This window comes from Pseudomonas sp. Root401 (genome assembly GCF_001425105.1).
In the GTDB taxonomy this organism is placed as follows: Bacteria; Pseudomonadota; Gammaproteobacteria; order Pseudomonadales; family Pseudomonadaceae; genus Aquipseudomonas; species Aquipseudomonas brassicacearum.
Map to the genome: position 1 here is coordinate 1 of NZ_LMDO01000034.1, position 217878 is coordinate 217878.

A 217878-nucleotide genomic window follows, 5' to 3' on the forward strand; every position below is an offset into this window, starting at 1 on the left:
CTGAACGGCACTCAACCCAAATGATTTGCCGGCATTGATCTATCGGCTTCGATAACTCGTCTGCTCTGTAAGCATTACCACTGGTACAGCGCCGCCCAAGGCGATTGGCTACCACCACTCGCTCGCCAGCCTTGGCCAACATAAACCTTATGGCGCGCATTTCTGGATCGTATGAGCCGAGCGCCCACACCGGATTTTTGGATGCCATAGGTATGTCTCAGATTCGGGATGCGGTGAGGATTACGACACGCACGGAGGTTCCTTCGAACTGGTCAACGTAAGCTTCCGACCAGTCGTGTGAAAAACCTTCGAGCGGCTGAGTGCCAGTCATTGACGCAGGCAGGATTGCGACCAGACGACCGTCCTCTGCTAAAAGCGATGCTGCTGCAATAATGTGAGCAAGTGCCCGACCCTTGCTGAATGGAGGGTTCATCAAAATTCCATCGAAACGCTGGTCACTATTGCGCTTCGCCCACTCCAGAAAATCAGCCTTTACGGTGTTATACCCTTTCGCTTCAAGTACCTTCGCCCTGACCTGGGCCAGCTCGATGCACGTTGTTGTAGCCATCGGCAGGTGACAGGCGAGGTCGCCAAGACCTGCCGAAGGTTCGCAGTAACGTTTGCCTGCCTCTACGCAGAGCCGTTGCGCTGCATCCTTACTTATCCGTGATTTGGTAGGGTAGAACTGGTAGCTCACTTGCTCGGGAACCACGCCGCCAAAGATCAGTTGTTCGATTACTGGCCGAGGCTCGTAGTCGAATCTCACCCATGCCATGGACTTATCACGGTTAAAGCTGACCTCTGCACCAATGTCCTCAAGAACCTGAACGGCTTTCGAAATCGAGCTTTGGGATTTCGAATACAAGTTGAGGCTGTTGAATGAGTCGCGAAATTCGATATCCGAAAGCATGTCTATGACTTCCATGGGCAAGCGCTCTACCTTCAAGTCGAAACTGCCGACACGCGGCTTCCTTGGGGGCGCTCTGAACCGAGACGGGATCGCCATAGGGTAGAGGTGAGCCAAGATCGCGTTCAGCTCCACAGCTACCTCTGGAGCAACCTCAAAGTGGACTGTGCCTACCTTGTGAACTACGACTGTGAACGCGCCACCATCAATAGGCGCTTTTTTTCCAATGAAACCTTTATACAAACGATCAAGGATCTGGCGAGTCCCATACTCCTGCGGCTCACCGCGACCAGTGAGTCGGCCAACCACGCCCCGTAGGTCACTGATCACAGCAACCATGCTGCTATCGGCATAACCGTCCCTATTGAAAACGCCAGCCAAAATCATCTTCTTGGAGAAACCAGCCGGTGAGTTGGTTACGTGCTGTTTGCTGAGAGACTGGAAAATCCCATCGACGCGCTCGGCGAAGAAGGTCTTACGTTGCTGGAGCAAGTCATGCAACGTGGGCCGCACCGTGCTTTCATCGAAAGGAGGACATTCAATGCCGCTGAATTGCAGCCGGGCCTTTTCGCGTTTGGCCGCAGGCATGACCTCAAAAACCTTCGCCTCGCTGAGCAAACGGTTCCAGAATTCGATTCGTAAGCACGTAACGGCTGCGTTGGCATCTGTAGGGATGCTCGGCGTGTAATCATCCCCGTAGACCAATCGCATCCCAGCAATGAAATAGCTCATCACTCCTTGTCGCTGGGCATCATCAATCAGCGCCTTCGCCGCATGAATTGCTTGCTCTCGCTGACGAAACTGCCCCAAGAGCTGATCGATCATGTCGAAATGAGTAATGCCGCTGGCCGGAATGTTGAAGTCTCCATCGAGAACTGATGCCTCGACAACGGTGGACGGCGCAGGGGTAAACAGTTCTTTCTGAAAAGCGGTCACGGCCTTAAGCCTCCTGATTTGATGGAGCAATCATCAGGCGGTAAAGCTCGTGTCAGCGCAGCACATGGATGTACGTAACGAACTCGTCGCGGCACAACCTGGGATTTGGAAGAAAAAGTCGGCGTAGGAATTCCCGCGCATGCGCGGGAAAACGCTCTGGAAGGGGAGTGATATCAGAGTGTTAGCTGATGTACCAAGCTGTAGTCTGGAACCGAATCAATTCGAGTGCAGCCAGACTAGACAGCTGAACGTCACCAACCGACTTGGTGACTTGAAATCTTCGACAACTTTGTGAAGTCGTCATGCTGCTGCATTCTCCGCACAACCCCACAGATGAGGTTGATTGTGATCCTACAGCCTCTGAAATTAGTTTTGCCACTGTGCGACCCAGCTTAGCCTTCGTGAGAGCTAAGCCTGGGGAATGAGGCTCCCCGTTCTGGTAAAACGTTGCATGTTGTACCTCATGCATGATTGCTCCGCATCGAGGACAACTGTGTTCATCTGCTATGAAGGTTACGTCAACCAGTTGCCCAGCAGCAAAACCTACAGATTTGAGTCTTTGATCAGCAGCTGCTCTAGCCAGCTCTGAAATACCTACTTGGTCTCGATGCTGTGCGCTAGTACCTTGCTTATTCAGGATAGAAACCTGGAAGTCGTTGTCGCTCTTCGAAAGAGCAGCGCAGAGCATGTGTTTAGTGGAAGGGATTCCGTTTCCACAAAAAAACCACACGGTCTCAAATCCTAAGCTCCGCAGGTCATCGTTAGCCTGGAAAAATGGCATCGCAGACTGGATAGGGCCTTTGACCAGCAAAAAGGCTACCTTGCGGAGTCCATCACTGGTAGCGCACTGGACAGATGCTTGCGGTGGGAGAGATACGTCGCATCGGATGGAGCGCCACAGTGGTGGCAATCCCATAAGAATTTGTTGCTTCAAACCTTCCATGTAATCTACAACTCCGATAACGAGGCGATGAGTTAACCTGCCTCGTTCTGCGTTAGCCATTCAACCGAAGTCGTTGTACTTGCTTAGAGTCGTGGCGCTGGAAGGAGGGCTGTGGTCTGCACCCAGGCACCAGATCGAGCTTGACCACTCAGCTCCAGGCGAACTCAGGTTCAAGACTCATTACCGGCTGCATGAAATGTGACAACCTTTCAGTAACGACATCAAAAGGCTTTTCTGGACGGCCCAAGAGTGTTGAATGCAGCCCATCTTGCTTATAGATCACCCCCGCGACGTTGACACAATCTGGTGCCAGTCCGTGAACAGCCATGGGCTTAAGAGAGCCTTCGTCCACCAAAATTGGACAATGATCGATCACGTCTTTAGTCCCTATATTCAAGGGGCGTTTCTCGTCGTAACAATCTATGCCAAACCACTGGCCAGAGCACTTGGTCAGTACGAAAAAGGGTTCGCTGTATTGTCTATTTTCGTAGGGTTTCTTGATGAAAACCTTAACGTCACCCGCAAATACATTGGCTTTGAAAAGTCTTACCGCTTCTAGGTACGTTCTGTTGAGGTCTCTCCACCGACTGTTTCTGCTTTCCACAAGGGCGAGAAGTCGATCTGGGCATTGCAGATACTCCCGGCAGACAGCTGATAGCGTAACTTCCCCAGTAATTTCGAGGCGTGCCCTGTCGAATCGATAATGGCAAAGGTAGCTATCGAAAATTGATTCCAGAACCACAAAGCCCCATTGGACGTGCTTTCCAAAGCCATCCACTCTTTTGATGGCTCTAACGGTTACGTGTGAAAGGCCACGTTGCTCCATCCATGCCTCAGCGACTTTCTGACCTTGGCGTTTGACGGTAAGTAGGTCGGACGCTTGAGCAGTAGAGTAAATGCGCATGGAAGGCTCCTAAAAATGAGGCAGCCATAATCTGATGGTTCATGCGGTGTCACCCAAGCTTGCGTGAATATGCTCAGCTCCAAGAATAGGAACTGTTGAGCACCGTCCGTACAGGCAGGCGATGGTGGGAAAGCAAAGGCCGCTGAGAGCGGCCTTCGACGGACAAAGCAGGGGGGGTGTCCAGAAGCTGGGCCAAAGTCTGCATTCGGCTCCAGTCCCGGCACCATATCCTCACGGCGGATTCGGAGGTGCGTGTTCAGTCGAGTTTGATCAAATACACGTCAAAATAATCGCGTCTATTCAGCTGTGCTTCGGTTCCTGGGTCAGGGTGTAAAGGCGCGGATCGCTCGATAGTTCTTTAAACCACGCAGAGATTGCCCTGTTTGTGATTTGCTCATAATGATTCACCTCTATCAGCAGTGCGAAAAACAAGACCTCCGGGAATGTAGGTCGGGTTTCGAGCACTCGCCAATTGACACGGTTTCGCACCATGTCTTCGATCAGCTCTTCAATTTCACGGTAGTAGGCAAGAAGCGGCGCAGGATCTAGCGTTGTGGTGTATTTGGGCCACAGCGTGTTGAGCTTTCTCAGGACTCTGTGCAGAAGAGTACGGGCGTACAGGCGCAAAGCGGCGTCACCCGGATACATTCCATCGGGGCTACGGTCATTCAGGTATTCAATCATGGGGTACAGTTCATGACTGTACGCTTCGCTGGTGTAGATGGCGGGTGTGAGGACAACCTCTCCGATTCCCGCGTTCGATTTCAGCTGAATCAACTCTGCTTCCGCGCTTGGTTCAGCTACATCAGCCTCTCTGAGTTCCCAGTCCATGACTCGGAGTGACCCGCGCAGAAAGCGGCTTTTGATGCAGCCTTTCCTGTAAAAAATCGTAAGCAGCATTGATGACCTCGTTGCAAATCAAACTTGGGCAGAATTATGACCTTGTTGGCAAGGAAAAACATGGTGTCTTGACCAATTCGCCATTTCCCATTCTTGGAATCCAGCCGCATCTAGCCAACCACTCAAGCTCATTCTGGCCAGCATAACGACGACGTAGCTCAGCTCACCAATGAAATCTACCGCTTGTCGTCACTTGGTCGGACAAGATTCAAACGTTTCGGCTAACGACTTGGCCTGACCGTCGATAACCAACGATCTGGAATACTCGCCAGGGCCTCGGTCGTAGCTCAGGCTGTAACCGACGCGATCTGCGCGAGCAATTGCTTTTATGGCTTCGCGTGTCACGCCGGCTTGGAACGTAATGAATCCAGATTGTTTGTCGTAGCTGGCCGTAGCTTCGGTGACGGGATACCGATCATTGTCCACTGTGACATTGTGGGTGTCGTAGTTGAGCAAGGTAGCAGGCGGAAACCATGGTTTGAATTTGGCGGACAGCGACGGCTTGCCTTCTCGACACGCAAGGGTAATCCCCATGCCGCCAGTTGAGGTCTCGCCTAGCCCAACGAGACTGCCATCGGGCGCGAGGTTCCATGTTGTGAATTCACCACCGGTACTCAGATTCCAGTCGTAACTGGCATGCTTCCCAACAGCCTGAATACGGTCAGCCGGCGTAGCCATTATCAGAGTGAAGAACTCATCACTCACCCCCATCGCCTTGATGTACTCACGTAGATCGCGCCCAGCAGTAAAAAGGAGTTTGCTGTCTGCCGCCCATCGGCCCTGTTTTGCCAGATAGAATCGATGGACGCCCAGGTGGCCAGTGTCGGTGTCCAAAAGACGAAACTTGCCGCCAATAAATGCAATCGGACACGCACTCTCACACACACCACGGGCAACCTGATCTTGGTTTTCCGTGAGTTTTCCGATTTGGGTAGCGAAACCATGATCGCGTATCAGCTGCCCCAACTCTTGGGCGGCTATAAGGTCTCCCCCCGCTGAATTGAAAACCACCATACCGTATTGGGTAGTCACCGGTTGCATTGCCTCGGAGACGGAATCCACAGTCGCTTTATGGATGTATCCATCAACGAAGATTTGCTTGAACCCACCCTGGGTGAATGTTTTCACACGAGCTGGCGTAAGCCTAGGATCATCAGAAGAAACAAAAGTAGATGGTGTCGCATGGGATATCGATATCGACCCGCTAAGAATCGCAGCTGCCGAGGTGAGGGCTAATCGATAGGATAGGGAGCGTTTAGCTTTCATGTTCATGCCTAAGTTGGAGTGAGCACATGGAAGCAAAGAGAGGGGAGTTTTGTCAGGCGAAAGTGGTGCAGTTGAGCTAAACGCCTCACCCCCCATAATGGGAAGTGAGGCTGCGCCCTATGAAGTGCGGATGGTTTGTGCTGGGATTACGCGCTTAACCAGCATCTGGGCACCACTCATCAGTCCGAAAGGTTCTAGGCCTAGGCCGGCAAGCTTCTGGTTGTCCATCAGCACCGCCACGATCCCTTTCTCACTTTCAGGTTTCAGCACCTGGATTGTTCCGATCAGTGCGATTTGATACTCGGGATAATTCTGCATATCGGTGGCCAGGGCGCACCCTAGACGGCCACTAGCCCAATCCAACTCGGCATGCTCGTAAGGATTATCTGGGCTGCTGTCAAAGTAGCGGTCGCCCTTGAAAAGATGAATGCGGCCCGCAGGTAATTCTTCGTATGGCCGAGGCTCAGGGCCTTGACCAATCGACTTCACTCCGCTGTAGGTCTTGTACATCAAAGTGCCCAGGATAGGGGCGAGGACGAGCATGATAAACGCAAACCCAAACAATCCAACCATCACTTCCTCCTTGCCCAAATCCTATGCTGGGCTGTCTGGCTTTTCACTACTTCTTGGCGTGATTATAACGACCAGCGCCCTTGCCTCCAGCAAATGGATGAGAATTTCCGCGCATGCGCGGAAATCAGACTCATCCCCTCCCCATAGCCAATCCTTGGGTTTCGCGAACTCACACTGGTCAAGCTGACACAGCTTCGCTCGATCTATGGTTGGCTCAGCCATCATCGAACCCAAGGGGGCCAGCCATGCCAGCAATGCCAGAACCTACAGAAATCATTCGAAGCTCCTTCACCTTGTCTGGTGTTCGAATCTTTCTGGTTTACGACAACTCGCGCTGCTTGTTCAAGCTGGCAACCCGTTGGTACTGGCTCTCTTCGTTTGATTCAGTTTGGGATGGCTGTGATGCTTTTGAAGCCTTGGAGTTGCTTGATGGCGATGACCGCGTATTGGGAGCTTTCATTAAGCGTGAAATTAAGCGTGTACCCAGGTATCGCTTCGCCAACCCAAATTCGATGGGCCGGATAAGCTACCTAACACGAAGCGTCGAGCGGCGGATGCAGGGCCTCAAACCTCAGCGTTGCGGCTCTAAGGGTGCTGTTGAAAGATGGATTGCGTCATGAACTTCACCTGCTTCACTGAACGCTCCCCGCAAGTGCAGAGCAACTACCTCAAGTTGAAGTGAGTCACCGCAGGCTTTCTTGTACCTTGGCGTGCTGCACCCCACCCCCAGCCGTTCCGGGAACTTGAATGCACAAGACTCATCAAGTATCGACCTCAGTTCAGACGCCTGTCTCCCTCGCTCCACTCGCATGTATTTCGCCCCTTGAAGGAACCGAGACAAGAGTTTGCGCAGTAGCGCTTCTCATCGCTGGTGGGGCTTACAGCATGGGTGCGTCATTGGTGACTCTTGCTGGCACCCTGGGGGCCATGTTGATCTTTATCAGTGGGGCAATCATTACCGAAAGACTCACACGGCCTCTGGTTTTACTGTTGTTAGGGTGGGGGGTCTACCGGTCGCTGTGTCGTCTTGGTGGCAGACAATTCGCTGACCAAGTAGCACGACTCTATGCCGCAGGAGGTAGTCTGAACTCTGCTCAACTCGCACTGATGCTCCATGCTCAGAGCCGAAAAAGCTCTACCGGTGAAGGCCGCAAACAATGACTTTCCGATACTTCATTTTTGCCTGCGTTGCGCTCACGGTAGCTGGGTGCAATTCTGAATCCAAAGCACTTCCTCAGCCGGCGATGGCCATCGCCCCTGGCTACATCAAGCTGGACTCAGGAAAGCTCATTCAGGTGATCGGGTATGAACATTGTCCGAGTGAAGGCTACATACTGATTGGGCGAAACGGGACAGGCTCCAGGGAAAAGCATTGCACTCTGGTAGGCAAGGGCTCATCTGAGTTTGATATATCGGTAGGGACAACGATTGGCATGGTAGTGGAACGCTGGCGAGTCATTGCTGACTCGCGTTCGATCAGACTGACGAGGCCTGATGGGGATGGCGCTACGGTATTCGTTGTTAAAACAAAGTAGTCACTGCCTTACATTTTGTTTGAAGGCTGTAGTGAGCACTTTGTAGAGCAGTACGCATGCTTTCCCGAGAAAACCCATCCTTCGGCCTTGGCATCTTTTTTCATCTGGCGAACAGGAATCTGGCGAGCGGCCCAGCACCCGGCAGCAGTTGCTTTGCAAGTTGCACAAACCAGCTCAATCCAGAACAGGGTGCCCACCGGATCGACTGATCCGGTAGTCGTGGCTTGGGAAGAATCAATGGGGTTCTCTGTAAGCGACAACAGTCACACGTCCTTCTGCCGTTTGAGTTGATCTTTGAGCTGAGAGGGTAAGTCTTTGATGACAAGCGTACCGTTTTCAGCGTCGAACTCCACCTTCGAGCCAAGCAGGTGCGCCTCGAAACTGATGGAAAGCCCCTCAGCACGCCCCGTAAATCGCCGGAACTGATTGATGGTTTTCTTATCCGCTGGGATTTCAGGAGAAAGACCATAGTCCTTGTTGCGGATGTGATCGTAAAACGCCCTAGGCCGATCTTCATCGATCAATTCCGAAAGCTGCTCCAGGCTGATCGGTTCACCCAGTTTGCTCTGTGCCGATGCGTAATCGACAAGAGTCGAAGTCTTGACGCGTGCGCTTTCTTCGGGAAGGTCTTCCTGCTCTACGAAATCGGTGAAAGCTTTGAGCAAGGTTCGGGTTTCGCCCGGCCCATCTACCCCTTCCTGGCATCCGATGAAATCTCGGAAATAGTCAGAAACTTTTTTGCCGTTCTTGGTCTTCGTGTAGGAAATGTATTGCTTGGATTTGTCGTTGTTGCGCCACTCGCTGAGGTTGATCCTTGCAGCAAGGTGAATTTTGCTCAGATCGAGGTGGCGTGTAGCACTGATATCGAGACTTTCACCTACAGAAACGCCTTCGCTGTGTTGTAGCAAAGCGATGGTCAGATAATCAGTCATGCCTTGGACGTAGTGGGTAAATAGTACATGCCCGCCAATTGAGAGATTGCTTTCCTCCATCAGCTTGGTCAAATGTTCGACCGACGTGTGCGTGAATGCCATGAACTCAACTTCACCGTCGATGTATTTCTTCAACCACCCACTCAGAGGGTATGCACCAGACTCGCCATGGAAAAAGCCCCATCCCTTGCCTTGGCGTGCGTTGTAGCTGTCATTGAGGTCGGCCATAAGGTTGGACATTACCTCAGTATCAGCGAGTTCTTTGTCGCTAATACGAAGTACAGCAGGGTTGCCGTCTGGCTTTTTGTCGATGTGGTGGACGATTGCGTGACGTATGGGCATTTGTGTGTCGCCTTGTGAGCCTTGAATAAGAGAAGGGGGCAATGCCCCCCTCTGCGGTGTTTGAATTTTCAGCTGACCTTGGAAATTGGCACAACCGACCCCGGTGCATTTTCCGCCACCGGGATCAGATCCAGGATGGCCTCCGGGCTTTTCTTTAGAGCCGGCGCAAGCTTGTCTCGGCGTTCAGCGAGGAAGATACCCAGCGTCTCTGCGTCGTCTTCGCTCATGTTCGGCAAAACATGGCGGATCAGCGAAGCCAAATTCTCAGCAACTTCCAACTTCCGGTCATGCTCATCTGCTTCGCTACGTGTCATGAAAATCACTTCCAGGTCTCGGGTACTGCGATATACGGATTCAACAGCCATTGCATGAAACTCCTATTGCTGACTTGGTGACTATAACGGCCCATTTGCGGCTCTACATGGGAGCCCTTCTTCATGCCTCCTTTGCGAGGTTGCAGTGAGGGCAATACCAGTAGATGCGACGTTTGAAGTGCATTTTCGTACTGTATTTTCCTTTGCAGTCAGGGCACTCGCGCAGGATTGTGCTGCCGCCCGGATGAGAGAACGGCTTGAAGCCACGGCTCATCATCGCGGTCGATGCAGGGGTGATCACTGGGTCAGAAACTTGGGCAATGTCCGGTGCTTCAGAAATGCGTGCCGCCAGCGCTTGGCGAGCGACAATCAACTCGGCCTCTGTTAAACGGACTTCATCCCGCTTGTACGGTGCTGGATCAAAGGTGGCCTTAATCAGTGCTCTCAACTGAGCGTCATTTTCAGCGTAAAACTGAATTGGCTCACTGTTGGCCGACAGATAGGCCGAGGGATCGTCACCCTCACTGAAACCGCTCATGGTTGCCCTAACCAGCAGCAGAGACAGTTCACTCGGAGCCTGTTCTGCGATGTGCGAAAGGCGTAACTCCAACTCTCGCATTTCATGCGCCAATTCAAGGTGCTCATCGCTCCGACGATGCTGGTGTTCGCACGCCAGTGCGAATGCAGTGTTGAAAAGCTTGGCGCTACGGGTAGTAGGTGCTGATGGTGATGTGGTCATCGGTAAGCTCCATGTGCATTTATATGGAGCCCATCATGCCGGCAGCTGGGCAGTGTCATCGCGGGGTGTGGCACGCGCTTGCACAATCGTCATAACCAAGGTTAGGAAGGGAGCACTGAGTAAGTGGTTCGAGTTCGAATGAAACCGGGGTGGGATGGTGGTTGAATGATGGCATCCGCAGTAAGGAACGTATGAAATGGCGCCGCCCCGCTCTAAAGCTCAGATTCAAGAACTGATCAGCGATTGCGAGAACTATCGAGAAGACTTGCAGTACATCCAAGCCACTCTTGATGAGCGCAACGTGTTCATAGGTCAACTCACGTCCGAGCAGTCCGGTCAGACCGAGGCAGCCTTTTGCGTCACTGTGGGCATGTTCATGCATGACTTGCCAGAGCTGGTGATGTGCGGCGTACCTGTCCCTCTGGTGAAAAAAATCGTCGAGGAAATGTGTGAGGGTCACGACTTTGATCGGGAGTTCTTAGCTGGCGGGCGTTCTAAAGTTATCGTCGGTCTGACGGCGCTTGCGCTGCCAATCGAGTCCCCTGAGACCTTCGACGTTTTCACCTTCTGCAACGATGCATACACCATGCTCGGTCGAGGCCCGGTGCGAGCCGTCCAGTTGGTGTTTGCTGATGAGGCAGGTGCGTTTCCCTGGAACCGCGATTACTGCGATCAGGAGCGTCAGTTTCAGCCGGTACTCGGCATGAGCGGCGCCAATGCGCTTGCAAACTGAATAGGTGACCAAAAATGAACGTCAAGCAAATCGAAAATTGGATGATGGTGCCAACAACCGGAAACACCATTTCATTGTTTGGGGATGTTGGCGGAACACGTATTCAGACCTCGCCAATAAAATTTGGGAAGCCGGGCGAGGTTGAGACACAGAACTCGGTTTATAAACTGGGTAAGAAATCACCCGGCTTGTGGGAACTCAAACTTGCAATTCTGCGGCGCTCGCAGATGGATGAACTCATAGATGCTGGCGCTCTGTAGGTAGGCTGAGCTTCCCTGGGCAGGTGAGATTCAACCCTGTAGCAACTCTTTGAAAGACTCTTGCTGACTTGGTTTGCACGGTGAGAACTGCAAAAAAACTCCTTTTTGATGACGCAACTCGTCGAACCTGCCAATGCTATCTCGATAGTAAACGCGTCGAGCACCCAAGCCTCCACAGCGCGAGTTCAAATGCGATATCACCTCTGCCGCGCTGTTAGTGATTGATGGCAAGTCCAAAACGTCATCGTCGGTGATGACAATCATCATGTCATTTTGCACTTGAACGGTGTACTGAGCCATGCGCATTGATCAAACCTTCGAAATGGAATGGGCTCAGCAGGCCGCTTGGAGTCCAAAGTAATTAGCTGTTGCGTAGTAGCCGGGCCTGCACGGTCGCAAGCCTTTCTGAAAGTCGAGGTGGATTGCTTTGGCGCACTCTGCAATTTGATAGCTGTAGGTAACCCACCAATGAACGACAGTCTTCAAAAATGAGTTGAGAGATACAGGCCCGACATGGAGCTTGTGCTTTTCCCAGGCAGACCGCAGGTCAGACTCCACGGAGTCCTTGAAGCGCACTGTTGTTTTGCAGCGTTCACTCTCACCATCACCTGCGAGCAGATGCGAAGGGACGGATTCTCGAATCATGTTGATGGTTTCGACGCTTGCTGATGCAAGCAGACGATCTTTGATGACCACGAGCGCATCACGCTCATAAAGCCACTTGGAAACTGCGGTGCAAATCTCACCGTTGACACTGCGATTGGCTGTATCTGCAAGCTCAGCAATAGCAGCGTGAAGGGAAGGGTTGACTCTGAAAACGAAACGATCGGTTTGCTTCCCGTCTTGTTCTGACATTAAAAAAACCTGGAGCTGGTGGCTGCGGATGCGATCACTATAGGGAAGGCTGTGGGAAGCTTGCCACCGAACTCAATCTAGATAGTCAATTTGGACTTGGCGCACCTCTTAAGTTGGCTACCGCTTCCCTTTACCGGATAGCTGATCCTCCAGCTGCGATTTGAGATTGGCGATTTCTTCGCGCTCGGCATTAATTTCTTTCCTCTCCTGCTCAAGCGAAGCTCTCAACAGGCGCACCCCATCTAGCAGGCAATTCAATTCTTCAAGACCGTCCAGCCACGCAGTCAGCCCTTGGATGATCGCGCTGTTCATGCTGGTGTGTAGTTTTTTTGCGATTTCAGTGATGCGTTCGCGCATCGTGTCAGGCATGCGGACGACAAACTTGTCAGCGTCACGGGATATAGCAGCTTGCTTGGTCATTGCGGGATTCCTCGTTCAATACAACCGAGGATAACGAGGCGAAATTTGATATCCCCTCGGAGTGAGCTTCCGATGCAAAAGTCCTCATTTCCTAATCTCGGGCATGGGCTTTTGCTGTTCCGTAAACTCCACCGTTGTTTGCATTGATAGACCACTGCAAGCTGAGTGGAAGGGAAGTCATGCGAAGGCGAACGCTTACGAGGATTCCCGCGCATGCGCGGGAATCCGGGTTGGATCGGGCTCAGACTGAGCCGCATCCTTCTTTGGCAAAAGCGCCAGCAGGCAATTTCCATGTCGCTCCAGCTGGAGTCAGGATTGGCAGCGTGTATTCCTTCTGATCGGCCTGGGAGAGTGCTTCGAGGTCGGTGATGTTGAACGCCTCAGCTGTCGCCGAGAGGTCGAGGACGTTGATACGCTGCCGGCTGATGGTGCAACCGAACTCATCCTCGTATTGAGCAATTGGTTGGGCACGGTGGGGGAAGTATTTGCGTATGGTCGCCCATACAGCTGGTGAGTTGTAAATGCACGTCATACAACTGCTTCGCCCCCAACCAAGTTTGTACGGAGTTGGGGCTTCTACGCGGTGTTTCTCCAACAAAGCCCATACCATTTCTTCGCTGTAGTGCAGCACTGGGCGCCAAGCATCAACATGACGGCCCAGCCTTCCAGCACGACGATCAACCGAATGTGGCTCCAGCTGGTTGTATCGGGAACGATTTTTACTCTCGGCCCGGCGCTCCCCGGTTACAAACAGTGTCTTGGAGCCTAGGAAGCGATCTTGGTTGGTCAAGGCACGGCGACCCACGTCGATCTTTGCGGCAGAGCTGCACCAGCGAGTCGCGAGGTTTGCACTCTGCTGCGGAAAGCGGCGGCGTGTTCCCGGTTGAGTACGTGCGGTGTCTCGCTCCAGCGTGATTACGCCACTTGGGGTTTCTACAATATGGGGTTGGGAGTAGGAGTTGTGCTTGAGCATTTCCCCCTCAATGCCGCCTTTCAGCCATGAAAAGTAGAGAGGGAGGTTATAAGCTTCGGCGAACTTCTCTAGGTAGCTGTCCATGAAGGCCCAGTCCATGAGGGTACTCCCCTCATCGCCATCCACCGCGTGGTGCCAGAGTTCAACTCGGCTCATGTCTGCGCCTTGGTCAATCAACGCGAGTAGACAGGCGATGCTGTCCTTGCCGCCAGATGCGCACACAACAATGCGGTCATACATGCCCAGGTCGATTGTGGGCGCATCGAAGTAGGTGCCAACTGCAAGCGCTACTGGCTCAGGCTCAAAGCCCAAGAGGCTCATTTGGTGGCCGAGGGCGGGGATAACCACAGCATCGTCGAAGTGGTTTGCGAAGTTGGCTTTGGCGTTCATGGGCATACCTAGTTAGGCGTTTATTTGATATGCCTATCGTCTCGCTGGGTCGCCCGTGTCATCGCCAGCTACGCAAACTCGTCAGCTCCCACGCTCGGCTTTCAGATCCACCGGATGAGCCATGAGTGGATCGAACGGTTTCATTCAAGTTGTGAAGGGACTCACCCCGAGGATTTGGGCAAATACTTCCAGATGCTGCGCTCAATGTCTGAACTACTAGCCACTCAGCGCACTGGCCTCGCGGTGAGCGTCGAGTAGCCATAGATTCCCTCCTGGACTGACACCAAGAGGGTTCAATGTGCGACTTGACTGTATCGGCTCTGAACGCACTCCAGAGTGTTGGCGTCCTGCGAACAAGAGGCGGTTAGTCGCCGGGGCAACTGCAACCTTTACGGCGGTTCATAACAGCTACGGTAGCAGCCGCGCCTATGGCCGTGCCGAGGGCGAGGCAAACGGCGCCGACAATCAAGATGCCGCCAAGGTCGAGCGAGGGTAGTGAAAGTGTCATTAAAGCGGTGTCCAGTGGTTTGGCTAGGGAGGCTTACCGTGAATCAATAAGGCCCGTGTCAGAGGCGTTTCCGCAAAGATGCTAAGCCCGCACTTTGGGAGCCGAGCATACCGGTGGGGTATATCGCCTTCGACTCAACTCGAAGTCTTTACTCGCAGCCTCTGGAGACTTGTTCTCCAAGCCATGCGGCAATACGGCACCGTTCGTCTGCTGTGGCACGCCATTGGAAGCTCAGTACGTCATCAACTCCACGTAGCAGCGCTTCATGCTTGGTTTCGGCAAACTTGCCCCATTTAGGTAATGCCTTTGCGGTTTGCGCAGAACCGTTCCTGGAGTTGAGGCTGGAGTACCACATCCATTTCCCCGCATGCGGCGCCAGCTCGATTGAAACGAGTGGCAACTCGCAGACGGCGCCACCGGCCCACTTGTGAGGGCGCATCAACTCAAGGGTTTCTGTGCAATTGGTGAGCGGGGGTGCGGTAAAGAACAAGCTGAACTGAATCTCATGGCTGATCACTACGCGGCTCCTTGGCAGTGGTTATTGGGCGAATAATGGTCGCTGAGCGGGCGCCCTCTCGGCCCTTGGCCAAGGCGCGCTCATGGTGTTCTGCGAGTTCTGACTCGCTCCACTCCACCATCCCATCCAGCTCAACTTCATCAATCGGTGCTATGCAACCGCATACTCCGCTCCCAGTGACGAATTCGGCCTCTTCGGGGAGGCAGTACCGAAGCTTGATTCTCCGCATGCCTATCGGCACTTTTGCCGCTTCTTCTGCTTCCCATTCTGCAAAAAGGTCGCTGAGCCACGGGTCTACTTGGGGCTCTGCCGATACCTCACACAGGAAGCTGTTTAGGCGGTAGTTGCTGCCTTGATAAGCAAAGCGGGCTCCTGCTTTGAGGTCGCCCTTACGGGATTTTGTGAAAAGCATATCTCTGCTTCCTAGTTGGACGACTTCAATCGTCCACCGGAATGTGATGTGTCATCGCCGGTCGGCGCCGGAGGCTGGTCACCAAACTTTGGAATTGGGAATAGCCGCGGCGCAGCGCACTCAAGCCAGCTCAAGGATTTTCCCTTGGTAAAGAGCGAACTTTGCGAGTACGGCGCCACCGCCCGAGGTACGCATGATCACCCACGGCTCTGCGCCTGGACGGCCAATGACGGTTCCCCTCGTCTGCATAGCGAGGTATTTGGCGCGGACAGTATGGGCGTCAGCAAACCCTCCCAGACCGACTTCAATACGGACGTTATCGAATCGGTAGCTTTTCCCTCGCAGGGCGATATTGGCTCCGTTTGCTTCGATATAGCCTTGGAGCTGACATTTTGGGTCTGCTGAGGAATCTGTGGCGGCGGGCATGGTAATACCTCTATTTGCAGTGCCCCGCCGCTCTAGGCGGGGCATTACTGTTTAAAAATCCCAGCAGCGATGCATCAGCACTTGGCCATCGAGCACTAAGCGCCCCTTGCTGTCGATGTGGGTTTGGTCGATAGGAGTAAAACTGCCGTCGCTCAGTTTGTGGAGCACCAATGACTCGCGTTCACTCAGCCGTAGTGTCCAACGGTCGTTCAAGTCGGTGCCGTGGCAGAACAACCCGTCACGGTGCTTCCCGCTTTTCAGCGCCTCGATCAGTTCCTGCTCACTTAACGGCTGGACAGGGGGAAGATCAACGATTTCGTAGTTCATGAGCATGTACAGATTGGCAACGCGCCTTGGCAGGTGTTGCAGCTCAGTTGGTACGTCCCAGCCTTCCCACCACGCGGAATCGTCGGCTTCAACCATTTCTTGCCAGCTAAAACCTTCGACCCCTGAGTCGGTAGAAAGCACGTTTAAATCCCAGCAATCCAGTACCCGGCCATCATCAACAGCGACAGGGCTGTAACCGTAAACGTCGCAGTAGTTGACGCCGGGTACAGAAGCCACGAGGCCCTTAGTCGGGCGGCTGGCGAGCTTGGCATGAATGAATCCATAGAAGGCTTTGCGGCAGAGTTGGCCATCGGCTAACTCCCACGCGGGAACACTGAGAACGTCGATCAGGTCGCCGTCCTCTTCGTCCTCGTCTGGCCGCTTGACCATCACGGCTTCGATACCCTCAGCCGCGAGCTTCTGGACGACTTCGCTGATGACTTTGCTTTCGGTCATGTGTTTCATGGCTGCACCTATTGATTTGTGATGCAGCTATGATCAGCTCATAACTCTCGTGTCATCATTGATCAGAACAACTCTTCGAATCCTTTTCCAGGATTCGAAGAAAGCCTGATCAGCCAGCGCGATATCGCGGCAGCGAAACAGGCTTGGCCATGAACAGCGATGCAAGAAAGCCGACACGCTGGCCAACCATTTCCGAGAAGGGAATCGGCCACCCTTCACACCATGCAGTCGAATCCTTAATCAGGTCAGCCCAGCTAAACGTAGCGCCGGCTTCGCCCGGCCAATACTCAACATCGGCACCATCGCTCGATGGTATGAACGTGTCTGGGTGGTAGCAGAAGACGCCCCCCTGATCGCCTGTAATTGGGTTTGTGAGTTGCAGCCCGTAACCGTCATGATCTTCCAGCAGCTCACTGACAAGACGGTAAACGGCACACTGGCTCAGTTCTTCATTCAATTCCAAGGCAGGAACCTGTAGCACGACTTCTCCGTCAGTCGATTCGTTGCAAACAATGGTGGCTTGAATGTCACGCTCGGCAAGCTTCTTCACGCAGAAGGAAGCCATATCCAACGCAGGGTTTTTGGTGGTCATGGGGCAGACTCCACTTGATTGATGCAGCTATGTTCGCATCGGGAGTTGCTGTGTCATCGAGACCAACGGCGAATGCTCGACTCCCAAAATCCGGGAGCAGGTTGGTCTGCAATGGAGCGGCTGAGTGGGTGCTATCGTGGCGGAGGGGAGGGGAGTGGCCGGCTCTCATCTGAGCGCCGGCCAATGGATCAGGCTTTCGCAGCAGCACCTTTAAGCAGCGAGGCGACGCCGGCCATGAAATCGTTTGGCAACGCCACGATTTTCGAGTTGCCCGACTCTGCAAGCCGGCTGTACGACTCGATGAATTTCTCACCAAGCATGTACTGCGCAGCTTCCGGGTTGTCCTTCAATGCCTTGCCGACTTTCTCGACTGCTTCCGCAGTGGCCTGGGCCAATTCCACCTGTGCAGCAGCATCGGACTTGGCGGCATCGAGTCGGCCTTTTGCGTCCTGGTCGGCGGAGTAACGCTGAGCATCCGCATGAAGAGTTACTGCCGTTTTCTCGCCCTCGGCGCGGGTAACAGCAGCCTTCCGTTCACGTTCTGCGGCGGCTTGTGCCTCCATGGCCTTCAACATGCTGTCGCTCGGGGTGATTTCCTGAATCTCGACGCTGCGAAGCAGGATGCCCCAGTCTTCCAACTCTGTGCGGATGGATTCCTGAATGTTGACCTTGATCTCATCGCGACTCGTCAAAGCCTCATCGAGACTCAAGGAGCCCAGCTTCGAGCGCAAGGCTGCGGCTGCAAGCAGCACAGTTGAGCGCTCGTAGTTATCTACCCCGAAGATCGCCTTGTCGGGCTCAGTAACACGAATCACGATCAACGCGTCAGCGAGAACGACAGCATTGTCCTTGCTAATGGCGTCCACCTTGCCCAATGCGAGGATAATGTCCTTGCTGGAAGTCGTTGCCACCACGCGATCAACGAACGGAATAATGAAGTTCAGCCCTGAACGCAGGGTGCGATGGTATTTCCCGATTCGCGCCACGATCAAGGCGTCGGTCTGGTCTACGATCCGAACGGCCATCGAGATACAAAGGACTGCCAGAAAGAGCATGACGAGTGGTACAACAGGTACAGAATCCAAGAAATTCATTTTACATCTACCCCTTCTATTTCGACTGTCACAGTCGAGTCGTCGTTGACCTTCATGACCCGCGCCCGGCGCTGATTCAAGAGAGGTTCAGTTTGTTTTACTTTCCAAAGTTCATGCCCACCGATGGGCTTCGAGAAGGTGATCACCGCATAGGTAATCCCATCCCTGACGGCTACGCCTGTCACGAAACCGTAAGCACCAATTACATCGCCGGCTGGTACGCCTGCCACTCTGGGAAACCGCCGCGCTACGACCGCTTGGGCTACGGCAGCCCCAACGCCGAAGATCACCAACCCCCAGTCTGGTACGGGCCAGAAGTAGCACGCTAGCGACATGAGCAAAGCGGCAATCCCCAGCACCAGAAGCTTGAAGGTAAAAGAGAAAATCTCGACGACAACGAGTGTCAGGCCGAGAGCCAACAGCAGTAAGCTGTGCCAATTCAAGTCGGTCATTCTTCTATCCTTTTTAATCCTCGCTCGATGTTATGGAAATGATGAAACGCGTGCATTCCAACCCCATGCAGTTACAAGCATCTGCTGGGGTATTTGAATCGTCGCAGGGGTGGACGTGTGTCACACCGAACTTGAGAAGAATGCTCAATTCCTAGAAATGGAACCCTTGAGCTAAATGCACTGACATCAGAAGATGGGATTTCAGGCGACCTGTATCATGGGCTGATTGAGCAATATCAACAGGATGGTATGTATGGATCAAAGCGAATTCACTCGGCGGCTTCTCCAGCTGGTCAACGCTCAGCCAAAGCGGGTTGAGCTGACGAGCGATCCGTATATGCGAATCTTGGGGAGCCTTGGCTTCGCCAAGGCCATTCGACAGCTGCAAGCTTTGTTGCTCTGCGCTGCCCTTGCCCTGGGTGCGGCAGGAGTATTGAAAGCTATGGGGGCGGCGTCATCTGCTTCGAGTTGGGGAATGGCAATATCTCTCGCAGCTGCCGGGGTGATGATTGTTCGTCGCGTCCCTTACTGGACGCCAGCAGGTGCGCTGCGGGATGGATTGGTAACGCTGAGCAACTACAGGCTGAATGACCTGGATGCTTTCCTCAAGCATCAGCGAACAGACCTCACTTCGTTGAACAACACGCTCCTGAGTGATCTGTGTATGCAGCTGGCATTGGATCGTCGCAGGCCCGTGACGACACATAGGTCGCCAGTAGCAGGAGCTAAGCGAGGCAGCAACTGTGGTCTGTGAAGAATGAAAAAACGGAAAAAGGGCAGCCCAGCGGCTGCCCTTTTTTTGATTACTTGGCTGTTTCAACTGGCCGGGCGAAGCCGGTCTATTGACGCCTTTTACCAGTAGTTCCGATTGCGCTTGCTACGCACCACATACCCTGCGATCACTATGCCGGCGAAGACTAAAAACAGGCATGCTTTGCCTGCATACCAAGGCAGATCCACCCAGCCATCTGAGTAATACTCGCCAAGCCCCATCCCCACCGTAACCTCGCTTTCAGCTTTCATCACAATCAGGGTGTGGATGCCGATCCATACTGCGCCAAGGATGATCGGCCAAGTGTTCTCAAGGCGAATTGGCAGCGGCACTTCAAACTTCTCAATCACCCAGACAATCAATAACAGCACCGGGCCGAACAGCAGCGCTCGGGCGTGATCGGCCACTTCCCAGAATGTGAAGCCGGTAACTTCCGCAATGCCGGCCAGTGCCATGACCGCCATTACTGCGAACAGCAACAACCCACCAAACACCTTCACTTCGATTCCACCGCTGGTTTGCATTATTCGTCCACCTTATCGTTCATCGGAGCTGCACCTAGATACCAATCCAGGGCAGGCAAATTCTTTGAGGCCCAGCTTGATATCCGTTGCGCACCACCCGGATATTTTCCTGCTATAACCCAGCTGATAGCCAGCAGCAGTATCTCAAGCACCATGGCTGGCATTAGCAGGACGAGGCGCATCAACGAGTAGCGGTCTTGGGTGTGTCATTGCTCAGGACAAACTCGACACGTCGGTTTTCTGAGCGCCCTTGAGCAGAGTCGTTGCTGACTTTCGGTTCTTTGCTGCCTGCACCGCGAACATACATCGTCTGGTAAGGAACGCCGGCAGCGGTGAGGTACGCGGCAACGGAGCGTGCGCGGTCGAAGCTGAGGCGGTTGTTCAGGTCAGGAGAACCGGAACTGTCCGTGTGACCGGTGATGCCAATTTTGTAGGGTTGGCCTTTCAAGGATTCCGCCAGCTTGCTCAGCGATGGGTACGCCTCGGGTGCAATGTCGGAGGAACCGACCTTGAAGAACACATCGGATTGGGCGCTAACAACCAACACTTGCTGTCCATCCGCGATGCGAGCTTGCTCCACCTGGAGTTCAGTAGCCGCGAGTTCAGCTTGCATTTCCTTGTGGCGTTTATCCCACAAGTAACCAGCGCCACCGCCAGCAGCTGCACCCAGCATGGCACCCTTGATCACGGCAGAGCCGTCACCAAGTGCCGCACCTACCAACGCACCGCCCACAGTGCCGACGGCCAAACCGACGCCGGTTCGTGTAACTTCAAAATTGCCCGTTTCGGGGTTGGTGGCGCAGCCAGTCATAACGAGGCATGCAGTGAGTGCGGATGCGAGTTTGAGGTTGTTCATTCAACGTGTCTCCGGTTGAGTTGGGATGCACCCATCTTCGCCGCGTACTTCCTGTGTCATCGCAGGGCATCGCAACTTTCCCAATCCCACGCGTGAGTGGTGAGGACGATCAAGGTAGCGGGGTGTCTTTAGATCGTGTGTGTTTCGTGAAGCTTTGACGCGGCAGTCATGCCGACGGTTAGATTCGCCAATGTGAACTGACATAGCTCGCGTCAAAGCTCCGATACTGATGATGGCCAATTAGAGTTGGTCGCACCAGGGCGACCTTACCGGAACTAAGACCTGACGGCTAGAAAGCTGCGGCCAAGCGCGGATCAGACGCTTTCCAGGCGTTCGAGAGTTTTAGATTCTCGTCGGTCAAAGCAAGCGAGCGAAACGTATTTCCCCCCACATACCAGCGTAACTGCGCGGCAGTCCGGCGACCGCTTCTTGCATAACGCACTACACGCACCACTCGCTTTCCTGCGGGCGTGAAGTCCGAGCTGGACTGGATCACTATCTCGCGTCCCAGTAACTGCTTGCCGGCCTCAACCGCTCGAAGGGTAATTGTTGCTTTGTCCATGGAGGTATCCTTAATCGGTCTACCAAGAATACGACCCAATGGTGCGTGTCATCTTCGCTGGGTGGATGATTGGACACTGATAGCCGTTATCATCATGTGCGTTGGGTTATGCGCCCAAGGAATTGCACAAAGTGCAGATGAATAAACGAACGAATCTGGATATGGTGCATTTATGCGTTCTGGAGTAGGTGTAAGCCGACTCCGATAGGTCTTGTGCGCGTCGGACTGTGGGGGCTGCTAGCGCCTCCGATGAAACCACAAGCGCCTACTCCCGAGCGCATTCATTGACTTAAGGAAAACTTGAAGTGGCTACTTGGATTTCTAAACACACCGTTGCTTACGCCCTAGGCTTGGCGGCTGCTTTCGCGATAGGGGGTGGTGTAGGGCGCGCTTCGGTTACCCCTGAGCCAGCAACAGTAGAGATCCCTCCGCCGAGTTTGAGGGTAGTGAGCAAACAGTTGCGCCAGCAATACTGCGTGCAGAACAAGGCGTTCGGTGAATTCCAAAACCCAGCTGATCACAATTTGCGTCGGCAGGTAGACGTGTACCGGGTCGAGGGCACGCCCTTATCTGAAAGCGGTATCATCTGTTTGCTGGAAGGCGAAGTGTCAGAATCGACTCGCGAAAACGGCTTCAAAACCGTAGTCCGTACCCCGTTCACGAAGGCATTGATCGTTGCGGATGGTGGCGAGGCTGAGTTCGTAAGTCGGGAATTCGCTACAGCGCTCAGCAAGGCGGAGTCGCATTACCAAGCAGTGAAGTCTCATGGATCGACGCCAAGACATACTGCACAGTAATTGCCTTCCTCGTTTCAGTTACCAAGCGATTTGCAGGGTGCGCCTCATTCAAATCAAGGCTTGCTCAGTTTTCGTCTACGGTATCGCACCGTAGCCACTGACACGTTAAACCGGGCGGCAATTTCTGAATCACGCATGGTCGCAAAGAGCCCATCGGCCTCGCGAGGCAGAGGTGAGTATCCACCGCGTCCGGTTGCCTCTCTCTGCTTTTTAAGCGCATACATACTCAGGCCAGTTATTTTGGCAAGCCGTTGAGTTGGCATTGCGTCAAGAAAGTGTTCAAGCGAATGCGGCAGCCTTTGCTTCGCGATCAGTTGCTCGGCCACGCCTTCTTTTTGCAAAGCAAGGGACAATCGCTGAGCAGCGTAGTCGGCTGCCGGCCCGCCGTATCGAACAGCTAATTCAAAGTCAGAAGTCTGGTCTAGCTCGCAAGCATCTACGACCTTCCAGTACGTCCTTGCCGTGGGTGCTTTGATACCGAGCGCTTTACGCTTAGCCCGCACCTGATCAATCCCGAATCCAGTTTTGCGAGAAACCTGGACGTTGGTGTGCTGGTGGAACAACTTGATCCATGCCTGCGGCCAGCGTTGCCCCGGTTCTACCGCGTCGAAGTCTTGATTGGTCGAGGTGATGCCGGCGAGTTGGCGGTAGGCCTCAAGGGGAGCTTGGTCTATATCCCAACCTTCCGCGATGTTGGTGGTGCTGTACTGACCAATCAAAGCCCGTACCTGGGGATCAAGCTTGCGCTTGCGGGTCGTGTAAGAGGGGCGCCCAAGATCGTCACGCATATACCTCACCAGGTGGGGCGTGATCGGGACTGCAAATCTTTGACTAACCAACTCAGCCAAGGTCTCGTCCTCAATTAGTCCGAGCAGGCTAATCCAGTTGATGGCCAGAGGGCCACGTGGGTCGTGGTGGAAAGGCGCTAGCCCATAACGCATTCGCAGCGATGCAACTTTGCTGGCGCCTGATATGCCAAGCACTTTGCAAAGATGTTCGTTTGGAAGGGTCGGGGCCACGATAGGGAGCCAGAACGGCAAACGGGCTGGGGCCATCCGATAGAGGTCTCGACGCAAGTGGGGACTGATTTGGGCCGAATCATACAGTCCCCATTCTTTGCTATCTATGCCTCAGAGCTTGGTGTGTCTACGGGAGGGAGCAAAGGCCTCTGCATGCCGGCGACTTTCAGCGCTGCGTCGGCTTTGATCAGCTCGATGCAAGCTGGGCACTCATCATCCCGGACTTCGAAGCCTTCAACGGTGTCCGGGCACATCCCGTTGAGGACGTGCGACACTTTTCCGCTCGATACAGCGTACAGCCCGGCCAGTACGGAGGCTGGTATTGTCACCAGTGCGACTGGTTCAGCGGGAGCGGGCTCGATTGCGACTGGCTCGACTGGCTGGGATAAAGGCATGACGTGTGTAATCACGTCTCCAACTTCCAACTCAATTAATGGGTCGTAGGTGTTATACGGATTTTCAAACCCCGGAACAGGTTGGTTATCCGCCTCCTGCGCATTGGCCAGGGTTACGTGTCGCAAGCCATCACCTCGCTTGAACGCCACCCAGTGGAAACCCGTGAGTTCAACAAATAATCCACCCTGTGGCGCCTGATGAACACGCCACGCCCCGTCTTTCCGATGTTCCGGGAGTTCCGGCGGCAAAGCTTCAAGAAAGCCCTTGATTATCGATTGATCCAAGTCCAGGCCTGGGAGCCCGTTATCAACCTTAACCACTTTGAAGGCGAGCCCATCGCCGGGGGTAGGGTCTATATAAGCCAGTGTCACTGCGGACAACTCAGAACCGGTGTGCCAGCCAACTGTGCGCCCCTCAGCGTCAGCATCGCAGTCTGTCTCTGCGTATGAGAAATACAGCCAATAAAGCCCCTGTGCTGGTGGAGATTCATACTTGAATCGCTTGAAGAGCATATGTCCAGATTCCTATGCAGAAGCGGCAGCGGCAACGCTGCACCGCCGCGATGCTGAGTTAAATGAAACCACGTTAGTGATCGGCTCGGCTTTCATCAAATGCTGATGCGCGTGCATAAGCGTGCGCCGGATTAGCTTGGCGTCAGCCAGCATTTTGCTGGCAAAGCCTGTAGGGCGCGACTGCCGCCCGGAGTAGCTACCCGCCAATACCTCACGGCGATGTTTGCTCAGTATTGGGATGCACTGGCGTTTGATCTTCTCTCGAACGGCTGGATCAAAATAGTCACCGCTTACGCAGATTTTGACCATTCGAAGCATGTGGCTTGGCAGCATGGTGGTCTTCCTTGTGTCAGTGGGCTACAGCTGCGGCAGGAACGTTTGCGGCTGCCCGCAAAGCTTCACCTCGGCTGCGTGGGGCCGGAGCAGAAGCTCGACCAAAGGTCAGCGACTCGTCAGCATCAATCCCATGGCTTAACTCCTGGTCGAAATCATCCGGCAGAACGATATCCGTCATTGTAAGAGACTGTGGCGTGGGTTCCTGCTGTCCCAGGATGGTCGAGGTGAGTTGAATGCCCAAGTCGCTGGCAACATTGTCACTCCACTCGCCGCAGGCCTCATGCAACGTGCTGCGAATGTCGGCCTCGTGGGTGTAGTAGGTGGCAAGGGCTGGGTAATCCTCGTCAAACAGCATAGCGTCAATGAGGATTGGGCCTTGTGTCTCCGGGTGCTTGGCAATTGCATAGATGCGGATGCCGCCGTCCATTTCAACAAACCGAACCATGTTCAGCGGTGTTTGCTGCATGTGGATGTGAGAAGTGAAGTCGTGGGTGTTCGCAGTCCCTTTGATCAGCCAGCTGTTTGCACGCGCAACGCGCATTTGCGTGCGTACATCGCGGGTCACCGAGTGGAACAGGTCGCGAAGCGAATATCCCAGTAAGCTGGATAGAACAGCGCCAGCAGCAAGCTTGAAGTTGAGTGCTTGGGCGCCGAGCGCGGAGGCGAATTGTGCGTCCGTAGCGAGGTAGCCGGTGTAGACGCCAACAACGGTGAGACCGCAGCTGATGGCGCCGGAAAGAAGAGAGCGCGTCCATGCATGGCCGGCGCGGAATTGCTCGCGGTCGAAGCGATAACCATCAAGCATGGTGCTGCCGTTGGTGATGCTGTTCAGCAAGTCTTTCATGATGAGCCTTCCTCTGATTGGGATGGCTCATCATCAAGCCTGTTGAGTTGTGTCATCGCAGCTTGAAGCGAAGAGAACTCAATTCTTCAAACCCCAGCTTGGGAATCCAAAAGAGATTCAACTCGTCGGATGGAAGCGCCTGTACGCAGCACTCGGGTCTGAGGCAACCAACTCAGCAACTTCTGGTGCAAGGGTGCGCAGCACCTCCCAAGCGTGGGCGATGGCCTTACTGGACTGGTCGAAATACTGGATCGAGACCAGCTGTGCGATGGCCTGGGTTAGGCGCTCATCGTCCAGTGGATGTATTTCTGCCTTGGGCACGTATTCGACACCATCAATCATGACTACAGGCATGAAGTGTTCTTCTAGATTGGGAGCGTCAATCATACCTTTTGCTGGCGCTTGGAGCGCAGGCGCAAACCAACTGCATTGGGTTCGGTTGAGCGCGAATGCGTTTACCGCCACGGTGGTCAAAGTAGGAGACTGATCGCAAGGACAAACCGTGCTTACCAACAGCAACCATCTATCAGCACAACAGGATCTAGACCAGCGTCTAAACCTCGCCCTGGCCAAGCTTCAATTACCTTACGAGGACATTGTGGAACTAGCTGGCGAAATGCTTCGCACGGGGATTCCCATGCTCAAATTGGTATGCAGCCGCCCTGAGTCCGTATACCGGCTCGCTGACGCTGTTCACGCAATCCCAAAAAGCATGAGTGAATCTTCTGTAGACCAGCTTCGGTTACGGGTCGCGGAAGCTATGGTGGCCATCGACGAATTGAACGACGCCGATGTGCAAGCTCACCTGTGACCACACAGGCTGTTCCCCCGGCGCCCCTTAATGCCCAAAGTGGGGTTTGACGAGTTCGCTGGAAATCGAAGACTTCGCTTGAGCGGTATGCGGTTTTCCCTACACTGAGCGCATTACGTTCCCATCATGGATTGCCCAATGGTTCCTGTTGAACTTCTTAAAGCCGCTATCGATCAGCTCCCTAAATGGAACCTCAAGGTCACATCCAGCCTCACCTGGGTCAACTGGCGACAAGGCTTCCAAATCAAGATGGGCTGGTATGACGGAGCTTCGCTGCTCTGCTACCTCGACTTCAAAGATAATCAAACCGCCCGAGATAGCGTTCTTCGCCGCGTTTTCGAGATTCACGCCGACGCCGGCCAGAAACCTCGCCTTGTGAATGGTCACGGCTGGTCGCGGTATGAGTACGAACTGCGCACGACCAAGTTCATCAGCGTGAACGAGGTGGCGGAAATCGCGCAAAGCATGGGATACAAATTCACCGTTCTCTACGTGCAGCAGTGCATCGGTGCTCGGCCTGTTTTTGACACGATGGAAATACCCCTGATCCCTGGAGAAATGGGCAAGGAATGGGTTGGTGGTGGCTTCATCCCATACTCGTGCCCTATGGGTATGAACCTGTGATTGAGTTGCCGCCCGGCGAAGTGCCCGAAGAGCATTTTGAATTGCTTTTGGGGGATACCTCGATCCACAGTAAAACCGTCATAGCCGCTTTGCATGACCATCTGGTTATGGGTATTCCTACACCGGAAGCCTATGTGCGTAGAGGCGCAAACAAGGGGCTATTTCACCTCAATCTCAGGCGGCTGCGTGCCAAGAGCGGGGTTGTTCGTAGTCTGTCCCGGTTTTATCCGAGCGCCGCCGAAAGCCCGAAGGCCGTGGACACCAACATAGTGAACGAACTATGAGCCGCACCCTTGAGTTGACCCCTATTGTCGAAGCAGCAGTCCTGGCCGTAAGGCACTGATGCGCATGCCGACAAACGTTGGACGTGCTTCATTGCACGGTTGCATGGCAAGAGAGCAATCCTGATCAGCGCTCGCCAATCCTCGCGAATCCCCGGCTTTGGCCGTGAGGAATTTTTGGATGCTGCGATGACACATAAATTACTGGGGCAGTCTGCACTGACCACCCACCGTTTAAGAACTGGAGCTGTTATGTCGAAGGGTTTTGAGCCAGTCGTTATCCCTATCGTCGAAGTGGAGCGTGTCATCACTGATTTCCAAAAAGCCGATTTGGGCCAGTGGTACTGGTACGCCGAAGAAGGTGATGAGCCTATGCTCATGTGCGTAATGGATCGAGGCACCAATTACTTGAAGCTGCATGCGCCAGAGGGACGTAGCTATCACACTGCGCGCGTGCATCGAGATAAATTCGACGAGGAATTGCGATTCGAGCCAAACGCAGATCAGATCATCCAGCAGATGATCGCTAAGCATCAGCAGGCTCTTATCGACAACATGGCCGAAATCCAGAGCCTCACCGAAAGCCTCGGCATTGCTCCCCAGTTGGCTCAGCACACCAGTACCGAAGCAGATGGCAAAGCTTTGGCTGTTCTTTCTGGACAGGTGGATGTGGCTGCCTTCGAAAAGGCCCTGATCCTGGCCAAGAAGGAAACGCTGCCGGCGCTGTTCAAGAAGACCGAGAAAATTTCCGAGGAACTGGCCCGGTGGATGTGCGCCACCTCAATGCCTATGAAGGCCAAACTCGGCCCCATGAAAGAATCGGTCGAAAAGATCGAGGATCGGATTTTCAGCATCAAACTCTATTCGGGCCTGCTGGAAACGATCTTCACCTTGTCCGAAGGCCAGCCAGCAGCGCGGGATGAAAAGCTCCGCATTATGCAGCGTCGCCTCTACTGCGATGAAGAATGCCTTCTGGACTATGAGTCCGGTGGCATGGAATTCGACGGTATGGGCGCCTTCGACAAGTGGCTAGCGAAGCCTGTTAATCGCAATCGCATTCTGCCCTTCCCCCGCTGCATGGTGTCCATGCGTGTACGTCGCACTGAGAAAGATCGATCTGGTCAAGGACTGAGCGCATTCGTGGAAATAGCGGAGCGTGATGCTGACAAGTTCACCTACCTCATCATACGCAATGGGGACAACTTGTATCGGGTTTGCACTGATCAGGATTTCGGCGAGCACATGTTCCCGGAGCGCACTGTCTACGATCCTTCCGAGCCGATGATGATGAAGTTGTGGGGGCAGCGCGAAGTTAAGGCATTTATGCCAAAGCGCGAATACGACACCGTTGTTGCGGAGCAAGAGCGCGTTCACAAGCTGAAAGTGCAATGGGAGAAAGACAACCCACAAGAGCAGTGGGAAGCTGCGAACCCGAAGCGAAGCTGGTGGGGCTCAAACCCTCACCGCTACAGTGGAAGCTTTGACAAAAGTGATTGGTATCCTTTTGATGATTCAAGCACCTTTTTCGATCTGGGAATGGAGAAAATTCAGAGCGAGATTAAGGAATACAACCGAATCGCGCTCGTTGTTCAGGGCCTTTTTGACCGTACCGAGACTCTGCTGCCTCACCAACCAGTTCAAATGTGGAACCCAGTTTCTTTTGCTGCGTCAGTCGAGTTGATCTACGACAACTCGATGGTGCTGCACTGGGGCGAGGCTCCCGATATCGCCGCCTACATCGAAAATTGCAATTCGCAAGCGACAGCCGATTCTGTGTTTTTCGGTCAGGATTACGAGTGGACAGTTCGCGAGGCTGAACGCGAGAACGAGAGAACTAGAAACGCGTGGCGCATTCCCGAAGACAGAAAGTATTACTACAAAACCCTCCGCCCTCATGGTGATCCCGGCCCAGGTCGTCTCGCCATCCCTGCTGCTTGGGCGCCTCGAAGTAAAACAGCAACCTTCGGCTGGTTGAAAGAGTCTCGCACCCAAGACTACATGCTGAGGGCAACGATCAAATTGCCGCTCGACAAGCTGTTCAACGTGAGCGCTTACAAGCTCGGGGATTTCCGCCAGTTCTTCATCGATCCAAGAACACGGGCCAAGTACCTGGAGTGGGCGCCAATGCTGCTCAGCGCCGAGGAATACCACCTTGGGAAGTTGGAAGCCAAACAGCCTGTCCACGAAGCGCCACCGAAACCACGGTTCAGGCGGTAATTGCTTGGCTGCTTGATCACGGTAGGGGCGTCTGGATCTGGCGCCCCCTTTTTTTGCACAGCCGAAATGCGGAGCGGGAGAATAGGGGTCATGAGCATTGAAGTAGGTCAGACCTGGCGCGAGGTTGATCCGCGCTTTGAACGTCGCGTGACGGTTGTGGGGTTCTGTGAGGAATCTGGCAAGGTCAAGATTGAGTGCGCTGGCAAGGTCACGAAAGCCAAGCGCGAGCGCTTCAATGGAAAGCGCGGTGGCTACGAGTTGGTCACAGCCAGTTGATAGCAGGGCGCTTCAAATCCTAGCCTTGGTCTTGACGACTTTTACCCACCCCAAAGTGACACAAGGCTTCCTCGGGCACTCTGATCGCATCAATATGAGACTGAGGCGATTCCTTATGAAACACTCTTGCGCTCTGCTGCTTGCCGCAGCTTCAACCATTGCTGTGCTCACCGGTTGCGCCGGGCAGGTAGTCCAGCTTCCTGATCCAGTAACCACCAGCGTACAGCCTATCCGCTATGAGCCTGTGTACATCGTTCCCAACTGCCAGAATGTAGGCGGCAAGCCCTACTGCCAGTGGTTGGAGCCTCGGGGGCACCAACAGATGAATCCTGCACCAGCAGCCGTACAATCACCTCGTGTACCGGGCATTGCCCTCTGATTTCCAAAGGTAGCGCCTCATGAAAGAACGACTCTGGACTGTAGCTCGGTTCCCCAACGGCAGTTGGTCTACAGGCGGGAAGCCGGATTGCACTGATTACGAACTGTGTTCGGTCTACAGCGTGCTCGCTGACAGTGAGAAAGAAGCCAAGAGCAAGGGCCAGTCAATGCACCGTAAGGCAATGCGGCAGAAGGCGAAGGCGCTGCTGGTGCCGGGCAAATGAGCATGCCTATTCAGCAATTTCCCCGATTGGCCCATTTAGAGTGGCCTGGGCTATCCGACCTGAGTATCCCTGCTGATGTACTGGCGGGGACTCAGCGCGGCGTTGAGATATGCTCTTCCGGTCTCAGCGATTTGCCGGCGCCTCTAAACAAGGCATCGTGCTGGATTTACTGCCGTGAGGCATGGCCTCACGCAGATCCTGATTTTGAAGGTTTGGTCTTTGTCACGCTTGCGGTGAAAGCCGATCACCGTTACGCCCAACTACTGCCGAATCACAAGCATACCGAGCATGGGGTTTTCCCAGGTTCAGTGTTCACGACTGATCCTCTGTCGCTTCACTGGCTGGCGCCTAACGCTGACAATGGGGTGGACTTCATCGGCCTCCAATTTGAGGTTCCCTATCACGAAGCGGATGCCTTCTACGACGACCTTCTGCACCAGCTAGGTGAGTTAGGTGCTATACGAGTTAGCAAGCCTGGGGTGGCTGACGCATTGCTGGTTGCAACGGGCGATTATGTTGGTGTGCCACCAGGGCCACTCGAAGCTGGTATGGCTCATGAATAACAAACTACCGGGGGCTATCCCGGTCATCATCACACACGGGGATTGAAGCATGGCGCTGATAACCGGTATTGCTATCGATGAAGCCAGCCAGTATGAGCTGACAGAGGGCGGCCAGTTTGGTGAGGACTTCTACGGAAAGCAGGTCATCGAGGCTGCACGTGAGCTGCTGGCTCAGCAGTCTGGTGGTAAAGCTGCTGTACTGCCGCTGGGGGAGTTTTTTGAACGCCCGGATGATATGGGCCAAGGCCGATTGCGTCTGATCCTTGATGGCGACTCTGACGTTTCTCTTGCAGTCATCACCCATGAGGGCGAAATGGCAGACGTGGAGTTCTGCACGCCTTTCAGCGGGGGAGGACGGTCACCTAAAGTCCGCGAAGCTTTGCTGGACTTGTGTCGTGCCATTCAAACTGAGAATGCCTCAAACCCGATCCTCGACTTCCGGGCCGACAGGAAGGTGGCAGCAAGTCTTGCTCCCGCTTTCGCTGTAATCATGAAGTCCGCAGATGATGCCCAATGGCTGTTCTGTCCAGGCGAGCTTTATTTCGATCAGGATGTAGCCTGCCAGCGTGCATATGTTCTGGCTGGGGCCGGTGACAGTGAAACCCAGTACAGTGCTGCGAAGATTGATCGCGCAGGGGTTGTGCCCGTGGGTGAAACGCATACCGGAGTTCGTGAGGTTTGAGCAGAAAAGAGAAGCCTTTGAGCGACGGTCAGTACCTAGCTACGTGCCGCGATAAATCTGTGCTTGCAGCGATGAGTAACGGCCATTCCTCAGTCTGGCCTCGCGCCAGGGTGGTGATCAAGGGAAGCGACGCCGAGTTCTTCAAGGACGGCAAATCAGTTTGGTCTTGCAACTCTGCATATGCTGGAGCCCATTTCGACTTGGCCGCTCTACCAACAGGCTGGTTCACTGATCGATTGAATAGAGCGGGCACCGCACACTTCTTCCGCGTTGAAGAAGCTGTGGCAACCAGCCTCTGCGGGAGAGTCCTTGATGCCGATTCGTTGCAGCCGATGAGCGAAGCGCTCAAGCAGTGCTCACGGTGCGTCAAAGCCAAAGATCGGGCGTGATTGGGCAACTGCGCTACGTTCGGTTGCGATTGCTTGCTGTCGTTAGGCAATCTGGAGCAAATCTTCAGGAGAGCCTGCCTTGAGTGAGCCAATCATCATCCGAGCGTTCATCACGCACATCGACTGCCCTCATTGTACGAGCCCAGTCACGGGATTCTTGAATGATCCGCGTGGGGGCACTTTTAATTGCGACGGCTGCGGGCAGACCTTCGAGGTGCCCGCTGATGCTGAAATCGACTTTGGTTGATATCTGCAAGCCAGTGGATACAGAGGGCGATGCCGTTATTCTGAATCCCACTCCTGCCGCAATTGCGGCAGGTTCTCGGTCTTGTAGCCGAAGCTTATTCACTGGGCAGATAAAAGTGCCAACACCGAACAAGGGAAATGACTTTGAAATTAAACCTCGCCGCGAGTTTCTGCCTCGCATCAGTATTCGCCTTGCCTGCTATTGCCCAGGATGAAGAACCGCCGAGCCCGGAGAAAACGGCAGCGCACTTCATCGCCGCGTTCTACCGGGTGAAGCCTGAGCAGGTTAATGTAACCCTGATCAAGCGTGAGGCTCTGAGTGCAACAGCCGTTACTCATGTGAAGGGGCTGCCTAACTGCACAATTGACATGGCACCGACGCCGGCAGCCGATCCGAAGTTCGGCTGGCTCATTGGCGGTCTGGGCTGTGATACTTCGTTCAGCAAGGATAACGGCTGAATGGCTGACACTCTTGGCGAGGTGTATGGAATCTTGTGCTTCATGATTGCACTCACCTTGGTTCAATACTTACGGCTTCGAATAGCAAAAACCCGCGCATGCGCGGGTAAGTCATGGTCACGGTTTTTCATCGCAAGCTACTCGTGGAGGTCTCGTGATCGAGTCCGATCTAGAGCCAGTTTCTAATATGGCTGCCCGGCAAATGGTTGCAACTGCCGGCCCCCTACGATTGCCAATTCCTAATCACTGTTCTGACCTTTTTGCTACAGGCTGGGCTTTGGCTGACACGCTTGTTGCAAAAGGGATCGACCCATCATCTGTAATGAGTGAAAGCTGGCACCACGAAAAAGTGGCCGGTTTTGATGCGCGGCTTGCCGCCGTTTGAGAGCTTCTATGCACTATGGCGGCGGTAATGTGGGCATGTCTCGGCAGCATTGCCTGAATGGGCGTTTCGTCCGCAGGTGCAACGTTAGATGCTGTGCTCTGAGGAAACAGTAGTGAACAAGCTTTTTGCAGGCACTCAGGCAATTGCAGATGCGCTAGTAGCGCATGGTATCCCTGTTGTCGAAGTAGAACCGCACGATGCCGAAGAGCCAGAACATTCTGATCGCATTTGGTTGAAGCGCTTTTCGGATGGGGGAATGTGTGAGGGGGAATATATCTTTGTCGGGGAGTCACGATACAAGGACTCCGACCGGGTAGACCTGTGGGTTGGTCATAACAGCGCTGATCTTTGCGGTGGTCACCCAACGTACTGGTCAACCCTTATCCCGGTAGGCGATACGAAAGCCATTCAGGGGCTCGTACTCAAACACTGGCCGAAAGGCGAGTAGATCGAGGAAACGAATCAAGCCTGGATAGTGCGGCGTGCATTTCGTCTCAGGCGCATGTGTGGCAGCCAGACTCGGTAAAGACCAATTGCATTGGTCAACACAAAGCACATGTGCAAGCAAGCTATGCCGTATGCCTCAACCAGTACCCCATAGCAGGTCAACGTCAGGCTTGAGACCAAAAACAACCACCAACCCCATGGGGAAAGCCTGACATTGCTTGCGATCAGAGCTGCGCCAGCGATGCCGCAAGCTGTTCCTGTCCACTCCAAGATTTCATTCATAGCGCATTCTCCACGAGCTAGGACTCAAGAGCCATTAGATGAGTTGCCAAGCGATGCCAGAACCTCATCGAGTGCGTCGATGGCAGCGGAGAGCCCATTTTCAAGCTGCTCAGCAGCTTCTTCCAGGGCTTCGACTGCTTGCTCCATGGCTTGGCCTTTATCGCCTTGCTGCAAGCTCTCTGGGAGGTTGTCGAAGCTTTCCTGTTCCTCACCCTGGAGAACTTCAATCTCGTCTTTGAGAGAGTTGGCGTTTTCGAGTTGTGCCTTGAGGGTTTCGATCTGAGCACAAATTTCAGCGATGCGCTTTCTACGTTTGTTGTTCATGCGTGATGCCGTCCAGTGTGCGTCAAAGCGCTGCGATTGAAGGCAGCGCTGGGCCTTGTGTGAGTTAGAGCTTTGCAGCGGACAGCAACGCGGATATGCGTGCGACGATCTTCTCGCGACGATTCAGAACATCGGTGCTTTCAAAGATCAATAACTCCAACTCTTTGCCCAGAGCTTCGGCAGTGTAAAGGTCGCTTGCCATGAAAGGCAGCGCCATTTCACGGTGCGCAGAGTACCCTTCAATTTTCACACCTACAGCGCTCACTGTGATGGCGCCGTAGGCGTTGGGATCTGGCCGGTAGAACACAACATCATTGATACTGAACCCTCCTGTAAGCCACGCAGGCAGCTCCGACACAGAAGCAAGTCCGTAATCGGTAGGGTTGTCGAATAACTCTCCATTTGCGTTGAGCAGTGAGTCTTCTACGTCAGCAGCCTCGGCGCGGCTCCCCTCACGATACGAATCTTCGACTGCACGGTTTGCAAGGACACTTAAGTGGATCAGCTTTTGGCTGTGCGCATCGAGCACGATGCGGGTCATGCGCTCAGACTTCTCGCCTGCGAACAGGTGGCCCCAGCTTCCGACGATATAGTGAGGGGGAGTGTGTGTGCTGGCTGGTAGGATTGATGCTTGCTGCATGGTGCGTCTCCTGTCAGTAACTGGGCCGAGGCAATCTCGATTGATGCATCCAGTATCTGCCCAGTTAGCCTGTGTCATTGCAGTCAAGGTGTGTGCGGGGTCGAATCGTCAAACCGGCCCGTGGGTTTCGGGCCGGCTTATGGCTTGTTTATCGGTTATTCAGTGGGTCGTTATCCCACTTATCTTGCAGCTTCTTCATCTGCAATTTGTTTCGATATTTTAATGCCCAGGAAATTGCGAATGCGAAAGCGAAACCTCCGGCCAAGACGACAGAGAATGCGATAAGAAGGTTGATAGCGAATGTAGCATTAGTCATTTTTTTATACTCTTATTGGTTGACTTCCGCTCATTATGCAACATGATTGCAGAGAGGATCAATAAGAGTCTATTAGGTTTGACTAAATATATATTCGGGGTATATAAAAATACTGCGCGTTACTTTGATATATCCTGTTTGGCTGGTGCTTCTGGAAGGTCGGCCTCCAGAGCTAGTAGACTTTCGCGCAAGCGTTTGTAGCAAGAAACGCCCAGATAACCAGCGCCGATAATAATAACTGCGCTCACAAGGGTGAGCAGTCCCATTTCTTTATTGGCGAAAATGTACCCTGCTGCGGCCAGTGCGAATGATCCTGTAGCCATGCCCAAGAAGAATATATAAATGACAATAGCTTCTAAGGTCTTAACGTGGGAATTCATGTGTGTCGTCCTAAGTGGAAGTAAATACCAAGATGGGGATTTGTAGCTGGTGGTTATGATGATACAAGCCGCTCGGGTGAGTCCAATCGCATCCAGGCGCGGTGGTACTTCTCTACACGACGTAAATCGTTTTCGGTGACGATACTCAGCCGTAGCAAATTGAGGTTGTCCTCAATGTCCAGCAGCTTCACCTTTCGAGCCAGCGGATGCACGCGCACCCTGTCAATGAAGGCTTCGTAGCTTTCACCCCGGCGCCGAGTCAGAACCTCAACTGCGGTGACTACCGATTCTGGGAATCCATCCGCCCGAAGATCATCTGCCGTGGTGTCGCTGTCTTCGATTACGTCATGCAGGAGTGCTACGCATTGCCCAATAGGGTCATTCAGCCTTGCCATGAGCCGCAGTGGGTGGAGGATATAGGGCTTTCCCCCTTTATCCACTTTGCCGCCGTAGGCCGTGAGGGCGCGCTTCAAAGCGACCTCGATCATCTGTGCATCCATGGTTACTCCAATATTTCTTGAACTGCACTGTCCTGGGCGGCGATTACAGCGCGACCGGCAGTGGTGATCTGAAAGCCGTAGGTGGCCACGATCAATAGCTTTTCGTCTTCGAGTCCGCGCACTGTACGGGACACTGCTAATGCCGCGCCCTGCGGGGTTCGAAATTCGTAGTTGGGGAACGCGGCATAGGCGAGCGCCGACATGGGGAGCGATCCCCTTGCTGCACGAGTGAGCGCGGTAAGGATTCGCAAGCGCTGTTCCGCTACTGGAGCTACTGGTTTCCCGGCTTGCCTTTCGCTACGGCTGGTTTTCTGTGCGGTATTGTTCATGCGCAAGACTCAAGCATTGAAGGCCCCTTCGTTCGTCGGAGCCGTGGTGACAGCCAATCAAGCTTCTCCTGTAGCGCCGCTGCGTGCAATCCAAGGAGGTGCAGTTGGCGATGTGTCCAGTCTGCGGATGCGAACGCGTGTGTCATCAACCTACGGTAGGAATCGAAGGGAAGTGCTCAACTCCTGTATTAGGTATTCACGTTCCAGTCATTGCTACGGCTGTACAGGGGGGAAGGCTTGGGTCTATACGGGCGTGAAGTTTCGGTCGAATACATGCACGCCCTATCGAGGGTCATCCCAGGGATCGACGCGTTTTTTGATGCGCTGCCTTGGGTGCCAGTGAGAGGGGTAAAAACGAACCCTTCGCCAACGCGCCACGCTTGGTGGTCATGAATGGCACCATGTAGGGCGTGACGCCTACAGCCAGAGCAGAGCCGAGTGCAATCCCGGCAATCACCCGCGCCTCCGTCCATTGGGACGGCAACGCGACGAGCAGCACACATGCAATCAGCGCAGCAGCGAGTGAAAACAACCAAACGCGGTGATCGATCTTCACATGACGCATCTCAATGGGTGCTATACGCACAGGCTGGGACTTGAAGTTTTGAATCGCCATGATGGTATGCAGATCAGCAACTGGCACCTCACCAAAGTCTGGGTTCCCAAGCGGGGAGGTCGTACCGGGTCTTTGGAAGAATGCGAGTTGCACCTGTTCGGGTTCTGGAAAGCTAGCAGGCCAACGCTCTGCCGTCTTCGCCCCATAGGCTCGCAATAGGGGTAGCGTCCAGCTTGGGTTTGGAACAGGTTCTACCCAGCGGCCATCCAGCACCGCCCAAACCCCTGAGAAACCGCCCTTTTTCACATCATAGATTTCGATTCGGCTGGCTTCGGGGTACGTCCATTCGAAGACCCGCGCCGGAATGGATTCAATGCCTTCCTCACGGAAAAAATCCACTCGGTTCTTTCCCTCGCACGGCGCAAAGATGCCCAGCGGCTTCACCCACGCGTAGGTAGCATCATCGACCTTGCCGTCGGCCATCGCGACGAAATCGGTCAGTCTGTCGCGACAACTTTCCAGATCGCTCTCACTGAGGCTTGTGCGGCGCCAGCGCCAACTACAGCCGAGAGTGTTGCTGGTCGGAACTAGAGCGAACTCATACGTCGGCGTGCCATCGTCAACGCGCTCACAGGCCCGGTAGAACGGGAGGATATGGCAGAGGAAGGGCAAAGGCTCATGCGGGCCAAGGGCGCCATCGTGAAGATCACGCGCCAGCATGCTTGCGCCATGGTCTGCGACCGCAACATCCATCAGGTATTTGTTTCGGACAACAGCTTGGACGGCTCGGTTGAGGTCGTCCGTGACACCCGTATCGAGTGGTTGTACTCCAGGTTTCAAGCTGGGGAGGGGTGAAGTTTCCATTCCTAATCAGCAATCCTGTTCAGAGTCCGATATTCATCCCAGTCCATGCCAAGTGCCTCAGCCAATTTGCGCTGGTGATCAAGTCGCCACTCTTGGGCTTGCTCTGGCGACGTGGCGACCAATCGAATCACCAACTCTGTTACGTCCAGCCCCTGACGGCGAGCTGCCTCAAAGAAGACTACAGAGCGCTGTTGTTCGCGGTACTCAGAAACGGTCAAGCCGCAGGCCTCGATTACTGCTGGTTTGACTGATTGGATTTCAGCGAGCAGATGGGGATGCTCTGCGAAAAATTTTTCCATTGCAGCGTTGTGCCGCTGTTCAACTGTCATTCAAATTCTCCTTTGACTCGGTGGCCGGTGAGTCCGCTTCCTGTGGTACTGGAAAGCTCGACTATATCGGCCATGAAATGCGACAAAGCTGATCCAGCCATTCGCGTGAGTATTGATGATTGTAAGTCTTGTTGCTGCCCTGTCACGCAGCAAGGTGGGGAGACTTTTGCCTCGGCCACCTCGCTCTCTTTTACGGGATTTGGGGATTTAGTGCGCTTGTTTATCAGGCAGCGGCACGTTTGTTCCGCAGGCTGCTCCCACGGCGCTGGCTGCGGATCTGCTTCCCACGTGGCGGGCGTTCGTTCTCGTTCAGGCCTGCCCGCCATTCAGTGAAGGCCACTCCTTTCTTGCGCTCAGCTGGCGCTGGGGCGCGCTTGGCCCCCCGGTGATCGACCACCTTTTCACTTTCGACTACCGGGGTAATGCACTGACTGGCGGCAGTAGCTTTAAGGCAGGTCTTGCAGGTAATACCTTGGGTGTCAGAGGTGGCGTTCGAGCTAGTCGCTGCGCGACCGCATGCAGTTTTTACAAGGTCGTTCGAGTAGTGCAGAGCCATAATTCTCTCCAATTGGCTGGTGCCACCCAAGCGGGGGCGGACTGTAGTGGGGGTGTATATGCGCCAAATCCCTTAATACGAATTGGCGGTGGCTGGCGGCTCGGTTTGCGGAGCCTTTGGGGCCAACATGATTCTTGTTTCTTACTCAGCAACACTTGCCGCTGGTGTGGTGAGAGGCTTATTTGACCGCACAGCCTCTACGGCCAGGGCCAGATCGCGGGCCAGGGTGAGCAACCGTTCCATGCGCTCAGCATCGACGATCAGCATGCCTGTGATCCGTCCCACCCGCTGTATCTCGGCGTTCAGTTTGTCGAGTCGCATCTTGAATTTCTGGGCTGTGACACCGTGTTTTTTGATAGCGGCCTTGGTGTCGAGCCCATTAACAAGATGGTCGCGCAGTGCCTCGACCATTTCCGGGCTATGAGAGCTGTCAGCCAGGAATTCATCAAACACTTCATTGGGCAGGTCGCCTGGGGCGACCTTGAGTAAATCGATCAGCATGTTGCGGTTCCAATCATCGAGGCAGAAGGGTGGGTGACAATCAGGCTGCCGCCTTCAAGTCATCCTCACCTTGAGCATTCAAGTTTACTGGAGGAAGTGCGTCAGCTTTCTCGGCCTCGTCCAGCAGAGCAATGAACTTTTCGAGCTGCAACCGTGTTGCCTCGGAAAGATTGGCGTAAGCCGGATCTTCTTTCAGCAGGCGGTTGACTTTGAACAGTTCCAAGCCGTGCTTGCGAACTGCTTTCTTGACGTGTGCGTCTGACGCATGACGGGCGGTAATTCGTGGCCGGGCGGGAGTTGTGGTGCCCGCTTCTTGTTCTGCTGTATCGCCCGTCTTCGCTGGGTTTTCTTGCCCAGCCGGGGCCTTTGCCTGCATTTCAGCAAGGGCGCGAGCACGGCGGTTCTCAAGTTCCTGCACTACCGCACCATTGCCATGTGCGCGGAGCATGGTAATGGCTTCGGACGCGGAAATTTCTGTGCTCAGAACTGCATCCACCAGTGCCTTCGGCGAGTTCACCAGTCGCAGCAGGCCATCCACATAACCCGGCTTGATGCCCATGCGCTTGGCGATCACTTTGTCGTCGTGTCCATTACGCGACAAGCGCTTGCAGAGCACACCGAGTTCAAATGGAGCCAACTCCTTGCCTTTGTTGGCGCGGTACATGGTCACGTAGAGGTCATCGAGGTTGGTATTACGACCGTCCTGCACCACTACAGGCAGCAGATCAATTTCCGCGCCTTTGGCGATTGCTTTGATGGTGGATTCGAGTCGGCAATGCCCATCGAAAACGTACAAGCCCAATACGCCGTCGATTTCCAACACCAGAGCCGCGAGCGGCTTGTGCTGCATGAAACCTTCTTCAAGGATGGAATCGGTCAACTCGGCGATGTGCTGATCAAGGTCTGGGCCTGGGAGACGGACGTTGAAGCCCTTCAAGACCTTCAATTCCTTGACCGGCACTTTCCAAAGGTCGGAGCTACCGCCCGCACCCTTGATTTGCGGAATGCCTGTAGCACTCTCGTCCGACTTGCCTTCGTAGATGGCTTGGATACCCGACATGACCTTTTGAACGCCATCGGAAAGGGCCTTGTCGGCACCTTTCTTCTCGTCCTTGGGCTCATAGGCAGCCTTGATGCCTGCCATGATGGTTTTGACGCTACCCGGATTCAGGGTCAGATCGAAGTTATCGATTGCAAGCTGGATTTGGTTGGTGGCCATGGCAGTCATTGGGTTATCCCTCTGCGGTAGAAGTTGATGTGTGAATAATACCCCCTAGGGGGTGAATAATCCACATCAGAAACCCTCAAGAGGGTAAGTTCGTCAGCTCCGATTTTGGGATTCCAAGTCAGATTATTTGCAAACAAACCAAACTGGTTTCAGACTTGGCTTCACGCGCCTTGGCAGGGGCCTTCCATCCGCATGAGAGAAGCACTTTGTGTCACTGCTGTTAAGCGAGGCCAACCATCGTAGAGCCATTTGGGATACGTCTGGTAGCGGATGACACTCTGTTCCCTTCGAGGTTCACGATATGCGTACTTCATTCAAATCACCTAGATCCCTATCTGCTATCAAAGCTATAGCGTCGAAGCTTCGAAAATCCGATTCCCAATTAACTCAAAGCCAAGCTCTTGAGCGGGGTGCGATTTGTGCGGGTTTTGCGAATTGGAAACATGCGACAAAGGTAATGCCGGATGTGATGCGGCTTGTGAAGGTGTCCGCAAGTTGGGCGAATGGTTCCAATAAAGCAGCTGGTGTGGAAACTCTCGCCTACCCTCTGCCATGGTCTGCTGCTGAATTGGTCGGAACAATAAGAAACACAGACCATGTTTCATGTTTAAAAGATGGAGCATTGATCGCTGGTGCGTTCTCATGTGATGAGAAAATTAATCAGGTTCATCTTCGCCCGTTTCCTAGCCAAGGCTTGGCTCGCAAGGTGCTGGTGCGAACGCTGCGGGAATTGATGTTTCGAGAAGCGTCTGGTTTGAGCCAGCGTTACAACATGTATTTCGATAAAAGCCTTTGCAAGTGGACAGAGAACTTTACGTCGGATAAATGGGATTTCCCTGGGGCTGATTATTTCACTACCTGGGTTCATCCTGCCGAAGATAGTCCCTTAGTTTTTGCTGAGTTTAAGCAGAGTGAATCCACAAGTTTGAGCCTTCGCGAGTCTCAGAAGGCTTGGTGCAAAAAATACGGTTACAAGATTACGCCCCTAAGTTGGGGAGGAACTTTACAGACAGGCCTATCACCAGCATTGATAACATCCACCGACGCTGGGTATGACCTGCTCCGCATCAGATCCATGGTTGAAAGGCTGCCGGATGACTTTGGTGTCAACCCGTGGCTCGGCGAATCAGAGGAATTGCGATACCCCCCTGAATGGATAAGGTCAGTGAACGCATAATTCATAGGCCGTAGGGCTGCCAGCTCAACTTTGTTTGAGCCGGCAATGCCTCTGGGTATTCTCAAAGTTCTAGCTCCGCATGAACAACACCGTAGCCGGTGCTATCTCGCTGGGCGCCAAGTCATCGCCGTCATTGCCAATGCTGAGGTATTAGCTTTCCGTATTGTTGTATCCAATAGTTTTGGGATGCAGTGTGTCAGCGCCAATGTAAACAGCATCAGGAGCTTCCGGCCACTCCAGCCGGCAGGAATCGAAGCTTCCTTCGTTCCAGGCGCGAAGGAACTCCAATGGGCATTCTGTCTGATATGCAAGAACAAAATCGATGACGGCTTTGCTTGCTTCCTGGCCCTGGCTCAGCAGCGCGATCTGAGTCCGCAGGTCTTTTGCGAAATGCAGAAGCTGAGGGCCGCTGAGACCTACATCGGGCCGGATAATGCCTGCCTCTACGATGCATTCGCCGAGGGCCTGCCCCAGCAGCTCGACATGTTCAGCTTCGTTGCCATCGAGCACCACGCGTGAAGCTGTCCAGCCTGCTTGCCAGACACTTAGGTCATGACCGTTAGCCGGGTCAAGCACGTCAACCTTATAGTGATCGGCGAAGGCTTCATCGCAGTCACCCGATGCGCCCGGAACGCCATTCTTGGAAGCGGCATCGAGCAGGCGTCGAAGGTCTTCGGCTTTGACACTAACGGTAGTCGCAGTATCACGGTGTGCTATCTCATGCAGTCGAGCTGTAACGTCTTTGATGCTGGTCTGATCGGATGTGGCCATCTTCTTGAATCTCACATTGGGAAGGTTAGGGTAAGTCGGTGGAGTCTGTTCGATGTGATGCCGGCATCGATCATCCAGCTCCAGGATCTGCCGCAGAGTTTTGCTCACTCGCTACTGCCGCCTTGAAGTTGGCCAGTACCTCGCCGAAGGCCGCTGAATGACTGAGTACCCAGTCGAACAGCTCGTCTTCCTCACGACCTTCCAGAACGAGGCGGGCGTGAAGCTTCACAGATTCCTCACGACGCATGCTTAGCCACTGACTGAAAGTGTCCAGATCGCGCACGCCGGCATGGCGCATGAACACATCCAAAGGGCTGCCAGCCATCATTTCAGCTGCGGTCATCATGCCGGCAGCTTTCATCCGCTCAGTGAGCGCTGCGTCGTTGTCGAAGACGGTGCTCAGCGCACGCAACTGCTCCACTTCCCGTGCTAGGGGCTCGGCTGCCTCCAGCTGATTGCGCAGCAACTCATAGTCGCTGGCAAGAATCACGGGCCTACCCATCAGCTCGGGGTCGTCAGGCGCGTATTGTTTTGCCTTGATCACGCATTACCCTCGACGATTGCGCGGCCTTTGATTCCGTTGGCCAGGGTGATGGGGTAGCTGTAATGCTCACCCGTTTTTTTGCAACGCCCGCAGTCCGATACTTCCGAGCCGGCGTGCTGAGCAATCGTGCGGGTCATGGCTTCGTGCAGCGACTCGTTCTCGCTGGGGGCTGCAATGAGGGGCGTACCGTTGAAGTTTAGGCGGAACGCCAGCGAGCTTTGTAAGACCATACGTCATACCTGAACTGTTTGGTGGTGCATCCATGATCGCCGGCTGCCGATGGTGTCATCGCAGCATGCCCGGTGTGTGTGGGAATGCTCGAAACCAAACCTGGGTTCCGGGGCGCTATGGGCGATCCTACCTCGCAGCTTTCTTGGGCTCAGCTCAACCCAATGCAGTTACTACATGGGACTATCGGTTGCTGACAAAAATCGGCATTCGAGCAAGGCCTCATCAGTAACTCCAGATTTTCGAAATACAGGCGATGGCCGATGGTAATGAATGCGACTGCCTGTGGAATTCTCATATAATCCGACAGCGGGCTCGATGGGCCGAGGCCGTAGAGAGGTGCGGTGTACGTGCCTATAAAACATCAGGGGTCGTTATGAGTTTCAATGCAGGGAATGTGGAGATAACGCTCACTTACGGCAAGCCGGGTGAGTTGGGCAGAACGTCAGAGCCTCAAAAATATTCAGTCGCGATGCAGCGCATGCATAGCTGTTACTCGTTCACAGTAGTCCCTTTGGAAATAGGGGTCGCTCTACTCAAGGCACCAGGTCTTTCCCGCGCTCGTATCAGGCTGACCGACGGCACTGTGGTCGAGGGTTCGGTGCGTAATGTCCAACACAACTATTTCGAGTTGGTCGAAGACAAGCGGCCAGCGTAGGAAAAAGCCATGTTCTACGAGAGCGTCAAAGCCGCATGGGAGGAACGGAAGGTTCATATTGGGCTGCCTGCTTTTGCATTTCGCGAACCTACAATTACGGGGCGAGGGTGGCTATACGCGTTCAAGGTTTTCTTGCTCAACGGTAAAGAGCGTCAGGCTTTGATTGACATAGCCGAGCACGAAGTAGCTTGCGTGGCTCAGATTTTCGGCGAAGTAGAGGACTGGACACCGGAGCAACGTGAAACGGTTCGACGTTCGTTGCGAAAGTTCGGTTTCCCAGTCTTCCCACCCTCCCAGCGGGAGCTGGAGACCAGCACTCCACAGCGCCGCCTTTTGATTTGGGAAGGTCGCCAGAGGGCCAAACAGGTTTTGGAAAGAACGTTATGAAAAACAGCTATCAGAAAGACTACTTTGACGAATTTAAAGACCAACTGACAGGTCACGGCTGCTTCATCAGTGTTAATCAGTTCCAGGCGCGTGAGGCATTTGAACGACTAACCCAACTCCAGAAGATCCGCGAAAAGCGTGGCTATTCCAAGCCGAAAGCTTGGCCGGCGAATCGCGCAGCAGCGCGCTCGTAAGGGTAAAAACCATGCAACTCGAACTTGTTTTGAGGCTCATCGCTCTCGTATCAATCATCGGTGCCACGGTTGTAAATTACTCGCAGTATGGATTCATGCGATCGCTATTAACCCTGGCGTTGGGCTGTCTACTCTGGGGAGTTTTTTTTTGGTCGATCTCGGCGCGATCAAAGACCTGAATAACGCTCGACTGCATCCTACGGCTTCGGCTTAACCAATCGGGGCAAAATCAGTGAAGAGTCGTGATTGTGCGCCACAACAGAACAGGTGATTTATGAGCAACCCCCTAAAAGAACAACTCGAACAGCAGTTGGCTTCGGCACAGCAGGAACTGGAAAGTTGGGTGCATCAGGGCCTAACGCGGGAAGACGGTAGTTCTGCGCAGGATCGACGGTTTGAAGAGCGAGGTGAAAGTCTTCGCGAGCAGGTAGCTGATTTGTCTAATCAGCTTGATCAGCTGAAAAAATGATGGGAAGGGCGGCTACCGCGCCCATGGGCAGCTTCACCGACACCGGAAATGAGCATGCAAAACAAATCGCTTGCAGAACAGTTGAAGGCCCATTGGGTGAAAGTGAACAGCCCTGAATCCCTTTCCATTGCCAAAGGGGTGCGAGCGTCATCCGGCGTGCCCAAAGTGACCATCCGACCTACCATGCCACCAAGTGGCCGGGTGATGGTTCTAGAGGAATCATTCGACGTGCCGGCACCTGAAAACAAAGCCGCCGACGACCAACCGAAGTAGCATGGTAATCCCGGCTGCACACTACCGGCCCGCATCTGCTCGTTTGCTCGGTCTCGGTAGCGGCAGCTATTTCGGGATTTCGCATTAATTTCGGAAACAGACAACAGCTGTGGTTCCCGATAATGAAAAAGCCGCCAGCAGGCGGCTCTGTGAAAGCACCATTGTCTATTTTCGCAGCGTGCGGCCAGATGCTGCGAAGGCCTCCAACTCCGCAGTAGGGATGCCTTTGGCCATCGTCCAGAGTGCAGCGATGCGACGTGCCACTTCGTGTTTGGTCTCATCGGTCTGGCAGTAGTTGTACGTACTGGTAGAGAGTGGGTAGTGGTGCTTACCGTCCACCAAACGGACGGTGAACGGTTTGTACCCGCCTTCGACCGTTGCCGTGAGGTTGATCAGTCTGGTGGCATCTTGTGCCTCATCAATGCTTGCCATTCGTTGCTCCTTGAACCCCACCTGGGTTGGGGTGCGCTCGCTTATGCGCAGTGAATACGACGAAGGCCTCGTCAAAGGTCAGTAACCCGAGCGCTACCCGATCCAGCCGCTGACCACACTCTGGACAGTAGTTGAACTCACTGACATAGCCTGGGTGCTCGATCTGTACGCTTTGGCCGCACTCATTGAACTCATCAATCGTTTTGGCAAACTCGATGAGGCGCTTGTTCCAGTCGTTTGCTTTGATCAGCTCATCAGGGATGTACCCTACTGGGTGGTCGCATACAGCCGGCATTGGGGAGTTCCTTTGAGGCCTTCGTGATCTGGTGATGCAGGTTCATCATCACCTCGTACCCGTAGTGTCATCGCAGCAATAGAGCCGGCAGAGCACATCCTAAGACCCCAACATAGGGATTCAGGGACTCACCTCGGCGCAATGCGTGAGAGGGCTTATGGTCGGATTGTATCGAGGGGCAGCCAGCGCCTCACTTCAACTGGATGCAGTTACTCACGCCAGAGCCGCTGCAAGGGACAAATAGAGGGCGCATTGCTGGTTTGCAGTGCGAAAGAAAAAGGGAGCCGAAGCTCCCTTTGTTGACCTGGATACGATTACTTGACCGATGCCCAACTCTCGACGGTTTCAGCGCCGTGTTTGGCTTTCCACTCTTTAAGGGTCTTGTGATTACCGCCCTTGGTCTCGATGATTTCCCCGTTCTCAGGGTTTTTGTAAACCTTGATCTGCCGTGCCTTACGGGTAGCAGGGGAGGCGGCATTGACAGCGCGCTTAGTCGTCGCCTGGGGATCGAGCAGCGCAATAATGTCACGCAGACTTTTGCTGTACTCACCCATCAATTCGCGGAGTTTGTCTTCGAACTCCAACTCTTTCTTGAGCCGATCATCGGTGGACAGGGCGGTCAGACGGGCTTGCAGTTCTTCAACTGCTTGTTGGGTTTGGCGGTATTCGGCAATCAGGGACATGGCATTCTCACGTTAGAAGTTCAGCTGCAAAAAACATGTCAACAGACACGGTGGCAAAAGGCAACTCAATGCGGTGCATTTAGCTAGACTGACGCGCCTTGAGATTGTTGCGATTATCAGAAGCATAGCCTTGATAGTCAGTCTCATAAAGCTTCCACCACAGTTGGCGTAAGCAATGTTTTATCGTTCATCCGGTACTTCCGAGTACATGGATTGGGCGGCAGTGGCCCAACGCGGCGCCATCGGCCTGACCGTGCCAAGCAGAACAGGTCTGCGACTATTGCTTCGTCACATGACGTGTTCATCTGGCCTGAAATGCGCTATGCCAGTCGTAAAGATAAGACTATTCAGGCTGATCAGCTGGAACGGGCTGTGGCCCCAGCAGGTACTCACCATCAGCCAGCCAAGCCTGTTCAGAGCCGTTGAATGATTTGAACTTGTTCACCCATCGAGTTGGATCAACCATGACCGGGCGGGGCTCGGCTTTGCCTTTCTCGAAGTACCAATACAGGCCTCGTTCGACCGGGATGGATTTGTGTTTGTCCAAGCCGTGGCCACCATTCTCATGGGCAATATTGAATCCCTCCCATGCTCCGCGAACCCAGCTAGCTGCATAGTCACCTTTAGGCAAACGCAACACCGCCTGTTCGACCATATGCTTTTCGTCTGGGTAGCCGTAACGCTCCACCGCGATGCGTTTGATAGAGGCTTCGAAACCATCGCGTTTGTGATCCAGCAGCTCAGCTGGGTATTTGCCCTTTACCACTTCAATCTCCTATGGCGTCTGTGCTCGGGATGCTGCCTATTGTAGGGTGAGTCGCTGTGTGTCCTGGCGTCTACAGTTTTGGCTTGGGAAACTCCCCACATCCCAAGACAGGAATTTACTTACAACTCGGTGGCGGTGAACGTTAGACGGCCTTTACCGCTACCAAGGTGGCCATCATTGCAGGCAAGACGGCGAGCGATGATGTTTGCATGTGACTTGGAATCCGCTCGAATGTCGGGATAGCGGATGCCGTTGACTTCATCCCAAGCAGGATACTGAAAGGTGAGAGTCACGGTGTAGGACTTCGCTGGCGCCGGATCAACCTGCTCAGCTGGGGCAAAGCTCGGCGTGGTCACAATCGGCTCACGCAGCCCCATGGCCACCTCTACTTCCTCAAGCGTGCCGAAGAACGGTTCTTCGCTATGGCCATTGATGTAGCTGTAGAACTGGCCATTGGATAGCTGGCCGATTGCTGGATGCATGCCTTTTCTCCAGAGTGAGGTGCCCCAGCGTGCCGGGGACGATTGTGTCAGATAGTCGGATGTTCTTTTGCCGTTACCAACTCTTGACCTTGCTCCCAGGCGCCAGCGAGCTTCGGGTGAGAGGCGATAATTGCCGGTGCCTTACCCTGTCCAGCATACGCCCCGAGGTACAGCACCTTCTGCATTACCCGCCATACCGGATCGAGCTGAACAATCGAACTCGGCAAGAAGGGTTTTACGCTGGCGATGATCTTTGCGACCAGTTCAGCTTTCGCCATTTCGATACGGATATTCACCATGTCCCGGAATGTCAGATCAGCTGGCGCTGGTGGCATAGGATGCTGCGGAGTGTTCCAGGCCGGCCCAGTACCTTTGTGCTTGCTGAATTCTTCCCAGAGCCATTCGTGGACAGGCCCCGAGTCGCGGGCGAGTTTTCGCAGGCGCTGCTCCGACACTTCGCCGGCGCGGTAGGCGGCTCGGTCTTCGGAAAAACAGTAGTACCAGTCATGGTTTTGCAGGTGAGCATAGAATGCTGCCAGCGGGAACACGGTGGACTTGGCTTGAGGTTGGGTTTTGCTGCGAAGAAGGGTGATGTGTCCGATATTCATCGCTGGGCTCCTGCGCGTTGCGCGCTTTGTTGATGGAGCCATCATCACCCTTGAGCAGTTGTGTCATCGAAGCGACCAATGATTTTGTGGAAGATGCTCGCCTCCGAAAATGGGATCTGTTATTCCCCGAACCCGTTTCTGTTTAGTCGCGCTTACGATCTGGGGCGACTTCCTTCTCGATCCATTCTTCTCTGTCGCTCTCTGCGCTCCAGCCTCATTTTCTTCCCAGCCTTTGGGTCAGCTGAGGTGGTTATGGTGACTGTCGCATCGCGCTTCTGGTTGAACTGAATTCGGTCTTTAAGCAATGCCAGAAGCTCGGGATTAACGTGTGGCCCATCCACGGCATCGCTCAAGGACACGAGACTCATCGCCGCGCCCTTGGGCCAGATGTTTTCTATGAACTCATCCACGGTGCGGCACTGCATGGCCATCTGTGGCGAGGAATACCCCAGTGCGTGGGCGAGCATGTACTTTGCCCCGGTAAGCGTTAGGTCGGCCCCGTGAGCCTGACCGAGTTTTTTGAGCTTTTTTGCTATCCGTCGAAAACGATCCACTGACAGGCCAGTGCTTTGGCTGACCAAGAGGATTTGGTCACTGAGTCTGTCATCCCGAAGCACGTAGTCTTCTTTTGCGACCCAACCACTCATGTTGTTTGCCGCCAGGAACCCCGTAAGGTGTTCACCGAGGTGATGGGCCACATGCCGCGCAGTGATCTGCTTCGGCGGCTCTTGGGGCAAGATTTCTACTGGCTCAACCAAAATACGTGCTCCTTTTCAGTCCCTGGCCACGCAACTCGCGGCGGAAGTCTTCTCGCCCGCCCAGAAAAATCACCACAAGGCGATCCTCGAACAGGGATTGCAATTCTAGATCGCTCACTACAGACATGGATTGTGCTGTGAACAGCACTCTGCGTCCGCGAAGCACTCCAAATAATTCGGAACGGTTATCCCAGGCAAAGCGGTTTGGCTCTTCAATCGCCAAATTCCCATCAGGGAGCCGGCAAACATCGAGTTCAGGGCGCTGACCCTGCAAAACCAAATTGATATCAGGTTTGAGAACGATGAGATTTCGGATTTTGCTGAGCAGGTAGGATTTGCCAGATCCTGCTCGCCCTATGACTATGACCCCGTAACCAAGGTGCATCAGGCACAGAATGTAGCGCCCATAGAAGAACGCTCGCGCACGGTGAAGAACGGGATGCGAGCCGGGCTTGAAAGGATCTATACGCTTGGGGCGGCCTAATACCTCGACCACCCTGGTGCGTTTAAATGCTTGTATCAATGATGCTTTAAGATGATGAAGCAAAATACCACCCTGCAAATCGGATTCAGAAAGCGCTATCTCAAGTCTACTGCCTAGGTCTATGCACGCAAACTGCTGCAACGACCCCATTTAACTACAACTGGGTTCAATGCTCGCTGAAAGATTTCCAGCGTGAAAGGCTCTCGCTGGTTGTGTTTATCTTATCCAACTCCGGCGCAACCAACTCGTTCAAGAACGGGTTTGCGATCACGAACAATCGCTGCGTTTCTGCTTGAAGAATGGTCGCTGTTAATTGGCAGGCACCAATGCAATCGCGCTCGGTGGTTGTGACTGCCTCGGTCAATTGTTCCTCGCCGACGTTCTGGCCGGCTAGTTCGCGGGCGGAAAGTTCGAGCTTCTTTCGAGACTCTTGTACGGCGATAATCTGGAGTTTGAGGTTTGCAACACGCTCATCGGCGTCCTCGATTTTCTCCGCGATTGCCAGCGCGGGGCTGTGTTCAGCCATAACCTTTCGTAACCAGTGTTGGGGTCTGGTGTTCATATAGGGCTCTACTGTTGGTGATGAGTTTTAGATGCTGACGGTGTACTGGTATAGGTCGCGTCTGGCAGTGCAAACGTGATTTCGGTGAGGTCAGCGACAGCAACCGATTCCGGGGCCTTCATATCCCGAAGCTTTCGATCACGGGAGCGAATGATCAAGTTCTTCAAAGGCCACAGTTGCTTCCAGCATTGACTGGCCCTGCCGTGCCTTTCCTGGAGCTGGTCTGTGCGGCACTCTGTGAAACCTTTTTTGAAACCATTGCACCAGTACCAAGCGTTATCGAGCGCAGTGGGTGGTGCATCACCGCACCCGACATGCACCTGTGGTGCCACGAACACATCGTGTTCCGCCCTATCCAGGCCACTTGCCAAGGCTTTGATTAATCCGCGCATGTCGTCCTCGGTTGGATAACTTGATTGAAAGCCAATTCTGCCATTTTCCTGCCGGTGTCATCTGCTGACGCCCATGTTCTCGAAACCTAGTCAGGGAAGCGGGGCGGTAGTGGCAAGGCTTTGTCGATCACCGATGGGTTGCTGAACTGCACGCCTCTCTTACTTCGACTGCTCTTGCGCGATGTGTAAGCGACCGGCCTCGGTGAGGTCACCGCGACCGTCCAGTAATCCGCGCTTCGCGAGTCCGGCAATGGTTCCTGTGCGCCCGCCATGCTCGCTTCGTCCATAGCAGCCATAAAATGCTCCGCGCCCTTCTGCAATGTCGCTGAGTACCCGTTCCATCAGGGGCGACATGGCGCGGGGTTTGGCCGGCGCCCTCATGGCTGGTCTTCCTCATGTTCGGGCTTACACCAATCCAGCACAGTGGTCAGCCCGATCAATTGGACTTCTTGCTTGCTCAGGTGCATAGGCATTTCAAGTCTCCATCGGGTTACACAAGGTCGGCAGGTACGCGGAGCATCGGTTTCTTCGTCTTGCCGGCAACGGCTTTTGTGACATAGAACCGCAAGGCAGCAATCAGCATGGTCGGGCCTGTCAGGTAGCCATAGTCGAGTTCGGCGTAAGAGTGGCCATAACGCCGTGTCCACTCAACCGAACCTGAAGTTGGCCGGAACCGACAGTCCTGTGCCATCCACAGTTGATGGAAGGAATGGCCTTCTTCCTCCACGTAGCGCAATTGGATCTTTTCCCGCTCAAGGATGGGGTGGCCGCTAGCTGGGTCGGTCGAAGGGGCGTAGATGCCCTCGGGGCCAAACTGGGACGGGTTATGCCAGAGGTCACCATCTTTCAGGTGGACTGGAACGTCTTCGAGGCCGGCTACCAGCCAATTGATCATGAGGGGGGTGAGGTCTCCAGCAGCGACATTGATCATCTTAACGCCAGCGCTGCGGGCTTTTGCTTTGGGTTGGTTCACGGGATTGGCCTCGGTATCAAGTTGATGAGCCAATCATGAGGGCGGGAGAGTTGTGTCACCGTGGCCAGACAAAGATGCTGAGCCACGATGATGAGATTTCAGCCCAGGGGGGCGCGACCATTGATAAGGCCATCGCTTAAAAGATCGCCTAGGTGCTAGGGCTGTTCAAGTGCGCGCTGTTTTTTCGAACATGTCGAGCATTCGGGGCATAGCCATAGGGTCGGAGGGTAGGTTCGAGTCTACGTTGCAGGTGATTTTTGTACCATTTGGGGTGGTTCCTTCGCAGCCTTTGAAACCGAAGGACAAAAGATCGAAAGCAGTTTTCACCGCCATTCCGAATTGATCAGGCGAATGGCCTTCGATTTCAAGGGTGATCACAGCTTTGTAGTTAGGGCTTTCCATAAATTGCATCCGAAGTTTGTGAATGTTTGTCTTGCAACAGAGAGAGGCTAGTGGCTGATGCGCGAGATTACGGCATCCCAGCCCGGCCAGTCACTGGTGCCAAAATTGCCGTCGCCGGTTACGTTTTCCTTCTCCCACTTTTCCAAAGCGAGCTTTTCATCTGGAGTCAATGTGGTGGCCGCCTTGATGATGCGCTCGTACTTGGCGATATGGGATTCGCTGAACCTCGACTCATTTTCCTGCTGCTGCTTCTCTGCGTGCGAAAGCTCAGTCTGGGACATGCCAGTCTCCTTTGTTGAGGTGGGCTTCGGTTGGGCCATAACCCGATAAGGATAGCCCACTGGTTGAGGTGGTGGCAGCTGGACAGAAATCAGGGGGCAGTTCAGCCCGCCATCTGTATCAGAGCCCCACCGTAAAACTTCAATTCGCGTTGGTGGAAGTTGCCTGCGTCGATGCCGGAGCCGCCAAACTTGCAACGGCAAAAGCCAGTCCGGGAGTTGACCGAGGTGACGGTCATCCAGAAAGGGTGACGATCACCTTTGGTCACAACCTCATCACCCTGGGCGAATAACATTTCCGAAAGAACGGCAATCGGGGGCAGGTCAGCAACTGTTGCGAGAATGGTAGTCATGGCGATGATCCATTGGTTGGGTGCGGGATCAAATATCCAACCAAGGGCGCGGTGTCATCGCAGTGGCGAGAGATAAATCTCACTTCCATCGTTTGGAAGCGAGTCCGTCAGGGTATGCAAAAGAAAAGTTAGGTGTGGTGGGGGCTAAAAGTGGGAGTATCGGTTCACGCCCGATCAGCTACCGGATTCGTCACCTGGAGCTGCTTTGAACAGATAGTCCTTCAAATCACGCAGCGCCCCTTTACCATCCTGTATTTCATCGAGTATTTCATTCGCTACGCTGTTACCCCATTCGGCGTAGCCAGCAATGTCGTGTTGCACAGAAGCTTGGCTCATCCGAGGATGCTCCCTCCGATAACCCGCATAGTGGGCTAGGGTGCCGGCCAATATAAGTGCGTCACTGCACTCGAAAGGAGACAGTCCAAGCGCATCAGCGGCTTGAAGGAATGCCATCGCAGCCAATTCGGACTTGTTCTCCAATCGCTCGGCGGGGAGTGTTCCTGTTTCATGCAGAACCTTGACGGCCTGAACTATCGTCGGCAGCGCTGGCCATGTTTGATAATGCTCGTTGAACCACACCCCAACAACGCGAATTTGGTCTTCGCTGCCGCCAGTCTCTGCGAGGCCGTTACCCCATATCTCTGTAGCGCGTTTGGACAGTTGACGATCCCCTGGAAGGTTCGTCAGTGTTGAAAAGAAGGTTCGAACAAGCTTTATGCCTTGCAAGCTCACGGGCTCATCAAAAGGATTCAACTCAATATCCTCATTGCACTGGGAGGGTGGTGGAAAGCTTTCCCAGACCTTGACCTTCATCCCCGCCAGCGGGAATCGGCGACCAAGCCCTATCCTTGTCGCTACTTTCGCTCACGCAAGAGGGTAGCCCAAGCGCCAATCTGGCAGCGAGGATTGTCTGCACGCTGCAATTGGCATCGTTCGCGATTTCTTGATCTGGTGCGTGCCCAAGGCGTTGCCGGATCGAATAAGGTAGTTGCTCAGTCTGCATGGAGGCCCCTAGGAAGCATATCGAGGCCATCCTATTGAGGGTTGATTGACTGTGCCACCCAACACGACGCGCTTACTACAGATTAAAAACCCGCGCATGCGCGGGTTGGGCTACTACTGCGCCTCAGATCGACCTTTGACGACCTATTAGGCGGCTTGTTGGTGATCGCGCCAAGCTCGGATGTTGGTCTGTACATGTTGCGCTGCCGAGACAATGGCAGCACAGATGCTGGGCTGGCTGCCCAGGCACGCGAGCGCTCTTTCGTTGGTGTACTCGCAATGGAAGATGAACCAGTAGCGCAGCTGGCCTGCTCTGGTGCTGACCGCCATGCCCGTCCAGTCGGAGGGGTACTCAATGAACACGGCAGCGTTGTCCGGCGCCGGCCCGCAGATTTTGCCACTGTCGAGCATGAAAGGCAGCGAAGTGTATGTCAGCTGCTCCATTAAATTGCGTGGGTAAGGCAGGTTATCGAGCACAATTTGAATTGCAGCTTCGGCAATCTGTAGGTCGGTCATCGGCATCGGGCGTGTCCTCAACTCGCAATTTGTATGCGCCAATTCTCGGTTCTATTGCAGTGTGTCATCGGGCACAGCCTTGAAATGCTCGCGCCCGAATAAGGGAACCGACACCTGATCAGGTGAGGTGGCCAATGTGGCAGACGCGGAAGAAATCAAAGTCTTCCACTGTTGCAGGCCGCAGTTTCTCGCTGGGCAAAACGCTTACCGGGCCATTGAGAGGGTTGTGGCCACCACGGATTACGCTGCCGGCCAGCACGCCGAGCGTCAATGGAGTCTGGGGGATGCGATAGCAAAGGGTGTGCTCACCCAAAACAACGTATTTGGTCAGAGCATCATCTGAGTTAGAAGCGGGAGCGCTGACTGTGTTAGTAGCCATGGATCAGAACTCCAGGACGCCCAGCTCGACAAGATTGGTTTTGATTTCGGCGAGGGCAGCTGTGGCCTGCTCGTCAACATCGGTGGACGCTTTCAGGGCAGCCTTTTCGATGCGTGCGTGATCGATTTCGCCGAGCAGTTCAACCGAGAGGTCGATGATGGAGAGTCCCTGCGTATTGATCAGGCGTGCGGTATGGCTGTGGAGAACGCTTTCTACGTCGTCAGCGGTTACTTGAAATGCAGTGTGGGCCATGATGTTTCTCCAATGGGTTGTTCGATGGTGCCCATTGTCATCTTGGTCAAACGGTGTCATCGCAGGCGCATGGAAGTTCTCATCCCAGATAATCGGAAATGAGTCGCCAGGCTTGTGCAAATGCCACGGGTTCGATTGAAGGGAAGCGAGGCTTTCGCCAGATTGTTGAAAACCATCTTGCGGAGAGAACTATGGAAGCTGATCAGAATGACCCTACAAAACCGTTAAATGCTCTGGGTTCTGTCGGACGTGTAAGCGCGGTTTTACTCGGCGGCGCCTTGCTCACCCTGACCCTGATCTTGGGTGCGGTGGGTTTGCGATCCATTACCAGCGTGCAGCACGCGATTTTACAGGCGGTACTCAAAGCACCTGAGTCGCCTTATCTGGACAAGCTCATCACTTCATGGTCTGACCTAGCAGTGCCTTTGTCATTCTGTCTGGCAGCGCCTGCCGGCCTATTTCTGATCGCGAGCATCATGGCCTTTCGGGGAGAACTGACTGTGACTTACAAAAAGCGGGCATAAAGCCCGCTCGGTGAACAGTTAAGCCGGCAGGCTTGCATAAATTTATGCGGGAACCTGATTCGAGCTGCGTAGCGCGGCACCCATTTCACCCAGCAGGGGGTGGTCAACCAAAGTCGCCTCAAGGTCTTTTACTGTGGCTTCAACAGGCAAATCACGAATCGTAGCCACCAGAGCCTGCATCAACTCGGAACTCAATTCTACGCCGCTAGCTTTCACCAGCAGTTCAGCGAGATAAGCCTGCTGGGTCTCTGTCATCAGGCCGGGCCTGATCGGCGAGGCGGCAATGGGGAGCGTCCTCACGTCGATACTTCCGTTTTCAATGCCCGCGATTACATTGTTGATCGCTGCATCGAGGCGTTTATCGTCCTGGGCGAATTCGAGAAGTTCCCGAACAGTCTTGCGCTCCATAATCACTGCTCCAGTGTGTAGGCCGGCACCTGCCGTAGGCTGAGGACTGATCATAGCCTGCCGGCCAGCAATCCTCCTAAGCGCCGATGTCATCACACTTGAGTGGGTTGGAGCCTTGGTGGTCATTCCCGAGCCCGACCCTGGGGAATGGGGAAGTCAGTCGTCCTGACTGGTGCGCACGATAAAACTCTCTTTCCATTTATTCGATGGTCAGCCCCATGCGGGCGAGCCCTGATGCGCATGGGGCCGCCGCTGTTCTACACGAGGTGTTCGGAAGCGATGATCTTAGTTTTCATCAGCCGTTCGCCAGGGAACAAAAACAGCATGAACAGCAAATTGGTGATTAAAAATACTGCGACGACTGAACAGACAAACACATTTTTTGCTTGGCTGTCCGAAAACGCATTTTTCACCATGCCGCTCAAGGTTTTCTCATCAACCTTTTCGCCAGCGGCAGCGGACTGTGCGAGCTGCAATGTGGCAACCGTGGCGTCGTTGCTTGTCGTCATGTACCAAAACATCGGTAGTAGCAACAACCCTGGTAGCAGCGCTAGAACTAAAAAAGTTGCTCTAACTTTTTTGGTCATCGCGGCATAGCAGCTGCCGAGTTCATGCAAATAGGTATTCACGGTAAATTCCTTAAATTCAAAGAGGCGGATGTGCCATAGGCATCGTAATTACCGGGGGTATCGGTCTCAACACAACTTGCTGCACTTGCTCTAGGTGATGAGCCGCTTCATGTCGCATGGCGCTGCTTTGAAGGCTTGCACGCTTGCTAGGGCTGCGATTGATCATGGCTACGCCGGATACCGGCGCTTCGCGAGGCCGCAGCCGCTAGACCGGAACTCTAAGCACGCATCAATGCCGTCTTAACTCGCTGCAAGATCGACAGCGAGCATGCGCCTTAACGTTTCACGACAGAAAGGTCTACGCCGCCATCCCACTCAGCCGTGACGCTTGCGCCGCAGGTGCTGCAATTCGTGTCCTGGTAGGGAGTAAGCACGGTCATCTGTAGCTGCCCGCGAGAGTTGCACTCTCCGCACTTGTACGAATACAGGGCAGTTGGCCGGGTGTCTCCAGCCATTGGAATTTCACGATCCCGTCCAAGCGCGTCCCGACCACAAGAAGGGCAGGCGCCACTCCAACGAAAGCCGTCTTCTTCGGAGTCGTATCGTTCGGTATAGATCGGGTGAGCGCAGTGAAAGCAGTGTTGGATTTCGTCACACTCGTTCACTTTCACATAGGGGATGCGGGCCATCGTCTCACCTCAATCTGGGTTGTGCCGGCGCCGTTGCCCCGGCCTTCACGCAGAGATAGTAGCCCCACTCCTAATGATTGGGGCTCAGGATACGATCAGCGAATGGTGCGTGGATGGATTGCCGTTACGCTTGCTCGCGAAGTCGTGCAAAGGCTGCCAAAAGCTTCGGGCAGACCACGCGCCAAATCGGAGCCTCGACATACCCGGCTGGGGCAGTTTTGCCGGTATCCACAAATTGGCCACTTTCCAGAAAGGCCGAGACTCTTGCTTCTGGAAGATTCCACACGGGGACGCCCATTTCATCATCCGCGATTTCGGCATCTACTAGATTCACCGACAGGGTGCCCCAGGACTCGCCGTTCTCGCACATCAATTGCAGGGCAATCCTCCTGTTGGCGTAAAGCCGGGGGATCATTGTCAGTTCTTCCACTGGGTTTGCTCCTTCGCTTCCAATTACTCTGATTGAGTCCGGGTTTCTGTTTGCAGTATCACTGCCGCACCAGATCGCATACGCGCTACAGTCGTGACCTGCACTTCGATTGCGGAGACTGTTTCCTCCATGCCGATGATTGGACGCTGGCAGTTATGGCAAGCCTCACCGTTGCTGACTGGCTCAGTTGTGACGGCGCTATCTAAAGCGCAGCAGTAATAGCTCACGCCCTGTGCGGTGAAGAACTGTCCATGGCAGTTGTGGTTCATTTGTGTCCTCCGTTTACTCGTTGCTGGTGTTTGTTGTCTGCTCGATCAACTGCGGAGACTGTTCGCGTAGAGCTTCAAAACCCTTGCGCATTGCCATATCGTTCACGAACGCTTCAAGCTCGATCTTGCCGGCAGTTACATTCCGCTCCATGGTTTCCCGCATCTGTTTCTGGATAAAGCCCATGGAGTTAGGAAGGCCGACGCTCAAAGTCTGGGCCATGCCTAGCACTTCCTTGAGCGCTGCCTTGCTCATCTTTCCTTCTTCTGCGCACTGCGCGAGTCGTTCAACAAGCTCGGTTGCGGTGGCCACATAGCCATCACATTTTTCGCGGACTTCACGCTCGAACGTCTCGGTCATGGTTTCAACCTTTTCGATCCGAGGAATCAACTGCAACGGAGCTTCTTCGATAGGACGAAACTCGTAAGTAATGGGAACGCCGGCACCACCAACCGAGCTGACAAATGTTGCCCATTGGGCTTCGCTCATTTGGAATTGCACCACTTCGTCATCAGAGTGATACCAGTCGCGGCTCAGGTGTCGATCCTGGATGGCAGTGTGAAGCGTGACCGTCAGAACGCTACGATGGTTGAGGTCGGAACCGAACAGGTGGACACCACCTGGATTTACCGAGGTCTTCGCAACGCTGATTAAGCCGTAGGCAGGGTGGGAGTGGCGTTCACCATCATGTGGCGCTTCCAGGGGGGTTACAACGGGCTTCATGGTCTTGAACATTATTGATCCTGCATGGCGATGGCGCCCCTGCGCAAGGGACGCTGATTATCCAGTCACGAACATAGGCAGCTCAGGGTAGAGAGCATCACCAATGGCATTCGCGGGCTTTTGTGCTGAGAAAGTATGTCCTCGCCATAGCCGTGTCATTGGAGAGCAGTATAAATCGTGCGCACCCAGATTCGGATTTGAGGCGGCGAAGGATCTAGAAGCCCCCGACCAACCAAAAACGAACAGCCCCCGAGTTTGAGGCTATGGCCTGATCTTGTTTTGCGGGGACTCAGATGGATGCGAGGGATGAGCTGCACGAACCATGCGTGGATACCGGGCGGGACTCTACTCGCCTGTCCTTGAGCAACAAGGCCGATGATGAGGATGATCGCCTCCATCCTTTAGCCTGGGGCCAGCACCAAAAAGCATCGTAAGGGCCTTCAATCCTGATCCAAACAACCCGATCACATCCCGGTGTACGCATCACATGGGTAGCGTCGTGGGGCGCTTCTGACCAGTTTGCCGTGGGCTTGGGATGACGGCGATATTCGGTACGCGCAGTAGCATGGCCTGCGAGTGCTTTCAGGTCTACCACGCGTCGTTCTAAGTAGCCGGCAGCCTCCAAACGCCCGCAGCGGTAAGAAGGCCTTGTAACCTGCGCGTGTGCTACGTCGAACCATCCAGAGTCAGGTAGATCGTCCAGGGCGGCTCGATCTGCATCGGTGAGGGGCTTGGTCTTCACTGTCGTCATAGCAGGCCTTGACTCACTCGGTTTCGCAGAGCGAGCCAACCTCTTTCACATCGTAGAGGTCAAAATTGCCGTCATGCTCGATGTTTAATGAGTGGCAGGCAGCGGCTACATCGGCACCTGTCACGCGGTCGGGAAGCATGTGACGCTCGCGGCACCAATCAGCAATGTCATGGAGCTGTTTTGACGTTAGACGTGTCATGGAGCGCTACCGTTGAGCTGCTGGCGGAGGGCGGCGGAAAATATCGCGAGCGGTTCTTCCTTCTCCAGGGCGACAAACAAATCTTCCACTGAGGTTTGTTCTGGAAGGCCTGCGACTGTCTTCTGCAAGGCAGCACGCTGCCTTTCGTCGATTGTGACACCGGACGCCTGCTCCAAGAATTGCGCCACAAAAGCCCGATCCGGTTTCAACCCAACAGCGCTGTGACCAGCGACTTTAACGAAATCGTTTGCTCTGATTCGCGCCGTTTCACTCCCTGAGTTGTGGTTCTCGAAAACCGCGCTGAGGCGTCCGTCATTTTTGCTCATGTGCTTGCTCCTTAAGAGAGTCGGTGTGGGCGCTCAGGCTAGCTGGCTGTAGCTCTTCTCAGCATTGTTTCCCAGCCGCTGGGCGTTGGGCATTCCTCGGCGGTTTGGGTTGACTGCAAGCAAGCGGTGCGAGCCCGAGACCGATCAGTGGCAATCACGGTAGCGACGATCAGCACGAGAATCAGCGCTGTCGCGACCGTGATACTCCCGAGGCCGAACCTCACTACTTTCCTAGAAATATCAGAGGCCAAGGTCTGCCGCCGCCATGCCCTTGATTTCGGCCCATTTGCGGCCTAAGACTTCGACCTTGGCCGCGTCCTCATCACTCAGCAACACCACCGACTCAACAGGATAGTTGAGGTTGGTGAGTTTGCCGCTTACAGGCGCTCGCATGTGAACGACACTGCCTTCTTTCAGCGGGCCTGCGGGGTACTCCAAGCGTGTACCGACCCAGACCTTCCCTTGATGGGGCTGGCAATCGATCACGATGCCATCGCGCACAAACCATTCGGTGAAGTCCTGGCCACGGTCGGCGAGGGTGATTTTTTGAACAGTTGCCATGATGATGCCTCTTGGGTGTGACTGGATTGATTACCTATCATGCACCCGGTTTTTATGTGTCATCGCCGAGGCGAAGTGTTTTACCGCTTTATGAGCCGGGTATAGGTGAATACTGGCTGCCCAGATTCGGAATCGATACCCTCGGTGGGTTCACTCGCTAGCACGGCGCTGGCCACTCGTTGCGATGCGATGTTCTCTTTTCCTACCACGGCCTCAATGTAGAACTGAGTAATGCCGTGGCGCCCCAAGCCTGCACTCAACTCCTGGATACCGGCCTCCAGAATTTGCTTGGCCCAACCGCGTTGCCGGTACGCTTCGGGCACCGCGTAGCCGATGTTGAAACAAGCGATGCCGTCGATAGGCTCATGATGCACAAACAGCGCGATAGCCTTGACCCGGCCATGCTGAATCCGAGCAAAGGTATAGCGGGTGACTCCGTTTGGCTGGTCGAGCACCACCCTCACTTCCGAACCTAGGCCCGTAGGATGTGTCGGCATGCCTCGGCGAACCTCTCGTTGAAGGCTCACAAGTGCATCCATAGGGTCAGCAATCTGCTGAGAGGCTGATTGAGTCATTGGCTAACCACGCGCAAGCCGAGCGCGGCGGCGCTGGAAGATGCCAACTCAGGGGTGTCCCAGCAGCCAATCCAGAACTCCTGTTTGTCCGTGGGGGCGACCGCAAAGGGAGGTACATCTGCGCCACATTCATTCTGTTTGTAGATCACTACCTCAACCCCCTGTAACAGGTACTCAGTCATTTCAGCCCGGCACTCTGGGAATGCAGCTTCAACATGTTCTCGTTGTGCTGTAGTAAGTTCCATAAAACCTATCGCCCTGTGACACGGTTGAAAATAAACGCGCCTATGCCGGCAAGCACGGTTTTGCAGACGCCGTACACAGCCAGTGCGGCAAGAACTGACCAGAAGATTTCGGGGTTGATAGCCATAGCTGATTCCATAGTTTGATCTGACGCCTAGCGACGCCATTCTGTAGGCATGCCCCGGAACTAGCGGGCCTTCTCGATATCCCATTCTACGATGGGAGGGTGCTTGTCTGTTACTCCAGGCCGGGGATCGTGGCAGGCGAACGTCCATCGCGACGGCGATGCAGCAACTCATCCGCCAGCTGCTGTGCGTACTTCTCAACTTCCATGGCCCTCGGGATGTGCAGCCCTCGACTTCGGCGTAACGCTTTGAAGGCCTTAAGGCTGACCGGTACGGTGTAGTAGAGCGAGAGCTGATCCCATGGATTACGGATATCACCGAGTGGGTCAATACGGTCGAGGATTGAGTTGCCCCTGTAGGTGTCTACGCCCAAGTGGCGAAGCTCTGCTGGAATGCCATCCAGTGGCAGGCCTGTCACTGTCATCACATCGAAGACCGACGAAACCTCCAGGCTGATGAACAGCTGAGCTTCTTCTTCTCGGTTCACCGCGCAGCAATAAAAACCATACGTGTAGTCGATCAGGCGAAGCGTGTCCGCCAGCGATTTGCCAGCCCTGGCGCGGCTTCCGACGCGCTGGTTGCGTACAGGCTCGTAGCGAATCTTGATCGATCGGTGACTGTTAATCACCTGAACACCACTGCCTTTACCGTTGATCAGCTTGCCCTGACCCAACGCCAGCAGCGCATCCTGGTGCGCCGGGGTGTCCACGCTGACGCGTTCATGGTTCAGCGCCATCAAATCATCAACGAGTTTGGGGAGATACTTGGCGGCAGCTTTGTAGAACCAATCCTGTACAGCCTCCTTGCGATTCTTGAAATCCTCTTTCACAAGTTGCGCAATGGCCTGCACTTGATTGTGCCGAGCCAAGAAATGGCAGTCTCGTATGACACGCTCAGGTGTGGACAGGGCGGTCGAGGACAGGCCTTGCAGACTCAGGCGAGGTAACTTTTCCTGCTCATAGAACGGCAAACTGTCTATGTCGCGACGGATAAGTTCGAGTTGGCCATCCCTGCCCAGTGCGAGAAGGGGTGTCTCATGGTTGAGCGCGGTAGACGGCACGTACAGACTGTCGTCTGGAACACTCGCGGCAAAACGTTCTTCCATCCAGAGGTTCGGATTGTAGCGTTCCGCCCATTTAGGCTCGATGGAATGCAGAAACCGGCTATTCAACTCGGAGCTGGTTCGGGTTTCCAGCTTGAGTTCGTATTCAATGGGCACGGGTAGCTGGTCGCAACTGCCGGCCCACTTGTGGGGGAGGCGCACCATGGAGCCAGTCGCCAGCTGGGGTTCGGCTACCTTGCGCGTGAAGTAGCGTTCGCGGCACTGGTCGATAAAAAGGGTGAGCCACAGCAAATCCCAGTCTTGCAGATCGGACAGGTTGCCGAGCACACGCAGACCGGTGTCAGAAACCATTAAAGCATTGCCGGCGTCCCCTTCGCTTGCTCGCCGTCCATTGTCCCCCCACTTGATGCCCAGCAGGTCGTAGGGAAAGTGGCTGCCTTCGATTCGGTTGAGGTTGTACCTGTCATTGCGAGCCCGCATCCGGGCCTCTTGCAGCGGATGTTCGTAATTACCCTTGTCGGTGAGAACAATGATGCGCCCACCCGCGTTAATCACCATCACGAAAAAGCTGTCGCTGATGTTCGGAGCAACGATTACGCACAGTGAAAACCCGACTGGGATGCGCCGAGCATGGGAAATGAGTTCTTCAATTGAGTCGAAGGCGAATACCAAGCGGCTGACTTTCGCCTTGGCCACGTCGTCCACTGGCCCATCGCAAACCATCAGCCGTGTGAGGCGTGAAACCCCATGGTAGGCATCGAGCCCGACAAAGCAGCCGCTATCCCGGACAAATTGACGACTTTTCTCATCCAAGGTCTGTGGCGTGAGTTCGCGGTAGTGGGCGAGGGCGCCTTCGCAATAGGCGTAGAAATCGTCGAACAGGGTCACCGAGGCGTTGTCGCTGAATAGGGCGTTCATACGGCCAACAAGATCGACTCGGGCTTTCAGGCGCTCGTTGCCGGCGAGAATGTCAGCCAGCGTAAACGACTCGGCGGCAGCGAATTGCTCGGCCAGCGTCTTTACCACCAGCGCAACGGTCAAGTCATCCTCAACTGCCTGGGCTTGCTGTACCCGCTTATTGGCCTGATAGAGGTCGAAAGACTCACCGCCCACCGTGAATGAGTAGGAGCTGCTGCTGACGGATTTTCCCGTCAGTTCTTCCCAAAGGGATACAGCCTGGGCGCGAATGCTTTTGTCTGTGCTCACGGCGCGGGTTCCTGTCGCTGGTTACGGCATCGTTTCAAAGTTGGATTGGGGATAGTCAGGCTGCGGGCTCAATTTCTTCCCATTCCCAAAACTCGATGCTGGGCACCTCGTCTTCATCCCCGTCACGGTCACAATAGAAGTCCAGGCTAACGCCTTTGTCGTTTGGCTCAGCAATGACCTCTCCGACCTCACCGCCACGCGTCAAGCCGAATTCTTGCTTGATGGTCAGCGAATCGCCAATTTTAACGTGCTTGGCCCAATCAGGTTTTCCCTGATTGACTCCATTGCATTCTAAGGAAATATCCGACAGTGCCTCGGGCTCCTTCTTACCGCAGTCGGAGCACCAGTTGATTCCAGGGCCTTCCTTGTGCTGGTTTGGATGACGGCAGTTCGTTGTTTCGTTCATCGAAATGTCCATTGCTTAAATAGAGAGCGCGAAACCCACGCCCCGATACCGCCAACCCCCCAATGAAGGGGGAGTGAGCCAAGCGGGCTACCAGTTCAGGGACGATCCCCGTATCTCAACGGTGGGTATCAGTGCCGTTTTTAATGAGCATCAATTCCGCAGCGATGAGTTCATCTTTCTCATCCTGACCCAAGGCATCCCACTGGTTATATTCATCAGCATTTGCGTTCCAGCGATCCGCAGCGCGTTTCGCAAGGCTGTCGAACAGTGCTACACAAACGGTGCTGTCAGCACGTCGCAAAATTTCGTCCTTTTGCTGCCGCGTTCCTGCTTTTGCCAAGTCCACTGGATCTGCGTTACTGGTGACCGTGGCGACCACACCGTATTTTCGACCTTGCATGCGGAAGAACTCGAAAACTTCAACATCATTGGGGCTCAGCGATGCAAAGGGACGGCCATTCAGCTGAAATGCCTTCACAAGATCGGCCATCACAGAATCTGTGATTGAACCCAGCATGGCGACAAGTTCGGTCGCCAGGGCACCTTGAGTTGGGGATGACGCGAGGGTGCGATTGCTTTTATCTGTGCTCATGCTACGGGTTCCGGTAAATGGTCACTGCATCACTCAATGACAGGTTTCTTGGCGCAATTACCGCGCCTCTCTACTGACCCGGCCCCGGCAATGCCGAGGCTTGGTGCGCTGGTTTAAGAGTTCAACCACTCATCGTAGGTTTTAATCTCCCAACCCAATTGAGTGGCTTGTTCAACGTAGATTTCGTAACGGTCTCGAAGGGTGCTCATCGCTCATTTTCCTAGTTGGTGGCGCATTGGCGAATCAATCACTGAGGTTACTCAACCCAAGTTGATCAGGAGGTCATCATCGCCCTAGAAAACCTGTGTCATCGTCACTGGGATACTTTTTTTGTGTTCCGAGTCTTCAACGCCGAAAGAAAGATTTCGCGTGGCAGTGATGGTGCGATTGCCGGGTTGGCCTGAGTCCAACTCTCATAGTCGGCGCAGCTACCCACCTGCAAGCAGCCTGTAGCGTTCATTTCATGCGCGTACTGACATTGGTGCAGAACTTCATTACTGGCGTCAGGACGCTCCATCTGAGCGGTATCAGCCAATGTGGTGGCGTGAGTTCGGGTGATTACGTCGCAGTAGCCCGCTGCTACGGAGACTGCGTACTCTTTGAGGTACTTAGCGGGTAGTGGCTGCTCCGGCGCGTCAGGCGCGGCGTATGCGGTGCCTGTCAAGAGGCCGAGTATTGCGAAGCAGATGATCTTCATGTCTTGTCCTATGCTGCGCGAGTGGTGGGTTTAAGCCAGTGCAACAGGCTCTGCGCGACCTCCTGGCTGGCGCCAGTAGTAGCGAATTCTGATATGTGACCTTGCGCATTAGCTGCTCAATAGTCTGAATATTTACGTCGTTGTCCTATACCTCGTCGATGTACTGCGCAGGGTCGAAAAGCAATTGGCCTGGCTGATTTTTGCAGCGAATAGCGACTAGGGTTCCATCCTCAAATTCAAGGTCATACTCGTGCCATTGCCGCGTCAAAAAAGCGGTGTCGTAAACGTTGAGCGTTCCCGTGAAATTCACGTCCCCCAGTGGACGTTCGACCTGGACAGAAACCGAGTCGAGAACCAAACGACCTGCTTTTGTGATGGTGTAGTTATCCATCAGGCAGTCGAGGTCTTTTGTCTGAAAGCCGTTCGACTCAAAGCCGTCCGGCATCCTGTAGCTGAAATTCACCTCGTCGAACATTCCCAAATCGTTTTCTCTTAACTTTTGACGTGATCAAAAAAACCCTCGGACTCAAGCTCTTTGTACTGCTGCTCTAGTATCCAGCCCCGTACTTGTTCTGCCGACAACCTTTCTGGCGAAACCTGCATTTCCTTTGCCGCAGCATCGCGGTTGGCTTCAATTTCGGCCTCTTCTGCAAGTGCTATCAATACTTCATCTTCCTCCGTTCGGCTTCGGCCAACGGCAATCCGTGTGAAGTCGTACAGATTGGAGCAGTGTCGGCAGAACAGCAGTGCTACCTTCGCATTTTCAACCTCGACCTCTGCCATTTCTCCGCGAAGCCCGTGCCAAGTTTCTTTGGCGACGGTAATGGTCATGGTCGATTGGCCCTCAGTGATCCAAGCATGGCACCGCGAACAATTGGTGATGACGTGCTTGATCGGTGTAATGGTTGCAGTCATGGCTCTTTTCTAATGTGTCTGTGACTATCGGCAATCCACGACAGCACTAGATACATCAACGCAACTAAAGCCATAAAGAACACCGTGTCGGTGTGCCTGGATAGCAGGTGAGTTTCCAAGGCGACTGCGAGTTGGCTACCTGAGCGAAAGAAGATCGCGCCTCCTTGGTAAGTGGCCAGGGCTCCAATGACGACGCTGAGAAACATCGCGGTAATTCTGTTCATCGACTTTTCCTAGGTGTCCAGGCTGCCGGACAAAAGTGCCAGCAGGTTGTCTTTCTTCTCGATATCGGCTGGTTGCGATGCGATGACCTTCAACGGGCCATGGCACTCAGGGCATTCAATCTTCCGGTTCATGGGCGTTTTCCTAGCGATCTGCGTTAATCGGAATTCGGTGGAAAGTCTCACAAGGCAGCCCGGCGTCGCGGCAGGTATGGCAACAGAACCAATCCTCATAACCGCCCAGTGACTCATCCTCGCCCGTGTACACCGTTTCCCATTCACCGTTCAGGGAACCGCTCTGACAGTGCTGGCAAGCTGCGTCGTGACCTTGAGCACCAGCCCGGCAAGGGCTTACCTGAATAATGAAACCCGCCGACGATCCCTTCATGCTCGATTTCCTACAACGTTTCGAGCTGTTGAGGCTGAGCCAAATTGAAGCCCTCCCAAGCGCCGCGCACCCACTCCACTGCATACCGTCCGTTACGGTTGCGCTCAAGAATGGTTTTGAGCATCGCATCGCTAGCGGAATATCCAAACCGCTCCACTGCAACACGCTTAACGCCTGCCTCAAACTCCGGGCGCTTATCATCCAGAGGCTCTGCTGGGTAGATCTGCTCTTCGGTCATGGTTCAATTCCTAGGACGGGTAATGTCATATTTAGAATTCTTCAAAATGATTAACTGAATTGCACATCATCCAGCCACCATTTGTTCTTTCTGCGCTGGCAGCAGCTGTGTATCGGTACACCCTGAACCAGCATTTTGAGACTTGGGAAATGCCTTGTCGTGTTTGCCATCGCAAGAATGGCATAGGCGACGTTTAGTGAGGTCTGCGCTGGCAGGCACCAAAAACCACCTTCCACGAGCCTTCATTTTCCAGTTGTTGTTTTTTGGCTTGTGGCCGCAAAGCGCTACGCCTGTCTGGGGCACCACCCAGTGCAGAACGTGGCCACCATTTGCCCTGGCCAGCACGGGATGGGGACTATCACCAAAGCCGCTGCTGCCTATGCCCTGCTTGCCGAAAATCAGCGGTGAGAGGTTCCCAATAGGGGAGGCCGGTCTCCCATCAGGGAACTGACACTCATAGTGAGCCCCATTGATTGTGTAGACGGCATCGTGTCCCCAGCGGATGGACTTACCGCAGAGGCAGCACACACCTTCGTCGATGCAGAATTCGATAAACTCGCGACTCAGCATTGATGATCACCATGAGTCGAACATTCCGGTTCAACCCACTCCTGGGGCTCACCGATGATGCGCGTGGCCGTAGCCTTGCACGATGCGATGCTCTTACCGCCACGCGGAAACTCCATCCATTGCTTCCCTCGCGGCCCATGCACGTTGTCAATCTCGTAAGTGCCGTCAGCCAGTGCAGTGATCGTCAGCTCATTGCGATTGCCCTGATTGGCGATAAGAACGGTCTTGCCCGGCGTGAATTCCTGCTGGCGCCGGGCAAGTCGCGGACTGGTTGCCTTTGGCTGGCTTGGACTTGGCAACAATTCCATATGGCCGGCAACGCCAAGCGCACCTGTTCGATCCCCATTCTGGCGAGCGAGGATCAACGCGTTGCGAATCTCTGTGGCCAGGGGAGGCGGCACACACGCCAGAACGAAGTCTTTCCAGAACAGGTTGATGTAGCCCTGCCACTCGTCGCCGAGTAAGTCAAAGAAGCCAAAGCCATCGGGATTGATGCCTTGATCCTCTGGCTCTGCATCTACAGGACGCAACCGCTGCGACTGAGCAGCCAGCTGCCCGTGTGGGTAGCCATTCGGCTTGAAGGTGCCTCCCGGCTTGCACACGACCATTCCCGCGTCCGTTCGCCTGACGACCTTTGCCTCGAACAGCCGCTTAATGCCGTCGTAGACGGCCACGGCATCACCGGCATTCAGCGTTGCAATCCACGCTGTCACAGCTAGCTGATCCATATGGAGCCTCAGTTCTTATCGGCTTTGGCTTGTGCTTCGGCCAGCAGCCCACGCACGCGCTCGATTTCCGCCGCACTGTGAGGCGTTCCTCCAGCGTTCAAGTCGAGGTACTGGGTGAGAAGCTGCTCGCGGCTGGTGAAGTCATAGACGGCGACCTTCACATAGAACTTGCGTGGGCTGTAGGCAGTGCTCAGCAACTCTTTGGCTGAGTAGCCGAATGGCTTAACGTTGCCTTTGACGAATTCAGTAATGGCAGTGAAGCGTTGCAGACCGTCAACGCATTGCAGGCCGGGCGGAAGGTCGGTATCTGCTTTGGTAACATCGCTCCAGCTGGGACTGTTGAACTGGATCAGCAAGCCGCTGACCGGGACGACGCCGCGCAGGCAATTTTCGATGTAGTGGGCTTGCTGTTCCGGCGTCCAAACGTGCCCGCGCTGAAAGTCTGGGATCAGCTCCAAGCCACCGTAATCTTCGCCAAGCCCAATCAAGGCGCGTTCCAGGCCATCCCAGCGATAGTCCGCAGACCAGCGTGCAGTGCGCAGGGGCTTAACAAGGGTGTCGAGATGTTGTTCGAACTCGCTGATCTGGCGTGCCATGGTTGAATTCCGTATCCGAGGGACAACAGTGTCCGTTCTTTGAGGTGCCCAGTATGTCCGAGGAACACTCGTGTCACGACCTACTGCTCGTAACACAGCAAATTCCTCGGGGGCCAAACTAGGATCTGAGGCATTCAATGCCGGGACGCGTCGCTGTCCCACTTTCCGGCTTAGCGCGCTATAAGGTCGCATTGGGCTGGCTCAATGCTCACAGTGTTGGACGTTGATCGTGCCGTCAGCGGTAGCAGAAGGGGACAGCCGCTGATCTGAACCGCACCAGCTGATCTTTCTGCCGCTTGGTTGGCCCTGTACGAGGATATCCTGGCAGCATTGCGTCACCGGAGCATGGTGAGCTTCGACAAATTGAAAGGCTTGGCTGTCGAAGCATCACTCTCCTAGCCTAAGCGTCCAGCTTTAGGTTTCAACCCAATTCATCCCAGTTGCTCATCGTCGGCTCCCAAAATGGGTGGCGGAAATCCGCGCATGCGCGGACTTATCGAATGAACCTGCGGTGGGTCGGCTTTACCCGTACTCGCGAACTGTTGCGGCAAATGCCTTGAGGCCATCGGCCAGGGTGTCTAGCTGATCAAGCGGAAAAGACTTGGGCACTTCAATGGTGATGGTAGGTGCTTCGCCCACAAGCAGATAGGCATGGGCAATACGCTTGTGCTTGCCTTTGACGTTCATCCCTGCGGTAACAGTTCCCCGGACACTACCGCTAGGCTGTTCGAACAGGTCTGCCTCAATTTTCACTTCGCCGGTCATTCTTCGTCGCTCTGGTTTGACGTTCAGTTGTTTTCAGGCTGGTGGGACTTTCAGTCAGCTAGGCCAGCTACACCGTCCCCGATCCACAAACGGGTTGCCACGCGTTGGATGATTGCAATGTCTTCGTTGCTGGTCGGGACTTTCAGCAACTGGCCAATGAACGCGTCCTGGGCAATCTCTCGGCAAAAGTCTGGGCGGTTATAGCCTGAGCGAAGCAAGTTCGAATATCTCTCTGCACCAAGCAGGCGCTCAACAGCGCTGTCGAACTGATCCTTGGTGATTGGCGTCGATTCCGAGGCTGGGGAGTCGGCAGTCGCGACTTGCTGCCAGTGCCCATTGATACCTTTTTTGCGGAATAGCTGGCCGGGCTTTGACAGCGCAAGTCGTTCGTCCTCGTCGTTCACGCCAGCGTCCCACTCTCGCATCATGTAGACGGTGGTGCCGATCAACTTGGCGGCTTCCTTCTGACTGGGCGCTGCCACCATCACTTCGTGTATGCCGTCCAGATTCACGCAATATGCTTTGTTCTTGGCCATGAATGACACGTTCCCTAAATTCGATTGTTGTGGTCTCAGCGAAACAAATTTGCCGAAGCCTGTTATGTGAAGTGGCGATTAATAAACCGTGGCTTCAACCTGCGGACTGAACGGTTGCCGTCGAACTGGATGTTCGAGCGCCCAGCATTCGCTGCACTGCGTATGGGGCCGAACTCCTGGTGACCGCAGCCGGTGTACAAAAACGCGAATACCGCGCTGAGCTGGCACGCCGTAGCTTTTGCGATTCCAAGCCATAGCTGCCATCGCTGCCTTTTCCCGATCAAGAGTAATGGAACTTGAGGTACTTGCCTTTGGGCAGCGGAATCCACACCCAACCGGCAAAGTCGTCGCCGGACATGCCCCCATTGCTGTATTGGTCGAGGTAGATGTAGCGGAACGCAGTGCCCGGTTCATCCTGTCGATTGCCGGCATGGGAATCGGCAATTTCGAACTCGCAGGTGTAGTCACAGTCATCGATGAATTCGTTGATGTGTTTGAGCTTCCGCGCCCCGACAATCGTTGCGACATACGCCAAGGCTTCCTCGCGTTTTTGTCGCTGCTGGCGGTCATGTTCCAGCGCTGACGCGTTGGCTTCTTCCATGATCCGTGCGTAGTCGGCATCTGTCATTCCCAAGTCCATGGTTCGCTCCTGTTCGAGGTTGTGTGTTCAGGGCCGCTGCGGCTCACGATTACGTCATATCAACGTGAACCATGGCCGCATTGAGCGAAGTGCTGTGGAATGATCAGCCGGCCAGCAGGCTCAGTTGCTCGGTGGGGGCATTGTCGCTGATAACCCACTTGGTGCAAGCCGGTGGAAGGCTGGTAACGGTGTAAAGCCGGTTGTAATCGTTTGGCACCTCGATGTGAATCTCACTGCCCTTGGTGCTGGCGCCCAACTCTTTGACCGCTTGCTGGATTTTGCTTTGCTCCCAGCTTTCCACCGAGACAGCCGTGTCGATAACGACTTTGACGCCTTGGCTCGGAATGAAGGGCGCGCTATTGATCGCCTCCCGATATGCTTTGATACGGGTGCGGTAGCTGCCTGGGGCTTGCAGTTCCGATTCCCATAGGTTGGTCACGTAATTGGCCACGTAGCTGTAAGCCCAGCCGTCACAGCGCCAGCAGCCGTCGTCGCCCTTGACCAGAATGCAGTCGGAATCAGCGTTGATTTTGTGGAAGCGAGGCGACTCCACGGCGAAAGCCTTGGCTTTTGCTGGCGCGTAGCCCAGTGCGGGGTTGCGCATGCCATAAACCGGGGTGCTGCGGTTTTTGAGGATTCGCCAAGCGCCGAGGTGGATGCCGTTGAAGATTACTCCGAGGGCTTCGGAGTCGCCGTAGAGAGAGGCGCCAACGGTCTGACCGTCTTCCAGTGCCTTGGCCAGTGCGGCACCACCGGCAACTGTTTCAAGCTGGGGCTTCACCTTGACGAATTCGTCTTCGCCGATAACAGCAGACCAGCCTTTTGAAACAGAAAGCTCGAACTGAAAGTCATCCAGTTCTACAGGGTTCTCCAGTTCCTTGAGCCAGCCGGCGATGTAGCCCTCTGGTGTGATGTTGCGACCGCCAGTGCCTTGGAGCATGCCACCCTCGCAAGAGGATGCAGACCAGAAGATGATGCGCATGACGGCAGCCAAGTCGCCGATAGCGCGTGCGCCCCAGCGAGGTGTACGTGGGGTCACGTTCTTCTCGTAGGTCTCTTCGTAAAGGACGTAGAAGGTTTTCCCGTCGGCGTTATTGAATGCTGCGACCAGTTTGCCGGTGGTGACGGTAGCGCCCATGTTCTTGCTCCAATCAGAGGGGCGTTGAGCCCCGCGTTTTCGATGGAGTAAGTGTCCATGGGAAATAGGAGTGTCATCGGCATGCTTAGCCAAATAACGAAACTCGTCGGAAGCCAGGATGGGAAGTCGAAACCCGGAATGAGTTTAGGGCTGTCGAACCTCGATGTAAGCGAACACCTCGGTTCTCGGATGAGTGTTTGCTTTATCAAAGCGCTGGCCTTCGCGAACAGTGAACCAGTGGTCGGCGACACTGATTATGTAAGTTTTGGTCACGTCCAGAGTAGGCAGAAAACGCTTCAAGGTCACACGGTTTTCCGGTCGTGTCATGGGCGTTATTTGGAACCCCATATCATCACGGAGCATGCACCAAGCTGCTACGACATTCATGCCATTCACGCTATCCCAGCCTCGTCGCTGCGCAATGGACAGGACGGCTTGAAGATCCTCGCCGGTGGCAATGTGAATGGCGTATGGCACACAGTCGCTCATGACTACTTTTCCCGTTTATTCCAGAGCTTCGCCGGTTAGGTCGAAATACTGACTCGACAAGACCGCCATTTCAGTTCGCAGCTCGGCAACGTCTTCGTCACTGAGGTTGTTGCCATAGCCCGCCGCGACAGCCCGGTCACGCAACGTCGCATGCGCGCCTGCAAGGCGGTCAGCCTCGGCTTCCTGTTCCTGAGTCAACAAGTTGGTCATGGCGTTTTCCTTTTGGCCCCTCAACGTGCAATCTGCGAGAACACAATCGTTGACACAGCCAGAACCGCTAGGGCGGCAAGAAACTCGTACTGCGAGACCTTGTGGCGAATTGCTCGAACGCCAATCTGCTCGTGTTCCAACGGGGCCACTCTCCGCACATTTCTCATGTAGAGATAAGCGTGTCCATGGATCATGCCTATCCCAACCGCCACACAAAAGGGCAGAGTCCAAAGCAGTCTTTTGTAAAAGTATGCCGTGGCAACCTCATCGCTTGCGTTCATAGCAGAATCAAGGCCAAAGCCCAAGATTAGACTTGAGAGGAAGACTCCACCGCCTGCTACCGCGCAGGCGATAAGTGTCATTACGCTGAACTCGATCAGGGTGACTCTCGGAAAATCGGAAAACTTCATGTGGTAGCGCCCTTATCAGCGTTAGTTGGAGTCGGGCACGAACCCGCCGCCATTGCAGGTTTTACAAGCTGGTTCATAGCGCCACGGTGCGCGACCGTTGCAGGTAGGGTAACCGGTGAAGGGCGAGCAATTTACCCCACCTTCCACGCCTATGAAAATCCATGTGTGCTGGTTACCAGATGCCTTCGCCTGTCCGGTCTGAATGAAATACAAGGCGAAATTACGCATGAAGTCCCGAGCTTTATCGAGGGTTACCCCCTCAAGTAAGACTTCCCACTTACCACTGTCGGTAAGCACCTGAATCCCATGCGTACCTTTTTTGATGTTTTCGCTAAAGCAGATGGTCTTTCCGCTTCGTTCACGGGCGGCGCCGGTCAACTCTGCGTCAGCCATAACGCTAGCCACCTCCGCCTCAAAAGCTTCATCGGCAACATAGAGTTTTTTCGAAAGCTCAATCGCGGCGCTAACGTCACCACTCTCTTCAACAACTACACACTGTTCTGGGCTTTTGTAACCACGATTTACGAAGTTACGCGCTTTTCGAGCGGTGCTGTGTTCAACCACGTCGATACAGGTGCCATTGAAGTACACATAGAAGCTTGCCATGTCAGGATTTCCTAGAAAATAGTGAGTGTTGCGATCTGTGGAGCGCTGTGGTTTCGTCTCACACTTCTCAAGTGGACTTAATTTCAGTGAAGAAGCCTTCGGACACCAGTTCTGCGTAGGCGACTTTGAGCATTTCCTTGTGACCTTCGATGCTTTCTTCCTCATCCATCTGGTCGTAGCCAGTCAGCACGTCATACCAGTTGAAGAAAGCATCGAAGTTGGAGAACTCCCGGCAGTTTTCATCGGCATCGCGGCGAATTGCCGTTTTCACCCCTTCGAGCGCAGTTTGAGCGTGCCAGCTGCTGATCAGGGGCTTTGCCTCAAAATGCGACTCGTCCTGCTTTGTCGCTGTATGGAACGCTGTGAGGTCTACGAGGCCAGCATCAACAGACTGGTAGGAGTTGGGGACTTCCGCGCCGAAAAAGCTCCACACGATGGCGTACAGGTAACCGATCTGGGGATTCGTGCAGTAGTAAGGCGGGAACGGTACGGCTTGACTGTCCGTCGGCGCCGGCAATGTCACAACCCAGCGCCCATCACCGACGTCCTGAGCGCTGATGCGCAGCTTCAACACTAGCGGCCAGACCTGGGCGATATTCTTCTCGGGCTCAAAATATTGGCCCTTGTACGTCACCCCCGCGTGCTCCCAGTCGTCGAACGGGAAGAACAGGTCTTCACCTTCCGTAGCGCCAAGAGTCAGCGACACGTACAGGTTCAGCAGTTGGCCGTTCAGCTCCATGGTTTTCATTCTGGGGTTCCTTTCTGGGCATCTGTTTGGGATGTGCCCAGTATCAAGGAGCCCTTGCTGTGTCATCGCTGTGCAGCGGGCAATCGAGAAGATCCTCAATCCCCAAGATGGGTGCCCATAATTCCGTGGCGCGTTGGGGCTGACGCAAGCAGGGGCCGCTGGATGGGAAACCCGCCCATCCCGCGCTCAGCGCCTACCCTGGGTAGCGAGAATTTTGCTATTCAAACTCAACGCCCAGCTCATCGCAGCACTGCTCGCATAGCCCGCCGCCTTCCTGCTCGCTGTACTGCAACTCACTAACCTCATGCCACCAACCGCAGTGGACACACAACTCGGTATCTACATCCAGTAGGTCAGCTTCGAGTCGAGTTTCGTCAACATCATTGCCCAATTCGAGTTCTTCGACAGCGGCACCAATCTGCTTGCAGGTGCCCCGCAGGTGTTCACCCAATTGCTCAAGCTGTTCGCGGGTAAGCATGGTTGAACCTCGTCAGTCTGGTTTTCGGACAATGATCATTCCGTCATCCAGGCGCATCGCATTTACGGGCGTTGCTTCACTGGGCTGGATGAACTTCATGCGTGGGAGGCCGTAGGGGTGCGTATTCAGCTGGATCGTAGCAAAGCCCCCGCGTTGCAAAAGCTCGGTCGCGAGCCGATCACTCTCAGCTCGACTGCCTTCTTCGCGAGCGACTTTGCAGGCCAACTCTATCTGCCGGTCTACCTCGGCTTGAGTGAATAGACCCAGCGCAGAACGTATCTTGCTGGCTATCTGTTGGAGCATTGCTCGGTTCCTTGATCAGCAACGGGGCATAGGTTTGTAGTTCGCGCCAAGCTTCGAACGCGCTGTAGGCCAGGGCGCGGTCGTCGTTCAGCGTGTCGGTGTAGCCGTATTCGGTTTCACGGACGATGGGCACGATTTTGTACTCCGTGCGCAGGATAACGCCACCGAAACCGCGTGGCTGTATGACGCGCACGGCCTCGACCGGCTTCCCAATCTCGGGTTTGGCTTCATCCATGATCGTGAAACCATCGGCCTTGTACCGTGCCTCGCGCTCCAGCTGATATTCGGTTTTCATACGCATGGTTGCTCTCCTTCTAGGGCTTTGCTGGTGACTGCCGGCGCCAACATGGTTGTGATTCGGTGTGCCAGGGCGTGGCGAATACGTTGAGGGGATTGCTCGGGGCGCTGGAGTACGCGGCGAGCGTGCAGCAGATGCTCAACGTTCTCCCGGCTAATCGACACGCTGCCTTGGGTTGCAGAGACGGTGGTGCTGTCATGCACCTCAATCAGCGCAGCCAGCAGCTCGATTGATATGTTCGTTTGGCTTGCGCCTACTGACGCTGCGTGCGGAATCACTTCGCGCAGTCCTTGAAGTTCGGCGGCAAAATCTTGGATCGATGCGGTTGTGGTCACAGTCTTCTCCTACGGCTTACGGGGACGGTGCTTGGTGCTGGCGCTCGCCAGTTTCAAATGTTGGGTTTGAGGATCAGGCCGCTGCCCAGCAGCACGCCATACGCCACCAGAACGGCTGGCTCGTATGCGGTAATGTCGGGGCCGTTATCATCGATATGGCCGGCGCATCCAGCGGCCCAAACCGCCATGAAGCTTTCGAACGTGTGCGAGGTCAGTGGCTGCTGAGCCAGCAACTCGCACGAACGGGCGAGCATCTGGGAAAGGGATGGGGCATCAAACGCTTTGCCATGCACCAGACCCATGTGCGTGATCACTGCCTTGTAGCTTGCCTCGTAGTCGGTGCCAGCCTGATTCTGCTCATGAACCTCACCTGCTTTTGTTTCGGCGGCTGGCGCTTGATCGTCGCCGGCATCCTCGAATCCAAAGAGCGAACCTTGGATTTCCCCCGCTGGTGCGGGCACCGCGATGGCCAAAGCATCGGCCTGCTCGCCGTGAATACCTGCAAGCTTAGTGTTCAGGTGCGCGATGATGGCATGTGGATCGTTGAGGATCGGCTGCAACCCATGGCGCGTCAGTTGGGTGCTGACTCGAAGCATGCGATCCCAGTCGCTGTGCGACCCCTTGAACAATTGCACTGTGCCCAACCCAAGCAAATAGTGGATGGCAGCGTTCGGAGTGTCGTTAAGCCGCTGGCTGTCCAGCACGCGGTCGAACTCGAACTCCATGAACAGGGCAAGGCCCTCGTCGTCAATGTCGTACTCGTTGCCCACCTGGACGTTCGTTAGGTACTGGCCATCGCGATTGACAATCAGGTCTTCGCAATCTGCCGCAGCCGCGTCAACGTCACGCAGACCGCTGAATATGCCGTTGAACTGGGCGTCGGCGAATGGAACTCGACCACGGAAAGCCACGTCTTTCTCGGTGTAATCGGGTATCGATTCCAAGTCTGGGATTCGGAAGCGCTCGCCTTCGGTGTAAACCGAGCGATAGAGCTTCATCGCAGTCCACGCGGGCTGATAGCCATACCGCCCCCAATTCAACTCGATAGCCATGATCTGTTTGAGGCTCAACAGTTTGAAGCGCGGTGCGATGCCGAGACGACGGGCCTCGATCTGCTCGTCAGCCTGGATGCTGAGGACGATCCCCAGCAGCTGCCGGGTGTACTGCGGGCCGTAGGCGTTAGGGGTAACTGTAATCCAACCATCTTCGCCCACGTCACGCGCCAGCCAAGCCCGCGCCGATGGGTTGAAGTGCATCTTGATCATAAACGAGCGCAGGTCATTCAGTGGCTTCATCCACGCATACTCGCCGCTCTCAGCAGCGATGAGCGATTCAGCCGAGGTGTCGCGGGATACGCGGGCGCACGTCCAGCAACCTGTTCTCGCATTGCACGGAGCCTTGCTCTGCTCTTTACCGGCGATGTAGGCATTGACCATACAGTCCCCGCCGTTGAGGTCGCGGTACAACTCGACCAACTGGTTGAAGTTGTCGTAGGTCTCGATCTTTTCCGAACGCACGTAGCCGATGAACTCGAACACGTCGAACTGCGAGAAATTGGCGATAGGGCTGAGTACCAACTGACCGTCTTCCATCACGTCCACCGCGTCCACGGCACTCTCTCCACGGTCAGCCATCGCACGACCGCGAGTCGCCGATTCGTCGAAGCGGGTGCCGATCAGCGACACGATCTGAACGGCCTTGGCCTTTACGCCGGTCTCTGCCGCAATGTGCTTGCGCACCTGTCGCTTGAGTTTGTCCAGTGGGTAGGCCTTGGTCATTTGCTGGCATTTGGTGTTGTTACCCACGCTCATGATGGTACGACCACCAATCACCGAGACGAGGTAGTCCATGCTCAGCCCCGGCGAAGCCAGCCAGACTCGCATCGGTATACCGCTGACCTCCGCATATTCATTCATGCGCTTGATCATCAGCTTGTTGTAAGCCGTGACCACCGGATTTTCCATGAGGGTGTCTGAGTGACAGATATTCAAGGTCGGAACACTCACGCCCTCGGCGATCAGCTCACGCATAGCAATCAGCGCTATGGACAGTGTTACAGATGAGTCCTTCCCACCGCTCCAGGCCACGGAAAGGTGACGGCCAGCCAGTACCTGCGCTTTGATGGCCTGTACCGCGATGGCAACCTTCTCCATCATGGATAGTTCCAGGATGGGCGCCGGGGCGGCGTTTTCAAAGGTGACAGTCTCGGTAACGTCCAAGAGTGCGATGGTCTGTTGCATGCCCATGTCGGTGAGTCCGTGGCTTGATTTCGATGTAGCCATCATCAGGGTGAAAAGGCTGTGTCACCGCCAAGGGTGCAAATCCCAAACAACTGCTCAAACCCCATACATGGAAGTGAGCAACACCCTAAGTCCGAGAGTAGGCTCCGACCCGAAAAGGGTTCTGGGCGACCTGACTCCCTGACATGGGAAACGGGAATGACCGCGGCATGGGTACAAGCTATCGATCTAGGGTTTGAGGAACATCCCAACCCTGAACATTTATGCCGTGTGCGTGAACGGGGCGAGTGGGTGAGGAAGGCAATGGTGAGCGTCTGCATGGATTGTGCGGCTGCCTACTGTGAAGCAGCCAACCGGGAACAGCGGCCTCTTCCGAGCGGCACCTTTTCAGCGACGGCCATCTTCCCAGCGCTTGTTACGGGAATGCAGTCAAGTCGCGCCCAAGCCCAGTCATGGGAACCGAGACCTGCAAGCGCAGCTCCGATTGCGGAGGGTGCTCGCAATCGGAGGAAGTCTTAGACGTTGGAAGGCGCTGGCGCTGGCGCTGCGCTGGGTGTCAGCGGCGTGAAGCTGGGGCAACTGTAGTTCGGCCCGGTCTTTAGCGCGGTTTGCAGGCCGTAGTCATCATGAACGTGCGCAATGATCTGGCAACCGGTGGTGCTGGCCACCGCCTCACCCTGGATCGTGTCAATGAAGTCGCAATTACCGCCTGAATCCCACCAGCGGCAAGTCTGGCAGACGCGCTTCGTCTTTGTTGCCGCTGTCTCGCGGGCCACTAAAAGCTCATCGAGCAGTGAGCCTACACCGGAGTGACTGAATGGCCCCAGCATGCTGGTAGCATCACACCAGCAGTCTGGCTCACCTTGAACGCCCTCACTCAGGTACTGCCAGCCATCGGCAGTTTTGCGCAGCTCCACCTCACCGACCTGCAATGTTGGGCAATCACTCATCTGCGTTGCCCCCAGCAATGGCAACTTCGGCGGAGCGGCTTGAGCAGATCAACTCAGCTGGCACGCTCACCATTGGCCCGCGAACGAACGCAATGATTGCGCGGCAAGCGGCAACCATAACGCCGTGACTTGTCTGGTAGGTCGTATCGCTTCGTCCGCAATGCGCGCTCCCCCAGAAATTGCCGTCGCCTAGACCAGATTCATGATTTCCCAAGACAATGGGATATTTCAGGATCAGCGGGCCGAGTTGGCTCCAGTTGGTGGAAGGGCTGTAGGTGAGCGTAGCTCGCGGGCCAGTATAGCCAGGGCCAATCTTGCACTTCACGCCATGCAGTTCGTCATGCCATACCCAGTAGCCGCCGTTCGCAGTGCGACCGAACGCCATTGGATCGTGACGGATGGGCAGCTCTTCGATGGTGGCCATCACCCAGTCCAGCGCAGCATCGATCAGGCTGCCTACTTGTACTTCAACCATTGCCATCGGTGTGTTCCTTGCTCCAGTGATGTGCCTATTGTCAGGCCATGGAGCGTGTGTCACCGAGCTGTAGTGCCGTCACACGGGAATGCTGAAAACCCAAACTAGGTTGTCAGGGCGAGGAAGAAGTAGGCATGCCCAGCCATGGTTGGGATTGCCGTACACGCGGCATTGTTATGCCCCCGCAAGACAGGGTTACCTGCAACCTTGCTTCGTTATACTTGCTTGTGAGAGTCCGACTAAGGTCAGAATTCCAGCCATGACGCCGTGGGCATTGCAAATGCTGCTACGGCACACTCAAACCAAATGCAAAGGCGCAGTCGTGAACTCAGGACAGAAAAGAGGACTTTTCGCAGCATCGATAGCGATATCAATTTGTGTGGCTACAGTTTCACTGGCGGTCACCTGGAGCAACCACTTAGCCATCGTTGCACTGAAAACCGAACAAGACCGGCTTGATCAGGAAAGACTGAGGTCAGAGATAGCCCTCATGTCGAGAGCCTTTTTCAGCAGCATGAAACTTGCTGACTCTAAGGGTGGGCCTGATCTGACTGATGAGCAGTGGCGTGCGCGAGTCAGAGAATTCGCTAAGGCCTCGTGCAGTGGCTTTGAGCAAGGCTACGCAGAGGCCGACAAAAGCAGAGCCAAGCCGGAAGATATAGCGATTTTTAACCCCATGATTATTGCGTGTGCTGGAATTCAAAAGGCTCAGGACAACTGATCAATTCCCAGATGATAACCAGCTGCGAGGCACAAATTCCTAGCAGCATTCTCAGCTCCCTATTCTGGGGTTTTAGAAGCTGCTGCTACCCCAGGGCTGCGCTGGGAAGTGCCGCTCTCTTCAATAACGGTAATGGACGTGAAACTCGGTGCCATCCAGCGAGCCGCAGCCTACCGCTGCGGCCAGAACGTCATCGACGTAGAAGTGCAGGTAGTGTGCTCTGTGACGCTCAGGCACGACGCTGGGCATTCGGGAAAACGGTGTAGGCGCTCACTACTGGCTTGCCTCTGAGTCGCTAGGCACCAGGGTGCAGGCACTGGCTATCATGAAGCCCACGCCAGCTATTTTGTGTTCGTGCTTCGGCCCAAAGGACTGGAGGTGAGCACGGACGCAATTGTTCAGCGCCTCGGGCGTGAAGCCTTCATTGAACTCAATGGTGCCGGGCGGCAGTTTGGTGCCGTAGAAAATGGCGGAAGCCAGTTCGGTGTAAATGTTCCCGTTCTTGAATTCATCAGGAATGTCAGCCCATGCCGGCAACAGTCTTTCAGTGGAGAAAGCCACTTCCGGCTTCGTGATGGACGCGATCTGCTCAGGGGTGAGGGAGTAAGCCATGCTCAGTCTCGGTTCCCATTTTGGGTATGTGTATTTAGACAGTGGCCTGTGCTGAGGCCGGTTCGACAAGTGTACCTGTAGAACCGGCCCCCATTGCGTCAAGCCCGCTTAAGTTGGTGACCTTGACGGCTCACCAACGGTAATGGACGTGAAACTCTGTGCCATCCAGCGAGCCGCAACCTACCGCTGCCGCCAGAACGTCATCGATGTAGAAGTGCAGGTAGTGCGCTCGGGTGTGCTCTGTGACCTCCAGGCGGCGCAGCTGGGCGACCGTGATAGGTGAATCCACCTCGACCGCCGCAAAGTAGGCCGACTCTCCCTTGCAGTGCCAAGGTCGGTTTATGGCGGAGATATGCGCTCCGTCTGGACATAGGGGGGCAAGATGTAGAGCAATCCATTCCCGGATCGCATCGGCGCTGATGGCAGTGACAGTCGTTGTCGTGATCTTGCTTGTCACCATCACGCTGCCTCGCTCGACTCAGCGCACGCAGCAGGATTTTTCCAGCGGATTGCCTCAGCAATCAAAACCTCGAATTGGAATCCAGGATCGGTGCTTACCTTCACGGTGTCGCCACGATTGTGTGCGATAGCCAACGTGTAAGCGTCGGCCTGTTCTTTTTCCAGTAGCGAAAAGTACGCCTCGGGTTTGATGTTCGGGTTCAGGTGGTCATCGGCCAACAGCGAGCTGCCGCCGTGGTTGTGGCTCAGCCCGAATGTCATAGCGACATACATTGGCTCGCCGGCAGTGCGGTGCAGCTGACCGTCGATGATGAGCCAGTCGGTAGAACATGCCTGTAGGTGAGCTGCGATACCATCTTTGCCCTCGTGTGCGCCGACGTAGATCCCAAAATGGGTGTTCGAGAGCATGGCGCTGTCGGTGATCAGGTTCAGCTCAGTTGGCATTACCGGGTAGCGCACTGCGCGGCGGCGTGAGCAGCCATGTACTGGCACGTCGGCCCATAGGCGCCCATCGAACCAGCGGTAGGAGACTGCCTCCATGTAGTTGCCGGACGCAAAGTCCATTTCAGCGCCGAGAATCGCTACCGGTGCCTGCTCGCTGGTCACCTCACGGATCGACATGACTGCAACGCCGTCATCGAAACGCTGTGCGCGAGGCTTACGGCAGCGTGGGGGGATGACCTGGGCGACGTAGCTGTAATTGATAGTGCATTGCATGATGAGGCTCCGGTAGGGCTCGCCGGGCGGTGCCCAGCGCATTCGATACGCCCACTATCCACGCCCGATTGTTGTGTCATCGGTACACAGGCGCTCATCCCAAAAAATCCCCAGTTCACAGGTTCGGGTCGCAGGCGCGGTGGTAGTGATGCATTGACCAGACGGGGAGGGGCGTAGCGTGCTCTCAGGCTGCTCAGGGGTGAGCTGACACGGAACAGCGAGGTCTAGATCCGTTGTGTTGGAATAACCCCGACGCGGAGTGGGGGCAGCTGCGTGGAACCGCCTGCCGCCCCTAGGAGATTGTCATTGATCCCTGAAACCCACATCCGCCGCTGCGGCGTTGCGGGTCAGGGTTTAACTAGACGGGTGTCCAGACCGAAGCGCTCTTGCGCGATTAGCCGGTAGTGGCCTTCTGCAAGGTCACAGCTGACCAGCAAGTTCCATGAATGGCGGGTGACTGCGGAAGGGATCAGCACAAAGGGATGCTGCGCCAGCAAGGCGTCAGCAAACTTCTGTTGGTTCGGTGACGCGCTGGCGCTCGACAGCCACACCGGGTTCGGTACGTCCTCTGGCTGCACAACGTGAATCAACGACGGATCGAGAACTTCGAAACAGGTCAGGACGTGCGGCACGGTGTCCAGGGCATCAAAGCCAGAATGCACTGCTACTTCGAGGATGGCGGTCGATGGGTCAGCAGATGCGTAAACGACGTTACGCCCAGCAGGGTTCCACCGGCCACCTATCTTGTGCGCACCGATGCCGCTATCCCATGTGTCTTTGAATTCCTCGCGGTCGAGGCGCCAAGCGTGCCAAGAACCTGACCATGGCAAAGGGTTCATTGGTATACGCCATATCGGATGCGCTCAAGGTAATCCTCGACGGCCTGAAACCCGACAGGGTTGTCGATCACGTCTAGGGGTACGGTGCCATCCAAATACTTGCAGGGGCGACCCAGCCATTCCTCTGCCAGCTTTTGAGAGCCAAACACGTTGATGGCATGCTCAAGCACCTTGGCATACTGGAATGCTACGGCGCTCTGTTGGGAATTGAGTTGGGCCGGCTGCTTGGCGCCTTGGCGCTGGAGCGTCCTGATCGACTTTCCAACGATGCGGCTCATGATTTTGTTGGTAGCAAACAACTCAGAGAGCGAAAGCATGTCCTGTACGTCTTTCAGGGCAAAGCCTTTGTTGGTGAGCTGGTAGAGCATCACCGGGCTGAGTTGGCCCATGTCGATGCGCAGCAGGTACTCGGTAGGCCTGCGGGCGGCTGGGGCTTTGTTGGTACGGGCTTCTGCGGTAAGCATGGGGTTATCCTCCATGTGCGACATATGACGCCAGTGTAGCGCCAATTGTCGCGTTTCGCACGACGAAGCGTTGAACGGTTGCTGAATCATGCGAATGCAGTGCCTCCAGCCAACTCACGCCCGGCATCGATGGCGGCATCAGCTTGCCGGGTTGTGAGGTCGAAGCTCAGAGCGATGGTACGAGCGCCGTCACCACAAAAGGTTTGGCGGTAGGCGTCCAGGCAGACGCCTGCGCCGTAGTTCAATACTGCTCGCTTAGCCTTGGCCGTCATGTTGGAAGGCCCGGTGCCAGTACCCTTGTCGTCGCTATGCGACAGCAATACCTGATCCCCCTCAACCAGCAGCACCCCAGCTTTCGGGTGCCGCGTCATGTACTGGTTTGATTCCTTAATCCCGGACTCGGTGTTTGGGAACTGAGCAACCACAAGGTAGCTCCGTCCTAGGTGTTGCACAAACTTCGGCTCGGGGGTTGGCATCGCTCATTCTCCACGTTGGTTTCGATGTGGTGATCATGAGGGGGAATGCGCTGTGTCATCGTTTCGACGTGAATATGCCCGATTCCCATTGCAGGGATCGAGAATGGGCGTGGGGCGAGAACGTGTCTTTGCTGGGGAGGCGCGGCTGGGTGGGTGACTCATTACTCGAAGCGCCAGCGTGAAAGCTGGCGCTCGTCCAAGAATCAAGCCCGCCCGGCTTTGTAATAACCGTCGGCCCACGCAGCTGAGTTCTTTAGCCCCATGCAGGCAAGACACTTATCAGCTGCCTTCCAGCCATACAGCCACTTCTTGAGCACGTCGAACGACATGTGAGGCTCAACGTCAGGGGCCTTTGCTACCACCGCCTGCAACTGGCGCAGGTTGGCGATTTCAGCCGCAACGCTGCAATCCATGCTGTCGAGGTAGTCTTCAACAAACGGGTTGCCGCTGTTGATGATGCCGGCCTCAAGCTGCTTAGCCATTTGGACGATGTAGCCATTTCGAATCCTGGTGCTCATTGAGGTTTCTCCGAAGGCTCAGCCGGCGAGGGCGGCGCAGCTGCGCACAAAGTGATGAGGGTCGTTGATGAGGGCGTTGCGAGCTTGCTCGTCACAGATGCCCCAGTGGTCATTGGCGACCTTGCACCGCCCGATGCGATCCAGCGTTTTTAGGTCGGCAGCGGTGATGCTTCCATTGCTGGCCAGTGCATCGACACGTGCCTTGCGCTCGGCATAGATGACTTTCGCTTCTTGGGGAGACGGTTGGCGGCGCTTGTTCATGACTGTCTCGCTAATCAGCGGGTGACGGCGCGAATTACGCCGGTAGGGGTTTCGTAACGGGCAAGATCGGCGCCGGGCGCTACCATGACGCCATTGCCCACGTCGGCCAACTCGCGAGCCTCGTAAACTGCATAGGCCTCAGTGGCAACGTCCTTCTGAAAGTACGTTTGCCCGTCGCGCTCGATTAAAACTCTGTACATGGTCAACCCTTCTCTCACTGGGGAGTCGTCTTTGAGAGGGGAAGTTTACGAAGGGGAACCCTGTGTCATCGCCCGCTTGCTGGCGCTGACTTGAAATGCTCAAACCCCAAAATGGGAGAGTGGGTGCGGAGCGACAGGCCAACTCCAAGACACATCCAACTCGCGACCCACTAAGCTGCCTCTTTGCCGCTGTAAGCAGGGCAGATCGGCGAAGCGCGTGAACGGGGTATTGGCGATGCCAGTGTGTTTGCCGACTGCTAAGCCGCCGTTCGCTCCCATGCTCCCGGCATGCAGTGTGCTCACTGATCAGGCGCTCGGAAGCGGTTATTAGAAATGACTCCGGCTGAGCAGGGTAGAGCCACAAATTGCAGTGGCCTGGGGTGTGTCAATGGCTGAGGGCTGGTGCCGAGAACACATGCTCGGCTCCTACGATGGGAATTTGAATACATCGTTCGGCTGCGGGGCCTTCGGGGCTCAGGCGTGCGCTGCACAATGCTCGGAATTGCTGCGCCAGCTCCGGGATAGTGCCCGGTTCTGCGTCATTGGCGGCAAGCGCTGGCGCTTAGGCTGTCCCTGTTGTGGCGATGATGATTGGCCAAGATGCCGAGTGTGCATCATCAGCCGAATCACAGCCACGCCCCACGCCGAGCGCTGTGGCGATCTGTGCCGAGAGTTCGCTGCCAAGCTCGATCAGCCTTGGGTCGTGCAGGATCGCTCCATCGCTGCTCGGGTGAGCCTTCCGGTAGAGGTAACCAAGCGGATTACGAACCAACCCACATCCTGACTTGCCATCTGTGGACTCCAGGGCGACACATGGCCCGGTGTGGCAGTCCAAATATTCGCTTGCCAGATCGCAGGGCTCGACGGTGCAGCAGTAACCACAGCCATTGCAAGGTTGGCCGAACTGGGGTTTGCGCTGTGAAAGCGGCATTGAATTCATCACTTGAACCTCACCTGCGCCATTCTGAGAGACCTCGATCACCGCTGGGTCATCCCTTTGATGGCATCGGCAGCGTCGTACAGCCCCAAGCGGTTGGCGAAGGTGTGTAGGTCAGCCAACTGGTTACGGTTGGAGTCTTGGCGTTGCGGTTGCTGAGGGATGCCGGAAAGTATCTTGCTCAGATGCTGTGGCATGCTCCGGTCTGATGGCGCGTCGTCGATCCGCTGACCGGCCCGGTTGAACACAGCATGCGGCTCCACGTCGAAATCATGTTCGTCCTGGGCGCGACACTGAGCGCAGGTGGCGCTCCGATCCCCATTGGGATCGTCGTCCAGGAGGCAAAGCTCCGTCCCGCAGTCGATGCAGTTACCACGGTCATCGGTCATCACTACTACCTCTGAGATTTGTTGGTCGCCCATGATAGGCCCGAACAGGCCTGTGTCACCTTCGGGTGCTTTCTCGGCAGGCCAGATTCTCGCCCTTCAACATCGGTATTGAGAAACGGGCACGCTTAAATCCGAATGCCGGCAGCGAGGTCTGCCGCCGATCACCGCGCTGGACTATCTGCATCCACTTCGGGGGAAAGTGCGGGGGGGAGGCGTTAAAATCACCATCCATGGGCGCTATGTGCTTGCGCCGTCACTCCCGCCTCCAGGAACCCAATCCGAAATGCTCCATGCTGTCATGCACCATTCGAACTCACAAAAGCCGTACTGTCTGCTTACCGTGATCACGGTCATGGCTTTGGCTGCATCCATCCACGGTACGGATAAGGCAGTAATGGAAACTGGTTACCGGATGCTCGGGAAGATGAAACCGCAATACGTGAAGGTCATCCTCGACATTATCAACTCCCCATCACCCTTGAAGCACATGAACGCCTTCGTGGCCAGCCTGCCTGACCGAATCCTCACAATGAAGGTGCCGCATCCTGCGCTGCCGATGCTTGACGCCGGCTAACTGAGCGGAAAATCCTCAAGTCAGATTATTGGGGGCTGAGATAAGTGTAAGCGCTGTGGTCTCCACCCACACAGCCGCTCGCAACCAATCTACAAACGCTTGCACGTCCTGGCCACTGTGCTCTTGCAGCTTCCCCATCCGCCCATCAAATTCGCAGAAGACAAACGCATCCCCTTCATAGGGGCCATCCTGAAAGTAGTCGCTACCTGAGTTGTCGGGATCAAGCATCTGCTCAATGTGCCGCCCATGCAGATCATCTAGATACTGGTCGGTACGCCAGCCACGGGGAAGTCGCAGGGCCTCGCCCAGTTTCTTCGTCAGCCCGAAGTAGTCCGCTTCGCCATTCTCCAATATCCCGATCATCATCCAGTACAGTCGTCCAAGGGTTGGGTGAGTGGTGCTCATCACTACGTTCAGGATGAGCGCGGGCTCGGAAGCTTGGCTGCTCTTCCATTCAGCGTGAAGCATCCAATTACGGAACTCATCAGGGGTTTGCCCGCTACGCTCCTGAAGTGACAGGAGTGTCCCGTGATACCCAACATGGGATTCGGTAGCTTGGGCTCCAGCGTGCCAACATTCTGAGCCCTTGCGCTGGGGGTTGAATACTTCGCTTAGATGATCACTGTGGAGCCGTGCCAAAGCTGAGTCCGCGCCCCAGTCACCGGGCAGCCGCAGCGCAAACCCAGGATTGGTCGTAAAGCCTATGAAGTCTGCCTCATGGTATCGGTCAGTTCGCTTGCTATGGCGCCAGTAGAGTGTTCCGAGTTGTGGGTGGCTGGCGCTGATAGTCACTTCTGGACGCATTGGGTGATCCACAATACTGGGGCTTGCCGAATAGCCAGCTTATTTTTGACGCAGGTGCGCTGCTGGCGGAAATGTCCATGGTTGGTTTGCGAGTCATCCTGCCTTGGCTGTTAACCCTGGACGCTCTTGGCTTATAGAGCCGGGTTCGCAGCGGTATGCTTGAATGGAGTTACGCATTGCCTCGTACTCTGGAAGCCGGGTATGGGCTTTCACCCACCTCAGCACCCTCTCGCTTTCTGCCTCACCATGCAGTGCTCTGATTGAGGTTAAGGCTTTGCTTTTGCACTCCATAGTGGCAAGCGGCCCAATTAGCTTGCGAGCGTCATGGCAGCGTTGCCTGAGCCGCCAACCTTGCTGGCGCTCACCCTGGCTATACGCCCGGTTCATTTGGCGGGTTAGTTCGAACAGGTGGTGGCGGGCAGACCTGAGTCGTGTCTGTTGACTGATATTCGCTCTACCACTCTCAATGCCCCAGCTGGTCGCCTGTAACAGACCTGCAAGGGCAAATTCCTGTTCCAGTGGCTGACTGTAAGGCACCGCCGCCCATTCGACGATCTGCTGGGCTTTGATGAACGTGCGTTGGTAGTCAAGCAGCCCGTCCACGGCGCTTTCTCCACGCAACCTTTCGAAGGACTCTACGACAAGGTACTCGAACTTGATGTTCACCCGGTCGGAGGCTTCGTACTTTAGGAAACGGGTTGTCACCTCTATTTCCTTCTGCATAGCTGCGTCCCCGTCGTTCTTGGCGGCGTCGAGGGCTTGCTTGTACTTCTCCATAGCAGCTGCGATGCGCCCCAGAACAACTGCGTGCCAAGGGCTCTTGAGCATGAACTGAAAGGCTGGTGCTTCGTCCTTGAATGCCTCAAAAGGCTGCGTGCTGGCCATAAGGTTTCGTCCAGGTGTGAGCGAAGCCTGATTCTATGAACGAGCTGCTGATCACTGCCACTCAACCCGCATCACTTACTCCTAGGTCGCATCTAACGTTGGGAACCGAGGGATGCGCTCTTTTGACCACGCGGTGTCATAGGGTGGGCGCTGTAGCGGAGCACCGGTTAGGGGGCGAAGATGACGCCCCCCGATGGGATTACATGCCAGCCGCGTTCAGCAGCGGATTACTGGAGTTGCCGCCACCACCGTTGGTCTTGTAGGCATCGAGCAGCTTGCCTGCCTTGTTCCATTCGAACACAGCGGATTCAGCCTTGTTTTTGCCAACAAAGGGGATCGCGGTAATCAGGTTGTACTGGTACTGCCAGATTTCTTTACCCGCGACTTCGCTTTTCGAGCTGGGATAGCCAATGGCGCTCACAACCTGGCTCTGGGTCGCCTTGGAGTCTTTCAGTGCCTGCACCTTTTCAGGGGCAACGTAAGTGCCGGTCTCGTAATCCAGAGGGCTACGACCGTTAGCGCAGCCGGTCAGCATAGAGACGGCCAGCACTGCTGCGGCCAGTAGGGTTGCCTTCTTCATTTCACTTCCTTTCTGTCAGTACATACCGCCATCAGCGGCTTAAAGTTCTTGGCCTCAAGGCCAGCGGCCAAGATGGGTGTCGCGGCCCTGGCGCTGCCGTGATGGCGATACCTGGGCATGACTGCTGGCTAGTCTGGGACTGGTGGCACGATACAGCTCTTTGCCCGAGGCTGCTCCCGCCGCCGTAATTATGCTCGCCTGCCATGATTTGGATTGAGGGTCGCCATCAGGGGCACCGTGAACAGACCATCGCGGTTGGCTCAGCGGGGTTGGTGCATAGCCTTGTCATTGATGCGCCGGAACAGATTTGATGCTCAGAATTGACGCATGAGTGCGCGCCTGATGCGATTTTGTGAGTCATGAGTGCGCTGCATATTGCACAGCCTCATGTTTTGGCTCAAAGCGTCGAAGCGCGGCCAAACCAGAAGGGTCTGTAAGAGGCGGTAGTAACGCTCTTGGGCTGCTGCTGCCGTGAGGCAGGCGCAGCGCCCGGAGCCCTCGTTCAGCTTGCCAGCGCAGTCTGCAAGGGCACGTCGTGCGAAAGCGGGCATCGCTGGCCATACGACCACATGGAGAGCACCCGGAATGTCTGCATGCCCGGAGTGTGGTGGATGACCACATACCAGCCGGACGGTTGGTGGCACACGCCACGGAAGCAATGCTCGTTGTTCCAGTCAGCCAACTCCTGGCTGCCAAAATAGAACGAGCGAGTTGTAGGCCTCTCAGCGATAGCAGTGATTTCATTTGGCGTCATGGTCTTGGCCTTGGGCGTTGAAGTTGATGCGATCAGGGTAGGTGTTTGCAGGTCGTGTCATCGAGGCACGCTGCATCGTGGCTTCAATTGCTCACACCCCAAAAATGGAATCGAGCCGGGCTATTTTTTGCCGGCTATCAATGAGGACTTCCGATTCAGTGCCCTTTGCAAACCCACTATCAGGATATGAGGGCACCGCATGTGCCTATTGCGTATGGCATTGATACCGAATCCCAAGCACGGGGATGACGGCTAGTGAGGGTTTTATGAACGAATCGGCCTGCTTTTCCGACCTGAGCCTCTACGAACTCGACCGCTTCCAATGGCTGGAAGCGAATCAGGGGAATATTCAAGGGTTCACCACCGAACGCGGTAAGGTACTTGCCGAGCATGCAGGGAGCATGGAATCGCTCAAGGCACACCAGATCATCCCTGGGTACATCAACGCGTTGCTGCTGAACAATGACAACCGGCAGTCGCTAGGGCAGAGCCTAAGCACTTACAAACTCACCACCTCGTGGATCACAGGGCAAGTGATTGAGGAAGCTCGCTCGTATGTAATGAGCCTGTTCAACGTGATCCTGAATGAGGTGAAGGTCTACACGATTGATGAGACTGTCATGCCTGCAACGAGCCACGGGGTCGTCTATAGCAACGGAACCCGTAAGCACGTCATCGCGGCGCCACGAATGTCCTTCGACCCCTATGGTGTGATGGTGCGCCAGTTTGCCATCGCGGCACACTACACATTGATGCGTGGGAAGCCTGGGCTCGCTGCAATGATGAGCGACGACCTCACCCAAGCAATGGTCGGCCAGTATGCAATGCTCAGATTCGCAGCTGATGAACCGGAAAAGTGCTCCGTTATGCGTCATCTGCATTTGCTCGTCGGATGGGAGTTCGCCAAAGGGCTTTCTCGAACCCCAGAATTCCCTTTGGGATTCATCACCTCAGACCTGGGTGAGCAGTTGATGCATGCCTACGGTACTGGGATGTTCAAGGCCCTTGTTACCGAGCAGTACGAGAGCGCGAGCAACGGTCAGGCCATGTGGTTCGGTAGCTGTAATTTCACTGGGACAGCGATGGCTCTGAGCTTTCTGGGTGATGATTATGGTATGGCTCGATTCATGGAAATCGACACGGGTGATCGGAAGCTCGCGGACAAGCTCATGGAAGCGTTCCCCGGCCTGGGCATGAATGATTTCGAGGTCATGCAGGAAGGGTTCAACGCTCGGCTGTCGTCGATCATCCGTTCAGTAAGCGAAAGCGAGCCTGTCGCCAGCGCTGTCTAAGCTCACTGTGAATCGGCCGCGACAGGCGCGGCCACTCCTACTTATCTGGGAGGCAGGCTGAAATAACCTCTCCTGTGGTTTCTTCCCTTGTTGCAGTGCAGCCAGCTGGGCAAGCACCTCTCGTATGCCCTGTCGCAGTACCACTGCTGTAGCTCCGTATCGACCAGCATAAGCCCGCATTGCAAGTTCCCATTCCGGGACTTGGTGCTTCGCCGTGGTCAGATCGAATTGCTCAGGCCTGAGACTCGGAAATCGCATTGCAGGATAGGAGTTAAAAGGGGAGGGCAGAGCCCTAGGCAGAAATGCTGGCCATGGCGTCTGCGACAGTCCGAAAGCGACCTACCGGTGATGCATGGCGAACGCCATCACGCACCGCGATCAACCAGTATTCCTGTGTGGATGCAGCTGTCACGCATAAGCCAGTCCAACTGGCCGGCAGCGTGCGCCCATCGCGATCAACAACACGGTCTATCTGTCCAGATTTAGACATGCACGCGTAGGGCATATCGAGTGGATTTAGACGCGGTAGTGGCGTATGCCTGCAAACCGCATGGGAGCGATGCATAAGGGTTTACCTCAGATGTAGGGGGACGCCCTAGGGCGCGGTACGTGACGCACTGGGCAGATATAGGGTTCCGAAAACCGTCAGGCACTTACTTTCATTCTGCCGGCGTGTAGGCCGTAGGTGGTGCGTTAAGCGAGACCGGTAATTATGTCGGGCGGGTATCACCGTCTCCATAGATTCAAAGGCTGCCCATAAAAAATCGTCGCACCCCAAATTGGGAAGCCAGACCATGACGAGCCTCGTCTCCCATGTTCTGTTTTCGTGCAGCGCCTGCAAGATGGGGTGCCCCATGCGGCACTGAAACGCCTCCTGCACCGATCCCTGCAATCATCAGGCAGATTCCTCGAAAACGGCATCCGAGTCGGTGCCGGTTCCGAACCGCTGGAGCTGAGAAGATTGTCAAAGTTGTGCTTGGGAAGCCGGTTCTGAAATCCGTGCGTAGGAGCCCGGCTCGCGCTTCCAAATCTGGGAATCGACGCCTCGCACCGCGAGCCAGGAAGTGGAGTTTGTCGTCTCCGATTCTGGCGACCGAGGCTGAGTGTCGTGCCTTTTTTAGAGGGCGAGATTCACGGTTTTGCAGAAAAAAACAAAGCCGGAATCCCCCATCCTTGAACAACACTTTGCGAGGGTGTAGGCAACACGGTGTGACCAAGCAGAATCACGCCTGAAATCGGGACATGTTCTCTTAGGCGGCAGACAATAGAAGTGTCTTTACTACTGCCACGGTTGCCCCATGCCTAATAGTCACAACAGGGTCACAGACTGCACTCCAATCGTGATGTATCTCCGCGCCGACGATTGCGCCGCAACGAGTACAGCGGAGTATTTAGCTGGGCTTGGAATGCAGGTTGCTGAGGCTGATCTTGCAGGTGCCAGCTTTCAGCGAGCGGTGAGTGTCGCCGAAGTACCAGTGCTGCTGATGGGGCACCAAGTTCTGGACTGGCCGGTATCGTTCTCGACCCTATGTGGGCAGCTCGAAACTGGGGGCGAAGACAGGCTTATCATCGTTATGACTAATCGGCACATTACATTCAGTGAGAGGCACAGACTTTCTGCCCTGGGGAACGTCAGGATTACTAGCGTACAGGAGGACAGTAAGAGGGTTCGTGACATGATCCGAGATTGGATGCGTGACAGGACAATGCTTGGTTACCGCGTGCTGCTGGTCGAGGACAGCAAGACAGACGCGTACTTGGCCACCAAATACATGGCTGAGGTTGGGGTTGACGTTTTGCATATTCGCAGTGCTATGGAAGTGCTCGATGCAATCGAGGACTTCCAGCCTGACCTTATCATTAGTGACTTGCACATGCCTGATTGTGAAGGTGACCAGATGGCGCGAATCATCAGGCAGGACAGGGATGCAACCATGCCTATCATCTTCCTCTCCGCCGAAGGTAACAGCGAGAAGCAATTACTGGCTCTAGCTGCCGGCGCAGATGGCTTCATTCGCAAACCCTTGCACAAAGAGCCATTCATCAAGGTACTCAAGTCCACTATCCGTCGATCAGTCGCTCTTGAGAACAGAATGCGTCGTGATCCGCTTACAAACCTGCTGAACCGAGCGCAGTTCGATACCAATCTTCGACGTATGGCAGAGCGAGGTGAACAATGCGCACTGGCGGTTCTGGACATTGACCATTTTAAATCTGTCAATGACTTGCACGGGCATCCAGTCGGCGATCAGGTGATCTGCCGGCTAGCCAAGTTGTTGGAGGACGGAGTTCGAAGCACGGACTTTGTGGGGCGTATGGGGGGGGAAGAATTTGCGCTTCTTATGCCTTCGTGCGATATGGAAAATGCATTGGCCGTGCTCAACAGGCTGCGCGTCCAGTTCAGCGATCAACAATTTCGCCCAGAAAGTGGGAATCCTTTCTGCTGTGCATTCAGTGCAGGACTTGTGACGCTCGGCGCTGACTATCACCTTTCATACAAGGCCGCAGACGACGCTCTCTACGAGTCAAAAAAAGAAGGGCGCAACCGAGTTACGGTGCGCCCCTCGTTAGCCTAGTGAGTTTCAGGCTGTGATGGTTGAAAAACCAACATCTTCCTCGTTAGCCGCATCGCCTTTCTCGCGTGAGCGCACGGATGCATGGGATGGCTGAGGTGCGTTTTGATTCGTAGTGCGATCAGATGACTCTTGATCCACATGGGCCTGTTCAAAAGTACCTTCCAGCGTTACCTCATCATGTTCATCGTGAGTCAGAAGCGCTTTCCTCAAAATCTCGTCATCATCAAACCGTGCAACCGGGAAACCGTCCGGCATTTCAACTCGATCCAAATGACCCCGAATGTCGCCGTAGGTTAGAACGCTACGGGTGCGCATCAGCTTAACCAACTCAATGAGAACCTTCTGGTTGACGAGACATGCTGCATGACAGCGGTCGTACACGCTACGGCGCAGCATGGTGATTCGTGACGCCTTAATTTGGGCTTCATGAATATTGGCCGGCGTAGCATTGAAAGTCCTGTCATGCCCGAGCATCAGGTACTTCGCTGCCAGTTCATCAAAAGAGGTCAGATCATCCAGAGCTGCTTGGCTAGATGAACCAGTCAGCACCTGCTCAGCAGCCGACCCCATCATGAGCATATGCAGACGCCAGTACATGAAGTCGGCTGTCCAAACCAGGTTGGTGTTGCTGTACACCTTGGCAACACGATTGTTTACATCCAGTTCAAGGCTAAACGTGTCGTCGAACAACACGTTCGATCCCGCATAGCCGATAGCACGACCGGCTTGGTGTGCCAGTAGCCGAGTAAGATCGGCAACAGTCACTTGAAAAGTAGGCATTTGCGCAACCGACTGTTTTATGCCGGCGACAGCCGTGAGGGCCTGACTGTTGGTGGCGTCAGGAACATCAGGCGTTTTAGATGGGAAGGCGATGTAGGAACCCGCAACGACCAGAGCTAAGGCGCCGACTCCTGTGGCAACTAAGCCAACATTCCCTGCCACATACTCCGCTGCCGGTGCCCAGCTGATGTAGCAAAGGAAGGATAGGCAGGTGATAGCCCAGCTGAGATTCAGTGCTGAAACTACCCCCTTACCTACCGCTCGTGCTACATCCCCAGACTGCGCGACCACGATCTCACGCACCAGCAAGAGGGTGGCGATGACCAGAGAAAGCAAAATCGCTGCGGTGCAGGCGCTGGCTACTTCGTCGCTGGGTTTGGAGCCATAGCTGTAAACGGCAAGCACATACAGGCCCAGAAATCCCACGTTGAGCAAGCAAGGTACTGCCCACTGTGGGAGTAACGTTCCCGCATCCTTTAGATTGTGCAATCTCATAGTCTCACCGCTTCGTTACAGGGATTGGAGGCCGGGATTGGCCGCTTGGGTGGCGCTGGTGTCAGGCGAGTGGATTTGCTGCTCGGCTGCTTGGGCTTGCGTTTTGTGTTGAGCAGGTGCCGGGGTAGGGGCGGGCTGCGGCGCTGGCGCCTCTTTGACAGGTGGCTTGCTGTTGCTAGCAGTGGACGGTTTTACCGCTGCCTGGGTCTGCTCTTGACGGGGCTGTTGTGCATCTTTACCACCTTTACCGCCGTTGCCGGCATTGTTCTGTGGCTTCTGAGGTTGCCGTGTCTTCGCTTGCGCGTTTCGCGCCGAAGGCTGACCAGTAGCTTTACTGGCAGCATCACCGTTTGGTTGAGAATTCCGTGACAGCGTTGGGCGTTCAGCGCGGGGGGCGCGGCGTTGACTGCTGTTGCGGTTAGTCGCCTCGATTTCCTTCTCGACCTGCGTCAATTCCGATTCCAAAGCGCTCAGAGCGGCTTGCAGCCGATCCATAGCGCGACGGCCTGCATCGCGGACTGCTGGAGTGGCCATCGCGATCTGAATCGAGCGCTGTTCGAGCCGAGAAATACGAACGGTGTTTTGAACCATGCGGGCGCTGGACTCGCCAGTGATGGTGATATTCCGAGTCGGCAGGTTCGGGTTGAACTGATTGGATTGAGTGCTTGCTTCAGCCATGGATCGACTTCCTTACGTGTTATTGAGAGTTTCCGAGAGTCCGCAGCAACGTCCACGTACTCACTTCGTCCGTGCAGCTTTGGAAGAAGCGGGACAAGTCGCGGCTGTGTTTCATAAGGGATGCGGTGTCATCGGTTACCACTGCCCCCCAGGCGTCCACCCAAAAGAGGTGAGCCACTTTGTATGGCATGTAGCAGACCTCTACATGCCGATAGTCTGGATCGCGGACATACACCTTCCCGATGTACAGGCAGAGCAGCCCAATGACGATCAGATTCAGGATCTGTCGAAATGGGCCACTACGCGATGGTGCGGATTCAGCCATGCTGAACCTCCTTCTCGATGGTGATGGTGTAGCCAGTACGACGTGTGACGTTTCCAATGGCTTCATTCAGATTGAGCCCGGCACGCAACAACTCGCCTAAGAGCCGACCGGCCTCCAGGCGTAGATCGGGCCGGATGCCAAACCTTGCGGCCAACTCGTCAAAGACGATCTTTGAGGTTGGAGTAAGGCAGTCGGCGGTAGCGTGAATACGGTTGATTGCCTGTAAGTCTGGTGCGGCCACTTGATACTGGGCTCTGAGCATTAGCGCGAGATAGCGGCCAGCGTTCATGCGCTTGGCAACTTGAGCTTTTAACGTTTCAGATTTGCCGGCACGCAAGAGCGCATCCGCATCATCCATACCAGCGCCAAGCGGAATGATGCTGGTGACGATGTTGAGGGTTTCACAGTTCTTGATGGAGAGCAGTGCTCCGTTCCAGCCAGCGTTGTCACCATCAACCATGTGGGCAACTTCGCTTATTCCACGCTGTTGAAAGTGGAGGGCTTGCGCTGTATTGATCTGCGCCCCACCCACAGCGCAGCCCCAAATATCCGAAAGTTGTAAGGCCCAAGCGTCCATTGTGCCTTCGACACAAACCAGCACGCCTTGCTTGCGCTGGTTGTACAGGTAGGGGATATCCTTTTTAAGCTTCGCCGCGAATTTATACTTCTTAACCTTTCGATCACCCGCACCGACGGGGATACGACCCCAGAGTCGGTCATCACCGTCAGGGTGGGGCCAATATCCGATTACCCTGCCGGCTAATCCAGGGATAACAGTTCCGTTATCGTCCAGTTCGACATAACCGCGTTCCGCAGCATCATTGAGCGTGTAGCCATAGGGCTTCAAGCGTGCGATCAAATCTTCCGGCGTTGTGTAGTAACCAAGGCGCATCGCCGCCATTTGCTCGTTCGTGTAACCACGATCAGCTTGGAATTGCTTGAGAGCCGACGGGTTCTCGGATGCGAGCTTCTGGGTGATTAGCCAAACCGCTTTACCTATCCGAACATCATTGTTCGATGCTGCGGCAGGGGTATTCGGCTGATTCCTTTTGGGAGGTTCCACGTTTGCCGCTTCACAGAGGATCGAAAAAATTTCGGACTGGGTATATCCGCACGCAAGCATGGCATCCCACACGCTAGTGGTCTTGCCGCACTCATTCTTCCGGGGGCAATTGATAAACGCGCTGGTGGGGTAATAGAACCCTTCTTTGGCCTTGCAAGCAGGACAGGTCAGCGGGTAGGAGCCGCTGTTTGTCTTCGGCTTGGGATCGAGGCCATTGAGCAAATTGGCCTCCACAGCATCCAGTCGTGGGTACACCTCTTTACGCAGGAATTCTGATGGGGAGAAATCTGACATTTACGCCTCAAGCTGCCGAATCGTCGCGATGTGCTTGCTTGCCCAAAAGGGCAGTGAGTTCAGCTGCCGACCACCCAAGCTCATTCAGCACAGCCTTCATCTTTTTCTGGATGCTCTGGCGATACCGGGTAATCAGCTTGGGAGTCGTGCCGATCTCCAGCGCCACCATCGAACGATCTTGGTAATTCAGTAGGAGGTTCCGAAGCACATCAACCTCACGGCTGGTTAGGTGGTGACGGAACATTTCGATCATGCGGTGTATAAGCTGAACCTGTTCCTCGGGAACGAACTGAGACTCCGAAAGGAACTGTGGTTGGTAATTCGGGTGGGATTCGAGGTAGGCGTTCACGTCGGCCAGAAACGGGTGCATCAACGAGTGCGACACCAGCATGTGAGAGTCGTCCACCTCTTCGATATTGCGATCAACGTAATCGATGTAGAGAAGGTCAGTCGGGGCGATACTTCCAAAAACCTGATCAGCCAGTCGGCAGCGGATCAAGCGGCGCAGGCTGCCATAGATGAAACGATCCCGATTTTCAGGCGCTGTTGCAGCGACGCAGTTGTCAAGAATTCCGGGCAGCGCGTCGTGCAGCATGGGGTACACCTCATGCAGCAACTCTTCGTTGTCCATCTTGGCTAGGCCAAAATTCCTGTACGCACGGAGTGCGTCCCTGGCTGCCATTATCAGAAATCCACGGGCTGACTCAGCAGTTAAAATCTGCCAAGGGTCAAGGTTTCGTAGCTCTGTATCAGTCAGCTCAGCCAACCACGTTGTACGGTATCCCACGGCGTGCCTCCTACAAGCATCCGTCGATTGGAACGACAGCAGCCGCTCCCCCCTTCTGTTCAATCTGTGTGTGGGGTCTATGCCCCGCCGACGCGAATGCGTTCAGCTCGGGATTGATTCTTGGGATTTGGGGACTTCCATGCAACTCAACTGGATGCAGTTACACGTACCCCCCCTTACAGGGAACCGTGGCCATGCTGTGAAAAATGCGGTGGAGGTGTGTAGTGAGGGGACGCAGCCGTTATAAAGATGTGACTGATGAATGAGCCCAAGGCGTTAGACATGAATACACAAACCCAACCCGTACCTGCCCTCAGCACAGCCCTGGAGGCGTTCGCTCAAAAAGTTGAAGGGCGCCTTCACGCTTACGTCAAAGAAATCCATCACGGGAGACCAGCTATCTCGTGCATTTGGAGCGAAACGCCAAAAAAGACCCTCAAGGATGTGGTGTGCATCTGTGACGAAGGCTTCGACGCTTTAGCTGTAGTGCGAGCTGGGAATAAAGGTATGAAGGCCTCGGAGCAGGTGGTGAAGATGCTCATAGAGTTGTACGAGAGCCAGAACGGCAAAGCAGCGGGTGAAGGGATTGAGTTCTGAGCCCAGACAGTGACAAAAGAGCCGGCCATGTGCCGGTTTTTTTGTGCTTAAAGAAATGCGATTCGAGGTAGTTCGTGGAGCGAATGCAAAGAGAAAAGAAGGTGCGATTTCAATAATTACATTAGACGGCTATTTAGCTCAGAAATCTGGTCATAAATTGCGGTCTCCGAGCGCCAGTCAGGTTATACATTAATTCTTTGCCTATATTCTTATCGGTAGGGTTTAGATCGCTTATTTGGTCTCCAAGCGCCAGCCAAAAAGAAAGGCACACGGCAGCGAAATGAAACACCTTAGCCAATTATTAATCTGGTGTGATTTATCTCGAATATCTGGTCATTTTTTGCCGAGCACTGTGAATTGCAGTCTCAGACCGGCTAGGCCAGGGTGCGCATGAGGTGGTGAATTGCTCGGCAATGGGGGGAATCTCCGCTTGTCGTCCAAGGGGAGTTTGCCCAGGTCAGTAGCAGCAGAAGCGGCGCTGACTGGATGGCATTTTTTCAACTCGGAAATCGTGTCCTCGACTTGAGAAATCCTTTGCGGCTGGCAAGCGATCTGAGGCTCACTGGTGCGCAACTGGTGGCAAGCGCTTAGAGACAGCAAGAAAGGGATTCCCAATGAAAGCCACAGCGTGCCTAGGAATCCCGAGGATTGAAGGGCGCCTGCTGTAGACGCGCAAACGTCCACTCTGTGTTTGGTAACTCCCCGCTAACGCAATCCGTATGCATCCTGAGTCCAGGTGCGGTCGCTCACTGGTGGGATGTGGAATCCTATGAGTTTCCGCAAGAGTTATGTCGGTGGCATGGGGTTTTGCCGGAGTCGCCTCGGCGGCGGTGCGTGGCGGCCCAAGTATGTGGCGAAGTGTTTCTATGGAATCTCTAGGAGCCGTACATGCGTAGGGTTGTTCGGATGAAGGTTTGCGAAAGGTGCTTAAGGGAATGGCAGTGCTATGCCGACGCAAATCTTCACTATTCGTCGGTGCGCCACAGAATCGGCCAAGAAAAGCCAAAAAAGAGACATATTGGTGCTGTCTGCACATCCTATGAGGCTTTGAGTAAAAGCATCAAGTTGGGATGAATCGAGAACTGGTTCCCGCGACAATCTGGTATGTCGATCAGGAACGTGTACCGCCAATGAGCCCCAAGCCTGTGCCGCCCGCATACGAGAAGGGCGTATATGTCGCTCAGCTTGAAGCTGCGCGAGGCCGAATCAAAACCACCAAAACTCAGCTGCTGGACTGGCTGCAAAAGCTGGATGAGCACGCTGCATCGGTGCTCGTCCACTTGGAGCCGATGATGCGTGGGTTCCCTACTCTGAAAGAAGATGTGAAATACCGTCTGGTTTACGACATTCATTCAGGGGAAAAGCGATACGGTTGCTTAGGTATCGCTCTGCGGTGTGACGCCATGCGAACTGATCTTTGCAAGCTCAATCAGCAAGACCTCATGAAGTTGCTACAGCCATTCTTCGGTAGCGTTGATGCCAAGCAGCACGCCGTGGCATTCCAAAAATTGAACAGGCTCAACGATAGAATCGCCGGCCTAAAATTTCTGGGAGCTGAGTTCCCTCAGTCTCTTGGTAGAGGGGCAGTGTTGCCGCGTTGGTTTGAGGGGTTGAGCACCTATGGATTACGCTGCTTACCTCTCATAGAGGATGCTTTTGCAGAATTCGAAATGCTATCCGACGCCCTTGATGAGGCGATGTTTGAGTTCAATTCAACGATGGGAGCGGTGAGGTACAGGTCGATCCGTTGCACCTACACACTCGATGATTACGATTTGCTCGGGCCTTCAAATCCTGCGTTAAAGGTTGTCACCAGTATCAACCGTGCGACGAAACATCGACGCTACAACGTAATGACTGACTTCAAAAAATCACTGAAACGAAAGCGTATCGCCCAGGAACTCAAACGCCAGCTTGGCCGTGATCCTGAACCATCGGACGTATCCAATGCATTGAACGCGCTCCGTCCTCGTAAAGAGTCGGAGTGGATCACCAAAGAGGTGATCAAGGCCTGCTATTTCGGTAGGTCTATTAAGGAAATCTTCTCAGCTCAAGAAAATCTCGTAGCCGTTATGCAGCCCTGGAACCAAATCAGGACGCAGCTGCAAGCACTACTTCCATGAAGGGGAAACCATGACAACAGCAAACGAACAGGCACTGATCGCTCTTGATTTAGGCAACGGTACGACTTCGTACATTGCCGGTAATGGCAAGAAAGGCAGCTTTGCGTCCCTGGTCGCAAGTTACAAAGACACGAGCGGCTTGGGAATGGGAGTCGCGAAAGAGGTGTTCACCACCAAAGACGGCAGGAGTTTCCTTGTAGGTGAAAGCTGCCGGGATGCGGGTGCGCAGTCGCGTAGCACAGACTCATCATTCTATTCGTCCGACATGATCCGAGTCCTGCTACTCAAGGCGCTCAAAGAATGCGACATAAAGACACCAATAATCGTAACTGGACTGCCAACAGAATTTTATGACCAGGAGGTCAAAACGTTCGAAGAAAACATCAGAAAATGGGCCAAGGGGGAGGGTTATCAGGTAAGGGCTGTGAAGGTAGTCCCTCAGTGGGCAGGCCCATGGTTTGATGACGAGTTGGAGAATGAGAAGGGTGAGCGCATCCCTCTCGACACGGTTATCAAGGGCAAGTGGGGCATCGTAGATATTGGCCAAGGCACAACTGACATTGGCCAATTCAACAATGGCCGAGTCTCTGACCAACGCCATGGCGAATCCAAGGGCGTGTCCGATATCCATAGGGCAATCTTCACCACATTGAAGGCAAAGCCGGAAGGGACGAAAACCGGGGTGATACCGAAAGAATTCACCTTGGACAAGCAGACCACCGAACACACCGTAGACCAGTGGATTCGCGATGGCTATATCCCTTGGCGGGGACAAAAGCTCGACATGAAAGCCATCAGCTTGCCGGCCAGGAACGAGTTCGCGAAGGATGTTCTTCCTCGTTGCATTGAGAAGGTGTGGGGCTCGACTGATTTTCTGACCGGCATAATCCTCGCTGGGGGCGGAGCCACTGTGCTCGGCATTGAAGTTTTCAAGCAGTACATTAACTGCCCGCTTTACAAAGCTTCCACGCCAGAGCTGAGCATTGTCCGAGGCTTTTTCCGATTCGCGAAAACCCAAATCCTGCCGAAGATTGACCAATGAAAGATTCAGTCCAAATCAAGGCAGAGTTATTTGAGGGTCGCCACGATGCGTTGCTAGGCTTTTACGAGCGGTACAGCAGGCTATTTGTGAACAAATTGCTGCTCAAACTCTGCGAAGGCATCATGCCGAGTTACAAGCCAAGCCTTGCTCTGTTCGATCAGCAGCCTGACGGTGGCAATGCGAAGGGCCGGAAGGTGTCCATCTTGATCGATAAGGAGTCATCGCCATTGATGTTCGCCTTTTATTGCGGCTTACCTTATGGGTCGCGGACGATGGTCATCGTGAATCTCATGAACAGCTACGTTCAGGTCGCCGAGGCTGATCCGAAACTGATGGAGCGTTTGTACTGGGACTCTTTCGTACCGGCTCCGCGTGTTGTCGATACCGAAACGGCCCCAGCCTTCCCATCAGCATCTGAACCGCACGATCCTGAGACACCGGCTTTACCGCGATCAGGGTCAGGGGAGGCAGTAGGTGGGCAGCCAATGAGCCCTGTAGGGGCGAAGGCCCATGAGAATAAGGATCAAGATACTCCAGTACCGCAATCTGATCCTTTAAGTGAATTAGATACCGGCCTTTGATCCTCTTTGAGCGCCCCTGCAAGGGGCGCTTTACCCTACAGTTCGCGCTCGTTTTCGACCCAAAAATGTAGACCGTCATCCGCTAGCACGATGCCCAGTCGAATAGGTTGGCCCCATTGATGGTAGGTGTGAATGAGACGGCCAAGTTCTGTTGCTGAACCGTGTCCGGTCATCAGTGGAACATCACCAACATCGCATTGCAAAATTGCAGTCATTGCGCTGGGACAGAGTAGGTAACAGGTTCTGCGACCGGGCATAGCTGAGGCTACTCTGTTCAGTTCGATGGCGAGAGAATACGCGTCCTGAGTTTTGATCATGGCCGATGAATCCAGTAATTGCCGTCGGCAGCGCAAGAGACTTCGAAACTGCTGCTCTGCTTCGCCATCCAAGCGAAAGCCATCGGCAACGAGCCAATGTTATCGGCCCGTAATGGGGGAAGGGCTGCTGAGACCTTGCCTATCATGGTTAACGAAAGCGTGCTTGCATCACGCGTCATTGGTACGACCAAAAAGCGATAGACTGAGTGTTGATCCTGCTCCAGCAGTGTTCCAACAATCTGTAGGAAATCCCCAATGGCAAGGTTGTGCAGGCCTTTGTCAGCTGTATTCATCAACGCCATGCGCCGCACGAATAGATTTGCCGGCAATGGCCATTCATCAATCATGTGATCAGATTCGAAACCCAATTTGTCATGACCATCCCAGTACCGATCCTCCGGCTGATAGAACAAGTCGTTTTCGTGGTCAGTGTGATCCAGACTCATCGCACTTGCGCCTTGCGGTAGATTTTGGTGTGAGAAATCCATCCCTGGCGAACGATTGCTGAGGGCACAGATTTCACCTTGCCCTCGTACATTTCTGGGACAAAGCGCTTGAGAAGTGGAATTTGTTGAATTCCAACCTCTGCGAGCGCGGCTTCAATTTCACCGCGCCCCTTGGCATCAGCTGGGAGGTCGTCATACAGAGCAATCAAATCCATCACATCCTGCTCAGGTGCTTCTCCTGTGGCGGGTGGTACGAATAAGAAAGGAGATTCAGGCAGTTTTCGCGTCTCGTGTACCGCTGCTGCGACAGTCCCGATCACCTGTGGGTAGGGTACAAATCGAATTTCATTCACAGCGTCAGCGACAGATTTTGTCCAAGGCAAAGGATACTCAAGATCGGCAGCAGTCGTTATCAGTTCGACCCCTCCTGGGATCAATGCTTTGGCGTGTTCGCCGATGCTGATCCTTACGAGGTTGCCCTCAGCGTCGAGACAATAGCTGAAATTAATCACTGCTTTGCTCCTACGCCCAGCGTGTCGCGTGCGTTCTTGTCTAGCAAATCCCAATAGGGTGGCGTGTAGAAGGACTCATACTTCGCTGTGACGATCTTGGGTATTTCAAGGCTGTCAGCGTCAAGCTTCAAATGATGGATCAACGAATTGATCGGCTTGTCTGCACCCTGGATGTAGTAGCTGCCTAGGTTTGAAAAGTAGGCGTCCACAACCTTGCCATCCGGGCTAACGATGAACCAGTGGCGAGCCCAGCTATCCCAATATTTACCATCGGGATCATCGAATCCTTGAGCGCGTTGGAAGTCGTTGCTGGCCATGTAATCGCCCCCGGCCTTTTTTGCGAAAGGCAAGTAGGGCTTGAGCCAAGCGTCGTAGCGCAAGGATTTGGAGCCATTACCGTGGCGAGTTGCCGGCGAGTAAATGTACAGGTCAACCTGTGGGCCGTGTGGTTTCAGGAAAAGCGGTATGAAGTTATCAGGGACTTTATCGAGGTCTTCAACAAAGGCGGCGCTCGGGTTGGGATCATACTGGAGCCAAGCTACCCGCACTTGGTCGTGTAGGTGGTTGGAGTAAATGAACTGCTTCACACGCTCGATGGCGACAGCATCAGTGGCAAGCCGATCTACGATAGGTTTCCCTCCCTTTGTCCAGCCGGGTGCGGCCATGTACACCATCCATGTGTTGGGCTGTCTGTATGGCTGCGGGTGCTCTTTCTCCTTGAACGTCCCAAACGATTTGAAGACCGTGCTCTCACGACCTGGAAATGTCATGGGGAGAACGTTGACGTTCGATGGCTTGTAGGTAGCCTCGCTGAGACCCGCAGCGTTCTTTGACGGTTCCTCGCGACAGCCGGTGGCTAATGCGCAAGCGATGAGTACAGCAGTGATAGCAGTGATTTTCATGGTTTCCTCCAATGCGTTCTTTATAACGGCTTCCCTGCTCGAATCAATAAAAAAGGCCCGGAATCCGGGCCTTGTCGTTGATTTATGTTGTGGGTTGAGTTGGCGGGGGGTTTAAGGACTTGCTTCCACCTACCGGGCCACCACCTGATCCAGGATTGCCACCGTTGCCACCGTTGCCACCACCGTTACCGCCACCACCGCCACCACCGCCACCACCGCCGCCACCTCCTGTACCTCTCGGGGGCGTGGACTGGTTCTGCGATCGATTTCCACCATTGGCAATTTGAGTGACCTGCCGGCTGATGCTGGAGATTGCATTGCTCATGCCTTTAGCTGCTTTCGCGCCCTCTGCGGCTTTGGCCATCTTAGCCCCGCGACCGAAAATTCCAGTCGCAAGTGAGATTGCTGAGCCGATCATGCTTGCACCTCGACCCGCTGCTGAATGGCCGGCAGATGCAGGGTTGAAGCTGGTGACTGCACGAACATCATCCCAAAGGATGAACTTTGCGATTGCAATCTCACATACGCAAATAGATGCGTAAATGATGGTTTCTGCGCTCATCGCACTCATTGATGAGGAAAGGTCAACACCCCCTGGGTTCATAGTTTCAGTTATGACCGTGTAGGCCTTATTGAAAGAAATAAGGTTTGCGCTCACGGCGAGAAGTAAGTTGTTGATAAAAACAACAAGGAACGGGAATGCCATAAGTTTGGAATACGAGACCAGAACCTTTGGCCCGAACATTACTGAAACCAGAGCGAAAACAGGGAAAGTGATGAGCAGGATAGCTACAATCATCGCCATCGTTGATATGGTAATGGGTATGCCATACTCCAGCATCCATTTGTCGAATACGTTACTCACCTTTGTTGATGCATCGTAAATTGAATCGCCTAGTGACTCCATCAAAGACGCGTCAACTGTTTTGTCGATACCCATATCCTTTAGTTCTTCCGTGATCTCATCATTGATGCCACGACGAACCTTGTTAGAGGTCGAAAGGGAAGTAAAAGCACCGGTCAGATCCAGATTTTCATACCCTGGAACGCCTCTTGAGCCCTCTCGCAAACTGCTCATGGTTTCGGAAGCGACCTTATAGAGGTCATAACAGTTCTTTGGATAAAAAACATAATCCTCTTCTGCGCCAGCTGTTGTAGATGCGGCTCCAGGAGCTGTCATTTCCTTATACGGTCCACTTGATGACGAAAGCTTTTTGAAGCTATCACTGTTCGAAGTCGATGCGCTGCCGGTATCCGAAAGAGAGGCTTTCATGTATGCCGTGGTAGGGATGCGATACCCCTTTTTGCCATCGATGGTGCTGTTCGATGGTGGCAAGTCTTTTAGGAATTGCTCGCCCTCAGTCCGCTGCGACTCTACTTGTTTTGCTTCTATTACTGAGGCTTCGTATAGCGCCATGCCTCCATACATGTCGCTACCCATCATTACAGCTGTACCCCAATCCGTATTACGGTTTGCAGCTTTAGATGTGTATTGGCTCAAGGTGGTTGTTTCACTCGCAGCCATGCCCAGAGTATTGGCGCCTAAGCCGATGCTTTTCAGCATCGTCTTTTCTTTAGGCGTTTTAGCTTGTTTCAATGCCTCTGAGCCGCACTTTTGCAAATAGTCCTTTACTGCTTCTTTTCCCTCACTTTTTAGAAACTTCTCAGCGAACTTGGCTGCTTTATCGTTGAATGCCATCGCAATAGCATCTTGGGTAGGGCCTCCGCCACCGTTTGCTTCATTGATAGAAGCTTTCCAGCTGGCGTTGACCACATCCTGAAATACCTGAGTCATCGACCCAGCGAGGAAGTACGAGTAATAAGCACCGACGCTCAGTTCAGTGCCGGAAGCACTACCAAGGTTTTTCGTTTCAGTCGTGGGGCTCAGCAGGAAGCCAGCTAGAAACACCATGCCAAAAACACTAATTGCAGTAAGCAAACGGTCTACCGGCGCCTTGATCATGCAGAAGGCTGCCCAGGCCAAACCGAGCGAATACAGCACGCCAACCCCGGCCTGCCTCAGCCAGGGGGCGAGGTAGGCCATGGTGCCGAAATAGTATTGAATAAGCCCCTCAAAGTTACCAACGATGGACTTGAGGTACATCCACTCAACAAAACTCGAATCCATATCCGTCTACTCAGGTGGTTTTGAGGATTTCGTTTCGCTTCAAGTCCATGTTTACCTCTTCCGTCAGGGTCGAAAGTTCGGCCTTTAGAGATTCGATGGCGTGGACATACTGTTGCTTACGAAGCTCGGGCAGTACCTGATCATCTGATTGGTTCTGGATGCCGGTGAGAACTGCCACTTCAAGGTTGCTGACGATGAAGTTCAGGTCTTTGAGCGCGATGAGCTGTGCAAGGCTGCGGATCATCGACAGTCCCTGAGCAGGGTTGGTCTTCATCAGCAGGTTCATCTTGCGGTGCTGGGCGACCGAAATCGCAATACTCGTGCGGTTGTAGATTGCTTTGAAACCGTCGGTTTTCACAAAGTCGGCTTCGTCTGCGCCAGCCACTTCATTGATCCAACCTTCGTGGCTAACAACCAAGTCGGAAGCCAGCTTGCGGAGCGTCAGAGTCCGAGGAATGACGCCACTCTGGCCTTCGTCGCTGATTTGGTAGTCAGGCAGCAACTCTGCATAGTTCTCGATTACCTCGCATGGAGTACCACTGGATGCAAGGATCATCGTTCGCAACCCTTTGCCTTTTACGTTGTTGCACGCTTTGGTGCGCACGCCGTTGTTTGCAGCGCCGGCCCCGCTACCAGTAGAACCTGTAGAACCGGAACCAGATCCGCTGCCCACTCCAGTAAACGAGACAAGCCCACCCGTCGCGCTGCTTACCTTGCCAAGGTACTGATCCGCCCGTTGAGACACTGTGTTTTTAGTGTCCTTCATCACTTTCGTTACGCTGCTCAAGAGACCATCGTCGGACATACACTCGGGATCTTTAAACCCAGCGTCGGCGGTGCAGCGTGCCTCAGCCATTGCCTGTGCTTTTTCCTCCGCCGCTTTATCAGCAATTGCTCGTACACCCGAGCAACTAAGGTTGGTGAGGTCAAGGCCGAATTGGCTGACGCCATTTAGTTCGTCGATCACAGCTTTGACAGTTGGCTGTGAGTACGCGAGGAACATGATGGCCAGCGCAGGTGCTTGTTGAATGAATTGCTCGACCATCTGGGCGTATTGTGCCAACTGGCCGTCGATGACCCCGCCAAGGTTGATGCCGTCACAACCGACGCTTACCTTGCCGGAGCTGTACCCGCTGAGTGCGGTCGTTTTATCAGGAAAATAAGGGGTGTAACTGTCCAGCTTCGCGCCGTCAGTGAGAGTTGACGCGCCGCGAACGACCCGACCACCGAAGGTTTGGACATTCTCCATGCTCATTGTCCAGGGCGAATTCGCCTGGTTATCAGCGTAAGGATCGCTGACATTGGCATTGGTGGCGGCAGAGCTTTGTGCAGAACCAACAACGCAAGTCAGTGCCAAAGACAATGACAGAACTATTTGCTTGAGTTTCATTAATGCCGTCTCACTTCTTAGCGCTGATGACGTGGGTGATGCCTTGCAGGCTTTCTTCAATTTGTGTGATGGTTCGAACACCCAACAGCTTCTGGCGCTGTTTCATGGGTACGTTGTCGATCCATACAGATGGCCACTTTTCTACCCCAGACTTGAGCGCGTTGCTTGCCTCAAGGGGGTTGAGCATCCGTCCAGTCAGGCCACGGTCGGTAACTTTGGCTTTGAAGCCTTCCGCGTTTTCATCCACTTGAAAAATTGTGATCTTGAGGTCTGGATAACGCTCTTTGAGCTTTTGCATTGTCCCGAGTTGTACATCGCACGCGCCGCACATGCTTTGAACGAACACAGAGATTGCAATGGCCTTGGTGTTAACAGCCTTTGGGCTGTCGAAGATTTGTTTCGCTTTGTCCAGGCCAATCAAATTTTTCAGTGGCCCAGCTTCCCACAGAGCATTTTTGTAAAGACTGGCCGACTTCTTGTACTCCCCCCATGCGGAGTCTTGGAACTTGAGAGCAGCCATAGCAGCTTCTGGGGTTTGCTCAAGCTGGAGTCTGATCATTGCGGATGGAGTGCCGGGCACGAAATTGAATTCAAGCCCTGCGGCGTTGGTAACCCGTAGTGGTGCGTTTGGATGTTTCTTGGCCTGTTTGTTGATTTCCGTGCAGTTCTTCATCCACTGCATGTTCTGGCAGTCCATGATGTTCGGCAGCTTTGCAAGCTCTGCATCTTCCTTTTGCTGCTGATAGTCAGCGGCCTGCTGCATCGCGCCGGCAATAGCACGCGACAACACGTCCTCGGTGGCGGGGTTGTTAGAAAGTGCCCATGGCGTGTTGAACAGCACGCCCCCGGCGACAAAGGCCAAGCAGAGTTTGATTTTTGAGTTCACGGATGCCTCGCTCATAACAGAGTGGAGATAAGGGAAGAAAGGGAAGAGAGGTCGTTTACTACCTTCGCTTGCCCGCTAGGGGGCAGCACTACAACGGAGGGCAGTTTTTTCACCCCATGTTGGGCAGCGAGTTGACCCTTGAAGTCTGGGGTGAAGCCTTTGGGTGGTAGATTCGTGCCGCCAATTGGTGGGCCGTCAGGCTTCCAATCCGCAGGATTAATGACGACAAAAAACTGAGTTTTAATCTTGGCGCCGAATTGGTCTTCTAGTCCCTGAGTCATGCGATACAAGCTTTCTGCTGTAGCGTCAGGCTTAGCTATAAAAACCATGACCTCGATCCTCGGTATCTGTGGCAAATCAACCATGTTGTCCGTATAGCGAAGTACCTCGGCTTTGTACTGGGCCAATTGGGCATTCGCCTTAGCTATGTCTGCCTGCGTTGGAAGACCGCTAGTGCCAGCGATAGTTGGCACGCCATTGTTCGCTTGCTGGTCTATCAGTTTCTTCACGCGTTCGAGTTGCTGCTTAGCGCCGGCATGCCCCTTCGCTGCTGCCACCGAGAAGAACTTGACTGCCCGCTCCAGGTTGTCTCCATACTCAGGTGAGCGGAGCATCATTTCGCCGAGGTAGAACATCGACTGAACGTCACCACCTTGAGCGAGCGGGAACATCAACTCCCACGCCTTAGATTTGTCGCCACTGCGCAGCGCTACCAGACCCTGTTTCAGTTGATCCGATTGGGTGAGTAGTGGCTTGTCAGATGCATAGGCAGAGCTGGTCAATAGCACTGCGCTAATTAGAAGCAAATGCAGAAAACGCACGGGCTCTCTCTCTCTCATAAATAGGGAGTAACTTCTTCATGTACGCAGCACGGGCTTTGGGGGTCTTTGAGTGATAATCCCCTGCTGCCTCTATGTCTGAGCGGCCCGCTCGTTTGTGGGATGCAATCAAGGAGGCTGCATAGTCGAGGTTGTAAGCAGGATCGAACCACTGCTGAACTCGGGCGCGGCTCACTCCATGGAACCGATAGTTGACTTGTGCGATGCCTATGTCGGTATTAACGACCCATAGTTGTCGAACACGGGCTTCGCCTACAGCGACTGATCTTCCATCATCGGTTCTGAGAACCACGCTACTGGCACCAGCACGTTGTTGTGCTGCTCTGTAGGCCTTGAGAAATGCCCAGGCGTGAGCTTCGGAAGGGAAAAACTGCCGCAGTGTTTCATCCTTGGAAACTCCGATTTTGACCAACCATGCATTGCGGCTGATTTGCCATAACGCCAAAATCGCGCGTTCCTTGCTTTCGAAGTAGAACCCCTCGCCATCGCAATTAAACGCCCATGGTTGCCTTTGGGTTTCTTTCTGAACAACAGACCGCATAACGATTGGATCAACGCCATGCCTGCGTGCTGCTGCGTCTATCATCGCGTCATATGGTTGAGCGAACGCAGGTGCGGCGACGAGTGCGAGCCCGGCGATCAAAACCCTGATCACACCAAATCCTCAATTGTCGAGAAGCGGTGTTTCCTGAGCCACGCCACTGCGCAATCACGCCGAGGTGCGCAAGCTTCCATCCTCCTGAAAAGGGGGGGATGGGGATTGTAGTGTTTCGTTCCTAAAATCTTGTGGAGGCCTTCGTGATAAATCACATAGGCCAATACATAGCGGGGGGCTTTATACCCGATGCTCGACAGGGCGGGATGTACAAGAATTTCTTCAACATCGTTCTTGATTTCGATGCTGGCAACAGCTGGAGCAACAGCCTCGGGATCTGCCTTCCAGATAGTTTGGGATGTATTGAACCAGATTGGTTCTTTGAGGTGCCGGATTGCACTGGTGTAGAGACCGTTGATGTGCCTCAGTTCATAGTGACAAAAGGGCTGTAGCAATTCCTTAGCTGATTGGAAGTCCTTTTCTGCGTAGGCCTGAATCGCTTTGGCCACCTGAGACTGCTCTTCAGGTGGTAAAAGCTTGAGTTCTTCGGAGGGGTCGCGTGGCTCAACAGCGCTGGGATAGTCCCAGCGCGCTTTGACCGTGAGCCGGTTGTTAAACCGTTCCTTGTTGATGGCTGCGAAGCAATTCTCAAGCAGGAGAAGATCCTTCTGCGTGGGAGAGATTGTCAGTGTGCGTTTAGCCTGCTGAACAGCCATTTGGAGAACTCCAGAACTTGTGAACTACGACGCCTTCGGCGTTCTGTAGATCAAGCCTGTCCCCAACGATATTCACGCGCAGCCCCTCGATGAAGTCACCTTGGCCAACCATAGTTTCACTTCCCCGGTGGGTGATGAAAGCATGCGGTACACAGGTGGTGCAGTTTCGAGCCGCCTGGGCTACGGCAGTCACGCATACTTGCGGACGGGCCACGACCTTTTGTGCGGTTGCTACGCGTTTCGTTGAGGGCGAACGCTGCGGGGTGTGTGCCGGTTGAGCAGCTTTCTTCGGAGGCGATTTGCTAGCCGCGGCTTTCGACTGACCTTGGTGGTCTTTCGAAGCTTTAGCTGCGGCAAGGTCATTGTTGAGCTTGCTCACCTGTGATTCCAGCGTTCCAATCCGGCCATCCTTCTCGGCGATCTTCGCTTTGAGGTTGGCCACTTCAGCTTTCGCGCCCTGATCTTGCAGTACGCCAGCTTTACTATCCGGGTTTTGAGTTTTCGTTCCACTCAACTCGGTGGAGTTACTATCACCCCCAGAAAATGGGCTCGTCGCATCGGCCCCGATGAGTGCAAGCTCAGCAGACGCATCGGTGGAGTGCTGCGGTTTTGCCAGATTAGGCGTAGTTGGTGCTGGTACGTTTGTTGACTGCTTTGCAGGTAAGTCAGGAGGGGATGCAGGTGTGGTCTTCACCTCTCCGCTGAATGGATCGAGGGTTTGAGTCGTTTCCACTGGAGCACTCGCAAACTGCTCATTGAGGTCAGCAGTCACCGCTTCTGAGCCCAATGGGGAGTTCGCAGGATCGCGAGTTGGCGCTTCATCAGTTCCGAAACCCAGCGTTTTAGCTGCCCCGGACGCAGCAACTTCTATCGGTGCATCTGGCTCTGGCTCTTTGCCAAAATCAAATGCGGGGCTGTCTACCGTACTCTCGCCAGCAGAAGTCGAACCTTGGGTAACCTCGGTTTGTGCGGTTGGAGGGGAGAGTGGCATCGAGTCCTTATTCTTCATGACCCATACAGCCGCGATGGCCATGGCTCCGAGAACTAGCAACTTCTGCTTTGTGTTCAGTCCTTTGCGTTTTGGTTTCGCTGGCTGAGCCTCGCCTTCGATGATAATGCCGTCTTCCAAATCCTGATCGTCAACTGCGGAAAGGCGCTCATCATTCTTTGGCGCGTTCGTGCCACCGTTGTCTGCCAGATCATCTACAGCGGCATTCTCGTCGCCCTGCAAAGGACGCCCTTCTGCCCGCGCCTTCGCCTGCTCATTGGCGTTCTGGACGGTTTTCAGGCCCGCTTTGAGTTTCGCGCCGAGGGCTTTCAAAGGTGAGGATGTATCAGTCATTGCTTGCTCCTAAAGCCGGCAGATAGGTCGGCGCTTCTTCGATAAAACGTCCAGGGGCAATCTGTACGCATTCTTCATGGCTAGGTACGAGCATGCCGTTGACGACACGCCCAGGGATTTGAACTCCGCACTGAATGATTGGAGCTTCCCAAGTAAAACGATCCCGCGCCCGCATCTTTCCTTTCATATCAACAAGTACGTCTTGCACGCCTTTTTCGTAGGCGCGCCGTTCTTGTACTGTTTGAGGGGCGGAGATTTTTACCTGCTGTTTAGCTTTCTGCTCATCGACAATGCTTTCGCGAGGTTCATAGTTCGAAGAACAGCCGGAAGCCAGCAATACAGGTAAAACAAATGCAATGTTAAGCAGCTTCTTGAACATGGAACCTGGCTCCGTATGGGTATTCTTTAGCGAGTTGAACAATGGCTCGCTGGCGTGCCAATTTTTCGTCAACGTCTTGAGACTGCATAATCTCTTGAGTTTTGGTTTCGCGAAGCGCGTAGTCATCAGGGCTGGAAGATGCAATCCACAGCGAAACTGAACTAGCAAAGAGTCGGAACACACCGGAGTAGTACAGACCCTGCGTAGTACGCATGCGGTAGAAGACCTCCGAATAAAGCGGAGGCAAGGAGGCTAGTGAGCGCCAGAGAAGCACTTCCTCGTCGCTGAAACTCAAATGCTCCTGTGCAATTTTGTAGTCTGACTCGGAACACGCCAAGAAGAAGTAGTGACTAGTGTTCTCCAGAATCCCTTCCTGGTTATCACCAGACCCCTTTGCCTCGGCTTTCAGAATCCGAACAAAGTCGTTTACGGTCTGACTAATGAGCAGGCAGCCGGCGTTGTATTTACGCATTTCACGGTAGAAGCCCGCCAGAGCAGCGGCTGCTGTTGGCGAGGAAAGCGTTGCCCATGCTTCATCGACCGCAATCAGTTTCTTCCTTGGTTTAGGAAGAACATATTTACAGTACATGTCGATTTGACGGAACAAGGCCAACGTTACGATGCCGAGAGCGTCAGATTTAGCCATGCGCTGGGTTTCAAGAACGGTGAAATCATTGTCCCAGTCTACTTGTAACTTACCGTCAAAGATTGCCGCGTATGGGCCGTTGCCATAGAACAGATATAACAGTTCGGCTAGGTTCGCACCCTCAAGGTCTGTAAAGTTCGTCGCTTGTAGCTTAGGAATGAAATCACTCATGATCGGCTCATCATGAGGTTTAGTTTCAACCCACTCGCTGAAAAACTCAAAGAGTGCGTTGTACAGCAAGGGTAAGGTTTTTGCGTGTACTACTGCGTTCGAATCACCGTTCCCCGTCGTCATTGCCATCATCAAAAGGTTGGCAATGAACATCAGGTCAGCGTTGTTAGGCATCGCATTGTTACCTTCCTCGTCTTTGCTCAGCGAGAAAGGATTGATGCAAATTGGGTATATGGTTCGACCAGTTACAGGCTCAAGAAATGGCTCTGTTGCCAATCGAATATAGTTGCCGCCCAAAACAATACATAGTGATTCGTAACTGTCACCTTTATCGATAATCCAAACCTTGGGCCTGTATTTAACACGCGTACCCATGAGTATGTTGTTAAATGCGAAACTTTTTCCGCTGCCGGTAGTACCCACTATCAAAGAGTGCCCGGTGACAACTAAACTTCCAAAAAGATCCAAGTATATAGGTTGCCCAGACCTATTGTTCATTACAATGCCTGGATCAGGCACACCTTGATACTCCATGAAAATAGGGCACATGTGAGAAAGGCTTTTCGTCAGATGTGGAGTATCGCGACGGAGTAGTGAGCGGCTTTTCTCAACGTAGTTTAATGGCAAAGATGAGCGTATAACTGCATCACCGCGATCCTTTTCCGCCTTACCGATTCGCCATAGCAAAGATTCCAACTGATCACATTGGCTATCGAGCCTTTTCGCGTCGAAACCCATCAGGCAAATATGAATAGAGGTATCAAAGAATTGCTCTCTGCCCACAACGTTTTCTGCCGAGACCTTTTCATATACCGCATCTAGGTCTTCTTCTTGTTGCTGTAGAGTAAGTTTGTCGCCAATACGCATACCTTTTTTGGATGCTATTAGGCGACCGCGAGCAGCAAGTCGGGCCAAGACCTTTGCCTTGCTGGGCACATACCAATTGAGAGTGATAAGAGATTCACTCTCAATACCACGCATGGCCCTCTGAATCATGCCCGGCCCGGATTTCGGCGGTTTTCCGACGACGGAGGTTGCGCGAACGTGGTAATCATGGCCGCCGTCTTTTATCTTCCAGCCGTTCTCACTCGGAACCACTGAACTGAACATTGGTGCGGTGTTGAGTGCTTGGTGACCCGGTGTCAGTGATGGGTCTTTCAAGCACTCATAGATCGGCATATCGGGACGATATACTGGCGGCTCGATGTTGTAGTAACGCACAGGGTTCATCAATTGGTACTGCCAGTTGATGTAGCCTTGACCGTTCAGCTCCTCGGGCATGAACTCTTGCGCTGCAAGTGCCTGTGCAATGCCGTTGCACAGTAGCCCGAATTGATCAGAGTGCTTGTGATAGGCGTCGAAAGCTAATACATCAGCATCTGCCAAGCCTACCGACGCCATGACGGTCTTCCACGTCTTGTCGATAAACTTGCCAAACATGTACTGGGGTTCCCACATGAAAATCAAGTAGAACGAGGTCACATACGGGTAGCGACCTTCATTGATTTCACGGTGGATTGCAGTTGAGACGTTAGCTCGTACATCGTCGGATTCTTCATTATCCAAGTCAGCCAAGGCAGCTTCGCGCATCTTCTCAAGAGTCGCGGGAGTGAGTTTTGCGAAGAAGCCGTTCGGCGCTGTCGCAGCGCCGTATTGCCTCTCGATGATCGAATCGGCAAGTGCGTGCTCAAATTCTCCTAGGTCTTGATCCAGATTGTCAGCGTAGTGCCCCATCACTCCCCGGATGTCACGATGAGTATGACGAACGAACTGGCCGCAACTGCCATATGGGTATTTGTTGAGAGCTTCGCCGAATGCGTCGCAGACACCATGTAGCTGATCATTGTTAAGCATGGCGCCAGAAGCGCCTTGGATGCGCCAAATCTTGGCGAAGCGTCCATCTACGGTATGGAAGTAACAACCGTCCTCTTCGAATAAATACGCATCGCTGAGTAGTTCGATGGGCATGCCGCCCTGGTATCCACGACGGGCTAAGGCCTGCAAGTCGGTATCGAACATGTGCAATTCGTCGCGTTGTGTCGTCTCGCTCATTGCGCGGCTCCTTTGGGCAATGCCACCAGCGCCCGACTTTCTTGGTACACGGTGAATTGCGCATCTGTAACGCGTGTCAGGTACTCAGCGAGGTCAACCAACGAGTTGGGGCGGGAATTGATCTTCACGATTTGCTGTTGATTTACCTGTGGATCGAACACGGCGTCATAACCGCTGGCCGCAGCCGCAACCATTGCGAGTTGACCAACCGTCAGGTCGCGTACTTTGAACACCTGGGCCATCGGCACTGGGTCGAGTTCAGGGATTTTTTGGCGATCTACAAGGTTCTCGCGGCGCTCGAACAGCTTTCGGTAGAGCGCTACATCAGGTTGCAGGTGAGTAAGGTTCTGGCTACTTCCCAAAATCTGCTTGGTGTGAAATTCACGGATCGCATCCATCTGTTCCTGGGGTATACCTTGAGGAACACCGTTCAGCTCCTGGGCATTCAAGGCAGTCGCAGCTGCGCAGAAGGCTAGAGACACAATTAGTCTGCCCATTGCGCTTCCTCGATAACGATGTAGTCCCAGTTGCCGCCGTGTTTGATGCCGGTCTTTTTATCTGCATAGGGAACAACCCATACCGGCGCTACTACATCTGGCTGTCGGATTGGATAGTAGGGGTCAGAGCTTCCCAACTCTGGTCTTGCTCTCAAACCCTGACGCAGGAGGCTGACCGTCTCGCGCTGCGCGGTTTCATGAACTGTGTCGTAAATCTCATCCATGGACGCCTGATTGTGAAAGGTCGGCTCAGAAGAACAGGCCGACAGCATTGTCAGGAGGGCAATCGCGAATAGTGGCTTTTTCATTCCTGAATTCCTCACAGCAGTACGTCGCCTTTACCGGCATCTAGGTCGAACGCTTCGGCAGGCTTAAAAACATGAATGGGTTGGTCAGTCACAAACCGCAACCGGATGCCCGGCTCGACCACCACGGTGTCAATAGCAGCGTTGGCCTCTTGCTCAAATCGGCCAGCGATTTTGTTAAAAATTGCAGCGATGCCCTGGGTGGTGGCGGACTTTGTTGCACTGCCAGTCAGTTGTTGCACAGAAGAAGCGCCATTGGAGTCCAAGCTGTTTTGTGTTGTGTATTCAGCCTGGGAGAGAGCGGCTGCGAATGCCGCGCCCGCAGCTGCCATGGACTCAAGCGCCAGGGTTCTACCTGATGCCTTATCAAGGCGACCGTACACATCTTGCTCGTTGTCTCGCGTGTCTACGATGTAACCAGTGCTCGCTGCCATTTGTGAGTCGCCGGCTTCGTCCCAGTAGCTCATTTGCTCAACGCGAATATTCGCCCTGCCTGCGCTACTGCTTGAAGTTCGGCGCCCTGAACACAGGGCCATGAGGTGAATTGAGCCTACGTCCACTGATGACCCGTTTGGGCCACGGAAAATGCCTCGAACAGGCAACACAACTGGCCGTGCTGGGATCTCAGTTTGCTTAGCCCCAGGGGAGTTAGCGCCAATTGGGCAGGCCACACCATGGAGGGTCGTGACCTCAACAAAGGAAAATGCCGGAATGGTGATCCGCTCCATTTTCGTGCCGTTGTAGGTCTGCCCGGTCGGGTTCTTATTGCTCTCAGCTTGGGCAGCGTATGCCTCTGCTGCGTTGTCGTACTGCTGAGGTCGAGGTGGAGCGGCGGCTGTCGTGGACGCCTGTCCCCGATCAGCATTTGGGTTGTTGTAGTTGCCATTTTGCGGGGCAGGGGTGCTCATTGAATTGAACAAGTCCTGCTCGCTTGCATTGAGCGAGTCTCCACCGCTTTTCTTCGAGACAGTGGTTCCGATGTTCGTAGGTTTTAGAATGAAATAGTTCGGCCCGTATGGGTTACCTACTGGTGCCTGACTGCTGCCTATGTCTTGTTGTGGCTTAGGCGCGCTCATGTTGAAATTCAACTTATCGAAGTTCAACCCTCCGTCCATGCTCAAGTCAGGCATGTTGTCAGGCAGGCTTGGTGGTGACTGCAACACCTTCTTATCGTTTTTATTAGCGTTCTGGTATGTTGCTTCAATACCGTTAGAGCGAAGATTTACGATTTCGTCGGAAAGAGTTGCGACCTGCGCCTTGAGGGTGTTGTTGCTGTCCTTCCACTCTTTCCTGAGTGTTTCGTCTCGTTGATTAAAATCTCGTTCTTGCAGAGCCAGTTTCTGTTCAAAAGATTCCATGCTTTTCGCAAAAACGGTCAAGGCAGCGTCACGGTCTTTGACGCTGATATCGTTGATCTGATCTGTGCCAACTTCGATTGGTTTAGCACCCACATCAACTGGCTGCACTGTTGTCGGCTTTCCACCGAAAATAGTTGCGCCGAGACCTAATGCCAATACACCCCCGGCGATTAGCAAGTTCTTTTTGTTGAGTGCTTGTTCTTTCTTGTCATCGCTCATTTCTGTTTCTCCGAGACGATAAACAGAAGCCCGCGATGACTATCGGCGTACACCTCAGTCAGGAATTCGGGAGCAGGCCCCAAAATGCGCGATGTTGGGATCATAGAAACTTGTCTAGCGAGGCCAAGTGTCTCTCGGACTGCTGGATTGCTGTAGTCCATTTGGTCAATTGCCACTTTGGTGGCAGTTCGGCCTTTGTTTATTACTTCATAAGTTGTCCCGATATATTTAGGCCCGATGTATTGGCTCTGCAATACGAACTCGACTGAGCCTTGACGGAATACGACGCGCTCTGCTTTGGACATGGCTGAAAAATCGGCCTGCCGATATCCGCTTGGAAGTTTGCCGTCGAACAAGTAGTTCATCAGCCCCTTCTTTTTCCCATTCACAGTGGCCGCGAGGCTTCGATCCGCAAGTGGCTCGCTCTGAATGGTCACCTCGCTGTCAGCGCAGCCGGGGCGAGTAATCAGTCGCAGCTGATAAGACTTTTTGGTGCCGCCGTCAACGGTCACCATCCCTGTGTAAATAGGGTCATCTGCGAGAAATGAGATTCGGTTGTTGATCGGGGTTCTGTAAAAATTCATACCCTCTGGAACCTCTACCAAAATCCCTTCGAGATAGGGTTCGGGAAAGGTCACAAAGGCCCGTTGAGTGTCGTTGCTGATGAACACGTCTACTGGTTTACCATCATAAACAACAGTACGCGCCGAGCGGTTGCACTCGTCCTTCGCCATCGCTGGCATGCTGATAGCTGCTGCAACCAGGGCAGCTAGAAATGTCTTTTTCAAACTCAAATCTCCTGCACGATGAAGTCATCAACTACCAGCGCCCAGTCATAGTGAGCGGACGGTTTTACTGGTTTGATAAGGATCTTCACGTCATATTTGCGAGTGCTAAAAACCTTGTTGATCGTCGCTCGAACTCGCTGGCCTTTGAACGACACGATGTAGCCCATGCCGGGTTTGTATTCGATTCGATACTTCGAATCCGGCGCGAATACTTGCGTGATTTCCTGCTCGATAGATTGGCGCGCCAATGTCTTTAACGGCTGCTCTTGCTTAATACGCAAAGAGGGGGTCATGAGCCGCAGAGCTTCGGAAGCGTTTTCCTCGGCTGAGTCAGGTGTAAAGTTGTAGTAGTTCTGGATAAACCATGTAACGAATCCTTCGATGTGTCGTCGCGGTATGGCTTTTTCACTCACAAATACGCCTTCCGCATTTGGATAGCCATACATCACACGGTCTTCACTCAAACGAGTGTTGGCGCGGTTCAACTCTACAATTTGAAAGACAAGAAACGAGATAATAAGGGCGGCTGCTGCGATAACGAACAGCAGAACTACCATGATTCGACTCTGACGCAATTCTGATGCGCCGAGGATGTTGAACATTTTGAGCGGTGGGCCGTATCTGGTTGGTTTCTGCATTGTTAGCGCTCGTATTTATGGCAGTAACTTGGGAGTGGCAGAAGCCCACTGGTAACCCAAATATTGTTAATCTTCTTCACTGCCCAATGTAGTAACCGATACAGTGGCTGGATTCGTTTAATCGCAGGGTTTTTAATGGCATTCCCTAAGCCAGTAGCGACAGCCACCGAGAGAAAACCCGGTGGCTTTCCTGCTGTCATCTTTTTGTAGAGCCACAACAAGAAGCCGGCACAGACCAAACTGAGGATTGGGTTTAGCCCCATCGTTTTCATCACTGCAATTGGAAAACCTGCAATGAGGTAGTCCTCGGGTTCGAGACCCGCAAGTCGCAGTGGCGAAGTCGCATATACGAAGGTGTCGCTCTCTTGTGTGACTCTTAGTTCCATATCAGGTAAACATCCCTGCTACGCCGCTAGTAAGCATGGCGGTAGTGGTTCCCGAGCTGCTGCCGCCCATCCAGGACTTAAAGCCGTCAACAACCAACTCACCGAACAAGAAGATGCAAGCGAGGATCAATGGAACCTGCCATCCGCGTCCGCTGAAAGCCAAGACGCACACGGCCAACCAAATCATCGAAACCCAGAACAAAGGTGTTGATAGGAACTTCCACCACGCTCGGGCCGAGCTATCCAAGTTGGTGCCAACTTGTGAACTTGGTTTGGCTGTGCCGTCGAATGCTGCAAAAGCCATATCGGGCATCAGCATCAAGAGCGATAGTGCGAACAATGCAATCAGCATCATGCCGAGGCGTTGATGCTGAAGCGTTCCGTAACGAGGCAAAACGTTGGCGATGACCAAGGTTATTCTCCAGATTGGATAGGGGTGAAAAAGAGGCCATCAGGCACCAAGGTCTGGTGAGCCATACGCTTCTTTTCTGGGGTGAGTAACACCGTCATGGTGTCTTCCATCGGCCTTAACTGTTCCAACATCTGGCGCAGGTTCAGTCCGGGAAGCTGGTAAGCCGCCTGGGCTTGTTCGAGTTCCTTTCTTGCAGCTGAAAGCGCCTGAGAGGCCCGAGCTAGGTGCTCAAATGACTTCTGATACTCAGGGTCGCGCTGATCGATAAGGTACGGATCAGCAGCCAGTGCTGATCCGGTGAATAGGGCTGCAACGATTGCAGCAATACAGAGAGGGAGGGCGCGCATAAAATATCTCCTTTGCATATTCACAGTGCAAAGGCGATGGCCCCTTTTTGAGGGCTAAATACGCGTACTGCTAAAAATAATTTTCTCGTGCTTACTCACGGGCTCTACGGTAAGTCTCGATCACCCAGATGCGAGCCTTGTGAAACAGAGTGAGGGACATTTTCGCCAAGAAACCGAGTAGGTGAACAGTAACGAGCGATGCCACCAGTTGGATGTAGGTCATGACGTTTTTGAAGACAGATGAGCACACTGCCTTGGTCATGCCTCTTGTAGGAGGGAAGGCCAAAAAAATCAGGATAACCACCAAGATTGCTACCCCATAGGCAATGGGGCCATGCCTCGCGGCTTGGTAATCGATGGTATCCATCAGCCAGTTAAAGACTGGGCCTAAGTCGTAGTTCCACTCGCGATAGTTGTCGATCCAGCTTGCCATGCACACCTCATTACCCGCGCATGCGCGGATATTTGTCCGTCGTTAATGCTTGCCACACCAGAAGACCGTGTTTCCCGCGCATGCGCGGGAAATGGGTCACCTTTAGGTTCTTTCGAACAGTTGTTTGTTTTTCTTCGTGAACTCATCCCAGGCATAGATCCCCGAGCGACCTTTGGGCCGACGGCGCACCAGCTGCATATCGCCGAACTGAACGTTTGGGAATTTATTGCGTACCAGTGGCATGCGAATTCGATAGGTTCCTGACTTGCCAACCAGGATTCCGTCGCCTTGGTCAAGGGTCGAGAAGTCTTCCGGTTGGATCATTTCCTCTCGCTGAGATTTAGTGGAGACCGTCGCGCTTTCGCCGTCGTTCTGGTTTGCGACTAGCCCGGCCTCGTCTGACGCGTGACTGTTGCCGGTCGATGATCCCTCTGCTGTTGACTCCATTTTCGTGATTACAGAACCGGCGAGCTTTACAGCGAACTCCCGAGTCTTGCTGTCCCGAACGTCGCAGTACAGGTGGTGCCAACAGTTGCCCAGTACCATCTCGACGAAGGCTGGAGAAATGTTCTCCAGGAAGCCGACGCCCTGGAACGCAATGATGATTGGCACGTTCGCCGAGCGGGCCAGCTGGAATAACTGCACCTGCGATTCATCCATGAATGATGGGTATTCATCGAAGATGGCCGGGTTCATCGCCAGAGGCTTGGATTTCTCCAGCTGAATCTCACCGACTGCTCGGGCAAGGTCGGAAATGAACAGCTTGCCGAACAACTCCACACCATCCTTGTCAGCAAGGCTGGACATAGAGAGCACGACAACCTCGTTGTTGAGGATCGATTCTTTCAGGTCTACATCAGGTGCATAGGTGTTTACGATGCTGGAATATTCGGAGTGCGCGAAGGAAGACAGCTTCGAAATCAGACCTTGCGTAAGAGTCTTGTACTGGTTGTAGTTCCATCCTTCTTCATCATTTTTCCACCAGTTTCGTAGGTAGCTGTACAGCCAATCCATACCCTCGCGGTGATACTTACTCTCTTCTGGCCGAATGCGCTTCGTGTAGGCCCGCAGTAGGTCAAAATCGGAAAGCAGCGCGATCATGTCCTTGATGTTGAAAGCTGGAGAACCTGGCTGGAGCTTCAATACCAGTGTCGCGGCGGTAAGCGTATAGCGGGCAATGTCCGTCCAGAATTCCTCGCTGGAGTTCGCCTGGATTTTCATTAGCGTGGATAGGGTGGCACGCACACCACCGGAGTACACAGGATTGTAGGTGTGGCTCTGCTCGGGATATTCGAAGTTGATCAGCTTGAACTGATCTAGGCGGTTGGCCTCTTTCATCATTGCGTAGATCGAGCCGGCGAAGTCAGAGTCGCTTTTCGCCTCAACCAGGATCAGCCCAGCGCCTTTTCTAATCTGCTGTTGGATAATGCTGAGCAGAAGCTCCGTCTTACCTGTGCCGGTCGCGGCGAGCAGGGCGACGTGCCGAGTCATTTGGTCATCGGTGAGCATGAACGGCATCATCTGCGGATACACATCATTGAGCGTCTTGCGCACGTCGTCTGCCGTGACACGACCTTTTTGATTGCGTACTTCCTCGATGTTGTCTTTCCACTCCTGGTAGGGCATCACTTGCCCGAAGTAGGTGCTTCTACGGAGGTCGCAATCCGTCAGCTCAGCCTCTTCGAACTGTGAGTCCCACACTAGGGGCTTATCGATTTCCTTGGCTTGGGTGTTGATGCCAAGAGTGATGTACGCAGCTGCCAGCCCCATGGCGATCACCATAGGCGCCGGCATGAACGGAATCGCCGAACCCAGTAGAGCGCCGGATAACGTCATCTTGCGCTGCCGATCAAGCTTCTCGCGTTTTTGTTCCTGCAAGTCTTTACGTGCGGAGCGGATGGTCATTTATCAGATACCCAGTCTAAGAGCTTGGAGCGAGTTCTGTTGGAAGGGCGATCTGCGATTCCATCAGCCAATTGCGCGATTTCGCCAACCACGATGAGCGAGCGAATAGATGTGTTGATCAGGCTGCTCAATAGCTCTTGATTGATAGCATCACGTTGATCACCGATTGCTAAAAGCACGACAAGCTCATACCGACGGCCCCGTATGAATTTTGGAGTCATGACCAGACCATCGAACACATCTATCCGGTCGTCAGCTTCAACCGAGACCTCGCTGCCACTTGCGGTAAGCAGTGTCAGCTGCTTCGGCGTGATGGCGCTTGGCCAATAGACTGAGAACGCTGGGCATGCAGAAGACTGCAACGGCTGGCGCACTACAACCGGCAAGCCTGCATGATATTGGCGTCCCTGGAAGGTCGCCGGGAGCGAGTCTTGACCGTACTCATCCACTATTGCTGCCTGAACTTTCTTCACCACATCGTGAGCCGTGTTAGGAGCCACGACGCGTATGTCCGAGAGCGGGTCAAGGTTCAAAGCACCCGCTGTCTCTTTCAAAAGCTCGGGGAGAAAAGTGGGTAGGTCATCAACTGAGCACTCCAGCCAGGAGAGAGGCTGCGTGGGGTCAAACGCCTCAAAGTCAGGAGTTACCTCGCCAGCCCATACCTTCTCCTGAGCATCGTGCTTGTTAGATTCGGGCACCCCCCAGAAGCGTGAGTGGAAGGCTTTGAACTGCTGGCTATCAAGCAGGTCAGCGAAAGGTTGCCCAATCGAAAGACTTGGGAGGTCTCTTGGACATCCCAGTAGGTAGAGACGGCCATTCTGAGGGGCAGCCTCGATCAGGTAGTTCATTTCCTCTATACCCAACGCGTCGGCGCCGAGCACGATAATCACGTCGGCCTCGACTGGGTTGGTGCCACGCTGGAGAGGGATGCCAGTCTCGTCATCCAAGCCAATTAATTCAGCGTAGGTCATGATCAACGAACCGCATCCAATGCTCTTGCGTGCCTCGGCGATCATTTCCAGGGTGTACGTGGTGAAGACGGCATCAGCTCCGTATGCCTGGAACATCAACGAGAGAGCTTTTGCAACGAACAGCTGATCTTCGTATGTCTGGCACTGGACGATGGCAAAGCACTCGGCCAAAAGCGAGCTGAGCCCCGTCAATAGCTGCTTACTCGCAGCTAGCTTGAGCTTCATCGGCTTGAGCATTTTCAGCCCCATCTGCTCTGACGGCACAAGGTCAAGCTCCAACTCTTGCTCGTCGAGTTGCGACCACTGCCGGATCAACTCGAAAAGCTGCTGCTCTGCATCGTGCAGGTGCTTGAGCTGTACGCGCCGGTCTTCAACATGGATTAGACCCAGCCGGCGCAACTCGGCTACAGCAGGAGGCAGAAGTGGGCGCACGGTATCGGGATGAACGCGTAGCAGCTTCACCACAAGTTGCCCCAGCTGAGGCCCCTCAATAACAGAGTGACCGAGCCAAGCCTCTCTGCGCAAAGCTGCAATTACAGCCCCCCTGATGGCTGACTCAGACTGGTTGGTGACCCCCAACTGATTGGCAAGCGCCATAGCCTTCGGGAAAGGTAAATCATCGAAGTGGACGTACAGGGCGTAGGTGTCCGTTTTAATGATTTGGTTGAGGTCTGCATCGTTGCCGTAGTAGCGGGCGAGCTTCGAAAGCTTGTAAAGGGGAATGCCCTTCACCTCGATTTTGGAGAGCGCCAGCCGATCAGACCGTTTGGTCTTCCAGCCTTCGATAAGCCGCTCAATGTCTCGCTCAGGTATCCCTGCATCCCCGATGAGGTCTGGAGAGCGTTCAAGAACCTCAATGGTGTTCTCCCCGTAATGCTCAACCAGTTTTACTGTTGATGAGCGCGCCGCCCCGGTCAGGGCGGTGAGGTAACCAGAGATTGCTTTTAGTGAACGCGGCGGGCGGGAAGTGAATTTGCTGACCTCGAAATCACCACCCTCGATATCAGGTACTCGTTGCCCGTAAAGAATGAATTCCTCATACAGAACTGTTTGGCCAAAATCACCAGACGCGGCAAACAGTGATCCGTCTTCTCGACGAAAGCTTCCAATGCCCCATGGGCCTGTAGCGGATCGAAAGACCACATCAACGAGAGTCCCTTCCTCTCGATTCCCAGCCTTGGTTTCGGGGTTCGCTGTTGCAGTCATGTGCCTCCTTTAAGCCCTTTCCCAGACTCGACTCGGCGAACAATGCCGTCTACCCGACCCGTTGCTCTGTAAAGGCCGCTCCAACAGGAGAAGATGGTGTCTGCTGCATCCACAGCATTTGGATCGGACTGGAGCAGGATGGTCAGACGGTCGAGGTCAACGACCACTTCGAGGCAGTAATGCATCGCCATGTGGATGTTGGGCTTTTCACTCAAGTCTGGAAGCTCGACAGGTGTGCCCGCATATTCAGCCAATACCGCCTCGAAGTCCGTGAAGAAGTATGGGCGCATGGCGCGATGGATCTGAGCCCAGGCCGCATCCATATTGATCTGCACCTGTTTGATCGCGCCTGCACGGTGTTGCATTGGGGTGCTGCGAATCGCGCCGCTCATTTTGACCATGAACGGGATCAGCTGGTGGGGTGGCGGGCGCTTGTACAGGCCTTCGTCAGGAATCAGAAAGGACTGCGCTTGCCGGGTATAAATTAGTGTCATGCAGAACTCCGGTTGCTCTAGTAGTTAGTGGGTGGCGAAAGTCCCCAATTTTGAGGGTGCCTAGCAAAAGGAGCCAAGTTTTGATTTTCGATTGTCTAGATCGCACCTCGAAATACACTTGCTAGCGTGCGAAAACGACAGAGCCCCGCATTTGGCGGGGCTCTGGTGGGGTGGGGGTGTTACGCGCCCAAGGCTGCTGTCGCTTAGTTCACGGCAGCTTTCAGCGCTTTACCGGCTTTGAAGGTCGGGTTCTTCGCGGCTGCAATTTCAATGCTCGCCCCGGTCTGAGGATTACGTCCGGTGCGTGCAGCGCGTTCGCGAACCTCGAAGGAACCAAAGCCTACCAGAGTGACTGCATCGCCAGCCTTCAAGGCCGTAGTAATAGCTTCGATAGTGGCGTCCAAGGCGCGGCCAGCCGCAGCTTTTGGCAGGTCAGCGTTGGCGGCGATTTGATCGATCAATTCAGTTTTGTTCATACAGATTACCCTTTGTGGTTTTCAGTTATGGCCACGGTTTTGTGGCCCTTGGTTGTTGAAGTCATCTTCGAGTCAGAAGAAGTCAGCACGAATCGTGGTTACGATCATCCCAAGGTAGAAAGTGGTGCTTGCTGCCATGATGATGGGGAGGGAGGTGGGCCAGCGGTATCGGGCACCGCAGATGAGGAATGCTTGGGCACATGGGATCAGCGCCAGCTTTATGTAAGGGGCGCTGGGGAAAATAGGGCTCGACACTGGCACCCAACCGCTTGCGGTTACGGCCAAGATGTACAGGAGCGCGGTGTAAGCGAGAAAACGCTTGTTGCTGATTTCTTTGGTCAGTTTGTTGAGCATTGGAGTTCTCCTATGCGAAGCCAATCGAGTTCAGTTCTTTCAACTGGGCTATGGCCGTAGTGATCATGAATCTATCAGCCTCACTCCAGGACTGCATTTCAACCTGTGACACTTTCTCCAAGGTTTGCTTGAGCAAATGCGCTGCTCGAACGGGCGGCAATACCGATGCGTTGATCTGGGTCGGCACGGGGACGGATGAGCCATTACTGAGCACCCAGAATGCCCAATGTTTGACAGCTATACCGGTTTCTTCTGCATACCGTTTAGCCAAGTCATTGAGAATGGCCGGCGCCAGCTGGCCAAACACGAACTCAGCTGAGACAGGCGCTATTTCGAATTCCGCTTCCATAAAGATTCCCTTTGGTACATGCCTACACCATAACGGCTCGATTCCCAGAATCCGCCCTGACGACCAAATTTTTCACATTGCATAAGACCGTTCCTCATCCGGGTTGTAAGATCAAACGGTGCCGAGGATTTTCGGCCCTAAACAGGAGCTGTGCATGAGTCGAATGAATGAAGTGTTGAGCATCGCCGAGGATATTGCCCGCCTGCGGCAGTCCGACAAAATCCCTGCAACAAACCTGCTCGCCCGCTGTAGGGAAACATTGATCTATGGCGATGAGTTCAAGGCTGCATTGGCGGAAGCGATTGAGGCAGGCCGGTTGCAGGAAACCGAGGATGGGCAACTTCTACTGCTCAACCATGGATGATAAATAGGCTTGTGGCTGCTTCGGCATGACAGGATTGACTGTCATGCATCCAAAAAACGCTCTGCGCAGTGCGGGAGGTGGAGAGGGTGCTACAGGGGGTGTTTCACCCCCCCCCCATCACACGCACAAGGCTATCCAGCGACATGGACACGATTTCAGCGCACCACTTCTAGCACAGTCATGGCACCTTCCAGCAGTGTCTCGCTCCGCGATCCATTGACCATTTCACCGCGCCAGTAGCGGTGCGCGCTCTCGATCAGTTGAGGCATGGATTGCGAGTCCTGCTGTAAGTGACCTTCTGAGGTTGTGTGCAACCGACCCTCCACAGAAACACGAAGTATCTGTGCTTTGCCTCTGCCATCCAAACGCTTCACCCAGCTACGCGCCTCATCAAGAGACTCGCTAACCCAAATACAGCGGGATCGGGATGGGAGGGCATTAAAATGCGCTGTCCTCACAGACTCGAACACCAGCTCGCGTATGATTTTGATGTGGCTTTCCATGATGTGGTGGACGTGAGGCATCACCTTGGCAGCGTGGGTGTTTGCAGTGTCAGACCGAAAGAACTCAAGCAATGGGTACGCTTTGCTACCGACGGGATAGACGGAGTGAAAGTCCATTGCCACCTCGTAGAAAGGGTTGTGTTCCCGTTTTGCGGTATCGATGACCTGCCCCACAGCATGCAAACCTTTCTTCGTGTAGCCGGTGTCGTGATCAACATGGAAGTAGATATTGTTCATGCCAGTAGAGCCCATTCACAAGGGGTCGATATTTTCCCACATCTGTCGATAACTGAGTGGCTGTGATGCATGAGCAACTGCGCTCGGTTGAGTGGATTAAAAGATCATGCTCGTTATCCTGAGTCGTCGATGACCCTTCGCCGAAGGGTTTCCAGCTTGAGAGGTGGCACGATGACCGAAGAACAACTGCTGGCGCAGAGCGCCGACGACTACATGAACGCCGAGCAGTTGGCGTTCTTCAAACAGCTACTAGGGACGAAAGCAGACTCGATTCGGGAACGCATCCGTGCCAATCAATTGCTTTGCCAGATCGAACGCCAAGCTGATGCCTCGGACGCAGCCAGCATTGAAGAAGATCGCACAAAGGCGCTGCGGCTGATCGACATGGACAATGGCATCTTGGCCAACATCAAAGCAGCGCTCGATGCCATGTCCGATGGGCAATACGGCTACTGCCAGGACACAGGTGAACCCATCACACTCAAGCGTCTGTTACTGATTCCTGAATCGCTGCTGTGTGTTGATGCAATGGAAGCTCGTGAGTCGCGCAGCCGGCATCAACGAGCAGCTTGACACCTCTCTCAATCACATACGGGCGCTCTATGCGCCCGTTGTACTTTGTGGGGACATTGTTGGTTAATGAAAATACAGCCAGGGCAATAATGCGATTGCGCTAAATTTTGCTGGTGTTGTGGCTGTTGGCTCGTGATCTTGTGCCGGCTGCGTTGGTAGTTATGCTCCACTGTCGCTGGCAGATTCAAAAAAGATAGGAGATTCAGATGCTCACATTATCTGCACATTTGGTGCTGTTCTTGACTGCTGTAACGGCGGGAAGGGTATGTGCAGCGAAGGGCTATCGCAATCTTGGCATAGCCGCATTCTTGCTACTTGAGTTGGGCTACCTGTCGATGTGGTTCGGCAGCTTCTGGGTAGCTGGAGTCTTGATGGTTATGGGTGCCGGGATTGTGCTCAAGTGTCAGCGTGAAGTTGTAGACATGCCGGTCGATCACCTGGCTGCAAAAGTGTAGGAAATGTCGCCTCGCCACCCATTCCCGGCCATCCGGGGCTGACTCAGTAGGAAAGGTCGCTTTGGCCTACTGGATCGAGCAGGAGTCCCACCATGAACCAACACAAGAACGACCCGATCACCCTGGAGCTACCTGCTTATGTGGTGGACATGCTCGCCGAATGGGCGCGCTTGGATGGCAAGATTATTGGCCCTAGTGAGGTGCATGGGGAGAAGGTTAAACAGAGCGCGCAAAGTGCTGACTTGGCGCATGGGATTGTGTTGGGCGTGTTGAACGCGCTGCCAGCGTTTTCCGTTGACGGTGATTTTGCCGACGCCCTCAACGAGCGCGATGAAGCCTATGCCGACTACCAAGCCGCCCAGGCGGCGAAACGGCCTGCCCACTTAGAAGGCGCCGCTTCGGCGTACACTGCCGGCAAGATCACCGGGTAGTTGGAAAAACCCAAGGTTTACCATATGCCCCGCCGACAACGTGAGGAAAACCCAGCAAAGGCGCCGGATTTACCGGGCGCAAATGAGGAACGACGATGACTATTACACCGTTAGAACAAACTCTGATCGACAACGCCCGCTCTCATCAGGAGTCGCTTGCCGCCTACTATCCCAAGCATCAGGCTGGCCCTTTCAACGAGGACGATCATGCAGCTTATCTCAAGCACTCGGGCGCCCTCACGGACTTGGTGTCTCTTACCCACTTCAACAGCGGCTTGAGCTACGAAGCTGCCGAGCAGTTGCGTCAAGTGGAAGCCGAAGACGTTGCGACGTTCAGACAGCATTTTCCTGTTGAAACACCGACTGCCGACAGCATGGTTAACGAGACCAGTGCTGCCACTAAGCTGGTGTCCGCAGATGGTAAAGTTTTGCCCGTGATTATGTGTGATATGGGCCTCTACGGGGCCGGGCTCAAGCAAGATCCGAATGCATAGGAAACCGTTTTGGAAGCCATCAAATTCAACCGACAGAAAGCCCGCGAAACGCCGGGCGTGGGCGTGGTGCAGGCTGTAGACGATCACCGCGTGGAAGCGGCTCGCATCGGCTTGAGCCAACCTGAAACCATCTTCGGGCTGTCGCTACAGGCCAAACGGCATGGTAGCCGAGTTGATTACTACCTGGATGGCGTGCGCCTCGCTCGCGAAAGGGTGCTGTTCATCTTCACCACCCGCGTTGTTCGCGACAACATCGCTAAACCAGCATAGTGACCCAGGAAAAACGCTGCACCCATAAACCTGCCCAGTTGCGGGCTTCGCCAGTAGTGACAGGGCGCTTTCGCCCCCTATGATCGAGCACGAATCAATATGCAACGCACTTATCCCACAGGGTACTGCCCTGACAAATGCTCTGGCGGTCAGTCAGATCGACAAATGACCGTACAGGAAGCATTGCTAAACCAGCTGCCGAATGCTGTACGTGATGTTATCGCGGCTCACGGCGCTGCCAAGCGTTGCACATACTGTGGACTGGTTTATTTGACGCCAGCCCTCCAAACCGGCGGTCGCCTTGGATTCTGGGATTCCGGGGTTCGAGGTCAAGGCTGGACAAAGTAGGAAAAGTCGTTCAGCTGCACCCCAAACCTCGGCTAAAAGCTGGGGTCGGTAGGAGAGAGGCTTCTACCTACAAATCAAGCACATCGAGGATTAACCATGGGATTCTGGGACGTAGTAAAGAAAGGCATAGACGTTGTAGACGTACTATCAGGCGGGCCAGCAAAACGGGCGCAAGCGCAGAAAAGTTTTCTGAACCACTCTGTATCTTGCCGTAAGTGTGGTGGCTTGGCCGGGCCAATTGCTGGCACAAAGCGCAATTACCGTTGCGACTGCGGTCACCAGTTCTCTGGGGCAAATCACCCCTACTAGTCGAGGGCTTCGCGAAGGTAGCTGCTAGCCTGTTCATAATGTCCAGTCGTTAAGTAGTCGCTTGGCACTTTCATAGGCTTGCTAGCCGGTTGCCGCAGGGCCGCAAGGCGCACCGTCCAGCTAGACAATCGTCTTGGGAGCGTCTTTCCCACGAGCTACGGCTGCGAGCGCGGCATCCAACTCCGCAGCTGCACGATGGTCTAGAACGCTGAGTAACTTCTCGGCGTCATTGGCCGCATCTACAGGGTCTCGGGACAGAGCGGACGTAAGAGCATTCTTGAGCCATTCGCTTGTGTCGGGCGACTCAAGCAATGCCTTGATTTCAGTATTGAAGTTCATTTTGTCCTCTTGAGGCATTACCGACGTGCTGCTTACGTGGAAGGGATAATCATCCAGTTGTCAGGCATAGATTTGAACCGGGGACGGTCGGGGAGAGGCATCTGCGCCGTTTCTCGTAGCAGGCTCCAGAACACTCCAAGCGCGACGTTCTCTACGTCGGCCAAGTTGGTGCTGCTCACTGAGTCGAAAGTCATCAGATCGACGAGAGCATCTGCCAGCCGCGCTCGTTTATGGGTGACGAACCACGGCACGATCTTAGCTTCCATGACAATCCAGCCAACAGAGGTATAGGTTGAGTCGCCTGTCACCAGCTGTTGTGGAAGGTTGTTCAGGATCAGGACAGGACTGCTGTCCAGATTTCGGGTTCGTTTTAACTCGGCGAGCACGTTCCAAAACACTTCGTCTCGTCCCCAAGCCGGATGTGCTGTAAACCGAAGTGCAAAGCACTCGACGCTTCCCAAGTCTGCATCTGCTATCCAACCTACCCTGGCCATGGAAGCATGTGGGTCGATCTTTGGGCAACCAGACAGATCAGGGCGATAGTTCCAGCCAAGGAAATGGAACAGGTTGAAGATGACCGCTGGATGTGGGTAGTGCCCAAGGCGTTTTGTTGAGTCTACAGTTTCGAGCCTTTGGCCAAGTGCATGCCGGCGCTGTTCCTCCAGCACGGCCTCTATCTGCGAGGACGGCTCCTGATCGTCCAGGTAGTAGCAAAGCGTGGGGTCGAAGTAAGCCTTCTTCTCGCCGTCGAACATGCATTCTCGACTACCAACTGGGCAGAGCGAGAGAAACAAATCGGCAGCATCTGGAAGAATTCGGTACTCCAAAATCAGGGTCAATCGATCTTCTCGGAACCGCACCATTCGCCGTCGTGCGTACACGGCGTCTTCCATTTCTACGCGTAAATCAGGCAACGCGCTGTGGGGGAGGGAGAGCCAGAGGGCTTCGTAGGTGCTGGAGCCGGACAAGCTCGCGGCCACACGTTCAGCAAAATGTGCCTTCTTGGGGAAGTACGTGCTGAATGCCTGAACCCACTGTGATAGGTCACGCCTGCTTCTCCAGCGCTCATCATGGGCCATGGTGGGTGTCGCTGTGCTGTGTTCCTGCATTTCGTTTCCTTAGCTTGGCATTGAGCCGCAACGATAACGACCCACCCTTGTCTTCTCGCATAGCGAGCTATGATCTTTGGGCAAAAAAAAGCCCTCCATGAGAGGGCCACACCTTGGGGGTTCACGTCCTTGAATTGAACGCTTACCACTTTAGGAGTAAGCGGGCAGCGGCGCTACTCAACACGATGTAGTTACTCCACCCACAATTTGAGGTTACTGCTGGGTAGGCGCCGAACGCTGGCCAAGTGGCGCCACTTTCACGTCGCAGGTGTAGCTAAGAGGGTTTGTCTGTGACTGCGGTGTGCATGGTTGGTTAGAGACGGGCTGCACGTCGAAGCCAGCGGCCCTGAATTCGAAAGTCAGGCTGTTTACTCGCGGGCCACCCAGTGCCTCCTGCTCGATGCCTTTCCAGAATGTGAACGCCCCGGCTGCCGCAACAACAAGACTAATAATTATGACAGTCTTTTGGGTCTTGTCCGAAAGGTGCAGGGCACCCAGGCTTGTGAGCAAAAGGCTAGCTGCGCAGAGCGCGAACCCAAAGGCCATTGTGGCTTCGTGCTTCGACCAGACCTGGAAGGCCAGACCGAGTACAACCGCTGCCACCAAAAAGTGAGTGTTGCGCAGAGCCTTGTTCAGCTTACCGCCTGTGCCAATGTCAGATGCTGTCGTGGCAATGCCACCAGCGGTAGAGCGTTTGTTATCGGTTGTCATGACCTTCCTCGTTGGACATGGGCCAGCCATTCTGGCCCGCGACAACCTATGGTAACGGCACCAGCTTCAAAATCGCATGATTAGACGTCGATGAGTAAATGCTCTTGTAGCAGCAGACCCCAACCCTGTGCAGATACTCATCACATTCGTGCGGGATCGGACACCTAGCGCTGATCCGATCCAAGCAGCATCAGCAGGCGCATAGAGGTTGCCGCGTTTCGCCGGCAGCGCCAGATGGCCTGCTTGGAAGGCCTCATTTAGTGCCAGCAGCGAGACTGACTTTGTTCGCCCGAGACTGACTTTAATATCTGAAAGCAACACCCTGCTGCCGGCTCCGCCGTCTTCCGTAGAAGAGAGATACCATCATAAGAAAATGGCTTTTTTAAGGGCCACCCCGCATTCCTTCTGAAAGACCCTCTTAACTTTAAGGCCTTCTCGGTATTCCGTCCGTACCATTTGGGTAAAGCCACACCTACACTAATTACTCGCTTTTCTTTTCTGCGTGTTCTGCCCGAAACCTCGTTGGCGTTTCTCCCGCATCTTTTTCTCATTTTCTTTATGCGGCTTTGCCGCACATTTTCTTTTTTTTCTCGTTTTTTTCGCTTTTTTTCTTCAAGAGGGCGCCCGTCGTAACGTTGGGGGCAGAATCACGAACTCGGAATAAAAGCGGGTTAATTGGTACGGATGCGCTTCTGCATTGAGTTGAGGTGAAAGTCATGTGTTAAGCCGTTATAACTCTCAGGCCCATTCGGTTTGAGTGTGGGCAGGGTGGATCAGGCCCAGAATTCAGTCGGGCAAGGTTCAAAGCATGTGGTATGGGTTGTACGGTTCCAGCAAAGCGAATAAGCAGCGTTGTTCTGGCAGGTTAGCCAGAATGGGGCAGACGAAATTTGCGTCCTTACAGGTCGGCACAGGATTTCAAGCCAGGTGGGGAGGTGTATCACAGCCCCTTTCTTATGATGGTATCCTTTGCTTTGAAGGGACGACTCCCACCAAAGGGTGAATGCCCGCCAGTTAGGCTGGCGTATGTAGATTCCCAACTTTATTGAAACCCACTCAGAGGTGCGTCTGATGGCCAAGCAACGAACCGTTCTTCATGACCAGCTAGAAGCCCGTGCTAAATGGGAGAAATACCTGATCTCAGGTGCGGTTGAAGAGGGTGAGTTGGCTCTTCACTTCGCAGAATGTGCGGGCTATGGCGCGAATGAGAAAACGGCGCTGATCAAAAACGTTCGGGAGCTATCGAAGGCCTTTGATGAGGGTCGCAGTAACGCTGAAGCCGACTGGGCCATCAGTTTGCAGGAGTCTGGAAGGGGGTTGAATTTTTGGTCGCTGAACTTCAATCTCCCCAAACTTGGAGAAATCTATCGGGGCAGGATTGTTCATGGTGACGCTGATATGGTTTACCAAACAGTCTTGATCAACGGTGATGAGGTGGTCATTGCGCACCGCATTAGCGAGCTGAGCAGCTTGGAATCGAACACATTCGCTCACAACTCGCTAGAGGTACATATCCAGTACATCGCCAGCGGTCTTGCAGTAGGTAAATTGGTACAGCCCTCTTAGACTGGCTTGGTTCTAAGTCACAACGGAATTCCCCATGAAGTTCATGTACGCAGTGACCCTGTTTTGCGCGGTGACCTCGGCTCAAGCGGCTGACGTGAAATCGATCAGCCTTGACGAGTTCGCAGGCGACAAGCGCGCTCAGAAGATCGAGAACTTAAAAACGACCGCGAACCAGTACGGTACAACGACCGTTGTGGCATTGCTCACCTACGCCGATGGTGAGCAGGAAACCTGCACTTTTGTAATGGTCGCAAATCTTGCCGAAAAAGATGGTGAAAAGGGGCTAAATGTTACGCCAAAGAGCCGCAGTTGCACCCCTGCGGCGAAAGCCAACTGATCACCGAAAGCGCCGCCCAGGTACACCACAAGTCCAGCCACCGCGCTGGTCAGCAGCAGAGAGATTGCTATGAAGTTTTTTGCCGGGCTACTGGATTGGCTCAGACCTTCTCCAGCGATGATCAGCAGTACAGCCAAAGATCAAGCATTGATCACACTGGCCCGTCACGGTTATCAAGCCCATTACTACACGCCGCATTCAGAGGTCGTGGACGGTGAGTTGTCCGCTGCGCTGCGCTTATTAGGTCGTTCAGGCTTTATGATCACCAATCAAAATGGCGACCTAGTTGGAGCGGTAGAAACAGCTCATCCAGGAAGCGAGTCGCGTGCAAGGCAACTACGGGCAAAATTCAGGCTGGTAAAGTGATCTAGGAATGTTCCTGAAACACTGCATCAGGTATGCCGGCGCACCTGATCAGCCACTGCATCTAGTAAATGCAGTCCGACTGGTTTAAGTAAGAACTGTCTTACGGAATAAATAGGAAAACGCCGAAGGGCGCCTTTTTCTTTGCCTCCAAACGCGCTGCGAGGGGGCTGCGATGTTCCTCCCCCAATCGCATAGAAGATGAGTGCGGTAACCAATCCCGCTCGATTATGCTGCGCGGATCGAGGCCGGCACCAATGACCATTGGCAGTCGTACTCCAGCTCCGCCAGTGCGTGGGTACGAGGATTAAACATGCTCTGCTGGTGCTGGCCAGCTAACACGCCGTTTGTGAGCTTGTAGATCGAGTCAGGGAAGGCGATCACACTTGTACCATCGAAAGAGTCAGCACCGGCCTGCGCACATGCATTAATGCGCTTGAGTGAGTTAACCCGACCAACGTGGAAGTAGCAGTTTCGGCGCCGGGCAACCTGTCCCCAAGCATTCATCGTCGCCAGCTTCCACTCGGTCGAACCCCCAAGGAAAATGCCGACCATTGGCCCCAGGTATTGGCGTACATCGTCGGGAGTCATCCCGTCCTGTACGGCGATCAGCAGCCGTTCTGGGAACCCTTTGAGGCGATCCAGCCATTGCAGAGACAACTCTAGGCTAGCCATCCCCCCGGCCACGATATCTGGCAAGACGACCCATTGAGCCCCCTCGCCAACCTTGTCGATCGCTCGCGAGAAAGCATCCTCGTCAAATGGTTTGCCCTGCTGAAAAGCGCTCCACGCACCGTTGTCTACACCCCATACTTCGAATCCCTCGGTACGAAGCACGCCGGCAGCGGACACGAGGATCGACCATCCCATATCCCGCATGTTCGCCAAGGTGGACTTGGTTCCAGTACGGCTTGCATAAGGGCGCAACAGGGGGGCATTCGGCACCACCAACTCATCGATAGCCAAGTCATCATCGCCTTGGCCATCTACGCAGTAGTAGGTGCTGTATGCCGCACGTCCCTGAGCCGCGCTGATACGGTGGCCAGCACTGTAGGCTGTGATCCAGTCAGGGGAGGTAAAATCGTTCATGTGCCGCTCCGTTTGTGATTGCCCATAGGCTAACGACGTGGGTGCGGTGTCATCGTGGTACGTGCAAAATGCCCGCGCCCGATTATTGGAGCCGGAAGTGGAGTGAAGGCGGTTGGCCGTTATTCTTAAACAGAACCCAGGCCTCGGGCCGCATATGGAGGACACGCAAATGGAAACCCCTCGGAAAACTGTTCCGACTCTGGCCCCGTTGGCTTTCTCTCTCAGCATCCGTTCTGAGAGCGCAGCGCCAGCCCTGGGCAGCAACTACCTCGATCCGACTCATCTGAAAACCTATCCAGCATTGATCGGCATCGGTGGCGCCGCTGCATGCGCTTGCCTGCTATACACCTTTCTGCCGCTCTGGTTGAGCATACCGCTTGCGGTTTGGCCGGGTATTCAGGCGTTCAAGTACGCCAAGCGCTACTTCCATGGTTCTTTTGCTGACGCACGCATCCAAGCTAACCGCTCAGTTCTGATTCAAGTCGTGGAAGCGCCGGACGTTTCAGTCTTTGCTGACGTAGCTGAATCCATCGTCAAATCCCAGTATGGGAACCAGCAGTGGGTAGAGAAGGCATTGCAACTGCGTGGGGCGAACGGCGATTCGTACCTCTTCCTCGCTGCGGTGTTTACTTTCGCGCCAGAACTCTGGCAAGCCTGCGCCAAACGGGTATACGACCGACACCTCTCAGGCGCTACACCACATGCATGGAGCAAGTAGCTACATGGCTCATGAACTGCACCAACTGCTGAGTGTTTACGAGGCGGCACCGGTTGAATGCGACGGTTTCGTCAGGCTTGCGCATACCGCGCTGGTCAATGCCGGCATACAGCATCGCTGCTTGTTCGGCAGGGTGAGTTCCAGTGATGGGGCAACGGTGAGCCCGGTTCACTTATGGATCGAGTTGGAGGACGGGAGCCTCGTTGATTACCGAGCACGGATGTGGTTGGGAGAGGTGACCACGGTTCCACACGGTATCTTCAACCCAGCCGACTTCCCTGAGTGGAGATACGAAGGTGTCCAGGTGGACGTGCCAGTGGCCAGTTCAGCCTTGGTCGCAATCCTCACCGCGCCGATGCCGGTATTCGCGTAGCGGCGTTACAAAAGGGAAATCTGCCAATTTGGCATGCCAGACATGAATTAAACTGCTGAATCGCCAGTGAATGTGCAACCAGCTATCCGTTAACCGATTCCACAGCCAAGATGGTGCCCGCTTTGTTTCAACGCGAAAACAGGCGCGGTAGGAATGAGATAGTTCGTTTGCTATCATATTGCCCAGCGAAAGAGAGCCCTCTTTCGACAACGGACTGGCACACAGTGACCAGACAAGGAAGCGATAAGCCCATTGGCTTACGACCCGCGAAGGATTGCGCTGTGACAGAAGGGAAGCACCTTGGCGAAGCCGAGTGCTTGATGTGAAGGGGGAGCGTTGGGGCTTTTTGTAGCCCCAACGGTTTCAACAGCACACCTTTAGCCAGCAGACGCCTCGCTCGGCGTGGCACTAGCATTTTCACCACTCTTTGCATCGCTGCCGTCATCAGCAGACGCTTCCGCGTGAGCAGCATTCTGGTCATGCGCTTGGGTTTCTGCGGATGCATCGTTCTTTGCCGGCGCAGAGCCGTCGTCAATTTTTTCGAAAAGCCCGTCAATGGCGTCGTTGATTTCCCGTTGGGTAGGCTTTTTCGAAAGAGCGTTACCCCCTTGTGCTGCACGGTCGGTGATCGATGCTTCGATCCGCGTGAGAACGGCCAGCGTTTGCTCCACCACTTGCCGATTGTGCTCTACCGTGGTTTCGATCTGTGCCGCACGCTGATTCTGCTCAGCGCCGCCCAGCAAGTTGTAGTAAGTGTGAAGACAGGCAGCGCTACCGATCACTGCGCCGACCAGCGCCGCGATCATCGTTTTCGCGTGCTGCGGCAGTTGGGAGTAGTTGCGTGGGAAATCTGAAGCTGGATTGTTGCTCATGCAGGAGACCTCTCTATGACAGTTGCCTCCAAGTTTCAATATTTAGGGAGTGCTTCGCCACCGAGGTCGATGCAGTTACTCAAAGCCGAGGGCAGGTGTGAGTAAACGCACTGGGTTGAGTTGCCCCAGAAGGGCTGATCGGAAAGACTGACAGCATCGTCATCCTACCGAGAGAAAAGGGGATTTATGGAGCAGCAGCAGGGCCAGGATGTTCAATCCAAGGCAAAGTCTTTCCTACAGGCAAAATGGTTCCCCGGTGCGATTGCGTCCCTCGCCCTGGCCATCGCGATTGGTGGTCACGCTTTCACCGCGATCAACTCTGTCGCCTCCGTAAAAATGTCCAACAAAATCGACAACCTTGAATCCTTCCAGGGGCTCACCGAACGCTCCGATGGCAATCAGGATCGACTGATCCAAGCCCTACAAGGTGAAGTGGTAAAACAGGCCCGCACAGTCCAGTCATTGCAAGCAGAGCTTGCAGAAATCCGCCGTGAGCAGGCCGAACACAAGAGCGAGTCGAAAACAAAGCCGGCAGGCTTTGAAACCGTCAATCAAGAAGCCCTTAAGGCCGCTGAACGAGCCAAGCAAGAACAGCGCCCTCTGGCGAATGGCGTTAATGCGCGCTTCGACCAACTGATTCGGTCACGCATGAAGCCGCAATGGGAAGAACCGCCACGCCGTCCTGGTGCCGAAAGCATGGATGACGAGGATGTTGTTGTGCTTCAGTTTGCGGTAGACCGGCAGGGCACGCTCCTGGACGTGCAGGTAGCCAACACCAGCGGCCAGATCGAGTTCGACAACAGCGCTGTGAAAGCTGCTTTGCGTATGAACGCTATTCCTGAAATCGCCCGCTTAAGCGATGAAGCTTACGCTCAGGTCAAAGTGTTCCGGTTGTCGATCACTCCCGGTCAATTGAAATGACCTTTGCTTGAAGGCAAAAAGGGCTCCTGCGGGAGCCCTTGCCTTATGCGATTCAGAGCCGGGCGCGGTCGATCCATACTGTGCATTTACAGCAGCCCGGCGATTCAAATTTGAGCATTTCGTCGAAGTGCAAAGCGCAAAACCATAGCCTCGGATTATACTGGACGTTTAAACAGTATTGGCGACTAGGCCATGAACATCGCGGTACATCGGCTCACTATCAGCCATCCCCCTACAAGACTGAGGTTTTTTACCGAAGTTGCCTGCGGCTGGCCGTCGCCGGCAGCGGACTATGAAGAAACACCGCTCTCACTGGACGAGCTTGTCAGCGTATCCGCCGCATCAACCTACTTAGTGCCGGCGACGGACAATTGCATGTTGCCGCTAATCGCTCACGGGGATGTGCTTGTGGTTCAGTGTGGAAGCGAGTCCTTCACCGGAGACGTGGTAGTGGCTAGCATCCATGAAGACTGGACTATACGGAGGCTCGGAGCTGTTCAAGGGCGCCCGGCCCTGACCTCGGACAACCGAACCACACCCCCTATTGTTCTCGGCGATGGTGAGTCTATCGACGTGTGGGGCCTCGTTTTATGGAACCTCCGCCAACTCTACAGACATAAGGATCTGAGCGACGGGGGATGCCAGTCTCTCGACGAACTCGCCAATGTCTCGACCTATTCCACCTTTCTCGTTCGCGCACGCGGTAAGTCTATGGCCCCGCTGATCCTTGATGGCGATGTGCTGGTCGTTGACCGGAGTATCGAGGCCGCTCATGGCGACATAGTGGTAGCGGTTTACCAAGGCGATTTCACTGTGAAGCGTTTGGGGGTCGTGACGGGACGGGTCGCTCTTATACCTGAAAATCAAAAAATGGCCCCGATCTTTGTCGGGGGTGATGAACAAGTTGATATCTGGGGAGTAGCGGTTTGGTGCCTTCACCGGTTACAGCGCAATCAGGCGAGATAATCGGACTTTGCGATGCCCATGCCTATTACGTGTCCTGTCATCGCCTTTTCGAACCCCGGTTGCAAAATATGCCTGTGGTTGTCTTATCAAACAACGATTCTGCGGTGGTCAGTCGATCAGATGAGGCCAAAGCGCTGGGCATCAAAATGTCACAGCCGCGCCATGAAATCGAATGGATGACCCGGCGCCACGGCTTGATCATGCGCTCGTCCAATTACCCGCTTTACCAGGATATCCACCGTAGGATGATCGCCGCGCTCACCTCAAAAGTCGGCTCCTGTGCGCCATATTCCATCGATGAGGCCTGGGTACGTCTAACTGGAATGCCTGGAGATTTAGCAGAGGTGGGCGCCAGCATTCGCAACCACGTTCAGAAAACTGTAGGCATACCAGTTGGGGTAGGTATATCCAGGAACTGCACCACTGCGAAGCTTGCGAACTGGGCTAGCAAAAAGTGGAAGCGGCAAACTGGATCTGTCGTGGTCATCACTGAGTCGGAGAGGCTACAGAAACTCATGGCCCTGGCAGAAGTGGGTGAGGTCTGGGGTATCGGGCGGCGACTGACTGACCACCTAAACAGTTACGGCATTACCACTGCACTCCAGCTGGCCAATGCCGATGCAAAGCATCTTCGCCGGCTGCACGGGGTCGGGCTGGCGAGGACTGTGCGCGAGTTGAATTGGGAATACTGCATCAGCCCGGATGAGGACGACAGCCCCCGCAAGTCGATGACTTGTTCGCGAACCTTTCCCGCACCAATCAGTAGCCTTTCTGAACTTGCGTCATACCTCGCAACCTTCGCTGCAACTGTTGGACGGAAGCTGCGTCGTGAGGGGATGCTTGCCTGCGCCGTAAGGATTTTCCTACAACCAAGCCGTAGTTCCACCGTGACAGTACAGGGGAAATCGGTAACAATTGGCATGGTTGTACCAACCAACGATTCGCGGATATTGATTGAGGCGTCCATGGATGCCTTGAAGGCGTGCTATACGAGTGGCGGTGCATGGATAAGGGCCGGTCTGATGGTGGTAGACGCTATCAGCGAGACCCATTTCATACCTGACCTTTTCGCTCCTGAATCGCGCCCACGCAGCCAAGAGTTGATGTTGACGCTTGATCGCATCAACCGGGTCTCTGGTGAAGGCACGATCCGGTTTGGATCTGAGCATCGGAAAATTGGCCAACACATGCGCCGCCAATATCCATCAAATCGATTTACAACCTCATGGATTGAGTTGCCAGAAGCAACGTAGAGTTCTTTTAGCCCGGTGCAGGCACTGATACACAGGGAAAAATGGTGAGTGAATGCCCGAGCAGCCAGTGACCCGAAAAAATACCAATAGGCCACGCTTCAATTACGCTATCGAGCAGATGGTGGACAGAACCGTTCGCGAACAGAATCGATTCCTGGATCACTGCCAATCTCACAGGGTTGAGTTAACCCTGTTTTCTGTTACAGGTGCTTCTTTCAACGGCATCGTCCACGCCTTCGACCGCGAAACAATTCTGTTCGGGGGCAGCGGCAAAAACGCAAATCCTCGCCTCATCATTAAGCGGTTTATTGCCCTGATCATCCCCCGCGATGCGGTGAATTTGTTCCATGAGTACAAGGGGCTGGGCACGGCACGCACGAAAAATCGAAAGCAACGATTCATTCAAGCAATTGAAAATCTGGGGCGTGGTTTCGACCTAGAACAGGATATTGCGGTGAAGCCTGCCGATGACTCGGCACGGGAAGTTTCGTTGCAGGTTGAGAGTGCTGGTCACGGACAGCCAGCAAGGCAGAGAAGGGCGGTGGTGACAAAGGCTCGAAGCCCCAGAGTCACGCAGCCGCCCAAAGATACAATTTAAAGCTCGTCGGGTACGTCGCTTATCAGGTAATGCCGGATCAAAAGCGACGAACTCGGCTTCACTTTAACACCTGGGCGGAACAGGGTTTTCGATAGCTTTCTCAGCGCTGCCGGGGTATTGGCACGACCTGCTGTGGTGGTCTCACCCACGAACACTAACTCTTGATCGTAGGCCATGCGGCGCATGAAAGTAGGGGAAATGCCGACAAGCTTGGCAGCCTGTTCGCGGGTGTGAGTAGTGGTTAGCTCACGGAGATATTCGACGAAACCGTTGACGGATTCTTGATCACGGCGCCGGGCGCGCTCGCGAAGCTCTGGTGTGATCTTTTCGGAGTCGAGGGATGTGACCGGCTTTCGTGACACGGAACGAGCAACAACAGCGGATGTGTGCTGTTTTTCCCGTCTGATGGCTGCGCTAGACAAGCGCTTGGAGCGACTTCCATCCGCGAAGCTGATCCCATGACGCTGCGCAAAATCACGCAGAAAAGGGATGCTCATCTTGTGGATGTTCGCCATTTGGCGAATCGTGAAGGTCTCGCTACTACCACGGATACGCTCAGCTACCTCGCGCTCGCGGATAGCCATGATATCGTCGGACGAAGAGAGTTGCGTCCCTAGCACTTGCTGATGCATTACCAAATTCCCCTTGGTTCAACACGAACACGGCCACCGTCATCCCGCATGCGATGCAGACTCGCTATGCACAGTGATCACGCTACGTTCGCTTGAGCTGTCATTTGTCTGGCCCGTACCCGAAGGCATCAAAGTCAGACTTATTCGTTAATTTCTCGATACCTAGACTGGGATTCGAGAAGTGCCACCATTTTGGCAGCACGCCGCCAGGATTACAACGCCAAAAAATGGTTCCCGACGAGTGACCAACGGCACCGCAGCGTAAGCCCTTGTTTTCCGCCGTGCAACGATAGGAAGGCGAAACGAGGCAGCTAGCCCTCAAAACGTAGAAGGTTCGCGGTTTTACCCTGACCGTCGCCCATCAACGACATTTTGCAGTGGGTTATAAGCGCTCTACAAAACGTCGGCGGAGGAAATATCGGGAGGAAATGTATCAACTTGAGTGGATTCCCGACACGCGGTCGTTATTATCTGTCCCGCATAAGAAGTACGCCCCGCACAACCCACCCGATGCAGGGCGAAATCGGACGATAGAGAGAAGGAAAATAACACCGTGGCGAACATCGGCAGAAAGACCATCCTGGCACTGGCCATCGCAGCAGCAACCTCCGTTCAAGCAGCACCTACCAACCAAATCGACGTAACAGGCAATGCAGCGATCCAGGTGCCTACAGGCTCCTTCGACAGCATTACCCTTTCTGGTGCCGCTGTGCGCCCAACAGGTCTGGATGGTATCGATTTCGACGGCCCACAGATTACTGGCGACTTCACCAACAACGCCAACTTCAACCTGAATGGCAATTACGTTGACGCCATCGGTATCGACGATGATTCGGTCAAAGGCGTGATCGGCGGCAGCTTCGTCAACAATGGCACCATCACCGCCAACGGCTACAACGCGTCAGGAATCAACATCGCTGACACCGAAATCGGCGTCGATGGCGGCAATGACTCGAATGGCAACGTGGTCAACAATGGCACCATCAACGTCATTGACCAGTCCGGCACTGCTCCAACCGAGGAACAGGCCGCGATCATGCTGGAGAACGTGCGCCTGCACGGGGACTTGATCAACAAGGGCACTGTGAACGTTACCGCCACCAACGCGTGGGGCATCAAGGTTGACGGCCAAGACCAGAATCCGCTGGACACCTTCAAGTACGCTCGCATCGACCGCGACGTTACCAACGACGGCACCATCAACGTGGCCGGCGCCAACGCTCGTGGGATCGAGCTGAACAACGTCAACTTCGGCCAGGACGTGGAGAACCACGGTACGATCAACGCTTCCGGTGCCAATGCAACCGCGCTGCGCATGGATCGCACTGACTACAACCGTATCATCAACACCGGCACGATCAACGCAGCTGGCTCCCATTCGGTAGGTATCGAAGTACGCGAGTCGTTCGGCAACACTGTTCTGAACCATGCAGCCTCCACTACCACCGGACAAGACCCGCAGTATTTGATGCAGAACGGTATTATCAACGAAGGCACCGTCAAGGCTGACGGGGTTGGTATCAAGATCACCAACGACCTTGTGAAAACCGGGCCGGGTGAAACCAGCAACGTTGATAACTTCTACCGTATCACCCAGAACAAAGGCACCATCAGCGGTGGCGAAGCAGCAATCGACGGTAACGGTCAGGCCAATCTGTACCTGAACGGCGGCACAATCATCGGCAACATCGAAGGCATCCGCGCTGCATTCGTAAACGGCAACGTTGCGATTTCGTCCAAGCTGATTGAAGCCAACTCGTTGGAAGTGGCCACCGGCAACCTTTACGTTGCGGAAGTAACCAACGTGACCGGCGACATGATCATCCGCAATGGCGCTGGTGTGAGTTTGTTCGTAAACAATGCGACCGACCCGAACAAAGCAATCGCTGCTGTAGCCGGCAAGCTGACATTGGAGCAAGGCTCTGTGGTCGGTGTCACCACCAATCCAGGTTCGTTCAACAAAGCAACAACCAAGTACGTGCTGCTGTCGGCTGGCGAACTTGTAAACCTGGGCGCACAGGTCAAAACCTTGACCCCACTGCTGGCCGTTACCAACGTAGCGGTCGAGAACAACAGCCTGACCGCAAACATTGGGCTCGCCTCTGGCGACCAAGCCGGTAATGGCCTCTCGGCCATTGGCATCGACCGTAACGGCCTCGCTGCATCGAAGGCATTCATCGACGGCGTTCTGTCGAAGCTGCCACCGAATAGCAATCTGTACCAGACGTTCATCAACGCCAATGACGCACAGTTGCGGCGTCTGGCAACCCAGCTCCAGCCGGAAACCAACCGTGCTGCTCAAACCGCTTCGCTCTCGGCAACCGGCTTGGCTGCATCGGCAATCGGCAATCGCGCAGCTTCGGTCGGCGCAAACTCCGGTGACGCGCTGATCGAGACCGGTGCATGGGTAAAAGTGTTGCATGGCAACAGTGATCAAGGCTCGCGTGGCGGCATCGCTGGCTATGACGCGAACTCCAACGGCTTGATCATCGGCGCCGACGGCAAGCTCAACGAGCAGACTACCCTCGGCCTCGCATTCAGCCATGTCCGCACGGATGTGTCGGGCGACAATGGCAATGACACTGATGTGACCACCAACCTGCTGAGCGGCTATGGCAGCTGGGAGCAAGGCCCGTACTCTGTACTGGGCACCCTGTCTGTCGGTAAAGGCGACAACGAGTCGAAACGCTATGTGGCCGGTGAACGTGCCAAGGGTGACTACGACTCCACCGTCCTGGCTGCTGACCTGAGCGCAGGCTACACGATCAAGCTGAATGACAACCTCAACGTCATTCCGACCGTAGCTACCCGTTATAGCAAGGTCAAGATCGACAGCTTCACTGAGAAGGGCACCGATGCGGCACTCCGCTCCGGCAGCCAGTCGCTTGAAGTCTTCGACTTGGGCGGTGGTGTGAAGCTGGAAGGCCAGTACGGTAATTTCAAGCCGACTGCCCGCCTGATGGCGTTCCACGACTTCGCCCAAGACAACGCCAACAGCACCTCGTCGTTCTCGCTGGGCGGCAACACCTTCGTGACCACTGGCGCCCCAGCGACCAAATGGACTTACGAGACCGGTGTGGGCCTGGACTGGACGAAGGGCAACTACACCGTCGGCGCCAGCTACGACTACACACGTAAAGCGGACTTCAACGCCGATACCTTCACCCTGAAAGCTCGTTACGACTGGTAAGAGTCGGCGATGAACAAACCCGCCCCACGGCGGGTTTGTTTTTAACGGAGGAAACCACTATGAAACGCACCTCCCTGCTCTTGATACGCGCCGGGGTGATGGCAGCAATCACGCTGTCCACCGGATGCTCTATGAAGCCGATTGACTTGGAAGCACAGAGCCGTGGATCGAGCCTTCGCCCGGTCGCAGTCAAGACAAGCCAATTCACTATCCAAACGCTTCAACCTGATTTGGTGAAAACGAAAGTGCTCCGGGTCTACATCGAGGGCGACGGCAGGGCATGGATCACCAGCCGCACCGTCAGCGATGATCCCACCCCACACAAAAGCATGGCTCCAGAATTGGCTATTGATGATCCGGGGCCAGCTGTCTACATGGCAAGGCCTTGTCAGTTCATCCTCAGCGCAGCCTGCAACCGAGGATTTTGGACTACAAAACGGTTTAGCCAAGAGGTGATCCGTGCAGAGAGCGAAGTGCTGGACACCCTCAAATCCCAATATGGGCTTCAAGGTTTCGAGTTGGTTGGCTACTCAGGCGGCGGCGCTGTAGCCCTTCTGCTCGCCGCGCAACGAGACGATGTGGTTCAGGTGCAAACAATCGCCGGCAACATCGATCCGCAGGCGTGGACAGCCTTGAAGCACTTACAACCCCTCACCGACTCGCTGAACCCTGTGGATTTCGCAGATCGGCTGGAAAAAGTGCCGCAACGCCATCTGATCGGTATGAACGACACTGTTGTTCCAGCTGAGGTGGCCAAGTCCTACATGCTTAAGGTGCAACCCGTCTGCGGCGAAACGGTGTTCGTCCCGGCTGACCACTTTTCAGGGTACGAACTCAGCTGGAAGGCCAACCGCAATAAAACAGTTGCCTGTGACAAATAGGGCCTTGGGTGGATTTATGGGTAGAGTCAGACCAGACATGAACGCAATCCGCAGCGTGCTGAACAAGCCGAGAGGGGAATGGCCAGATAGCTTTGAGGTGCGCTGGGATTTTTCGCCCGAGAATTTTTTCCTCGCAGAAGACGGTGCCAAACCAGAAGATTACGCCGAGGCTGAGTACATGATCGGTGAGGCCGACCTGGAGGAAATCGATTCCAAACTCCATGGTGCAAGTCGCAGGGATTCCACCCAACTTTGGGCCGTGGCAAGCAGCAAGGTTGCAGGTGCAATTCTGCACTGGAGCGGTGGCGGGCTGATGACGCCACCACATCTAGAAATCGCCATGGGCCATCTGGTAATCGTTGGCGGCAACAACCGCATGGCGGTGTGCCGGGCCGATGGGCAGGTTCGTCTTCCATTCCTATATCCGATTAGTCAGACAGCACTGTTTGCCGCCAAACTCACTACATTCTCACCCCGCGCATCTGTTTGATGCAGCTCGCTTGAGAGGCTGATATGAAAGCTTTAACCAACCCAATCGCCATTGCCGCGCTACAGCGCGTCATCAATGACGCAGCAAAAGGGCCGAAGATACGGCCAAAGTATTCAAGCCGTACAGCTGACAAGTACGTGCTCAGAGGATTTGATGAGGTGTTTTCCGAGCTTGAGGCTATTGGACGCCATCAAGGGCGCAGCATGAACTCAGAGGTCGTAGCCGCGATCCTGGAAGCTCTGGATGGCTACAAGATGAGTTGCGGGATGCTAGCGATCCTGAAATCCCACCTTGGCCGCAATGTTGCCAATGAGGTACTGGATCAGGTGCCTGACTTCGATTTGAACTTGTGCAGCAAGCCGAGGAAGTTTGTCATCCGTTTCCCCACGAGCGTCCGCGACAAGATCAGAGACGGCGTGCAGACCGTGCTCAGCGAGGACGGTGGAAAACAGAGCATGAACACCTGGATACTGAATGCTGTGGTGGAATGGATCAAGTTTCAGCGCCAGCAGTACGCCCTGTTGTCCACCTCGATCACGATGAATCAACTCCTTCTTACCAAAGCCGAGTAGGGCGCCTCATGAAGATGAAACTAGCGATGCCAATGGTGCTCGCCATGTCAGTCAGTGGGTGCGATGCAGTTCAGGATCTGGGGCGCAGTGTAAGTGACGTATTTGGGTTAAAAGCCCCGGATACGTTAGTCATTAGGCCCGGAACGACACTAAGCGCTGGCGGGCAACTACTTACCGTCTTCGGCGTTGACCCATGCCCTACGAAGCCGGAGGGGGTAATGGAGGCGATATTCGGCCCCACCCCGGAAATAGTTGATCGTGATTGTGTTGTGATAGGCCCTCTAGCCACACAAGTGAGGGTTATCCTGGGTGTAGACAGCCAGCGGGTAGACGAACTTTGGTCGGTAGAGCGAGAGGCTGACCGTATTCGGCTACGCCGCGCTAACGGCGAAATGCTGATGCCGGCACCTTGAAGCGAGAAAGAAAAAAGGCGCCCATTCAGGCGCCTTTTTACTGTCTCCGAGTTTTCTACATCATCCCTGACCACTGCCCGGAGACTGACTACGCAAACGCGTGTGATCATTTTCGGTGATTTTGGCGTATCTGGCAATCAACCCCTCCAACTCAACAGCTCGGCGGCTACCGAAGCCTGTAGCAGTGCGCCTTGAATCGAGATTCCACGCAGAGGTTCGAGCTTGTATGCGAGCCCTCGGCGTTCACACTGATCTTGGCTTGGTCACCGGGTGAAGCTGTGACGGCGCCGGATACCTGAAACACACCTGCCGATGTAGTGACGGACGTGGAAGTCGAAAAGGCGGTTTCATGGAGTTGAACCGACTCGACTGCGCCTGCGCTCTGATAGGCGACAGGAGGCGGCACGTAGGGTTCCTTTTTCGATAACACCAAGCTGAGTAGGACGGCAGCCCCGCAGACAGCTGCGCATATTTTTATCCGCCGCTTCACAGCCTTTACCATCGCATCGCAATCCTGAACAGTGCCAACCTCACTGACCATCCTGGGATCGGGATGAAGTCCGATGGTGAACGGCGTATTGCCAAACAGGCGGAGGAAAGCCCTGTTGCGTCGGTTGAGTTTCGTGTCCTGCATTCGATGCATTATATCCCCTTCATTTTTTACGAGAGCGTCGTCAGCGCAATCACTCATCGCCGTTTTGTATGGTGTAGCTGCCTTGAACAGTTAGAGCCTGCACCGAGTCCTTAGAGTCTTGCGCTATCGCGATGGGCGAAGGATTCAGTGCAAGAGCACCAAAATCCTTCCGCGATGGGATGTAACGCTGAGCATTCTCGACAGATTTCCAACCGACGTGCTCCATGAGCGTTTTCAAATCCCACCCTGCACGTGTCGCCCAGTCAGCAAAGCCTCTGCGCAAGGAGTGCGTAGTGAACCGGGGCTCGTTGGGAAACAGGTTGGCCGATACACGATTGAGAATGTGCTCAATGCTTTGTTTGTGAATACCTTTAGCCGACAAGCGCCCCCAGCGCGTGATGCCCCTGAAAGCCAGTCCCTCAGTTATTCCAGATACTTGGAGCCAGTCGAGGTAAGCGCTGGCCGGGCAGTAAGCTCTCAAGGCCCCCATCACATACCGTTTACCCTGAACATTCCGATCAGTCTTGCTGTAGGGAAGGAAGATCGAGATACCCTCGTTCCTGTTGGCCTGGACATGGCCTACATCAACCCGACTGAGTTCATCACTTCGGAATGCTTGCCAGAAGCCCAACAGAATGAGCGCTAGGTCTCGATGGGTGCGCAGAATGGCTTCATGCATACCCAGGTTTATCGCTTCCTGCTTTTCTGCTTCAAGCTTGTCGCATATCGCAAGCAGGTGCTGAAAAGTGAGCGGGTAGGCCTGTTTGGGCATGCTCATTTGATTCTTCGCAATCCCACGGATCGTGTCAGTGACGATTGCTGACTCAGTTGGGTCAGGGAACCCGAGCTTCCGGTGCCACTTCGAAATCCCTGCAATTCGCTGGCGAAGCGTACTCACCTCAAGGGATTCGGCGTAGGCTGCAAGGTAATTGCAAATTGCCTCACTCGTCGCCGGAAGCATTCCTCCATAGTCGAAACGAAAGTGCTTCACTGCTGCGCTGTAAGCACGTTCGGTATTCTCCGACCTGCCGTCCTGCCTGAACTGTTCGGCTTTGGGTGACAACCCGCTCGTGGTTTTTGGAGCCACGCGGTGCGCCTGGCTATGAGCCGGTTCAGTGTTGTCGTCGTGGTTCATGGTCATAGCCGCAGAGATTCGAGCCATCAGTATAACGGCGGGGTTGGCTAGGTAATTTCAGTTCACGCCTAAATGAGTCTCACCACAAAGCGAGCTGAGCAAGGATGATTCAAGCTTCGCAGAAGCTGTAAATCTACAGTTTATTCAGGCAACCACGCCTGAACAGGTAACCACCTTCAAGGTGGCCACCCTGTCAATGTCAGTGTTTGCGGATCAAACGTTACTCTGGCTTCCAATAGTTCCCGTCCGCGCAAGCCCACCACCTTTGAAGGGGCCATTAGCACTGTCACTGATCCTCCGGCATCCACGTCTAGGTGGGCGCCACAGTGGTCGCAATCCTCTGGCCGGGATGCGCACCGCATGTCCCTAGCAACACTGATCTGCGTATCAATGGGTGAATTGCAGTTAGGGCATTCGATGCGCATGGTTGAGCCAGCGGGCCATTCTGCGTTGTCGTTGTGGTGCATCGTTGTTCCTCGTCACAATCCGGGGCTCGCACCCTCAAAACCAAACGTGGGTCATGAGGAACACCGCGGTGTTTAGCTGCCCATCTGGGGTGTGAACTGTATGGAGCGGACGGCATAGCCTTTTTTGAAATCCGCATCACTTAACCGCTTTACTTCTTCGATAGCGCCGATGGATTTGAGGGCGCTGATCGCTGAGTTGTCAAAGGCGGTGTTCCCAGAGGCCTTCGTCAGCTTTACTCCAAACACCTTCCCGTCCCGAGCCATTTGCAACTGGACAATGGCGCTCAGGCCATCAGCAGCTCCAGCGGGTTTGTACCAGCTTTCAGAGATTCGTTTGCCCAACACCGCGTCTACCTGCTCGATGCTGAGTAATTCAGGCGAATGCGAGTTAGAAGCGACGGTGAGCGCTGCCGGTGCCTCGTTGGAATCAGCAGGAGTCGCGAATGGATTGTCGGCTCCCAGAGTGCTGGAAATAGCCTTGGCCTCGGGGACAGTGGTCGCTGTGGTTGCGGCAGTGGACGCTGCAAGCGGAACCCGCTGATCCGAGCTTACGGAAGTTGGCGCCCCCAACACACCCTGACCTGCGATATTTGGCTGCGGTGAATGGGAAGACTGCGACACCTGGGTTACAGAGGCAGATGACTGTCGCGAAACCAATTCTGCCTTGGCGCTTCTTGCAGCAACAATGGCCTTGGCCAACTCAGCCCGATCTACCTTCAACACAGTCGCTATCCCAGTCAATCCTACATCCAGCTCGTCGATCCTCGCCCGATTTTGGCGCTCCACCTCAAGCTGCTGCGCGAGACTCGCGTTGCTCAGGTTGAGCGTTTCCACTTCTGCGGCCAGGGCGTTGATGCGGGCGCTATTTGGCAGAGCGCTAAGTATCGTGGATGCGCCGGTTACGGCGACAGCCGCGATTGACAATGTGAGCGCGACATACGTCTTTTTCAGTTCTTTCAAGGTGAGCGTCCTCCGCATCGTGATCAAGCCACTTTACGCAGGTAAGCAACTGTATTCATCCGAACTGGATGCAGTTGCTGAGCCCCCTTCGCAGACTTGTTCGTAGAGGTAGAAAGCGCCCGCTCTTGGTCTGGAGACCGGCAAAAACGTCCGAGATAAGAAAGGGTGCTGAGCTTTGCATCATTCCGGGATTAGTTCCAAAGGATGGCGCTCAAGGAGCCGCCAAAACTTCGTTTGACCGTTAACAATGCCATCGGAGGTCAACCAACGTTCGGTTTTGACGGCGTTCTCTTTCCAAATTGGTTGAGTCCATTCATCGACTAGGGCGTAGGTAACTGGTCGCTCGATTCGACTCTCAGGAACAAAGCCACAGCACGCATGCTGTGCGAGAACAACCTCGCGGTATGTCACAGCATCCTGGATCACTACCGGCAGGTAGCACACTACTGCTAGCGCAAGAAGGGCATAAAGTACACTGCAATGCAGTTTGTATTTGAAACACATGATGATTCCTGCTCGATCTTAGGGTGCGAAAAGCAACTTTCTACTTCTTCATCTGACTCGGGTCAGTGTGACTGCTGGGCGTGGGCATTGCTGGTCTACTTTTTATGAACCGAGTACAACGAAGCACTGCAAAAAGGCCCTATCGGGCCGGTGGTGTGCAGCGTTTTTCCCGTGCTAGTTCCGCTGGTCTTCGGTGGCCGTGTTTCTAGATGCCAGTCCGTCAACACCTTTCCCAAAACCATCACCTGCCCATGGGATGGCAGGATGGGTTGGAAGGTCAATGTGAGCATGCCGGACGAAACTCGTACCCTTTTGGCAAGTGCCAAGGATTCATGGCTGTACATGCCCGCCGAATGGCCTTCAACTGTTCTGCAATCGGTTTGTTTTACATGATCTTTTCCCCTGAATCTTGAGTTGGGAGCCGGCGTCAGCCTTACTGGCCATCAGTAGAACAAACAGACTCAAAGATCAACCAGTCCAGACTTTGTTGCCTTCCAATAGAGCAACGCGACAACACCACCTGCCAATAGAAGTATTGAGAGAAGAAGTTTCGCGTAGATCAGCGCTGCTAAGGCGCCGAGCAAAGCGCCGCCTGCGACCGTTAAATGAAAACGTTGAGCGCGGAATCGCTTTTCACGGCCCCTTGTGAGTATTTTTGGCACTTTGAAAAAACTCCTTAACATCACCTTGATCGGCGTTGGCAACCAGAGTGGCGCTGGCAACACCGAAACACATAAGCCAAGCGTAGAGTATTCCAACAAACCACATAAAATTCCCCTTCTTAGGTTTATCCGAGAACAAGCGCGTTCTGGTACTGCCAAAGGCCCAATAAAGGGCCTGTGGCATGCAGCAATCATGTCATATCATTTTGCAGATTTAGCGACCGGAGGCAAAATTTTGGCTTGCTGGCACCATCAAAATTTCTCCGAACATCAAAATAATCGCGTTCCCACGTACTCGATCAATGGCGCGAAAGCCGTGCCTCTACTACGAGATTAGCCTGTGATTGAGAGACATGGTGGCACAGCGACTTCCCGTGCTATTCCGGCTTTCTGGGTTGAGCCTCCGACAGGAGAAAACCGTAAGCAATTACGACCACTGCCGGCATAACCCAAAAAGAGAGCTGAGCCACCAGCCGTGCAAAGCCATCAATGTTTTTCTGCATGTCGATGGGAGCGCTAGAGACAGAATCAGCCGTAAGGTTACCTAGACCGATAGAGCCTACGGCTATGATTGCAACCGCAAAGAAACCTAAATACTTAGCGCTGCTTTTTCCTTTCGACAATTTCCACAGTATGGCGCTAGTGACAAAGCTGCCGAAAAAGTAGCTGAACCCAAAGAAAGACACCCCAATGGACTCTGCACCTTGACGGAAGAGTTCGGTCTGAAAACAGATGAAGGCCACCACAAACGAGATGAAAAATCCTGCAAGTACACCTGCGCCAACTTGGTTGATAAAGCTCATTCTTCTCATCTAATCCATCTACCTATGATTTATTGGCGCAGATATTGCGCCGCTCCTACGCGCTTGGCCCGCACGGGTTGGGCATGTGTGTGCAGCGACTTCCTCGTGACTACTTCGTCGGTACACATGACTGGTGAATCATCAGCCAACCTGACCGATTCGTTGCATCAACAGTTTTTGCCCGTTGCATGGTAAGCGCGCACTTACGATCCAGGATCACGACGTTGAACGTTGCGATGTCACCCTCGATTATCGGCTCATCCATAACAGTAAACATGGTCATCAAATACTCAGAGGCGAATTCTTTTGCCATCGCAACTGTTCCTGGCTTGGCGTCGCTATGGCTTGAAAATAACAGTGGTAATGGAAGGGCAAACGCCACTAGAACCGCTGCGATAAACTGCTTGGTTGTATACATCGTTCCCTCAACTTGGCAGAGTTGGATATTTACGCCAGATTCTGGATGTGAACGGCTGATCCCAATGGCTTGCGCCTGAGCGATGCCTTGCCTCTGCTTCGGGGATACCTTCGGCGATCAAGCCCTTGGCAACGTGAAGGTGCCGGAGACGACGCTGAGCATCCAGCGCGACTAACAACCCGACCAAAAACCCTATGAAGCCAACGGCGAACAGAGCTGCTTTAAATGACATACATTTTCCTATGAGCGCAGGCGGATACAGCTTGCAATAGCATCGGTGCCTTCAACTGTTGCTTGGGTGTAACCATTGAGCCAAGTGCTGTAAAGGATAAGGCCTGCGAAGATGACGAAAACCACCGCCGCGCAGATTGCCTCCTTCTTTGTGAACTCGATTTCGATGTAGTCAGAACCTGCCATTGCAGCGTTCTCCTGCTTGATTGTGTAGGCCAAAGCGGCCTGTTCCTACTGACAATGCCCGCGCAGGGCGCGCCATTCAAAATCGGATGTATCTGGGGCCTTAGCCCCACAGTTTACGGCAGGGGTTAGGCATACTTGAGCGGACATTCCGTGCATCCATGAACACCGGGCAGAGCTTGCTTGCTGAGTATTGCGACTCCCACAGTCAGTGATGATGCGGTTCAGAACACCGGCACTTTTGTAAGAAATCCTCTTTTTGCATTTAGAACGTCTGTTCGAACGAGCCGTCTTGCTGCCAGTAGTATTCACTGTTGAGTTGATTCTTTGCCCAGTCTTCAACCAACGCTGCCATTAGGCGCTCTGGCAGTGTTATCCCCCACTGCATCAAAACAGGTGCAAATTCGCTAGCCTGCTGAGCGTGGCTGTGCTCCAGGGTGAACAGTGAATTCCACAAAGGGGTAGTCATAGGCTCGGTGGAATCGAACACGTAGCAGAAGAAGTGCGGCCCCTTCATTCCGTTGTCATAGCCGACAACGACAAGTGCTTTACCCGCAGCCGTTGTGGACGGCAGTTCTATGGTGTGACGCGACATGGTTGTCCTTATTGCTTTGATCAATATCGTTGAAACCAACACGCTCGGTTTCCATCGAGCTGATGATAACGGCTCATCGTCCCGAATCGACCTCCGTGCCGTCGCTGTTCCACCATACCTCGCGGTCAACCACGTCGTTGTCATAGTCCTGCTGGAGCGAAAGCTTGACGGTCTCTGGCAGCGTGATACCAAACGAGGCAAGCTTCGCATCGAATCCATTTACACACTGCACACTGTCGTAGTGTGTGTCGAACATCGATGCCCACACCGGCTCAGCGATATGTTCAGCGCTCAATGAGTCGCTGACATTAAGGAAGAAGTGAGTGAAGGGTGCTCTGTCGTAGCCGCAGACAATCCCCACGCTGCCGGCCGCCAGGGCAGCAGGAAGAACGATGTAATGTCGTGACACAGTTGATCCTCTTGTTGCCGGCGCTTGATTCCATGCTGACCAATCGTCTGCGCCACCATTAAACAGATGGTCGATTCGATTCCTGTAAGGCAGTACGCGATTGCTTCGCAAGCCAAGTCCCCAAGCGTCTAGCCATAGCGGGATGAGCAGCATCAATCCGCCATCACTACCCCTCGATCCACTCTTGCAGCCATACGATAACGTCGTTACAGCCGTTACTCCACCGATCCAACCTCTTTTCTACATATCCCCCTATCTCGGGCGGAAAACCGCTCTAGCATGGGATATGGTTTCTTATCGCATGTGAAATCCCAAGCTTGGCTCTCGCTTTTCTCAACGTGTTACATGATAATTACTCTGTGACGTAACGGTGTAATTTTTAACTATTTAGAGGATGCCCAATGGCTCGCGAAAAAGGGATAGGCCGCGCTGACGTATTTGCCGCGATGGAGGCCTTGCTTGAACGCGGCCTTGAGCCCTCTACACGGGCTGTGCAGCAAATTACTGGCGGCTCGAACACGACCGTTGCTAAGTACATAAAGGCCATCAAACTCGGTGCCGAGACGCCTGAACGTCAGCTGGAATCCCTCCCAGAACAGATCGAAATCCCGTTACGGCAAATGCTGGCGGCAATGGACGAGTTGGCGGATCAACGCACGGCAGAGAAAAGCGAAGCCCTGGATAAACGCCGGCAAGAAGTCGAGGCCCGATGGAGCGGGCTGTTGATGGAGAAGGAAGCTGCCGTCCAGTCATTCGAGTCGGAGCAGCGGAGCAACGCTGAGTTACGCCTACGGCTAACTGCCGAGACCCAGAAGCTTGAAACGGCAAACGCTGAGCTGGGGGAGTGGAAGGCACGAGCAATCAAGGCGGAAGCACTCAACGATCAACTGAACTCTCGACTCGTGGAGTCGAGCCGGCGCGTGGATGAAATTGAGGCGCAACTCGACAACCTGGAGCGTGCAACGGAAGTACAGCGCCAGCGTGATAGCGATGCGCACAACGCTAGGGTCTCGCAGATGCAGCAAGTCATCGATACAAGTCACGGGAACGAGTTGCGCTTGACCGAGCAACTTGGCCAGTTACAGCGCTCTTGCGAAAAGCTTGAGGCGAGTCTTCGAGAGGCCACTCGTAAAACAGCGGATGCGGAAGCTAAACAGGCAGAGCTTCAAGCCCTGGTTGGTGATTTGTCGATTGCACAGACTGAGAGCGAGAGGCGGGCTACACGCAACGAAGCCCAACTAATGGAAGCCGTGGCCTCGCGGGACGCGATGAGCGAACGCCTCAATGCCGCGCAGGGTAGCTTGATTGCTGCACAAGAGCGAATCGAGCAACTGAGGGATAGCGGAAGCGCAGAAAGCCGGTCTCTGATCATCAACCTGATCGAGCACTCGCGCAGGGTTTTCACACACGCCCAGGGCCTTGCCAAAAAGACCGACACATATTTCCAGGAGCTGGCCATCGCCCAGCGAGAGATTGAGCGCCTGTTTGGGGACAAATAGTCACTCGCCCTTTCGAGAAAAAGGAACACCCCCGGCGTTTGGCCGGGGAAATAAGCGGGTAATGGTTATCGCCGAAGGGACAGGTTGGCTACCTCGGAGCTGCGCTCGTCGTCGAGAGCGTGGTAGTAAATGTTCTGGGTGGTAGCCAGACTCTTGTGCCTCATGTCTGCCTGCAAATGCTTGGGGTTTCGGAACGGCGCATCGAACGTGGCACCGGTATGGCGAAGCCAGTGCAAGCTGGCAGACCGCAAGTTTCCGATTTCGTATTCTGGGAAGTTGGCTTCCTTCATCCTTTCGACTGTGCGATCCAGTACCAACTGCACATCGCTTCGAATGAGGCGAGAGGTCAAACCAGCGCGGCCATGAACTGTGGTGAGCAGCGGCAGGGACTCGCCAGGGGCAGGGTAGTCGGAAAGGCCTCGGGATCGACGATACCGTATCAAGTAGCTAATGCAGTCTGGCTTTACTGCGATCTTGTCTTGAACATTGCCCTTGCCGATGACGTGATACCACCACGCATCACGGTCACGAACGAATGACCCCATGGCAGGCATCCACTCACCATTACCGGCCAGATCACTTACGCGCAAGTAGCAGCCGAACATCATCACGATGCAAAAAAGTGTGCGCTCGCCCGACCGGGGCGATTCCGTGGCCATCAGCTCGGCGGTTTCAAGCAGAAACTCCCACTGGAGTTTGGACAAGGCCTTCTGTTTGGGAATTTTGAGTACCTTGCTTGCGTTCTTACGATTTGCGCGCTTGATCAGCACGCAAGGGTTACTGTCCATTACGCGGTCGGCAGTGCAGTAGCTGAACAGTGAGTTCAAGACTGCGTACACCTGCTTCAAAGAGCTGTCTGCCATGTGGAAGGACGGCGCCGGCACATCGCGGTTGTTTTCGAGCGCGCTCTTTGCCGTTGCCTTCTCCGTGCGCATGGTAAAGGGGCGCCATTCGATGTTCGGCTCATATACCCCATTGGCCAGCACGAACCGGCTCTTGATTGAAGTGCTCACCCAGGACGGATCGGGCTTTTTGCAGAACGCGAGAAAATCCTCAACATCACTGCGCAGGAATGAAAGGAACGATTTGCCTTGCTTGTTCCATGCCCACAGCATCAGTCGCTCGACCTGTGTCCGGTAGTTATTGAAGGTCGTTTTGGTGTCCTCATGTGACTTGAGGAATTTACGCACCGCATCGTAATCGGAACGGGCATCAAACCTGTCACTGAAACGCGCCAGATACTCAGTGATAAAAGGCCGGTCGTGCTCGTAATCGGCTGCATTCGACCGGGTGACTGCCTCATGGGTGTCAAACAACGGGATCAGTCGAAAGGTGGATTTCGAGGACGGCAAAGCGCTCGGGCTTTTATCTGCCATGCCCGTCGCTCGGGATCGTTGGGACATACACTTACAGGCCTCAGAAGGTGAGTTGAAGCCAGTATAAGCGCAGGCGAGGGGGAGGGTAGAGCGGTAATCCCGCTACAAGGAAAATTTTCTGAAAATGACGATCTGATTCGGAGAAATTCTTAAAATGGAAGGTTACACCCAACACAGCGTTGGGTTGAGAATCGGGAATGGGAGGGATTCCAACTCAAACGAACCGAGAGCAGTTACCCCTTTGGCCCGCACGGACTAGTTGCCGGCAGCGATCCCTAAATACCAGCCGGTAATCTGATCGCCCCAGCAGATGCTGATAAAGCCCGCTAATGCGAGATACGGGCCGAATGAAAACGGCTCAGAGTTTCCTCTTAGGCTTGCAGACCGCAGCTGGTGAAAGCCTGCGATCACAACAGCGGTGACACTGGCTAGCAAGACAGTCAGACACAGGATTTGCCAGCCGCCCCAGGCACCGATCACAGCCATCAGCTTCATGTCACCCCCGCCTAGCCCTTCGCGACCGGTGATAAGTTTGAACCCCCAATACGTGAGCCATAACGCGCTGTAACCAGCGATAGCCCCAAGCACTGAATCGTGCAAGCTGACGCCTATACCTAACAGACTCACCAACATGCCGCTCCAAAGGAGTGGGAACACGATCACATCGGGCAACACCTGATGCTCTGCGTCGATGAGTGACAACAGCACCAATGCCCAAGATAAGCCAATCAGGCAGGCAGCTAGATAGGTGCCACCGTAGCAGCCGGCAACAGCGAGGGAGGCAGCTGCTGCGATTGGTGTTGTCCAACGCCACCGATCAAAGCCCTTGTTGATATGCACTGAACCTACAGCATCAGGATCAAGCGCAAGATGCGCCACGGCGTCTCGATGCCATACGTCGAAAAGCCAAGCTGGCAACCTTGAACCAATCAAGCCAATGATGCGCCCTGCGCAAGCTCCTATGCATGCCGCCGCGATCATCAGGATTGGCTGGTCAACGATATACATAAAATCTCCACTTTGGCCAAAAAAAAGGCAGGCGTGAGCCTGCCTAAAGTTGGGAATATCTACTATGCGTAAGCGCTAAACCCCATCATCGTGAGGACGGCTTGGGCAGCAAAAAGGAGTACGAATGCATACCCGAACATGGGAAGCATCCGTTGGGTTTTGCGGTAAATCCAAAACCCACAAAAGGCGATGGCCATCATTGGCAAGGTGAGTACGCCAGCCAGATACAGCCCTTCGAACCAAGCATGAGCGGCGAACGTACCCGCGAAAAGCAACTCGACTGCGGGGTACGTCCAGCTGATCCTGCAAGAACAGGAGGCACATTTTCCACGAAGCAGGAGCCACCCCAAGACTGGGATGTTGTGCTTAGCCTTGATCGGAGCTGCGCAGCAGGGGCAAGCGGAGCGGGGCACAGATAGATTGAACTTCCCATGTCGCTTAGTTAACTCTTGCAGTGCGTTGCCGTCCGCGTAATCCGGGCCGAGTCTTTTCATGATCGGGAGTCGGTAGCAAACAACGTTTACGAATGATCCAATACAGGCCCCGATAATGCCGAACCACAGAACGATGACCCAGCCACTCGGCAGTTGACTCAAGTCCATATCAAACCCCCGCAGCGATGCATTCGGGCAGTAGATCAGCCAGCACGAACTCCAGCTTCTCTACGGTAATTGGTTTGATGATTACCGCGCTGGCTCCCTGTGCTCGCGCAAAAGAGTGCAGTGCAGCGTCAGTAGAGGCCGTGACAACGACAATGGGGATGAGACTGGCCGCTGTGTACTGCTCCCTTACAGTCGCCAATTCACCGATGCCGTTGTGGAGGTCACCGATATGAATGTCCATGAGGATCAAGTCAGGCAGAGGCTCGATCCGCAGCCCTGAATGAAACTCCCCCGGCGTTCCGTGTACCACCACCTCGGGGAAAAATCTCTGCGCAACCTGGGTGGCGAGGAATGAGTCTGTGCGCGAGTCGTCGAGGATCGTTACTTTCATCATGGGCACCAAAAAGCAGGCCGAAGCCTGCTCCAAGAGGGTGGTTAGTAAGGAGAAAATTTCGCTTCGATTACACGCTGCTCACGGATGTGCTGCTCATAGGTCAGCTCTTTATCCTGGAGTTTGTGATCGATCACCTCAAGTGCCTTGCGCTTCTCACGTTCGGCATAGTCTTTGGTGCTCCAGTAGTTGCGCTCTTTGGCTGCCAGAGCAGCATCTGCCGGCATCCAGAGGGGGCCGAGGAAGGGCCAAGTAAGAACACTGAATGTCGCTGCTACGGGGTGGCCGGTGTATGCATAGCCCCCAATAGGGAGGATGCCAAGGCCAGCGGCAAGCGCAACGCTCTTTTCCTGCTGCTCTAACCCCTTGGCCTTGTAAGCGTCATATTCACGCTCCTGGCCGGGGGAGAGGTGGGTCACGCAGCCCGAGGTCAGCAACGTGGCGCTGATGATTGCTGCGATGGTGATTTTCTTGAACGTCATTTCTGATGGTGCCTTGAGTTGATAATGCTACTGGTATAACGGCTGAATACGCTAAACCGCGCCTCTCGCCGTTCAGCTTCCCAAAATGCCCAGCCCCGATACTGGGAAGCCGCAGGGCAGGGAAGCAGTACCTCCGACCACACTAGCCACAAGCGGGGCCGGATTCACCTCAACACGGTGCAGTTACTCATCGTAGCGACGTTGTTCTTCCTATTCACACTTCAATAGGAAGAATAAAACCTTATAGATCAGCAGGTTATGCGAGCCACAAGACTGGCGAGAGTTCGGCATCAGGCAACGGTTCCGTGGATTCGAACGAGACAAATTTCATGCTTACAGGCGTGGCTTTTAGGGTCAGCCCCCGTGGACTGGGTAACTGGTGTTGACGCTCGCGGAAGCGGGCAAACGTAAGCGAAAAAGTCAGCAGCAGTTAGCCAGATCATATTGAAGCCTTTAGTTCACGCACTGAACGGTGATGACGGTGTTAGGAAGCGAATTACCTGGACGGTTGTAATCGAATCCCGCATTAAATTCTGTAACCAACCCGAATGTGTAGCCCTGCGTTTTGCAGTATCGTGAGCCACATACGGTCTGATATCTTGGGTAGTCATAATTAAGCACGTTGTAAGTATCCCAGCCGTCATAGGTGCACGCAGGAAAAACAACTCCTGTTGTAAGCTCGAAGGTTCTTGCCGCTGGGGTTCTTGTCCAGACTCCTTTGTAACATGAGAGGGTCATACCATCAGCGTCTCTTGCCACAGCACCCACAGAACAATTCTTAGCACCTTCAACTACGACGTGATCTAATACTATCCCTTGTTTGAATGTAGCTTTTCCTGAAAATTGAGACTCACCTTGCACACCTAGCGCGCCAGCGATAGCTGCCATTTCCTGGACGTTTAATGTGCGAGTTTGTACACCGCCCGAAAAGGAGCCGCCTACCGCATTGATGGTATTAACTTCGTTTATATTGTTGCCCCCGAGGTAAAGCGTTGTACGCATCCTGTTAAGCTCAGCGTTGCCAGTGGCAATTCTGGAGAGCTTCGCGTCCAGCGCTGGCTCAGAGCCGGGCACACCAATGGTTGTCCTTATCTGGTAAACGTCCGGCGCCACTATTTCTGTGCCTGCTATCAGATTCACAAGCAACCCGTCATAGTCCTTAACCGCATTTTGATCGAGGCTGAATGTCTTGGCAGTGCATGAGGAACTATATGGGGAGTTATATTTGTTCATGGCTGTAATTCCAGCCAGATAGGCCGGAGTAGAGTTGCGAAGCACGCTTATAGCATCAGAGCATGTAGCATTTCCGGGCCATGCTCCTTTATCTATTCGATAAGAACGAGCCGCATCCATTATCATGGTAGTCTCCGCCGCCGTTAGCTCAGCTCTTCGCTGATTGATTTCGGAGATCATGTTAGGCGTAGTTAAAGCTGCAATAATGCTGATAATAGCCAAAACAACCATCAGCTCCAAAAGGGTAAATCCACTTTGCCTTTTCAAACCTACGCCCCACCATATTGTTTTAGTAGATTTTCCATTTATTCGCCTCCCAATAAGAATTCCTTTTGCTTGGTACACATTTGTGTCGCGTCGAAACCCATCAACAAGTGACTTTGAATTTCTGCTCAACCATTAGCCAATCACCTTTTGGATCGTAGAGTTCAAAGTTAAAGCACACCACGTCTAAAGGCATTCGTTTGAATGCTGGATCGCACTGGTGCGGATCGAACACCGCAATGTCAAATTCTGGATGCCTGAACGCCACTACCCAGTGCCAGCGCCCCTCAGCCCCTCGCCAGTCGTCACGAACCTTTAGTACCCCCAAACCTTGGAAGCTATCCCAACCCGACCATCGCCGCGTACTGACCACAAGCCCTGACAACTCGATAGCCATCCTCATTTCCCAGCTTGCGGTTGAGTAAGCCGGGCGGGACTTGCGTCGAATGCCGAAACCGTGCGCGTTGAAAATCAACCTCGCGGCCTCATAAGAAGAGCCGGTGACCATAGCTAGGCAGGCGACACCGCATCCATACGGATCGGTCTGCCTGATCTTCTGGATACCACATCGATTTTGCCAATCCCCCATGGTGCAGATCCTCCCGTTACGAACAGTTGCCGGCTTTACGGAAGCCAGCAGCGATTGCCTCAGCTTCCGTAGCGAACTCCTGACGGTTCCTCTCGCTTAGCCGCTCATAACTCGGACAACCCTGTGGGAGGTGGTACACACCGCTGCGCCTGTTAGCGCGTACCGGGGCGCTCGCATGCGACGTCACGTTCTGATGTACAACGATTGGCACAGCTGCACTCAAGCTAACGCGTCCTGCTGCCGGCTCGACGCCTTCTCCCATAGGCTTGAATCCAGGAACCCACTGGCGCTCTCCGGTAACGAAGGGGTTGTGATGGCCCATTGAAAAGGAGATACGTCGGTCACGTTCGATTTCCCAAGGCGAAACCGGATATGCCCGATCCCAGGCCATTAGGACTCGTTGCTGTTGATCACTGAGACGAATGCTGTACCGATCTGCCATGTAAAAGGTGATGCGTGCAGCTTCTCCTTTCACCTCGTTACGTGGCTCTACAGCACGGACACTGGTTCCAATTTTCGTTGTGCATGAACCAAGGGGGACAGCTGGGCCTGAGACCATGCCGTAGTTGGTATTTGAGCGCAGGGCATTCGCCGTACCGATGCTTGGCGTAAGGTTGAACATATCGGCTTCCATCCGGTTGAACACCGGATCGGTACGTTGGCAATTCTGTCTACCACCATCGCGCCAGCACTGCCGCTGATTCGCCACAGCACTTATAGCCATGACGTGTTCCCACTCAAGCCGGTCAGCACGGTCGGCCATACTGTCGGCCTGGAAACCGCAACTCGTCTTTTCCATCCGTCCACCAGACTTGCCAACCCACTGCCATTTGCACCCGCAATAAAAATCGCCAGAGGCGGACTGGTTTTGGTCGAAGTAAACGTGTTCACGAAGCAGACGCTTCGCTTGGGCAAAGTCTTCGGGAGCGGCATTCGCAGAGATTGAAAACCCGAATGTCAGGCACACTGTTAACAGGATCAGAGGCTTCATAAAAGTTGATATTCTCAGACCGAGTTGTCGTCGTAATCGTCTTCCGACGAGCCATAAAGATCCTCATACGCCTCACTGACGGCCTGAGCAGCTGCACGCGAAATGGCTTCCTCCGTCTTCAAGTGGAAGCCGGACGCCATCAGCAGCACGCGGGCATCAAAGACTGAGAGTTGAGCGCATTCTCGAACCACGTCCTGATACAGCCTGCTTTCCCACTGCTCGAAAATCTGGCTGTAGGGCACCTTTGCTCTGATCGAGTCAAGAACATCACACGCAGACGTATAGGCACCTGAATGCCAGATCGGTACTTCGCCAGCTCTGCGCTGGTCGAAATCGTTCGAGCGCTTGGTGAGGTCATACAGAATGAAATCGCACCCTTTGCCGGTCGCGTTGGCCAATTCTTGAAGCCATTTCTGGTCTTCCGGTGTGAGCAGCGAGCGTTCCATTGAATCCTCCATGCACGATTCAAAGGAGCATATCGTTGAGCGTGATTGGAATCAGCCGAACTGCTTGCAGTTACTCATCACAGCCGCTATATCAAGCAACGCCTGCGTTCGTAATCTCACGAATGCACCTCAATCTATAGGGAAGAAAATGGCACGTAGCCTTACCGACGACTTGAATCCCATCACAACCGAAAAACACATTCCCTCTGTGGTGCAGGAAGTCTTCACCGCTATGGTGATGCATATTGAATCAACCGGGTGGGGCGGAGCCTGCCATTCTTCATCCGCGATCATGCACATGCTGCTCAAGGAAAAAGGCGTTGATTCCACTATTAAAATCGGTGAGGTAGGAGGCGGCGGATACTGGTTCGATCACTCATGGATCGAGATTGATAACCTGGTATTCGACGCTGCCGTCGCATATCCCCAGGTGGGTGGAAAACGATTGGGCGGGCCAGTTTTTGCCGGCATTGACATCGTGTCAGGGATCGAAACCACACTTACCTATGGCATTGGTAAAAAAGGCGGTCTCGAAGAAGAAGCCCAGCAGATTGCTTTGCTTTCACTTGGTGCGTACTTTCAGTTTGCTGACCAGCACGCACTCGTAGAAGCAATGGGCAATGGCGAACAACCACCACCAGCCCTTTGGGATCGTGCCTCTTACATTGGAACAGATTGCGGGGTTCACAGGTCTCCCGCAGAGTTGGCTCGCGAATACTTCGAGGTACGGCGTGCAGAGACCTACGCCTGATTGAAATGGCGCGGGTTGAGGCTCGCGCACCTTACCCCTCCAAATCCCATACACCCTATTCTTCCTATTATTAATCTAATCGGAAAATCGGCGCGTCTGTCAGGCATCAGGCCACTACCCCGGTGACGCCTGATAAAACAGGATTGACCGTCTGGGTGTCACTCTCCTAGTCAGGTGCAATCCAGAAGATCACACCCGCATCCGAAACGGATCACCTCAAGATTAAATATGGGATTTGAGAACGAACAGGCTAATGACTGTAGGAATGAGCCCGTTAAGGGACGGGCTCATTCGCGATCAAAACTCGTATCGTAATTTAGCTGTAACGGTCTCGGCGCGATAGCCATCACGCTGAGAATTATCGTAAGTGGCACCTACTGACCAAGCATTGAGCTTGTAAGTGAGCCCTACGCCGGAAGAGATTGTGTTCCGTGAATTGACTCTGCCGGTAGTTGTAAACGGTGTGTCGCCTTGTACAAACGTTGATGTGGTGCGTGAATCGTCGCCAATGAAATCGTGCCAGTTCATGAGTTTCAGTTCTGGCTCAAGTGTTCCTCGCCCGATATCAATAACACTCGCCATCCGAACGCCTGCTCCCAATTCCGCGAGTTCGTATCGCTGCCCGTCTACATGTAGCGCCGCAGATGATCCCTTTTCGGTTAATGAATCAATTTCAATAACAGAGTAACGAGCACCAATGCTAGGCTCTACGACAACACCTTCTGATGGTCGGAAAGTATAGCCACCTACGATGCTGGCACCGACGTTTCTGCTATCGTATGAAGCTTTAGCCATAGTCCCAGCGATGTATCGCTTAGAATCGTTATTATTAAAACCTAACAAAGCAGAACCATTAACAAACCAACTACCCTGCTCCCAAATCCCATAAAAGGTTACAGCTTGGCCATCTACATCGAGCTTGTTTCCGCTATCCATTCCGATATCAGTTCGCAGCACACTGTAGGCGACACCGACCGTAACCTCATCGTTGAATTTAGCGTCTACGCCAACAGCCACACCATTACTGCTAGCACTGTAACCATCAACATTAGCACGCAAATCTTGATCAACCTTGGTGTGAAGAGATTGCGCCCAAACGCCACGATTCAAAAGCTGATCGCCAGACGAAAGACCAGACCGCAACGCTACGGATCGAGCGTTTAAGGCATCATTGACCAGTGCTTGGCTGTTCAAAGCCTCGGTACGCAAGCCGTCAGACAAATCAGGCTTTAACTGCTCGGAAAGAGCCGCCAGACGACCTGGGGTGTTTGCCGTTGCGAATGACTGGAATACAGGATCTTTTACGTCAATATTCGAAAGCACCTCCTTGGCCAATGGGATAAGTGCATTCGCCGCGTTCTTGGTGCCTCCAGCTGCAACAATTTCGCTGATTATTTGCACGTCCGGTTTTAGGCCAATCGTTATTCCTCCACCATTGCCACCGCTGGGCGGAACGGGGGGCGGATCAGTCGTGACTGGCGGCGTAACCGGTGGTGTGACCGGCGGTGTAACTGGGGGCGTGACTGGTGGTGTGACTGGTGGTGTGACTGGTGGTGTGACTGGTGGTGTGACTGGGGGCGTAACCGGTGGCGTGACTGGGGGCGTGACAGGTGGTGTGACTGGGGGCGTAACCGGTGGCGTGACTGGGGGCGTGACAGGTGGTGTGACTGGTGGTGTGACATGTCCCAGGTCTGCGACGATATTGTTACCATCGACACCGAATGCGCGTACCTCTAGCAAGGCCGAGCTGGAACCGACCTTTACGTTATCGCCCCCGACGATATTAGAGGCACTTACGAGCGTATAGCGACTAGGCGAGGGACTGAAATTTGTTGGAGTCGCCATCAACTCGATTTCAGAATTGTTCGCAAACGACGCCTGCCCAGAAACGTTGAGTATCGCTTCATCTGGATCTGTGCTCTCTGAAATGTACATTTGCATCAGAGAGTTTGAAGCCATCGAGAAGTCACCAACAATGTTGGTGTGGTCGGCATTCAATTTAAACACGCCGGAATTTACGTTGACTGATGCTGACTGAATTTCCTTTCCGTAGAAGCTTGCACTTCCATTTATAGCAACTTCTGCCATATCAAGGATATCACCGTAAATGTCGCCTTTAGACCAATCCAGTGTTGTAGTGCCGCCCCCTTTAATTGCGGCAACACCACCTATGATAGATCCACCATCCTGATGGACAGTGAAGGCGCTACCATTTGGGTCAACATTTATCGCAACATTATCTGCCGAGATTTTACCGCTGTTAGAAATACCATCTTCAAAGATTGCGGAGTAAACCTGCACTCCTACAGCCCCATCACCAGAAGCCGAAATCACACCGGCATTATTCAAGGACTGAAGTTTTGACTCAGTAATGCCTACCGCAATTGCTGATTCACCACTTGCGTCGATAGTGCCAGTATTAAAAATCCTTCCTATTGCACCAAGCGTACCACCTGAAACATCAATGGCCATAGCTTGATTGCCGGCAACACGGATCAACCCATTATTGATAATCGATCCATTTTTTTCTTGAGCGTCAAGAGACCAAGCCTGTATCGCTTTTACGCCATCACCTTCGGCAATAATGCTCCCTATGTTAATTAATGCTCCATATATACCAACAGACTGCATGCTCAACGCAATTGCGCGCCTACCAAACGTATAAATGTCGCCTTTATTTATTAAATCACCCTCGATAGTTGAGCCCATTACGGATAGGCCTGTCCCTTCCTGACCTGGTGATAATTTTCCAGTCAAGATTAGACTGCCTTTGAGGGTTGAATCCCAAAATGAAATTGCTGTGCCCCCTACCCCCACAATATCAATATCACCGGTATTAACGAAATCACCAGCAATAACAGTTGGCTTATATACGCACCCTGGCACTCCACCACAGCGGCGACTCGACACAAGCAATCCATCAATGTAATTGCCGGTCATGTTTAAGTCAGCGTCGTTAGTAAGGGAACCCTCTAATTGCATATTCCAGAAATCGAGCGCACGCCTTTGATTGCCCGTAGAACTAGCCGATGGCAATTCACCCAAAAGATAAACATCTTTGTAAGTTGCGCTGTTAAGTAAAACTGCGCCAGAGCCAAAATCGAACGTTTTGTTCTCTCCTGATGCAGCAAGAACAGGATTACTGACAGACGCAACTGCTACGAGCGTAAGTACGTATTGCATTTTTGATGTGAGCACTACTATCTCCGCTGAGATTCCCCCTAAAGCTCAGATATATGCCAGAGCAGCCTTTTGGATTCCACCGAACCCATAGCACTTCCCCTCCATCCGGCCCGCGCTCGATGGTGCTCATTATTTTTCAGGGACTTACGCTGATCATGACCACGAGTGGTAGACGTAAGCGGCCACCTCTAAAAGTGCTTTGCCTTCGTCTTAAGCGAAAATTGATCTTGCGCTGCGAGGCAAGAGGTCTCTTCCTTGAGACCCCTACACCTTGAGGGGCATCGAATTCGGCTGAACTCGTGTAACTGTGAACCTGGGAGGGTCAAGATTTAGCCTCGCCCCGCCCTTACCGCCGTGCTCAGCTCCACTACCTCACGCCGCGTGAATAGGGGGAAACTGAGAAGAAGAACATTTCTGCCCGTTGGCCGGATTGAATGGGCTTCATGTGACGCCTGACAAACAGGTTTGACCGCCTGGAAAAAATCCTAAGCCTCAGCCTTCCTACCCAACGCCAGCTGATTGACATGCTTCTGGAGTGCCGTGAGGTCTTCCATGATTCCACCGAGCGGGTAGACGTGCCCATTGAGCATGCCGGAGCGCTCCATGGCGTAGTAGTCATTCTCAAGCCTTGCGAAGTTTTCGTTGTCGGGTATCAAATTCAGATCGCCCGTATTGCACCGCCCATAGTGGGCAGATCCGCTATTGTAGAAGACGGATTTTAGTGCAATCACATCATCAAGCAGTTCGAGGTCGTCCTGAGCTTGAACACCAACTTCATGCTGTAGGAGCATAGCGAGGTCATACCAATGCCGAGAGATTCGATCCTTGCCTTCTGGGATTGGCTTGTTGCACTGAGCATGGATCAGCGTGACCTTTTCCCAAAACGTCCTGGCCGGAGATAGAACCACTACGTTCTCAGCCTTGGGAAAGGAAACGCCCTCGAACAGCCCGGATACGTCTGGCTCAATTGTGTGAACAGCATTTGGGTCGATGATGTTTCGTCCGCCAAACTCCACCAGGACGTGATCACGCAAATACCCCTTCGCGTCAGCAGCCATAGCTGGGTAGAAAATGTGGATCGACTCGCCATCTTCACTTACGGAAAGCTGGCATTCCGAGGCACAACCGAAGCTTTGGAGCTTTGCGTTTAAATATGGCATGACCGCTTCACGCGTATAACGGCCAACCTCAGCAATCAGCGCATCGCTGACCTTTCTACGCTTAGCCCCAGACAGCTGTAGCAGTTCTGGCACGCTGTGCTTACAGCCTAAACCCCTATAGTCAACGGTAATGTCAACGTCCTCAGAGAAACGTTTGATCACGCCATGAACTTTCGAAAGGCTTGTGCCTCCTTTGAAGGCCATAGCCTTCTTTTCGGGCATTGCGAAGAGTAGCTGGAGGACAAGTGTCAGCCATATGTCCTTTTCGATCACGCTTGGAGAGCGGCCAGTTTCGGCATATGCCTCACTTAAGATTTCGCGTTGGCCCGCCTGGGGGAGTTCGAAATATGACTTTGACACGCTTATTCCTTAGCGGCACATACCAGTGCCGACCGCATCCACTCAGGCATTTTGCAGGCCATGAGCTTGTTAAACTCTTCTTTGCTGAGGGAGCTAGCCACCTTGCGAGCCGCCAATTCCGTCAGCCCCTCCTTACCTAAATACAGCAAAGCTGTGAGCGCTACACCGATCTTAGTACCGGCCTGCTGGAGCCGCAGGCGAGACACATGTCGAAGCCGTACCACAGCGCTTCCAATCCTGATTTCACGGGAAGATCCACTGGTGTAGTAAGTCGGTAGCACCTGCATCTGGGTGCTGAGACCCAGCCGGCGCACGGCCTCTGCCCCATGCACTTGGATAGTCTCCCCTCTTACCTTGGCGACCGCTTCCATAACCGCAATAGGGTTGGCACGAACTCTTTTACCTGTGTACTCGCTCTGCTTGGGACGCATATAGACCCCACGAGCCACACGCTCCAGCGAGCCGCTGAGCACCAACCGCGATAGCGCTTTGTCTACCGAGGCACGGGAGCCAACCTGCGCAAACACCGCGCCAGCAAAGGGGCGGCCCTTGGGCATGTGCTTGATACGGTTCGAGATAGACTCTGCAACAGACATGGGAGACTCCGTTTGTGTCAGAAGTTTTGTGGAATATTCCTGACTCAGATACCTACTATAGCCCTTATGTTCCGTGGCTTCCACTCATTCAACCGTATACTGACTGGTGAAACCAGTCAGCTATCCCTTCAACGCTGGATTCGATCACCACAGCTGGCGTAAATGGTGGCACCAACTCAAGCAGCTTCCTCCACCGCAGCACCCGACCGCTGAGCTGCTGCCCTCACCCACTTCGCAAACACGACCGAAATGCTCGCGTCGTTGAAACGTCTCCCCAGCGGCTTTGAATACACAACATCGATTCCGTTGACCGAAGGCATTTTGCGTACAGCCCCCTCGGGAAGAATCGCACCAATGACGCCGCCTTCGCGCACGAATTGCACGGCATGTTCAAAGTGGCTTTGCCAGACACGTCCTGCATACGGTGGATTCATGAGCACAGCATCAGCTTCGCCGTGAAGGTCTCCCGGCTTTAGGCTGAGGAAGTCCGCCCGTGTTACTTCAAACCCCATCTTGTCCAGGGCCAAAGCACGCAGCCGATCAATCTCCACACAGTGCGTCTGGAGCGGCATATGCTTTGCGATCCCCCCCATGCCGGCTGAGGTCTCATAGCAAATATCGGCCTCACTCACGCCAACCCAACCCACAAACTCTTTGGCCAACTCAGCGGAGGTCGAATAAAACTGGTGGCTTACTTTTTCCGGCACCTCACCAGTAGCGACAATTTGTGCGACCACATCCGCAGGCGGATAGTCGAACAGGTGGCCATCACCGTCCCGAACACCACCAATCTGCGCCAAAACGTCATCTAGCATTGATCTGATCGCGCCTCCCAGCCGCTTGTTGTCGATGAGCGAGTAGGACGGCAGCCGCAGCTTCCAGAGCCCGTTGTCGGTCTGCTCCTGATAGATGTTTCGCAGGTAGCTGCGAACTTGCCGTGGAACCACAGACTTAATCAGCTCGCTTGAACCGAAACCCGACTTTCTGAGTGGTTTCTTGAGTGTCGCCTCGTCGGGCAGTGCTTTAGGGTGGATGTACGCTAGGGCAATGTTGAGCTTGTTCGCGATCACCGGATGAACCTCCACATGAAGAGTGCCCACCATGAACGCTTTGATACGAAGCGCGCCCTCCATGACTTCAAACCATTCGCCGCAGTGATGCTTTCGAGCATCCTCCAGAAAGCCATTGGCATCGGTGAATGGGTCATCTGCACCCGTCATCACGGTAGAGCAGACATTGATCAGGTCTTGCACAACACGAACCTTGTCGTGGTTTGTGCCTCCGCCCTCGCTAAATACATTGTTGAGGATGAAGCGTTTATGAAATATGCCCCCCCAATTTGTCTTGTGGCATCCACTAAGAGAGCGCCATAGCGCATCGGTTCTCATCGAGAAGAAGTTAGCCCGATGGGCCTCTATCAAGGACAGTACGCCGTATACGGTTGAATGATCAAAGCGGGGCATACCCACAGACTGAGCGCCGTCCTTAGCTGGTTTGCGCCACGCCTTGAAAGAGTCGTGCCATTGCTCCCACAGGTCAGCTGGAAGGATGTAGGTTAGCCCCAGAAGATCAAATAGCTTGAACCACCAGCATTCCTGGCGGGCATTGATTCCTCGCGAAAGGTTGAACATTTCCAACAAGTCCATAGCCCAGAAGGCTGTGATATTGCTGGACTTGTACACTTCGGCGCCGAAGGCAAACGAGGCAAGGACTGGACGATTTTCCTTGCTCATGAGGTCTGCGTGGAGCCGGCGCATTTCTGCCTCACCATGCTCATACTCACGGATCAGATCATCGATAGCCGGCGTGCTCAATGTGGGTAAAAATTCCCGGTATTCCTCTGGGATATGAGCAACTGGAAAATTGAATTCGAACATGCGGCAAACTCCGTTAGATATGGAGCCATGCTCCCACCAGGCCGGGCGTGTCATTGCCTTCATCGAGCCGAGGAAGTGAAATCGTCACCACCCATAATCAGAAACCACGACGATTCTCGCAGGAGTGCATTTTGTAGGGCGTTATGAAGCAATTCAGAGCAAGCCGCCCAGCCCGGCAATGACGGCACAATAAGGTACAGCCAGTAACTGCATTGAGTTGAGCGGTTATAGCCCTGCACGACCGTTAAAGTAAGGGCATCCATCTAGCTACCGGAGCCTCGGCGTTGCATTCTTCCCATGAGCTACAGACCATGGCCACAAAGGTCGCAGATGCCGTCACTTCCCTAGTCAATGCACGGACGGCCTCCCAGGAAAACAAAGCGCGCCGGCAGCATTCACTTATCTTCCGGCTGTACTACTGGCTGTTTCCTTTACATACCGAACGGCTGGAGGCCTCAGCCGAATCAGCACTTGAAACCGCGAAAGCCGATGGTCAACGAGTTGCCTCGGACTGGATCAAGGCAACAGCCCTGCACTACTTGAATCAAAACGGATCTGATAGGCACCGACGCGCTGAGCAGCTATCGGAAATCAGCAAGCTACAGCAGCACATCGGACTGACTGCGGACTTGCTTCAACTCTCCCAGAGTGCAATGCAACATTTAACAAATGCCGCGTATGACTGCGATCTAGCGTGGGCCGCAGAGTTAGTCGATCTGTTCAACAAAAACAAGACGATTTCGCTTGATTCAAGAATAAAGAATTCCATTGCTGCGGCTTCGGTACGAAGTGCAAACGCATCGGTTCGCGCCTTTTTAGAAGCACTACAGAATCACAGATCGGCGACCATGGAAGCTGAGCCGGGCGACGCCCTTGAACTGGCCGTCGATATCGCGTTTGATCCGGGTATCGACGTGCTGAGTTGGATCAACATGCCCACAGTGCAAGAAGCAGCTGTGGAATGCCGTCGCATTGCGGCGCGACTTGCACTAAGCCATGATCGTTTCGAGCGTTTGACCAAGGATTCCCATACTCGCTTAGGTCATGCCACAGAGGTGCTGAGGAAGATAGAGCTACCCTACCTAGCTGCCGCTGCCGAGCACGTCCCCACACTGATCAAGAGCGCATTACCGACACGCATCTAATGGCTTGCATCGAACCGCAAGCTAGGAATTGAAAATGATCCCGAAACCAACTGCTGAATACAATCGCTACCCGTTCGACACCAGCTACACCTTCACGGTGGACAGTGGTATCGGTAGGTACATGTCCTCCCCGCTTGATGAGGTTTACGAACATGAGCCCGGCGATCAGGTTGCCATGGGCAGTCTGCCTCCAGAGGAATTCGAGGTTCGCGACCATCTACTGCTTGCGTGCGCGTTGCGCTCACGAGTTTCTGGATTTGAATTTTGGTGGAGTCAGTTCTTAAAGCCCACTGAGGCATATCGCAAAAGCGCTGCCGCGTTTGAACGCTTAGGGGCACTCGCAGCTCGCTCACCAGAGCATCGAGCTGCTTTCGTTAGACTCAGCCGTTGCAGCGCAGTCGGAAAAGTAATTCAGCTTGAATTGACGCGGATGGTAAACCGAGCCGACCGTAGCAAAACGGTTGTGGCGGCATAGCAAGCGAATAACCGAAGGATTCACAATATAAAAAGCCCCGCGTGCGGGGCTCAGTGTGCGTGCCTCACGACTCAAAGAGCCACTTAGTCCGCGTTTCCCATTGGCACGGGGTGGCAGCGGCGCCAGCACGAAAATACCTCAGCAAACCCTACCCTACAAGCCCCGCATCGACCTGCCAACGGGAGAGTGGCGCGCTCCAGGGGAGCGCAGGTTGTTCTCTCAACAGAGTGAAACCGTGGCCGTCGAACGAGTATGTTTTGAGTTGATCGAAGCAGCGCCAATTCCCATCCAACTCGAACGTCACCAACATCACTAGCAGCGGCTTATGCACGCCGTGCCAAGCGGCCCTGATCTTCTCTAGATTGACTTCATGATGACCTGTCGAGCTGTACCCGATATAAGCGCATACGTCGCAGTCAGAGGCGGCGGCTGCAAGCTTTGCTATCTCCCCTACCCGATTGTCCCGTGGTTCTTCCCACTCCCACTCAAGCTTTGCCCAAACCTTTCGATTGGCAAACTGCAATTCGGCGTCTGTACGGCCACCTGACTCAAAGCAGGAAAAGAGCCCCATTAGGCTCGCGACCTGACGCACTGAGGTAGCGATATGCGTAGTCCAATCGGCACGTTTGGCGAAGTCGATGCCACTCAGGGAAACAGGGAAGTCCCTGTACCAAAATGCGTTGAACAGCGTAATGAAATCATTGACCCGGTAGTCCATTGAAGCTAGTGCTCCCAGTGTGTCATGCGTTACTCAAAAGCGGGTGCGGTCGAGATAGCTGGACAGTGCTGCATATGCTTTCCCGGAAGGCACCCTCACCCCAACAAAAGCTACGGCTATGCGGGGTTCCAGGACTGCGTGCTCAAGCAGCGACCTACTATGTAGATTGCCGATCAGTTTCTGTAGCATCCTCGAAGCCAAGATCGGCCAAATGCTCTTGAAATGCTTCGACAGTCAGTTTCAGAGGCCCTATACCTGCGACTACAGCAACCAAGTCATTGCAGAGTGAGAGTGCACGCCAACCGTCATCAAGGACGCGCAACTCTGCACTTCCAGCAGGAGAAATCTTCGGCCACGTGATTTCAAACTCGCCATGGTAGTTTTCGCCGGCTTCAACCCTGACGATGAATCGCTCGTGTGCTTCCCTATGAAGGGCTGACGCTGCATACCAAGCCCTAGAGGTCTGTACGAAGCTGCGCTTGTAATTGCTCATGGTTTTCCGTGGATTCAGTAGTCGTTGAAAATTCGGAGGATAAACCCTGCCATGGCCATCACCATTCCGATCACAAACACGATGGGGTTCAAGCCTGCGGGGCCAAATGCCCAAGCGGCACCCACGCCGAATACCAAAGGGCCTACCACAACGGCGAACGCGCCGATTAACCCAGAAAGCCTGATCGACGCCAGAATGATAAACACGCCGACGCCGATGACTACCGAGCTGTATTCGCTACTGATTCCGTAGAAGTTCGCGAGGAATACGCCAAGGGCGCAGCCCCCCAACGCCGAGAGAGCGAGTCCGGTCGTTCGCCATACCTGATTTGTAGCGCCGATTGTCATAGTCATTTTGTCCCTGCTAGATCCCGAGGGCCGAAAGCGGCCTGTGCTTATTGACGAGGCCCGCACGTGCCGGGCTTGTGGGTGCAGCGACTGTTCCGTGTTAGTTGGACTTTTTGGGAGCATGCTGGTTGCCGGCGAAAATCAGCGTACTGCCGAAAATGCCAGCAATCCCGCACGACAAAACCAATGCACTGGTATTGCCAATCCAGCCTGGGCGACCGTCATAGAGAAAGTCATTCACGGCGTAACCAATTCCACCCAAAATGAAAAACAAGGCTGAGACACAGCCGAGGATTATCACTATCGACATGGCATCGAATTTCGACTTCGCTTTTGTGTTTGCCATTGGATTCTTCCTCGAACTTAAGGCTTTCGGAGCAAGCTGCAAAGGTCGTTGTAGAACCTAAACGACTGCCAAAGCGAGAAGATCGCAATAGCGGTTGGAAATAGCACTGAGATTTCAAAAGCGCTCGCAGAATATGGCAAAGCCCACAAGGCTATGCCGGTACAAGTCATGCCGAGAAACACGTACATAAGAAGCCCTTGAAGGGTTCCTAGCCCGTCAATCTGTGGAGAGGTTACTTCGTGGTCTTCGTTGCTTTTTTGCATGATCGGTTCCTTTCCATGAACTGTCAGGTTCACGTTTCCGCGCAAAAAATCGATGACCTTACGGCCATCGTCGCCATGTTTGCCTACATATGCAGTTTCAACGTCGGCAGGTATAACAACCTCCATTCCAATCTTTCGGGCTTGGAACAGGTCGCGTTGTGCTTCGGCGATCTTTTCAAGCGCGGCTACCGCATGTTGCATCAGCAAGTCGTTGCTCATTTTACGTTTCATTCCCTTTGGTAATACGCGAAAATCGCGCACTTCTAATGCCTCGGCCCCGGCTTTTGAGGGTCAGGGATTGCGGGCAGCTGAATGACTTTTCCTTGATCAATTCGCTTGAACGGCGGGGCAAGGAATAAGTTTGTTTACAACATTCATTTTTGGCTCGCCGGGTACTTTTGGAATCTCGGCAATAGAGCTGGTCGACTCTGTGCACTTACCATCCGCCAGCGTAACAACGGTGCCAACCCAAACGCTCCCCTGATCTACTGCAACGCTTTCTTGAAGATCATCGTAAGTGCCGAACTGCTTGGACAATTCGATTTGCTGCGGAGTCATGCCTTCTGATCCAGGGTAAGTACGCTTGATGTACATGACCTCATGTCCATTTTTTGAAAGCACAACCGGTGATGCTTCGCCCTGCGGTGTTACCTGCGCCTCGATCTGGATGCGCTGGGCTGCCTCATGCGAATCTTTTGGCGGTGGAAGGTTAGCCAGATCCTGCTTTGGCGAAGACGCGCAGCCGGTCATCAGCACAACAAAGGCGACGGTAAGTGCGAAGTGAGCGTGCTTTTGTTTCATTTGAAATTCTCAGGTGGTAGGGCTTGTACTGCCGTAGGCCAGTAAGCGGGCAAAGGGAGTGTCTCGTGTTTCTGTCTCGGCCACTGCTGCCAATTTATGAATGTCTGGCAGGCTTTTCCGTCCTATCCGGGCTTGTTAGTCTGAGCCTCAATCGAGGCCAAGAATGCGCGTGCGCCTGGGGAGGGGGGGTTCGATACCATCCATAACCATGAAATGGGCCAGCGACTCAGGGGTCACACGGACGCTATGCAGGCGCAGCGGCCATACTGTTTGTGAAATCTTCATGGCTTTACCGTATCCCCTGTTCGATCCTGTAGGCCAAAGCAGCCTGTCGCTTCAAGTTCTGCCGTTGGGATGCCTACGCGCATAAACGCGGCCATATCGCCCATCTGCTCGACGATGGCGGCCTCGCTTGCTTCGTGCGCGGCGCTGATCTTGGCTTTCATTCTCAGGCACAAACCGCAATCGACGTGTGCCCAGTTGCTGGTGCCGTTGCTGGCTTCACCGAGCCAAATGCCGCATGGCGCCTGCTCAGCTTCATCGTCGTCAGGGTAGGGATCAAAGTGCGTTGCCATCGTCGTTTTCACTAACCTCATGCGGGACTGGATGATTCCCAGCCGAGGGTACTCGGTTGAACAGCTTTTCCCGCAAGAGCGTATCGACCTCTGCCGCGATTTCTTCATTGTCAGTGAAGAACTGCGCCGCGTTCTTCGCACCCTGCCCGATCTTGTCTCCCTTGTAGCTGTACCACGCGCCGGCCTTCTCGATCAGCCCATGCTGCACACCCAACTGCACCAGTTCTTCTTCCCACCAGAACCCGATGCCGAAGCGATTGATGACCTCTGCAACTTTGAACGGCGGAGCAAGCTTGTTCTTCACAACTTTGATCTTGGCCTTGCGGCCAATCTTTTCGTCGCCTTCCGTGATTGTGTCCGAGCCACGGATATCAAGGCGTACCGAGCTATAGAATTTCAAAGCGTTACCACCCGTTGTGGTTTCGGGGCTTCCGAACATGACACCGATCTTCATCCGAATTTGGTTGATGAAAATGACCAGCGTATTGGAATGGCTCACATGCCCTGTCAATTTGCGTAATCCTTGGCTGAGAAGTCTGGCTTGCAGCCCGACGTGCATATCCCCCATTTCGCCTTCGATTTCAGCTTTCGGCACCAGCGCAGCCACGCTGTCGATGATCACAACGTCTACTGCATTGGAGCGCACCAACATATCGGTAATCTCCAAAGCCTGCTCGCCAGTGTCTGGCTGGGACAGCAGAAGGTCATCGACGACCACGCCAAGCTTCGCTGCATAGTCTGGGTCGAGGGCGTGTTCCGCATCCACGAAGGCACAGGTATGCCCCAAGGCTTGAGCCTGTGCGATAACTTCCAAAGTCAGTGTTGTCTTGCCCGATGACTCTGGCCCGTAGATTTCGACGATACGCCCACGCGGTAATCCACCGATCCCAAGGGCTTCATCCAGACCTAGCGATCCGGTTGGGATTACATCGATTTTCACTCGCTCATGGTCGCCCATACGCATCACCGCGTTTTTGCCAAATTGCTTCTCGATTTGCCCGAGAGCTGCTGCCAAGGCCTTCTTCTTCTGGTCGTCCATCATTCATCCTCATGGGTTAAGAATTCTGGAGTAAACGATAACGACCATCTGAGCGTGTCATTGCTCGCACGCCACAAATCGTCGAGACGCAGGATAGGAAGTGACACGAGTTCGGTGGAGTGGACGGCGCCAGTCGTTATATTCATGGGATAGCGCACGACTCAAGGAAGCCCCATGTCTGAGGAAAACATTGTCACCATCCTGGCCGCCGATAGCGAGGCTGACTCGCCCGTTTTACGCAGACTTCAATCATTGGGTGCTCACGTTCGCGTTGGCGACCTGGAGGCAGGCAACTATGTGATCAGCGGCGCCGTCGCCGTTCTACGCATGACTGCGGTTGAGTTCGTGCAAAGGGTCGTTGATGGGAAGCTGTTCCACAAGGCTGGCAAGATGAAACTCAACTTCGACCGTTCGGTTTTTATGATCGACGGGGACATTTACTCTACCCGCGTCCCGATTGCCCGAGAGGCCATTGAGGGTGCCGTTGCATTCCTCATCTGCGTGGAGGGGGCCTCAGTGCTCTACGTGCGCAACCCCTCGACCACGGCTGATCAGCTGTTTCGCCTTGCAAAGCAGGCGCAGAAAAATCTCGGCTTCGAAATGGCCTTCCAGCGGGCCAAGGTGACAAATGAGCGGGATGAAGCGTTGTTCACGCTTGAAAGCGTGTCGGGCATCGGCCCATCTACAGCGCCGAAGGCCCTGGAACATTTTCGGTCAATCTTTGCGTTCGTGAATGCCGGCGTTCAGCAGCTCATGGGGATTCCCGGAATCGGCCAGAAAAAGGCTGAACGCATCTACAACAGCTTGCGATGGGAAGTACCCGATTCAAACCAACTTGAACTTGAGCACCCCGCGAAGCCTGATACCGCAAGGGCTGGAGAGTAAGTACATGGTATTGAGTTGATTGAGTATGGCTTGTAGCTAGGATGGGTTATCCCAATGGAACTATAAGGCCATGCAAAACACCCTCCCTTCCGAAGCCCTCACAGCTGACCCCGGCCTAGGAGTTCGCGCCACAATTCAACGTGGCCAATCCATGGCGGGGATGATCGATGCAGGAAGTGATGAGTTCGTCGTGATCGAGGGCGGCGCCATCCTGCTCTACGCACTGAACAGCACCGGTGAGCGTTTCTATCTTTCTATCATCGGTGCAGGCTACGTCTTCACACCGCAAAGCATCGCACTCGCGTTGCATCACAAGGATCGAATCAGCTCGGAAGCGATTAGCAAAGTAGACCTGCGAAAAATATCGAAGGCGCAATGGGACAGCGTGAATCGCAACAATCCCAACTTGTACAACTGGGTCATCGATCAAGAGTCCCACCAACTCCAGATCGTCCAATTCCATCTTGCTCAACACGTCCAGCGCTCCAGTCTTGATCGAACGCGCTTCGCGCTATGTTCGTATGCGCGCAGCATCGGCATGTCGTTACCGTGCGGTAGCAAGTCAATCAGGGTCAGTCGCGCTGAGTTGGCCAACTGGATTGGCGTTTCGAGTGACCGGATGTGCCGCTTGATCCGGGAGCTTCACGCAGCCGGCGAGGTCACGATTAGCGGACGGAGCATCAAGGTCAGCACAGGGTTGATGGCCAGCTTGTTTCCGACTCCTGCTTAACCCTCTGATAGCTCAGCCGAAACATCCCCTCGGGCACGTTAGCCAATCCATCCCGTGCGAGCATATGCCCTCGTCATTGTTCTTTGCATCGTCCTCAGCTATCTGCTCTGGCGTGAGGTAGTCATATTCTTCACAAGCATACTCGTGTGCCGCCGACCCTTCGGCGCTGTAGGGGTCGGGAAATGCTTCAAGAACTTGCCGACAGAATTCCCGGTGCACCACCGTTTCATAAGTAGGGAAGCGAGCTACAGCAGCGCTGTAGAACGAGTCGATTTGCTGCTGAATTTGTCTTTTCTGCTCGGGCAACATCGTGGGCTCCTGGTGCTTATCTACGATCAATAAAACTGCCGGCGACACCAGCGATTCTTGTGGACGCTTTGAGGCGCTGAGCGCCTTCCACAGGCTCTCTCGCTATAAGCCAGTAGCAGTGCTTGCGTGCTCTGCTGATACCTATGTGGGCCAAGCGATACAACTCGTTCTGCTGAATAACGTCGAATGGAGACTGGTCATCGGTATCGACTGTTTTCGCCGCACGGAAGATTTGATTCTTGGCCCACGTCGAGGTGGCCGCCACGAAGTCGCCCAAGATGAAAACACAGTCGGCTTCAAGTCCCTTAGAACGCTGCGCTGCCCGTACTCTTACTTGCCGATGAACTGAGTTCTCGGAGCGATCCCTGTCTACTGCTACGTTGACGAATGACTCACTCTGCTTGTAATCATCGGGGTTCGCCGCAAGGATTAGGATGCTGTCACCATCGGCGTAATGCATGTCGAAAAGGGACATGAAAGTAGTAGCCGACAATTCCAGCACCTCAACCGGGGTGGACTGTTCGTTGGCAGCACTAGCCGGCGCCAGCGAGCTGATAGCTGGGATACCCAGCACCAGACTCTGAGCGGCGTAGATGATCCCTTGCTGGGATCGAAAATTCACACCAAGCAAGTTCAGCTTGTATCCACGGCTTGGGAAATGGAACTTGAAGTCGGTGAGGTATCGCGGGGTAGCCCCTTGCGTACCGTGCGCAGTCTGAAAATCATCGCCGCAAGCGAACATGGACATTCCCGCTGACGTGAGCCCTTCCACTTCAATACGGTATCGGTTCTCAGCCATGCAAGCTTTGATGAATTCACCGGTATGGACAGTCACGTCCTGCAACTCGTCGGTCAATACGTGGCGCATCGCCTTGAGGCTTTCCGTGGGTACAGCTTTAAGGTTGCGATGCCCTTGCTCGCCAAAAGTGAGGAACAGGCGATTCACCGTCATTATGGGGGGCTGAGCTGCCAGTAGATGGGACTCGAACATGGGCCAGAATTTGGCTGCGCAGTCAAAGAACAACGCGTCGGGGTCATGCGGCATGAACATCAAGTCTGAGATTGTTTTGCCTGGGTCAAGGCCTAGGGTTTCGATAAGCGAGCCCGTCTGGTAAAGGCATTCATCAATCCACATCGGACGTTCGAGGCCTTTTACCCTTGCTTTAAACCGTGGGGCTGTATCCTCCAGTCGCATTGCAGAATCGACAATGGCTGATAGCTGCTCTGGCGAATCGCACCAGATGATCCGCTGCATTGAGAACCGCTGGAGGAAGGCCCGCTTCGCAAGACACTCATCGTACAGGGGCAGTGAGCAGCCAGTACGGCAGTAGTCGCGAGCCATTTCCTTCGGAAAACCTAGGACTACGTGCGCGTCGAGCTGAGGTAGATACCCGTTCACATGCACTCGCTTGCCCATGATGGTAAGCGCCAGCATTTGAGGCTCTATCTCAGGAATTGGCCACTGCCCGGCACCATGCCAAGCACTGGTGACTGCCTTGGTCAGCAGCTCATCTTCTACGATCCGTAGAGTTCCTTGCTCGCTGTAGCGGGTCAAGGCTGCGCTATCAGGTGTTGCACGGGGTAGGCACACTGTTTCAGCAAACAACCGCTGAACGCTTTGCGCGAACAGACTACTTCGCTTGTAGGCTGCGCTATACGCTTGCTCCACGCATTCAGCCTGGGCAGCAGTAAGACGGGGGTCAAATGGGCGTCCGTCTTCGTCGCCAGTATCGAGCAGCCCAAGCAGCTCGAACGGAACCACATCATGCAGCGGCGGCACTGAACGGATGATGCTTAGCAATGCGCCCCTAGGCGTTTTGACTAGTTCCAAACTCTGCTCTTGCGTAAGCACCACCCCCCAGCGTGAGAGCAAATGGCAAAGCTCTGCTATCACGTCGTATCGGCAGTCCTTGGTGACTGCCAAGATCGTCATTTCCGAGAGCGGGATCTCAAGGTAACAGTGCATGAGCACTGCACGCATCATCATCACAAATGTCTTGCCGGTGCCTGCGATACCAATTGTGACTGCGCTAGTTGTAGGGGACAGGATTGCCTTCCACTGTTCATCAGTGGGTTGGTGATCCTCCCCGAGCTTGGCCAGGGCATCGGCCTTGAACTGTTTAGCTGTCGCTGGGGTGATGCTCATACGGCCATCGTCGAGCAGCAAAGCATCGTATTTCACAGCCGGAGCATTGTTGCCCCTCGCATCTTCGAGTCTGACGGCAACCTCTCTGGTGATGATCTTCGGTTCGGGTTGAGTTGACACGGATGCCTGCCCACGCCCCTTCTCATAGCCCTGCCTGAAACCGAGGCGGAACGACTCAGGGTGCTGGCCTTTCACAGCAGTCAGAAGACGCGCCAACACAGCGCCGAGAAGGCCGCTTTCCACATTCGAACCTGAATCGTGCGTTTTATCGCTCACCGCTGTCCCCTTGAGTTCTTGAACATTCATCGATGATGGCTAAGGGCAGCCAGCAAAACCACCGAACTGATTGCAGTTGCTGTACGACGAAGTGTTTCGAGTTGAGTGGAATTCACTCAGCCATTTCCATAGCTTTGCCGGATCAACGACAACTTTGGAACTGGGGATAGGGTGTGGGCCAAGCTCATGTGTCCGATGCTGTTAGCGCACTGCAAAAGCTGCTCACGGCATGCAAAAAGAAACGGACTCTCAACAAGCGCGAAACGATCATTCCGTACCTGGAAAGCCCTCGGTGCCTCTACTTGGTGACGAAGGGAAGCTTGCGCATTTTTTTGAGCAATACCGATAGTGATGGGGTGGTCTGCATTGGTCATCTTATCCCCGGCGACATTTTCGCCGAGCAAGGGCTGTTCGGTACTGCACCTATGCCTCTGTCCACAGCCACCTTCCAGGCGAGAACTGACGTACAGCTGCTCTGCGTGACGCACGTCGAAATACAGCGTGCGGCGCTAGGAGCACCAAGCATTTACGCCGATCTTTCTGCCCTGATCAATCAACGGCTTGGGGACACTACAGAGAAGCTTTTACAGTTGGTTTTCGAAGACTTGGAACAACGCTGTTACGCATCATTGGTAGAGCTGACTCGCCTGCCAGATGCTCTGACCCATCCGCTTGGAATGCAGATTACGGTGACCCGAATCGAGCTGGCCCAGATGACTGGTTGTAATCGTGAAAGCGCGGGCCGGGTGCTCAGAGTTTTACACGATAAAGGCCTGATCGAGGCGAACGGTAATGGCAGTCAAATCGTTGTGCTCGGAGTACGCCATGGTTTGCCAGCTTTACTTCGAGAGGGAGTCGCAGAATGCATTTAACGCAAAAAGCTCAACGCTTTCTGGGCATTGGACTTTTGTGCATCGCAATGACCGCAGTGTCATTGGGTTTTGCGCTTGTCGCCCACCAATCCGAGGCGGTGAGTAGCATGAAGGTCTTATGTCTGTCATTGCTGCCAGCATTATCCTTAGCCACAACAACCGCAATCGCTAGTCAACAGCGCAAACTGTCGAGGACATGATGTTCACATTTACCCTGCTCCGCTTCACCCCCATCAGCAAGGAATCGCATCTGGTTGCAGTAATTGTGGCGTTCTTGGGGTATCTGGTGGATGCATTTGCAATGCCGACATCTACAACAATTACCAGTTTTTCGACCGCCCTTGTCGCCGCCATTTGCTGGTATGTGTACAAGGTGTTCGACGGCGTAACCTACGACGGCGCTGAAACCGCCTACGCGTCGATGCTGGGTATCGCAGTGGCCATCGGCATCTGCTCCACCTATTTCCTTATTTAAAGGCTGGAGCGCGCCTCTCAACAGCCAAAAAGATCGAGGACTATAATGAATAGAGACCATCTGAAAGTTCTTCGAGAAGGGAGACTTCTGGACGCTACACTGACAGCTCGCACCGTACCCGCTTGTGAAGTCGGGCCTGCGCATAAAAAATATTACTACGAGATCGACGGACGCTCGCTTAGCTTTGAATACACCAAGCGCAAAGCATTAGACCGCCTAATAACCGAAGCCAACGAAGGCGGATGGAAGGTCTTTCAGCCACTGAATTGATCAAGGCATTGACCGGGGGGCTGCCGGCTTCCAACGTCGGCAGCACGCTCAATCAGAGCCATGCAGCAAATTTACCAACTCAGTGAAAACCCGCGCATGCGCGGAGAATTCCACGTCACTATCGAAATCCAGGGCGCAAAAATGCTCCTTGGCTTTTGCCGTGCTCCGTTTGGGCATCCAGCTGCTGATCCCAGATTCCCATGTTGTGAATCAACTGGTTCACTGCTGCGTCAAGCTTGCTGCGCAACTGGTCGCAAGGTATTTGCGATTTGAAATTGTATAGCCTGCCGGCCACGGTCTCAGCCGTATATTTCCCGTTGTTGGCATGCATCATTTCATGGGCACGCAGAGCGCCTATGTATCTTTCCCACTCGGCCAGCACAGGCGCACTCTGTCCGTTGATAACAAGGCGAGGGAGAGTGATTTTGCTCTCCAGAAAGACCCTTACGTTTTTCACCTCGCACCCGCCGCTGCTTGTGCCGAATGAAGAGTAACCGGTGGTGAACCTGTTCTCGGTGATCGCTCCGTAAGGGGAGCCTTTGATCCGTATAGGCGTGCTTCTGAAAACAGACGACCGTATCTCAGCCGTCGTGGCGCCCACCACGTCGTAATAGCGAATACCGAAGTCGATGGTCGGTTCCGGCTGTGCAGTAGCCACTGATGCCGCCGAAAGGAGAGTTACAGCCATAATGCCGTTACGCATCATCGCGCTGGGCCTGATTTTCGTATCGGACGCGCTTGCTGATCGAGAACTGGATATCTTTCAACTCACGCTTGAGTTTTCCCGCCTTCCCAAACCCACATTTCAGCATTTCATTGCAGAGCCAATACGCCGAATTCAAAGCGGCCTGATGGTTTTTGCTCCAGGCTGCACGAAGGGTTATTACTGCTCTTTCATAATCACCGGCTTTGATCTGCGCCTCGCCCAGGCGGAATGCCGCTTCGGCATCCCCCTGCTCCATTGCTTGAATAAGAAGCCTCTGCCCTTCTTCGACTTCGCCAGAATCGATCATCACGACTCCAAGGTCAGCGATGGCTGGCGCATACCCCCCTGACACAGCGGCACGGAGCATGCTGAGAAACACCGCCTCAGAGCCACTGGCCAGGGCCTCATGTGCGATGTAATAGGCGCTCATCGGATGGCCAGCCCCTATAGATCGGTACAGGGTATCGGCCTTGCTTTTCATCGACTTGGTTCCGACAGACTCATAGCCACGGGCCAAAGCAAGGCCAGCCTCTACCATCCCACCGGCAAACGCTTCTTCGAGTAATTCGATACACTCGACACGCTTCTTTTCTTCCTTAGTGAGGAAGGCGTTGAAAGCCAACTTCACCCGTGCCGCCCATGGCACCAGCTCGAAGTTCGTTTTCGGCATGGCCTTGAGTAGTGGTAGCCATAGGTGGCCAACGACGTTGAGCACCTTGGTCGTCGGGCACTCCGACAAGATCAAACCGCTACCGGGATCGATGGCCATGTTCCCGATTAGGCCGATTGGGCAGCATTGATTGAACGACACACCTGGGATCGCCTCGCCGAGACTCCAGCTGCCCGCAGCTGAACCTTCCAGCTTGTACAGCGCCATTGAAGCACGGATCAGTGCCCAGTCTTCTTCCGTCGATGTAATCGATGATGGCTGTAAGCGTGTCAGAACAGCGCCCCAACCTCCTTCGATACCCACGTCAGCCGTGGAGATTCCGAACCGATTGATTGATGACTTGCTCAGGCGCGAGTTGGCAATCTGTGAGTTCAGCCAACCGAACTCCAGTCCGTTGCCGGCAATGCCATGAGTCTGAATGAGGGCGTCCAATTCGTTGTACATGCAGGCGTAAACCGGACAGCTCTTCGAATGCAGCGCCGTAACAAGTTTGATCTGAGCAGCGCTCTCTCCCGCTTCAATCGCTGGATGCACCCACACAGCCAAATCCCATTCTAGGGAGTGAGCTTCAAGTAGGGATATTTTCTGATACGGTTTAAGACCAATACCCCGCCCCGCCTCATAGAGGCTGGAATGAATATCCTCTCCAAAGGTCGAGAAAAAACTCACTTCGCTCGCGCCCGCCAACTCGGCAGTGAAGTTGAGCCACAACCCTTCATCCATCGCCGAGACGGGCTCATCGCTGATTAGAAGCACGTTAATAGGTCGTCCCAACGCCAGCCGCTCAAGCAAAATCAACTGAGCTACAAGCGCAGCTGGCGCCAGCAGCGATGCGGCGCCATCTATACCTGTTTTGACTGGCGTGACGATGCCAGCTTGACGAAACCTTTCCTCAAGGGTGGCGTACCATTTTTTTGCGATCACGCCCAGATTCGCGGCGCGGGTGAATTCTTGACTGAGGTTCACTAGAGACTCCCATCGAACATACCGACAGCATATCGATAGTCCGTATGGCTCTCACGTCAACTTGAAGCAGTTCGCTAAGCCGGCCAAGGGGGGGGGGGCAAGACAAGTCTTGGCCAGCTACATGCAACTGTTGGCTAAGACATTCTCTGCGCTGAGCAGTGTCGCTATCTAGCGTTTGCCCCTTTTTCGCTGGTCACAGAACCTTTGAAAAACTCCAAGCGCAAACACAACGAGACCGCTCACGGCCACTAGGTAACCGGTAACCCCAAGCTGATCAAAAATCCCCCCATAACCGTCCCACGGCAGCGTTAACGATATGCCCAATATAACTACCAAAGCCCCGAGAACTTTCAGGGCGTTGATGGCATATCTCCAAACAATAATCCAAAAAGGTAATGCCACAATCATAAGTAGGAGGACAGACACTTTGATGAACTCAGAAAAAACCATTACTGACCTCCAGATTTTTAAAATTCGTTGAAATGTTCTGAGCCTGCTAGCTCGCTACATCAAATTAAGGCTATTCCCGGCTTACCCGTTATGATGTATGAATCCTTCCCAACTCACGGAGAAGCTATGCCGCATTATCTCAGCCCTCAGCAGGGGATCAAGGAACAGGTAGGCATTCTGGAAGAGCGCCTTGAAGCGTTGGGCAACAAGATGCGCGCCAGTCCCGACCGGCTCAGGGTTGATGCGTCATACCTGATCCCGTTTCGCGATCAAGCTGAGGTCGATGAGACTAAAGGCATTACCGTAACACCCCTGGACGGGAGTGAGGCGCTGCAACGCGTCATCTATGGTCTGACCTCGACGAGGATTGAACCTGGAAAGCAAAATCCACGAGAGACCTTGCGTGTCCCTGCCGTGCTGGCTTTACCCCACGACTGGTTACATGAACTGGTTGAGCTTAACGGTGTGCGACAGGAAATCGAGCGTTTGGCCGGCGAAATTGAAGAACAGTACGAACGCAGCAAAGCATGGGCCTCCATGCGCTACCTCTCAAGCCTACAAGTGATCCGTCAAACATGGATTGTCAGCGGGCCGGCACGAATCCGTTTTTACTGGGATGCTTCTCCATCAGTGCAGAACAAGACAGCAGCCGATTGGATCAAGGTGTACACCAAGCATCTGAAAAAACTCCACGGATATGTCCCGGCAATCGGCGAATTGCCAGAAGGAGACAACTCGCGCAAATTTGTTGAAGCCATAACCTCGTTGTCAGGCATCAGCCCCCGTGAGCGCATTGCGGCCTTTCGCCCTGGTCAGCCCCATGTACGGGCTCGGGTTTCGTTTATCGGAACTGAACCGAAGGCTCTAAGGCCGTCACCTACACCAATCGTTTACCCCATCGACGATCCAGTGCCCTTTATCGTTCCACTATCAAGTTACGAGGCTGGAGAACTCAGCGAGAAAAAATGGAGCCGCACCAAGATCGATTTGGAGCCCTTCGTTGAGTCCATGTACCTACATCGTTACTTGAAACAGTACCGATTCTCCAAATGAGGGCGCCGGCATGGCCGGCCTCCACAAGACTGATAGTGGATTGGAGTCAACCATGCTGGACACACAAGTTGCACGCTTGCGAGCGAAATACCCTAAAGAGTTCAACCTCGAACAAGCCGCCACGGCGGTAGCTCGTGCATACGGATACAAGACACTCGACACCCGGAGCTGGGAGTTGGGTGACCCTATGCAAGGCCTTCAACACATCAAGTCGCACGATGTGATGCTCTCTGAGGATGCTCAGCACCAAGCGATGCACTTTATGCGCATGGCTCTCAACCTGTCGCTGTCGTACCAAAACGACGTTCGACAAGGCGTGCCCGAGCGAGAGATTGTGGCTGCCCTGGGAGGATTCTCAAGCTTCGACTCGCTGATCAACTACGCTCGGTCTGACCCAATCGACCCGAATACCACTGACCGAGCGATCTTGGCCAAATTCAAGCAACGGTTCGGTTACTACGCGCCGATTCAGTATGTCCTGGGCCGCTATATCCATGAACACTGCTTGATTATCCAGCCGGACGAGGAAAAGGCCCGGCGCTTTGTGGATCAAGAAGTGGTTCTAAATCCAACCGCAGGCACCAAAGTCGTCATCTTCCGTGATAATCCTCATGGTGGTGATTGGCTCTCAGTCGTGTCCAAGGGCATTGCGATTTACAGAGCCGAAACAGACTCGACGTATGACGTGGGTCTTCGAAAAGCGTTTAGTACGAGCAATGTGGTTGTCGCCATCGCGCCGCCTGAGACCTTCTCGCTCAAGGATGTAGTTGCGTTGAACATCCCTGCCATGATGACCAACTCTCCAGACGGGAGGGCACTCATTGTTGATGTGGAAAACCTCAACACTCAGACCTCCGAACTCGATGCTGCCTACTCGCTGGCAAGCGCGAGCGGCGTCCACCTGGTCGTTATAGTCAGGCAACCCAATGCGGAGTTGTGGAAACGCTCAGGCATTCGACTGATCTTTGGCTTCGATCCGAACATCAAAGAAAGCTATTTGGACATGGACAAGTACATTGGCTACTCAGCCCCCTACGTTGGGTTCAAGCGGAACAAAATGCAGTACCTCTATCAGTCTGAGGATTCAGGGCCACGCTTTGGTGCCATGGATTTGATCCCCGACGACACCAAGACCAAAAGCTTGCTCGACCGAATGAAGGAAGCCATACGTGGTTAAACGCTTTACTCTGGCCGCCATCTGCGCGGCCAGCATTCCACATGCCATCGCCAATGTGCAGCTGGCACAGGTCAGCACTCAACCGCCATCAATCTCGCTTCACGCATACGTTGGAACCGGCACCACCTCCGTATGTGGCTTACGTGAAGCACCACACCTCATCGAGCATCTGATTCTCAGCGATACCGAATACGGTGAGAACCCCGTTGATGCAATTTTGGCGCTGAGAGCAAGTGGCATAAAGCTTTCAGCGGTGACTCACAGCGATTTCACTGAGTTCTCGCTAGAAGGCCCATCCGACTCAGCAATCGAAATGCAGCGTGCGTTGGTTACTTTCCTGGGGCGACGCTCGCTTCCCACTCTGGGATTTGAGCGAGAAAAGCTGACGATCACTCGCGAGGTGGGGTCTGATGAAAACTACATCAGTTCGCCTACCTTCTACGAGCGATTCATCAGTGTCCATGCCGGCGCCGTGGCACCCTGTGCTGCCGACAGCAAGCCATTCATGGCATACACGCAGGATGAAGTGAACTCCGTGTTCCAGCGCATGTATGTTGCCGACAATATTCGCATCGTCGCAGTGGATCATCAGGAAAACTTCGATTTGGATGGGATCGCTTCGGCTCTTCGTCTTCCTGTCACCGCCCCGCCCCCCAGTCTCCAAACTGGGCAACGAGAAGATGCGCGTGTTTTAAAGATTGAAGGCAGAAAAGGTCTTGTGGAAGTGATTTTCCCTATTGCAGGTAGGGCCACCCTGCCCGCCGATGCAGCACGGGAAATGGCAGACCAAGCTAGACTGCGAGTGCAATCCCACATCCGCCGCAAGTATCAACTTTACGCGGCTCACACCTTCATCGACCAGAGTCTCAATGGTGGGTGGATACGCCTCGAAGTGCCTGATCTGCCCGAAGGTGATGCAGCCGAGGTGGTGAGCATTGCGCAAGCTGCCATGTCGAATGTGGGTAGGGATGGACGGTGGGCTGATCCAGTGTGGGCATCACTCGGCTCGCATCTGCCGGGACTACCTATTGGCGATCCCGTAATTGCTGAAAGGAAGATTTTCAGTGTGGGAGTGCTAGGGCAGCTGAGACGAATGATCACAGAGCTGCTTGGCCTTTTTTAACCCTCTCTCAGCTTTTTCCGCGCATGCGCGGGTATTCAGGAATCTGCACGTTAAGCGTCAACGGCCAACCGCACCAAAAGTGGGGAACAATGAGCGGTTTTGATGGTCGGATAGCCTTGAAACGTGGCCAATCCGTTACGGCGGCTAAAAAAAGGTTCACTTGCTCAATATTATGCGAACGGCATCAAATACACGGATGCCGCGCAGTGCATGTTTGCCACGCTTGAGCTAGTATGTGTGCAAACAGTTTCACATCAGTACGATTTCCAGGGAATCGCCGTAGGATCAAAACCTCCTATTCAGCGCTCCCCCCTTCTGTCACTTCTGTGGTGTTGGCGGTTCCCGACTTACCCTTGAACAAGGCGCTGGCTTTCTTGCAGCGCCTTGCTTCTATCAAGCGCTAGCCTTGAATCTACTTTCCAAACTATCTAAAAATTCCGCCTCGGCAGAGCCGCCTTTTGGAGCCTGGATCTTCATTCCGATTTTGTGCTCGTTTGAATTGTGATCCTTCCCGAGGTTCACCACCTCGCCTAGGAAAACCATACGAGTGCCGTCTGTGGTTTCCAGCTCGACCTCGATCTTTGAACCTAGTTGGTGTTCTTGCTTTGCAAGGATGAGAGCGCCAGCGACGGACATGTCCTTCACTCGGCAATCCTTCCATCCCTTGATGCCGGCAAGGAGGCCAGTGCCTCTTATGCGCTGACGGGAAAAAGCGCCGGGAGTGAGGTGATAGCGCTGGAATCGACGTTCAGACAGGGACATAAACAACTCATCAACTACAAGGGGTTGAGTGGAAGCGAACATGGCAAATCGCGAGACTGGGCTCCATCCAAACGGGCGAGCACCATGCAGAGAATCCACAGTTATTTTTCGAGAATGAATCACCGGCTCAACAGTGTCACTTGGCAGATGCAAACTCTGCTTGTTTGCACCGTGTTTTGGGTCGCAACAGCGGCTTGCTCTTTTCCGGCAACTGATGGCGGATGGGCTGCATGGTCGCTAAATCAGTGTCTAGAGGACTTTGGCGTTTTTCTGCTGTTCTTCTCGATATGGTGCGGGTTCTATGCCCACTTCCAGCGCTCGATATCGCCCGGCTGGCTTCTGCTCCTGCTTGCCGTTGCACTCTGGCAGGAAGAAGTTAACCTGCTGAACAAAGCCTATCAGGCAATTAACCTCTGGTTCGGCCACCAAATAACGTCAACAGAGCGTCAGCGTGGTGATGTGACCGTCCTTATGATCATCACGTTCTCATTGCTCGCCCGCTTCTGGCAACGTGGTTTCAAGAGCTTTTTCCGCATTCACATCACAGTGTTTCTGCTGTTCTTCACATGCTTTCAAATGTGGCTGCACTACACGTTCCCGTATCAGTTGCAGTCCGCGATCCTTGAGCCCTACTTGAAGTACCAAGAAGAATTTACTTCAACCTATGAAGGCAGATTTCACTACCAGTGTGATCAGGGGCTGTGGAAATGCTACAGCTGGGTAGGCGCTGACGTGCCTGATGATCTTAAAAATGACTCAGGACTAATGGCGGTAATCGCCAGCCATAAGGGCATCGTCATGAACACCACAGGCTACATTGGTCAACAGCCCAGCGATGACAACACGGTATTCAGAGGCGTCGATGCCGCTCAAAAGTACCTCATCACTTATTACAAGAATCACGAACTGAATCGAGTGGTCATAAACCACGATTTCGCACGACTGGCGGCACAGGCCGTCACGCGCCCGCTGGTGGTCTTCTCGGCATGTTTCGGCATGGCATGGTTCTTCGGTGGTTTGCTCGTTGTGTTCATGCACCAGCAGCGCTTAGAAGGCTCCAGGAAAAAATACTGATCCGCCACCCGAAAAGGGGGCTTTGGGGTCGCACTATCAGTTATGACCCCAATTTGACACCCCCCTCATGTATCCAGAAGCCAAAAGCACCGTCCCTTGGGATTTGGCGGACAAGAAAACGCAGAAGGTTAGATTCTCGTCCGCTAGTTTCTACATTGTCATAGACGGCATTCGCTCCGAATCTGTCCGCTCAGTCTGTTCGACTCTCAAGGCCTACGTTAAGACCTGCGAAGGGGTGCGCTGTCGCGGGCCAAAAGCCCTCAAGACTGAGCGGCGCCGCTGGATGAGAATGCGGGAAATGAGGAAGGCTGACTCAACGAAGGGGGTCTATCTTAGCCAAACCCTGCGGCATCGTAGCGTCCTCCTGGTTATCCAACCTACGAACGACATGGTGGCAGGACTGATCGGTATCGAGTTGCCATCAGACGTGAACATCAGGATCGAGCCCTACGACAACAACCAGTACGATCTACGGGAGGATCGCTGATGACCGGCAGCGCTTTCGCGGGCTCTTCTGGCGTGCTGGACGTGCCGGCGCCGGCATGGATCGTCAACGATGCAACGCTTTTTCCTCAGTGGGGAACATTCCTACTGGCTCTGATCAAACACGGAAGCATTGAGACGGTACGTTGCCCGGAAGGACTGGTGCTGGGCGATTCCGAATTTGGGCTGCTGATTGAGGGCGGTTTATTCGTGATTGATGGGCAACACAGGCCAGAGGCTCGCCTAATGCTCATTGAGTTCTTGAGACGAGGCGACCTGCTCACATCGTCGCCCGGCCACAGCCGCCTGCTCCAGCTTTACCCCCACTCACGCACGACTTGTCTCGTAGTCCGGGATCGAACGTTTGAGCCTTTCAAAGCGGACTTCCCGAACTGGGATCAATTGTTATCCCAGCTAAAAGCAGGAATTGCTGAGGCCTACGAGCAGGCGACGGTCGAGACAAAAGGCCGCGATCAAGACAGAATCAGGCGCGTCTTGACACTCATGGCTGATCATCCCACTTCTGTTGATTCAAAGCTTGGGCGACAGATTGAAGCTGGAAAGCAATTGATTCGAGACCTGGCCGGTGTGCAGAAGCGTTCTGCCACGCGTGCGTTTCGTGCTTTAGAAGAAGATGGCGAAGTAAGCTTTCACGGGTATAAACGGCTCTTCTTTAAGGGCTGAGCTTCCTCCCACTCCCCGCATGGCATCCGTATACAAATGGACATTGGTGTACCAATTGAGTAGTAAGAAATCTAACTCGATCAGCATAAGCACACTGGCCAGATTTGCGGCACAGCCAAGCAGTGTCTTCGCTAAGGTCGATGCAGGAGCCGTGAAGTATGGCAATCGCGCTCACGCAGCGATTGGAAGGGGGCCAAGCCTAATCAAATACGTCCTCTTGGCTGCCCTTGTCGTGGCTGCTGCGAAATACCTGGGGGTGTTCTGATGGCCATGTACATCGTCGGCGGGCTTATCCTGCTGGCCATACTTTTTCTTTTCCAAAAGCAGCAAGCGTCAGGGGAGGTCTTCAATCGCTTCGGCCTACGCGAAAATGCATACCGGATGCTCAGCACCGATCTTGGGAAATCAGCTGGGCGCATCAAGCTCGCCCGGTTCGGTATCAATGGAATAGCCGACGCGGTGTTCGAAGCCGTCTCCGGCAATGAGATTGTTGTCGGTGAATTCAAAAGCCGGAAATACAGGAACATGGTCAAGCTTCATGAGTTCTATCAACTCACGCTGTACATGGGCCACCTGAAAGCCCTTCACCCGAAGCACACCATCCGTGGGGTGCTTGCCTATGCCGACGGCAAGGTCTCCATCACATACGACCCTGACGTTTATGAGGGGCTTGTACGCCTCAAAGGCGATTACTGGGATACGGTGAAGCGCAGAACAGCCGGCAGCACTGCACCGCTACACAAGCGGATGAAAGTGAATGGGATGAACCGGGGCATTAGACTGAGCACTGAGTTGTAAGCACAGACCCCCTGCTGCGTGAGCTTCACATACGCCACCCTCAAAGCCCATTGAGCTGCTAGCGACTGGTAGACCACCGAAACAATAACCCGCTACTGGCGGGCTCAGCTGTTCCTCTTCTATCGCAACTCGAACTCCTGCCGCGACTTAGCCGCTAGCGCTTCCACCGCTATCGCATACAACTCAGGATGTTGCTTGTCGAATGGAGGCATGTTGACGGTTTCCACCCATTGACCGCGTGCAGCTCCCTTGATTAGCCATGAGGGCTTACCATTTGCTGGTTGCGTCCACTTTGTCGCTCCCATTCCGTGCTCAGCTATCTGCTTGACGGTGACAAAGCCCTGGCTGCGCATGAGTGCTACGAGCTTGATAGCGGACTCTTTCCATGGAGTAAGCCGCACGGGTGAAGGGACACCTGCCGGCAAAGCTTGTGCGAATGCTGGTACGCGACAGCGCTCAGCTGGCCACCAATCGAATAGCCGCTCCAATCCTTTGGTGGCAGTGCAAGACTCAGCATCGAAAATGTCACGCTTCAAGTCAAAGTAAAGCTCGTATCCGTGCCTCCCCCAGCGCTCGCGTGGGCACAGAACAGATACCCCTAACCGGCGTAGCATTTTTTCGATCCCTTCACTAGCATCAGTGATTCTGCTAACGATCACCACGCGGTGATCTGGGCCAGGGCGCCCGTAGTGTTCATCACCAAATCCAGGAAGTATCTGATCGGCTACCTTGGCATTCAAAGATAGCTTTGCCTCGACACCGATCTGGCGCCCATCCTCATGAACAACTAATACGTCAAAACCTGCCCCCTCTGGATAGCATGTCCAACCATCAATCTTGTCGAAGGCTTCAATAAACAAGTCACAAAGCACCGACTCTTTAGCAATTGGCGCCGGTTTCGCTGTCTTAACGCTGGCGGCGACGGACTCAGCGGCAGCGCGACGATCAATCTGTGTCTTGCTCAAAGTTGTGGCCATGGCGACGTTTCCCCCCTGCGGCTGGTTCGTGGTTCCACATGAGTTCAAAGTACAAGCCATCGTCCGTGCTTTCATTCGAATCTGTAGCAGTTAGATACTTTGTCTCCAGGCAAAACAAAGCCCGGCGTACCGGGCTTAGCTTTAAATCTCAACGAAACGGTCAACAGCGGGCAAATACAGCCCTAATTTCACTGGCAGTGTGATGCCAGCCTCGATGACTACGCTCCGGTATTCCTCCATCTTTGCCCGGTACTGACTAATGATGCCGCGCAGGAACACCTCTTGCTCTACACCCTCTGGGCATTCAGATGACTTCCAATCCGTGATCCAGTAGATGCCGGCGTCCACAAACGGGCGATCCAAGTAGCGATGCACCCAGCGCCCATTTCGATAGCCACTGACCTGCACCTCTTGCCCGCCCTCATCGTGCTTGGAGAGAATCCATCGGCCTTTTTCGCTCGCCAGTGTCGTCGCAAGCAGGCGCATGATCCGATCCCGGCCAGTTGGGATATCACGGATTGGGTAACCCTCGCGGCGCATGAGTGCCGAGATTGCCTGACCCTTGCCACTCAGCTTTTCCTGCGTCCAGTTGTCGAGCCCGTCCTTGGCGATCATTTCGACCACCCTGTGATATACGATGCCTTCCACCTTCGCCCGGTGATCCTTACCCTCGCCTTCACGCAACTCATCATGCAGTTCGTTTTCAGTAGGCAGTGTTTCGTTGGTCGCGGCTGGAATGAAGCTATCAGTTGGAAGAGTCACGGTGTGGTCTGCATCCAGCCGAGCTTTCGATGGCACGCCACCTTGAACATCCAGCTTCACAGATTGCGCACTCGCCTCAGTGAAGTCGTTTGCCAGCACCTCTTTCAGGCAACCCAGAAGCGTATTGGCGGAGCCTTCATCATCACGGTCAATTTCTTTGCAGGCGAGCAAATGCAGATTGAATTTCGCCCGAGTCGTGCCGACATATGCCAGACGTTGAATCTCGGCACTGTGGTCAGCCTTCACCTTGCTTCCAAGGAAGCGGAACAAACGGCTTTCTGCTGACATATCGTCCTGGTCTCCCATATTAGGAGCGAGGAAAAAACGCCCGCCAATGGCTCGCCAATGGAAAAGTGGGGTGTCATCTTTCCCACCGCGTTTCTGCAAGGCAGGGATGATAACTGTATCGAACTCCAGGCCCTTCGACTTATGAATGGTCATGATCTGCACCACGCCAGCTTTCGGCGAAGCGTAGAGGTTGGCCAGATCGTTGAAGAACGACTGCGGGTTATCCAGATCACCATTTGCGGTGTGCGTACCAAGCAATTTGAAGACGGTCTTAATGTCCCCCAACTCTGTTTGATCCACCGTCGCCATGCCGCCCAGAGCCGTCCAGAGCGCGCGTGCCCGCCACGCAAGCTCGTCACTGCGGGACGCCTTCTCAACTCCATCCAGCGCCTCCACAAGGCGCAGCACGCGTGCATGTCCTTCTGGCGTCAACTTCGACTGCACCTGTGGGCTGCGCAGAGCCACCGGAATAACTGCGTGCCCCATGCTGACCGTTAGGCTGTCCTCCCAACTCAAGCCGACGAATGCCGCCCGCAGGAGTGCAAGCCATGAGGTTCGGTCTGCCTGATGCCACAGCGCTCGAACAAGAGACACAACCTCAGATACCGGCTCGGAGTCGGCGATAGGGTCAATATCAGTACCGCTTGCACTGATCCCTGCCTGCTTGAGTGCGGGCAGGATGTATTTGAGGTGAGAACGACCACGCACGAGAATCGCCACGGACTGCTCGGGATCAGCTTTGAACGCTTCCTGGATAAAATGAACGACGCGAACACCTTCTGACTCACTGTCGGTCAACGCTTCAACGGTTACGCTTCCAGGGTTCGAGCGAAACGCCACAGACGACACAAAGGTGCTATCTGGCCCTTTGAAAAGCTCACCATAAACGCGGTTGTTCCAGTCCACCACGGTCGGCGATGATCTGAAATTTACGCGGAGGTGGTAGACCTCTAAAGCCTTCGGCCCGAATTGAGCAGCTTTAACAGTGTCTGTAAACAGGCTAAGAGTGGCGCCCCTGAAAAGGTAGATCGACTGATATTTGTCACCGCAAAGAAAAACGCTACGAGCATCATCCTGCTCCCATGCCTGAACAAGGCAGCTGAGCAACTGGTACTGAGCAGGAGAAGTATCCTGGTTCTCGTCCACTAAGAGGTGACTGACACGATCTTCCTCAAGAAGCGCATCCCCGATTTCAACGCCGGCACCAAGAGAGAGAATCGCTCGCTGGGCTACCTCTGGAAAGTCAACGGACGCTGAGCCGTCGAACGCGAGCATCAGATTGGCCAAGAGATATCGAAGAATGATGGTCAAATGCTCCATCATCTTCGCGGATGCTTCCGGGTATACCGCATCGGGCATATCTCGAAGCTTGATCAAAGCTTCGTCAATTTCTGGCTCCCCACTGAGGGTGCTGAGGAATCCGTTCATGCGAGACGTGAGCGCTTCCTTCGCCGGAAACCCTTCCCGTGCCGTTACTTTGGTGCGAATCATGTTATCGGTCTTGAGCAGCGCTTTAGCTGCGCGGCGACCGAAGTCACGCCCTTCTTCGGTGAAGTCCAGGCGCCCGTATGCTGCCCACCGATGGTGATCATGCACACCACTGGCGTCAGCAAAGATGCTCCAGCAGGTATCGAAGTCGTATTTAGCGAGAATGGCCATCGCCTCAGAGACTTCATTTTCTACGATTTCCCGCAACGTTTCGGAGAGTTGATCGGCGCTAATATTCAGTATCTCGCCAACCCATTGGTCGCGTTTCGAAAGCAACGCGGCGAACATCGGCACCAGCAGCTCGAACTGATTGCGAGCAAAGCCGAGCACTGCCTCAAGGGCATCGCGAAGCTCTTGAGGAATGCTCTCATCGTTGACGCTTCCGAGCGTATCAAGGATGGCTGTTCGATAGATCAGGGATGGGTCATCGGCTGTGCGGCCACCGCCCAAACCAGACATGATTGGCATCTTACCGGCGATCTGTGCGCAGTAAGAGTCGAAGGTCATGATCCGCAAGCGCGAAGGGTTCAAGGCCAGATTCCAACCCAGCAAAGCATCGCGCTGGAGCACCAGACGGGCCAGCATATACAGAGGCTTTTCGTGAGCCTCTGACGGCTCTGCGCCACGAGCTGCAATGCCCAGCGCATTGGATACCCGCTCGACAATCTCCCCCGCTGCTTTGTTGGTGAACGTGATTGCTAGTATTTCCTCGGGGCGTTCAACGACTGTCAGACACGCAAGGAAGCGGTAAAGCAGCTGCGTAGTCTTACCTGAGCCAGCCGGCGCCAACAGCGCAATGGAACGACTAGGATCGATGGACAGTGCGCGCACATCCGCGTCATGCGGATTGGTAGCAGCAATCGCAGCCATGATTGGGTTCAGGTGTGACAGTTGAGATTCGATGCGGGCTTGAGCGGTCATGGGGCTCTCCTTTCAGATAGCTCCAAGATAACGGCGCAACTAATGTGTCATCGGCAGGCGAAGAAAGTCGTCACAACCGATAACAGGAACTTAGAATCTCACCGTCTAAGCAGACAGCCTGTCGAGTCACCCTTGAAGCCAGTAAGAAAGCTCGGGGTAGGTTGGAAGTGAATGAGACGAATATGGATTGGCTCGAACAACACAGAAGCCTGCGTGAGCAATGCCATGGATTCCGATGTATGACTTGGCAGCAAGAGCAATTCGAATAGCCTTCCCTTCCCCACCATATTCATGGTCAAGAATGATCACCTCGATTGGCAGGCCAAGCGATACCCCAGCGGCGAAAGCCCACGCTGTGGCCTCTGGATCGCCGGCCTGGAGCGCAGCTCGCATCAAAGGGCTATCAGGAGCAATTTCCGACGCCTCCATTTCTTGGAACATCCGTTGTACGCCATCCCCCACATCACCATTCAGATACTGCCTATAGCAGGCAGGCATCACTGCAAGATGCCCAGCCTCATGCAGGATGGTTGACGCGCTCGCCCTCGGATCGATATGTAGGCCTCCACCAACTATACGCACGTGCTCAATGAAGCCTACCGCCCCATGCACAATCTGGATGGGCAGGCCGATGCTTTCGACGAAGCCAAACACCTTTTCAGCGTGGGGACACATCATGCTGGCTTTGTCTGCTTTCTTTGCGACATTCATGAACGCCACCTCGGCTTGTATTCGTTAATGCTTAGACGCAGAAGCGGCAAAATCCCGGATGGCGGTCGCCAAATCTTGGCTTTTGCCTTGCGTGTAGTCTGGCCATGGAGCGAATGGCTGTGAGGTGTAACCCCCAAGCACAATCGAAGTTGGGCATCGATACATCAGAGGCCCTTCGTCTTCGCGATACTGGACAAATGCGAGACCGTCCCGACAATTTTCCATGTCCTGTACCGAGGACAATTCGCGTAGCAAATCTACGTTTGCGATGCCGTCCATTGAAGACTGGAAAAACATAAGGTGGGAAACGGCGGACACAACACCGATACACCCAGCGCAAGCAATTGCCACCGCCTTACCTTGCAGCCAAAAAGTACCTGAGTTTGATTTGATGCATGTGCATAGGGCCAGGGCGGCACACACGCATGCGGCGCAAGCTGAAAGCAGAAGAACGTAAATTGTCCATTTGATGCTGTGCGATGAGCTTAACCCAACGGTCTCCAGTCGCACTGAATCGATGATGGTCACAATGAACGGGCTTGAGAACCCAGCCGCAATCGCCACCCACAGTAGCATCAGCTCCAGTCTGGGGCGTGGGCCTGTCGAATCATCAAACCCTGTCATCTGAGCATGAACGATTTTAAGCATTTGGTGCGAAGCCGTAATCAGCAAAATTAGGCAACTGACTAAGTAGAGCATTGTCTCGTCTCTAAAATGGAAGGCCCCGAGCGGGCCTTCGACAAAATTGATGCATGTTACAGCGGCGATCAGATCAAGGCTGCAAGGTGTTCGTATCCCATCGGAAGAGCCTTATCAAGCGCCGATAGGCTGCCATTCCCTGCTAGGAATCCTTGCGCCATTTCTTCCAGCGCCGAGTTCCATGCCTTGACCTGCCCTTCCCACTCGCTTGGGGTACACACATCGTTTTTTGCTGCGGAACCCCCGCAGAGCTTCGACGTAAAAGAGCTGCGGGTGTGAAGGTGAAGTTTCTTGTAACTGATCTGGGCCAACGTCACGCCTTCAATCGACTTGATGCCAAGGTCTGCCGGCTTTACCTGTGTTGCATAGATGGGCAACTGTGGCTCCAGCAGCTTTTCCGCGTTCAGTCGCTTAAAAGTGAAATTCGCCCCCGATTTGTAGTCGAAAAGCATGCTGTATTCTTTTTTGTCAGGCAGCGTGATTTTGTCCGTCCGATCCAGCGTCACGGTCAACTCCACACCGAAAACGTTGACCTCGGTGCGGCTTTCAAACCCGACAACCTCGAAGGGGTGCTCCCGCGCCTTTTCCACGTCCATCCAGGCACACAGCAAGCTGCGCAACCGCCCCTGTTCGAGACCAATCAACCGGCGCCCATAGCGCCATTGAAGTTTATAGAGCAAACGTATGCTTGCCTGCTCGATAGCATCATCAAGCTCCACCATCAACTGCTCAGCGCTGAACGCTTTCAACGCGGACTGAGTACGCACCTTTGTCCAGAAAAGCTCAAGGCAGAGGTGTAGCATCGTCCCTTGGATACGCGGGTCGAATCCGAAAACTGGAACCGGAAATTCTTTGGCCCCGAGGCGATTGCAGGCGAAAGCAAAGAATGGCTCAGCAGCGTAGTTTTGGAAGACCGACACACCACCTTTGAGATTCTTGCGTTCCTCATCACCCACTTCGGGCACGGTCTCCTGATCGTAGTCTTCTCGGTTTAGAGAACCGACCTCATTCCCAGCGAATCCATCCCAAACCGCGTTGCAACGCGCAGCCTCCGGCCAAGGCCCGAAAAGTTCAGACGCACCGACGTTGCTACCACGGTCATCGTGCTCAAAGCAGGAAACCGTAATATCAGTGCTCGTACACATGAGGGCCTGAACTACCCGCTGAGCTTTGGCCAATTGGCCCTCACCAGTGGCCTCGGGAACGCCTGCCTCAGCCAGCAGCTCGACTGGCAGGAAAGGGTTCGGATCAGCTGGCAAGGGTAACGTTTTGTTGGAAGCCCCGAGCATCCAGACATGATCGAAACTCAAGCCCACGGCATCGCCGTAGGTCATGATAGCCACAGGTGCCACATGGCTCAGCCGTGGCTGGAACTGTCGGGTATCGATAATTTCGCGGAGCCACATGAACGCTCGCTCATAGGCACAAGGCCCTAGTTGATAGTCCAGGGATCGGAATACCTTGAGCGCTTCCTCCCAGGCTTCCAGAGTCTGAAAGTTCGCCGATGACAGCGCCTCAGCTTCCGGCCAACCCATCATGGAGAGTGACGATTTGAAAAACTCAGCCCATTCAGATGGGTAGCGTTCTTTGCCGTCTTCTTCATGAGCGTCCAGCAGGCGCCGAAGGTTCTCGGTGAAGATGTTGCAGGCTGTTTTGCATGCGCCCAGTGCGCGAAGGTAGTCTTTCCCACCCATGTGCAGGCCGTTGTTCTCTCGCAGCCACACGTCCACAAGTGCCCGCTGCGCACCTTCTACAGCGTGCCCACCCACCCAGCTGGAACGGAGCACACGACTGAAAACGTCTGCATCTGCTTTCCGATTGGTTATGGATAGAATGCCCATGGCGGCACGAATCATAGGGCGCGACCCGAGGGTGGCACCACTCGAAATATCCCATGGTTCCCGCGCCTCAGACCCGTCGCTCGGGGGAAGCATTGAGGCTGGGCTGACAGTCATGGTCAGCGCCTCGATCAAGGGGGCTTGATACGCCTCCATATCTGGTACAAGCAAGGCCATCGTAGGTGCAGCATGCGGCGTGGCGATGTAAGGTTTTAGAGCGTTATTCACCCACTGAGCAACATGCTCAAACTCATCTGCCTGCGTGATTGCCCGGACAAGCTTCGGTACGGTCACCTCGGCTTCAAAATCCAGGTCAAAGACCTCGGCGCCCATCGTCTTGAGCTGTTCGATTACTGCACGCTCGGATGGATTCATGTAGAGGACGCCCACCATTACGATTTTTCCTGGCGGGGAAATCTTGCCGGCGCGGAGCAAATCCAGCACTAAGGCCGGCAGCTCAGCACGGAAAGCGCAGCCGTTTTTTCGGCAGTCTTGCTCGATCAGCGCCCGCCATTGCCAGAAGACCTCATACTCACGTTTGAAGCGAAAGCGATCCGGGTCGTTGGGAAGCTTGAATTTGATGAACGTTGAGTAGGCTTGGGCAATACGTCGGGCTGTACTGGTGGAGGAAATGAGATTGTCAGGCAAAAGGCCGGAACGATCGGCAACGCCTTTCACCACTGCCAACTCTTGCACTGGGAACAGCAGTTGCTCATCTGGCAGCCGCTCCAGCCACACTTCCTCGATCCACTGCGTGACGGTACGGATCTTTCCTTTCGCAAACCACGACCGTTTGCCACTGACTGACTGCAACAGAGCGGCCTGCATTTTCATATGGCGGGATACACGCTCAGTAGAAGCGAGTACGAGGGTGTCGTCATCGAGCATTTGAAGATGGGCAATCAGGGACATATGGGTTCCTCCTGTAATGCCGATCAAGATAACGGCCTCAATGCTGTGTCATCGCTGTTCAAAGGCAATATCTGCCAGCCGGTCAAAATGCTAGCGGCCCATGATGGGAAGTGGATCGTGTTGGGATGCAATCCAGAGCTAAATTCAGGATGCTCACTCAGGTGCTGAAACACCAAAGCGCACCGGGTAGGCCGGAGTGCAATGAAGGAAGGAATGAACCATGATGAGGTCTCGTTTTACACTTGTGACAGTGGCTCTGATCAGCTTCGCATCAGCTGCACATGCTAGTCAGTACGAAAAAAGCTCTGACTTGTTGGGGCTTGCAAGCAGGACGCTCCAGGTTGATGGAATCACCGACGCTAAAATTGTTGAGGTCGTAGAAAATCAGCTACCTACAGGTTTTGTATTTTCTTACTGTCTCAAAGGCTCACCAAGCCTCTGGCGTTATGAGGTTTTGAGCAGCGACGGCCCTGACTCACTGAAAGGTACAAGAGTTACCAAGTCGCAGGCCGTGGAAGCCGACAGCAAATCGTGCAATGTCGCAGGCTGAATCAAAACCATCACGTCTTGATAGCGCCCCACAGGAGGCAGAATTATGTGGGGTCGCCTAGCTGCACTGTCCATTTGCAAGCCGCAACCAACCCCAGCTATGGCCAGTGACCTCAACATCGCCTACTAGGCGCTCCCAATGACCGCAGCCCTTTACATACACCGCACATCCATAGCTGCGACTCAGAGGCTAGCGATGCTGATGAAAAAAATGGTTACCGCCTGCCAAACACCCTCCAAAAAGGGGGCTTTGCGGATGCATTAGTAAGTATATGCATTCGAAAATTGCTTACGCATTGCAGGTGCCGAATGGCCAATCCAGCCGTAACGGATTCATCAGCTCCACCGTTGTATGTTGTTTATCAGCCCGTTGTGCGGTTGCAGCGAAGCCATGCCACAGTGCATGCCTACGAGTCACTGCTGAGGGTTGGGCCGAACGCGGATGATCATTCGACCTTCTCAGTGATTTCTCAGGCAGAGCAAAACGGCACGATGCCCCTGCTCGACACTTTGATCGCGAGACAGGTTTGCGGCGACGCGTCGCGCATGCCCGGAATGCGGCTCTGGATAAATCTATCTCAGCGAACGCTGAGTTGCCCTGATGCCTCAAGGGACATTTCCGAACTCATACACCAGCACAATCTGGCTTGCCGAATCACAATCGAAATGACGGAAACAGCTGACGGTGACGAACAGTTGATAAATGAAAGCCTTCGATGGTTTAAAAATCAACAAATCACCGTCGTGATCGACGATATCGATGATGGCTACGCTAAGTCGCATCTGCTCCATTCCGAGCTTATTGCCGGATGCAAGCTATCACGGCGATCTACCGTCAGGCTGATGAATGAGCCGGGCTTCGTAGACACCGCCTCGAAGCTTGTGCGTTGGTGCAAGGCCAACGGAAAGTCAGTCGTGATGGAGGGAATAGAAAACGTGGTCGAGTATCGAATGGCTCGACAACTCGGCGTTGACTTCTGCCAGGGCTACTATTTTTGGCAGCCGATTCCGCTGTCTGAGGTTCCTGCTCCAGGAACGCGTTTCGTAGAACCTACGCTACCAAATCCAAGACACACAAATTCGCTATTCATACCTACCTACATGAACACCACAGGCTTGGAGTTGTGGGGGATGTAAAGCCAGCTCAAGCAGCTGTTTCAAAAAAGCCCGGTGATTGCCGGGCTTTTTTTGGATGTTTTAATCTTCGGCAATACGGTTTCGACGATGAATAAACTCCGCCATTTCCTCGCGAGTGGCGCGGCGCTGGCTTACATGTCCCATCGCAATTTCCGTCATGTTCTTGCGCTTCTGCCGCTCCATGACACTCGCAAGCATCGGCAGGGCTGTGGTGCCCTTCTCAAAGATGTTGCGGGCTTCATAGTCCACCAGCAGCGACTCGTATACAGGCAACGGTTTTCGATCAGCTGTACCGAAACGCACCACATGCTGCCACCAAAGACCTCGGAGGTTTCGAGCAAGGACACGCTCGTAACGCGGGTCGATCAACGCAGACATGCGAGTGTAGATGTCGAAAACATTGTCAGCGTGGATCGTGGCAAATACGCTATGCCCTGTTGAAGCGGCAAGCAACGCGGCATTCGCAGTCTCCGAGTCTCGGATTTCGGAGACAACGATTGTCGTCCGGCTTTGGCGCACACAGTCGCGAATTGCTTCGGCGAAGTTCTCAACGTGGGTTCCGATTTCGCGCTGGATGATGGAGTGGCTGGGGTAGATGACCTCGATTGGATCTTCCACCGTCGCGATCTGTGACGCACGTGGATCAAGGCATCCGATGGATGCAGCCATGGTCGTGGATTTGCCGGAGCCCATCCTACCTGCAAACAATGTCAAGCCAGAGCCTTCAGTCAACTCACGGATGATGTTCCAGTCAAGCTGTAGGTCATCACGTAGGGATGGGATTTTTAGGGGCAGCGCTCGCATTGAAATGCCCCAACCCTTCTGAGAGTTGGCCATACAGCACCGGAAGCGATTGCCCAGCAAGTCCGTTGTGTAGTGCGAGCTTTTCAAAACAGAGCCGCGCACTTTCTCTGCATAGTTGCGCTGAAAGAAATCCTTCCAGACTGGCGGTGTTCGGCCAAACGTAGTTGCGCCGTGGTAGTCAGTCGTCTCGACATAATCGTCAGTGAGCAAGATGTTCCTACCGGCGTTCAACGCCCTTGTTAACTGCTGCTCATCTACGACACCTGCGTTCAGTCCGTAACTCACATTACCCCCTTCAATAAAGCGTGACTGGCCCGTCCAACAACGGATCAAGCGAGTTCCTGTGTATGGCGTGCTCGACGAATCGCTTGGCACCAAAGCACTCATCGTCAGCTTTGTTGGGCTTTGCGAATTCGAGCAGGCATGCGTTTTTGTAAGCACAGCCCTGGCATTCTGGATTGCTGTTACGGGTCACCTGTCGCCTCATATAAAGGCGCCGCTCCCGTGAAACCAATATGTCGTGAAAGGTTGTCTGTGCCTCCAGGATGTTCCCGAAGCTGTGCATGTACTCCTTGTAGCCGTCTTTGTAATTCGGCAGCACAAAATCACCATTCGGCAACAGAAAAAGTGTCTGCCCACACATGTTGCTCATCGGCGAACGCTTCGAGCGATCTACGGCGAAATGTGCCTCACCTATTGAGGGCGGGTTCAGCCCCTTGTACTTCATTGAGTACCAATGATTGAGCATGCCAATCATGAAGTCGTTGAAAGCTGTCATGGTTGGAGCGTATCGCTCGTACTTGCCGGCAACTGAGTTCTGCTCGTTCAGCATGAACGGTAGCCACCCGGACTCACAGATGCCTAAGTCCGAGAGTATTTCCAAAGTGCTCACGTGCCCCTGCTCAAGGAGGTCGGCATTCACAACGCTAATTGTTGCTACGCGCAACCCTCGGGAGACAGCTTCTTTGACTTTGGCTTCCCACTTGCGGACATAGGATTTGGAGCGCATCGAGCCGTCATAAGAAGTTTGGATGTACCCATCGGTGTAGCGATGCCAGAGGGGTGCCCATACGTCCAGATCAACGCCAAGAAGTGACGTGAGCATTACGTGCTTGACCTCATACCCCTTTGACTCGGGGAATTCCTCAGCCATCATCAGGACGTACTGCTCGAAGTATTCAGGGCCTGTGCTGGTTGGCTCACCACCGTAGTTGTAGACGAGTATGACCCGGCTTGGAGGCTGCACCTCATCCCAGTATGCATCGACCTTTCGGCATACTTGGCGCATTTGCTCGATGCTCATTGTCTCGGGGTCTCGTCGCTGCTCCAACGACAAGTAGCAGTGCTTGCAGTTGTAGGGGCATTGAAGCGTAGGCATGATCGTGAACACAAAATATCCATTCTCAATCGTGTCTGGCACATCGGCCTGGAATTGGCTAGCGATGAGGCTCATCGTGGCCCCCTTTGCGCACGACCAGAACCGGGTTGGTCAGATCCTTTTTAGCCAGTGCCGGGCCTCGGTTCAGCAAGTGATCCGTTACGTGATAGTGGTGCTTATTGCGCTGCAACGCTTGCTCAAGCAATTCTTCCTCAACAGTCCGCTCGCCGCTTCCGGGGCCTTGTTTCTTTTCCAGGGCCGCTATTGTTTCAACGCTGAATAAGCGCCGACCATAGCGCCATAAGAGCTTGGCTAGTATCGGAAAGATGGAAAAGAATCCGGGGTGCGCTGTGCCTTTCGCTGGGTGCTTCTTTGGTGGTGCCATTGTTCAGCCAACCGCGATCAGATGGGCGGGCAACGCGGAATTGCGCATCATTAGAGCCTGCGGCAGAACGCCTTCCTCCACGCGCTTACGAGCATATTTGATGAAGGTTTTAAACCCAGGGCACTCACCCTTTCCGTTCCATTGCTCATGAAGAACACCGCAGTTGGCCCGGCAAATAAGTCGCTCGTCACATGTGCGGCAAGCATCAGGTAGTCGCGTCGCTTTCATCACCTCACGCAGGTAGCTGCGTGAGGTCAATACGTCGTGGACAGTGGTCGTGAACTCGACCTGGGTGGCACCGTCTTCGCCAACAACCTCACGCGTTTCAAACAAATTCCCATGCGAGTGATAGTCGTTGGTGCCGCCCTTCTCGATGCAGCTGATCGTCCGGCCATCGGAATCGATATCAAGTGCGCCATGCACAATCGGGCACACCACATCATCCATGGGCTGATCCTGGTGAACCGCCATCAGCCAGGACTCGCATGGGTTGATCCAAAGGTCGGGGATTCGCTCGCGATTTTCTATGTACCAGTCCAGCGCATCGCAGTAAAACTGTGCAGTCTCGCTGTGCTTGGGCTGCACAAGTTTGGAGTTGAGGTCACCGTCGCCGCTGGGGATGAAGAATCCGAAATGCATCTTTGTGAAACCCAACTCAACCAGTTCCTCAATCATCGACGCGGCTCCAGCCTGTACCACTGGCTTTACCAGTGCCGTGGTCACCGAGAAATCTTTGGGGCCGGGTAGAGAAGAAAGTTTGGATTCCGCAACCAGCGTCCGAACATTACGCCGCCAGATTTCTTCTTGCTTGCGCTTGTTGAAGCGGGTGCTGCGCTCGTAAGAGGTCGCCACCTTGTCAAACATCCTCGCCACGTCGAGCGCTTCTTGAGTCACGAGGTTCGTTACGATGCTGAAAGCTACTTCCTGCGGAATCTCCTTGAGCATCGCCTTCGCCTTTGGAAGGGCGGCTTTGAAAAAATCCACGCCGAGCATGGAAGGTTCGCCGCCGATAACGTGGATATCCACGAAGCTGTAGCGGCGAGAGAACTCATAGTCAGCTTTCATGTGATCGACGATCCCTTGCACTACGTGCAGGAATTCATCCTCACTCATGTCCGGCGATTTATCTTTCTTGTCAGAAAGAATGTAGCAGTGGCTGCACCTGAGTTGGCAGCGCCGAGTGACGTTGATCTGGAACAGGAAAGAGGTACGGCCCATGCCTACGTTAGATAATCCTGGCTGCATTACTGACTCCCAGCATGATGAGTGAATGCCGACAGAACATCATCTGCGCGACCAAGGCGCACCGCGCCAGATTCCGCCTCTCGGGCTAAGCCGACTTTCACGCCTAACGTGGAGTCAATGAACCTGGAGGTGGGTGTGGTTATGTATAGGGTTCGGGCCTGTACAAACTCAATTTCATCGTTATTGAAACGCAAGTGACAAATCTGCTCCCTTGCCATCCGCCAAAGCGGATTCGTCATCGGGATGTGCTGATGCTCTCGGCTTAATGGAAAAAAGATAAGGTCGTTGCACCCCTTGATGAAGCCGGCACTGGACTGCAAGCAAATACCATTGAGCAACCAGATTCGCTCGCTTGAGGCACAACGCTTGATGAGAGCAGAAAGGGCTTTCATGTACCCATCTTGACCTGACAATCCTTCGATATGGTCAGCCAGGACACCAGCAACAGAGTCATCGAAACTGTTTGTCGTTTGTGCGAGCTGGTAACCCCATTCTTTATGAGGCCAGTCTCCAGTACCAACTGAGTCAGGCGACAGCAAAACACGCTTCCCATCGCTCGCCAGCACGATTGCCAAAGCCATCGAAACAATTGGATCGTCGCCAACAACCACCGCGTCGAATACCTCTTTGCCGTAGAGGCTTTCTCCAAAAGTTCCTAGGATGCGCATCATGAGCGCTATAGGCCCCATGCCTGCCGGTGCAGTCCGATATGCATCACGGAACTGGTACTTCTTCAGGATAATTGAGTTCATCAACGCCAGTTCGGGCCGTACTTTTCTCTGACTCGTGTGCGCATCACGTTTTCTCTGTACCCGAACTGACCAACCATGGTGTACCGAGTCTTGGCGCTGGTTATCTTTGTGACACGATGCACCCAGCGGGGATTCGTGTTGATAGCCCACACCAACGTCCCGTGATTAGGCGTGACAGACGCCTTGATCGAGACTGACTCTGGATCACGCAGAAAGCCATGCTCATCTACGTCACCCTCTCCCAGCTGCAACATGCCGCCGTCTTCCGGCAGCCACACGTCGTCACTGAGGTAAACCATGCAAATCAGGTGCATCGGGTCATAGCTATCGTGATGCCAAACCATCGAGTCCCCCTTCTTGCCACGCTGCAACATGCAGTTGGTTCGAGACCAATCTCCCATGTGCGATCTTATGTGCTGTGTCGCTGGCCCTAGCCCCAGCTGTTCCATGAACGCCAGATACACAGGCGGCACTAGGTGATTCTCCGAGGGGTTGTCAGACTCCCATTCAGCGATATCCGGGCTACCCGGCCTGTCCTCAAGGAACCTGTCGGACTTAGCCTCTGCAAGTAACCGATCAGCAACGTCTAACTCGATTGAGGATACGAAAAAACCATCACGGAACAACTCATTCAGTTGCATTTACTCCACCTCCGCAAACTCACGCTCAGCAGCCCTGGCCAAGCCTTCAAATCGGGCGTTTTCATGACGCGTTGCAATCCGATGCAACCATTCGCGGATGTGCTCCGTTCCATGCGTGCGAATGGCCTCATCAATGCGCTGAAATAGGGCTGTCCAGGTCATGCAGTGATACGACTTGCCGTGAACACCATTCCCCTGCGCAATCGATTCGAACATGCAGCCGCCATGGCAGGACTTGTAGAATGGACATGAACGGCAAGTTACCGGCGTATTGGAGGCTCGGCTTGCGTACACGTTGATGGCTTCGTAATCCCAGGTCTCAGACAGGGCGTTGCCGATTGGCGCAAGTCCCGCATCGGCCATTTCAAGGCAAACGTAAAGATCACCATTGGGCTCGATATTGACGCTCTTGCGAGTACAGTCATTTTGGAACGCACAAGCGGTAGCCTGGATTCGACCAAGACCGCTGACTTCCGATACTCGGGCCTCGCAAAGCTGGTAGAACGGTTCAACAACCACTGGCAACCGTAGGAACCAATCGTCAAAGAGGCTGACCATGCTGTCGCGAAACTGCTCTGCCGTATTCAGCTGTACGGCCTCAATTCCACCCCTGAAAATGGGCCTGAACGTTATCGCTCGTCGTGACCTCACGGCTTCTCGCAGATGCTTTCTTGCGTCGTCCACTTGCCCTGGCTCCACGACGTAAATCGCGCCGGGCGTGCTACGCGCTCTTTGCAGGTACTGATCAGCCGACTTCCAAATTAAACGATACTTTTCAGCATCACCCTTGATCGTCCTGGAAGCAGTAGTCAGGTCAATGCTGGTTCCAATTCGACCAGAAAACTGATCGTAGAGCCTCGCTGCTTTGCGTTCTGAGAGGATGAGGTTGCTTTGGGCGCCCACTGTGCATCCCATCTGACTCTCGGCGCAGACAGCTTCGACGATACGGATATGCTCATCTAACTCATGCTCAGGCACCATCGCAATTTCCCCACCCAGAAACTGCGCCGTAACATGCGTAAATGAGACACCAAGCGCGGCTTGTGACGTGCCCAGGATGAATCGCAAAGCTTTTTCGAGGCCGGCAGGGCTGAGGCGTTTATCAGGGGTCTCCTGCCAACTGCTGCAATAGGAACAGTCGGCGTTACAATGCTTTGTGAGCCGTATGTGCAAGGTCAGCGGGTTAACAGGCATGGTTCACCTCTTGAGCTTCCCGATCTGTCATGACCTTGAATGCGAACTCTATCAACTCGTCATGGCGACCCTTTCCAGTGATAAAACTGCTTTCACCAAGCTGCGAAGTGACGCTATCCAGCATCTTTGATAGACCCCAGCCCTTTCCTTCGACGATCCGTGCCACATCCAACAATGGGAAATTGAGATAGTGGAAGTTGCGGTACACGATGTGCCGGAACAGTTCTTCGCCTCCCTCAACCGCAGCCCTTTCCAGCCAACTCGCGTCTACACGAACGTGCGAGCCTATCGCGTCATAAAAAAACAGGCGCTCAGTCCAGGTCTTGCCGTGGATCAAACCATCGGCCATTGCCACAATTCTTGGCCTTCCGAACTGGGAGAAGAAGCCCTCGTAATCCGAAGCGAACTCGCTTTCCAAAAGCTCGGATTCAGACCCGAGATTAACAAACGAGGCGAGGCGCTGTGCCTCCAGAGCCCCACGACGCTGACGACGCTCCACCATTGTGAGGTATTGGCTACGGTCACTGACCGTAAGTCGAGTTTGGGCCTTGGCGAACTCCCAAACCCTTTTTAATCCTGCGCAATCACCATGCGATATGAGCCCCGCCATTTCTTTTGGCAATTGCTTGTGCCAAGCCCATCCTCCAGAGCACACCACAGCGAATTCACACGTACTACACGCTTCATAGGGCATTGAGTGCCGCAGACGCAGTTCTGGAGTGTTGTTGAAGATCGTCTTGGCTGCGAAAGACACGTCCCGCACCGAAAGTGTTTTGGTAGCGAATGAGCTTTCCTCGCCGGTAAAGCTGCTGTTGAAGGTCACTTCGCCATTGGGCTCAACCTCAATGTCGTATGTGTCGTTTCCAGGATAATGGTAGTGCGTCAGGGTTCGGATCGACGATTCCATTTCCACCAGTGGACTCAACTCCACATGATCGGGGAGTAGCTGGCGCAGGGCGATGATGAACTCGGATACTTCGCCATACGTGCAGTTTTTTTGAAAGTACGCTTTCCCCGAGCCAGCTGGATAGAGCATGTCGCAGGTTACGTCAGTGATACCCTTGGGTATGAAGGTGTCCACAACGAACTGAGGCCCCTGCTCGATGACGGCCTTGCTCATTGTAATGCAGAGGGTTTTACGCTTAATCCCTGTGATGGCTTCCAACGTCTGCAAATAACGGGGCAATAATTTGTAATCTTTTTTGAACCGATTGGTATCAGGCTCCCAAGGCACGAAAAGATCGATACCGTACCCATACTGCTCGCCCATGCGGTTGAGCAGGCCAATGTACCCGGCGTCTTTGAAAATCAGGTTCGTACACCAGATCAGCGCCGCCTCGGCGTCATAGAGCGCATCCCACCTCGCCATTCGTTCAAGCGTCCATGGAAGATTCCTCTCCCAGAACGCGATGGGCATCATCGTCAGTTCGCCCCCAAGCAGCTCGATGTTGATTTTGCTGATCTTTCGATCCGCGTTGAATAGTTCCTCAATACGGATGAATGTCTCTCGGTAAACGTCCTCCGCCATCTGTGTTTTATCACCCAGCAATTCCGGAGTGATGTAGCAGTGGTCGCACCGCAAATTGCAGAGCCTGGTTGGCGCGATGCACACGTTGAGCATGTCGAGCGCGTTATGCATAGGTAATCACCCCCTTCGCGCTGACCGACACTTTGTCTCCAGCTTGCACCCCATCCGGGACGCTTGCGCCAATCACAACAGGAAGCCCCTTCGCAGAGGCGTGCTGCATCAAATGAGAGGTGATAGATCCACGCGCCGCAATCACAGCTACGGCATTCTCCAGGCACGGCAAGTAGTCCATGCTGCATCGATCCAGCATGAGGATTCCACGCCGCGAGCCATGGTTAGGGGTTACCAACTCGCCCGTGATACCAGCCGCAGGTATACGCCACACGCCTCGTGCAGGTGTTGTGCCTAAGCACACCTGTCGAATAGTTTGAGGATGGTGAACAAAAGCTGTCGAAACCCCACTTTCGAAGGGCTCCCAATCCCCAAGCTGGGTTTCTAACGCATGCATGAGCTTCCGCTCTTTTCCTTCGATACACAGCGCTCTGATCGCCGGGTGAAGTGATGCCAACCGCGCACTGATGAGAATACTTGTCACATCCTTGATCCACTCAGTTGGAGTCACCGCATTAATCACTGCCGAAGGCCACTCTTCGTTCACAAAACTCTGCTCAGTGGCCGTCGCGTTGTATCCAACTAGCGGCATCACGCCAATGCCCTGCCACGTTGGGAGGTGTCCATGTTTTAGGGCCATGCCGAGCACAGATGAGACCAGTGCGCGAGGTGAGCCAAGCCAGTCCTCTTTTGCACCGCTGGCCAGCCTGTAGGTGGCGATGCGATTCATGCGCCCCAGGGTCTGTGAAACGTCTCGCAAGGCAGCGACAACAGATTCAACGGATACCTCGCACGCACTCTGCGAGAGCGCAAAGCGAATGTACTGATCCACCCATTTCAGCAGGTGATCTATCTGCACTAAGCGAGGTTTGAACCCAAGTGACTTCAAGTCTTCGATGTAATCGAGTTTTGAACGCCAATTGCTGGCGACCATAGCAAACCTGCGGTGGCCGTAAGCGACGATATGTCCCGGCGCAAGTGCTGAAACAATGGCAGCGGACAGGGCATCTGCATGGGCTGTAATTACTTCAACCACCCGTATGTTTGCCGCGCCCCGAAGTCTGATTTCCGCGCATGCGCGGGTATTTTCGATGTTGACTTGCAGGATGGTGAGCCTGCCTCTACGAGAAAGGGCGAACTCGATGACACACGCGCCGATTGTTGTGAGGTCTTGGAGTGCCAAGGCTGCATTGCGAACAAGCTTCGGCGCACGCTCGGCGTCCCATAGCGGGAATTCGAAAGACTGGGCTGCTCCTTCGCCAGAGGTTACATCCTCAGCGGTGCCAATGTCGCAGATCACCAGCGAGCATTTGTCGTTGCTCTGTAGCTGGATGACCCCGTACCAAGCGGCATTACAGTAGGGTTGTACAAGTGCCGCGCCTTCAACTCCGGCTAGATCGAAGGCATCCAAAACGCCTGCCACGCGATCAGGTATGTCAGCGCTTGAGCAGACGAACGAGGGGTAGATCCCCGCAGTAGAATTGTGATCCTTTGCCTCGTCTACCATTGCCGAACGCACGATGTAACTACTGCCACGAAGCTTGGCGCGATGTAACGCAGGTATATCTACTCGCTGAACGACGAACCCAGGCTGTACTCGGTAGCCACGCTGATCAGCAATATTCAACAGCGCCGCTTTCTGTGGAAGCACCGGGCTGTACTGAGAGAAAGCATTGATTTTGGGTCGAGCGCGCCACATAGCAAACAGACAAGCAGAGGCGAAAGCCGCTAAACAGCTGATTTGGAAAATCCAGTATGGCGTTTCGAGCTGAGGATAATCACTTCTGCTTTGGAGGACAGCCGCGCTTATCGCGACGACTAAGGTCGCTTGGATAGTGCTCCGCAGGGGCTGGTTGCGCCGAAGCAAGGCAACAGACCCACCAAGTATTGCACCGAGCAGGAGTGCAAGCACAAGGCCGTGGCCCAATACTGCTCTCCCAGCATATCCACCCGCCGTTCGTATCGAATAAGCAGCCTTTTCCTCATCCGTGTCGAGGTCTTCAACCGTCAAAAATGGTTCAGTAAGACTGGCAGCAAGCGTGAACCGGCCAAGCCAAGGTATTCCGCGTCTCGCCAGATACTCACCAGCCAGCAGCGAGTGATAGGCAGTGCGGCGATCAAATGCCAACCCTATATAGATTTTGGTTGGATCAAGGGTCGCGACGAAATCTTCCAGCCCACCCTTCGCTACGTCTGCCATCGGCAGCCTGTGGTAACGCTCCTTGAGGAAGTCCACACCAATTGGCCAAGGCCGTTCGCTAAAATCCAGAAACTCTACGTCAGGCCGGTTTAAAACAAAGCGCTCGGCATCTTCTACTGACACGGTTTGGTTATCGTTGTGGTACGTGTCGAAATATGCGGGTTTGATCAATATCTCATCAGGGTTTGGCATGACGTAATGAACATCAACCCCGGCTTTTACAAGCAGATCAACGATGATGGGGGTCGCGCCAGTATCATTAGTCTCGAAGCCGACGACGAAGACCTGTTTACCCAGCAGGGAGAGAGACAACTCCCGGTAGTTGGCCACAAAGTCGGCGAGTGAAAGCGTCTTATTGCCAAAAATCCAACCATCCTTCACAAATTCGCTGTCAGTGGTCACGCCCATTACGAACGCGGAGGGGTGCGCCTCGATCCAGGATCTATATTCGGGAACAGGTACAGTAGAGCCTCCAATTGCGATACCTCTGTCTACCAACCCCCACCCATGCTTTGATAGCGCTGTGGTTCCACCCTGTAAAAATCCAACGTTAAGCCCGAACCTTTTAAGAGCTGCAACAGCAATAGAGGCGGCGATACCGCCGTACTGGTCAACGAGAACAACTCGTCCACCGAGGTCATTCACAGCCTTGATGAGCACATCCTTGTCGCGCCAAATCTCGTTAGCTGATAGCTGTCCCGTAGACATGAAAAGGCTTGGATAGGTGCTGATTTTTAGCGCCTTGAAATGCCCCGCTTCTAGACCTGCCATGAACTCTGCGGGTGTGACGGCCTGGGCCGATGCAGACTGCTCACCAATTTCCATGAACGGGAATGGGATTTCAGTAGACAGAAAGCTGGAATCAGCATTGGTAAACAGAGCAGCCTTGTTGGACTGATCCTGTGCGAAGTCTTGGAGCAAGAAGATCCCCGAGGACACCAGCGCCAGCGCAGCGACCAGAGGAATGGCTCCCTGCCCCTTGCGCTTGTAGCACCAGAAAGCCGCAGCAGCTAACAGAGCAACTGGAAAGGCCATTACGCCAAGCAGCCCGATACCCGCCGCCCCTACTGCGATTGGGAACGCGTGGGCTACGCCAGGAGTCAGGATTAAAGCCAGGGCGAATGCGCCTACGGGATATCTCATTTTGGAGTGCTCTGGAGTATGCGCTTGACCCGATATGCACTGGCCTTGAGCCGTTGCATGTAGTCATAGGAGGCAGGCGTTATTGAGAGGCTTTCTGGAGAATTCAAAACAGATGAGGTTTGTGCGTTCGCCGCGTTCAGAACTGCCCATATCAACAGGTCTTCGAACTTGAACGATATCTCCAGCGATGACTCACCGAAGCGGGAGTATTCGTTGGCAACCCGCAGGGGGGCCGATTCCCACGCAAGGGCGACCGCTAAGGCATCCTTGAGATATATCGCCAGGGGGTGGTCGCCTCGCTCAGCGATGAAGGCATGCACAGCGCCCGGCTCTACCTCTACGGTGTGATAATTACCGGCAACTGAATGGGCGATGATTGAAGACGCTTCACGGAACGCACCTACACCACCCTCAAATTCGACTGAAATGCCAATCCTGTCGTAGAACCAAAGCCGCTGCCTAGGCGACAAGCCAAACAGCTCGAAGTCGAGCACCACTACCCTTTGGGCATGTTTAACCGCTTCGAAGAATCCCTCGTAGTCTTGAAAGAACTTTGCCTCACTCAGCGTTGCAGCCGCATGCATTGACTGGACAATTCGCCGTGCTTTACGAGACCGTCGCTCATCACCGTACCGGGTCACTCCCAGTGGATCAAAGTGAGTTGCAGCCTCCTGCGCCCACAATTCAAAAAATCCAGGACATGAGAACCCATTGCCCTCAGATTGCCCCATGTACCTCTGAACAACACCGGGCTCCAGCCCTTTATGCGGATACCACCCTGCATTACATGCTTGGAGGTATTCGCAGTCACGGCAGAAGTCGTGCTCGAAACTGAGCTTGTTGTCCAACTCTGAGCTGTTCCCCCAGATAATTTTGAGAGGTGCGTTTTTATCGGTTACATGCAGTCCGACATAAGGCCGCACTGCCTCTGAGCCCGTCTGATTAGGGTTAAGGGACAGGATGCCTCTCTGATCCCAATGGTACTCGTAGGCATCGTTTAATGTGTTCTGAGACCGCGAGAGGGTGCGCAGCGACTTCCTCATATCGTCAAGATGGTCAACCGTTAGGCCATATGGTTTTCCAAGCTCGGTCAACTCTGCGATAAAACGCGCCACGTCAGCGTACAACGGCTGGTACTGATCAAAATATGCTTTGCCAGATCCCCACGGGAACACCATGTCGCATGTCACGTCAGTGATACCGCGCTTCACAAATGTGTCGATGATGTATTGAGGGCCGAGGTTGATGATCCCCTGCCCCATGATCAACACAAGGTTGAGCATGTTGCAGTCTCCCAAGGCCTCTATGCGGCTCAGGAACTTAGGAAAAATGGCCATGTTGCGGCCGAAGCGCCCGCTCTCCGGCCCTTCGAAGCTGATCGCGATATCCATGGCAGGATGGTGCCGGTAAGCGCGGAGCAGTTCGAGGTAGCGCTCGTCCTTCCACATGAGATTGCTACAGAAGGTGAATTCTGTCTGGATGCCGGCGTCGTTCAATTCCGTGATTCGGTCGAGTGTCCAAGGCAGGTTGCGCTGCCAGAACTCGAAGGGCATCAGAGTTGCTTCACCCCCCAAAACATCCAAATGCAGATAAGTCACGGACTCATCCAGGTGGAATGACTCAATGATCACCTCAACGCAACGACGGTAAGTGGCCTCATCGATGTATTCCTTGACCCGCAGCAGCTCGGGCTGGATGTAGCAATGCTTGCAAGCCATGTTGCAGTTGAGGTTCGTAGAGATGGTCGTGCTCATCATCTCTATCGAGCGGTTTCGGGGGAGGCTGAAATTTTCGATCTTCATTCCCCATGATGGAGGCAAGAAGACCTTGATTTCATCCGTACCCGATGCACTTACTTACTGCTGCTTCAATGCTGGTGCGGACTATCAGGAACGCGTTATGCGCTAGGAGTTCGTTCGACTCAGAAGGCCTGCAATCCTGCTTTCAGATTTGATGCGGATGAGATTTGGGCCGAGCACCGGGGCGGACTCATCCAAACCATCAAAATTCTCTGCGTGCCGGCGATTCCTCATCACCCATCGCAACAGCTCTGCATTGTGGTCGGCTGCAATTAGAGATTCCCCAATAGCGCCTGCCTCGACACTGGCCGCACCCGAGAAAAGAATTGTGGCCAACGGATCGAGAGGGTTTTGGTCACACCATTCCCATACAACATCTTTCCCCATCGTCAGGCTGAACAAGTCGTCATACACATAATGCTCGACGACCAGTCGCTGTTGTGTTGGAGGTAGCGCGAAGAAATCCCCGTGAGCAAGAATGCTGGGTATACCGACCGCCTGATAAGCCCAGAGGCGCTGGATGATCGGCTTATGCCCCACATCGTTGCTGGTCATCTGAATGCGGCTCTGCTCATTCTGCTTGAGCCACGCTGAGAATGGCTGATCAACGCAAGATGACTCGCAAACGATGTCGCGGCGCTGAGCCCTAATGTCTCTGCTATGGCGAAGCCTCAATAACGCATCGCGATGAACCTGCAAGGAACGATCAAAGCTACCGTAGCGTGACTTGATCTTCTTCCAGAGGTTTTTGTAACCAGGGCAATCCCC

Annotated in this window: 265 protein-coding genes and 1 pseudogene (1 of these 266 only partly in view); 67 read left to right on the plus strand and 199 right to left on the minus strand. The window is 54.1% G+C overall.

The window, feature by feature from the left end:
* The 6 genes and pseudogenes from ASC85_RS33230 to ASC85_RS21445 form a co-directional block, all read right to left on the minus strand.
* Positions 1-208, minus strand: a pseudogene (locus tag ASC85_RS33230) (hypothetical protein); the annotation flags it as partial.
* Positions 209-217: 9 nt separating this feature from the next.
* A complete protein-coding gene (locus tag ASC85_RS21425) occupies positions 218-1843 on the minus strand; it encodes a DUF4942 domain-containing protein (RefSeq protein WP_057451209.1) in 1626 nt (541 codons plus the stop codon).
* Positions 1844-2934: 1091 nt separating this feature from the next.
* The gene (locus ASC85_RS21430) at positions 2935-3690 is read right to left on the minus strand and encodes a hypothetical protein (protein ID WP_057451210.1); all 756 of its coding nucleotides are present in this window, start codon (positions 3688-3690) and stop codon (positions 2935-2937) included.
* A 300-nt stretch (positions 3691-3990) separates the two neighbouring features.
* Positions 3991-4590 (minus strand): hypothetical protein, encoded by a 600-nt coding sequence (locus tag ASC85_RS21435; protein ID WP_057451211.1) that lies wholly within the window; start codon positions 4588-4590, stop codon positions 3991-3993.
* Between the two features lie 189 nt (positions 4591-4779).
* Positions 4780-5856, minus strand: coding sequence for a hypothetical protein (locus ASC85_RS21440; RefSeq protein ID WP_156395665.1), 1077 nt, complete (start codon positions 5854-5856; stop codon positions 4780-4782).
* A gap of 117 nt (positions 5857-5973) precedes the next feature.
* On the minus strand, positions 5974-6429 hold the full coding sequence (locus ASC85_RS21445) for a hypothetical protein (protein ID WP_057451213.1): 456 nt from the start codon (positions 6427-6429) through the stop codon (positions 5974-5976).
* A gap of 245 nt (positions 6430-6674) precedes the next feature.
* Here ASC85_RS21445 and ASC85_RS32200 point away from each other — a divergent pair, with 245 nt between their 5' ends.
* Positions 6675-7049 carry a hypothetical protein gene (locus ASC85_RS32200; RefSeq protein WP_156395666.1) on the plus strand — a complete coding sequence of 125 codons (375 nt, stop codon included), beginning with the start codon at positions 6675-6677 and terminating at the stop codon, positions 7047-7049.
* A 1178-nt stretch (positions 7050-8227) separates the two neighbouring features.
* Here the strand turns inward: ASC85_RS32200 and yejK are convergent.
* From yejK to ASC85_RS21470, 3 genes are all read right to left on the minus strand, one after another.
* Positions 8228-9238 (minus strand): nucleoid-associated protein YejK, encoded by a 1011-nt coding sequence (gene yejK / locus ASC85_RS21460; protein WP_057451216.1) that lies wholly within the window; start codon positions 9236-9238, stop codon positions 8228-8230.
* A gap of 68 nt (positions 9239-9306) precedes the next feature.
* Positions 9307-9603 carry a YebG family protein gene (locus ASC85_RS21465; protein WP_057451217.1) on the minus strand — a complete coding sequence of 99 codons (297 nt, stop codon included), beginning with the start codon at positions 9601-9603 and terminating at the stop codon, positions 9307-9309.
* 70 nt (positions 9604-9673) lie between these two features.
* Positions 9674-10291 (minus strand): hypothetical protein, encoded by a 618-nt coding sequence (locus tag ASC85_RS21470; RefSeq protein WP_057451218.1) that lies wholly within the window; start codon positions 10289-10291, stop codon positions 9674-9676.
* A 196-nt stretch (positions 10292-10487) separates the two neighbouring features.
* Here ASC85_RS21470 and ASC85_RS21475 point away from each other — a divergent pair, with 196 nt between their 5' ends.
* Both ASC85_RS21475 and ASC85_RS21480 read left to right on the plus strand, forming a co-directional pair.
* Positions 10488-11024 (plus strand): DUF4262 domain-containing protein, encoded by a 537-nt coding sequence (locus tag ASC85_RS21475; protein ID WP_057451219.1) that lies wholly within the window; start codon positions 10488-10490, stop codon positions 11022-11024.
* Between the two features lie 14 nt (positions 11025-11038).
* A complete protein-coding gene (locus ASC85_RS21480) occupies positions 11039-11284 on the plus strand; it encodes a hypothetical protein (RefSeq protein WP_057451220.1) in 246 nt (81 codons plus the stop codon).
* 30 nt (positions 11285-11314) lie between these two features.
* Here the strand turns inward: ASC85_RS21480 and ASC85_RS21485 are convergent, their stop codons facing one another.
* The 11 genes from ASC85_RS21485 to ASC85_RS21535 form a co-directional block, all read right to left on the minus strand.
* Complete coding sequence (locus ASC85_RS21485; protein WP_057451221.1) at positions 11315-11590, minus strand: hypothetical protein; 276 nt, start codon at positions 11588-11590, stop codon at positions 11315-11317.
* A 27-nt stretch (positions 11591-11617) separates the two neighbouring features.
* On the minus strand, positions 11618-12139 hold the full coding sequence (locus tag ASC85_RS21490; protein ID WP_057451222.1) for a toxin-antitoxin system HicB family antitoxin: 522 nt from the start codon (positions 12137-12139) through the stop codon (positions 11618-11620).
* Positions 12140-12256: 117 nt separating this feature from the next.
* Positions 12257-12559 (minus strand): Arc family DNA-binding protein, encoded by a 303-nt coding sequence (locus ASC85_RS33560; protein WP_057451223.1) that lies wholly within the window; start codon positions 12557-12559, stop codon positions 12257-12259.
* Positions 12560-12800: 241 nt separating this feature from the next.
* A complete protein-coding gene (locus ASC85_RS21500) occupies positions 12801-13922 on the minus strand; it encodes a phosphoadenosine phosphosulfate reductase domain-containing protein (protein WP_057451224.1) in 1122 nt (373 codons plus the stop codon).
* A 656-nt stretch (positions 13923-14578) separates the two neighbouring features.
* Positions 14579-14947, minus strand: a complete 369-nt coding sequence (locus tag ASC85_RS21505) for a hypothetical protein (RefSeq protein ID WP_057451225.1) — start codon at positions 14945-14947, stop codon at positions 14579-14581.
* Positions 14934-15359: a hypothetical protein gene (locus ASC85_RS21510; protein ID WP_057451226.1), complete on the minus strand. Its 426-nt coding sequence runs from the start codon at positions 15357-15359 to the stop codon at positions 14934-14936. The genes ASC85_RS21505 and ASC85_RS21510 overlap by 14 nt, the downstream gene beginning before the upstream one ends.
* 120 nt (positions 15360-15479) lie before the next feature.
* Complete coding sequence (locus ASC85_RS21515; RefSeq protein WP_057451227.1) at positions 15480-15785, minus strand: hypothetical protein; 306 nt, start codon at positions 15783-15785, stop codon at positions 15480-15482.
* 51 nt (positions 15786-15836) lie between these two features.
* On the minus strand, positions 15837-16577 hold the full coding sequence (locus ASC85_RS21520; protein WP_156395667.1) for a hypothetical protein: 741 nt from the start codon (positions 16575-16577) through the stop codon (positions 15837-15839).
* 109 nt (positions 16578-16686) lie between these two features.
* Positions 16687-17169: a hypothetical protein gene (locus ASC85_RS21525; RefSeq protein ID WP_057451229.1), complete on the minus strand. Its 483-nt coding sequence runs from the start codon at positions 17167-17169 to the stop codon at positions 16687-16689.
* Between the two features lie 188 nt (positions 17170-17357).
* A complete protein-coding gene (locus ASC85_RS21530; protein ID WP_082534430.1) occupies positions 17358-18263 on the minus strand; it encodes an SPFH domain-containing protein in 906 nt (301 codons plus the stop codon).
* Entirely contained in the window at positions 18260-18715 is a 456-nt protein-coding gene (locus tag ASC85_RS21535) for a hypothetical protein (RefSeq protein ID WP_057451231.1), read from the minus strand. The genes ASC85_RS21530 and ASC85_RS21535 overlap by 4 nt, the downstream gene beginning before the upstream one ends.
* Positions 18716-18968: 253 nt before the next feature.
* On the opposite strand from ASC85_RS21535, the gene ASC85_RS21540 reads away from it, so the two are divergent.
* On the plus strand, positions 18969-19469 hold the full coding sequence (locus ASC85_RS21540) for a hypothetical protein (protein ID WP_057451232.1): 501 nt from the start codon (positions 18969-18971) through the stop codon (positions 19467-19469).
* A 98-nt stretch (positions 19470-19567) separates the two neighbouring features.
* On the opposite strand, the gene ASC85_RS21545 is transcribed toward ASC85_RS21540, so the two are convergent.
* The 3 genes from ASC85_RS21545 to ASC85_RS21560 all read right to left on the minus strand — a co-directional run bounded on the left by ASC85_RS21545 (position 19568) and on the right by ASC85_RS21560 (position 21429).
* Entirely contained in the window at positions 19568-20011 is a 444-nt protein-coding gene (locus ASC85_RS21545; RefSeq protein ID WP_057451233.1) for a hypothetical protein, read from the minus strand.
* Between the two features lie 181 nt (positions 20012-20192).
* The gene (locus ASC85_RS21555) at positions 20193-20867 is read right to left on the minus strand and encodes an OmpA family protein (RefSeq protein WP_057451235.1); all 675 of its coding nucleotides are present in this window, start codon (positions 20865-20867) and stop codon (positions 20193-20195) included.
* 289 nt (positions 20868-21156) lie between these two features.
* Positions 21157-21429 (minus strand): hypothetical protein, encoded by a 273-nt coding sequence (locus ASC85_RS21560; protein ID WP_057451236.1) that lies wholly within the window; start codon positions 21427-21429, stop codon positions 21157-21159.
* 446 nt (positions 21430-21875) lie between these two features.
* On the opposite strand from ASC85_RS21560, the gene ASC85_RS21565 reads away from it, so the two are divergent.
* Entirely contained in the window at positions 21876-22226 is a 351-nt protein-coding gene (locus tag ASC85_RS21565) for a hypothetical protein (protein ID WP_101165510.1), read from the plus strand.
* A gap of 53 nt (positions 22227-22279) precedes the next feature.
* Here ASC85_RS21565 and ASC85_RS21570 read toward each other — a convergent pair whose 3' ends face one another.
* The 5 genes from ASC85_RS21570 to ASC85_RS21590 all read right to left on the minus strand — a co-directional run bounded on the left by ASC85_RS21570 (position 22280) and on the right by ASC85_RS21590 (position 25720).
* On the minus strand, positions 22280-23014 hold the full coding sequence (locus ASC85_RS21570) for a hypothetical protein (RefSeq protein ID WP_156395668.1): 735 nt from the start codon (positions 23012-23014) through the stop codon (positions 22280-22282).
* A 335-nt stretch (positions 23015-23349) separates the two neighbouring features.
* Positions 23350-24153, minus strand: coding sequence for a hypothetical protein (locus ASC85_RS33240; protein ID WP_057451239.1), 804 nt, complete (start codon positions 24151-24153; stop codon positions 23350-23352).
* A 12-nt stretch (positions 24154-24165) separates the two neighbouring features.
* Entirely contained in the window at positions 24166-24486 is a 321-nt protein-coding gene (locus ASC85_RS21580; RefSeq protein WP_057451240.1) for a hypothetical protein, read from the minus strand.
* A 16-nt stretch (positions 24487-24502) separates the two neighbouring features.
* Positions 24503-25333 (minus strand): hypothetical protein, encoded by an 831-nt coding sequence (locus ASC85_RS21585; RefSeq protein ID WP_057451241.1) that lies wholly within the window; start codon positions 25331-25333, stop codon positions 24503-24505.
* Positions 25334-25450: 117 nt separating this feature from the next.
* Positions 25451-25720, minus strand: a complete 270-nt coding sequence (locus ASC85_RS21590) for a hypothetical protein (protein ID WP_236712383.1) — start codon at positions 25718-25720, stop codon at positions 25451-25453.
* 115 nt (positions 25721-25835) lie between these two features.
* Here ASC85_RS21590 and ASC85_RS21595 point away from each other — a divergent pair, with 115 nt between their 5' ends.
* From ASC85_RS21595 to ASC85_RS21645, 11 genes are all read left to right on the plus strand, one after another.
* Positions 25836-26144 carry a hypothetical protein gene (locus ASC85_RS21595; protein ID WP_057451243.1) on the plus strand — a complete coding sequence of 103 codons (309 nt, stop codon included), beginning with the start codon at positions 25836-25838 and terminating at the stop codon, positions 26142-26144.
* A gap of 138 nt (positions 26145-26282) precedes the next feature.
* Positions 26283-26768, plus strand: a complete 486-nt coding sequence (locus tag ASC85_RS21600; RefSeq protein ID WP_057451244.1) for a hypothetical protein — start codon at positions 26283-26285, stop codon at positions 26766-26768.
* Entirely contained in the window at positions 26765-27052 is a 288-nt protein-coding gene (locus ASC85_RS21605) for an adhesin biosynthesis transcription regulatory family protein (RefSeq protein WP_236712384.1), read from the plus strand. The genes ASC85_RS21600 and ASC85_RS21605 overlap by 4 nt, the downstream gene beginning before the upstream one ends.
* A 186-nt stretch (positions 27053-27238) precedes the next feature.
* Complete coding sequence (locus ASC85_RS21610; protein ID WP_156395669.1) at positions 27239-29266, plus strand: hypothetical protein; 2028 nt, start codon at positions 27239-27241, stop codon at positions 29264-29266.
* Between the two features lie 90 nt (positions 29267-29356).
* Positions 29357-29542, plus strand: coding sequence for a hypothetical protein (locus ASC85_RS21615; protein WP_057451247.1), 186 nt, complete (start codon positions 29357-29359; stop codon positions 29540-29542).
* A 398-nt stretch (positions 29543-29940) separates the two neighbouring features.
* A complete protein-coding gene (locus tag ASC85_RS21620; protein ID WP_057451248.1) occupies positions 29941-30144 on the plus strand; it encodes a hypothetical protein in 204 nt (67 codons plus the stop codon).
* On the plus strand, positions 30141-30707 hold the full coding sequence (locus ASC85_RS21625) for a hypothetical protein (RefSeq protein ID WP_156395670.1): 567 nt from the start codon (positions 30141-30143) through the stop codon (positions 30705-30707). Before ASC85_RS21620 ends, ASC85_RS21625 begins: the two co-directional genes overlap by 4 nt.
* Positions 30708-30756: 49 nt before the next feature.
* The gene (locus tag ASC85_RS33245) at positions 30757-31389 is read left to right on the plus strand and encodes a hypothetical protein (protein WP_236712385.1); all 633 of its coding nucleotides are present in this window, start codon (positions 30757-30759) and stop codon (positions 31387-31389) included.
* 773 nt (positions 31390-32162) lie between these two features.
* The gene (locus tag ASC85_RS21640) at positions 32163-32483 is read left to right on the plus strand and encodes a hypothetical protein (protein ID WP_057451250.1); all 321 of its coding nucleotides are present in this window, start codon (positions 32163-32165) and stop codon (positions 32481-32483) included.
* Positions 32484-32637: 154 nt separating this feature from the next.
* Positions 32638-32868: a hypothetical protein gene (locus ASC85_RS32205; RefSeq protein WP_156395671.1), complete on the plus strand. Its 231-nt coding sequence runs from the start codon at positions 32638-32640 to the stop codon at positions 32866-32868.
* A gap of 112 nt (positions 32869-32980) precedes the next feature.
* Positions 32981-33316, plus strand: a complete 336-nt coding sequence (locus tag ASC85_RS21645) for a hypothetical protein (protein ID WP_156395672.1) — start codon at positions 32981-32983, stop codon at positions 33314-33316.
* 305 nt (positions 33317-33621) lie between these two features.
* Here the strand turns inward: ASC85_RS21645 and ASC85_RS21650 are convergent, their stop codons facing one another.
* The 9 genes from ASC85_RS21650 to ASC85_RS21690 all read right to left on the minus strand — a co-directional run bounded on the left by ASC85_RS21650 (position 33622) and on the right by ASC85_RS21690 (position 40120).
* Positions 33622-33921 carry a hypothetical protein gene (locus tag ASC85_RS21650; RefSeq protein WP_057451252.1) on the minus strand — a complete coding sequence of 100 codons (300 nt, stop codon included), beginning with the start codon at positions 33919-33921 and terminating at the stop codon, positions 33622-33624.
* Between the two features lie 64 nt (positions 33922-33985).
* Positions 33986-34561: a hypothetical protein gene (locus ASC85_RS21655; protein ID WP_057451253.1), complete on the minus strand. Its 576-nt coding sequence runs from the start codon at positions 34559-34561 to the stop codon at positions 33986-33988.
* Between the two features lie 435 nt (positions 34562-34996).
* A complete protein-coding gene (locus ASC85_RS21660) occupies positions 34997-35257 on the minus strand; it encodes a hypothetical protein (protein WP_057451254.1) in 261 nt (86 codons plus the stop codon).
* Positions 35258-35310: 53 nt separating this feature from the next.
* The gene (locus ASC85_RS21665) at positions 35311-35757 is read right to left on the minus strand and encodes a GTP pyrophosphokinase (protein ID WP_201785305.1); all 447 of its coding nucleotides are present in this window, start codon (positions 35755-35757) and stop codon (positions 35311-35313) included.
* A 2-nt stretch (positions 35758-35759) separates the two neighbouring features.
* Positions 35760-36086: a hypothetical protein gene (locus tag ASC85_RS21670; protein WP_057451255.1), complete on the minus strand. Its 327-nt coding sequence runs from the start codon at positions 36084-36086 to the stop codon at positions 35760-35762.
* Between the two features lie 292 nt (positions 36087-36378).
* Positions 36379-37506 carry a hypothetical protein gene (locus ASC85_RS21675; protein ID WP_082534432.1) on the minus strand — a complete coding sequence of 376 codons (1128 nt, stop codon included), beginning with the start codon at positions 37504-37506 and terminating at the stop codon, positions 36379-36381.
* Between the two features lie 2 nt (positions 37507-37508).
* Complete coding sequence (locus tag ASC85_RS21680; RefSeq protein WP_057451256.1) at positions 37509-37835, minus strand: DUF6388 family protein; 327 nt, start codon at positions 37833-37835, stop codon at positions 37509-37511.
* A gap of 697 nt (positions 37836-38532) precedes the next feature.
* Entirely contained in the window at positions 38533-38892 is a 360-nt protein-coding gene (locus ASC85_RS21685; protein WP_057451257.1) for a PapB/FocB family fimbrial expression transcriptional regulator, read from the minus strand.
* A gap of 40 nt (positions 38893-38932) precedes the next feature.
* Positions 38933-40120, minus strand: a complete 1188-nt coding sequence (locus ASC85_RS21690) for a ParB/RepB/Spo0J family partition protein (protein ID WP_057451258.1) — start codon at positions 40118-40120, stop codon at positions 38933-38935.
* A 301-nt stretch (positions 40121-40421) separates the two neighbouring features.
* On the opposite strand from ASC85_RS21690, the gene ASC85_RS32210 reads away from it, so the two are divergent.
* Entirely contained in the window at positions 40422-41297 is an 876-nt protein-coding gene (locus ASC85_RS32210; RefSeq protein WP_156395673.1) for a hypothetical protein, read from the plus strand.
* A gap of 150 nt (positions 41298-41447) precedes the next feature.
* On the opposite strand, the gene ASC85_RS32215 is transcribed toward ASC85_RS32210, so the two are convergent.
* From ASC85_RS32215 to ASC85_RS21705, 3 genes are read right to left on the minus strand one after another with little or no spacing between them, the layout of a single operon-like run.
* Positions 41448-42176, minus strand: coding sequence for a hypothetical protein (locus tag ASC85_RS32215; protein WP_156395674.1), 729 nt, complete (start codon positions 42174-42176; stop codon positions 41448-41450).
* Positions 42139-42612 (minus strand): hypothetical protein, encoded by a 474-nt coding sequence (locus ASC85_RS21700; RefSeq protein WP_057451260.1) that lies wholly within the window; start codon positions 42610-42612, stop codon positions 42139-42141. Before ASC85_RS21700 ends, ASC85_RS32215 begins: the two co-directional genes overlap by 38 nt.
* A complete protein-coding gene (locus ASC85_RS21705; RefSeq protein ID WP_057451261.1) occupies positions 42609-42842 on the minus strand; it encodes a hypothetical protein in 234 nt (77 codons plus the stop codon). The genes ASC85_RS21700 and ASC85_RS21705 overlap by 4 nt, the downstream gene beginning before the upstream one ends.
* A gap of 665 nt (positions 42843-43507) precedes the next feature.
* Between ASC85_RS21705 and ASC85_RS21715 the strand changes: the two genes are divergently transcribed.
* The 4 genes from ASC85_RS21715 (at position 43508) to ASC85_RS21725 (ending at position 44821) form a co-directional block, all read left to right on the plus strand.
* A complete protein-coding gene (locus ASC85_RS21715; RefSeq protein WP_057451263.1) occupies positions 43508-43885 on the plus strand; it encodes a hypothetical protein in 378 nt (125 codons plus the stop codon).
* Entirely contained in the window at positions 43882-44079 is a 198-nt protein-coding gene (locus ASC85_RS21720) for a hypothetical protein (RefSeq protein ID WP_057451264.1), read from the plus strand. Before ASC85_RS21715 ends, ASC85_RS21720 begins: the two co-directional genes overlap by 4 nt.
* 274 nt (positions 44080-44353) lie before the next feature.
* The gene (locus tag ASC85_RS31500; RefSeq protein WP_082534433.1) at positions 44354-44548 is read left to right on the plus strand and encodes a hypothetical protein; all 195 of its coding nucleotides are present in this window, start codon (positions 44354-44356) and stop codon (positions 44546-44548) included.
* 54 nt (positions 44549-44602) lie between these two features.
* Positions 44603-44821, plus strand: a complete 219-nt coding sequence (locus tag ASC85_RS21725; RefSeq protein WP_057451265.1) for a hypothetical protein — start codon at positions 44603-44605, stop codon at positions 44819-44821.
* Between the two features lie 165 nt (positions 44822-44986).
* Here the strand turns inward: ASC85_RS21725 and ASC85_RS21730 are convergent, their stop codons facing one another.
* The 17 genes from ASC85_RS21730 to ASC85_RS21820 form a co-directional block, all read right to left on the minus strand.
* The gene (locus tag ASC85_RS21730) at positions 44987-45253 is read right to left on the minus strand and encodes a hypothetical protein (protein WP_057451266.1); all 267 of its coding nucleotides are present in this window, start codon (positions 45251-45253) and stop codon (positions 44987-44989) included.
* Positions 45240-45548: a hypothetical protein gene (locus ASC85_RS21735; RefSeq protein ID WP_057451267.1), complete on the minus strand. Its 309-nt coding sequence runs from the start codon at positions 45546-45548 to the stop codon at positions 45240-45242. The genes ASC85_RS21730 and ASC85_RS21735 overlap by 14 nt, the downstream gene beginning before the upstream one ends.
* 314 nt (positions 45549-45862) lie before the next feature.
* Positions 45863-46231, minus strand: a complete 369-nt coding sequence (gene mvaT, locus ASC85_RS21740) for a histone-like nucleoid-structuring protein MvaT (RefSeq protein ID WP_057451268.1) — start codon at positions 46229-46231, stop codon at positions 45863-45865.
* A gap of 343 nt (positions 46232-46574) precedes the next feature.
* On the minus strand, positions 46575-46997 hold the full coding sequence (locus ASC85_RS33250; protein WP_236712386.1) for a hypothetical protein: 423 nt from the start codon (positions 46995-46997) through the stop codon (positions 46575-46577).
* Between the two features lie 119 nt (positions 46998-47116).
* Complete coding sequence (locus ASC85_RS21750) at positions 47117-47479, minus strand: hypothetical protein (protein ID WP_057451269.1); 363 nt, start codon at positions 47477-47479, stop codon at positions 47117-47119.
* A 47-nt stretch (positions 47480-47526) separates the two neighbouring features.
* Positions 47527-48087, minus strand: a complete 561-nt coding sequence (locus ASC85_RS21755; RefSeq protein WP_057451270.1) for a hypothetical protein — start codon at positions 48085-48087, stop codon at positions 47527-47529.
* 152 nt (positions 48088-48239) lie between these two features.
* Complete coding sequence (locus ASC85_RS21760; RefSeq protein WP_057451271.1) at positions 48240-48845, minus strand: hypothetical protein; 606 nt, start codon at positions 48843-48845, stop codon at positions 48240-48242.
* Complete coding sequence (locus ASC85_RS21765) at positions 48838-49479, minus strand: hypothetical protein (protein WP_057451272.1); 642 nt, start codon at positions 49477-49479, stop codon at positions 48838-48840. Before ASC85_RS21765 ends, ASC85_RS21760 begins: the two co-directional genes overlap by 8 nt.
* A 16-nt stretch (positions 49480-49495) precedes the next feature.
* Positions 49496-49855 carry a hypothetical protein gene (locus ASC85_RS21770; protein ID WP_057451273.1) on the minus strand — a complete coding sequence of 120 codons (360 nt, stop codon included), beginning with the start codon at positions 49853-49855 and terminating at the stop codon, positions 49496-49498.
* 918 nt (positions 49856-50773) lie between these two features.
* The gene (locus ASC85_RS31505; RefSeq protein ID WP_156395675.1) at positions 50774-51256 is read right to left on the minus strand and encodes a phage protein NinX family protein; all 483 of its coding nucleotides are present in this window, start codon (positions 51254-51256) and stop codon (positions 50774-50776) included.
* A 165-nt stretch (positions 51257-51421) separates the two neighbouring features.
* A complete protein-coding gene (locus ASC85_RS21790; protein ID WP_057451277.1) occupies positions 51422-51658 on the minus strand; it encodes a hypothetical protein in 237 nt (78 codons plus the stop codon).
* A 47-nt stretch (positions 51659-51705) separates the two neighbouring features.
* Positions 51706-51939: a hypothetical protein gene (locus tag ASC85_RS21795; RefSeq protein WP_057451278.1), complete on the minus strand. Its 234-nt coding sequence runs from the start codon at positions 51937-51939 to the stop codon at positions 51706-51708.
* A 101-nt stretch (positions 51940-52040) separates the two neighbouring features.
* The gene (locus ASC85_RS21800) at positions 52041-52289 is read right to left on the minus strand and encodes a hypothetical protein (protein WP_057451279.1); all 249 of its coding nucleotides are present in this window, start codon (positions 52287-52289) and stop codon (positions 52041-52043) included.
* Between the two features lie 174 nt (positions 52290-52463).
* A complete protein-coding gene (locus ASC85_RS21805) occupies positions 52464-53102 on the minus strand; it encodes a hypothetical protein (RefSeq protein ID WP_057451280.1) in 639 nt (212 codons plus the stop codon).
* A 336-nt stretch (positions 53103-53438) separates the two neighbouring features.
* Positions 53439-53813 carry a hypothetical protein gene (locus tag ASC85_RS21810; protein WP_057451281.1) on the minus strand — a complete coding sequence of 125 codons (375 nt, stop codon included), beginning with the start codon at positions 53811-53813 and terminating at the stop codon, positions 53439-53441.
* Positions 53814-53925: 112 nt separating this feature from the next.
* Positions 53926-54186, minus strand: a complete 261-nt coding sequence (locus tag ASC85_RS32220; RefSeq protein WP_156395676.1) for a hypothetical protein — start codon at positions 54184-54186, stop codon at positions 53926-53928.
* A gap of 3 nt (positions 54187-54189) precedes the next feature.
* Positions 54190-54438, minus strand: a complete 249-nt coding sequence (locus ASC85_RS21820) for a hypothetical protein (RefSeq protein WP_057451283.1) — start codon at positions 54436-54438, stop codon at positions 54190-54192.
* A 191-nt stretch (positions 54439-54629) separates the two neighbouring features.
* Between ASC85_RS21820 and ASC85_RS21825 the strand changes: the two genes are divergently transcribed.
* Positions 54630-54962 (plus strand): hypothetical protein, encoded by a 333-nt coding sequence (locus tag ASC85_RS21825; RefSeq protein WP_116892974.1) that lies wholly within the window; start codon positions 54630-54632, stop codon positions 54960-54962.
* A 42-nt stretch (positions 54963-55004) separates the two neighbouring features.
* On the opposite strand, the gene ASC85_RS21830 is transcribed toward ASC85_RS21825, so the two are convergent.
* From ASC85_RS21830 to ASC85_RS21990, 37 genes are all read right to left on the minus strand, one after another.
* Positions 55005-55370 (minus strand): hypothetical protein, encoded by a 366-nt coding sequence (locus ASC85_RS21830; protein ID WP_057451285.1) that lies wholly within the window; start codon positions 55368-55370, stop codon positions 55005-55007.
* A 257-nt stretch (positions 55371-55627) separates the two neighbouring features.
* The gene (locus tag ASC85_RS21835; RefSeq protein ID WP_057451286.1) at positions 55628-55999 is read right to left on the minus strand and encodes a hypothetical protein; all 372 of its coding nucleotides are present in this window, start codon (positions 55997-55999) and stop codon (positions 55628-55630) included.
* 753 nt (positions 56000-56752) lie between these two features.
* Positions 56753-57058: a hypothetical protein gene (locus ASC85_RS21840; RefSeq protein WP_234821198.1), complete on the minus strand. Its 306-nt coding sequence runs from the start codon at positions 57056-57058 to the stop codon at positions 56753-56755.
* Positions 57059-57081: 23 nt separating this feature from the next.
* Complete coding sequence (locus ASC85_RS32225; protein WP_156395677.1) at positions 57082-57327, minus strand: hypothetical protein; 246 nt, start codon at positions 57325-57327, stop codon at positions 57082-57084.
* 13 nt (positions 57328-57340) lie between these two features.
* Complete coding sequence (locus tag ASC85_RS21845; protein ID WP_057451287.1) at positions 57341-58060, minus strand: hypothetical protein; 720 nt, start codon at positions 58058-58060, stop codon at positions 57341-57343.
* Between the two features lie 752 nt (positions 58061-58812).
* Positions 58813-58998 (minus strand): hypothetical protein, encoded by a 186-nt coding sequence (locus ASC85_RS32230; protein WP_101165605.1) that lies wholly within the window; start codon positions 58996-58998, stop codon positions 58813-58815.
* Positions 58995-59324, minus strand: a complete 330-nt coding sequence (locus ASC85_RS21850; protein ID WP_057451288.1) for a hypothetical protein — start codon at positions 59322-59324, stop codon at positions 58995-58997. Before ASC85_RS21850 ends, ASC85_RS32230 begins: the two co-directional genes overlap by 4 nt.
* 240 nt (positions 59325-59564) lie before the next feature.
* Complete coding sequence (locus tag ASC85_RS21855; protein ID WP_057451289.1) at positions 59565-59885, minus strand: hypothetical protein; 321 nt, start codon at positions 59883-59885, stop codon at positions 59565-59567.
* Between the two features lie 80 nt (positions 59886-59965).
* Positions 59966-60382: an N-acetyltransferase gene (locus ASC85_RS21860; RefSeq protein ID WP_236712387.1), complete on the minus strand. Its 417-nt coding sequence runs from the start codon at positions 60380-60382 to the stop codon at positions 59966-59968.
* Between the two features lie 74 nt (positions 60383-60456).
* Complete coding sequence (locus ASC85_RS21865) at positions 60457-60705, minus strand: hypothetical protein (protein WP_057451291.1); 249 nt, start codon at positions 60703-60705, stop codon at positions 60457-60459.
* Between the two features lie 235 nt (positions 60706-60940).
* Positions 60941-63097 carry a hypothetical protein gene (locus ASC85_RS21870; RefSeq protein WP_057451292.1) on the minus strand — a complete coding sequence of 719 codons (2157 nt, stop codon included), beginning with the start codon at positions 63095-63097 and terminating at the stop codon, positions 60941-60943.
* 55 nt (positions 63098-63152) lie between these two features.
* Complete coding sequence (locus ASC85_RS21875; RefSeq protein ID WP_057451293.1) at positions 63153-63503, minus strand: hypothetical protein; 351 nt, start codon at positions 63501-63503, stop codon at positions 63153-63155.
* Positions 63504-63618: 115 nt separating this feature from the next.
* Complete coding sequence (locus ASC85_RS32235) at positions 63619-64095, minus strand: hypothetical protein (protein ID WP_156395678.1); 477 nt, start codon at positions 64093-64095, stop codon at positions 63619-63621.
* 313 nt (positions 64096-64408) lie between these two features.
* The gene (locus tag ASC85_RS21885) at positions 64409-64792 is read right to left on the minus strand and encodes a hypothetical protein (RefSeq protein ID WP_057451295.1); all 384 of its coding nucleotides are present in this window, start codon (positions 64790-64792) and stop codon (positions 64409-64411) included.
* Between the two features lie 145 nt (positions 64793-64937).
* Positions 64938-65267 (minus strand): hypothetical protein, encoded by a 330-nt coding sequence (locus ASC85_RS21890; protein WP_057451296.1) that lies wholly within the window; start codon positions 65265-65267, stop codon positions 64938-64940.
* Positions 65268-65284: 17 nt separating this feature from the next.
* On the minus strand, positions 65285-65707 hold the full coding sequence (locus ASC85_RS21895) for a hypothetical protein (protein ID WP_057451297.1): 423 nt from the start codon (positions 65705-65707) through the stop codon (positions 65285-65287).
* On the minus strand, positions 65704-65931 hold the full coding sequence (locus tag ASC85_RS21900; protein ID WP_057451298.1) for a hypothetical protein: 228 nt from the start codon (positions 65929-65931) through the stop codon (positions 65704-65706). Before ASC85_RS21900 ends, ASC85_RS21895 begins: the two co-directional genes overlap by 4 nt.
* A gap of 9 nt (positions 65932-65940) precedes the next feature.
* Positions 65941-66063 (minus strand): hypothetical protein, encoded by a 123-nt coding sequence (locus tag ASC85_RS33460; protein ID WP_269085269.1) that lies wholly within the window; start codon positions 66061-66063, stop codon positions 65941-65943.
* 263 nt (positions 66064-66326) lie between these two features.
* Entirely contained in the window at positions 66327-66554 is a 228-nt protein-coding gene (locus tag ASC85_RS21905; protein WP_057451299.1) for a hypothetical protein, read from the minus strand.
* 66 nt (positions 66555-66620) lie between these two features.
* Positions 66621-67124 (minus strand): hypothetical protein, encoded by a 504-nt coding sequence (locus ASC85_RS32240; protein ID WP_156395679.1) that lies wholly within the window; start codon positions 67122-67124, stop codon positions 66621-66623.
* Complete coding sequence (locus ASC85_RS21910; RefSeq protein ID WP_057451300.1) at positions 67118-67852, minus strand: hypothetical protein; 735 nt, start codon at positions 67850-67852, stop codon at positions 67118-67120. Before ASC85_RS21910 ends, ASC85_RS32240 begins: the two co-directional genes overlap by 7 nt.
* An 8-nt stretch (positions 67853-67860) precedes the next feature.
* Positions 67861-68448 carry a DUF262 domain-containing protein gene (locus ASC85_RS21915; RefSeq protein WP_057451301.1) on the minus strand — a complete coding sequence of 196 codons (588 nt, stop codon included), beginning with the start codon at positions 68446-68448 and terminating at the stop codon, positions 67861-67863.
* A 522-nt stretch (positions 68449-68970) separates the two neighbouring features.
* Positions 68971-69213 carry a hypothetical protein gene (locus ASC85_RS21920; RefSeq protein WP_057451302.1) on the minus strand — a complete coding sequence of 81 codons (243 nt, stop codon included), beginning with the start codon at positions 69211-69213 and terminating at the stop codon, positions 68971-68973.
* A gap of 50 nt (positions 69214-69263) precedes the next feature.
* The gene (locus ASC85_RS32740; RefSeq protein WP_177343176.1) at positions 69264-69749 is read right to left on the minus strand and encodes a hypothetical protein; all 486 of its coding nucleotides are present in this window, start codon (positions 69747-69749) and stop codon (positions 69264-69266) included.
* 280 nt (positions 69750-70029) lie between these two features.
* Positions 70030-70389, minus strand: coding sequence for a hypothetical protein (locus ASC85_RS21930; RefSeq protein WP_057451303.1), 360 nt, complete (start codon positions 70387-70389; stop codon positions 70030-70032).
* A gap of 103 nt (positions 70390-70492) precedes the next feature.
* Positions 70493-71527, minus strand: a complete 1035-nt coding sequence (locus ASC85_RS21935; RefSeq protein ID WP_057451304.1) for a hypothetical protein — start codon at positions 71525-71527, stop codon at positions 70493-70495.
* A gap of 144 nt (positions 71528-71671) precedes the next feature.
* Complete coding sequence (locus ASC85_RS21940) at positions 71672-72016, minus strand: hypothetical protein (protein ID WP_057451305.1); 345 nt, start codon at positions 72014-72016, stop codon at positions 71672-71674.
* Positions 72017-72031: 15 nt separating this feature from the next.
* Complete coding sequence (locus ASC85_RS21945) at positions 72032-72226, minus strand: hypothetical protein (protein WP_057451306.1); 195 nt, start codon at positions 72224-72226, stop codon at positions 72032-72034.
* Positions 72227-72246: 20 nt separating this feature from the next.
* Positions 72247-72636: a hypothetical protein gene (locus ASC85_RS21950; protein WP_057451307.1), complete on the minus strand. Its 390-nt coding sequence runs from the start codon at positions 72634-72636 to the stop codon at positions 72247-72249.
* Positions 72637-72657: 21 nt separating this feature from the next.
* On the minus strand, positions 72658-73242 hold the full coding sequence (locus ASC85_RS21955; RefSeq protein WP_057451308.1) for a hypothetical protein: 585 nt from the start codon (positions 73240-73242) through the stop codon (positions 72658-72660).
* A 67-nt stretch (positions 73243-73309) separates the two neighbouring features.
* A complete protein-coding gene (locus tag ASC85_RS21960) occupies positions 73310-73990 on the minus strand; it encodes a hypothetical protein (protein WP_057451309.1) in 681 nt (226 codons plus the stop codon).
* Positions 73991-74207: 217 nt separating this feature from the next.
* On the minus strand, positions 74208-74468 hold the full coding sequence (locus ASC85_RS21965) for a hypothetical protein (RefSeq protein WP_057451310.1): 261 nt from the start codon (positions 74466-74468) through the stop codon (positions 74208-74210).
* A gap of 184 nt (positions 74469-74652) precedes the next feature.
* Positions 74653-75072 (minus strand): hypothetical protein, encoded by a 420-nt coding sequence (locus ASC85_RS32745; protein WP_177343177.1) that lies wholly within the window; start codon positions 75070-75072, stop codon positions 74653-74655.
* Positions 75063-75404 carry a hypothetical protein gene (locus ASC85_RS21975; RefSeq protein ID WP_057451311.1) on the minus strand — a complete coding sequence of 114 codons (342 nt, stop codon included), beginning with the start codon at positions 75402-75404 and terminating at the stop codon, positions 75063-75065. Before ASC85_RS21975 ends, ASC85_RS32745 begins: the two co-directional genes overlap by 10 nt.
* 53 nt (positions 75405-75457) lie before the next feature.
* The gene (locus ASC85_RS21980; protein WP_057451312.1) at positions 75458-77650 is read right to left on the minus strand and encodes a phosphoadenosine phosphosulfate reductase domain-containing protein; all 2193 of its coding nucleotides are present in this window, start codon (positions 77648-77650) and stop codon (positions 75458-75460) included.
* A 509-nt stretch (positions 77651-78159) separates the two neighbouring features.
* Complete coding sequence (locus ASC85_RS21985; protein ID WP_156395680.1) at positions 78160-78594, minus strand: hypothetical protein; 435 nt, start codon at positions 78592-78594, stop codon at positions 78160-78162.
* Positions 78587-79075: a phage protein NinX family protein gene (locus ASC85_RS21990; RefSeq protein ID WP_057451314.1), complete on the minus strand. Its 489-nt coding sequence runs from the start codon at positions 79073-79075 to the stop codon at positions 78587-78589. Before ASC85_RS21990 ends, ASC85_RS21985 begins: the two co-directional genes overlap by 8 nt.
* Before the next feature lie 316 nt (positions 79076-79391).
* Here ASC85_RS21990 and ASC85_RS32245 point away from each other — a divergent pair, with 316 nt between their 5' ends.
* Complete coding sequence (locus ASC85_RS32245; RefSeq protein WP_236712388.1) at positions 79392-79790, plus strand: hypothetical protein; 399 nt, start codon at positions 79392-79394, stop codon at positions 79788-79790.
* A 273-nt stretch (positions 79791-80063) separates the two neighbouring features.
* Here ASC85_RS32245 and ASC85_RS22000 read toward each other — a convergent pair whose 3' ends face one another.
* The 11 genes from ASC85_RS22000 to ASC85_RS22045 all read right to left on the minus strand — a co-directional run bounded on the left by ASC85_RS22000 (position 80064) and on the right by ASC85_RS22045 (position 85662).
* Positions 80064-80402, minus strand: coding sequence for a hypothetical protein (locus ASC85_RS22000; protein ID WP_057451316.1), 339 nt, complete (start codon positions 80400-80402; stop codon positions 80064-80066).
* 130 nt (positions 80403-80532) lie between these two features.
* Positions 80533-80691, minus strand: a complete 159-nt coding sequence (locus tag ASC85_RS32250; RefSeq protein WP_156395681.1) for a hypothetical protein — start codon at positions 80689-80691, stop codon at positions 80533-80535.
* 170 nt (positions 80692-80861) lie between these two features.
* The gene (locus ASC85_RS22010; protein WP_057451318.1) at positions 80862-81578 is read right to left on the minus strand and encodes a hypothetical protein; all 717 of its coding nucleotides are present in this window, start codon (positions 81576-81578) and stop codon (positions 80862-80864) included.
* Positions 81579-81925: 347 nt separating this feature from the next.
* Positions 81926-82417 (minus strand): RES family NAD+ phosphorylase, encoded by a 492-nt coding sequence (locus tag ASC85_RS22015; RefSeq protein WP_057451319.1) that lies wholly within the window; start codon positions 82415-82417, stop codon positions 81926-81928.
* The gene (locus ASC85_RS22020; protein ID WP_057451320.1) at positions 82414-82881 is read right to left on the minus strand and encodes an antitoxin Xre/MbcA/ParS toxin-binding domain-containing protein; all 468 of its coding nucleotides are present in this window, start codon (positions 82879-82881) and stop codon (positions 82414-82416) included. Before ASC85_RS22020 ends, ASC85_RS22015 begins: the two co-directional genes overlap by 4 nt.
* A gap of 86 nt (positions 82882-82967) precedes the next feature.
* Positions 82968-83306: a hypothetical protein gene (locus tag ASC85_RS22025; protein WP_156395682.1), complete on the minus strand. Its 339-nt coding sequence runs from the start codon at positions 83304-83306 to the stop codon at positions 82968-82970.
* 254 nt (positions 83307-83560) lie between these two features.
* A complete protein-coding gene (locus ASC85_RS22030; RefSeq protein ID WP_057451322.1) occupies positions 83561-83875 on the minus strand; it encodes a hypothetical protein in 315 nt (104 codons plus the stop codon).
* 18 nt (positions 83876-83893) lie between these two features.
* Positions 83894-84136, minus strand: a complete 243-nt coding sequence (locus ASC85_RS22035; RefSeq protein ID WP_057451323.1) for a hypothetical protein — start codon at positions 84134-84136, stop codon at positions 83894-83896.
* 14 nt (positions 84137-84150) lie between these two features.
* A complete protein-coding gene (locus ASC85_RS22040) occupies positions 84151-84336 on the minus strand; it encodes a hypothetical protein (RefSeq protein WP_057451324.1) in 186 nt (61 codons plus the stop codon).
* Between the two features lie 562 nt (positions 84337-84898).
* Positions 84899-85318 carry a hypothetical protein gene (locus ASC85_RS32255; protein ID WP_156395683.1) on the minus strand — a complete coding sequence of 140 codons (420 nt, stop codon included), beginning with the start codon at positions 85316-85318 and terminating at the stop codon, positions 84899-84901.
* Positions 85315-85662 (minus strand): hypothetical protein, encoded by a 348-nt coding sequence (locus ASC85_RS22045; RefSeq protein ID WP_057451528.1) that lies wholly within the window; start codon positions 85660-85662, stop codon positions 85315-85317. The genes ASC85_RS32255 and ASC85_RS22045 overlap by 4 nt, the downstream gene beginning before the upstream one ends.
* 283 nt (positions 85663-85945) lie before the next feature.
* Between ASC85_RS22045 and ASC85_RS22050 the strand changes: the two genes are divergently transcribed.
* Positions 85946-86236 (plus strand): DUF7740 domain-containing protein, encoded by a 291-nt coding sequence (locus tag ASC85_RS22050; RefSeq protein ID WP_057451325.1) that lies wholly within the window; start codon positions 85946-85948, stop codon positions 86234-86236.
* A gap of 15 nt (positions 86237-86251) precedes the next feature.
* On the opposite strand, the gene ASC85_RS22055 is transcribed toward ASC85_RS22050, so the two are convergent.
* The 4 genes from ASC85_RS22055 to ASC85_RS32260 all read right to left on the minus strand — a co-directional run bounded on the left by ASC85_RS22055 (position 86252) and on the right by ASC85_RS32260 (position 89259).
* Entirely contained in the window at positions 86252-87040 is a 789-nt protein-coding gene (locus tag ASC85_RS22055; RefSeq protein ID WP_057451326.1) for a hypothetical protein, read from the minus strand.
* Positions 87041-87133: 93 nt separating this feature from the next.
* A complete protein-coding gene (locus tag ASC85_RS22060; RefSeq protein ID WP_057451327.1) occupies positions 87134-87925 on the minus strand; it encodes a hypothetical protein in 792 nt (263 codons plus the stop codon).
* 199 nt (positions 87926-88124) lie between these two features.
* A complete protein-coding gene (locus ASC85_RS22065; protein WP_057451328.1) occupies positions 88125-88505 on the minus strand; it encodes a hypothetical protein in 381 nt (126 codons plus the stop codon).
* A gap of 502 nt (positions 88506-89007) precedes the next feature.
* Positions 89008-89259, minus strand: coding sequence for a hypothetical protein (locus ASC85_RS32260; RefSeq protein ID WP_133125549.1), 252 nt, complete (start codon positions 89257-89259; stop codon positions 89008-89010).
* A 266-nt stretch (positions 89260-89525) separates the two neighbouring features.
* Here ASC85_RS32260 and ASC85_RS22070 point away from each other — a divergent pair, with 266 nt between their 5' ends.
* Positions 89526-90551, plus strand: coding sequence for a hypothetical protein (locus tag ASC85_RS22070; protein ID WP_057451329.1), 1026 nt, complete (start codon positions 89526-89528; stop codon positions 90549-90551).
* A gap of 1298 nt (positions 90552-91849) precedes the next feature.
* Positions 91850-93127: a GGDEF domain-containing protein gene (locus ASC85_RS22075; protein WP_082534436.1), complete on the plus strand. Its 1278-nt coding sequence runs from the start codon at positions 91850-91852 to the stop codon at positions 93125-93127.
* Between the two features lie 6 nt (positions 93128-93133).
* Here the strand turns inward: ASC85_RS22075 and ASC85_RS22080 are convergent, their stop codons facing one another.
* The 4 genes from ASC85_RS22080 to ASC85_RS22100 all read right to left on the minus strand — a co-directional run bounded on the left by ASC85_RS22080 (position 93134) and on the right by ASC85_RS22100 (position 97393).
* Complete coding sequence (locus ASC85_RS22080) at positions 93134-94342, minus strand: hypothetical protein (RefSeq protein ID WP_116893011.1); 1209 nt, start codon at positions 94340-94342, stop codon at positions 93134-93136.
* Positions 94343-94417: 75 nt separating this feature from the next.
* On the minus strand, positions 94418-95080 hold the full coding sequence (locus tag ASC85_RS22085; protein ID WP_057451332.1) for a hypothetical protein: 663 nt from the start codon (positions 95078-95080) through the stop codon (positions 94418-94420).
* Between the two features lie 317 nt (positions 95081-95397).
* A complete protein-coding gene (locus tag ASC85_RS22095; protein ID WP_057451334.1) occupies positions 95398-96762 on the minus strand; it encodes a hypothetical protein in 1365 nt (454 codons plus the stop codon).
* Positions 96763-96769: 7 nt separating this feature from the next.
* The gene (locus ASC85_RS22100) at positions 96770-97393 is read right to left on the minus strand and encodes a hypothetical protein (RefSeq protein WP_101165679.1); all 624 of its coding nucleotides are present in this window, start codon (positions 97391-97393) and stop codon (positions 96770-96772) included.
* 438 nt (positions 97394-97831) lie between these two features.
* Between ASC85_RS22100 and ASC85_RS22105 the strand changes: the two genes are divergently transcribed.
* The 4 genes from ASC85_RS22105 (at position 97832) to ASC85_RS22120 (ending at position 101892) form a co-directional block, all read left to right on the plus strand.
* On the plus strand, positions 97832-98146 hold the full coding sequence (locus ASC85_RS22105) for a hypothetical protein (RefSeq protein ID WP_156395684.1): 315 nt from the start codon (positions 97832-97834) through the stop codon (positions 98144-98146).
* Between the two features lie 1070 nt (positions 98147-99216).
* Positions 99217-100269, plus strand: coding sequence for a hypothetical protein (locus tag ASC85_RS22110; RefSeq protein ID WP_156395685.1), 1053 nt, complete (start codon positions 99217-99219; stop codon positions 100267-100269).
* A gap of 10 nt (positions 100270-100279) precedes the next feature.
* Positions 100280-101311, plus strand: a complete 1032-nt coding sequence (locus tag ASC85_RS22115) for a ParM/StbA family protein (protein WP_057451338.1) — start codon at positions 100280-100282, stop codon at positions 101309-101311.
* Complete coding sequence (locus ASC85_RS22120) at positions 101308-101892, plus strand: hypothetical protein (protein ID WP_057451339.1); 585 nt, start codon at positions 101308-101310, stop codon at positions 101890-101892. Before ASC85_RS22115 ends, ASC85_RS22120 begins: the two co-directional genes overlap by 4 nt.
* Positions 101893-102205: 313 nt before the next feature.
* On the opposite strand, the gene ASC85_RS22125 is transcribed toward ASC85_RS22120, so the two are convergent.
* The 27 genes from ASC85_RS22125 to ASC85_RS22255 all read right to left on the minus strand — a co-directional run bounded on the left by ASC85_RS22125 (position 102206) and on the right by ASC85_RS22255 (position 126351).
* A complete protein-coding gene (locus tag ASC85_RS22125; RefSeq protein ID WP_057451340.1) occupies positions 102206-102655 on the minus strand; it encodes a hypothetical protein in 450 nt (149 codons plus the stop codon).
* Positions 102652-103167 (minus strand): hypothetical protein, encoded by a 516-nt coding sequence (locus ASC85_RS22130; protein ID WP_057451341.1) that lies wholly within the window; start codon positions 103165-103167, stop codon positions 102652-102654. Before ASC85_RS22130 ends, ASC85_RS22125 begins: the two co-directional genes overlap by 4 nt.
* Complete coding sequence (locus ASC85_RS22135) at positions 103164-104069, minus strand: hypothetical protein (RefSeq protein ID WP_057451342.1); 906 nt, start codon at positions 104067-104069, stop codon at positions 103164-103166. The genes ASC85_RS22130 and ASC85_RS22135 overlap by 4 nt, the downstream gene beginning before the upstream one ends.
* 82 nt (positions 104070-104151) lie before the next feature.
* Positions 104152-106197, minus strand: coding sequence for a hypothetical protein (locus ASC85_RS32265; protein ID WP_057451343.1), 2046 nt, complete (start codon positions 106195-106197; stop codon positions 104152-104154).
* Between the two features lie 10 nt (positions 106198-106207).
* Positions 106208-107587 (minus strand): hypothetical protein, encoded by a 1380-nt coding sequence (locus ASC85_RS22145; RefSeq protein ID WP_101165694.1) that lies wholly within the window; start codon positions 107585-107587, stop codon positions 106208-106210.
* 10 nt (positions 107588-107597) lie between these two features.
* Positions 107598-108473 (minus strand): TlpA family protein disulfide reductase, encoded by an 876-nt coding sequence (locus ASC85_RS22150; RefSeq protein ID WP_057451345.1) that lies wholly within the window; start codon positions 108471-108473, stop codon positions 107598-107600.
* A gap of 11 nt (positions 108474-108484) precedes the next feature.
* Positions 108485-109294: a hypothetical protein gene (locus ASC85_RS22155; RefSeq protein ID WP_156395686.1), complete on the minus strand. Its 810-nt coding sequence runs from the start codon at positions 109292-109294 to the stop codon at positions 108485-108487.
* A complete protein-coding gene (locus ASC85_RS22160; RefSeq protein ID WP_234831345.1) occupies positions 109266-109967 on the minus strand; it encodes a hypothetical protein in 702 nt (233 codons plus the stop codon). Before ASC85_RS22160 ends, ASC85_RS22155 begins: the two co-directional genes overlap by 29 nt.
* Positions 109964-110623 (minus strand): hypothetical protein, encoded by a 660-nt coding sequence (locus tag ASC85_RS22165; protein WP_057451347.1) that lies wholly within the window; start codon positions 110621-110623, stop codon positions 109964-109966. Before ASC85_RS22165 ends, ASC85_RS22160 begins: the two co-directional genes overlap by 4 nt.
* Entirely contained in the window at positions 110604-111965 is a 1362-nt protein-coding gene (locus ASC85_RS22170; RefSeq protein WP_057451348.1) for a hypothetical protein, read from the minus strand. The genes ASC85_RS22165 and ASC85_RS22170 overlap by 20 nt, the downstream gene beginning before the upstream one ends.
* Complete coding sequence (locus tag ASC85_RS31515; protein ID WP_082534437.1) at positions 111958-112344, minus strand: hypothetical protein; 387 nt, start codon at positions 112342-112344, stop codon at positions 111958-111960. Before ASC85_RS31515 ends, ASC85_RS22170 begins: the two co-directional genes overlap by 8 nt.
* On the minus strand, positions 112325-115213 hold the full coding sequence (locus ASC85_RS22180; RefSeq protein ID WP_057451350.1) for a VirB4 family type IV secretion system protein: 2889 nt from the start codon (positions 115211-115213) through the stop codon (positions 112325-112327). The genes ASC85_RS31515 and ASC85_RS22180 overlap by 20 nt, the downstream gene beginning before the upstream one ends.
* Complete coding sequence (locus ASC85_RS22185) at positions 115210-115710, minus strand: hypothetical protein (RefSeq protein WP_057451351.1); 501 nt, start codon at positions 115708-115710, stop codon at positions 115210-115212. Before ASC85_RS22185 ends, ASC85_RS22180 begins: the two co-directional genes overlap by 4 nt.
* Positions 115698-116018: a TraV family lipoprotein gene (locus ASC85_RS22190; RefSeq protein ID WP_057451352.1), complete on the minus strand. Its 321-nt coding sequence runs from the start codon at positions 116016-116018 to the stop codon at positions 115698-115700. The genes ASC85_RS22185 and ASC85_RS22190 overlap by 13 nt, the downstream gene beginning before the upstream one ends.
* 11 nt (positions 116019-116029) lie before the next feature.
* On the minus strand, positions 116030-117592 hold the full coding sequence (locus ASC85_RS22195) for a hypothetical protein (RefSeq protein ID WP_057451353.1): 1563 nt from the start codon (positions 117590-117592) through the stop codon (positions 116030-116032).
* Positions 117589-118380, minus strand: coding sequence for a hypothetical protein (locus ASC85_RS22200; RefSeq protein WP_057451354.1), 792 nt, complete (start codon positions 118378-118380; stop codon positions 117589-117591). Before ASC85_RS22200 ends, ASC85_RS22195 begins: the two co-directional genes overlap by 4 nt.
* A 2-nt stretch (positions 118381-118382) precedes the next feature.
* Positions 118383-119018 (minus strand): hypothetical protein, encoded by a 636-nt coding sequence (locus ASC85_RS22205; protein WP_057451355.1) that lies wholly within the window; start codon positions 119016-119018, stop codon positions 118383-118385.
* 2 nt (positions 119019-119020) lie between these two features.
* Positions 119021-119404, minus strand: a complete 384-nt coding sequence (locus tag ASC85_RS22210) for a hypothetical protein (protein WP_057451356.1) — start codon at positions 119402-119404, stop codon at positions 119021-119023.
* A gap of 1 nt (position 119405) precedes the next feature.
* The gene (locus ASC85_RS22215; protein WP_057451357.1) at positions 119406-119816 is read right to left on the minus strand and encodes a hypothetical protein; all 411 of its coding nucleotides are present in this window, start codon (positions 119814-119816) and stop codon (positions 119406-119408) included.
* 2 nt (positions 119817-119818) lie between these two features.
* A complete protein-coding gene (locus ASC85_RS22220; protein ID WP_057451358.1) occupies positions 119819-120163 on the minus strand; it encodes a hypothetical protein in 345 nt (114 codons plus the stop codon).
* A gap of 91 nt (positions 120164-120254) precedes the next feature.
* Positions 120255-120596, minus strand: a complete 342-nt coding sequence (locus ASC85_RS22225) for a hypothetical protein (RefSeq protein WP_057451359.1) — start codon at positions 120594-120596, stop codon at positions 120255-120257.
* 102 nt (positions 120597-120698) lie between these two features.
* A complete protein-coding gene (locus ASC85_RS22230; RefSeq protein WP_057451360.1) occupies positions 120699-122501 on the minus strand; it encodes a type IV secretory system conjugative DNA transfer family protein in 1803 nt (600 codons plus the stop codon).
* The gene (locus ASC85_RS22235) at positions 122498-124678 is read right to left on the minus strand and encodes a helix-hairpin-helix domain-containing protein (RefSeq protein ID WP_057451361.1); all 2181 of its coding nucleotides are present in this window, start codon (positions 124676-124678) and stop codon (positions 122498-122500) included. The genes ASC85_RS22230 and ASC85_RS22235 overlap by 4 nt, the downstream gene beginning before the upstream one ends.
* Complete coding sequence (locus ASC85_RS22240; protein ID WP_057451362.1) at positions 124675-125172, minus strand: hypothetical protein; 498 nt, start codon at positions 125170-125172, stop codon at positions 124675-124677. The genes ASC85_RS22235 and ASC85_RS22240 overlap by 4 nt, the downstream gene beginning before the upstream one ends.
* Before the next feature lie 203 nt (positions 125173-125375).
* Positions 125376-125648: an HU family DNA-binding protein gene (locus ASC85_RS22245; protein WP_057451363.1), complete on the minus strand. Its 273-nt coding sequence runs from the start codon at positions 125646-125648 to the stop codon at positions 125376-125378.
* A 72-nt stretch (positions 125649-125720) separates the two neighbouring features.
* Positions 125721-126002 carry a hypothetical protein gene (locus ASC85_RS22250; protein ID WP_057451364.1) on the minus strand — a complete coding sequence of 94 codons (282 nt, stop codon included), beginning with the start codon at positions 126000-126002 and terminating at the stop codon, positions 125721-125723.
* A gap of 10 nt (positions 126003-126012) precedes the next feature.
* A complete protein-coding gene (locus ASC85_RS22255) occupies positions 126013-126351 on the minus strand; it encodes a hypothetical protein (RefSeq protein ID WP_057451365.1) in 339 nt (112 codons plus the stop codon).
* A gap of 163 nt (positions 126352-126514) precedes the next feature.
* On the opposite strand from ASC85_RS22255, the gene ASC85_RS22260 reads away from it, so the two are divergent.
* Positions 126515-126715 carry a hypothetical protein gene (locus ASC85_RS22260; protein WP_101165734.1) on the plus strand — a complete coding sequence of 67 codons (201 nt, stop codon included), beginning with the start codon at positions 126515-126517 and terminating at the stop codon, positions 126713-126715.
* 155 nt (positions 126716-126870) lie between these two features.
* Here the strand turns inward: ASC85_RS22260 and ASC85_RS32270 are convergent, their stop codons facing one another.
* The gene (locus tag ASC85_RS32270; protein ID WP_162254883.1) at positions 126871-127455 is read right to left on the minus strand and encodes a DUF2441 domain-containing protein; all 585 of its coding nucleotides are present in this window, start codon (positions 127453-127455) and stop codon (positions 126871-126873) included.
* Positions 127456-127626: 171 nt separating this feature from the next.
* On the opposite strand from ASC85_RS32270, the gene ASC85_RS22270 reads away from it, so the two are divergent.
* The 5 genes from ASC85_RS22270 (at position 127627) to ASC85_RS22290 (ending at position 129678) form a co-directional block, all read left to right on the plus strand.
* A complete protein-coding gene (locus ASC85_RS22270; RefSeq protein WP_057451368.1) occupies positions 127627-128028 on the plus strand; it encodes a TraR/DksA family transcriptional regulator in 402 nt (133 codons plus the stop codon).
* A 206-nt stretch (positions 128029-128234) separates the two neighbouring features.
* On the plus strand, positions 128235-128483 hold the full coding sequence (locus ASC85_RS22275; RefSeq protein ID WP_057451369.1) for a hypothetical protein: 249 nt from the start codon (positions 128235-128237) through the stop codon (positions 128481-128483).
* A 92-nt stretch (positions 128484-128575) separates the two neighbouring features.
* Positions 128576-128914 carry a hypothetical protein gene (locus ASC85_RS22280; protein WP_057451370.1) on the plus strand — a complete coding sequence of 113 codons (339 nt, stop codon included), beginning with the start codon at positions 128576-128578 and terminating at the stop codon, positions 128912-128914.
* Between the two features lie 95 nt (positions 128915-129009).
* Entirely contained in the window at positions 129010-129408 is a 399-nt protein-coding gene (locus ASC85_RS22285; protein WP_057451371.1) for a hypothetical protein, read from the plus strand.
* A 9-nt stretch (positions 129409-129417) separates the two neighbouring features.
* A complete protein-coding gene (locus tag ASC85_RS22290) occupies positions 129418-129678 on the plus strand; it encodes a hypothetical protein (RefSeq protein WP_057451372.1) in 261 nt (86 codons plus the stop codon).
* A 777-nt stretch (positions 129679-130455) separates the two neighbouring features.
* On the opposite strand, the gene ASC85_RS22295 is transcribed toward ASC85_RS22290, so the two are convergent.
* The 3 genes from ASC85_RS22295 to ASC85_RS22305 all read right to left on the minus strand — a co-directional run bounded on the left by ASC85_RS22295 (position 130456) and on the right by ASC85_RS22305 (position 132494).
* Complete coding sequence (locus tag ASC85_RS22295; protein ID WP_057451373.1) at positions 130456-130674, minus strand: hypothetical protein; 219 nt, start codon at positions 130672-130674, stop codon at positions 130456-130458.
* Positions 130675-130706: 32 nt separating this feature from the next.
* On the minus strand, positions 130707-131783 hold the full coding sequence (locus tag ASC85_RS22300; RefSeq protein WP_057451374.1) for a hypothetical protein: 1077 nt from the start codon (positions 131781-131783) through the stop codon (positions 130707-130709).
* A 213-nt stretch (positions 131784-131996) separates the two neighbouring features.
* Complete coding sequence (locus ASC85_RS22305; RefSeq protein ID WP_057451375.1) at positions 131997-132494, minus strand: hypothetical protein; 498 nt, start codon at positions 132492-132494, stop codon at positions 131997-131999.
* Positions 132495-133565: 1071 nt separating this feature from the next.
* Here ASC85_RS22305 and ASC85_RS22310 point away from each other — a divergent pair.
* The 3 genes from ASC85_RS22310 to ASC85_RS32275 all read left to right on the plus strand — a co-directional run bounded on the left by ASC85_RS22310 (position 133566) and on the right by ASC85_RS32275 (position 134763).
* Positions 133566-134060, plus strand: a complete 495-nt coding sequence (locus tag ASC85_RS22310; protein WP_057451376.1) for a hypothetical protein — start codon at positions 133566-133568, stop codon at positions 134058-134060.
* Positions 134061-134094: 34 nt separating this feature from the next.
* Positions 134095-134397, plus strand: coding sequence for a hypothetical protein (locus ASC85_RS22315; RefSeq protein ID WP_057451377.1), 303 nt, complete (start codon positions 134095-134097; stop codon positions 134395-134397).
* 69 nt (positions 134398-134466) lie between these two features.
* Positions 134467-134763 carry a hypothetical protein gene (locus ASC85_RS32275; protein ID WP_156395687.1) on the plus strand — a complete coding sequence of 99 codons (297 nt, stop codon included), beginning with the start codon at positions 134467-134469 and terminating at the stop codon, positions 134761-134763.
* Positions 134764-134988: 225 nt separating this feature from the next.
* On the opposite strand, the gene ASC85_RS22320 is transcribed toward ASC85_RS32275, so the two are convergent.
* A complete protein-coding gene (locus ASC85_RS22320; protein WP_057451378.1) occupies positions 134989-135849 on the minus strand; it encodes a hypothetical protein in 861 nt (286 codons plus the stop codon).
* 169 nt (positions 135850-136018) lie between these two features.
* On the opposite strand from ASC85_RS22320, the gene ASC85_RS22325 reads away from it, so the two are divergent.
* Together ASC85_RS22325 and ASC85_RS22330 are read left to right on the plus strand one after the other, a co-directional pair.
* A complete protein-coding gene (locus tag ASC85_RS22325) occupies positions 136019-136567 on the plus strand; it encodes a hypothetical protein (protein ID WP_057451379.1) in 549 nt (182 codons plus the stop codon).
* A gap of 4 nt (positions 136568-136571) precedes the next feature.
* Positions 136572-136940: a hypothetical protein gene (locus ASC85_RS22330; RefSeq protein ID WP_057451380.1), complete on the plus strand. Its 369-nt coding sequence runs from the start codon at positions 136572-136574 to the stop codon at positions 136938-136940.
* Positions 136941-137317: 377 nt separating this feature from the next.
* Here ASC85_RS22330 and ASC85_RS22335 read toward each other — a convergent pair whose 3' ends face one another.
* Positions 137318-137812 carry a hypothetical protein gene (locus ASC85_RS22335; RefSeq protein ID WP_057451381.1) on the minus strand — a complete coding sequence of 165 codons (495 nt, stop codon included), beginning with the start codon at positions 137810-137812 and terminating at the stop codon, positions 137318-137320.
* Between the two features lie 186 nt (positions 137813-137998).
* Here ASC85_RS22335 and ASC85_RS22340 point away from each other — a divergent pair, with 186 nt between their 5' ends.
* From ASC85_RS22340 to ASC85_RS22355, 4 genes are all read left to right on the plus strand, one after another.
* Positions 137999-138733 carry an energy transducer TonB gene (locus tag ASC85_RS22340; protein WP_057451382.1) on the plus strand — a complete coding sequence of 245 codons (735 nt, stop codon included), beginning with the start codon at positions 137999-138001 and terminating at the stop codon, positions 138731-138733.
* 192 nt (positions 138734-138925) lie between these two features.
* Entirely contained in the window at positions 138926-139699 is a 774-nt protein-coding gene (locus ASC85_RS22345; RefSeq protein ID WP_082534438.1) for a S24 family peptidase, read from the plus strand.
* A complete protein-coding gene (locus ASC85_RS22350; protein WP_234821207.1) occupies positions 139663-140952 on the plus strand; it encodes a Y-family DNA polymerase in 1290 nt (429 codons plus the stop codon). Before ASC85_RS22345 ends, ASC85_RS22350 begins: the two co-directional genes overlap by 37 nt.
* A 52-nt stretch (positions 140953-141004) precedes the next feature.
* A complete protein-coding gene (locus tag ASC85_RS22355) occupies positions 141005-141550 on the plus strand; it encodes an RNA chaperone Hfq (protein ID WP_057451385.1) in 546 nt (181 codons plus the stop codon).
* Here the strand turns inward: ASC85_RS22355 and ASC85_RS22360 are convergent.
* Entirely contained in the window at positions 141547-142182 is a 636-nt protein-coding gene (locus ASC85_RS22360) for a hypothetical protein (RefSeq protein ID WP_057451386.1), read from the minus strand. The two genes, ASC85_RS22355 and ASC85_RS22360, sit on opposite strands and share 4 nt — an antisense overlap.
* 553 nt (positions 142183-142735) lie before the next feature.
* On the opposite strand from ASC85_RS22360, the gene ASC85_RS22365 reads away from it, so the two are divergent.
* From ASC85_RS22365 to ASC85_RS22380, 4 genes are read left to right on the plus strand one after another with little or no spacing between them, the layout of a single operon-like run.
* Entirely contained in the window at positions 142736-145372 is a 2637-nt protein-coding gene (locus tag ASC85_RS22365) for an autotransporter family protein (RefSeq protein WP_057451387.1), read from the plus strand.
* Positions 145373-145431: 59 nt separating this feature from the next.
* Positions 145432-146253 (plus strand): alpha/beta fold hydrolase, encoded by an 822-nt coding sequence (locus tag ASC85_RS22370; RefSeq protein WP_057451388.1) that lies wholly within the window; start codon positions 145432-145434, stop codon positions 146251-146253.
* A 37-nt stretch (positions 146254-146290) separates the two neighbouring features.
* Complete coding sequence (locus ASC85_RS22375) at positions 146291-146743, plus strand: hypothetical protein (RefSeq protein WP_057451389.1); 453 nt, start codon at positions 146291-146293, stop codon at positions 146741-146743.
* Between the two features lie 23 nt (positions 146744-146766).
* On the plus strand, positions 146767-147315 hold the full coding sequence (locus tag ASC85_RS22380) for an Arc family DNA-binding protein (protein WP_057451390.1): 549 nt from the start codon (positions 146767-146769) through the stop codon (positions 147313-147315).
* Between the two features lie 1096 nt (positions 147316-148411).
* On the opposite strand, the gene ASC85_RS22395 is transcribed toward ASC85_RS22380, so the two are convergent.
* The 10 genes from ASC85_RS22395 to ASC85_RS22430 all read right to left on the minus strand — a co-directional run bounded on the left by ASC85_RS22395 (position 148412) and on the right by ASC85_RS22430 (position 154882).
* Positions 148412-149497: a site-specific integrase gene (locus tag ASC85_RS22395; protein ID WP_162254884.1), complete on the minus strand. Its 1086-nt coding sequence runs from the start codon at positions 149495-149497 to the stop codon at positions 148412-148414.
* 539 nt (positions 149498-150036) lie between these two features.
* The gene (locus ASC85_RS22400; RefSeq protein ID WP_162254885.1) at positions 150037-150924 is read right to left on the minus strand and encodes a TonB C-terminal domain-containing protein; all 888 of its coding nucleotides are present in this window, start codon (positions 150922-150924) and stop codon (positions 150037-150039) included.
* A 180-nt stretch (positions 150925-151104) separates the two neighbouring features.
* Positions 151105-151428, minus strand: coding sequence for a hypothetical protein (locus tag ASC85_RS22405; RefSeq protein WP_057451395.1), 324 nt, complete (start codon positions 151426-151428; stop codon positions 151105-151107).
* Between the two features lie 461 nt (positions 151429-151889).
* Complete coding sequence (locus tag ASC85_RS32280) at positions 151890-152285, minus strand: hypothetical protein (protein WP_156395688.1); 396 nt, start codon at positions 152283-152285, stop codon at positions 151890-151892.
* A gap of 182 nt (positions 152286-152467) precedes the next feature.
* On the minus strand, positions 152468-152893 hold the full coding sequence (locus tag ASC85_RS22415) for a hypothetical protein (RefSeq protein WP_057451397.1): 426 nt from the start codon (positions 152891-152893) through the stop codon (positions 152468-152470).
* A gap of 109 nt (positions 152894-153002) precedes the next feature.
* The gene (locus ASC85_RS22420) at positions 153003-153311 is read right to left on the minus strand and encodes a hypothetical protein (protein ID WP_101165783.1); all 309 of its coding nucleotides are present in this window, start codon (positions 153309-153311) and stop codon (positions 153003-153005) included.
* A gap of 7 nt (positions 153312-153318) precedes the next feature.
* On the minus strand, positions 153319-153543 hold the full coding sequence (locus ASC85_RS32285) for a hypothetical protein (RefSeq protein WP_133125557.1): 225 nt from the start codon (positions 153541-153543) through the stop codon (positions 153319-153321).
* An 8-nt stretch (positions 153544-153551) separates the two neighbouring features.
* The gene (locus ASC85_RS32290) at positions 153552-153728 is read right to left on the minus strand and encodes a hypothetical protein (RefSeq protein WP_156395689.1); all 177 of its coding nucleotides are present in this window, start codon (positions 153726-153728) and stop codon (positions 153552-153554) included.
* Positions 153729-153990: 262 nt separating this feature from the next.
* Positions 153991-154320, minus strand: coding sequence for a hypothetical protein (locus tag ASC85_RS22425; protein ID WP_156395690.1), 330 nt, complete (start codon positions 154318-154320; stop codon positions 153991-153993).
* A 73-nt stretch (positions 154321-154393) separates the two neighbouring features.
* Positions 154394-154882: a hypothetical protein gene (locus ASC85_RS22430; RefSeq protein ID WP_133125559.1), complete on the minus strand. Its 489-nt coding sequence runs from the start codon at positions 154880-154882 to the stop codon at positions 154394-154396.
* Between the two features lie 248 nt (positions 154883-155130).
* On the opposite strand from ASC85_RS22430, the gene ASC85_RS22435 reads away from it, so the two are divergent.
* Positions 155131-156228 carry a DNA-binding protein gene (locus tag ASC85_RS22435; RefSeq protein WP_057451401.1) on the plus strand — a complete coding sequence of 366 codons (1098 nt, stop codon included), beginning with the start codon at positions 155131-155133 and terminating at the stop codon, positions 156226-156228.
* A gap of 65 nt (positions 156229-156293) precedes the next feature.
* Here ASC85_RS22435 and ASC85_RS22440 read toward each other — a convergent pair whose 3' ends face one another.
* The 9 genes from ASC85_RS22440 to ASC85_RS22475 form a co-directional block, all read right to left on the minus strand.
* Positions 156294-157604 (minus strand): tyrosine-type recombinase/integrase, encoded by a 1311-nt coding sequence (locus ASC85_RS22440; protein WP_057451402.1) that lies wholly within the window; start codon positions 157602-157604, stop codon positions 156294-156296.
* 255 nt (positions 157605-157859) lie between these two features.
* Positions 157860-158612: a prepilin peptidase gene (locus ASC85_RS22445; protein WP_057451403.1), complete on the minus strand. Its 753-nt coding sequence runs from the start codon at positions 158610-158612 to the stop codon at positions 157860-157862.
* A gap of 62 nt (positions 158613-158674) precedes the next feature.
* On the minus strand, positions 158675-159214 hold the full coding sequence (locus ASC85_RS33935; protein WP_057451404.1) for a prepilin peptidase: 540 nt from the start codon (positions 159212-159214) through the stop codon (positions 158675-158677).
* Position 159215: 1 nt separating this feature from the next.
* Positions 159216-159605 carry a response regulator gene (locus tag ASC85_RS22455; protein WP_162254886.1) on the minus strand — a complete coding sequence of 130 codons (390 nt, stop codon included), beginning with the start codon at positions 159603-159605 and terminating at the stop codon, positions 159216-159218.
* 44 nt (positions 159606-159649) lie between these two features.
* Entirely contained in the window at positions 159650-160087 is a 438-nt protein-coding gene (locus tag ASC85_RS22460; protein WP_057451406.1) for a hypothetical protein, read from the minus strand.
* 453 nt (positions 160088-160540) lie between these two features.
* Positions 160541-161665, minus strand: a complete 1125-nt coding sequence (locus ASC85_RS31525; protein WP_236712389.1) for a competence type IV pilus major pilin ComGC — start codon at positions 161663-161665, stop codon at positions 160541-160543.
* A gap of 22 nt (positions 161666-161687) precedes the next feature.
* Positions 161688-162173 (minus strand): hypothetical protein, encoded by a 486-nt coding sequence (locus ASC85_RS22465; protein ID WP_057451407.1) that lies wholly within the window; start codon positions 162171-162173, stop codon positions 161688-161690.
* 16 nt (positions 162174-162189) lie between these two features.
* Positions 162190-163164, minus strand: coding sequence for an endonuclease (locus ASC85_RS22470; protein WP_057451408.1), 975 nt, complete (start codon positions 163162-163164; stop codon positions 162190-162192).
* 14 nt (positions 163165-163178) lie between these two features.
* Entirely contained in the window at positions 163179-163610 is a 432-nt protein-coding gene (locus tag ASC85_RS22475; RefSeq protein WP_057451409.1) for a hypothetical protein, read from the minus strand.
* 10 nt (positions 163611-163620) lie between these two features.
* Between ASC85_RS22475 and ASC85_RS22480 the strand changes: the two genes are divergently transcribed.
* The gene (locus ASC85_RS22480; RefSeq protein ID WP_057451410.1) at positions 163621-164361 is read left to right on the plus strand and encodes a hypothetical protein; all 741 of its coding nucleotides are present in this window, start codon (positions 163621-163623) and stop codon (positions 164359-164361) included.
* Between the two features lie 297 nt (positions 164362-164658).
* Here ASC85_RS22480 and ASC85_RS32295 read toward each other — a convergent pair whose 3' ends face one another.
* From ASC85_RS32295 to ASC85_RS22500, 4 genes are all read right to left on the minus strand, one after another.
* Positions 164659-167559 (minus strand): autotransporter family protein, encoded by a 2901-nt coding sequence (locus ASC85_RS32295; RefSeq protein WP_156395691.1) that lies wholly within the window; start codon positions 167557-167559, stop codon positions 164659-164661.
* Between the two features lie 470 nt (positions 167560-168029).
* Positions 168030-169064 carry a nucleotidyl transferase AbiEii/AbiGii toxin family protein gene (locus ASC85_RS22490; RefSeq protein ID WP_057451412.1) on the minus strand — a complete coding sequence of 345 codons (1035 nt, stop codon included), beginning with the start codon at positions 169062-169064 and terminating at the stop codon, positions 168030-168032.
* 2 nt (positions 169065-169066) lie between these two features.
* Positions 169067-169660, minus strand: coding sequence for a DUF6088 family protein (locus ASC85_RS22495; protein ID WP_057451413.1), 594 nt, complete (start codon positions 169658-169660; stop codon positions 169067-169069).
* A 176-nt stretch (positions 169661-169836) separates the two neighbouring features.
* Positions 169837-171537: a DUF4942 domain-containing protein gene (locus tag ASC85_RS22500; RefSeq protein ID WP_057451414.1), complete on the minus strand. Its 1701-nt coding sequence runs from the start codon at positions 171535-171537 to the stop codon at positions 169837-169839.
* A 311-nt stretch (positions 171538-171848) separates the two neighbouring features.
* Here ASC85_RS22500 and ASC85_RS22505 point away from each other — a divergent pair, with 311 nt between their 5' ends.
* Positions 171849-172682, plus strand: coding sequence for a hypothetical protein (locus tag ASC85_RS22505; RefSeq protein ID WP_057451415.1), 834 nt, complete (start codon positions 171849-171851; stop codon positions 172680-172682).
* Between the two features lie 34 nt (positions 172683-172716).
* Positions 172717-173157, plus strand: a complete 441-nt coding sequence (locus tag ASC85_RS22510) for a hypothetical protein (protein ID WP_057451416.1) — start codon at positions 172717-172719, stop codon at positions 173155-173157.
* A gap of 148 nt (positions 173158-173305) precedes the next feature.
* Here the strand turns inward: ASC85_RS22510 and ASC85_RS22515 are convergent, their stop codons facing one another.
* The 8 genes from ASC85_RS22515 to recA all read right to left on the minus strand — a co-directional run bounded on the left by ASC85_RS22515 (position 173306) and on the right by recA (position 177739).
* Positions 173306-173875, minus strand: coding sequence for a hypothetical protein (locus ASC85_RS22515; RefSeq protein WP_057451417.1), 570 nt, complete (start codon positions 173873-173875; stop codon positions 173306-173308).
* A gap of 157 nt (positions 173876-174032) precedes the next feature.
* Entirely contained in the window at positions 174033-174368 is a 336-nt protein-coding gene (locus ASC85_RS22520) for a hypothetical protein (RefSeq protein WP_057451418.1), read from the minus strand.
* Positions 174369-174382: 14 nt separating this feature from the next.
* Positions 174383-174721 carry a hypothetical protein gene (locus ASC85_RS22525; RefSeq protein WP_116893035.1) on the minus strand — a complete coding sequence of 113 codons (339 nt, stop codon included), beginning with the start codon at positions 174719-174721 and terminating at the stop codon, positions 174383-174385.
* A 94-nt stretch (positions 174722-174815) separates the two neighbouring features.
* A complete protein-coding gene (locus tag ASC85_RS22530; RefSeq protein ID WP_057451420.1) occupies positions 174816-175061 on the minus strand; it encodes a hypothetical protein in 246 nt (81 codons plus the stop codon).
* Positions 175062-175078: 17 nt separating this feature from the next.
* Positions 175079-175543: a hypothetical protein gene (locus tag ASC85_RS22535; protein WP_057451421.1), complete on the minus strand. Its 465-nt coding sequence runs from the start codon at positions 175541-175543 to the stop codon at positions 175079-175081.
* 108 nt (positions 175544-175651) lie between these two features.
* Positions 175652-176125: a hypothetical protein gene (locus ASC85_RS22540; RefSeq protein ID WP_057451422.1), complete on the minus strand. Its 474-nt coding sequence runs from the start codon at positions 176123-176125 to the stop codon at positions 175652-175654.
* Between the two features lie 281 nt (positions 176126-176406).
* Entirely contained in the window at positions 176407-176700 is a 294-nt protein-coding gene (locus ASC85_RS22545; protein ID WP_177343178.1) for a hypothetical protein, read from the minus strand.
* A complete protein-coding gene (gene recA / locus ASC85_RS22550) occupies positions 176684-177739 on the minus strand; it encodes a recombinase RecA (protein ID WP_057451530.1) in 1056 nt (351 codons plus the stop codon). The genes ASC85_RS22545 and recA overlap by 17 nt, the downstream gene beginning before the upstream one ends.
* A gap of 174 nt (positions 177740-177913) precedes the next feature.
* Here recA and ASC85_RS22555 point away from each other — a divergent pair, with 174 nt between their 5' ends.
* Positions 177914-178624: an ERCC4 domain-containing protein gene (locus ASC85_RS22555; protein ID WP_057451423.1), complete on the plus strand. Its 711-nt coding sequence runs from the start codon at positions 177914-177916 to the stop codon at positions 178622-178624.
* A gap of 70 nt (positions 178625-178694) precedes the next feature.
* Complete coding sequence (locus ASC85_RS22560) at positions 178695-179354, plus strand: Crp/Fnr family transcriptional regulator (RefSeq protein WP_057451424.1); 660 nt, start codon at positions 178695-178697, stop codon at positions 179352-179354.
* Between the two features lie 12 nt (positions 179355-179366).
* On the opposite strand, the gene ASC85_RS22565 is transcribed toward ASC85_RS22560, so the two are convergent.
* Positions 179367-179663, minus strand: a complete 297-nt coding sequence (locus ASC85_RS22565) for a hypothetical protein (RefSeq protein WP_057451425.1) — start codon at positions 179661-179663, stop codon at positions 179367-179369.
* Positions 179664-179679: 16 nt separating this feature from the next.
* Positions 179680-182085, minus strand: a complete 2406-nt coding sequence (locus tag ASC85_RS22570) for a hypothetical protein (RefSeq protein ID WP_156395692.1) — start codon at positions 182083-182085, stop codon at positions 179680-179682.
* A gap of 173 nt (positions 182086-182258) precedes the next feature.
* On the opposite strand from ASC85_RS22570, the gene ASC85_RS22575 reads away from it, so the two are divergent.
* Together ASC85_RS22575 and ASC85_RS22580 are read left to right on the plus strand one after the other, a co-directional pair.
* Positions 182259-182957 (plus strand): cyclic nucleotide-binding domain-containing protein, encoded by a 699-nt coding sequence (locus ASC85_RS22575; RefSeq protein WP_057451427.1) that lies wholly within the window; start codon positions 182259-182261, stop codon positions 182955-182957.
* A gap of 199 nt (positions 182958-183156) precedes the next feature.
* Positions 183157-183432, plus strand: a complete 276-nt coding sequence (locus ASC85_RS22580; protein WP_057451428.1) for a hypothetical protein — start codon at positions 183157-183159, stop codon at positions 183430-183432.
* Positions 183433-183820: 388 nt separating this feature from the next.
* On the opposite strand, the gene ASC85_RS22585 is transcribed toward ASC85_RS22580, so the two are convergent.
* The 3 genes from ASC85_RS22585 to ASC85_RS33255 all read right to left on the minus strand — a co-directional run bounded on the left by ASC85_RS22585 (position 183821) and on the right by ASC85_RS33255 (position 186494).
* The gene (locus ASC85_RS22585; RefSeq protein WP_057451429.1) at positions 183821-184408 is read right to left on the minus strand and encodes a DUF922 domain-containing protein; all 588 of its coding nucleotides are present in this window, start codon (positions 184406-184408) and stop codon (positions 183821-183823) included.
* Positions 184398-186044 carry a tetratricopeptide repeat protein gene (locus ASC85_RS22590; RefSeq protein WP_057451430.1) on the minus strand — a complete coding sequence of 549 codons (1647 nt, stop codon included), beginning with the start codon at positions 186042-186044 and terminating at the stop codon, positions 184398-184400. Before ASC85_RS22590 ends, ASC85_RS22585 begins: the two co-directional genes overlap by 11 nt.
* Positions 186045-186212: 168 nt before the next feature.
* Entirely contained in the window at positions 186213-186494 is a 282-nt protein-coding gene (locus ASC85_RS33255) for a hypothetical protein (RefSeq protein ID WP_057451431.1), read from the minus strand.
* 126 nt (positions 186495-186620) lie between these two features.
* Here ASC85_RS33255 and ASC85_RS22600 point away from each other — a divergent pair, with 126 nt between their 5' ends.
* Genes ASC85_RS22600 through ASC85_RS22610 form a run of 3 tightly spaced genes read left to right on the plus strand, consistent with a single transcriptional unit; the run spans position 186621 to position 189847 of the window.
* The gene (locus ASC85_RS22600) at positions 186621-187547 is read left to right on the plus strand and encodes a DNA replication terminus site-binding protein (RefSeq protein ID WP_057451432.1); all 927 of its coding nucleotides are present in this window, start codon (positions 186621-186623) and stop codon (positions 187545-187547) included.
* Positions 187548-187599: 52 nt separating this feature from the next.
* Positions 187600-188724, plus strand: coding sequence for a hypothetical protein (locus ASC85_RS22605; RefSeq protein ID WP_156395693.1), 1125 nt, complete (start codon positions 187600-187602; stop codon positions 188722-188724).
* Positions 188717-189847 carry an insulinase family protein gene (locus ASC85_RS22610; RefSeq protein ID WP_057451434.1) on the plus strand — a complete coding sequence of 377 codons (1131 nt, stop codon included), beginning with the start codon at positions 188717-188719 and terminating at the stop codon, positions 189845-189847. The genes ASC85_RS22605 and ASC85_RS22610 overlap by 8 nt, the downstream gene beginning before the upstream one ends.
* Positions 189848-190240: 393 nt before the next feature.
* Here ASC85_RS22610 and ASC85_RS22615 read toward each other — a convergent pair whose 3' ends face one another.
* Positions 190241-190609 carry a PilZ domain-containing protein gene (locus ASC85_RS22615; protein ID WP_162254887.1) on the minus strand — a complete coding sequence of 123 codons (369 nt, stop codon included), beginning with the start codon at positions 190607-190609 and terminating at the stop codon, positions 190241-190243.
* A gap of 84 nt (positions 190610-190693) precedes the next feature.
* Between ASC85_RS22615 and ASC85_RS22620 the strand changes: the two genes are divergently transcribed.
* The 4 genes from ASC85_RS22620 to ASC85_RS22635 all read left to right on the plus strand — a co-directional run bounded on the left by ASC85_RS22620 (position 190694) and on the right by ASC85_RS22635 (position 193648).
* Positions 190694-191683 carry a hypothetical protein gene (locus tag ASC85_RS22620; RefSeq protein ID WP_156395694.1) on the plus strand — a complete coding sequence of 330 codons (990 nt, stop codon included), beginning with the start codon at positions 190694-190696 and terminating at the stop codon, positions 191681-191683.
* 67 nt (positions 191684-191750) lie between these two features.
* The gene (locus tag ASC85_RS33940) at positions 191751-192170 is read left to right on the plus strand and encodes a 30S ribosomal protein S10 (protein WP_057451437.1); all 420 of its coding nucleotides are present in this window, start codon (positions 191751-191753) and stop codon (positions 192168-192170) included.
* A complete protein-coding gene (locus tag ASC85_RS22630) occupies positions 192170-192850 on the plus strand; it encodes a Crp/Fnr family transcriptional regulator (protein ID WP_057451438.1) in 681 nt (226 codons plus the stop codon). The genes ASC85_RS33940 and ASC85_RS22630 overlap by 1 nt, the downstream gene beginning before the upstream one ends.
* Before the next feature lie 264 nt (positions 192851-193114).
* A complete protein-coding gene (locus ASC85_RS22635) occupies positions 193115-193648 on the plus strand; it encodes a hypothetical protein (protein ID WP_057451439.1) in 534 nt (177 codons plus the stop codon).
* A 119-nt stretch (positions 193649-193767) separates the two neighbouring features.
* Here the strand turns inward: ASC85_RS22635 and ASC85_RS22640 are convergent, their stop codons facing one another.
* The 5 genes from ASC85_RS22640 to ASC85_RS22660 all read right to left on the minus strand — a co-directional run bounded on the left by ASC85_RS22640 (position 193768) and on the right by ASC85_RS22660 (position 202244).
* The gene (locus ASC85_RS22640; protein ID WP_234821220.1) at positions 193768-194625 is read right to left on the minus strand and encodes a hypothetical protein; all 858 of its coding nucleotides are present in this window, start codon (positions 194623-194625) and stop codon (positions 193768-193770) included.
* A gap of 141 nt (positions 194626-194766) precedes the next feature.
* Complete coding sequence (locus ASC85_RS22645) at positions 194767-198084, minus strand: UvrD-helicase domain-containing protein (RefSeq protein WP_082534444.1); 3318 nt, start codon at positions 198082-198084, stop codon at positions 194767-194769.
* Between the two features lie 126 nt (positions 198085-198210).
* Positions 198211-198795 carry a hypothetical protein gene (locus ASC85_RS22650; RefSeq protein ID WP_236712391.1) on the minus strand — a complete coding sequence of 195 codons (585 nt, stop codon included), beginning with the start codon at positions 198793-198795 and terminating at the stop codon, positions 198211-198213.
* 24 nt (positions 198796-198819) lie between these two features.
* Positions 198820-199443, minus strand: coding sequence for a hypothetical protein (locus tag ASC85_RS22655; RefSeq protein WP_133125589.1), 624 nt, complete (start codon positions 199441-199443; stop codon positions 198820-198822).
* A 119-nt stretch (positions 199444-199562) separates the two neighbouring features.
* Positions 199563-202244 carry a PD-(D/E)XK nuclease family protein gene (locus ASC85_RS22660; RefSeq protein WP_057451441.1) on the minus strand — a complete coding sequence of 894 codons (2682 nt, stop codon included), beginning with the start codon at positions 202242-202244 and terminating at the stop codon, positions 199563-199565.
* Positions 202245-202464: 220 nt separating this feature from the next.
* Here ASC85_RS22660 and ASC85_RS22665 point away from each other — a divergent pair, with 220 nt between their 5' ends.
* Complete coding sequence (locus ASC85_RS22665) at positions 202465-202794, plus strand: hypothetical protein (RefSeq protein WP_057451442.1); 330 nt, start codon at positions 202465-202467, stop codon at positions 202792-202794.
* Positions 202795-203102: 308 nt separating this feature from the next.
* Complete coding sequence (locus ASC85_RS22670) at positions 203103-203930, plus strand: EAL domain-containing protein (protein WP_082534445.1); 828 nt, start codon at positions 203103-203105, stop codon at positions 203928-203930.
* Positions 203931-203990: 60 nt separating this feature from the next.
* On the opposite strand, the gene ASC85_RS22675 is transcribed toward ASC85_RS22670, so the two are convergent.
* Together ASC85_RS22675 and ASC85_RS22680 are read right to left on the minus strand one after the other, a co-directional pair.
* Positions 203991-205019, minus strand: coding sequence for an ATPase, T2SS/T4P/T4SS family (locus ASC85_RS22675; RefSeq protein ID WP_236712392.1), 1029 nt, complete (start codon positions 205017-205019; stop codon positions 203991-203993).
* 10 nt (positions 205020-205029) lie between these two features.
* On the minus strand, positions 205030-206187 hold the full coding sequence (locus tag ASC85_RS22680; RefSeq protein WP_057451444.1) for a hypothetical protein: 1158 nt from the start codon (positions 206185-206187) through the stop codon (positions 205030-205032).
* Between ASC85_RS22680 and ASC85_RS22685 the strand changes: the two genes are divergently transcribed.
* Positions 206177-206395: a hypothetical protein gene (locus ASC85_RS22685; RefSeq protein ID WP_156395695.1), complete on the plus strand. Its 219-nt coding sequence runs from the start codon at positions 206177-206179 to the stop codon at positions 206393-206395. The two genes, ASC85_RS22680 and ASC85_RS22685, sit on opposite strands and share 11 nt — an antisense overlap.
* Before the next feature lie 105 nt (positions 206396-206500).
* Here the strand turns inward: ASC85_RS22685 and ASC85_RS22690 are convergent, their stop codons facing one another.
* From ASC85_RS22690 to ASC85_RS22725, 8 genes are all read right to left on the minus strand, one after another.
* Entirely contained in the window at positions 206501-207715 is a 1215-nt protein-coding gene (locus ASC85_RS22690) for a radical SAM protein (RefSeq protein WP_236712393.1), read from the minus strand.
* Positions 207716-207741: 26 nt separating this feature from the next.
* A complete protein-coding gene (locus ASC85_RS22695; protein ID WP_057451446.1) occupies positions 207742-208494 on the minus strand; it encodes a hypothetical protein in 753 nt (250 codons plus the stop codon).
* Entirely contained in the window at positions 208494-209135 is a 642-nt protein-coding gene (locus tag ASC85_RS22700) for a 2OG-Fe(II) oxygenase (RefSeq protein ID WP_057451447.1), read from the minus strand. The genes ASC85_RS22695 and ASC85_RS22700 overlap by 1 nt, the downstream gene beginning before the upstream one ends.
* Entirely contained in the window at positions 209136-210329 is a 1194-nt protein-coding gene (locus ASC85_RS22705) for an SPASM domain-containing protein (protein WP_234831353.1), read from the minus strand. It lies immediately after the preceding gene.
* Entirely contained in the window at positions 210319-211968 is a 1650-nt protein-coding gene (locus ASC85_RS22710; RefSeq protein WP_057451448.1) for a hypothetical protein, read from the minus strand. Before ASC85_RS22710 ends, ASC85_RS22705 begins: the two co-directional genes overlap by 11 nt.
* Positions 211961-215203, minus strand: coding sequence for a PEP-utilizing enzyme (locus tag ASC85_RS22715; protein ID WP_162254888.1), 3243 nt, complete (start codon positions 215201-215203; stop codon positions 211961-211963). The genes ASC85_RS22710 and ASC85_RS22715 overlap by 8 nt, the downstream gene beginning before the upstream one ends.
* 104 nt (positions 215204-215307) lie before the next feature.
* A complete protein-coding gene (locus ASC85_RS22720) occupies positions 215308-217065 on the minus strand; it encodes a radical SAM protein (RefSeq protein WP_236712394.1) in 1758 nt (585 codons plus the stop codon).
* A gap of 150 nt (positions 217066-217215) precedes the next feature.
* A protein-coding gene (locus tag ASC85_RS22725) for a radical SAM protein (protein WP_236712395.1) crosses the window boundary here: on the minus strand, positions 217216-217878 show its end. It continues 909 nt past the right edge of the window; the window shows 663 of its 1572 coding nt (coding positions 910-1572); its start codon lies off the right edge, out of view; it ends in the stop codon at positions 217216-217218.

Excerpts from the sequence above, each read along its gene's own strand:
- ASC85_RS21430 (WP_057451210.1), bottom strand. The coding sequence starts at position 3,690 with ATGCGCATTTACTCTACTGCTCAAGCGTCCGACCTACTTACCGTCAAA.
- ASC85_RS21435 (WP_057451211.1), bottom strand. The coding sequence starts at position 4,590 with ATGCTGCTTACGATTTTTTACAGGAAAGGCTGCATCAAAAGCCGCTTT.
- ASC85_RS21440 (WP_156395665.1), bottom strand. The coding sequence starts at position 5,856 with ATGAAAGCTAAACGCTCCCTATCCTATCGATTAGCCCTCACCTCGGCA.
- ASC85_RS21445 (WP_057451213.1), bottom strand. The coding sequence starts at position 6,429 with ATGGTTGGATTGTTTGGGTTTGCGTTTATCATGCTCGTCCTCGCCCCT.
- ASC85_RS32200 (WP_156395666.1), top strand. The coding sequence starts at position 6,675 with ATGCCAGCAATGCCAGAACCTACAGAAATCATTCGAAGCTCCTTCACC.
- yejK (WP_057451216.1), bottom strand. The coding sequence starts at position 9,238 with ATGCCCATACGTCACGCAATCGTCCACCACATCGACAAAAAGCCAGAC.
- ASC85_RS21465 (WP_057451217.1), bottom strand. The coding sequence starts at position 9,603 with ATGGCTGTTGAATCCGTATATCGCAGTACCCGAGACCTGGAAGTGATT.
- ASC85_RS21470 (WP_057451218.1), bottom strand. The coding sequence starts at position 10,291 with ATGACCACATCACCATCAGCACCTACTACCCGTAGCGCCAAGCTTTTC.
- ASC85_RS21475 (WP_057451219.1), top strand. The coding sequence starts at position 10,488 with ATGGCGCCGCCCCGCTCTAAAGCTCAGATTCAAGAACTGATCAGCGAT.
- ASC85_RS21480 (WP_057451220.1), top strand. The coding sequence starts at position 11,039 with ATGAACGTCAAGCAAATCGAAAATTGGATGATGGTGCCAACAACCGGA.
- ASC85_RS21485 (WP_057451221.1), bottom strand. The coding sequence starts at position 11,590 with ATGCGCATGGCTCAGTACACCGTTCAAGTGCAAAATGACATGATGATT.
- ASC85_RS21490 (WP_057451222.1), bottom strand. The coding sequence starts at position 12,139 with ATGTCAGAACAAGACGGGAAGCAAACCGATCGTTTCGTTTTCAGAGTC.
- ASC85_RS33560 (WP_057451223.1), bottom strand. The coding sequence starts at position 12,559 with ATGACCAAGCAAGCTGCTATATCCCGTGACGCTGACAAGTTTGTCGTC.
- ASC85_RS21500 (WP_057451224.1), bottom strand. The coding sequence starts at position 13,922 with ATGAACGCCAAAGCCAACTTCGCAAACCACTTCGACGATGCTGTGGTT.
- ASC85_RS21510 (WP_057451226.1), bottom strand. The coding sequence starts at position 15,359 with ATGCTTTTCACAAAATCCCGTAAGGGCGACCTCAAAGCAGGAGCCCGC.
- ASC85_RS21515 (WP_057451227.1), bottom strand. The coding sequence starts at position 15,785 with ATGCCCGCCGCCACAGATTCCTCAGCAGACCCAAAATGTCAGCTCCAA.
- ASC85_RS21520 (WP_156395667.1), bottom strand. The coding sequence starts at position 16,577 with ATGAAACACATGACCGAAAGCAAAGTCATCAGCGAAGTCGTCCAGAAG.
- ASC85_RS21525 (WP_057451229.1), bottom strand. The coding sequence starts at position 17,169 with ATGACCACCAAAAACCCTGCGTTGGATATGGCTTCCTTCTGCGTGAAG.
- ASC85_RS21530 (WP_082534430.1), bottom strand. The coding sequence starts at position 18,263 with ATGAATTTCTTGGATTCTGTACCTGTTGTACCACTCGTCATGCTCTTT.
- ASC85_RS21535 (WP_057451231.1), bottom strand. The coding sequence starts at position 18,715 with ATGACCGACTTGAATTGGCACAGCTTACTGCTGTTGGCTCTCGGCCTG.
- ASC85_RS21540 (WP_057451232.1), top strand. The coding sequence starts at position 18,969 with ATGGATCAAAGCGAATTCACTCGGCGGCTTCTCCAGCTGGTCAACGCT.
- ASC85_RS21545 (WP_057451233.1), bottom strand. The coding sequence starts at position 20,011 with ATGCAAACCAGCGGTGGAATCGAAGTGAAGGTGTTTGGTGGGTTGTTG.
- ASC85_RS21555 (WP_057451235.1), bottom strand. The coding sequence starts at position 20,867 with ATGAACAACCTCAAACTCGCATCCGCACTCACTGCATGCCTCGTTATG.
- ASC85_RS21560 (WP_057451236.1), bottom strand. The coding sequence starts at position 21,429 with ATGGACAAAGCAACAATTACCCTTCGAGCGGTTGAGGCCGGCAAGCAG.
- ASC85_RS21570 (WP_156395668.1), bottom strand. The coding sequence starts at position 23,014 with ATGCGTGACGATCTTGGGCGCCCCTCTTACACGACCCGCAAGCGCAAG.
- ASC85_RS33240 (WP_057451239.1), bottom strand. The coding sequence starts at position 24,153 with ATGCTCTTCAAGCGATTCAAGTATGAATCTCCACCAGCACAGGGGCTT.
- ASC85_RS21580 (WP_057451240.1), bottom strand. The coding sequence starts at position 24,486 with ATGCTGCCAAGCCACATGCTTCGAATGGTCAAAATCTGCGTAAGCGGT.
- ASC85_RS21585 (WP_057451241.1), bottom strand. The coding sequence starts at position 25,333 with ATGAAAGACTTGCTGAACAGCATCACCAACGGCAGCACCATGCTTGAT.
- ASC85_RS21590 (WP_236712383.1), bottom strand. The coding sequence starts at position 25,720 with ATGATTGACGCTCCCAATCTAGAAGAACACTTCATGCCTGTAGTCATG.
- ASC85_RS21600 (WP_057451244.1), top strand. The coding sequence starts at position 26,283 with ATGGTTCCTGTTGAACTTCTTAAAGCCGCTATCGATCAGCTCCCTAAA.
- ASC85_RS21610 (WP_156395669.1), top strand. The coding sequence starts at position 27,239 with ATGACACATAAATTACTGGGGCAGTCTGCACTGACCACCCACCGTTTA.
- ASC85_RS21615 (WP_057451247.1), top strand. The coding sequence starts at position 29,357 with ATGAGCATTGAAGTAGGTCAGACCTGGCGCGAGGTTGATCCGCGCTTT.
- ASC85_RS21620 (WP_057451248.1), top strand. The coding sequence starts at position 29,941 with ATGAAAGAACGACTCTGGACTGTAGCTCGGTTCCCCAACGGCAGTTGG.
- ASC85_RS21625 (WP_156395670.1), top strand. The coding sequence starts at position 30,141 with ATGAGCATGCCTATTCAGCAATTTCCCCGATTGGCCCATTTAGAGTGG.
- ASC85_RS33245 (WP_236712385.1), top strand. The coding sequence starts at position 30,757 with ATGGCGCTGATAACCGGTATTGCTATCGATGAAGCCAGCCAGTATGAG.
- ASC85_RS21640 (WP_057451250.1), top strand. The coding sequence starts at position 32,163 with ATGACTTTGAAATTAAACCTCGCCGCGAGTTTCTGCCTCGCATCAGTA.
- ASC85_RS21650 (WP_057451252.1), bottom strand. The coding sequence starts at position 33,921 with ATGAACAACAAACGTAGAAAGCGCATCGCTGAAATTTGTGCTCAGATC.
- ASC85_RS21655 (WP_057451253.1), bottom strand. The coding sequence starts at position 34,561 with ATGCAGCAAGCATCAATCCTACCAGCCAGCACACACACTCCCCCTCAC.
- ASC85_RS21660 (WP_057451254.1), bottom strand. The coding sequence starts at position 35,257 with ATGAATTCCCACGTTAAGACCTTAGAAGCTATTGTCATTTATATATTC.
- ASC85_RS21665 (WP_201785305.1), bottom strand. The coding sequence starts at position 35,757 with ATGGATGCACAGATGATCGAGGTCGCTTTGAAGCGCGCCCTCACGGCC.
- ASC85_RS21670 (WP_057451255.1), bottom strand. The coding sequence starts at position 36,086 with ATGAACAATACCGCACAGAAAACCAGCCGTAGCGAAAGGCAAGCCGGG.
- ASC85_RS21675 (WP_082534432.1), bottom strand. The coding sequence starts at position 37,506 with ATGGAAACTTCACCCCTCCCCAGCTTGAAACCTGGAGTACAACCACTC.
- ASC85_RS21680 (WP_057451256.1), bottom strand. The coding sequence starts at position 37,835 with ATGACAGTTGAACAGCGGCACAACGCTGCAATGGAAAAATTTTTCGCA.
- ASC85_RS21685 (WP_057451257.1), bottom strand. The coding sequence starts at position 38,892 with ATGCTGATCGATTTACTCAAGGTCGCCCCAGGCGACCTGCCCAATGAA.
- ASC85_RS21690 (WP_057451258.1), bottom strand. The coding sequence starts at position 40,120 with ATGACTGCCATGGCCACCAACCAAATCCAGCTTGCAATCGATAACTTC.
- ASC85_RS32210 (WP_156395673.1), top strand. The coding sequence starts at position 40,422 with ATGCGTACTTCATTCAAATCACCTAGATCCCTATCTGCTATCAAAGCT.
- ASC85_RS21705 (WP_057451261.1), bottom strand. The coding sequence starts at position 42,842 with ATGGTCTTACAAAGCTCGCTGGCGTTCCGCCTAAACTTCAACGGTACG.
- ASC85_RS21715 (WP_057451263.1), top strand. The coding sequence starts at position 43,508 with ATGTTCTACGAGAGCGTCAAAGCCGCATGGGAGGAACGGAAGGTTCAT.
- ASC85_RS21720 (WP_057451264.1), top strand. The coding sequence starts at position 43,882 with ATGAAAAACAGCTATCAGAAAGACTACTTTGACGAATTTAAAGACCAA.
- ASC85_RS31500 (WP_082534433.1), top strand. The coding sequence starts at position 44,354 with ATGAGCAACCCCCTAAAAGAACAACTCGAACAGCAGTTGGCTTCGGCA.
- ASC85_RS21725 (WP_057451265.1), top strand. The coding sequence starts at position 44,603 with ATGCAAAACAAATCGCTTGCAGAACAGTTGAAGGCCCATTGGGTGAAA.
- ASC85_RS21730 (WP_057451266.1), bottom strand. The coding sequence starts at position 45,253 with ATGGCAAGCATTGATGAGGCACAAGATGCCACCAGACTGATCAACCTC.
- ASC85_RS21735 (WP_057451267.1), bottom strand. The coding sequence starts at position 45,548 with ATGCCGGCTGTATGCGACCACCCAGTAGGGTACATCCCTGATGAGCTG.
- mvaT (WP_057451268.1), bottom strand. The coding sequence starts at position 46,231 with ATGTCCCTGATTGCCGAATACCGCCAAACCCAACAAGCAGTTGAAGAA.
- ASC85_RS21750 (WP_057451269.1), bottom strand. The coding sequence starts at position 47,479 with ATGCATCCAGCAATCGGCCAGCTATCCAATGGCCAGTTCTACAGCTAC.
- ASC85_RS21755 (WP_057451270.1), bottom strand. The coding sequence starts at position 48,087 with ATGAATATCGGACACATCACCCTTCTTCGCAGCAAAACCCAACCTCAA.
- ASC85_RS21765 (WP_057451272.1), bottom strand. The coding sequence starts at position 49,479 with ATGGGGTCGTTGCAGCAGTTTGCGTGCATAGACCTAGGCAGTAGACTT.
- ASC85_RS21770 (WP_057451273.1), bottom strand. The coding sequence starts at position 49,855 with ATGGCTGAACACAGCCCCGCGCTGGCAATCGCGGAGAAAATCGAGGAC.
- ASC85_RS21790 (WP_057451277.1), bottom strand. The coding sequence starts at position 51,658 with ATGGAAAGCCCTAACTACAAAGCTGTGATCACCCTTGAAATCGAAGGC.
- ASC85_RS21795 (WP_057451278.1), bottom strand. The coding sequence starts at position 51,939 with ATGTCCCAGACTGAGCTTTCGCACGCAGAGAAGCAGCAGCAGGAAAAT.
- ASC85_RS21800 (WP_057451279.1), bottom strand. The coding sequence starts at position 52,289 with ATGACTACCATTCTCGCAACAGTTGCTGACCTGCCCCCGATTGCCGTT.
- ASC85_RS21805 (WP_057451280.1), bottom strand. The coding sequence starts at position 53,102 with ATGAAGGTCAAGGTCTGGGAAAGCTTTCCACCACCCTCCCAGTGCAAT.
- ASC85_RS21810 (WP_057451281.1), bottom strand. The coding sequence starts at position 53,813 with ATGCCGATGACCGACCTACAGATTGCCGAAGCTGCAATTCAAATTGTG.
- ASC85_RS32220 (WP_156395676.1), bottom strand. The coding sequence starts at position 54,186 with ATGGCTACTAACACAGTCAGCGCTCCCGCTTCTAACTCAGATGATGCT.
- ASC85_RS21820 (WP_057451283.1), bottom strand. The coding sequence starts at position 54,438 with ATGGCCCACACTGCATTTCAAGTAACCGCTGACGACGTAGAAAGCGTT.
- ASC85_RS21825 (WP_116892974.1), top strand. The coding sequence starts at position 54,630 with ATGGAAGCTGATCAGAATGACCCTACAAAACCGTTAAATGCTCTGGGT.
- ASC85_RS21830 (WP_057451285.1), bottom strand. The coding sequence starts at position 55,370 with ATGGAGCGCAAGACTGTTCGGGAACTTCTCGAATTCGCCCAGGACGAT.
- ASC85_RS32225 (WP_156395677.1), bottom strand. The coding sequence starts at position 57,327 with ATGAACCACAACTGCCATGGACAGTTCTTCACCGCACAGGGCGTGAGC.
- ASC85_RS21845 (WP_057451287.1), bottom strand. The coding sequence starts at position 58,060 with ATGTTCAAGACCATGAAGCCCGTTGTAACCCCCCTGGAAGCGCCACAT.
- ASC85_RS32230 (WP_101165605.1), bottom strand. The coding sequence starts at position 58,998 with ATGACACGTCTAACGTCAAAACAGCTCCATGACATTGCTGATTGGTGC.
- ASC85_RS21850 (WP_057451288.1), bottom strand. The coding sequence starts at position 59,324 with ATGAGCAAAAATGACGGACGCCTCAGCGCGGTTTTCGAGAACCACAAC.
- ASC85_RS21855 (WP_057451289.1), bottom strand. The coding sequence starts at position 59,885 with ATGGCAACTGTTCAAAAAATCACCCTCGCCGACCGTGGCCAGGACTTC.
- ASC85_RS21860 (WP_236712387.1), bottom strand. The coding sequence starts at position 60,382 with ATGCCGACACATCCTACGGGCCTAGGTTCGGAAGTGAGGGTGGTGCTC.
- ASC85_RS21865 (WP_057451291.1), bottom strand. The coding sequence starts at position 60,705 with ATGGAACTTACTACAGCACAACGAGAACATGTTGAAGCTGCATTCCCA.
- ASC85_RS21875 (WP_057451293.1), bottom strand. The coding sequence starts at position 63,503 with ATGAACGAAACAACGAACTGCCGTCATCCAAACCAGCACAAGGAAGGC.
- ASC85_RS32235 (WP_156395678.1), bottom strand. The coding sequence starts at position 64,095 with ATGAGCACAGATAAAAGCAATCGCACCCTCGCGTCATCCCCAACTCAA.
- ASC85_RS21885 (WP_057451295.1), bottom strand. The coding sequence starts at position 64,792 with ATGAAGATCATCTGCTTCGCAATACTCGGCCTCTTGACAGGCACCGCA.
- ASC85_RS21890 (WP_057451296.1), bottom strand. The coding sequence starts at position 65,267 with ATGTTCGACGAGGTGAATTTCAGCTACAGGATGCCGGACGGCTTTGAG.
- ASC85_RS21895 (WP_057451297.1), bottom strand. The coding sequence starts at position 65,707 with ATGACTGCAACCATTACACCGATCAAGCACGTCATCACCAATTGTTCG.
- ASC85_RS21900 (WP_057451298.1), bottom strand. The coding sequence starts at position 65,931 with ATGAACAGAATTACCGCGATGTTTCTCAGCGTCGTCATTGGAGCCCTG.
- ASC85_RS33460 (WP_269085269.1), bottom strand. The coding sequence starts at position 66,063 with ATGAACCGGAAGATTGAATGCCCTGAGTGCCATGGCCCGTTGAAGGTC.
- ASC85_RS21905 (WP_057451299.1), bottom strand. The coding sequence starts at position 66,554 with ATGACCGAAGAGCAGATCTACCCAGCAGAGCCTCTGGATGATAAGCGC.
- ASC85_RS32240 (WP_156395679.1), bottom strand. The coding sequence starts at position 67,124 with ATGCTGAGTCGCGAGTTTATCGAATTCTGCATCGACGAAGGTGTGTGC.
- ASC85_RS21910 (WP_057451300.1), bottom strand. The coding sequence starts at position 67,852 with ATGGATCAGCTAGCTGTGACAGCGTGGATTGCAACGCTGAATGCCGGT.
- ASC85_RS21915 (WP_057451301.1), bottom strand. The coding sequence starts at position 68,448 with ATGGCACGCCAGATCAGCGAGTTCGAACAACATCTCGACACCCTTGTT.
- ASC85_RS21920 (WP_057451302.1), bottom strand. The coding sequence starts at position 69,213 with ATGACCGGCGAAGTGAAAATTGAGGCAGACCTGTTCGAACAGCCTAGC.
- ASC85_RS32740 (WP_177343176.1), bottom strand. The coding sequence starts at position 69,749 with ATGGCCAAGAACAAAGCATATTGCGTGAATCTGGACGGCATACACGAA.
- ASC85_RS21930 (WP_057451303.1), bottom strand. The coding sequence starts at position 70,389 with ATGGACTTGGGAATGACAGATGCCGACTACGCACGGATCATGGAAGAA.
- ASC85_RS21935 (WP_057451304.1), bottom strand. The coding sequence starts at position 71,527 with ATGGGCGCTACCGTCACCACCGGCAAACTGGTCGCAGCATTCAATAAC.
- ASC85_RS21940 (WP_057451305.1), bottom strand. The coding sequence starts at position 72,016 with ATGAGCGACTGTGTGCCATACGCCATTCACATTGCCACCGGCGAGGAT.
- ASC85_RS21945 (WP_057451306.1), bottom strand. The coding sequence starts at position 72,226 with ATGACCAACTTGTTGACTCAGGAACAGGAAGCCGAGGCTGACCGCCTT.
- ASC85_RS21950 (WP_057451307.1), bottom strand. The coding sequence starts at position 72,636 with ATGAAGTTTTCCGATTTTCCGAGAGTCACCCTGATCGAGTTCAGCGTA.
- ASC85_RS21955 (WP_057451308.1), bottom strand. The coding sequence starts at position 73,242 with ATGGCAAGCTTCTATGTGTACTTCAATGGCACCTGTATCGACGTGGTT.
- ASC85_RS21960 (WP_057451309.1), bottom strand. The coding sequence starts at position 73,990 with ATGAAAACCATGGAGCTGAACGGCCAACTGCTGAACCTGTACGTGTCG.
- ASC85_RS21965 (WP_057451310.1), bottom strand. The coding sequence starts at position 74,468 with ATGCTTACCCGCGAACAGCTTGAGCAATTGGGTGAACACCTGCGGGGC.
- ASC85_RS32745 (WP_177343177.1), bottom strand. The coding sequence starts at position 75,072 with ATGCGTATGAAAACCGAATATCAGCTGGAGCGCGAGGCACGGTACAAG.
- ASC85_RS21980 (WP_057451312.1), bottom strand. The coding sequence starts at position 77,650 with ATGGGCATGCAACAGACCATCGCACTCTTGGACGTTACCGAGACTGTC.
- ASC85_RS21985 (WP_156395680.1), bottom strand. The coding sequence starts at position 78,594 with ATGAGTGATTGCCCAACATTGCAGGTCGGTGAGGTGGAGCTGCGCAAA.
- ASC85_RS21990 (WP_057451314.1), bottom strand. The coding sequence starts at position 79,075 with ATGGCAATGGTTGAAGTACAAGTAGGCAGCCTGATCGATGCTGCGCTG.
- ASC85_RS22000 (WP_057451316.1), bottom strand. The coding sequence starts at position 80,402 with ATGGCTTACTCCCTCACCCCTGAGCAGATCGCGTCCATCACGAAGCCG.
- ASC85_RS22010 (WP_057451318.1), bottom strand. The coding sequence starts at position 81,578 with ATGCAATGCACTATCAATTACAGCTACGTCGCCCAGGTCATCCCCCCA.
- ASC85_RS22015 (WP_057451319.1), bottom strand. The coding sequence starts at position 82,417 with ATGAACCCTTTGCCATGGTCAGGTTCTTGGCACGCTTGGCGCCTCGAC.
- ASC85_RS22020 (WP_057451320.1), bottom strand. The coding sequence starts at position 82,881 with ATGCTTACCGCAGAAGCCCGTACCAACAAAGCCCCAGCCGCCCGCAGG.
- ASC85_RS22030 (WP_057451322.1), bottom strand. The coding sequence starts at position 83,875 with ATGAGCACCAGGATTCGAAATGGCTACATCGTCCAAATGGCTAAGCAG.
- ASC85_RS22035 (WP_057451323.1), bottom strand. The coding sequence starts at position 84,136 with ATGAACAAGCGCCGCCAACCGTCTCCCCAAGAAGCGAAAGTCATCTAT.
- ASC85_RS22040 (WP_057451324.1), bottom strand. The coding sequence starts at position 84,336 with ATGTACAGAGTTTTAATCGAGCGCGACGGGCAAACGTACTTTCAGAAG.
- ASC85_RS22045 (WP_057451528.1), bottom strand. The coding sequence starts at position 85,662 with ATGACCGATGACCGTGGTAACTGCATCGACTGCGGGACGGAGCTTTGC.
- ASC85_RS22050 (WP_057451325.1), top strand. The coding sequence starts at position 85,946 with ATGCTCCATGCTGTCATGCACCATTCGAACTCACAAAAGCCGTACTGT.
- ASC85_RS22055 (WP_057451326.1), bottom strand. The coding sequence starts at position 87,040 with ATGCGTCCAGAAGTGACTATCAGCGCCAGCCACCCACAACTCGGAACA.
- ASC85_RS22060 (WP_057451327.1), bottom strand. The coding sequence starts at position 87,925 with ATGGCCAGCACGCAGCCTTTTGAGGCATTCAAGGACGAAGCACCAGCC.
- ASC85_RS22065 (WP_057451328.1), bottom strand. The coding sequence starts at position 88,505 with ATGAAGAAGGCAACCCTACTGGCCGCAGCAGTGCTGGCCGTCTCTATG.
- ASC85_RS32260 (WP_133125549.1), bottom strand. The coding sequence starts at position 89,259 with ATGACGCCAAATGAAATCACTGCTATCGCTGAGAGGCCTACAACTCGC.
- ASC85_RS22070 (WP_057451329.1), top strand. The coding sequence starts at position 89,526 with ATGAACGAATCGGCCTGCTTTTCCGACCTGAGCCTCTACGAACTCGAC.
- ASC85_RS22075 (WP_082534436.1), top strand. The coding sequence starts at position 91,850 with ATGCCTAATAGTCACAACAGGGTCACAGACTGCACTCCAATCGTGATG.
- ASC85_RS22085 (WP_057451332.1), bottom strand. The coding sequence starts at position 95,080 with ATGGCTGAAGCAAGCACTCAATCCAATCAGTTCAACCCGAACCTGCCG.
- ASC85_RS22095 (WP_057451334.1), bottom strand. The coding sequence starts at position 96,762 with ATGTCAGATTTCTCCCCATCAGAATTCCTGCGTAAAGAGGTGTACCCA.
- ASC85_RS22100 (WP_101165679.1), bottom strand. The coding sequence starts at position 97,393 with ATGGACAACGAAGAGTTGCTGCATGAGGTGTACCCCATGCTGCACGAC.
- ASC85_RS22105 (WP_156395684.1), top strand. The coding sequence starts at position 97,832 with ATGAATACACAAACCCAACCCGTACCTGCCCTCAGCACAGCCCTGGAG.
- ASC85_RS22110 (WP_156395685.1), top strand. The coding sequence starts at position 99,217 with ATGAATCGAGAACTGGTTCCCGCGACAATCTGGTATGTCGATCAGGAA.
- ASC85_RS22115 (WP_057451338.1), top strand. The coding sequence starts at position 100,280 with ATGACAACAGCAAACGAACAGGCACTGATCGCTCTTGATTTAGGCAAC.
- ASC85_RS22120 (WP_057451339.1), top strand. The coding sequence starts at position 101,308 with ATGAAAGATTCAGTCCAAATCAAGGCAGAGTTATTTGAGGGTCGCCAC.
- ASC85_RS22125 (WP_057451340.1), bottom strand. The coding sequence starts at position 102,655 with ATGAGTCTGGATCACACTGACCACGAAAACGACTTGTTCTATCAGCCG.
- ASC85_RS22135 (WP_057451342.1), bottom strand. The coding sequence starts at position 104,069 with ATGAAAATCACTGCTATCACTGCTGTACTCATCGCTTGCGCATTAGCC.
- ASC85_RS32265 (WP_057451343.1), bottom strand. The coding sequence starts at position 106,197 with ATGGATTCGAGTTTTGTTGAGTGGATGTACCTCAAGTCCATCGTTGGT.
- ASC85_RS22145 (WP_101165694.1), bottom strand. The coding sequence starts at position 107,587 with ATGAAACTCAAGCAAATAGTTCTGTCATTGTCTTTGGCACTGACTTGC.
- ASC85_RS22165 (WP_057451347.1), bottom strand. The coding sequence starts at position 110,623 with ATGGCTGTTCAGCAGGCTAAACGCACACTGACAATCTCTCCCACGCAG.
- ASC85_RS22170 (WP_057451348.1), bottom strand. The coding sequence starts at position 111,965 with ATGACTGATACATCCTCACCTTTGAAAGCCCTCGGCGCGAAACTCAAA.
- ASC85_RS31515 (WP_082534437.1), bottom strand. The coding sequence starts at position 112,344 with ATGTTCAAGAAGCTGCTTAACATTGCATTTGTTTTACCTGTATTGCTG.
- ASC85_RS22180 (WP_057451350.1), bottom strand. The coding sequence starts at position 115,213 with ATGAGCGAGACGACACAACGCGACGAATTGCACATGTTCGATACCGAC.
- ASC85_RS22185 (WP_057451351.1), bottom strand. The coding sequence starts at position 115,710 with ATGGGCAGACTAATTGTGTCTCTAGCCTTCTGCGCAGCTGCGACTGCC.
- ASC85_RS22190 (WP_057451352.1), bottom strand. The coding sequence starts at position 116,018 with ATGAAAAAGCCACTATTCGCGATTGCCCTCCTGACAATGCTGTCGGCC.
- ASC85_RS22195 (WP_057451353.1), bottom strand. The coding sequence starts at position 117,592 with ATGAGCGATGACAAGAAAGAACAAGCACTCAACAAAAAGAACTTGCTA.
- ASC85_RS22205 (WP_057451355.1), bottom strand. The coding sequence starts at position 119,018 with ATGCAGAAACCAACCAGATACGGCCCACCGCTCAAAATGTTCAACATC.
- ASC85_RS22210 (WP_057451356.1), bottom strand. The coding sequence starts at position 119,404 with ATGGAACTAAGAGTCACACAAGAGAGCGACACCTTCGTATATGCGACT.
- ASC85_RS22220 (WP_057451358.1), bottom strand. The coding sequence starts at position 120,163 with ATGCGCGCCCTCCCTCTCTGTATTGCTGCAATCGTTGCAGCCCTATTC.
- ASC85_RS22225 (WP_057451359.1), bottom strand. The coding sequence starts at position 120,596 with ATGGCAAGCTGGATCGACAACTATCGCGAGTGGAACTACGACTTAGGC.
- ASC85_RS22230 (WP_057451360.1), bottom strand. The coding sequence starts at position 122,501 with ATGACCATCCGCTCCGCACGTAAAGACTTGCAGGAACAAAAACGCGAG.
- ASC85_RS22235 (WP_057451361.1), bottom strand. The coding sequence starts at position 124,678 with ATGACTGCAACAGCGAACCCCGAAACCAAGGCTGGGAATCGAGAGGAA.
- ASC85_RS22240 (WP_057451362.1), bottom strand. The coding sequence starts at position 125,172 with ATGACACTAATTTATACCCGGCAAGCGCAGTCCTTTCTGATTCCTGAC.
- ASC85_RS22245 (WP_057451363.1), bottom strand. The coding sequence starts at position 125,648 with ATGAACAAAACTGAATTGATCGATCAAATCGCCGCCAACGCTGACCTG.
- ASC85_RS22250 (WP_057451364.1), bottom strand. The coding sequence starts at position 126,002 with ATGCTCAACAAACTGACCAAAGAAATCAGCAACAAGCGTTTTCTCGCT.
- ASC85_RS22255 (WP_057451365.1), bottom strand. The coding sequence starts at position 126,351 with ATGGAAGCGGAATTCGAAATAGCGCCTGTCTCAGCTGAGTTCGTGTTT.
- ASC85_RS22260 (WP_101165734.1), top strand. The coding sequence starts at position 126,515 with ATGAATGAAGTGTTGAGCATCGCCGAGGATATTGCCCGCCTGCGGCAG.
- ASC85_RS32270 (WP_162254883.1), bottom strand. The coding sequence starts at position 127,455 with ATGAACAATATCTACTTCCATGTTGATCACGACACCGGCTACACGAAG.
- ASC85_RS22270 (WP_057451368.1), top strand. The coding sequence starts at position 127,627 with ATGACCGAAGAACAACTGCTGGCGCAGAGCGCCGACGACTACATGAAC.
- ASC85_RS22275 (WP_057451369.1), top strand. The coding sequence starts at position 128,235 with ATGCTCACATTATCTGCACATTTGGTGCTGTTCTTGACTGCTGTAACG.
- ASC85_RS22280 (WP_057451370.1), top strand. The coding sequence starts at position 128,576 with ATGAACCAACACAAGAACGACCCGATCACCCTGGAGCTACCTGCTTAT.
- ASC85_RS22285 (WP_057451371.1), top strand. The coding sequence starts at position 129,010 with ATGACTATTACACCGTTAGAACAAACTCTGATCGACAACGCCCGCTCT.
- ASC85_RS22295 (WP_057451373.1), bottom strand. The coding sequence starts at position 130,674 with ATGAACTTCAATACTGAAATCAAGGCATTGCTTGAGTCGCCCGACACA.
- ASC85_RS22300 (WP_057451374.1), bottom strand. The coding sequence starts at position 131,783 with ATGCAGGAACACAGCACAGCGACACCCACCATGGCCCATGATGAGCGC.
- ASC85_RS22305 (WP_057451375.1), bottom strand. The coding sequence starts at position 132,494 with ATGACAACCGATAACAAACGCTCTACCGCTGGTGGCATTGCCACGACA.
- ASC85_RS22310 (WP_057451376.1), top strand. The coding sequence starts at position 133,566 with ATGGCCAAGCAACGAACCGTTCTTCATGACCAGCTAGAAGCCCGTGCT.
- ASC85_RS22315 (WP_057451377.1), top strand. The coding sequence starts at position 134,095 with ATGAAGTTCATGTACGCAGTGACCCTGTTTTGCGCGGTGACCTCGGCT.
- ASC85_RS32275 (WP_156395687.1), top strand. The coding sequence starts at position 134,467 with ATGAAGTTTTTTGCCGGGCTACTGGATTGGCTCAGACCTTCTCCAGCG.
- ASC85_RS22320 (WP_057451378.1), bottom strand. The coding sequence starts at position 135,849 with ATGAACGATTTTACCTCCCCTGACTGGATCACAGCCTACAGTGCTGGC.
- ASC85_RS22325 (WP_057451379.1), top strand. The coding sequence starts at position 136,019 with ATGGAAACCCCTCGGAAAACTGTTCCGACTCTGGCCCCGTTGGCTTTC.
- ASC85_RS22330 (WP_057451380.1), top strand. The coding sequence starts at position 136,572 with ATGGCTCATGAACTGCACCAACTGCTGAGTGTTTACGAGGCGGCACCG.
- ASC85_RS22335 (WP_057451381.1), bottom strand. The coding sequence starts at position 137,812 with ATGAGCAACAATCCAGCTTCAGATTTCCCACGCAACTACTCCCAACTG.
- ASC85_RS22340 (WP_057451382.1), top strand. The coding sequence starts at position 137,999 with ATGGAGCAGCAGCAGGGCCAGGATGTTCAATCCAAGGCAAAGTCTTTC.
- ASC85_RS22345 (WP_082534438.1), top strand. The coding sequence starts at position 138,926 with ATGAACATCGCGGTACATCGGCTCACTATCAGCCATCCCCCTACAAGA.
- ASC85_RS22355 (WP_057451385.1), top strand. The coding sequence starts at position 141,005 with ATGCCCGAGCAGCCAGTGACCCGAAAAAATACCAATAGGCCACGCTTC.
- ASC85_RS22360 (WP_057451386.1), bottom strand. The coding sequence starts at position 142,182 with ATGCATCAGCAAGTGCTAGGGACGCAACTCTCTTCGTCCGACGATATC.
- ASC85_RS22370 (WP_057451388.1), top strand. The coding sequence starts at position 145,432 with ATGAAACGCACCTCCCTGCTCTTGATACGCGCCGGGGTGATGGCAGCA.
- ASC85_RS22375 (WP_057451389.1), top strand. The coding sequence starts at position 146,291 with ATGAACGCAATCCGCAGCGTGCTGAACAAGCCGAGAGGGGAATGGCCA.
- ASC85_RS22380 (WP_057451390.1), top strand. The coding sequence starts at position 146,767 with ATGAAAGCTTTAACCAACCCAATCGCCATTGCCGCGCTACAGCGCGTC.
- ASC85_RS22395 (WP_162254884.1), bottom strand. The coding sequence starts at position 149,497 with ATGAACCACGACGACAACACTGAACCGGCTCATAGCCAGGCGCACCGC.
- ASC85_RS22405 (WP_057451395.1), bottom strand. The coding sequence starts at position 151,428 with ATGTGTTTCAAATACAAACTGCATTGCAGTGTACTTTATGCCCTTCTT.
- ASC85_RS32280 (WP_156395688.1), bottom strand. The coding sequence starts at position 152,285 with ATGATTGCTGCATGCCACAGGCCCTTTATTGGGCCTTTGGCAGTACCA.
- ASC85_RS22415 (WP_057451397.1), bottom strand. The coding sequence starts at position 152,893 with ATGAGCTTTATCAACCAAGTTGGCGCAGGTGTACTTGCAGGATTTTTC.
- ASC85_RS22420 (WP_101165783.1), bottom strand. The coding sequence starts at position 153,311 with ATGTATACAACCAAGCAGTTTATCGCAGCGGTTCTAGTGGCGTTTGCC.
- ASC85_RS32285 (WP_133125557.1), bottom strand. The coding sequence starts at position 153,543 with ATGTCATTTAAAGCAGCTCTGTTCGCCGTTGGCTTCATAGGGTTTTTG.
- ASC85_RS32290 (WP_156395689.1), bottom strand. The coding sequence starts at position 153,728 with ATGGCAGGTTCTGACTACATCGAAATCGAGTTCACAAAGAAGGAGGCA.
- ASC85_RS22425 (WP_156395690.1), bottom strand. The coding sequence starts at position 154,320 with ATGTCGCGTCACACCATAGAACTGCCGTCCACAACGGCTGCGGGTAAA.
- ASC85_RS22430 (WP_133125559.1), bottom strand. The coding sequence starts at position 154,882 with ATGCTGCTCATCCCGCTATGGCTAGACGCTTGGGGACTTGGCTTGCGA.
- ASC85_RS22435 (WP_057451401.1), top strand. The coding sequence starts at position 155,131 with ATGGCTCGCGAAAAAGGGATAGGCCGCGCTGACGTATTTGCCGCGATG.
- ASC85_RS22440 (WP_057451402.1), bottom strand. The coding sequence starts at position 157,604 with ATGGCAGATAAAAGCCCGAGCGCTTTGCCGTCCTCGAAATCCACCTTT.
- ASC85_RS22445 (WP_057451403.1), bottom strand. The coding sequence starts at position 158,612 with ATGTATATCGTTGACCAGCCAATCCTGATGATCGCGGCGGCATGCATA.
- ASC85_RS33935 (WP_057451404.1), bottom strand. The coding sequence starts at position 159,214 with ATGGACTTGAGTCAACTGCCGAGTGGCTGGGTCATCGTTCTGTGGTTC.
- ASC85_RS22455 (WP_162254886.1), bottom strand. The coding sequence starts at position 159,605 with ATGAAAGTAACGATCCTCGACGACTCGCGCACAGACTCATTCCTCGCC.
- ASC85_RS22460 (WP_057451406.1), bottom strand. The coding sequence starts at position 160,087 with ATGACGTTCAAGAAAATCACCATCGCAGCAATCATCAGCGCCACGTTG.
- ASC85_RS22465 (WP_057451407.1), bottom strand. The coding sequence starts at position 162,173 with ATGGGGGATTGGCAAAATCGATGTGGTATCCAGAAGATCAGGCAGACC.
- ASC85_RS22470 (WP_057451408.1), bottom strand. The coding sequence starts at position 163,164 with ATGAAGCCTCTGATCCTGTTAACAGTGTGCCTGACATTCGGGTTTTCA.
- ASC85_RS22475 (WP_057451409.1), bottom strand. The coding sequence starts at position 163,610 with ATGGAACGCTCGCTGCTCACACCGGAAGACCAGAAATGGCTTCAAGAA.
- ASC85_RS22480 (WP_057451410.1), top strand. The coding sequence starts at position 163,621 with ATGCACGATTCAAAGGAGCATATCGTTGAGCGTGATTGGAATCAGCCG.
- ASC85_RS22495 (WP_057451413.1), bottom strand. The coding sequence starts at position 169,660 with ATGTCTGTTGCAGAGTCTATCTCGAACCGTATCAAGCACATGCCCAAG.
- ASC85_RS22500 (WP_057451414.1), bottom strand. The coding sequence starts at position 171,537 with ATGTTCGAATTCAATTTTCCAGTTGCTCATATCCCAGAGGAATACCGG.
- ASC85_RS22505 (WP_057451415.1), top strand. The coding sequence starts at position 171,849 with ATGGCCACAAAGGTCGCAGATGCCGTCACTTCCCTAGTCAATGCACGG.
- ASC85_RS22510 (WP_057451416.1), top strand. The coding sequence starts at position 172,717 with ATGATCCCGAAACCAACTGCTGAATACAATCGCTACCCGTTCGACACC.
- ASC85_RS22515 (WP_057451417.1), bottom strand. The coding sequence starts at position 173,875 with ATGGACTACCGGGTCAATGATTTCATTACGCTGTTCAACGCATTTTGG.
- ASC85_RS22520 (WP_057451418.1), bottom strand. The coding sequence starts at position 174,368 with ATGAGCAATTACAAGCGCAGCTTCGTACAGACCTCTAGGGCTTGGTAT.
- ASC85_RS22525 (WP_116893035.1), bottom strand. The coding sequence starts at position 174,721 with ATGACTATGACAATCGGCGCTACAAATCAGGTATGGCGAACGACCGGA.
- ASC85_RS22530 (WP_057451420.1), bottom strand. The coding sequence starts at position 175,061 with ATGGCAAACACAAAAGCGAAGTCGAAATTCGATGCCATGTCGATAGTG.
- ASC85_RS22535 (WP_057451421.1), bottom strand. The coding sequence starts at position 175,543 with ATGAGCAACGACTTGCTGATGCAACATGCGGTAGCCGCGCTTGAAAAG.
- ASC85_RS22540 (WP_057451422.1), bottom strand. The coding sequence starts at position 176,125 with ATGAAACAAAAGCACGCTCACTTCGCACTTACCGTCGCCTTTGTTGTG.
- ASC85_RS22545 (WP_177343178.1), bottom strand. The coding sequence starts at position 176,700 with ATGGCAACGCACTTTGATCCCTACCCTGACGACGATGAAGCTGAGCAG.
- recA (WP_057451530.1), bottom strand. The coding sequence starts at position 177,739 with ATGGACGACCAGAAGAAGAAGGCCTTGGCAGCAGCTCTCGGGCAAATC.
- ASC85_RS22555 (WP_057451423.1), top strand. The coding sequence starts at position 177,914 with ATGTCTGAGGAAAACATTGTCACCATCCTGGCCGCCGATAGCGAGGCT.
- ASC85_RS22560 (WP_057451424.1), top strand. The coding sequence starts at position 178,695 with ATGCAAAACACCCTCCCTTCCGAAGCCCTCACAGCTGACCCCGGCCTA.
- ASC85_RS22565 (WP_057451425.1), bottom strand. The coding sequence starts at position 179,663 with ATGTTGCCCGAGCAGAAAAGACAAATTCAGCAGCAAATCGACTCGTTC.
- ASC85_RS22580 (WP_057451428.1), top strand. The coding sequence starts at position 183,157 with ATGTTCACATTTACCCTGCTCCGCTTCACCCCCATCAGCAAGGAATCG.
- ASC85_RS22585 (WP_057451429.1), bottom strand. The coding sequence starts at position 184,408 with ATGATGCGTAACGGCATTATGGCTGTAACTCTCCTTTCGGCGGCATCA.
- ASC85_RS33255 (WP_057451431.1), bottom strand. The coding sequence starts at position 186,494 with ATGGTTTTTTCTGAGTTCATCAAAGTGTCTGTCCTCCTACTTATGATT.
- ASC85_RS22600 (WP_057451432.1), top strand. The coding sequence starts at position 186,621 with ATGCCGCATTATCTCAGCCCTCAGCAGGGGATCAAGGAACAGGTAGGC.
- ASC85_RS22605 (WP_156395693.1), top strand. The coding sequence starts at position 187,600 with ATGCTGGACACACAAGTTGCACGCTTGCGAGCGAAATACCCTAAAGAG.
- ASC85_RS22615 (WP_162254887.1), bottom strand. The coding sequence starts at position 190,609 with ATGTCCCTGTCTGAACGTCGATTCCAGCGCTATCACCTCACTCCCGGC.
- ASC85_RS22620 (WP_156395694.1), top strand. The coding sequence starts at position 190,694 with ATGCAGAGAATCCACAGTTATTTTTCGAGAATGAATCACCGGCTCAAC.
- ASC85_RS33940 (WP_057451437.1), top strand. The coding sequence starts at position 191,751 with ATGTATCCAGAAGCCAAAAGCACCGTCCCTTGGGATTTGGCGGACAAG.
- ASC85_RS22630 (WP_057451438.1), top strand. The coding sequence starts at position 192,170 with ATGACCGGCAGCGCTTTCGCGGGCTCTTCTGGCGTGCTGGACGTGCCG.
- ASC85_RS22635 (WP_057451439.1), top strand. The coding sequence starts at position 193,115 with ATGGCCATGTACATCGTCGGCGGGCTTATCCTGCTGGCCATACTTTTT.
- ASC85_RS22640 (WP_234821220.1), bottom strand. The coding sequence starts at position 194,625 with ATGGCCACAACTTTGAGCAAGACACAGATTGATCGTCGCGCTGCCGCT.
- ASC85_RS22645 (WP_082534444.1), bottom strand. The coding sequence starts at position 198,084 with ATGACCGCTCAAGCCCGCATCGAATCTCAACTGTCACACCTGAACCCA.
- ASC85_RS22650 (WP_236712391.1), bottom strand. The coding sequence starts at position 198,795 with ATGAATGTCGCAAAGAAAGCAGACAAAGCCAGCATGATGTGTCCCCAC.
- ASC85_RS22655 (WP_133125589.1), bottom strand. The coding sequence starts at position 199,443 with ATGCTTAAAATCGTTCATGCTCAGATGACAGGGTTTGATGATTCGACA.
- ASC85_RS22660 (WP_057451441.1), bottom strand. The coding sequence starts at position 202,244 with ATGTCCCTGATTGCCCATCTTCAAATGCTCGATGACGACACCCTCGTA.
- ASC85_RS22665 (WP_057451442.1), top strand. The coding sequence starts at position 202,465 with ATGATGAGGTCTCGTTTTACACTTGTGACAGTGGCTCTGATCAGCTTC.
- ASC85_RS22670 (WP_082534445.1), top strand. The coding sequence starts at position 203,103 with ATGGCCAATCCAGCCGTAACGGATTCATCAGCTCCACCGTTGTATGTT.
- ASC85_RS22685 (WP_156395695.1), top strand. The coding sequence starts at position 206,177 with ATGAGGCTCATCGTGGCCCCCTTTGCGCACGACCAGAACCGGGTTGGT.
- ASC85_RS22680 (WP_057451444.1), bottom strand. The coding sequence starts at position 206,187 with ATGAGCCTCATCGCTAGCCAATTCCAGGCCGATGTGCCAGACACGATT.
- ASC85_RS22690 (WP_236712393.1), bottom strand. The coding sequence starts at position 207,715 with ATGGGCCGTACCTCTTTCCTGTTCCAGATCAACGTCACTCGGCGCTGC.
- ASC85_RS22695 (WP_057451446.1), bottom strand. The coding sequence starts at position 208,494 with ATGAACTCAATTATCCTGAAGAAGTACCAGTTCCGTGATGCATATCGG.
- ASC85_RS22700 (WP_057451447.1), bottom strand. The coding sequence starts at position 209,135 with ATGCAACTGAATGAGTTGTTCCGTGATGGTTTTTTCGTATCCTCAATC.
- ASC85_RS22705 (WP_234831353.1), bottom strand. The coding sequence starts at position 210,329 with ATGCCTGTTAACCCGCTGACCTTGCACATACGGCTCACAAAGCATTGT.
- ASC85_RS22710 (WP_057451448.1), bottom strand. The coding sequence starts at position 211,968 with ATGCATAACGCGCTCGACATGCTCAACGTGTGCATCGCGCCAACCAGG.
- ASC85_RS22715 (WP_162254888.1), bottom strand. The coding sequence starts at position 215,203 with ATGGCCTTTCCAGTTGCTCTGTTAGCTGCTGCGGCTTTCTGGTGCTAC.
- ASC85_RS22720 (WP_236712394.1), bottom strand. The coding sequence starts at position 217,065 with ATGAGCACGACCATCTCTACGAACCTCAACTGCAACATGGCTTGCAAG.